Here is a 230,686-nt window from a genome sequence, read left to right as displayed (position 1 = left end):
AAAACAAAGTTATCAAGCAATAGACCAGTAGTAGAAAAATTAAATCACTCGGTTTTTTCTATTGCAAAATTCCCTACAAAGTTAATGACTACAACAAATCTTAATATAGAAACCAAAGCTTTCTGTGATAGTCATCAAGGGGCAGAGCAATGTTATAATAGTAAATTTGGCAGTAAACGTTATCAATCCTCTGCTACGTGGAAATATATACAAATGTATACTTCGGTTTTTCATGATAGTAATGGGAGTATAACTGCTCACCTTACCTATGGTAAAAATAAGACTAAACAAAAGGAGCATACTATACAACCGGGATGGTGGGCAAGAAAAACAACAAATAGTAGCTGGGCAAGAAGAAGAGGTTCATATCGCTTCGCTCCTTTTGGAGAACATTGGAAAGGGTATACCGATGTTCATAATTAATCATTTTTTGGTAAAAACATTAGATATTTTAAAAGGTTGCTATATAGCAACCTTTTTTTAGTAATAATAAAATATTTCATGCGCATATAATACCATTTACAGTCCCTCGATAAGTTTTATACCAAAGAATGACGCTCTATTATTTTTAATCTGAAATAATTTAAACCACTTCTCTATTTATATTTGTAACAAGTTTTATACAAAACTATACTTAAAGGCAAAAAAAACTGTTTATTAGTATATAAATTTCACACAAGTATGAGAGCACTATTGTTAGTATTGGCACTTCTGGTATTGGGAAACACCTATGGACAAAAAGAAAAAATTAAAGGCAACAAAATTGTTAGTACAGAACAACTAGACGTTGAAGACTTCCATACCATAGAAATTCATGAAGGTTTCGAAGTTACATTAGACGAGGGTAGTGATAATCAAGTAAAGATCGAAGCAGATAGCAATCTACAAGAAGTTATACAAGTAGAAGTTTTAGATAGTGTTTTAACAATCAAGTCTGATCGGGATATGCGACGTGCAAAAGCATTAAATCTTGATATTTCTTATGCTTCAGAATTAAAGAAAATTATACTATATGACAAGGTAAATGTTAGATCATTGTCTCCAATAAATACTACTAAACTTATCGTAAATGCAAATGATAATGCCGAAGTATTTCTTACCGCAGATGCCAATCAAGTAGATTGCATAACCAATGGAAAATCGATAGTAGAGTTACATGTTACAGCTCAGGAAGTTACTTATCAAATAAATGAAAGTTCAGAAATAAAAGGAATTATTACAACCGATAGTCTTAAAGTAGATTTATACCAAAAAGGATATGCCAAACTTGAAGGCGAAGTAAAATCAATGCTAGTTAGAGCAGATAGTGACACTGATTTTTATGGTGAAAAATTGAGTGTTGCCAAAACTACACTAATCGCAGAAGGTGCTAGTGATTGTTATATTTTGACCAATGAAGAAATTAGTATTGAAGCTAAAGATAAGACTGAAATTTACCTGCTTGGTGAACCAAAGGTAATTATGGACACCTTTGCCAATGAAGCTATTTTGTACAAGAAAAATATAGACTACGTTCCTAGTAGGTTTAAGATAAATTAAAAAAGAATGTCTCGCTAAGCGAGACATTCTTTTTTAATGCTATATGCTTTTTCGACTTAAGTCGAAACTTCATTATTTGTTTCTACTGTTGCCAGATATCGCTCTGCATCTAATGCTGCCATACATCCTGTTCCTGCAGCAGTAACAGCTTGTCTATATTCTTTATCCTGAACATCTCCTGAAGCAAATACTCCCGGAATATTAGTTTTTGTAGACTTTCCTTCGGTAATCAAATATCCTGTATCATCCATATCTAATTGTCCTTTAAAGATATCAGTATTTGGTTTATGACCAATAGCTATAAACAAACCGGTAATCTCAATTTCTTCTTTATCATTTGTCTGGTTATTTACCATTCGTAATCCTTCTACCACCTGATCTCCTAATACCTCATCAACTTCGGTATTATACATTACTTTAATATTTGATGTATTATTTACTCGATGTTGCATTGCTTTAGAAGCTCTCATATGATCTTTACGAACCAACATCGTTACATTAGAACATATATTAGCCAGATAGGTAGCTTCTTCTGCAGCGGTATCCCCTGCTCCTACAATCGCTACATCTTGCCCTTTGTAAAAGAATCCATCACAAACTGCGCAGGCAGAAACTCCACCACCACGTAATTTTTGTTCACTAGGTAGTCCCAGGTATTTTGCCGTAGCTCCTGTAGAAATAATAACCGTTTCTGCTTCAATCTGTGTTGAGTTATCTACAGTTACTTTATGAATTCCTCCTTCTGTAGTACTAAAATCAACAGCAGTTACCATCCCGATACGTACTTCTGTACCAAAACGCTCTGCTTGTTGTTGTAATTGTACCATCATCGTGGGACCATCTATTCCTTCTGGATATCCAGGGAAATTATCTACTTCTGTAGTAGTTGTTAATTGGCCACCTGGTTCCATACCGGTGTACATAATGGGTTTAAGATCTGCTCTTGCTGCATATATTGCCGCAGTATATCCTGCAGGACCCGAACCTATAATAAGACACTTTATTCTTTCTATTGTATCAGACATATTCTCATCATTTTATATGATGTAAAAGTAGCAATTTGATCATAAACCTTACAGTAAAGTTATTAAGAATTGTTATATCTATATAGACATCTTATATCTATACACTATATATTGAATTTACTACAGTTTTTAATTACAACTATTACTTTTACAATAGTATATCAACATAAAAAGCATCAATATTTTCATTGCAAATAACAAAGAGGCAGACTATTATTAAGTCTGCCTCTGGTTATCCATTTCAATCGCTCTAGAAAAAGTTTTATCTTCTAAAAACAAATTCAAATCAGGGTAGGATGATTACTTGTAAGGACAACAACAAGTATCTTTAATTTAACTTGAATTCGACATAAGAAAAAGCCTAATTTCAATACAATTTTTCTCCATGTCATCTCGAGCGAAGTCGAGAGGTCACTATAAAAAATCACTCAATTTGACGGCTTTTTAAAACTAAATCCTTACATCGAATTCAAGTTAATTTACATTTACAGTTGCACCACAGCTTTGGTTTGCTCCAACAATTAAGGTTCCATTACTTGCAGACGAATTTCCACTAAAACTATAATATTGATTTTTCTTACAATTAAAAGTACCTCTTCCATTTGCAGAAACTCTTGATCCATTTCTAGAGCCTTCTTCATAGATATAAATATCTTTTCCTGTATTATTATTAATAGTCACTCTACTCTCAAGATCACTTTGACTTGCCGATGCATTTCTTTCTTTAATACGCTTATACTCTGCAGAATTATACCAGTCATCTCTTTGCTTATTAATAGCTCCTATTATAAATTCTCTAATCTGATCTATATTTTCAATAAGTGCTGCGTTTTTAGGACTCTTTATCCATTTTGCATATACTTCTTGTTGTTTATTATATGCATTGTCTAAATATTCCTGAAGCACCTTATGTGGTTGCATTGCCTTCATTTTTTTAGGAGATTTCATCACTTCCTTCATCTTTTTTAAACCTCCCATTTTTTTTGCTTGAAATTCTAATACTGCTTCAAGTTTGTAATTATCCTTATCAACCCAATCTTCAATCATAAAGATTTTTCCATCAATAAAAACTATTCGATTTCCATCAGATAATCTATTAATTCTGGGAGAATACCCTATCTCTTTTTGCATTGCCGGGCTTCCTTCATAAACTTTTTGAACATAGGTTATCGGGAATGCTTCATTATCTGGTAAAAACATGGTTTCTTTATGATCATCAGGACGATCAGGATCTTCTCCAAATAACATATATATCTCTTTATGAACACCAGGTTGAATTGTATACTCTTTAAAATTGGTGATTTTATATAGTAATACATCCAAACCTCCTTCATAGGTACCACTGCTGCTTTGCTGTGTTAAATAAGCCGTGTAATTTCCTACTTGTATAGCTTCTAGTTGTTGGGTTTGATGTTTTATCTCTCCCTGTGCTTTTAGGGTATAGACAAAAAAGAACATACATAATCCTAAGAGTGTTATTTTTTTCATTTTAGTTTTCTTTATAGTAATTTATTGTATTCAAAATTATAAGGTAACATAGCAACACTATCCCAAATATTAGAATTTAGAATAGTGTCTGGTTTATCTTTTTTTAATGATTATTAGAAATGACAATTTTACGAATACGGCTACTTCCATTATCGGTTACATAAAAAATTCCTGAACCTGCAAAAGCAATACCATAAGCCGAATTGAATGTTGCTGATGGTCCATTACCATCTGCAGAACCTGTAGCTCCATTACCTGCAATAGTAGTAACTACTTTGGCAGGTGTGATTTTACGAACTCTACGATTACCAAAATCTGTTACGTACAAATTGTCATTGGCATCTACAGTAATATCTCTAGGGTAGCTAAATCTTGCAGAAGTACCTGTATTATCAAGAAAACCTGCTGTACCATTCCCTACAATAGTAGCTACTACTCCTGCTGGAGTAATTTTACGAACGCGATGATTAGAGTTATCACATACGTATATATCTCCGTTACTGTTTACTGTTAATCCAGATGGATGATTAAACCTTGCATTAAGTCCTGTACCATCTGCAAAACCTACAGGTCCTCCTGCAAGATTTGTTACTACTCCCGTTGGAGTAACTTTACGAATACGATGATTCCCATAGTCTGAAACATAGACATTCCCTGAAGCATCAACTGCTACCCCTCTAGGACCATTAAATCTTGCTGCAGTACCTGTACCATTTGCTGATCCAGATGCCCCAGAACCTGCAAGTGTAGTTACTACTCCTGCAGGAGTAATTTTACGAATACGATTGTTATTAGAATCTGCTATATAAAGATTATCATTTGCATCTATAGCAATATCATATGGATAATTAAATTTTGCTGCAGTACCTGTACCATCAGCATATCCTGGAGAACCTCCTGCAAAGGTTGTAACTACTCCAGCTGGGGTAACTTTACGAATACTATGATTAGTTCCATCTGCAATAAAGAGATTACCATGGCTATCTACTGTACATCCTGAAGGAAGCGCAAATCTTGCTGCAGTACCCGTACCATCAACATACCCAGAAGAGTTTCCTGCAAAAGTACTCACTGTTACGGTACTTGTTTCTACTACATCCGTAACATTAATAGTAATCTGTGCAGATGCCGTAAGTATTCCATCACTTGCGGTAATGGTTACAACATGACTAGTTGTAGTTTCAAAATCTAACGACTCTCCTTGGGATAGTTTTATCTTATCATCTTCAATAATAAATGCCGTTGTAGGGTTATCTGGATTAGTAAGTGTATAAGTCAAATTATCGCCATCTGGATCAGTTGCTACAATAGTACCTATTACATCTGTTGCATTTATATTTTCTGCCACACTAAATGTTTGATCTGCAATAACAGGGGGCATATTTTCATCTACATCGATAACCGTAATTGTTATTTTTGCAGCTGCTTTGGCTTTACCATCGGTTACTTCTACAGTGATTTCGTGTGTAGTTTTGGTTTCAAAATCTAATGTTTTTCCTGTTACTAGGCTTAATGCTCCTGCTTTAGTGATTTCGAATAGATTATCGCTGTTTGCAGTAATGCTATAGCTTAGCTCCTCTTTATCTGCATCGGTAGCTTCTACAGTACCTAATACATCTGTATCTGTTACCGACTCTGAGGCATTAAAAGATTGTGCCTTGATCTCTGGGGCATTATTAACCGGTGTAATAGCAGGGGCATCATCTTTACTACAGGATAGTAGTAATATTGCTGTACATAGCAACAGTAGTTTTATAGTTTTCATAATATCATCTTATTTAAGCTAAATAGGGTTTGTTGTAAAACTTTTAGTACAGTAAACCCTATTTGGGTTATTATTTATTGAACAAATATTTTACGGATATAATCATTATTATAATCGGTAACAAAAATGGTTCCCGAACCATCTATACACAGGTTGATAGATTCATTGAATTGGGCAACTGCAGCATTACCATTAACTAAGCCCATAGTACCAGAACCCGCATAGGTAGACACGACTCCTGCTGGAGTAATTTTACGAATACGATGATTATCTTTGTCTGCTACATATATATTACCATTGGTATCTCGGGTAACTCCATACGGAGAACTAAATTGAGCCACAGTACCAACACCATCTGCATATCCCTGCGTAGATCCTGCAAGAGTGAGTACAGATCCAGTATCGGTAATCTGGCGAATCACATGATTAGAAGCATCTGCTATATATAGGTTTGTGGATAGACCTATCACCACATCAATAGGTTCATTAAACTGAGCTGTTGTAGCACTACCATTAACCAAACCACTGGTACCAGTACCTGCATGAGTATATACTACACCAGCTGTATTAATATAGCGGATACTATGATTACCAGTATCTGCCACATATAGATCTCCGTTTGCACGTACATCTATCCCATACGGAGAATCAAACTGAGCCGCGGTACCTGTACCATTTACAAAACCGCTAATACCCGATCCTGCAATAGTAGATACTACTCCGGCAGGAGTAATTTTTCTAATTCGATGATTATTGGTATCTGCTACATAAATGTTTCCTGTGGCATCTATGGCCAAACCATTAGGGTTATCAAACTGAGCGGTTATACCGCTACCATCTGCAAACCCGGCAACTCCTGATCCTGCAATAGTCGTAGTTCCTCCAGAAGAAAGATATTTCAGAATACGGTGTTTTCTAGTGTCTGCTACATATATATTTCCCGAAGCATCTACCACTATTCCCGTTTGCAGTTTATTAAGAGCTAAAATGCTCCCTACATTTACATCAGAAACATTGGTCACGTTTATGGTTACTGTAACGGGGGTCGCGCTTAATGTTCCGTCACTTACATGAGCTTGGAATGAGTAACTTATTCTGGTTTCAAAATCTAAACTCCCTCCAGATTTTAGGCTTATTTCACCAGTATTCACATCAATTTCAAAATTATCACTGTGTACATTATTAGCCAACCTATAGTTAACCGTATCACCATCTTCGTCTGTCGCACTCAAAGTACCTATAACAACAGTTTCTGCTATATTTTCAGCAGCAGAAAATGTAGTAGAGCTATTCCCAAAAACAGGGGCTTCATTTACATTTGTAACCGTAATAGTAACCTGTGCAGATGTTGTAAATGTTCCATCATTTGCAATAACTGTTATCGTATGACTTGTAAGCGTTTCATAATCTAAAAATCCTGATTTTAGTTTGATTTCATTACCTACTATCTCAAACATGGCTAAACTCCCTATTGGGTTAGTAAGCGTGTAGGTAAGATCATCATTATTTGGATCGGTAGCAACTACGGTTCCCAGTATAGTATTTAATGCTGGATTTTCTGCTACACTAAACGTTTGGTTAGCAATAACAGGTGGCATGTTTTCATCTATATCAATAACAGTAATCGTTATTTTTGCAACCGCTTTGGCTTTACCATCGGTTACTTCTACCGTAATCTCATGAGTCGTTTTGGTTTCAAAATCCAATGTTTTTCCTGCTACCAGGCTTAGTGCTCCAGCTTTAGTAATTTCAAATAAGTCATCGCTATTTGCAGTAATACTATAGCTTAACTCCTCTTTGTCTACATCGGTAGCTTTTACGGTACCAAATACATCTGTATCTGTTGCTGACTCTGATACGTTAAAGGATTGCGCTTTAATTTCTGGTGCTGTATTGGCTGGCGGAGTTATTATCGTTGTTGCCTCATCATCTTTGCTACAACTATTAAGAAGTAATACTACTCCAATAGCAAAAAGCATGAAGATTTTGTTTCTATTTTTCATTTTGTTATAGTCTAAATTTTGGGTATATCATTGTCTTATTAAACATCAATCTACACCTCAAGTCCTGAAACTTGAGATGTGGATTGAATTCATATATTTTTTGGGTTTATTGAATGACAATCTTACGGAGGAAGTGATTGCGTTCATCAGCAACGTATACAGTTCCTGATCCATCAACAACTATTCCTGAAGGAAGATTAAATTGTGCTACTGTACCTATCCCATCGGCCCAACCTCTAATAGATCCTGCCAAAGTAGATACTACTCCAGCTGAAGTGATTTTACGAATACGATGATTTATCCTATCGGCCACATATAAATTACCTGATCCATCTATAGCTACTCCAGTAGGTTTAAAAAACCGGGCTGATGTACCCGTACCATCTGCATACCCATCATTAGATCCTGCTATTGTAGATACTACTCCGGATGGAGTAATTTTACGGATGCGACTATTACTTTCATCGGCTACATATATATTTCCTGAACTATCTACAGCCAACCCTGCAGGATTATCAAATCGAGCCGTAGTACCTGTCCCATCAGCAAAACCTTCATTTAATCCTGCAAAAGTTGAGACTACTCCTGTTGGAGTAATTTTACGAATACTATGATTAGACCAATCCGACACAAAAATGTTCCCTGATCCATCAACAACTATTCCCGTAGGGTGATTAAATCGAGCTGCAGTCCCTGTACCATTTGCATATCCCTGAGTAGACCCAGCCAAAGTAGTTACTACTCCTCCCGGAGTAATCTTGCGAATACGATAATTGTTTCGATCGGTTACGTATACATTACCCCCTCCGTCTACTGCTACTCCGTAAGGAAAATTAAAGCGAGCTGCAGTTCCTGTACCATCCGCATATCCCTGAGAACCTCCTGCAAGAATAGTTACCGTACCATTTGTATTGACCTTACGAATACGATGATTAGCATAATCCGCTACATATATATTTCCAGACCCATCTATAGCAATTCCAATTGGAGTATTATAAAATTGAGGAACACCTCCGTTAGGTAATGCTCCTACAGTAGTTACACTTACATCAGTTACATCGGTTACATTAATTTGCACTCCATGCTGCAAGGCAGTAAGGTTTCCATCGGTTGCTTGCACTGTTATGGTATGACTGGTTTGGTTTTCATAATCTAGAAACTTCCCTGTTGATAAACTAATTTCTCCAGCACTGTTGATCTCAAAAAGACTGCCTGGGTTATTATTAAGCGTATAAATTAGATTATCCCCTTCAGGATCTATAGCCGTTACCGTAGCAATAATAACCGTATCATCAATATCTTCTGGTTGACTAAAAGTATAATTCCGATCCGGGAATGTTGGCGCTTCATTTACATCTGTAACATTAATAGTAATCTGAGCAGATGCCGTAAGTGTACCATCATCTACAGTAACAGTAACATTATGTTTTGTAAAATCTTCATAATTTAAAACACCTGATTTTAGCTTGATCTCATTACCTGTAATTTCAAATATGGCTACTGTACCAATAGAGTTAGTAAGTGTATACGTTAGCGTATCACCATTGGGATCTGTAGCAACTACGGTTCCAAGTACAGTACTTGATGTTGGATTTTCTGCTACACTAAACGTTTGATCCACAATAACGGGTGGCATGTTTTCATCTACATCGATAACAGCAATCGTTATTTTTGCAGCTGCTTTAGCTTCACCATCGGTTACTTCTACAGTGATCTCATGAGAAGCTTTGGTTTCAAAATCTAATGTTTTTCCTGCTATCAGGCTTAGTGCTCCTGCTTTAGTGATTTCGAATAGATCATCACTGTTTGCAATAATGCTATAGCTTAACTCGTCTTTGTCTGCATCGGTAGCTTTTACGGTACCAAATACATCTGCATCTGCTGCCGATTCTGATACGTTAAAAGACTGCGCCGTAATTTCTGGTGCTTTATTAACCAGAGTGGTCGTTGCATCATCATCTTTACTACATGATAGTGCCAGTATTGCTACAAAAAGCAACAGTAGTTTTATTGTTTTCATACTCTGTTTTTAATTATTTGAAAAAGGTTCTATTTTACGAACACTGTGATTTGATTCATCTGTGACATAAAAAACTCCAGATCCATTCACTGTAATCCCAGCGGGTTGTCTGAATCGCGCTGTTGCTCCGGTACCATTTACAAATCCAAAATCATTTGACCCTGCAAGAATACTTACAACACCTGTAGATGTAATCTTGCGGATACAGTGATTACTCCTATCGGTTACATATAGATTTCCTGAATTATCAATAGTTATACCTTCTGGGGTATTAAACCTCGCTTGCGTACCTGTACCGTCTGCAAAACCTTGATTAGTTCCTGCAAACGTAGTAACTACACCTGCTGGAGTGATTTTACGAATACGGTGATTAAAGCCATCTGTTACATATACGTTATCATTATTATCTACTGCAACATCATGTGGAGCTTTAAACATCGCTGCAGTACCTGTGCCATCTGCAAAGCCACGAGAGCTTCCTGCAAGTGTAGTCACTACACCAGCGGGAGTAATTTTACGAATACGGTTGTTTCCATAGTCTGCTACATAAACATTGCCATTACTATCTACATCCAACCCATAAGGTTCATTAAACTGTGCAACGGTACTCGTACCATCTGCAGAACCTACAACACCAGAACCTGCTAGCGTAGTGACTACACCTGCTGGAGTTATTTTACGAATACGGTGATTAAAGTAATCTCCTACATATATGTTATCATTTGCATCTATTGCTATACCGTATGGAGCGCGAAACTTTGCTGCGGCACCAGTACCATCTGCATACCCATAAGTACTTCCTGCAAAAGTACTCACTACCCCTGCAGGGGTAATTTTGCGAATAACATTATTGTTTCGATCTACTATGTAGATATTACCATTACTATCAACATCTACCCCTATTGGAGTCGAAAACTGTGCTGATGTACCTGTACCGTTTGTAAAACCAAGTGTGCCATTACCAGCTAGAGTACGTACTCGAAATCCTTCACTCCCTGCTTCTAAAACATCTGTTACATTAATGAGTATTTGAGCAGAACTTTCTCCTCCATTTCCATCAGAAACTGTTATGGTAATTGAATGGTTAGTATTTGATTCGTAATCCAAAACCTTATTAGGGGCAAGACTTAGTATCCCATCTCCTGTAATTTCAAATAAGTTATTATCATTACTTTCAACTCTATAGGTTAATGTATCCCCTTCCGGATCTGTTGCGGTTACGACATCAATAACAGTATTTGTAATATCTTCGGCTACTGTAAATGTTTGATCATCAATCACTGGTGGTTGATTTTCGTTTACATCTGTCACGGTAATCGTTATTTTTGCAGCTGCTTTGGCTTTACCATCGGTTACTTCTACAGTAATCTCATAAGTTGTTTTGGTTTCAAAATCCAATGTTTTGCCTGCTGCCAAACTTAATGCTCCTGCTTTTGTGATCTCGAATAGGTTATCACTGTTTGCAGTAATGCTATAGCTTAATGCATCTTTGTCTGCATCGGTTGCTTTTACGGTACCAAATACATCTGTATCTGTTGCTGATTCTGATACGGTAAAGGATTGCGCCTTGATCTCTGGGGCTTTATTAACTGGTGGTGCAGCATCATCATCTTTACTACAAGATAGTGCTAGTATTACTATACCTAGCAAAAGTAATTTAATTGTTTTCATAGTACAGTTTCTCATTATTATGGGTTACTTTTTTTGATTTTTGTTTTCGATGTATACTTGAGAGTGTTAGAAAAGGAAGGGATTCCTTCTAATTGTTTTTTAAGAATGTTTTGTCTCCAAATAGTTACCAATTACTAAAACAGCGATATAGCTATGTTTTGGTTTAGAAAAATGCAATACATTCTGATATAAATATTTAAATAGGAGTAGTTGTTTTACCATATTTTAATTTTTTGAATTACTAATCATTGGCAAGAATACAGACAACTATGCAGAAGCAAACAAATGAGTTTGTGAAACGCTATTTGAGTTTGTGAATGGAAATAATCTATTGTAAAACGAGGTAATCTACTGATAACATGAGATGTAAAATATCACATCGAATACCCTAATTATTTATATTACTGAGAAGTCTATCAAAAATTATAAAGGCGAGTTTATAGTCTACTATCTGATTAATCTCTTCTGTAATATCTCTTTTACGATATGTAATAATTTGCAGTTATCATCTTTATGCAACTAGATTACTCTATAATCTCTCTTTACATAAAATAGCACTAATACTCTTTTTGATATGGCATTCTGATTTCTACTCTGGTACCCATAGCCAATTGATCATTATATAAATCAAATATCTGGTACCCCACATCTCTACCATACTGATCTTTTAGGATTTCTAATCGCTGTTCTATAGCATTTAGTGCAAAAGATTCATGGTGATTACCTTGTCGCTTCTGGATTTTCTTTGCTTCTTTTCTACCAATACCATTATCGATAATAGTACATAACAAGTGATCTGTAAAAGTAAAATCTATAGTAAGTTGTTTTTTACCTGCTTTATGTAGCAAGCCGTGTAGTAATGCATTTTCTATAAAGGGTTGTACTATTAAAGAGAGTACAGATAAGCCCTCTGTATTTATGCTTTGTATAGTGTATGTAAAATCATCTTCGAATCTCAATTTCTCTAGTTGAAGGTATACGTCTAAGAACTCTAGTTCTTTTTCTATTGCTATAAAATTTTTACTAGAATAGTTTAAGGTGTTTCTAACCAACTGCGCAAACAAAACGATATAATCATAAGAAGAATCTGTATTTTGCTGAAGGATTAAATCCTGAATAGAATTGAGAGAATTAAATATAAAATGAGGATTCATTTGAGATTTTAAAGCTTTTAATTCGCTTTCTTTATATTGCTTTTCTATCTCTAGTCGTTTTTGGGTTTCTTGAAATTCTAAGGTTATTAATTCCATTTTCTTTCTGGCACGTAATCTTCCAATTAAAAACAATGCACTCATTAATATTAAAATTGCAATAATAATGGCTCCAATAAAGTAATTTTTATTTTGTCTTGATGTAGCCTCCGCAAGTTTGGTTTTGGTTTCTGCAGCATCTTTTTGGGCTGCTATTTTATCTGTTTCGTAAGCTACCTTTAGTTTTTCGGTAAGTGCTTTACGTTCATTCGAATCTATAGAATCCTTTAACTTCTTGTATGCCGTATTAAATTCTGTAGCCTTTTCCTGATCCTGCAATATGCTATAAGCTATAAATAAATTTTGAAGGATATGCTTTTTAAAGTGTAAACTAGCTCCCGAATCTTCATAATTTTGTAATGCTTTTAAATATATAGGGACAGATTCTTCATGTTTTCCTTGCAAAGATTTGATTTGAGCCATCTGCATATAAGCACTGCCTATACGCACGGTCTGTTTTGTTTTTATATAATATACTAACGGTTCATTAATAAACTCCAATGCCTTCTCATATCTTTTTTGCATTTTATATAAGTTGCTTAAAGACATTTTCATTACCATTTCCCCGGGTTTAAACCCTACTTCACGACACATTAGAATACCTTTGGTATAATATTGTTCGGTTTGATCTAATTTTCTAAGTTTTAAATAGAGATTTCCAATATCAAAATATGTTCTGGCTCTTGCAGGAGAAGGAGGATCTTTCTCGGTTAATGTCAAATTTTCTAAAGCTAATTCTATACTTTTTTTATCATCTCCAGAATTGGCATATACAATTTGCAAACCACTATTTGCTATTAGTTTTTGCTGTTTTGTACCAAAAGCATCTGCTTCTTTTTTAGCAATAATAGCTTGTTTCATCGCATTATCCCATACTCCCTTAGCTCTATAATATCGAGCCATTTCATTTTGTATACTTACGCTGTGATATTTAGCATCTATAGTTTTAGATATTTTGAGTGCTTCCTGAAGATAAGGTAGTACTTTCTCCATGTCTCTATCTATATAATAATAAGCTATTTTGATCAAGGAATTAACCCTTATAGTATCTTGGTTTACATTATTATTTAGAGCGGTGATAAGGCTGTCAATCGATTTTTCTTGAGAAAAAACATTGAACGAAATTAGGATCGCCAGAAGGAAGCTATTTTTTTTGAGCATTGTTGAATAAATAATCTTCAACAAGAATACAGATGACTATATAGAAGAATACAAATGAGTTTGTGAAACTCAATTTGGATTTGTGAACAGGATTAATATTTCTTTTTGTAGGGCATTCTGATTTCTACTTTTGTACCTGTGGCAAATTTATTATCATATAAATCTTGTATATGATATCCTACCGCTGTACCATATTGCTCTTTTAAGATTTCTAATCTCTGTTGTATCGCTTCCAGGGCAAAAGATTCATGATGCCCTCCTTGTCGTTCCTGGATTTTCTTTGCTTCTTTTCTACCAATACCATTATCGGTTACTGTACATAATAGATCATCTGTAAATGTAAAATCTATAACGAGTTCTTTTTTACCCGCTTTATGTAGTAAGCCATGGATCAGCGCATTTTCTATAAAAGGTTGTACTATTAATGAAGGAACAGATAAACCTTCTGTATTAGTATGTTGGATAGTATATGTAAAATCATCTTCGAACCTTAATTTCTCTAGTTGAAGATATATTTCTAAGAATTCTAGCTCTTTATCAATAGTAATAAAGTTTTTATTAGAATAGTTTAACGTATTTCTAACCAGTTGTGAGAACAAAACCACATAATCGTACGATGAATCTGTATTTTGCTGAAGGATTAAATCCTGAATAGAATTAAGCGAATTAAATATGAAATGAGGGTTCATTTGAGACTTAAGTGACTTTAATTGTAAAAATGCCAACTCATTCTTTTTACTTAGTTCTAATTCTTTATAGGCCGCTTCAAGATCTTGTTTGTTTTTTTTTAATTCAATTTCCTTTTTCCTATTTAATGATTGCGAATAATTTAATATAACATAACTCGCAACAAAAATGGATAATATCAAAATAGGATTCATCGTTTTCTCTGGATACAGACCTGTAGTTATCACAAAAGGGACGTAATATAATCCCCAACAAAGTAACATGATTGATAATGTTATCCACTTATTATCAATTAACACAAGGGCTATCAAAGGACATAAGAAGTAAAAATTCTCCATCAAAATAGAGGACTCAACAAAGTTTGCAAAAACAAATATGACCAAAATGAGCACCAAAATAAATAAGACACGAGCCAATAAAAGTTTTTTATTTTTTTGTAGAGAAATTATGCTAACTATAGTTATAAGGGAAAAGAAACGCACCTTTAGCCCTTCTATTAAAGTCTCTGCAAAAAAATAATCAAAAGCCGTAAAAAAAATAAGAAACACAAACCATGTTAAACAAAAAGCATTTAATAATCGTATTCTTTTGTGCTCTACCTTATTATCTTGATAGATACCCGTATTTATAAGTTGTTTATATAGCCTCTCTATTTTAGTCAATTTATACATGATTATAAAACCTCATCAATATCTCTTTTGAAAAGGCATCCTGATTTCTACTTTGGTACCTGTACTTATTTGATTATCATATTCATCAAATACGGTATACCCAACCTCATTTCCATATTGTTCTTTTAGGATTTCTAATCGTTGTTTTATAGCTTCCAGGGCAAAAGATTCATGACGACCTCCTTGTCGCTCCTGGATTTTCTTTGCTTCTTTTCTACCAATACCATTATCGGTTACTGTACATAATAGATCATCTGTAAATGTAAAATCTATAACGAGTTCTTTTTTACCCGCTTTGTGTAATAAACCATGGATCAGTGCATTTTCTATAAAAGGTTGTACGATTAGTGAAGGAACAGATAAACCTTCTGTATTAGTATGTTGGATAGTATATGTAAAATCATCTTCGAACCTTAATTTCTCTAGTTGAAGATATATTTCTAAGAATTCTAATTCTTTATCAATAGCAATAAAGTTTTTATTAGAGTAGTTTAAGGTATTTCTAACCAGTTGTGAGAATAACACTACATAATCGTATGATGAATCGGTATTTTGTTGAAGGATTAAATCCTGAATAGAATTAAGCGAATTAAATATAAAATGAGGATTCATTTGAGATTTTAAAGACTTCAATTGTAACAAGGCTAATTCACTCTTCTTAGATTCTTCAAGTTTTTGATATGCTTGAGCCAATTTCTCTTCATTACGAATATTAAGTTTTTTAAAATAATTAACTATGGCATAAATACAATAAAATAAAATTATGACCACTACACCGTTCATTCTGTTTGGGTGATCTACTGGATATATATCGAGATAATAGTAAGGAATAAAAAAGCAAACTATACTTACCAATGTAAATATTATAGGTAAAGTTTTTTTTTGATAAATCGATAAGCTAATTCCCGGAATTAGAAGGAAGTAATACTCTGTATAAATCCCAGGGTTAACCATTACGGTAGATAAATTTATAAAAATGAATAAATATAAAATCCACAACATTTTTGCGAACCCAAAAAAACTTTTCTTATTACATACCAATACAGAAATTAAATAAAATTGGGATATATAACTTATGATATGCGAACTTAGAGGTTTTTGAATAAAAATTAAATCTCCTATATAAAAAAGTATACTGGTATGTAAAGCAATCAGTATATAAATATTTACCAGTCTTGTATGCTTATTTTGTATCGCACTAAATTCATCGTGGGTACCAATAGCTATTATTTTTTTGTACCAGGCTGTTATTCTTTTTATCATCCTTTATCCCTTTATAAAATCAAATATCCCTACTGATCAGTATTTTTTCTGAAAAGGCATTCTGATTTCAACTTTTGTCCCTGTAGCATATCCATTATCATATAAATCAAATATCTGGTAACCTACCCCTGTACCATATTGTTCTTTTAAGATTTCTAATCTCTGTTGTATAGCTTCTAATGCAAAGGATTCATGATGTCCTCCTTGTCGCGCCTGAATTTTCTTTGCCTCTTTTCTACCAATACCATTATCGGTAACCGTACATAACAGATCATCTGCAAAGGTAAAATCTATAGTGAGTTGTTTTTTACCAGCTTTGTGTAGTAAACCATGGATTAGCGCATTTTCTATAAAAGGTTGTACGATTAATGAAGGAACAGACAAACCTTCTGTATTAGTATGTTCGATAGTATATGTAAAATCATCTTCGAACCTTAATTTCTCTAACTGAAGATATATTTCTAAAAATTCTAATTCTTTATCAATAGCAATAAAATCTTTATTAGAATAGTTTAATGTATTTCTAACCAATTGTGCGAATAAAACGATATAATCATAAGAGGCATCTGTATTTTGCTGAAGAATTAAATCCTGAATAGAATTAAGTGAATTAAAGATAAAATGAGGGTTCATTTGAGATTTTAAAGACTTCAATTGTAAAAATGCCAACTCATTCTTTTTGCTTACTTCTAATTCTGAATACGCCTTTTCTAACAGTAGTTTTTGCGTTTCTATAATACTATTTTGTTTCTGTAATTTATTATTATTCTCTTTTAATGCTAGTTCATTCTTTATGTTTAGGTTTTTAAAGAGATTTACAATTAAAAACACTCCTATGAAAATAAATGCATAATTAAGGTAACCAAAATATTTTTCGGGGTAATTGTGATAAAAATAATTGGGGAGGTAAAACACTATAATAGAAAGTGTTAGTACCGTATAATTGATGTATTTTTTGTCAAAAAACAATAAAGATAGCATCGGTATTATTACATATTGATACTCTCCATAAAACCCTCGAAATGCATAGTTAGCATTAAAAAAAATTAATGCCATTATCGCCGTTATAAAAACTCCTCTTGAAAGAAGTAGTTTCCTCATTTTTTGCAAGTACAATATTCCGCAGTAAATTAATACCTGTGTAATCACAACTATAAATCTATAGAAAGTCAAATCCTGAGTTATAGTATCAACACACAAAAAGAATAGTGCATTAAACAATATAATTAGAACGCTCACATTAAGAACTTTAGAACGTTTTATCTCTAATGGGGTACTGTTTTCAGTTATCCCAAGATTAATTAATTGTAGTAATATATTCATAAAGTCTATCGTATGGTATTCTCAAAAGAGCTAAAACGGGTTCTTGATATTTTGGCAGTTATATTTTGTGCCAATATTATAGTTAAGCTAGATTTATTAATAACCTCAATATACTTTAAATTTATCATCCAGGTTCTGTGAGAGCGAAAAAAAGAGGTGTCTTCGGGTAGTAAATTTTCAAAGTATTTCAGGTTCTTACTTGTAGTTACCGGTTTGTTTTCGGTTGTATAAATCTTACTATACGATCCATCTGCTTCAATAGCAATTATAGTATTAATAGCGATAATACGTCTATTGCCTAATTCGGGAAGTATGATTTGTTTAAACTCTTTTTCTTTTATGGTGTTTAGTAAAATCTGATAATCTTCTATCTTTTTTTGTTTTTCTATTTTGCTTTGCAGTTTTTCTACGGCTTCTATTAATCGTTTTCTATCTATAGGTTTTACCAGGTAATCTATAGCAGATAACTCAAAAGCTTTTATAGCATATTCGTCGAAAGCGGTTACAAAAATGATATCAAAATTCATTTCTTCAAAGAAATTTGCGATCTCATATCCTGCATAGTTAGGCATCTGAACATCTAAAAAAACAACATCGGGTTGTAATTCTTTAATCTCTTCGACAGCATCTTCAAGACAGGAACATTGCGCAAGAACATCTATGTTTAAATCACACCGCTTTATCAAATTAGATAAAACGTTTCTAGCTCTTTGCTCATCATCTACCAATATTGCTTTAATTACATTCATGTAACAAAAATAGGCAGTTTAGAGTTAGTGATAATAAAACAGTTTGTGAATCGTAATTTGAGTTTATAAGTCTTATATAGTTTCAGTTAACATAGGTACATTCTAAAACATTCTGTCCTCGAACAATACCTTCTGTAAATACTTTTTGGTACCCACTACCATTATATTGTTGAGCAAACGTAGCATACTGAAAACTACATGTGCCATCCTTACGTTTCATAACAATAACACCCGATATTCGTCTGCCAAGTTGTACTCCTAAACTATTTCTATATATACTCCAATCATTACCTGTAAAGTATGCTTTGGTGATGGTTTCTTCCCAATTGTATTGATTTGCCCATAATTTTGCTGCTAGTGTCGCTTGTTTTTCTAATGCTGAGTTACTTAACCCTTTTGATGGTAGTCGTCTGTTTTTTATGTCTTTTGCTACTTTGGCTGCATAGGTCTTTTCGGCGTACTCTTTTGCCTTTAATGACCAATCTGCCAGTTTTGCATCTATTTTATCCTGACCTTCTTTACTTACCAGTAAATTTCGTATTACTTTTTGATCTTTATGGAAATAGTTAAAGGTTTCGTATGTACCCCATATTGATTTTCCTAAATCATTTCCCGAACTGTATTTTGCCCATATAATCGAAAGCGGACTTTCTACAAACATATATTCTCGCCTATTACCTCCAACATCATAAATATCAACTTCCAAAACCTTACTCAATTCTGCCATATAGTTATAACGCTCACCATGGCCATTAGGAAAATTAAGACGTATCTCTTTTCCTTTTGTAATGTCTATAGTAACAGAATTAAACGACTCTCCATTGTGTAGTTCTTTTGCTGCTGGATAATAAAGGTTACTTTCACTATCAACAGGTTGTGCACCAACTCCTCCTGTCATAATCTGTTTTGAAAAGTTTATCGCCCAATCTTCTACTTTCTTTTTAGTCATACTAGCAATCTTAGCTTTATCTGCACTAAAGAAATTAGCATATAGAAAAGTCTCCCAAATACCTTCTCCTATGGCCACTGCTGGTATTTTTGGAGCTACAGATATATAACTATTTTCATCATAAGGTATCACATATATACCCGAGGTGCCATAAATAGATTTCCCCGATGCTTTACTAGCTTCTGGATTATAAGTATAGACAGCTGGCATACATTGTTTACAAGATGCCATCGCTAATAATTTCACCCCATTGTTTTCACCAATTTGCAAAATCTGTTGTTTTTTTCCATCTCGTGAGGGTTCTAATAAATGAACCATTTGATCTTGCGCATAGAGCTGATTAAACAAAGTAAAAGTTAGTGCTATTATTATATATAAATAGTTTTTCATTTTCATAATATACAATTTAAATAGGCAATGGAATATGTTATTCCTTTATGACTTTTTTTCTTAGTGTTTTACTTTTTGTCTCTATTACAAGCCAATATACTCCTCTATTCACCTCAGAAATATCTAATTCAGGAGTATTTTGTTTTTGTAAAACTTGCTCCCCAACAAACGTATACAAAGTAAGTTCCTTTATTTTTTCTTTAGATCGAATATTAACAAAGCTATTTGCCGGGTTTGGATATACAATAATATCATTACTTACTTTTTTACCTGATTCTGGCGCCTCATCAGAAAGAGACCCTAAATCTATCAACCCTCCTGTGCTACTTTGCACACATATGTCGCTATAACTGGCAGATATATCTTTTTTCCAATACCAATGGTTTATTGGTGGTGTAAATCCCGAATCTATGTTTATACATGTTAGTTTTGGATTGTCATTTGCCCAACAAAAAAAGTTACTTCCGTAATTATTTCCATTTGCTATATCCAATGTTTTAAGATTTGGATTATTGCGGCAATCTACTAAACTTAAGACAGGATACTTACTTACATCTATATCGACCAACTCATTAAATGAACAATACAGTGCTTCTAAAACAATATTGTTACCTAAATTGATTTTGCTTATTCTATTATCATCTACCTGAACTACTCTTATATTTAAGTTATTGCTTAAATCCAATTCGGTTATTAAATTACTTCTCATGTATAGACCGGATATATTTACAAAAAATTCAATTCCTGTTAGATCAGATATATCCTGTCCGCCACCAATAAAAAGATTTCCATGATAATTTTGTGCTTCTGTAACATCAATCTCTCCATCGTTATTTGTATCTATTGAAGTAGAATAATGTGTTAAATCATATTTAAAGTTAGGGTCAGGAAAATTAATAATCTGGCTGTAACTGTTTACTGCTATAAAAAATAGACCTAGCGTAAGTAATTTTTCTTTCATTTTTGCTGTATCTTAAATGTATTATTTACTAAAAGTAACAGTTAAGATTTCATCCCAATAAAACGATTTGTGAAGAGTAATTTGAGTTTGTGAAGAGTTTAGATAATTACTCGCTTTTCAAACAACATAAAATTTTAATGTTTTAAAATCAGACAAGATATATTACATTTAACCACAAAATAAACGAGATGACAATTTTTAATATCTTAGATATTTTAGGAACCATTGCATTCGTAATATCAGGTTCATTAAGCGCAATGCACCGAAAATTAGATCTCTTTGGGATTTTTATCATTGCATTTGTCACTTCTATTGGTGGAGGTACTATTCGAGATATTCTTATAGGTAATACCCCAGTTTCCTGGATGCAAAATACGACCACCATGTATTTGATAGGCGGAGTTACTGTATTTTCTATCATTTTTAGAAATAAGCTCGATTATCTTAAAGGATCAATTTTTTTATTTGATACCATTGGTTTGGGAGTTTTTACGATAATAGGGGTCGAAACAGGAATTAATGCAGGGTTAGAACCTATTGTTTCTATTGCTCTTGGAGCTACAACAGGTTGTTTTGGAGGAGTAATTCGTGATATTTTATGTAATGAAATTCCTGTACTCTTCAGAAAAGAAATATATGCCACAGCTTCTATCGCGGGTGGGATATGTTTTATGGTTTTATATTCATTTGATTTGGATCAGAATATCACATATATCTCTACTGCCTTGTTAATCATTTTAATTCGATTACTAGTAGTAAAATATAAAATATCATTACCATTATTCACTACAGCAAACAAAGATCTCACTAATTGATTTTTTTTAGATAATTAGTATTTTATCAGGCATAATTTTGTTATTTTTCACATAGAATGAAATTTGAACCTAAGTCAGATACTTACAAGAAAAAAGTTAAAGAAAGCTTTGAGCGTCAACAGTTCATGAAGCTAATCAATGCACAATTGATAGACGTTCAACCGGGATATTGCGAGATCCATGTACCTTATCATTCGAGTTTAACACAACAACATGGTTTTTTTCATGCTGGAATAATTAGTACAATTGCAGATAATGCAGCTGGATATGCAGGATTTTCATTAATGGAAGAAAACTCCTCTGTTTTAACCGTAGAGTTTAAAATCAATTTAATGGCACCCGGAGACGGAGAACTGTTAATAGGAAAATCAAGCGTATTAAAAAATGGAAGAACATTAACCATCTGTAAATCTGAAGTGTTTATCATTAAAAATGGTGTAGAAAAACTGTGTGCTGCAGCGCAACTAACACTAATTGAGCTTAAAAATAGTAGTGATCAGAAAAGTAGTAATTCTGATAAGAAGTAGATTAAATTGTTATACCTCTTTTTTTAAATCCAAAAATGACAGAAGAACAACTCAAAAACATAGCCCAACAATTACGAAAACCCGAAGGAGATTGGGGAATAGAAATGGGAGAAAAGATGAATGTCGGTAATAAATTTATCAACCTTCACACTATTGATGCATTGGCCCCAAAAGCAAATGATGCTATATTAGAAATCGGTATGGGAAATGGTTTTTTTGTGAAAGACATTTTTACTCTTGAAAATACTGTACAATATAAGGGTTGCGATTATTCTCAAGAAATGGTGAATAAAGCCACTGCCTTGAATAAAAAGTTAATAAAAGAAGGAAAAGCTGGTTTTTTCTTAGCCAATGCCAATAAGATTCCTTTTGAAGATGGTGAGTTTAATACTGTTTTCACCATTAATACCATTTATTTTTGGGAAGACCCTCAACGTATTTTAGAAGAAATTAGAAGAATTTTAAAGCCCAATGGGAAATTGATTATTTCTTTAAGACCAAAATCAAGTATGGCAGCATACCCCTTTGTAAAATATGGGTTTGATATGTTTAACAAATCAGAAGTTATCCAATTATTATATAGTAATAACTTCGTAGTTACAGAACATATTGAAAAAGAGGAACCGGGACAAGAAATTGATGGAAAAACAATGAAAGTAGAGACCCTCATTGTTTGTGCTCAAAAAAATGAATAAATAGTATAATGAGTATCATTTAATCCATAGAATTATTTACCGCAATACATCTGGGAATAGTAGGATATAAATTTCGTTAGGCGAGTTTGATTATGTTTATCTTTTCTCTTCTTATTTTATATGGATTAATTATAGAAGGTGCATTTGCATTAAGAAAAGATTACTTTTTATGAAACGTATACATTATCGTAAAGATTTAGAATTATCCATAAACCAATTGCTTAAGTCTATGATTTTATCTGATAACTCAAAACCAAATTTGGTGAGAGAATATTCGACTTTGGGAGGAATCTCTGGATAAACTTTGCGTTCTACAATATCATATCCTTCTAATTTCTTCAAGGTAACGGCTAACATTCTTGAAGAAATTCCATCTATATTTTTTTTTAATTCATTAAACCTAAGAACTTCATAATACCCCAAATTAAAAACACATAACAAGCTCCACTTATCTAAAGTAGTTGCTAGCAGGTTTTTTGTCGGGCAAAACCCTTCTTTTAAGTATGGAGCAGTAGAAACAAAATATTTTTCAATTTTTTTCTTCAATCTAACCTGTTGTTTATCAGTATTAGTTATCATAATGTTACTTAATTACTAATTTGTAAGTTATTGTCTATCAGTGTATTTTAAATTATTTTTGGTTACTTAAAGTAACTTAAAATGTAAATATATGAAAAATTTGAACATAGATTTTAAATGGATTGGTGCTTCAACATGGATATTAAAAGTTGGAGATCTTAAAATTGCTTGCGACCCTATTCTTTGCGACATAAATACTATAATTGATTTGAAGTTTTTTAAAGCTAAAAGACGAACAAAGCCTCAATTTGTAAATTCGGATTTTGAGAATATTGATATTTGGTTATTAACTCATAATCACTCAGATCACATTGATGAATTGGGAATGTCTAAAATATCATCGAGCTCAAAAGTATATTCGCATAAAAACATAAAGCCTTGGTTTACCAATAGGTCTTTAGAAAATGTTTCGTTCATGAATTGGGCAGATAAAATACATACAAATAGTAAAGGTTATGATATTGAAATTGAAGCAATAACTTGTGTTCATGGGTCTAACTATATATCATCTATATTATGTGGGGGAGTTAATGGTTATTGGATAAAAATCAGGAAAGATGGTCAATCTCTAGAGATTTATGTAACAGGAGACACTATTAATCATTCTAAAATGAAAAAACATATTAAAGGACGTAATGCAGATATCTTGATCCCTAATATGGGTGGAGGCGGCTTAGATAAATTTGGTGGTCCTTTTTCATATACTGCTAATCTCCTAAAAGATACCGTAACAATTACCAAACCAACTATTATTTTACCTGTACACCATACATCATTCTCACTATTTAAGGAACCCATTGAAGAACTTTATAAATGGAACGATGATAGAATCATCGAATTTAACGAAGGGCAAACTATAAACCTGCAAAAGTATATATTCAAAAACTAGACAGATTTTACTACAAAAATATAAGATAGTATTACCTTTATAAAAGGATTATTTGAGTCAAAGTGTTCAGCATATACACATACTATGAATTTCAGAAAAGCAACCCAACAAGATGTTCCATTAATCGTACAAATGATTGCTAATGATGATCTAGGAAAAGCCAGGGAGAACTATCAAATTCCTCTCCCTAGAGAATATTTTGAAGCCTTTACAGCTATTAATGCAGATCCTAACCAAGAATTGATTGTAGTAGAAAATAATAATTTTGAAATTATTGGTACTTTACAATTATCTTTCATACAATATTTAACCTATCAGGGAGGAATTCGAGCTCAAATTGAAGCTGTACGAATTCGAGAAGATCAAAGAGGTAAAGGAATAGGACAAAAAATGCTTGAATGGGCTATAGCACGAGCAAAACAAAAAAGAGCACATGTATTACAACTCACTACAGATAAAAAACGATCCGAATCCTTACGGTTTTATGAGAAATTAGGATTTATAGCCTCTCATGAAGGTATGAAACTTCATTTTTAAGTTTAATATCTATAAGCTTATAATAAAGGCTGCCTTTTCAGACAGCCTTTTATAATAACAAACCTAATTTATACCTTAAATTAATATTTAAGGATTTGTAAAGTTTCTGTTTTTGTGTCTGTCATTATTTTCACAAAATAACTTCCAGACATTTTGATCTGTTCACCCAGAGTTATTTGTCCAGGGTTTTTTCTATATTTTTTATCGATCAACAATTTTCCTTGTAGGTCATAAACTTTTACTACTAAATCTCTCTTACCCAATGTTGATGTATTGATCACAAAATTCTCGGTAAATGGATTAGGAGAAATAGTAATGGTTTTATCTAGGCTATACTCATTGCGATTTTTAACTCCCATTACTTTGGTAGTAATCGTTTGATTTGGATTCGTCTGATATGCATAATCCAAAATAGTGTATGATAAGCCATCATTAGCTACAGATATATGAAACCACCCGTAATGTGTGTTACCACTAATCTTAAAAGTAAACCCTACAAAACCAGATTTTCCTTTCCAATCGGTATAATCTGAAGAACTTATGATGTAGCTATTAGATTCTGCTCTAAAATTACTGGCACTATCAATTCCTACCCCTTCTCCTATCAATGTCACATTTTTACTAGTGTCTACACAAACAAGATCTTTATCATAAGTAACCAATCTCACAGAATTGCTAGTATACCAGGCACCATAATCTTTATTATCTCCCGTTTCTATTCTGAAAAATTCCCAGGTATTTGATGAGGTAACGGTTATATCATTAATATCTACATAGACCACTCCTGTATCTGTATTACAAGGAGCACAAGAACCACCGCAATCTATTCCCGTTTCATCTCCATTCTGGATGCCATCATTACAAGTAGGTGTAGAACCTGTTCCTATAGAGATGGTATAATCTTCAACTTCGCCATAATCAAAGGAACCACATGGTGATGGGATTGTATTGTATCTCATTGATACTCTCATTCTGGTACTTCCATTTTTTGCACTATCAGGAATTGTGAAGCTTCCATTTACAGAAGTATCTTTTGATGCCACTTTGCTCCATACTTGTTCATTAGGGTCTTCAAAATCCCCATCTTGATTATAATCAACCCATACGCTATAAGCTTCAGAGTAAACTGTACTAGCCCATTTTGGAGTTATCGTAATCGTATGAGCAATTCCTTTAGACAAGGCTGTCGATACAGAGGTAAAATCATTATACCCTCCACTTCCTGCTGCAGAAATTTTATCAATAGCTCCTAATTGAACTCGACCAATATGTTCTGCAGATGGGTCATTACCATTAGCTGCACAGTAAGTCAAAGTAGCACAAGGAGTACATGAACCACCACAGTCTACACCAGTTTCATCTCCGTTTTGAATACCATCATTACAGGTAGGTGTCGTCTGGCAAGGAGTACAAGAACCCCCACAATCTACACCGGTTTCATCTCCATTTTGAATACCATCATTACACGTTGGCGCTGTGCTATTTCCAACATACACCGTATAATCTTCTACTTCACCCAAATACGTATCATTTCCGCAAGGGTTTATTTTATCTTTAGATCCATACCCCATTCGCACTCTCATTCGTAATGGAGTCCCTGTTAAGGCAGAAGAAGGCACCGTTACTGTACCATTATAGGGCCCAGGGCCGTAAAGAGAAAACACTTCTTCGTCTGTATCTATAAAATCTCCGTCCTGATTCCAATCGATCCAGGCTCCAATTGCATTATATGACCAGTTCTCATTTATAGTTTTTATAGTCAATGCAACTTGTTCCCCTTTTTGAACAACTGTAGATAAATTGGTATGATCCGAATAGGGATTATGAGCTGTACTGTTATTGATATCACCAAAAATCACCTGAGTAATGTGTAACTTACTATCTTCATTAGATGCGTCACAAAAGGTTATTGGTGCTTTTTCTATATTTAGCGTTACCGATTTAGAATCTGTTGCACCATCATTATCATATGCTGTGATCGTTAATTCATGTTGTCCCGGAGACAGAAAATTTAATTTATTGATATGAGTCCATTGATAAGGAGCTACATAATCTGTAGAAATTAATTCTCCATCTACTTTTAATTCTGCTTTTTCGACTTTTTCATCATCTTTTATAACAGTTTCTACAGCTATATTTTCTTTTTGAACAAAATTCTGTCCGTTAGAAGGTTTCAGTAATGTTATTGTAGGAGGAGTATTAACAGGAGCTGGATCATTTGTTACTATAATTGAATAATCTTCAATTTCTCCAATACTGTTTTGCGTTCCGCAAGGAGTTATATTATCTTCTGCTCCATAACTCATTCGTACCCTCATTCGGGTTGTGCCTAATTTTGCACCAGACGGAGGAGTGATTTGTTGATTATATGGTCCCGCAGCATATTTATGAAAGACTTCTTCTCCAGCATCTACAAAATCTCCATCTTGATTCCAATCAATCCACACTCCTAATGCATTATAACTCCAATGTTCGTTTTGTACTGTAATATCTAATGTAGTACTTTGATTGGTTCGTATTATTGCTGCCAACGAGGTATAATCTACATAAGATGTTGTATATCCCGAAGTATTCTCGAAATCACCTAATTGAATTTTAGTGATATGTACATCATCTCCTCCTTCTTTATTGGTGGCGCTACAATATGTATTCGTACCAGAAGAGTATACTTTAATATAATTCTGAATCGTCTTTGTATCACTGCTTCCTGCAGTTCCTTTTGCCGTTAAAGTAACATTATACTCTCCTGGAGAATTATATGTTATCTGTGGCGTTTGTTGATCGGTTACACTAGAAGGAGATCCAGAAGGAAAAGACCAGTCAAGACCTGTAATATGCCCCGTAGATTCGTTTACAAAATCTATTTTCCCTCCTGCAATAGTAGTCACATTTGTAGCCGAAAACTCTGCTACCGGATTATCACTAATATCGGCATCCTTAAGTGGCCCTGTGATTATAAAATCGGCAGAACGGCTACCTGATGAATTTAAATTTTTAAAATACCCTACAGTATATTTAAAATTATTTACAAGTTCATTTTCTCTTAGCTTCAATATAACATTGTCTAGCTGTTTAGCAATATCTTTAGGAGCTGCTCCTGCACCAGACCCCGTTATTTTACCTTCTATTTTAAAACGTCTATACGATTTTTCGGCATCCATCGCAACCGAAATATTACTGGTATTGGGTAGGTTTCCTATTTCATTTTGAATTGCAGAAGGGTTTCCTATACTAATTTGATTATCATCAGACCAGTTGGTCGTTGGTTGCCATCCTGTAACTTCTTCATTTTTTACCTTATTTAAGAAATTATTATACGAAGTTTCTCCATTATTTCTAAGTTCACTTACAAAATTATCAAATCCAGAAATGTCATTATTTCGAGTATAATCAAAAAAACGTTTTAAATAGTCAAAATTGTTAAGATACCAATTGTACCAGGCCGCGTTTCCGTAGGTGTAATGATAAAAATTTCCACTCGTATAGCTCGAGTTAAAAACAGTATTAAGCGAAGGCCAACCCGATCCTTTATTGATGATAGCTCTGGTATTTTGCGCTAACATTTGTACTCCATTGGTATCTGTAGATCCAGCAAAAAAATCGGCCATACCTTCTTCATACCAAACTAATCTACTATTCTTATATATATCTGATGATCCCCAATTACCTGGTACCAAATACCTTCCTTGCAAATAATGACAATATTCATGTCTAAATAACGATTCCAGAGATAAAGAGCTTTCTACTCCAACAGTTCGATCCCAAGTATAAAAAGTCGCAATCCCTTCGAGATACATTCCTCCATTATCAGTACGAATACCAAATAACAATGGTGCATAATCATCATATTGCTGTTTAGAACCAAAAACAATCATGTTAATGGTAGTATTAGTATCTCCTGCAACCGGTTCATCTGTTTGTAATAATCTAAAAAATTGACTTTGTACTTGTTTAGCAGCATGATACAAATTTTGTATTTTTTCATCACTAAGAGGAGTACGAATGATCATTTTATCATCATCATAAGATACTGTCTTTGGAAACAAATACTCTTCTACTTCTTGCCGTATAGATAATGGATGTTGACAAAGGTTATACGCACTACAATCTCCATATTGATTCAAAGCCATTTTTGCCTTTGCCCAACTAGGAGATAATTTGGGGAAATAATTGGTTATAGCAGCCAGGTGACTTTGTATGTTTCCTATAAGTTTATCTGATTTTGCTAGTATAGCCAATGCACCTGTCGCATTTTGCCACAAATATTGAAAATCTCCTCCTTTATTAATTAATGCACTATTCACTGCTGCCTTTCCTAACAAATCAATAGATTGTTTGTCACTATCCAGTCCGTTTACAAAATCATCAGTTACACTATTGTAAAAAGCATTATAAACCGTATTCATCCCTTTAGTATACGCTTTTTCTATATCTGGATCTGTAATAGATTTCCAGGTTTCGTTAACCGCAAAATCTCGTAACACTCTTTCAAAAAGATTAATAGAAGCTGTTTTATGACGTGATTTTAAATCTCCTGCCACTATAAGTATTTCCTGTAATACATCCATAGCATATACACTATGCTTAAGAAGTGACGAGTTACTTCCCAAACCGGCGATTGCCTCATGTATTGTACTATAAGTATCTGGTGTTAAATCAATTGACGTTTGATTAAAATCCAGATAAATAGCAATATGTAGGTAAATTGTTAATCCATATATTCCTGTACTATTGGTCCCATTATAGGAGGATGCCAGACCTCTTACTTCATTAGCTACAGCTTTTACCTTGGTATTAGAAAAAATACTAGCTGAATAGGAACTATAGTCAAATAAATCCCTGTAGCAATCATAATCATGAGTTTGTCTCATAGCACTAATTAGTGCAGAAGTAGACAAACTCCCCCATTCTGCATTGGTACTATATTGGCATGCTGCTTTTTTAGCGATTCCAAAAGTATTGTCTTTGGCTTTAACACTAGGAATATGGCCGTCATTTTCATGCGAAACTCTCGAGCAATGATCAGATGAATGATTTGACGACTTGGGTATCGGTTTGTGGTGTTGAGCAAATGATAATTGGATTATCATTATAAGGCTAAAAAGTAGCCATATTGTTTTTTTCTCATATAGAGAATACTGTAAAGATTTCATAAGATTTGTGTAAATAAAATATCCCTCGATCTATTATAGGTTTATCGATCAGGATAAATAAGTTAAGTTTTAAATAAATAAGTATTTCTCGAGAGTAAAGGATATTCTTTATACTCGAAAATAGGAAATAAGCCCTTTATAATATTGTCTATACATAATACAACACCATAAATCAATAGTCGTTTAACATCTATATAAACGAATATGCTATTTACCGTTTACTAGATGTTTCTTTGCCTTTTTGTTATATGCAAAAACCAAAGTGTGTGTGTTTTTAAAAATAAATCACGCCCAAACAATTATGCTGAGTCAGTATCTTCATAAACACCTTGAAGTGTAGGAATAATTTCGTTCTTATGTTCCGAAAACGAATGTAGTTGATTGTTTTTCATTGTTTTAAAGTTTGTGTTTCTTAGTTGATATAAAATTAGTTGATTTAAAAAATGATTATCAATAGTATATTATCCAAAGTTGATTTAATGTTAACCTTAATTTGATCGTTTACCTTTTTTAATAGCGTAAATAGTATTTCATAAATCAAACAAGCTTATAATCAGGAGAAGTTCGATCAAAGAAAAACATTTATTTTACGAGCTTAGAACAGCTTATTTGTTTTTTAGAATAAAAGAACCATCCAAATTTGTATTTTTGCACGAAATTTTATGCATACTGATGAGAATTCTATTCTCCATATTGTTATTTTTTTCTTTTGCCATACGCCCCGCTATGGAAATCAGTACTGTACTCTACTACCAACTTAATATTGATATTATTGTAGAAAAATATTGTGTAAATAAAGAACGTCCTCGTCTTAATTGTAATGGTAAATGTTATTTGATGAGTCAAATGAAGGCGAAAACACAATCATCAAAAGAAAATTCTGACATTACTATTATAACGGAAGCTTTTATTCCGTTATTTTTTCAGGAAAACACAATACAAATAAAAAACACAAGTCCGTTTGTTTCTGAACATACTCAGAACTGGAAATTAAAAAACTGTTATCTAAAAACGATTTCCAAAGATATTGATCACCCTCCCGAGTATATCTTTTCTTAATTACACACCATATTTTGAATTTAATTTTTGAATAGATCATCAGTTCTTATTCAAACATTACTATTACAAAAAATTCAACATTTTTTAATATTTAAAAGACGATACTTTCTGGTATCAGTACTAAGATTTTTAGTTGAATAAACACATAGTAAAATTCAAAAATCATCAACCTATATACCTCGACAAAGAAAAAGTTAGGCTCTTTGTTTGGTTCTGTATGAAAAGGTTTTTGAGTTCAGACTATTTGTTTTCGGCTTACTACGCCTAAAAACGTGGTGTTTTTAATGGTATCCTAATAATTAGGAAAGAATCGTCATTGCAACTCATTATATACAATGAAAAACATATTAGTTTATGCAGTTACCCTATGTTTAGGAGTATACGGCTATACACAACAATCATATAAAGGAAAAATAGTAGATCATACTAACAATCCATTATCAGGGGCAACTATTATTGAATCTAATAGTACCACTAATGGAGTAATGAGTGACTCGGAAGGAGTTTTTAAAATTACATTAGAAAACTCTACTGAAGTCACTATTAGTTTTCTGGGATATATCCCCAAAAAAGTAAATTTAACAAATGCTTTTAATACCATTAGATTAGCAGAAAATAATGTAGCCTTAGAAGAAGTTTTGGTAACCTCTGCCAGTAGAGAAATTCAAAAACGTTCTGAAGTACCGGGGTCTATTGCTTCAATACATACGCAGGCAATTGCCGAAACCAAAGCCTTCGGCATCGATCAATTGGTAAATCAGGTGCCTGGAGTATTTATGTCTACTTCACGATCAGCAAGTAATGAACAACATTTTATGGCTGTTCGTACTCCTATTTCTACAAAAGCGTTGTTCTTATATCTGGAAGACGGTATGCAAATTCGACCTACTTCGGTATTTAATCATAACGCATTATTAGAGATGAACAATACCTCTTTTGGTCGTGTTGAAGTATTAAAAGGTCCGGCTTCAAGTATTTATGGTAGCGAAGCTATCGGAGGTAGTTTTAATTTTATTACCAAAAACCCAACAGAAAAACTTAGTGGCGGTATTGGTTTTCAAATTAATGACTTAGGACTAACTCGGTATGAGTTTGAAGTTTCTGATCAAACCAGTGAAAACTTCGGTTTTTATCTGGGAAGCCATTATGTACAGCGTGAAGATGGTCCTATAGAACATAGCGATTATGAAAAACTGGCTGTTACCTTTAAAACGGTGTATGATATTACCGAAACTGCGAGATGGACAACTGTTTTTGATCTTGTAGATTATCGATCTGACATGTCTGGTTCTCTAAGTGAAACCGATTACAATGAAGGGAATTATGAAAGTGATCAAACGTTTACCGAAAGAGAAGCAATTACATTTAGAGCCAGAACTACACTAGACAAATTTTGGAACGATGCCAATAAAACTTCATTCAATTTTATGGTTAGAAATAATCGAATGGATCAAATTCCTTCCTATAGAATACGTCAATTTAGAAATCAGGGGCAATTAACAGGATTAGGCTCGGGAGAAGTAAACTCTAATCAGTTTAAAAGCTTTGTAGGATTAATTCAGCATAAGTTAGATTTCAACTTTGCCAATTCTTCATTAATCATTGGTACTACTGCAGATTACTCACCACAAGATTATATAGCAGAGACCATACAAGTCGTTGTGGATCCCGAAACAGGGAGAAACCTGGAGTATGCTGTTAATTCTAGAGATTTTATCCTTAATTATAAAGCTAACATCTTTAATTATGCAGGTTTTTTTCAATATGAGATATCACCTGTAGAAGCCTTAAAAGTCACTGCAGCACTACGTTATGATGGTTTTGAATACGATTATGACAATCAAGTTGAAACCGTAGGTGTAAATGATGCTGTCGATAATTTTAATAATCTAACTCCAAAGTTAGGTGTCAATTATAACTTTAATACAAAAACCGGGGTGTATGCAAACTATTCACAAGGATTTGCACCTCCTCAGGTTTCTACATTGTATCGCAATCGAAATGAACTACTAAGTATAAAACCAAGTCGTTATCATAATTACGAACTTGGAGGTTATTTTACTATTCCTTCAAAATTAAAATTAGATGCTGCTATTTATCTTCTCGAAGGGCAAAACACCTTAATTACCTTAAGAGATCAGGATGACAACTTTTTTAGCACCAATGCTGGTAAAACCCAATCATATGGTATTGAGTACGGTATAACCTGGATACCTATAGAAGGGTTATCGATAACTCATAATGGTAGTTATGCACAGCATCGTTATGTAGAGTTTTATGATAGAGGAATTGACTATTCTGATACCGACAGAGAAACGGCTCCCAATCTATTGGGAACTTCTTTAATTACTTATCGTAAGAAGTATGAAAGTGATTTTGGATATAGTATAACGGCAGAACACGAATTGGTAGGTAAATACAATACCAGTTTTGAAGATCAGATAGACAATCAAGATGGTACTTTTGATACTGCGACCTATGGTGGACATTCTGTTTTTAACCTTAGAGCTACCATTCATTATAAAAGTTTCGAAATATGGGGTCATGCGCTTAATGTTTTTGATGAGTTGTATGCCGCCAGAGCCTCATTTAATAGATTTAGAGGAGAAAATAGTTTTACGATTGGAAACCCGAGAGCTTTCCATCTTGGAGTGAAGTATACCTTCTAATAACCCGTCCTCGCAGGTTTTAAAAATCTGCGAGGACTAAATTTAGTTAAGAAATGAAAAAAAATAAAAAATTAAATCAATGGCTATGGAAATGGCACTTCATTGCTGGATTAATATCTCTTCCGTTTATCATTGTACTTTCTATAACCGGCGGGATATATCTATTCAAAGCAGATTATGAGGCCTCGAAACAAAAGCATATTAAAGAGGTCATTGTACAAGGAGCTCCTATTTCTCTACAAAAACAGTGGGAAATCGCAAACAAAAATGCTATCAAAAAGCCCAATACAATGGTTCTAACTTCTACTGCTAACCAAGCCACTGAGTTTATATCTGGTCGTTTTGGTGGTAAAAGCAGTTTGTATGTAAATCCATATTCGGGAAATGTTTCTGGAGAAATCATCACCAGAGATACAAACATGTTTAAAATTAGAAAACTGCACGGTGAATTGCTCACAGGTAAATTTGGAACCAAAATCGTTGAACTTATTGCTAGTTGGATGGTGGTTCTAATACTCACCGGGTTATATGTTTGGTGGCCCGATCGTGGTCGCAAAATAAAAGGTATTTTTATACCCAGAACAAACGAAGGAAAGAGAACATTTTATAGAGATATACATGCCATTACAGGATTTTGGATTTCTGGATTATTACTCCTTATTCTGGCCGGTGGTTTTCCCTGGACAGATGTTGTTGGTGAGAATTTTAAAAATCTTCAAAAAATAACCAATACAGGCTACCCAATTACATGGAAAGGACATCAATTACAATCAAAAGATAAAGGAGATGCGTTAACATTAGATCAGATGGCAGCCAAAGCAGAAGCACTTCACCTTCCGGGAAAAGTATTCGTTCATTTTCCAAAAGGCCCTAAAAGTGTTTTTAGCGTGTCTAATGCAAATCCATCGGATCTGAATACTCAAAAAAAGATTCATTTTGATCAATATTCTGGCAAGCAAATTCTATCTAATAATTGGGATGACGTAGGGATTTTAATGCGTGGTCGAATGTGGGTTATGGCATTTCATCAAGGAGAGTTCGGAGCCTGGAGCTGGTGGTTGATGTTACTAACTGCAATAGCATTAACTATAATGAGTATTTCTGCATTGGTTTCTTATATATTACGAAAGCGTAAAGGAAATTGGGGAGTCCCAAAAGTACCCGTAACCTTCAAAATCGGGTATGGAATCATCATACTGATAGGAATCTTAGCCATCGTATTTCCTTTATTCGGAATAAGTCTTCTTTTGATTATTAGTACAGAATATCTAAGAAATAAAATAAAAAAGTCTTAATCTAATGTATATGTTAACTTTCATTCTAATTACAGCAATTTCATTTTGCCTCCTTTTGATTATGATGCAAATGCATAAAATGAATAAAATCGGACAGCAATACAAAGCGGCTAAGCTTCATAAGAAAAAGGAAAAACAATATCTTTGAAACGTTTAGACTAGCAACAAAACAAAAACTTAAAAAATTACAATTATGAAATTATCATTTTTATACGCAACCTCACTACTACTATTAGTATTCACTTCCTGCAATCAACTTTCTAAAGAAGAACAAGAATTTGATGTTCTCATGCAAAAAGTAATTGATGTGCATGATGAAGTTATGCCAAAAATGGGTGAAATGAGTAGTCTTATAAAAGATCTAGAAACTAAAATTGATACCACTGCTCAAGGGAAATCATATGCAAAAGCACAACAAGAAGTAAAAGATGCCTACGATTTTATGATGACCTGGATGAGTGATTTTAGCGACAAATTTCCTCATGAAGAAGAAGGCATCAAAACAGATCCTGAAAAAGTGTCTTCGCAAATAAAACTACTTAAGGAAGAAGAAGTTAAAGTAAATTCATTAAAGGCCCAAATCAATTCTAGTATTAAAAATGCAAAGCAACTATTAGAAAAGTCATAACGACCAGTTGCCATGTTATTTATAAAAATGTTTTACTTTAGCAATTGCAACAAATCATATTAAAGATCGATGAAAAAAATTATTTTATTTGTTTGTGTATTGTTTATTTCGACTTTGTCTATTCATGCACAGAAAAAAAAGGACCTTCTTGAAGAAATAAATAAGCTAAGAAAGGAATTAAAAACTACCGAAGCTGAGTTAAATGATTCTCGTAAAAAAGAAAAAGCAACATTAACTCAGGTTGAAACAATGGAGATACAAGTAAAAGATCTAAAAGAGACCAATGCTTCTCTTTTGACCAATATGAGTAGTTTTACCCAATTATCTAATCAGAAAGCTAAAAACTTAGAAACTTCTCTTGAAAGTCTTCAGGAAAAAGATAAACAGATTAAGACGATAAACGATGCTATTGGTAAAACCGATTCTACCAAACTGGCAACGTTAACCGTTTTAAAAAACGCACTTGGCAGTGATGCTAATATTGCCGTACAAAATGGTGCTGTGTTAATTACTTTGGCCAATACATTACTGTTTGGTGAAGATGATAATAATTGTGTTATTGAAGATAAAGCAAAAGGTGTCTTGGAAAAAATAGCAAATGCTTTAAATGCGAAACCCGATTTAAAAATCATTGTAGAAGGAAATAGCAATGCAATTAATTTTAAAGACAAAAGTATTAGCGATAATTGGGATCTTAGTACAAAACAAGCTGCATCGGTAGTAAGGACTCTACAGAATGATTTTAAAGTGGACCCAAAAAGAATGGATGTTCTGGGAAAAAGCGAATATGGTTCGCAAAGTATAGAAACTGCTACCAGAATTATAATTGATCCAAAATTTGATGAGTTCTATGGACTTGTTAAAGAAAACATGAAAAACGGATCCAAAAAGTAAAAAACATTACTGTTTTATAAAGAGAGACCCGGTTCATGTATGTAACCGGGTTTTTTATGAAATAATCCAACATATAAATTACAAACAAAATATAAGGCTTCAAATTGCTATGTAGCCCTTTACCCCTATCACAATATCTTCGGAAAAATGAATTCATTTTGAAAAAAGAAAGTAAATTATTATATTTACGTAACTGATTACGTAATTAATTATGCAAATGAATTTTTTTGACAATATTGGTATAATAGCAATTGGCACCAGGCTTAGAATGTTAAGTGAAAAGATGACAGAAGATGCTACGAAAATTTATGAAATGTATGATGTGGATTTAAAACCAAAATGGTTTCCTGTGTTTTATGTTCTGTCTCAGAATGGCGAGAAATCTATTACTGCAATAGCCAATGAAATTGGTCACTCTCACCCTTCTGTAAGCAAAATTGTTCGGGAGATGGTTAAAGAACAAATTTTATGTGAAAAGAAAGATAAAAATGATGGGAGAAAAAATAACATCGAACTGGCTCCCAAAGGCCGGCAGATAGCAAATCATATTAAAGATCAATATACCGATGTACAAAAAGCTGTAGAAGTTACCTTAAATCAAAGTAGGCACAATATGTGGCATGCTATTGAAGAATTTGAATTTCTTTTGGATCAAAAATCAATGTTTCACCGTGTAAAAGAAGAAAAGAAACTTAGAGAAATAAAAAAAGTTGAAATCGTTCCTTATGAGGCTAAATATAGAATCCCATTCAAGAACCTCAATGAAGAATGGATCACTACCTTTTTTAAGATGGAAGAAACGGATCGTAAATCTCTGGATCAACCAAAAGAATACATTTTGGATAAAGGAGGTGAGATATTAGTTGCATTATACGATAAAGAACCTGTTGGTGTATGCGCTTTGATAAAAATGGATGATCCTCACTACGACTTTGAACTTGCCAAAATGGCTGTTTCTCCAAAGGCAAAAGGTAAAGGTATAGGTTGGTTATTAGGGAAAGCTATAATCAAAAAAGCGCAATCATTAAATGCTCAAAAAATATATTTAGAAAGTAATACTGTATTAAAACCTGCCATTAATCTGTATCATAAACTAGGGTTTAACAAAGTAGCAGGGCACTCAACTCCATATGAGCGATGTAATATCCAAATGGAATTGATATTAGATTAAAATATGGCTATAATCTCGGCGTTGGCAGGAGTTGAATCTAAAATCCTTTCATAATGGATTTGTTTACTTGTTTTACCTCAGCTCCTCCACGCCGAATCATAGCCTGATATTTCTTTAGAATACTTAATTCGGGTCTTAAAAATAATAATTTGAATCCGTATTCCTACTCAGAAATTAAAGATTTGAATACACCTGATACATAATACAGGCAAAAAAATAATAATCGAAGAACTATTATTTTCGAAAAAAAGTATCAGTTTTTCTGAGAAATCGATGTATTTCATAAATATCGACAGAAATAAAACCAACTACCTGATTACATATAGATTACTTAAAATCAATATTTTAACAATACTACAAAAGCTAATCAAGTTCATTTTATCTCACCTTTTTTTCGTAACTTAATAAGATACTCACTTTAAACCTCTCAATCATGAAAACCTTAGTACTGATTCTATTAGGGGTGTGCTTTTTTTCTACTGTTACACGGCAGAATAAAACTACCGATATTGAGCCTTATAACCTTGAAGGTGTTTGGGAACTTAAACATCAATTTCTTTATGAAGATAACCAAATAAGTGATACTATTTTAAATCAAAATGGATATCGCCAAGTAAAAATGTATAGCAAAGAAAAAGTGATGTGGACCCGGTTTGATCCAAAAGACAAAAACGAATGGTTTGGCTATGGTACCTATACAATTAAGGATGGTATGCTCGAAGAACGCTTAGAATATGCTTCGGGGCCAATGATGAAAATCATAGACACTATTCAAGTTTTTAGATTTGAACTAATGATGAATTCTAACTCTTATCAACAAATTAGTATCGATAAAAACGGGCAATATACACTTGCCGAAAACTACAGTAGAATTGAGTAAATCCTTTTTAAGAAAATTAAATCAAAAACAATGGAGTCCAGATATCTGGACTCCATTTTAAATAATACACTTAGAAAATTAAAATAAATTACTCTCTAATTATTTTACCTGTTGTTTTGTTTTTGGAAACTGAAATCGTATAAAAATACATTCCCGATTCTAGTTCACCGATATCAAAACTCTTAACACTTTCTCCTCTTTGAAGCCTGTCATTCTGAAAATTATAAACTTCAATTCCATTAGTATTAAATATCTGGAATCTGAAATAATCAGAACCTGATTTAGAAATAGAACCATCTAAGGCAACATTAATTATATTTCCAGAAATAGGATTAGGAAATACTTTCCCTACACTATTTTGTGCATTAGCAGCTCTGGCACCTAATCCATCCAAATATGCTCTATGGCTTGAAGAGAAGGTAGAATTATTTACCAAATCCCAATTAATAGACCAGGTCATTAAACCTCTAAAACTAGGATATGTAGAACTAGTTGTATACGTTCTTCCTGGATAAGAGGTTCCTTTAATCAAATAATCCAGTGCTTGTTGTACAACAGCTTCAGAAGTATATCCGCTTCCTGCTGCTTGAGTAGTAGCAGGTAATCCAATAGCAACCTGATCTGCTCTAAGTCCAGGAAATGTAAGTCCAGTTTGTGCAACTGGGAAACCAGTAATTAACATTTCTGCCATAGCCACATGAAAATCTGCAGTGGCTGGCTGGTATATTTTTCCATCTCCTCCAAACATAGAACCTGTATTATAGTGCTGTACATGAATATAATCCATTTCATTACGTAGTGCATGAATAACAGGTAAATATGCTCCAAAAATTCCAGAATAATTCCCATATGCACCTTGTACATACGCCGTTTCTGGAGCCATACTTAATATAAATCTATTTGCACCTATATTGGTTCTAATGGCTTTTGTAGCAGCAATAAGATTTTTGATCTTTGCTGTAGTTGGATTCCTGAAATCAGAATCTCCGCTACCTAGTGAAAGGGAGCTTCCTTCTAAATCTATATCCAATCCATTAAAGCCATATGTATTGATAATATTAGTCATAGAACTTACGAATAAATTCTTTTCAGTTTCATTATTCAATTCTACTCTTGCATTAGCACCTCCAATAGAAATTAGTACTTTTTGTCCTCTACTCTTTACAGTAGCAACATCATCTATAAAAGCCTGAGTATTTCCATTATAAATACTATATGGACTAAATAGCATATCGGCTGTACTTCCCGCTTTAGGTTCTGCAAATGCAACACAAATCACATCCCAATCTCTGGATACCTCGCTCAATCTTGGTGTAGTAGAACCATTATCAAAATTATGCCAGTACCCTACCAGTATTTTTCCTGGTAAATTATTATTTCCTCCTCCTGTACTGCTTCTAATTACAACTGGATCAGAAGTGGTTTGATTATTCTCATTATCGGTTGCTACTGCAGTTAAAGAATAACTACCAGATTGTGCGTTGGTAATTGTATAAGAATACGGATTAGTAGTATCTTCTCCTAGTTTTGTAGTTCCATTAAAGAATTCTACTTTAGTAACGGTTCCATCATCGGTTGCGGTTGCATTAACAACAACAGAACTATCAGCAGTATATGTTGCACCATTTGAAGGAGATGTGATATTTACTACAGGAGCACCTCCTGTTCCTCCTCCACAATCACCTGTCTTTGACCAAGCTGATTGCCAATGAGCTCCAGTACCTGGTGCATATGCCCATGCTGCCGCAGAAGAACACCACCCCGGAATATTACATTTAAACTTCTCTCCTTCATTTTGTACTTCCTGATCTTTACTATATGAAGTTCCTGCAACATATTGTGGTAACCCATCACAATTACCATTTCCTACTGTAGTCACCGAAATTGATATCGCAGAAGAAGTTGAAGTAGCTCCTCCATTATCAGTAGCCTTAGCTGTCAATGTATAATTTCCTACAGATGCGTTAGAAATTGTATATGCATAAGGACTACTAGTATCCTCTCCCAGTTTTGTGGTTCCGTTAAAGAATTCTACTTTAGTAATAGTCCCGTCACTATCAGAAGCGTTTGCCGTAACAGAGATTGAAGTTCCTTCGTTAAAAGAGTCATTATTATTTGGTGAAGTAATCGTAACTGTTGGAGGAGTATTATTAACTCCATTAACGGTAATATTTATTACTGAAGATATGGTCGATGCTCCTTGGTTATCGGTTGCTTTGGCTGTTATTGCATAATTTCCTGCAGAAACATTTTGCCAAACATATTCATAAGGACTAGAAGTATCTTCTCCTAATTTTGTACTACCGTTATAAAATTCAACTTTAGATACTGTACCATCTGTATCTGCTGCACTAGCAGACATTGTTACAGACGCTCCTTCTTGAAACGAGCTATTATCACTTGGAGAAGTAATACTTATAGTAGGACTCGTATTAGGAGTACCACCGGTACAATCTCCTGTTTTTGACCAGGCATCCTGCCAGTGGGCACCAGTACCAGGTGCATATGCCCAAGCCGCAGCAGAAGAGCACCATCCTGGAATATTACATGTAAATTTTTCTCCTTCATTTTGTACTTCCTGATCTTTGCTATAAGAAGTACCTGCTACATATTGTGGTATTCCTGTACAGTTTCCTCCTCCAGTATCAGCAAGCGTAGTTGCAGTTGCAGTATTACTAAAACCAGATTGATTATTTGCAGCATCCTTTGCTTTTATTCTAAAAGAATACGAGGTGTTTGCTGTTAATCCAGTTACTTGATGAGAAGTACCAGTTGCGGTAGCAACAATAGTATTTCCCTGGTATATATCATATCCAGTTACAGCTACATTATCGGTAGCAGCATTCCAGGCAAGATCTACTGTAGTTTGTGTAGCATTTGATGCCCCTAAACCAGTAGGAACAGAAGGTGCCTGTGTATCAGTACCCCCTCCATCAAAATTGATGTCACTAGTCGAATAAAATGCTTCTGGACTGTCTGATCTTTGCCAAACACTATAAATAACATGTTTACCTGTCCTAACAGGAAGTGTTACCGGAATATTAACAATTCTTTCTGCTCCACTTGGAGGTGTTCGTACTAAAAGTTCAAGGCTATCCCACGTTAATGGCTGATCCGGTGTCCAGCTTGCTTTGGTTATATAAACTTCATAATAAGCAGTTGCATGAGGAGCATGATTTGTCCAAGTAACTGTAAATGGCCCTGGAGAAACTTTTGTCGACACCCAATCAGATCTAACTTGATCCATGCCTCCGTATTTTTCGGGCCTGCCGCCGCTAGCCAGATTTCCATCCATCACATATTGCTGATGATTACCATTAGCATTCGCTTGATTAATTTCACTCCAATCATACAATGGCTGTGTGCCATGAGAGGCTACTGCTGCAACACAAGCCGCAGAATCTGGACTTTCAGGGTCTTCCTGAAAACAATTCCAAACACGACTTGGAGGGTATGTTACTGTGCCATGGGGAAAAACAGATAGAATTACTGTTAGAAATAAGGTCGTACAAATTAACTGTCTCCATGAACAATTAATTTTAATAAAATTTACTGAGTTTGTGTGTTTTTTAAACATGGTTTTACTGGTATTTAAGTGTTATATCGAAATATACAAGCACTCGAATTGACGAATTTTAAGATTCAAAAACATCAATACGCACAACAGGTTGATAAATAATTCAACCCATCAAAAAATCTGTAATCGTAATTTATATAATAAGATTCTTAATAGTAACCATAAAAGAGTAGAAGAAATACCCTTTTATGGTTTCAAAACTATTTTAAATTAATTTGATACTTTCATTTTACCATATTCTTTTTCTTTTCCTATAGTAATCGTATATAAGTACAAACCAGTTTTTAGAGAACTAATATCAAATGTTTTACCATTCTGCCCATTCATCACATTATTTTCAAAATCTAATAATTTAGTTCCGTTAAGGGAATGTACTTCAAATCTAAATTTAGAGTTAGACTTTCCAGAATTTATCATCACATTTATGATACCATTTTCAGTAGGATTCGGAAATACGCTAACCGTAGAATTTCTTACTGTACAGTCTCCTGTCTTTGACCAAGCTAATTGCCAATGAGCTCCTGTACCAGGTGCATAAGCCCATGCTGCTGCTGAAGAGCACCATCCTGGAACATTACATTTAAACTTTTCGCCTCCATTTTGCACTTCCTGATCTTTGCTATATGAAGTACCTGCAGCATATTGTGGTAATCCTTCACAATTACCATTTCCTACTGTAGTCACCGAAATTGATATCGCAGAAGAAGTTGAAGTAGCTCCTCCATTATCAGTAGCCTTAGCTGTCAATGTATAATTTCCTACAGATGCGTTAGAAATTGTATATGCATAAGGACTACTAGTATCTTCTCCCAGTTTTGTGGTTCCGTTAAAGAATTCTACTTTAGTAATAGTCCCGTCACTATCAGAAGCATTTGCCGTAATAGAGATTGAAGTTCCTTCGTTAAAAGAGTCATTATTATTTGGTGAAGTAATCGCAACTGTTGGAGGAGTATTATTAACTCCATTAACGGTAATATTTATTACAGAAGATGTGGTCGATGCACCCTGATTATCGGTTGCTTTGGCTGTTATTGCATAATTTCCTGCAGAAACATTTTGCCAAACATATTCATAAGGACTAGAAGTATCTTCTCCTAATTTTGTACTACCGTTATAAAATTCAACTTTAGATACTGTACCATCTGCATCTGCTGCATTAGCAGTTATTGTTACAGACGCTCCTTCTTGAAACGAGCTATTATCGCTTGGTGAAGTAATACTTACAGTAGGACTCGTATTAGGAGTACCGCCACTACAATCTCCTGTTTTTGACCACGCATCTTGCCAGTGAACTCCAGTACCTGGCGCATATGCCCAAGCTGCTGCAGAAGAACACCATCCCGGAACATTACATGTAAATTTTCCACCTTCGTTTTGCACTTCCTGATCTTTGCTATAAGAAGTACCTGCTACATATTGTGGTATATTGGTACATCCTCCTGTATCACTAGTAACTGTTATAGAAATAGTAGTGGAAGTTGTCGTTGCATTCTCATTATCTGTTGCTTTTGCAGTCAATGTATAATCACCTGCTGATGCATTAGAAATTGTATACCCATAAGGGCTGCTGGTATCTTCTCCTAATTTTATGGTTCCGTTATAGAATTCAACTTTAGAGATCGTTCCATCACTATCAGATGCATTAGCAGTTATAGCTATTGATACTCCCGCTGTAAACGAATCGTTATTATTAGGTGAAGTAATATTTACTGTTGGCGGTGTATTTGTACTATTACCAACAGATACAGAAACGGCAGAAGAAGTCGTGCTAGCATTACCATTATCTGTTGCTCTTGCCGTTATTGTATAACTCCCGGCAGGAACATTAGACCACGAATACTCATATGGTGATGTAGTGTCCTCTCCTAATTTTGTGGTTCCATTATAGAATTCAACTTTAGCAATAGTTCCATCACTATCAGATGCATTAGCTGTTATAGCTATTGTTGCGCCTTCAGCAAAAGTAGAATTATTAGCTGGTGCTGTTATATTAACTGTAGGAGAAACATTTCCTCCTGGCCCTCCATTTGCAAAAACTTCATTGATTTTATTCACCAAAGGAGATTTTACATTAGACCATCTTTTAAGTTTTCTACCAAAAGAAGTTGCTGTACCTCCAAATTCAAGATCACCATAAACTGTCCAAATAATAGTCCCGGCAAGCTCATTATCATTAATAAACTGAGCTTTAATAGCAATAGACTCTTCATCATCATAGCTTAAAAAATATTTACCATTTACCAAATAAGGAACCTTAGCTTCATTATCCCATTTTCTGGTCCAACCACTATTAGGAGATAAGGCTTTTTGTTTGATAAAAAAGTAATTAGGAGTACCATCATAAACTTCTTTCGGCCAATTTGTATAATCTGCAGCGGTTTGTATTGGTCCATCTGGTTGTACAGTTTCTGATCGTTTTACTGTTGTTGAATTAAGATCAGCAGTTCCTTCTGTTACCACACCCCTGCCGTAGAATGGGGCTCCAAAACATATTTTGTTTTTAGGAACTCCTGCTTCAACAAGTTTTTGTAAAGTAGATTGCCAGTTAAAGAAAGGTACTTCTGCTCCTGTATACGGATATACTGGTGCATTATGTCCTGCTTTATTAGACCAACCACCATTATAATCATAAGTCATCATGTTAAAGTAATCCATATTAGCAACTACTCCAGACCAATTAAATCCATCCAGTTTTCTTGGATCTGCAGCCATAGCCGATGTAATTAATTTTGTAGGTCCTATAGCATTACGAATTTCTTGTAGTAAAGATTCAAAATTCGCAAAATCTGCCTGACTACCTGTAAAATTCATTCCTGAAAATGGTCCTGGATATTCCCAGTCTAAATCAATTCCGTCGAAACCAATATTGATTAATCTTTTACAGTCTTCAATAAATTTTGCTCTTTTTACAGGATCGGCAGCCATTTCTGGGAAATGTTTACACATACTCCATCCTCCTATAGAGGCCATTACTTTTACTCCTTTTTGATGTGCAAGATCTAGTAACCCCAGAGCTCCATTTTCTTTTTTAAGAGGTAATGGTAATCCTCCGCTTAGTCCCCAGACAGGATGTGTCCATGTACTAGCTCCTACTTCTACTTGAAAGCCTTGAGCTTCTGCCCGTGCTTTTATATCAGCGTTTACATAGTTTACATATTCTAACTCCCCGAATAAGAGGTGTAAATCCCAACTACTATACAAATCTGTATAAAATAAATCAGCAGGTTCTTGTGTTACACCATCTTGATATATATTCTTATTTCTATGATCGCCACTATGTAAAGAACCATCACGAGCCACTCCAAAAAATGAATAATTTAGAATCGTGTATTTAGAATAATCAATATTTAAATGTGTAAGAGCTCCGGCTTCAGGTACTCCTGCAGTATTGGTTTTCCAGGCGTCCCAGTTGGTAATATACCCTATAATCTGTTTTTGATGATCAGAAGTGGTAGCACTTCCTCCCGTGTTCACTTGTGCAAAAGCAATGCTTGAAACGCACATAAAAATGAAAAGCAAAGATGTTTTCAGATACAAATCTCGAAAACACCAAGCCTTAAAAGTTTGGTTTAATTTTTTCATAATTTCTTACCTTAAGTTATAAATGGTTTGTGTTATTATTTACGAAAACGTTGTAGTTTTCAATGAAAAAATAGAAAGAACTCGGGGTTTAAAAAAACTAATTAGCTGAATGACTTAAAACTGTAGATTTTCAGAAGAAAAACAGGAATAAGATGCATATTACTTATATTCTATAATTTCTATAGGAAAAAGAGATTAGCTTAAAAAAACCTTTTAAAAAGAAAACAATAAAAAAGAATAAATCAGGTTACATACCCAGATAGGAAGTAAGATTTATTCATAAAAAAAAGAGTAAATAACAACTATTTATTTATAGAATAATCTCTAAAAGACTATACAATGAAAGTAAAATGTTTACTTGTAGATAACGACCCTCTAGCTATCAGTGCTTTAAAAAAACACTTGGCACATTTTGAGCATTTCGAGGTAGTTTTTGTTTGTAATAATGCTGTTGATGCTTTTAATTTTATTCATGAAAATTCGATTGATTTAGTTTTTGTCGATATTTATACGCCCATGGTTAATGGGTTAGAATTTATTAAAAACATACACAATCCTCCTCTTATTATTATAACTTCTTCTGATGAAGATTATGCTGTACAAGGATTTGAATTAGGAGCTATAGATTATTTAATAAAACCCATCTCTTTGAAGAGACTCGTAAAATCTTTACACAAAATATCCAGGACATTAAATACGGTAAACAAACTGCCATATACATCTTCATTAGAAGATCACATTTTTATTAAAGTAGATAAGAAAATGATAAAAATATATTTTGAAGATATTTTATATATAAAAAGCCTTAAGGATTATGTTATTATAAAAACGGATCACAAAGATTATGTAACACATTACAATTTATCTGCAATTACCAGGCTACTACCAGAGTATCTTTTTATAAGAATACACAGATCATATACTATCGCCATTAATAAAATTAAGGCAATTGATAAAAATTGTATCGAAATCGATGATAAATTACTTCCTATGGGAAGAAATTATATAAAAAAGGTTAAAGGTAAAATCATAAATGGGGTTACCGTTTAAATCAAAAAAAGATCCGGATATACCCGGATCTTTAGTATGTATAAATGACTAACATCTATTCACAACATAACAAACAAAATTTTAATCGGTATATTGTTTAGCACCGTATTTTCTAACTAAACCTTCATTTTTGTTGCCTATCAATTCTGCAATAAACCGAATTGTTGTTTTCATAACAATGAAGTTTTAGAGTTTATATTACTGTTAATGAATCTGCCAAATCAGGGTCTTAGAATACACTGAAAAAAAAATCGTTGAGCTTGTGTTAGCGAATCAATGCGTCATAGACCCATTATTTGGCAATTTTCTATTATTCAATTTTATTTTTTAATTACTTTTTTGGTGATTACTTCTCCGCCTATATTTATTTTGTAGATATAGATTCCACTTTTAAGAGTCGATAAATCTTGTGTAAAATCTCTACTTCCTGTATATTCTCTTAAAGATTTTGTGTGCATTAATTTACCATAGATATCATATACATCAATTTTTATCCATGATACTTCAGAAACTGTTATCTGATATTTTATAACATCATCTACCAACGTTTGAAATGCAACAGAAGACATATTTGGATTACTCTGAACACAGTCTGAAACAAACTCCCACACAGAACTACTGCCAGGAGTTTCACCTTCTGTCCACCATTTGGCTTTATAGATTTTTTGGCTATGGTATACTTGATCCCCGCTATTATAAGCAATAGATGTTATCCATTGTGGAGATCCACAAAAATCTCCGCCACCAGAACCACCATTACAACTAGAAACAAATTCCCAAACAGAGCTACTTCCCGGAGTCTCCCCTTTCGTCCACCATTTATTGGTATAGAGATTCCCGTTATAACTTACTTTTTGTCCTGCTGTAGCATATACCTTATCAGATTGCCATTCTGCTATTCCATCACAACTTCCTCCCACTACTTTTTCTTTCACAGTAAACGTAACAACCACCTCTGTAGATAGTCCTTCATTATCTGTACCCATAATTTTATAGGATACTTCACCAAAAGCGCTGGGAGTCCAGTCTGTAACATATTGAGTCCCATTTACAGTTGGAGTAATTTCAATATTATTTACAACAAATTTAACAGAGCTTACCTGGGTATCATCTGTTACTGTAGCTTTTAACTGAATTGATGACAATGCTGTTTGTTCTATAACATCTGCATTTTTTGGTTCGATTAGAGTTATCGATGGAGGTGTATTACCTCCCACTACTTTCTTCTTTACTGTAAAAACAATTGTCTTTTCTGAAATTGCATTTTTATTATCTGTAGCAGAAGCAATGAGCGTTACTTCACCAAATGCTGCAGGAGTAAAACTGGCTGTATAGCTACTTCCATTTGCTGTAGCACTAATGTTAGTCGTATTGTGCTTAAACACAAAAGATTGAATAGTCCCATCTGAATCTGTAGCGCTGGCTTTTAATGTTATTGGAGACAATTCTTCCAATTCGATAACTTGTCCATTTGTGGGAGCTTCCCACACTACTGTTGGTGAATTGTTTATAGGATCAGTGTTTCCTGCAGCCTCATTTACTGCTTTAAGAATACTTGAAGACGAATTATAATCGGTATCTTGTGTAAGTTCCCATATAATTAATCCCTGATGCCCATACTGTTTAGAATATTTAATTTTTTCTGCAGCTAATTTTGGTGTGTTATAGTATATTTTTTTTTCCATTTTCTCCTATGTATCCTCTTAATTTTTTAGGATCCTTAGGGTCATAACTTGTAGCTGCATTAGCAAAATCTTTTATGATATCCTTATAAGGAACAAATTTAGCTCCATTCCCTCCATCAGGCTTTTTTTCAGAAAAATCATAACCATATACTGGTAACCCGAAAGCTAATTTAGCTTTTGGTACATTAAATCCTCCTGCATGATTCCAGGCTGGTGGAGCAAATCCCATCCAATATTCTAATGCATCTTGGGCAGAATAAATTGGATTATCTGCTGTTTGTCCTTGATAAGTCCCTTGTTCTACTTTATAAAGAGAAGAATGAGGTCCTTCTGGAGATTTATCCCATGATCCTGTAAAATCATAAGACATAAGACCAATCCAATCCATATGGTCTGCCATACCATCATCATAGTTATTTCCATACCATGAAGTTCCAAAAACAGCAGCTGTAATTAACTTATTAGGTATTTTGGCTCTTAATTTCTGGCTTAATTTTGTTAACCCAATACCCGCGGGGTGAGGACCTTTATCAGCATCTCCCCATTTGCTTCCTCTTACTCTTCCTCCCTGGTCTGAAGTCCCACTAATGGCCGGGTCTGCCCACCAACATTCCATATCCAAATCAACACCATCTAAATCATTTTGAGTAACATAATTAGCAATCAATGTTGCAATTTCATCTAGTTTGCTATCATTGTTTTGATATTTGGTCATTAACCATAGAAATGCATAATCGGTAGCTCCTCCTAATGCAACAGATACTTTTACTCCTTTGGCTTTAGCTTTTTGAAGAACTCCCAAATCGTTAAGAACAGAATCTACTTTTCTAGATTGAAACTCATCAAAAGATATAGAAGCAAAATTTGAACTATTATAATCGTTATTATTTTGCTTAAACATCAAAAAAGAAATATTAAGATGTGTTACTACCTCTGGATTAAATTTATTTTTGATATCATAATCAGCAACCCAGGTAGGCAGATACCCTATAATTCGTTGTTTACCAGAATAATCCGGACCTAATCCTCCATCACCACATGGTCCTATTAGTTCCCAGGAGCCGGCTCCCGGAGCATCATTTGTATAGTATTTGCACTTATAATTAACATTATTATAAGAAACTTCTTGTCCTTGTTTATAAGGGACTTTACTTGCATCCCACTCTGCAGAGCAGGTAGGAAAATTGTATTGTGCGTGCATCAATAGCGCACAAAAAAACATAAATAAAAATGTATAAAAATTTTTCATGATTAGTGTGATTAATTAATTCGAGTTTTTATATGTATAATCGGGTAGTTAAATCAGGAATAGATAACTACCCGAAATGGTTCCTTACTAGTTAATTTTTAAGGATTTTCTCAAAATAAACATCGTCATTTATATATATTTTAAATACATAAAGACCATTTTTGAGATTTGACAGATCATGTGTAAATGATTTTAGTGTCTTTGTCTGGATTCCATTAAATGATTGTGTGCTTATCAATTTTCCAGAAAGATGATATAGGTTAATCTTAACCCATGATGTATTATCTGTTTTTATTCTAAAATTTACAATATCCTGGGTTACCGTAGGAAAAACAGAGTACTTATTTGAAGTTATTTCAGAATTATTTTTACCACAAGCTCCAATTTTTGTCCAGGCCATTTGCCAATGCGCTCCTGTACCGGGGGCATATGCCCATGCTGCAGTAGATGAACACCATCCCGGAATATCACAACTAAATTTTTCTCCTTCATTTACTACCTCATCATTTAATCCATAAGAAGTACCTGCAACATACTGTTGTATATCTGCACAATTCCCATTTCCTCCGCCACTAGTTACTGTAATTGCTATTGCTGAAGAGGTTGAAAATGCCCCTTTATTGTCTGTTGCTTTTGCCGTTAACGAGTAATTTCCTACTATAACGTTTTCGAGTGTATAACTAAAAGGGCTAGCGCTACTTTCTCCTATTTTACTATTATTATTAAAGAATTCTACTTTCGTGATGGTGCCGTCGCTATCAGATGCATTTACCGTGACAGGAATCGAAGTGCCTTCTTCAAAAGAGGCATTATCTCCCGGAGAAGTTATACTAACAACGGGAGGTTTATTATTTCCTCCTGTTGTTTTTTCTTTGACAGTAAAAGAAATTGCTTTTTCTGAGGTATTATTTTGATCATCTGTGGCAGATGCTGTAATAGTAATTTCTCCAAATGCAGTTGGCGTAAAACTAGCGGTATAGATATCTCCTGAAGCAGTAGGAGTAATATTAGCATTATTATACTTAAAGACAAAAGATTGAACAGTTCCATCGGTATCAGTAGCACTGGCTTTTAAAGTAATCGGTGCAAGTTCATTTTGTTCTATAACTTGTCCATTACCTGGCGATTCCCAAGTTATCACAGGACTACTCCCATTAGAAACACCGCATTCTTTTACAAATTCCCATACAGTATCGCTTCCCGGGACATTACTACTATCGGCATACCATTTATTTTTATAAACATTATTGTTATATTTCACATAGTTATTCTTGTCCTTATAAATCCTTGAAGCATTCCATTCGGGCACTTCCTGGCAGTCAAGATTTACTCCATCCCAAATAATAATCTTAATTTCTGATGTTGCCGTTATACCATTTTCGAATACCGCATTAGCGCTTAAAACATGGCTTGCATAGCTAGATGGTGTCCAACTAAATGTTACTCCATCAAAAGTTTGATTCCCTATAGCGGTAGTAACACTTACTAGTTTTGTATTTTTTTCGTCTATAGATAAACTTACAGAAATTGGAGAAAATGTAGATTGCTCAAACATTTGATTATTTCTGGGATTGGTAAATGTTACCTGAGGTTTTTGTGCACAGGGTTCTGCGGTTAAATCAGCAGAGTCTCCCCCATACTTAGACATATCTTTACATCCACAATCAGAAAGATCATGAACTCCATCCATATCTGTCCCTATTTGGTAAATACCCGTAAACCTTTCGTAGTATCCTATTCTATCTAACACCTGAGGTTTTTCTGTACCTTGTCCACATTCTACGCCTCCATTAATAATATTTACAGTCATCCCTAATCCCGGAATTCTATTTTTTGTTTTGTCTAACTCATTAGGAGTCCATTTGTTCACCATTACATCATGAGCTGATGGTTTGGGATATTGAGGCGTCATCCAAAACCAAATAGCAGTCTGAAAAGCCAAAGCAGCATCTTCGATTACTTTTTCCGGATGATCCAAAAGTATTTGCTTATCTCCAAAAATGAATTCACTGGCAGGGCCATAATTATAATTGTATGATAACTGTATGGGGCCTCTTCCTTTATATGATTTCCCCGGAGTTGGAGGATAATTTGTATCTGGAGAAGCATAAGAAGCATCTGTAGGTTCTTCACGAAAGTGTAAACCCCAAGAAAACTGTCCACCTGGAGCAGTTGACCACCCCCCGGTAGTCTCGTGAGAGATATTAGCAAAAAAAGCTGTAATTTCTCTTTTTCTGGTCTCGAGACTTCCTTCTCCTAAAAAAGATCCATAATCTACTTTTTTGGTAACAATTTCTTTATCAGCATTTCTTGGTGCATCAAAATCTACATCGGTTCGAATCACTTTTGATACACCTGTAGTCTTATCAGTACGTGTAACTCTATAAGCGTTCGTACCACATCTTCTATCAAAGGTTACTTCGATTTTGCTCATTCTATTAATGGCCTCGATAAAAGATTCGAAAGTATAAAAATCATCTTTTGGGTCTAGTACCCAAACACCACCTCCTGTGTCTTTGGCACCAAAACGATACGGAAACAAAGTGTTCCATAAATCTTTATTTATCAAATCATTAACTTGATATAGTGGATTTACAGGTAAAGGTTTATCCAGAGAGAAAGAATCAACTGTTTTTGATATCTCGGGATATGTATTATCATCGTTAGAAAAGGTTAGGTGAATAGTAAAAAGTAATACAGTAAAAATCATAATCCATGATTTCCTACCTAAAACCTTTTGGTTTTTTGGAGTGGTGAGTTTGTGTGTCATTGTTAAAACAATTTTGTGTTAAGTTGTTGGTTATCTTCAAGTTATTAAAAAACCTGATCTCAAAATACCACTTTTACGTCCTCTTAGAGAAATAAATTATACGAGTGACACTTTTTAGCACACAAAAACCATCATATTGGCAATAAGTGAAATTTTGGGTTAATCTAATTACACAATTTTATAATTGTTCATTTTTGAAGAAAAAAAAAGATCAATTAATTATAGATATTAGAGCCCGATAGGTTTACTTTTTTGAGATGGCAATCTGGATCTGTTGTAATAATGTCGTGGGTTCGAAAGGCTTATTTATTACTTTAGTAATACCGGCATCTACAAAATTTTCTTTGTTTTCTGATTCAGAAATAGCGGTTAAAGCAATAATTGGGGTTTTCTCATCTGATTTACGTATTCGTTTTGTTGTTTCAAATCCATCAATCCCCTCCATCATTATATCCATAAAAATAAGATCATATCCATTTTTCTCTGTCATTTTCAATGCTTCATAACCATCTGATGCAATTTCACATTGATAACCAAAATTAGTTATGATTTTTCGTGTAATCAATTGGTTAATTTTATTATCCTCGACAACCAAAATTTTTACATCTTTCTTTTTTTCATCATCGAATTCTGCTTGCCCTACTTTCTCTTCTAAGTATTCGAAAGGTATTTGAAAATTAAAAACTGTACCTTCCTTTTCGTTTGATACAACATCTAGTTTACTATTACATTGAAGAAGTAATTTGTTGGCTATGACCAGTTCGAGAGTCGTCAAATTATTTTCGTCTGATAAGGAAGTAAAAATCGCAGATTCGTTTTCTACAAAGGCTTTATTTAACTCTTCTTGTTTTTTCTTAGTGAAGCATAACGCATTACTCTTTATTGAAAACAAGATAGTGTTTGTATTTTCTCCTGAAAAAAGATGCTGTACAGAAAACTCTATAACACCTCCATTTATGTGCCTAGAAGTATTTGAAAGGATACTAATAATTATTCTTGATAAGTGATCAGGGTCGCCCAAAAGTTTTTTAGGTAATTTATCGTCTAATAGAAACTTAAAATCATTATTGTTTTCTCCTATTATAAAAAAATTAAGAGATTCTTTAATTGTATCAGCTAGTTGAGTAGGATCAAAAGGATGCTTTTTTAAAGAAATTTTATAAGCATCGTCTGATCTGTTCAATTCTATAATATCATTAATAAATCTTAATAGATATTTTCCTGAAAACTGTAATATATTTAACTGCTCTTTTCGTTGGTCTTCGTTCGACTCCTTATTTTCTAATAAATGTGCAATGCCATTTATTGCATGAAGAGGAGTTCTTAATTCATGAGTAATATTATTTATAAACAACGTTTTCTGTTTATATACTTCCTCTACCCTATTTTTTGCCTTTAATAATTCTTCGTTTTTCTGTTGTAAGAGTATGTTATTTTCTGTTTTTAGTCTAGAATTTTTATATTGAAGTAAAATCAAAAGAACCAGAATAACTATAATTACAATTCCTGATATCAAAAGATATTCATTAAGTTTTAATTGAGTTTGCTGATATCTATTCTCTGCCAGAATCCTTTCATTATCCTTTTGTTTTAGCTGAAGTTCTTTGTATCCTTTTATGTTTTGGGCATACTTTTCAAGAAAAATATTATTCTGTTTTGCCTGTTCTTGAATATAATCTTTATAATAATTATTAGCTAATTTATATTCCTTTTTTCGATCATATATATCTGCAATCCCTGCAAGGTATAGTGTATGATTTGCGTAATTACTTGTTTTTGCTGAGTCTATTTCTTTTTTGGCAATCTCTTCTCCTTTTCTAAAAAAAATAAGTGCTTCATCATATCTATTTGTTTTTGAACATGCCGTGCCAATTCGATAATATAGATATATCAACCTTGTATCTTTATGATATTTTTTTGCAAGTTCAATAGCTTTTTGAGAGGCCTCATAACAATTTTTCCAATCCGCATTTCGATAATAAATAGAAGTTAAGTTTACCAGCATATCAATACTTTGCTCCTCATACTTATATTTTTCTGCCCCATCTATCGCTTTTTTTAAGAAAAAAATCGCTTTACTATTATCTTTTGATATTATTTTATGATATAAGCCCCAGAGGTTATTTATGTACATTTCACCATATTGATCTTGTACTTGTTTTTGTAAAATAGTCGCTTTTTCGAGGTAAGTTTCGAACCCTTTTAAATCCTGAACAGATATATACAACCCACTATGCAATCTATAGACTCGAGCAATATGCTTTTTATTGTCACTCTCTAATGCTAATTTTTCGGTTTCATCAATTATACTAAGAGCCTTACTTATATAATCATGATCTATCCAATATTCTATAGAATCTAAATTTTGTTTTAAAACATTCTCCTCCTGTACAGAAGAGAAACCATAAGTCTCTTTAGCACTAGCAAATAAAATCAGTAATGAAATAAGAATTATTGAGGTGAATATATTTCTTTTCATAAAACGTCTTGTTTCATCTTTTAGCTTAGAGTATTAACTTTACTTACCAAAAATTTAAAATCGAATTACATATCATTAGATCTTATTCAAAAAATTATATTATCCTTGATAATTGTAATCACGAATAACAGATCTTAGGTATTTTTATCCAGCAGATATAAAACAAGAAGGGGTAATTATTTGTATTATAGCTTACATTAGGTTTACTTTTCTTAATTTTTTAACAAAAATAGAATTTATTTTTAAAAAAATTAACATAATCTATTTTTTTTGAAACAACGTATTTTAAAGCCGTAGCACTGCAAGAAATATTTTTAATGATCAATAATCTTAACTTCTCGCAGTATACTTTATAATATTCTGATAATGGTTTTTATTATTATCTAGACTTTAATAAATATTTTTTTCTTGTATAAAAAATATGCCAAAAGTGTATAAAAACCAACAACAACCAATGCATAAAAAAAAGAGGATAATGGCTTATCAATCGACGGGTACACAAAAAATGTTTCAAAAAGAAATTGATGCACCGAAGTTTGAGAATCGATTTTAATCAAATAAAAAGATTTAGCAAGTATCATAGAAGAAAAATAGATACTAATTGCATTTGCTCCTACATATTTCACAAGACTACCAAAATCATGTTTTTTATGATCCATAAAATAATGAAACAGTACTAAAAACATAGTAGCATAGCCCGATGTAACCAATACAAAACTACTGCTCCACAACACTTTATTGATCGGAAAAAAGATACTCCATAAATACCCTATGATCATAAAACCTCCTCCCATTACCGTCAATAAACCAAGTTTTCGTTTTGCTGTACTTACCAAAACCTCACCAACAAAAATCCCGGTAATTGTTGTCACTATAGCCGGTAATGTACTAAGTATACCTTCTGGATCATAATCTGGTTTCCAAATATATCCTTTAAGCAATACATAATCCAGATAATTAGCCCAGTTATTTGGTCCCCTTTCTAGTGTAGGAGAAGTCCCATCAGGCAATGGAATGTATGCCAACCATATCCAATACCCAACAAGAATAGTAACTGCAATAAAAACCAGCTGTTTTCGATTACAATTCAAATACAATATCGAGGCTACGCAAAATATAATTCCTATTCGCTGCAGTACTCCAGGTAGACGTATAGATTCTGTTTCTATAAAAGGGAAATAAGGCAAAAATACATTGATAAATAGTCCCAGTGCAATTAATTTTAGACTTCGTATTAAGATTTTTTTATATATAGCCCTATCTGCTTTTTTATGTTTGTATACAAACGATATAGATATCCCTACAATAAATAAAAAGAAAGGAAACACAAAATCTGCCAAGGTAAGGCCATTCCATTCTGCATGTAACAACGGTGTATACACATAAGACCAATCTCCTGGTGTATTTACCAGGATCATAAGCATAATAGTAAGTCCTCTTAAAAAATCAACAGATTGTATTCGTTTAGTTATCCTCACGACATTAGGTTCTTTCCTATTGATTTCCAAACTCTCGCCAATAAAAAACCAGAAACTAAGGCTAATACCCCTATAATTCCCGCCATGATGTACTCTCCGTAAAGCAAGTTCCCTACAGAAAACAAACAACTATATACCAATACACAACCTAATAGCATTGCTAGAATTCCAGAAGGCACAGACCATTTCTCATTAGATTCTACTATTTTTACCCCTTCGGCATTAGCTTCATCAACAATTTTTTTCCAGCCTGGCCCACCAGGTTGAATATTTTTATAAAAAGAGCGTAAAGTCTCTTTTGATTCTGGTTTAGTTAGATAAGTTGCCACAATCCAAACTATTGAAGTTATAATCACCATAGCTATAAATCTAAACCAGGAAGGAAATACACCTGATATTATTTCTCCGGCATCATTGGTATATCCAAATAATGAATCACCAAGAGGCGTAAAAGTCAAAATTAATGGGATAAGCATTGCAGAAAACATTACGGATATTTCACTCCATGCATTGATTCTCCACCAAAACCAACGCAAAATATATACTAATCCTGTTCCTGCTCCAAACATTAAAATAATGTCAAAAAGCTGCTTTGCATTAGTAAGATAAAGTGCAAATACAGCACTAGTCACCATAAGAACTATCGTAGTAATTCGTCCAACATTTACCAATTCTTTTTCGCTTGCATCCTTTTTAATTTGTTGCTTATAAAAATCATTAACGATATAAGATGATCCCCAATTAAGATGTGTAGATAACGTTGACATAAATGCAGCACCCAGAGAAGCTAAGACAAGTCCTAATAGTCCTGCCGGGAGTTTTGTTAACATTGCCGAATAAGCCAAATCATGTCCTAATTTACTAGATTCAACATTAGGAAAAGCCTCTTGAATACTAGCAATATCTGGATACATCACTAAAGATGCTAATGCTACCAAAATCCATGGCCAAGGTCGTAGAGCATAATGCATAATATTAAAAAAGAAAGTAGCACCTATTGCGTGGTTTTCATTTTTTGCAGCAAGCATACGTTGTGCAATATACCCACCACCTCCTGGCTCTGCACCAGGATACCATGAACTCCACCATTGTACTGCTAATGGTATAATTAAAATTCCAATTAATGCTTCTGTATTAGAAAAATCCGGAAAAAATGAAAGTTTATCAGATACATTTGGGTGAGAGATCAAATTGCTCAGCCCACCCACTTCAGGAAGATTAATCAAATAATAAGAGGCCCCTACTGCACCCACTATTGCAACAAAGAAAAGTACAAAATCTGTATAAATTACTCCTCTAAAACCTCCTAAAGAACTAAAAACAGCTGTTACCACACCACCTATTAAAACAGTCTGTATTGGCGAAAGTCCAAGCATAATCTGCCCTATTTTAATGGCAGCAAGGTTTACAGCAGCCATAGCAATTATATTAAATACTACCCCAAGATATATTGACCTAAACCCCCTTAAAAACTGAGCGGGTTTTCCACTATATCTCAATGTATAAAACTCTAAGTCTGTCGTAACATTTGATTTACGCCATAGCTTGGCATACACAAATACGGTTAGAAGGCCTGTTAATAAAAAAGCCCACCATACCCAGTTACCAGCAACACCGTCCTGCCTTACAATATCAGTAACTAAATTGGGGGTATCGGTAGAAAATGTAGTTGCTACCATCGAAAAACCTAGTAACCACCACGGCATATTACGTCCAGATAAAAAATACTCTGCTGTATTTTTTCCAGATCTTTTAGATACCACTACTCCAATAATTATTGTGGTTAAGAAAAATGAGGCTATGATTATGTAGTCCAATGTAGTTAAAACCATTATTTTTATTTTAATAAATTTGATTTGTTTTTTAATATTCGTTGTTTGGCATGAGCCGCGTAATTCCTCCCTATAGGAATTCTTTTTTCTCCCACCTCGACAAGGTTTCCTTCTATAGATTTAACTTTATCTATAGCTATGGTATACGATTTATGAATCCTTATAAAATTTTCTGAAGGAAGTTCTTCACTAATACTTGTTAAGGATTTATGAGACATAAACGTATCTTCGAGTGTACTTACTCGGATATAATCTTTAAGACTTTCTATAAATAGGATATCGGTTAACAAAATTTTCACCAATTTCTTATCTACTTTTAAGAAAATATGAGCCGGTTGAACCAAATCCATAGAAGGTTCATGTTTCTTTATTGTAATAAGTCTTGCAGTTAATTTATTTATAGATTTTAGAAATCGATTAAAAGAAATAGGTTTCACTAAATAATCCAGAACTTCTAATTCATAACTTTCTAATGCATATTCTTTATAAGCTGTAGTTATTATTGCCTGAGGGTATTCTTTCAAGCTTTTTAAAAACTCTAAGCCATTCATTCTTGGCAGGTTTATATCTAAAAACACAGCATCAACACCGCCCTGCTCTAATATAGTTAATGCTTCAATTGGATCCTGAAAAGTACCAATAACTTCAACATTTTTAAATTCTTTTAAAAATGATTCAATAACTTCAATCGCCAGGGGCTCATCATCAATTATGATACATTTAATAATCATTATATAGGGATTTTAAGCAAAATCGAATATTCATTATTTTTTTGTGCTATGTTTAATGTATATTTTTTTTGGTAAAGTATTTCTAATCTTCTTTTTACATTTTTTATTCCAATTCCATTAAGTCTTTTAGTTTTAGATTCATCTTCATAATTATTTTTGGATATAAATATCAGTTCATTTTCAAATCTTTCAAAAGAGATTAATAACTCCATTCTATCATTATTCTTAAGCCCATGCTTAAAAGCATTCTCAATAAATGGTAAAAACAGCATAGGAACTACTTTAACATCATCAATATTACCATTTATATCAACCCTAGAATCAACTCGATCACCATAACGCATTTTTTCGAGTTCTATATAATTGTCTATATGATCAATCTCCTGCAAAAGAGGGAGTTTTTTTTTACTGGTATCATAAATCACATATCTCATAAAGTTAGATAGTTTTAATACAAGATTAGGTGCTAAATCCGATTTTTTTATCGTTAATGCATATAAACTATTAAGTGTATTAAAAAAGAAATGAGGTTGTATCTGTGCTTTTAAATATTTTAACTCTGTTTTATATTGCAACTCACTTAGATCTCTATTCTTATTTTGCATAATCAAAAAATCGACCGTATACTTTATTGCTGAAGTTAGTCCTACAACATACAATTCTCCTATAGCTACTGCTACAATATGATTAAACCCAAATGGATCCAGTCGTCCTTCTACTTCGGGCCAGATGTCTTCGGTAACTAATAATAGGTTTAGACCTGACCTTAATATATAATGAACTCCAAGAGATATACATAAGAAAAGTACATAATACACATACTTTTTTTTGAATATGAACTTAGGTACCAAATAATATATATTAAAATAAACCAAGATGATGTGTAGAGGGAATTCTACAAGGTTCGATTTTAATGAATACCAATAATCATTAAAATAACTCCCCCATCGAATTACATTAAATAAAAAATAAATAATCCAAAAATACAAATGGTATTTTCGTTTAATAGTCCTTTGCACGTTATCCCTCCTTTTTTAAAAAAATCACTAAATAATACCCGTCAAAATTACTTTTTTAACATAAATTTTTGAAAAATGTAAGGCTATTTATAGAGAAAAGCAAAAAAAATGAGAATATCAAATTTCAAAAAAACCGTCATCTATCAATGCATGTCGATTGTTATTAAAACCATGTCGTTGGTCTAAAAAAAATTTTGTTAAATAATTAAAATACTACTTTGAGATCATTCAAAAAACACATATTAATATGAAACAAAAGATTTTAACCCTAACCACTCTATTATTTTTTTCTTTTCTGAGTTTTGGACAGGGAACCCAAATAACGGGGACAGTAACGGGGGCTTCAGATGGTGTACCACTACCTGGAGTTAATATTATTGTAAAGGGAACTACAAATGGAGTACAGACCGATTTTGACGGTAATTACACGATCACTGCAGCGACAGGAGATGTAATTCAATTTTCCTATTTAGGAATGTCAGATAAAGAAATTACTGTAGGTAGTGAAACAGTAATAAATGTTCAATTGCAAGAAGATGCTGAACAATTAGAAGATGTAGTAGTAACTGCACTGGGGATTCAAAAAACCAGAAAATCACTTACTTATGCAGCTCAGGATATTAAATCTGATGAGCTAACAAAAATCAAGGATGCCAACCCTATCAACAGTCTTTCGGGTAAAGTATCAGGTCTTGTTGTAAACAGAAGTGCATCTGGTGTTGGTGGATCGGTAAAAGTAACTTTACGAGGTAATACTTCTACCAGGAATAACCAACCATTATACGTTGTAGATGGTATTCCTTTATTAAATAATTCTGCTATTCAACCTAATAGTACATTTGGTGATATCGAAAATGCAGGAAACAGAGATGGTGGGGATGCTCTATCCTTGATCAATCCAGACGATATTGCAAGTATTAGTGTTCTAAAAGGAGCTTCGGCTTCGGCTTTATATGGTAGCCAGGGATCTAATGGTGTGATATTAATTACGACTAAGAAAGGTAAATCAGGAAGCTTTAGAACAAATGTATCTTCTAGTTTCACAGTAGATAACGCTGCTTATTTACTTGATTATAATGATCGTACAGAAAAAAACATAGATGACTTTTTAGAAACAGGAACAACTGCAATTAATTCATTGTCAGTATCGGGAGGAACAGAAACTGCTCAAACTTATTTCTCTTATGCAAATACACAAGCTTCAGGAGTACTTCCTACTCATAATGTAAAAAAGCATACACTTAATATTAGAGAAACAGCTAAATTATTTGATAACAAGTTAACTGTTGATGCAAACATCTTGCTTTCAACTCAAAAAATACATAATAAGCCCGTTTCTGGTCTATACTATAATCCATTAGTAGGAGCAACAGCATTTAATTCGGATACAGAAACTTTAAGTAACTATAGAGTCTTTGAAGAATTTAATGTAGATAGAAACTTAATGGCGCAACGTTGGTTTAGAGGAACTTCTGATATCGAACAAAACCCATATTGGATACTCAACAGAAATGCCAGTGATGATCAAAATCAAAAAGTTTTGGCATCTGTTTCTTTAAAATACAGGTTTAATGATTGGTTAACCGTTCAAACCAGAGGAAGTTATGATAAAAACTTTTATAAATTTGAAAGAAGAATTCATGCAACCACCGATGGAACGTTATCTGCATCAAATGGTCGTTATTTATTAAATGATGTAGAGGATACTCAGATCTATAGTGATATCATAGCTACAATTAATACTCCTCTTTCAGACAGTTTTAATTTAACTGCTAATATCGGTACCAGTATCAGAAAATCAGATTTAGGCGAAAGCACCTTATTAGATTCTGGTGTAGGAGGTAATTTAAAAATACCAAACATCTTTACGCTTTCTAATTTTGTAGTTGGTACAGTAGGAGTTAATCCAATACTAAAAGAAACTCAAGCAGAGCAAAAAGAAGTACAATCTCTATTCGCTAGTACAACATTAGGGTATAAAGATATGTTATATCTTGATCTAACTGCCAGAAATGACTGGTCTTCAACAGTTTCGGATTCTTTCTTTTATCCATCTTTTGGTATTACGGGAGTTGTTTCTGAAATGTTTGAATTACCTGAAGTAATTTCTTTTGCAAAAGTAAGAGCTTCTTATGCAGAGGTAGGTAATGATATCCAAAGTTTTGCCAATAATCCAATAAATACTATTGGTACTGGTCCTGGCGGGTTAAATCGTCCTACAGTAAGACCACTTACAGAGCTAAAACCAGAAACTCAAAGATCTTTTGAGATCGGTACAGAATGGCAATTCTTTAATAACCGTTTAGGGTTTGAAATTGGATATTACAAAACCAATACTATAGATCAATTTATGACAATCCAGTCTGCTAGTGGTCAAACAAATGCTAATGGTCAAACAGCAGATCAATTTGCTATCAACGCAGGGGATTTTGAAAACAAAGGTATTGAAGTTTCTATTACCGCAGACCCAATACAAACTGAGAATTTTTCCTGGAATACAACTGTAAATCTAGCTAGTAATAAAAATACTATTAAGGAATTAGATTCTAGATTAGATAGAGATTTTCTAGAACTAACTCCAATAAGTGTTAACGCTTATGCTTTATTAATTGCAGAAGGTGGATCTTTTGGTGACATTTACGGTAAACGACTTAACAGAAATGCAAATGGATTGCCGATTCGAAATGCAGATGGTAACTTTACTCAGGCGGCACCCGATGCAAACACCAGAGGAGGTTTTGATTTATTAGGAAATGCCAACCCTGATTTTTCTTTAGGATGGAATAATTCTTTTACTTATAAAAATGTAACATTATCCTTTTTAGTTGATGGAAAATTTGGTGGAGAAGTAATGAGTCTTACTGAAGCTATCGTTGATGGTTTCGGAACATTAGACAGAACAGGTAGTGTGCGAATTTTTGATGAAGCTACTGGTTCAGAAACTACAATACCAGCTACAGAATACCATCAGGCAATTGGAGGAAGAGATAAGTTTAGTGGTGAATATGTATATGATGCTACTAATATCCGATTAGCAGAGTTATCTATAGGGTATAACTTTAATCTTGGAGAGAATAGCTTTTTTAATTCGATCAATACTTCTTTAGTAGGTAGAAATTTATTTTTCTTTTATAAAGACGCTCCATATGACCCCAATATATCTTTAAGTACAGGAAACGGACTTCAGGGTGTTGATGTATTCGGATCGCCATCTACCAGAAGTATCGGTTTGAATGTTGGCTTATCATTTTAATTAAAAGGAATAGAATATCATGAAAAATATATTTAAAAAAATAATCATTACTGCTTTTATTTCGGTATTTGTACTCTCATGTACAGACGATTTCGAAGCATTAAATACAGATCCTAATGGATTAACGGATGCACAAAGTGAAGCCGATTTTATTAATGTAGGTGGACCATTTAATCCTATCTTTTTAAACCTGTATAGGTATGATCCTGCATGGCATACACAGTTACAACATAATCTAAATGCAGATACCTTTAGTGGGTATATGGCCCCGCCAAGACCATTTGCAGGAGGTGTAAACACAACGAATTATGGTTTTATTGATTTTTGGGATCGATGGGCCTGGGACATCCCATATTCTTCTACAGGAGTTATGCAAAATGCTTCGTTAGTTAAAGAACGTGGAGAAGAAAAATTTCCATTAATCTATGCTATTGCAAAAATACTAAGAGTTGAAGGTATGCATAGAGTAACAGATGTGTATGGTCCGATTGTATATTCAAAATTTGGAGTACCAGGAGCATCTTTTCCAGAATATGATACTCAACAAGAAGTATACAACCAATTTTTTATCGAACTTGATGAAGCAATCGCCACTTTATCTACAGATCCAACCAATGAACAATTCACTAACTTTGATCTTGTATATGGTGGAAATTATGCACAATGGATAAAATTTGCTAATACACTTCGATTACGTTTAGCGATTAGAATTTCTAAAGCAGATGCTGCCAAGGCAAAAACTGAAGGAGAGAAATCACTAGCACTTGGTGCAGGACTTTTAGAAACTAATGCTGATAATTTTATTATTAAAGGAGGAGCAAAACATCCATTAACTGTTTTTAATTCTGAGTGGAATGACGTTCGTATGAACGCTTCTATGGAGTCTATACTAGTTGGTTATAACGATGCCAGAGGTCCTGTTTTATTTGAAGAATCTACAGTAACACCAGGATCACTAAAAGGATTAAGAGGTGGGTTACCTTTATTAGATGGGTATACTGATGATATTGATCAAAAAGACGATTATGTTGGTTTTTCTAGATTAGGAAATTCTTATATCATTGATAAAACTCCAACTACAGATATTCAATTAATGACTGCTGCAGAAGCATATTTCTTAAAGGCAGAAGCTGCATTAAGAGGATGGGCTGGTGCTGGTGATGCGCAATCAAATTATGAAATGGGAATCACAACTTCTTTTGAGCAACACGGCGCTGCCGGAGCATCGACCTACATTGCTGATAATGCCTCTACACCTATTGATTATGTTGACCCTGTAGGATCTCATAGTACTCCTGCATTAAGTACGATTACTATAGCCTGGGATGGCGGAGCAGCAAATGAAGAAAAGTTAGAGCGAATTATTACTCAAAAATGGATCGCTATGTTCCCTGATGGACAAGAAGCATGGAGTGAGTTTAGAAGAACAGGATATCCAAAAATATTCCCTTCGGTAGCTAATAATAGTGGAGGTACGGTAGATACTGATATTCAGGTAAGAAGATTACCCTTCCCAGATAGTCAGCGAAGTACTAACCCTCAAGGAGTAGCGCAAGCAGTAACACTTCTTAGTGGTCCTGATAATGGAGGAACCCGACTATGGTGGGATATTGATGGTGGAAATTTTTAAAAAATTTGAGTTAGCCAAATAATACTGATAAAAGAGATGGATAGAGGATACTCTCTCGACTCCATCTCTTTTCATCAAAAGCCTTGAAATAAATAAAAACAATAAAAATATCAAACTCTTGAGGAAAAATGATCCAGGAAATTGAATATAAACAGGTAGGACAGTTTGAAAAAACGAAGTTTGAGAAGATTCATAATGAAATATTCCCCGATTCTTCGACAGCTTCAAAACTTGTTGCCCACGAAATTGCAACACTAATTAAACAAAAACAAGAAGAAGGAAAACCTTGTGTACTCGGTCTGGCTACAGGTTCTTCACCTATAAAAGTATATGAAGAATTGGTGAGCCTACATCGTTCTGGAGAGTTAAGCTTTTCAAATGTAGTTACTTTTAATCTGGATGAATATTATCCTATGGATACGGGTCACCAACAAAGTTATTATCATTTTATGCATCAACACTTATTTGATCATATAGATATTAACCCCGAAAACATCAACATTCCTGATGGTACCATTCCTGTTACAGAAATGGATCAGTACTGCATTGATTATGAAATGAAGATCAAAAAGTATGGTGGATTAGATTTTCAACTCTTAGGAATTGGTAGAACAGGACACATCGGCTTTAACGAGCCTGGATCACACCCTAATTCGGGAACACGAATCATCACATTAGATCACATCACCAGAACTGATGCTTCTTCTGATTTTAATGGTTTAGAAAATGTTCCTAAAAAAGCGGTTACTATGGGAATAAGTACCATAATGAAATCCAGAAGGGTGTTACTATTAGCCTGGGGACATAAAAAAGCTACTGTAGTAAAACAAACCATAGAAGGTGAAATTACATCCAACATCCCCGCATCTTTTTTACAAGAACATAAAAATACTACGATCATCCTTGATTCTGAAGCAGCTTCTGAACTTACACGAATCAAAACACCATGGCTTGTAGATCAATGTATCTGGAAAGAACAATTAAAGTTTAAAGCGGTAACCTGGTTGAGTCAAGAACTTAATAAACCTGTCTTAAAACTTACAGATAAAGATTATAATGATAATGGAATGTCTGGTCTTTTGGCAGTCGAAGGGTCGTCTTATGATTTAAACATTAAGATTTTTAATAAACTTCAGCATACCATTACAGGTTGGCCAGGAGGAAAACCAAATGCAGATGATACCAACAGACCCGAGAGAGCTCTGCCTGCAAAAAAGAGGGTCTTAATTTTTAGCCCTCACCCAGATGATGATGTTATATCAATGGGAGGGACATTCTTAAGATTAATCGATCAAGGACATGATGTACATGTTGCTTATCAGACTTCTGGTAATATAGCCGTTACAGATGATGAAGCCTTAAAATTTTCTGAAGTAGCCAATAGTGTTCATCCTGGTAAAGATCAAGATACTTTTAGGAAGGTTATTGCATTTCTTAAATCAAAAAATCAAGGTGATATTGATATCCCAGAAGTTCGTTTAATTAAAGGATTAATTCGAAGAATGGAATCTTTGGGAGCTACTCGTTATTTTGGATTAGATGATGATAAAGTTCATTTTCTCGATCTTCCTTTTTATGAAACCGGAAGAATTAGAAAAAATCCTCTGGGAGAAAAAGATGTAGCCCTTACGGCAGATATTATCGAAAATATAAAACCGCATCAAATATATGCAGCAGGTGATCTTGCCGATCCTCATGGAACTCATAAAGTTTGTCTAGATGCTATTTTTGAGGCTGTTGACAACCTAAAAAGTAAAAGCTTCATGAATGATTGTTGGGTATGGCTATATAGAGGTGCCTGGCAAGAATGGGACGTTTCTGAAATTGAAATGGCTGTACCTCTAAGTCCACACGAAGTATCCAAAAAAACTAATGCCATTTTATATCACCAATCTCAAAAAGACAGGGTGATGTTTCAAGGAGAGGATTCTAGAGAGTTTTGGTTAAGAGCTCGTGAAAGAAATAGAAATACAGCGATATTATATGATAAGCTTGGTCTCGCAGATTATGAGGCTATAGAAGCTTTTAAGAGATATATATTTTAAAAATTAATGCTTTGTTTGTTAGATAAATTTTTGCAAAAAAACAACCTTCCCTCATGTATTGAGGGAAAGTTGCTTTTAAAAAGAATCTCTTCGCTATACATCAACAATAAGACAGTACATAAATGATAAATAAACTAATGACTAATGATATTATTTGCAGATAGCGGTTCTACTAAATGTGATTGGGTTCTTGTTAAAAATGATGGGGAACTCGTTGATAAAACTAAAACCGATGGTATAAACCCTCTTTTACTTTCTGACGATGCTATCATAAATATTGTTCAAAAAGCAGATACTATACTACAGAAAAGAGATCTTATACATAAGATTTACTTTTATGGAGCAGGGTGCGGCGAGGCTGATGCTAAGAAAAAAATAGCTCTCGTACTACAATCTATGTTCAAAAATGCAACATCTATTGTTATAGAAGAAGATATTATTGGAGCTGTAAAAGCTACAACAGAAAAACCAAGTGTAGTATGCATTTTGGGAACAGGAGCAAATTGCTGCTATTATGATGGAGTAAACGTTATTCAAAAATCTCCCGCTTTAGGATACCTATTAGCAGATGAAGGAAGTGGTAACTATTTGGGAAAAAAATTGATCAAAGATTATTTTCTAGGCAAAATGCCATCAGATACGGCATCATTATTTAAGAATGATTATACTACCGAGCTTAATCAAATTCTTGATGAGTTATATTGTGCTGATCACCCAAATAAGTATTTAGCCTCTTATGCTAAGTTCATTTTTAGAAATCGGGGAAATGTTTATCTAGAAGAAATTTTACATCATGGTATTTCAAAATTTATAAGTACTTACCTTTTCCAGTATAAAGAAGAATTATCCAAATACCCTATACACTTTGTAGGTTCGGTAGCCTACTACTCGCAAGATATTATAAAAAAATTATTAGATGACCGTGGTTATCGGGTTAAGGGTTTTGTAAAAAAGCCAATAGACCATTTAGTTAATCGCATGATCACACAAAGAATTTCTCAAAAAACAAGTCAGTAATGAGTTTACGAATTATACCCATCTTTTTTTTAATTTTCATGGCCTGTAAAAGTCCTGATTCATCATCTCCTGTTAATCGATCTTTGAGTATTACCCCCATACCTTTCAAAGTAGAAACAAAACAAGGATACTTCGAGATCAACAAAAAAACCACTTTTCAATGTAATGACACATCTTCAGAGGTTATTGCCAGTTTTTTTATCGAAAAAATCAAGGCTTTTACAGGTCACTCTTTTTCAATACAAAGTGAGAGCAGCATCAAAAACAGTATTCAATTAATCAAAGAAAGTACTCTAGATTTTGGTGAAGAAGAATATCGTTTATCTATATCAAAAGATGAGGTAAAAATAAAAGCTAAAACTGATCAAGGATTGTATTATGGCATGCAGACTTTTATGCAACTTCTTCCGTTATATGATGCTAATCCCAAAAATCAAATGCACCTCCCTATTAAAATCCAGGCTCTAAATATAGAAGATAAACCTCGTTTCGGTTGGCGAGGGATGCATCTGGATGTTTCAAGGCATTTTTTCTCTATCGACTTTATCAAAAAACAACTTGATGTACTATCACTTTTCAAAATCAACAAATTTCATTGGCATCTCACTGATGATCAGGGGTGGCGAATTGAAATCAAAAAATATCCTAAGCTTACAGAGATTGGGTCTAAAAGAAAAAATGCCGATGGTTCGTTTCATCAAGGGTTTTATACCCAGGAAGAAATAAAAGAAGTTGTACAATATGCCAAAGAAAGGTTTATTGATGTAATTCCAGAATTTGACACACCGGGACATGCTATAGCCATTTTAGCTGGATACCCCGAACTTTCTTGTGGTAAAGAAAAATATGAAGTAAGAAATTTATGGGGTGTAGAATCCAGTATTCTTTGTGCAGGAAAAGAAGAAACTTACACTTTTATAGAAGATGTAATCCAGGAACTAGCGACCCTCTTTCCTTATGAATATTATCATATGGGAGGAGATGAAGTGCCTAAAGATCAATGGAAAAATTCTGCAGAGTGTCAGAACTTGAAAAAACGCGAAGGCCTGAAAGACGAAAAGGAAATCCAAAGCTACTTTATGGCTCGTGTAGAAAAAATCTTATCAAAATATCATAAAAAAATGATTGGATGGGATGAAATCCTGGAAGGCGGTATTACTCCTACAACCAATATTATGTCATGGCAGGGAGAAGAAGGAGGAATCAAGGCTGCCAATAAAGGGCATGATGTTATCATGACTCCTGCAAAATACTGTTATTTTAATTTTTATCAGGGTGATTTTAAAGCAGAACCTTTAGCCTTTGGAGGATATATCCCGCTAGAAAAAGTATATTACTACGATCCTATACCAAAAGAAATTGAAGAAGATAAAAAGAAACATATTTTAGGTGCACAGGGAAATGTTTGGACCGAATATACGTATGAAGAAGGAACAATAGAATACCTGCTATATCCCCGTATCATAGCATTAGCAGAAACCACATGGTCACAAAAAGAAAACAAAAAATTCGACAATTTCCTAAATAGATTGAATGATGTTTATGATCTACTAGAATATCATCATATTAATTACCATATTCCTCTTCCCGAAGGGCCTACTTCAAATAAAATTGTATTTATTGATAGTGTAAGCATTCCTTTTACCACCACACATCCGGTTAAGATGGTATACACTACAGATGGAACAGATCCAAATGCATCTAGTACAACATATACCGAGCCCTTAAATTTTAAGGAAAATACAGAACTACGAATTGCTTCTCTATTGAAAAATGGAAAAATGAGTAGTATTCGAAAATTGAACATCACAAAAGAAAACCCTATTGCCGCTTCTAATACAGCAAAACTATCTCAAGGGCTTATCATGAAAGAGATAAAAGGGAATTTTAAAAGTATTGATGATGTTAAGGATACTACAAAAACACATACTTCTGTAGTTCAAAAAATTAAAGATGCTAATACTACATACCATTGGGGTCATGAAGTAAAAGAAGATAACTTCAAAGCTGTTTTTCTTGATGGCTATGTTGATATCCCAGAAGATGGAGTGTATTATTTTTCCAGTACTCAGGATCAGGTTTGGATTGGAGATCAACTTGTTATTGATTATCATACTCCGTTAAAAAAACATCCAAAAGAGAGTTCGATCGCATTACAAAAGGGGAAGCATAAATTAAAAATAGTGTATCTAAACAATATAGCAAAAGGTTGGGCTACAGATTGGAATACTGTAGAACTCAAATACAGAAAAGCTTCTGAGGTTGATTATAAAGAAATAAACGAAAACATGATTTTTCATTAGCTGTATAATAACCTCTAAATATTCACAAACTCTTAATTTAATACACAATGAAATTACTTAAAAGATTATCAGTCGTCTTACTCATACAGGTATTCTTATTTTCCTGTACGAATGAAAGTTTTTTAGAAGAAGGAGCCGCAGAGGTTCAAAATTCTGAAACAAATCTAACAGACAAAACAGCGCTCACAGAACCAATAGTCTTAGGATATTTCCCTTCCTGGTCCGAAAGCTGGGCTGGTCCTGGGCAAGGATCAAAACTAAGAGATATCCCAGAACACATCACTCACGTTTTTTTGGCCTTTGCAAAACCTAATCTTCGGTATCAAAAAGGCTCTTTAGATATTACCAATACAGGTATTCAAACTCCGTACGGAGGGGATACTTTAAAAGAATCTGTTGCAGCTCTAAAATCAAAAGGAATCAAAGTTATTCTATCTGTAGGTGGAGAAACGTACTGGGGTACAGATGCAGCTTATGATATCAATTATCAACAGATCAAAGATCTTGTAGATGATATGGGATTCGAAGGTATCGATTGGGATTTTGAACCTAATGGTAGTTTTGCCACTATAGGTGATCCCATAAATGTACAACGCTTTATCGATTTCTTTACAAATTCGAGAGCTATTATGCCTAAAGGACAATATCTATTAGCTTGTGCTCCTGCCGGTGTTGGAGCCTTAGGTGGTGCAAATAATGATGACCCCTCCTCTCCTTTTGCCTATAGCAAAAGAAACACAGTAACAGGAGAATCTGATACTAATCTCTTTAATGCAACTTCTCCTAATCAAGCCATTAGTTTATTTGGTTTTGCTACTACCGGGCATATGATCCCTGTAATGGAGGCTGTTGGTGACAAAATTGATCTTATTGCATATCAAGGATATAATACAGGAGCTGCCAGTAATAGAAAAATTATGTATGATGCTTATAAACATTATTCAAGTCAGTATGGGTTTTCTATTGCAGCCGGTGTTCATTATCCTAACGAGCCTTGGGGACCATATTATGAATATACTTATCAAAACTTAGCAGAGCTATCTAACCATATTGCTGTAAATAACACCTCTAATGATGGAGTTATGATATGGCAGTTATTACTGGGTAATACGACTTCATCGGCATATGGATATCTTCATGTCGCGAGCCAGGTACTAAATGGCACATCACAATCTCAAGCTATAGCTAATGCAGAAAACTATCCCGAATCACCATACACTGGTGATGGAGGCGGAGGCGGAGGATCGGGCTGCGAATCTGCTCCATGGAATATTTCTGTTACTTATAACACTGGTCAGGAGGTTGTGCATAATAATAAATTATATCGCGCAAAATGGTGGACCCAAAAAGATAATCCATCATCAAATTCTGGAGACGGATTACCATGGGAATTCGTTCAGGATTGTAATGGTAACGGGGGAGGAAACAATCAATCTCCATCTGTATCTATTACATCTCCTACAAATAATCAATCTATAACCGAAGGGCAATCTATCAATATTACAGCAAATGCTTCTGATGCTGATGGAACAATTACAAAGGTTGAATTTTTTCAAGGAACTACTAAACTCGGAGAAGACACAACAAGCCCGTATAGCTATTCCTGGAATAATGCTCCTGTAGGAAATTATACTTTAAGTGCTATTGCCACAGATAATGCTAGTGCAACAACTACATCGGCTACAGTATCTATCACCATTACTTCTTCTGGTGGTGGTAACGGTGGTTCTTGTAGTGGTATTGCAAATTGGGAAGCATATCCAACAGTATATAATGTGGGAGACAAAGTAGTATATCAAGGTACATTATACGAAGCTCAATCAGGGCCAATATGGGTAACCCCAGGTAGTGGAGAACACTGGTGGAAAACCATAGGTACCTGTAATTAAAAATAGTTTTTGATTGTTTAAAGTCCTCCAACACATTGGATCAGTGAAGGAGGACTTTTTTATATATTCATGTTATCAAAATAACTCGTTCCGTAATCAACCAACGTTCTTGCCGAGAATAGCATTGAATCTGCCATTCCTATTTTTCCCATACTTGCTTTTCTATCCTTCAAATATGACGCTCCTATTTTAGGAAAATAAGTACCATTATCATTTCCCATATCCTCTACTTCAACCCATACTCTTTTAGTATTACGAAAAATTGGATATCTACTAGTTGTAGTTCTCCTGTTTTTTGATTTTGATTCTGCAAAATGAAGCATGGTACATCGATTAAACCCTACTCCCAATAGAAGTATTTCGAAATTAAGGTCATAAACCTTTTCGTAAGGAGTATTTTCTCCCTCCGAAATTTCTAAAGTATGAGATTTTGTAATTTCACTTGAGAGTTTCCCCCAGGCAGACACCGAGCTAATAGGGTGATCACTTCGCAAAGTTTTGGGCCAATTCCTAAATGTTTCTGGTATTGCTCCCATTGTTGTTGGCGTTGTATTGAGGTCGAACACAGGTAAATGTTCAACGATTTTTGGTATCCAGTTTTCTCGAATTTTAGCTTCGTCCCAATCATTAGGGTGTAAACAAAATGGGGTTGCAGCAGGCATAACAATAGTTCCTTCTTTACCAATAATATCAATTAGTGCACTCACAACCGTTTGTGCTCCTCCAATTACCCAACCAATCTTACTTAACGAAGAATGGAGCATTAGATTCATTCCTGCTTTAACTCCCATCGCCCTAAAATCTTTAATCAATTCACTTTTAGAAATTGGCTGAAGTTCTGTCATAAAATTTTTACTATTTAGTTATCTATTCCTTTGTAAACGTAGCAGTAGTAATTAATTGAAGTGCATCTAATCTAAATATAATTTTGCTTAGATCTTTCCATTTAGATTTTTAAGCCTTCCCAATTCATCAAATTCTGCAACTAGTATTTTTCCATTTTTTAATCCCTCTATCGTATTTTCTTGATTCTTTATTTCAAAATCCTTATCAATTAAATAGTTCAGAAACGCATTTTTATGATTCATCTCAATACTACTAATAAGTTGAGGAAAGTTGGTTATTACTTTTTCAAGTCGGTTATTATCTATTCTAGGTATGTCTTTACTCTTTATCGTAACAACCATTGTTCCTTGCCCATAATTTGCACAAAAATAAGCGTCAGCATTCAGCATACCACTTACAATAAGTCCCATTTTATGCTCAAATCCTTCATCTACAGAAAAATGTTTATTTACAAATTCTTCTATATTATTTTGCTCTCCAATACTTTTTAATTTTAAAGAACTTTCTAATAAACTAGCAGGTATACCGCTCTTTTCATTTGCCCATCCCCACATCCAGGAAAAATCATTAAAAGACAAAGAGCCAATCACTTCAAAAGGAAAGCTATATTCTCCAAAGGTGATAAGACCTTCATTTAGATTTATATTCCAGGAATGTTCACCTGTTAACTCATTAAAATTCTGCTGTTTTTCAAAAGACAAAGCCCCATGTTGCTCGAGTAAATCAGAGAAGTTATCATAACTTGATTTCGATAGTTTTATAAATCCATCAGTATTCATACTTGATTCAACGTTTGATTCTTGCTTATTTCCAAATATTTTTTTGAAGATGCTCATTTTTTATTTTTAGTATTCATTTCCCAAAAATACTATTTAATTAAAATCCATCACGTATATGGTTGAATTCGTCACATTTTTCAAATAATACTCCTGGTAGAGTTTACGACTTAATATTTTTGCAAATTCTAAATTGGGATATAATAGCAATTGCTATTATAACATTGTTAGCAAACATGAAAGAAAATCAAATGATAGAAAAATATACAATCAAAATTGAAACGAATTATATGAGAAAAATATTAGATTTTATTTTATTAGCAATATTAGTAAGTTTTGTTAGCTGTACAACAGAAGAAGATGAAATAAATACCCAACAAAGGATTTTAAAAGCAGATATAAATGGAACGACTGTAGATTTTGGGGATACCTCAAGCGAAAATGCCTTTGCTCAAGCTACTTTATCTAATGGTAAGAAATTATTTATTTATGGCCAAGGTGATACTGCCTATTTGAATTTAACTGTGGGAGAAATTTTTATTGAAGATCCCATTAAGGAGGGTAAATATAAAATTGGAACTGTACAAGATAATCTAGAAACTAGTATATTTTATTTCGATCCTAATGATACAAATACGGGTAGTGGTGCTGCTTCAAATTATACGGATGTATATGGCAGTAATGTTTTAAGTAGTGATCAAATAGGTGAAATCAATATAACAAAATTGGATACAGAAAATAAACTGGTTTCAGGAACTTTTACTGGCACACTATTTAGATGGATAGATATTACTACCGGGGATTCAAAAACTATTGAATTAGCAAACGGAGTTTTTACACTACCATTTAATGAGAAACAAGAAGAACTTAACCCAAATAGAAATTTGATTTCGGCGAGGATTAATGGTTATCGCTTTATGTCTGACGACCCAGGTTCTCCTGACTCTGGTCGATCAACATCTTCAGGCATAGATGAAATCACGATTAATGGATATGACAATAACTTTGGAAGGATAAAGATCTCTATGCTTTCTAGTGTAGAATCTGGAAATAGTTACTTCTATAAACCAGACGGAAGCTTTCAGTCTTTAGGAGTGCATTTTCAGAATAGAATTAATATTCCTGAGGATTTACTGTCCAATAATCCTAATCAATCTAATGATTCATATATTTCTATAATTAATCACGATCCAGTAGGAAATATTATTGAAGGAAATTTTTATATTGAAAATTCTGAAATTGAGGGCAGAACTATTATTGATGGATACTTCAAGGTAAATTATATTGATACAGTAGATTAAATATTAGAAAATCTTCAAGAATAATAATTAGAAATAATAACAAAACAATTAAAACTTTCTAGACTAGAAAAATAACGTGTGCTAACAATGGGTATAGGTCATAGCCGCACAAAGCCAGCGCTCAATCAAAACTACACCCCATACCCGGAACGTTTCACGACATACCTTAAAAATTAAAACATTAAAAGGATATCCGAAATAAAAATTGAAAAAGTTGTTAATCGACGAAAGAAAGATGGGTCAGGGTTTGAAAAGATTCACTTTGACATGCCCTATGATCCCAGAATTCAAGGTAATCAAATATTAAGAGTAATAGCCAAATTAATTGATATATTACCATATCTAGTAATAATGTATTTTGTTGAATTAAATCTTTGGATAAAAATATTTATAAGTACAATTTTATTAATAATCCAAAATACATTTTTAGAAACTATTTATGGAAAAACTATTGGCAAACAAATTTTTAAAATAAGAGTAATCGATGACAAAGCATCGAATCCGGATTTTATTCTATCTCTAAACCGAAATATTCTTAGTATTTTGAATTTAATTCCCATCTATATTTTTGGAGATTCAAATAATCCATACAAAAATGAAGGCTTTAGATTTTATATGAACCTAAACAACAACATTTGTAAAACACACATTATTAAGGAATCAAAATTAATTGAAATAAAAAAAATACAAAAAGAATAAACGTCGTACAACAACATATATGTGATCATAACTAACTATTAAACTATTGGTTCTTTTATATTTATGATAGCGCAGTGATTTTAAGCTGAAAAATGTATGAAATCTGCGCAGAAATGTCATCGACTTATAATTTCATATTATCCATAGTAGAAACATTAACGAAAATATCTCAAAAAATTAAAATATAAATGAGTTGGAAATGGAAAGAAGGTAGTATTTTAAATACCTACAACAAAGACACTCCCTGCAAAGATATATTCAAAGCTGTTTGTGATGAAATTGCCGAATATTATGTCCCAAAAGGTTGGAGATATGCTAAATCAAGACCGAAACTAACGTATAATGATAAGAGCATAAAAATAGAAATTGCTTTTTGGTCAAGTGGAAGTAATATACCAGGAGACCATGTAAATCTTGAAATAATACCATCATTTTATTCTCTTGAATTGAAAAAAGAAATGAAATCTAAACAAATTGATTCAAATGGATATTTTTTGGGATTTTCTGATATTCTTTTGGAGAGATTAGAAACCATACCAAAAGGAACTCAAAGAGTAATAAATATTTTAGGAGAAATCAATGAATTTCAAAAAGATTATGAGGAAACGGGGATATTAAGATATAATCATAATATTAATGTCTACGGAATTACTGAAATTGATTTTGTGAAAATATTAGATTTTATAGACAATAAAATATTAGTCTGGCAAGATTTAATTGAAAATGTTGATATGTTGATTTCAAAAGTTTCTAGACTTCCAAAGTCTGATGTTAATAATATGATCGATGGATATTTTATCGAATTCATAGCACATAAATTCCCTGACAAAGTAAATGATTTTAAATTATTAGTAAATTAAAAAATCTGTTACCGATTTTATCTATTACTATTATCTCTTGTAAAGAAGATTTTGAATATAGAACTCATTTAAGGTTTTTGTTTTACCTACAAATTTTACAGTTGTTTACCAGAATCATCTAAGACTTTTAGCACAGAAATAAGCTCTTTCCCTTTTTCTGTTAAAGAATACTCTACTTTTTTGGGATACACTTCATAATCTTTTTTTTGAATGATCCCATCCTCTACCAATTCACCCAATTGTTTTGTTAACGCTCTTTTAGAAGCTTCTGGATTGTATTTTTCTAAATCTTTAAGTCTACTATTTCCTCTATTGAGTTCACATAATAGTGCAAGTTTCCACTTTCCGGAAATAACATGTAATGTCCTCTCTATTGGGCAATCAATTTTTAAAAGGTGTTTTTCTAGTGTAGGTTCCCATGTATAATATTTCTTAAAATTACAAATAAACACAGTGTGTATCGTTAACGAAAATAACCGTCTTGATACTGCTTATACAATTATCTTCACTTTTTATTTTATTAGTTGTATTAATATCCCGATTATCCCAATTACCAGACATAATGGGGAAAATATTTTTGAATCTGCTTTCGAAAATTCGGTATTCTTTATTTTTTTGAAATAGCCGACGTATTTAAACTCTCCAATGGCCCGTAAGATAAAAATAGAAGGAATAAACCAATATCCATAGATTGTTATCCAATTTGGAAACTGAACACTTATAAATCCGGATTTTATAAGATAAACCAATCCAAATGCAACCAATATAAGTCCAACCACTAAGGTTGCGAATTTAGGAATGGCTAGCGTATTTTTCTCATTTCCTTTTGTAGGAATAACCTTTCTTAATCCCCATACGCCTCCAAAAAGCCAGTAGAAATGAAAGCCTCCAAGTACTACAAAAATTAAACATAAAATTATAGATAGTATTGTAGTAATCATAAGTTTGGGATTTGAAAGATGTGTTCAGATTGTTTTCTATTGAATGAAGAAGGTGTCATGCTCATCAATTGATTTCGAATTCCGATTAAAATTGGATTTGATAAATGTGCTATTTTTCCAAGCATCCAACTCGCTTTTACGACTTGATGTGCTTTAGGAAGTCTTAATTTTTGAAAGGTTGCAAAAGCTTGATCCACTTCATATTTATGTAAACACTCTGATAGAATATAAGCATCTTCTATTGCCTGGCATGCCCCTTGCCCCATATTTGGAGTCATTGCATGTGCTGCATCACCAATAAGACAAACCTTTTCCTTATACCAAAAATTAGTCGGTTTTAAATCTGATATTTCTGCTGTATTTATTTCTTCTTTTTTAGTTGAAGAAATTATACTTTTAATAACCGAATTGTACTTATCAAAGTACTTTTCAATATCATGTACAGAAAATTCGTTTTTGTCATTTTTAAACGATTTCAAGGCATACCAATACACTTTATGCTCTGCTATTTTAACAAATCCGAATCGATCTGTTTTTCCCCAAGCTTCATTGAGTTCGTTTTTGTATGTATTAGGAAGCTTAAAGTCTGTTACTCCTCTCCAGCAAATTTGCTTAGCATTTCTTATTATAGTATCTGGAAACAAATGTTGTCGCACAACTGATTTTAGTCCGTCTGCACCAATGAGTGTAGCAGATTCAATTTGCTTTCCATTTTCAAACGTTAGTGAATATCCATTATCGTTTGGTTTTATCTTTTTTAGACGATAATTTAAATTTACATCATTAGATTTTAATTCATTAATTAAAATTTGTTGTAATGTACCTCGATGAATTGCAATATTCTTTACTTTATGTTTTTTTTCGAAAAAGGATAAATCAATTTTAGAAATAGGATTTAGATTTGCCTTAGTGATGTTCATTGCAGAAATGTAATTTCCATTGTCTTCAATCATTTTTCGCAGCCCTAGTTTTTCATACACCTGCATTGCATTATTAGCTAAAATAATCCCCGCTCCAACAGGTTTTATATTTTCAGCTTGCTCAAAAACTCTCGTTCTAATCCCCTTTTGTTGAAGTGCAATTGCAGTAGTTAATCCTCCTATTCCTGCTCCGATAATATCTATAGTCATAAATAACAATTGTTAATATAGTACAAATGTACTAAAAATAATCAACCTAGTACATTTGTACTAAAAAATGATATCTTTGTATAGATGAATGCAACAAAACAAAAGATTTTAATAAAATCCCTGGACCTCTTTAATGATTCTGGTATTTCAAATGTATCCTTAAGAACTATTGCTGATAAGGCAGGGATTAGTGTTGGTAACCTGCAATATCATTTTAAAAAAAGAGAAGATATAATTGAAACGCTCTATTTTCAGTTAGTTGAAAAAATCGATAGTATTCTTTTTATAAAAACTGATGATTTATTGCAATCATTTTTAAATATCTCGATAGAAATTTTTACCATACTTTACGAGTATCATTTCTTTTTATTGGATTTTATAACTATCACAAGGAGAAATCAGAAGATAAAAAGGCATTATTCTGAGCTTTCAAAACGAAGAGAAATAGAATTTATAAACATTGTGGATGTTCTTATTAAAAATGGGGTATTTCGTGAAGAATTGTTAAAAAATGAATATCACAGTTTATTCAAAAGGATAGAAGTTATTAGTAATTTTTGGTTTTCTTCTATTTTGATTCAAGCCGATGTTTTGTCAAAGGAATCTATTGAGCAATATTCATTATTGATAAGCCAAAGTATTTATCCATATTTAACTGATGAAGCAAAAAAACAGTATAGCACTATTTTCCCGTCTCAGTTGGTCTAATTAGTGGTAACATCTCTTGCATATAGTGTGGCGGTGTTTATCGCACATAGATATTATGCACTCTGCTGTGTATGGTTTTCATTCGCTTGTATTAAGTAATTTTAAAACTTCTTCTGCAACAAATTTTCCACTTGTAGAAAATGATGCGGTTATCAATCTGTTTTCCGAATCAACAACTTCGTAATTCACTTTTTTTTCGTGATTGTATATTTTTAGATCAGCTCCTCTTTTTTGCAATTCTACTTCCATATCGTAAGGTAATAAAGCACCAAAATTGGATTGTTTCATAATGTTTTTCTCATTCCAGGAAGGAAAACTTGTCATGGTTTTATTACTTACCAAATATGCTCCAGATTTCAATTTTACATCAATGAGCGTTGCTGTTCCGTGACCCACTGTCCCGATTACTCCATTGGATTCATAGATTTTGGCTATAATTTTCTGAACATCTCCACTTTTATGAGTATCCCAAAACTGTCCATATCCTCCGGGAATAAAAACAGCCAAATATTCTTCTGGATTAATGTCTTTGGGCTTAAGACTGTTTTTGGTCTTATGGTAAAATACATCTGATTTTATGATTGATTTTACAATTTCTGTAGTATCTCCACTATGATACATTGGGATTTCACCTCCATTAGGTGACATAATATCAATCTGATACTGCTTTTTAGAAAATTCATTAAACGGAATTGCTAATTCAATTAAATAAGTTCCGTTTGGTTTGCCTCCCATCTTGTTAACGCTAGTGGTTATAAACAATATCTTGTTTTTTTCTACTCCCTTATTACAAGAAATAATTAAAAAGATTAGTAGAAATAATGTACAATATTTTTTCATTTCTTTTTTTGCTTATAGTGAGTTATACATGGCCTTGTACTATTCTTTACAGTGTTGTGCATAGTTTTATTCTGGTTTTGTGTACGTAACTAAATCAATACCTATTCCGTTAGGATCTACAATAGCAAAGTGTCTGTCTCCCCATGGTTCATTGCGCACGTCAATTTCAATGTTTACACCTTTCTTTTTAATTTCAGTATAGATTTTGTCTACATCATCAACTTCAATAGTAAGATACATACCATTACCAGCAAAGGGTTTTTGAAATATAGGTTTTTGTGTTGGATGATTAGGTAGTAAAAAACTAATTTCAGCTTGACGATTAGGAGTGTGCATTAACAGATAAAATTCATTTTCAAATGTAACTCCAAAATCGAGTACTTTTGTGTAAAACTCTTTAGTTTCGGTTAATTTTTCGGTGATAATTCCTGCATTTAGTTTCATAGTTTTTAAATTTTGATTTGTCTGAGAAAATACTTGCGTGGCAGCGAATAGAATAAATGTAATTTTAAAAATTTGTTTCATCTGTTCTTTTTTTATTGTTTTTTAATTGTCAGATGGAATTCGCCATTGATCATATCGGTTGGTATTAACCTAATTATTATGGCTCATTTCATCATTTTAAGCTTTTATTTACTCTTCAAAACTATAGCGTTAATACAGTTAAATATTGTAAAAAACGGACATATTACTGAGTTCTCTTAAAAGCTTTATTCGGAGTGACACCATAAAAGTTTTTAAAATCTTTTATGAAATGAGATTGATCATAATAACCAATATCATAAAAAAGTTTATTTTGTTTGAGGCTTTGATTAGATGGTTTTGCCTTTAATATATTTTGAAACTGAACAACTTTACTGAATGTTTTAGGAGAGTCGCCAATATAGAATTGAAAAAGCCTTCGTAATTGCCTATTACTAATTCCTACATCTACATCTTTTTCTATATTTAATACTCCGTAATTTTTTAGAATTGTATCTATAGCATTGTAAAGTCTGTTGTCATAATCAAAGACAGTATGATTTAGAATATTGGTAAAATAAATGTCAAATTTTAATTTAATCTCTTCAATATTCAGTTTAGGATGAAAATGACTGGCTATAAATTTTGATGTTTGCGGTACAAAATCTTCTAAATTTTGAAACTTGTTACTTAGTTCGCTTGCATTAACCTTAAAGATCTGAGGAAATATAGTGGGTAAAAATCTAACACCAATGTAGTTGAATTCTGGTTGTAATACGTATTCTGTGTATTTTTTACAAAAACCAGCAACAAAATTATCTTTAGGATTATTTATTTCAAATAGAATATCAATACAACCATCAGAAACTACTTTATAGCTAAAAGCGCCATTTAGTTTTTCGGTTGTTTTTAATTGCCAGTAGCAATAGATGTAAGGTTGTAATTTGGTTGTTGGTAAAAACTCAATATAATTTACATTTTCTTTAGTTTGTTGTATGGTGGGTTGAATGGGTTGAAACAGTCCTCGAATATGTCTTGTTAAATTCATATTACTTAATCATGGCTATAAAAATAGTATTGAAATTTTCCCAACTACATAATAATCTTAAAAATAAAGCGGCCTTATCACATTATGGGTCCAGAATAATAACTGATACTTTTTGTCTTTGATGAAGAAATCTAAATTTCTAAAAATTCCTTGATCTACGGCAATAATTAGCCTACTATAACCATACTCAAAATCTATTATACCGACATATGCATTAGAATTTTCTTCAATATTTTTGCCTTTGTTTACTAGAGTAAAATTAAACATAAAATTATAGATAGTACCAGGATTAATATACGTTTGGGATATGAGAGATTGGTATAGTATTCGTTCCAATCATAAGATTGATTTACTTCTATCAAAATTCTATAATCACTTAGGATAGATTTCATACTCTTTTTTGAACGATGTCGTTATAGTTCATTATTTTCCCATTCTTCTCTTAATATTCCATAACTAACTGAATCGAAATATTCTTCATTAACAATTCTTGCTTTCTTATATCTTGCTTCTTCCTTCATTCCTAGTTTTTTAGCAAGTTTAATCATACCTACATTTCCAGACCAGGTAGTAATACCGATCCTTACAATACTATCCTTAATTCTAAAAACCTCATTTATCCATAGCTTAAGAGCTGTATAACCAATTCCTATAATCCAAAACTTTTCATTGAAAATAACAATTCCTACTTCAAGCCAATTGGTTTCTTTTGATTTCCAATACCAGCTTACTTCTCCAATCATTTCGTTATTTTCGTTGGTAATTATTCTTAGGTTTTCAAGTATATTCTTATCGTTTTGAAGTTTAATTTTTAAGGTTTGCATCTCTTTTTCAATTTCTGTTTTGGTAGCTTTCTTAAAATATGGTCCATTTAATAAATGATAGCTATGTTTTGGATGTTTCCAAAATTCATAATTATCAAGATCCTCTATTTCCAGCCTTTTAAGTATTATCATTTCTCTTTGTTCTTTAGAGTTTGCGTACTACCTTAGTTTTTAAAAAAGAAATCTAAGACCAGGTAAACCTGGTCTTTTACATTATGAGTTAAGTGATTATTTCTGAATAAATATCCTAAAACAATATCTTCTATGATAATTCGATCAACATTATTTTCAATTATTATTATTTTCAATTCACTTGCGTTGTTTTTTTCGACCGAAGAAATGATGAATTGACCATTAGAGGTAAAGCACATCGGTATTCTCTTCCTAATTTCAATAATAATATCAAACTTGAGTATTTTTTCATTTTCTAACATAGGTTCCATTTTAATTAAACTGATTCACAATTTTAAGCAATGCTTCCATACTTAAATCAATATCTTCTTTAGTAGTAGACCATCCTACAGTACTTATACGCATAGCTTCTCTCCCATGCCAATTTGTACCGCCAAACCAGGTTGTACCTTCTTTTTGTATAGCTTTTATTACAGCTTTAGTTTTTTCATCCGAACCAAAAGAAACCATTACTTGATTAAGTTCTACTTTGTTAAAAATTTCAAACCCTTCTTCTCTTAATCTTTGTTCAAAATATTTAGCCAAATCGCAAGACTTACCTATCATATCTGATACTCCTTTTCGTCCCAAACTTTTTAAGGCAGCCCATACTTCTGTGCCTCTAGCTCTTCTTGAGGTTTCTAAAGTTCTGTTCATTGGGTCATCATTTCCTTGTACTAGATAATTGCCTTTTAATGTAAGTGCTTTTTTTATAACCATTTCATCTTTGTAAAATGCCATACCAGAATCATAAGGTACATTTAACCATTTATGCGCATCTGTTGCCCACGAATCTGCTTTTTCAAATCCTTTCATTAAATATTTTAGTCCTGGATTTGAAGCTGCCCATAATCCAAATGCTCCATCAATATGTACCCAAGCATTGTACTTCTTCGCTTGATCAATTATCGTATCAAAAGGATCAAATGCTCCAGAATCTACATTTCCTGCCTGTAAACAAATAATTGTGGGTTCGTCTCTAAATTCGGGAAGTTTATTTGCATCTATTGCACCATTGCCGTCTACCGGAATTTTTTCTATTTGAGCATTTCCAATACCTACTGCTCTTAAAGCTCTAAGCATTGTAGTATGCACTTCTTCTCCTACAAGAACTCTGATTTTAGGAGCCCCGAATAAACCATTGGTTTGAATATCCCATCCATATTGCTCTAAAACATGATTTCTAGCTCCCAGTAAGCAAACCATATCTGCAGTTGTGGTGCCTGTTACAAAAGAACAACGTGTTTCTTTGGGTAATTGTAAAACATTAACCAACCATTTTTCAGCTACTTGCTCTAATTTACAGGCTAATGGAGATAACACGGCCATATTAGGTAATTGATCCCAAGCCGCAGCCAACCATTGAGCAGCGACAGTAACTGGTAAATTAGCGCCGGTTACAAACCCAAAAAATCGTGGACTGATTGTTACCATTGCTGCTTTACTACCTATACCTTCTAGTTCTTGAATAACTTTTTTAGATTCTATTGGGGTTTCAGGGAAAGGAGTATCTAATAACGAAAGGTTTCTAAGAGCTTCTTCGGTTGGTTCTATGTCTCTTGTTTGCGCTTCGTTTAAAAAGTCTATTGCCTTTTGTGCGGCATAATTTAAGGTCTCGTCTCTTTCAGAGAGTATTTTATGTACATCCATTTTTCTTTTGTTTTATTGTCAACAAAATTAGAATGGTATAGAATGAAAAAATTGTATAATCTTGCTATTAACCTATAGCAGCCTGATATTGTTTAGGTGTTATCCCGAGAAATAACTTGAAATTTCTTATGAAATGGCTTTGATCAAAAAATCCAACCATATACCCTACCTCAGTAACAGAATTACTCTTTTTTAATAGTTCCTGAGCTTTATTTAACCTTAAGTTAATCAAATACTTATGAGGAGGTAAGCCCACTGTTTTTGAAAAAATTCTATTTAGATAATAAGAACTTACTCCTGAAACCTCTGCCAATTGTTCTAATGTTATTTTAGAATCAAAATAGGTATGTAAATAATCTTTAACACGGTTGGTAATTATCGAATTAGCAGATGCTTTAATTCCTTTTAGCTTATTTGAACCATGAGTTTTTATAAGGTATGCAAATGCTTCATAAAAACAGTTTTGGTTCTGAATAGTATCAAATTCATTTAAAAAAAGATAATTATGCAGATGTAATAATCTTTCTTCTAAATGTTTGTCTTTTACAGTAAGATTGTCAAAATTTGGAAGTGAAATTTCATCCTGCGCTATATCATTTGCAATTTGTTGAAGAATTTCTGGTTGAACATTAAATGTTCTATATCTGTACCCTTTGTCATCAATACTTTTATTGCTGTGTATTCTTCCCGGATTAATCATTGAAATACATCCCTTAGAAATTAATTTATCTTTAGGTGATTTAGGACAATATGCCTGTACTCCGTTTTCCATAACACCAATAATAAATTCAGGATGATAATGTAAAGAAGCTTTATTGGATTTGAAATTAGCATTCATTAATTCAACGCCTGAAATATCATGACTAACATGATATTTCAGGACATTATTTTTTATAATTTTTGCTTGTTTCATGTTTTATTGAACTACAACAGTCTTGTGTATAATTTGTTTACGTCAAAATCCGCTAGAATTTTCAGATTAAGAAACTAAGATAAAGAAAGTATAAGGAATTTCCTCATCGTAAATTCATACACAATTAATTATGTATTAGTAATGAGTTATCTTTTAATGGTTTCTTTATCCATTTCACTTCTTATATTTTTTTCTAAAAAATTGAACTAATGAAATGATAATAAGAACTAATAATATTGGTAAAATGATGACTAAATCCACTCGGATTATTGCTCCGCCATACTCTTGTGATTTTGCCCAGTTCCACACACAAATCTCCCAAATTATAAAGGCTAAAAGTGCAAAAAAGGTTATGATTTGTACTTTAGTTGCTTTTCTCATTTTTTATTTTTTCAAATTAACCCTGTGAGTTTCTCTATGAAATTGGCTACAACAACAGAATATAGGATATATGTTCTATTATTTTTTGGGGTAATTATACTTCACACTCTTTTTTGAATAATTCTATACTTACCGAGAATCCCTGGTAAAACTACTATTTTTTTTAATCACTCACCCTTGCAGAAAGTGTATTTCTCGCATATTTTTTGCCATGCACAATAACCGAATGTATAGCATTATACGCCGATATATTATTTAGTGGATCTTGATTCAATAACAATAAATTTGCTGTTTTACCTTTTTCGATAGTCCCATATTTGTCATTTATATGAAAAGCATTTGCGTTATTAAATGTAGCAGCCATAAATATCTTTTCTAATGAAATTCCTGCTTCGACCCAATGTTTCATCTCCAAAAAACCATTGTATCCAGGAGGATTTGCGTGATTGTTCATAGCAGGTGTATCGGATCCAAATAACAAATTACCATTCTTACCAGATAGATAATTAGTAGTAATATTAATTTTATCTAAAACTAACTGCATCATACCAGCTATTTCTCTATCTGGGGTCTCTGAGTCAAAATAATCTCCACCATAGGTTATAATTCTCTTTTTTTGCCATAATCCTTCATCGGTTTTTAACCATTTCAGTAGATTAGGAGGCAATACATTTTTTAAATTTGAATCTTTTATGAAATTAGAATTAAAGACATCTTTTTGCCCAGCAATTACTCTAAAAGTTGGCTGATACCCAATCTTTTTATCAGCAATAGTCGATAATAATTCTTTATGAGTTTCTGGAAGTTTACTCACATTTAAATACTCTTCTAATAATCCCCAATGCCACATTCCGTGAGCAATAATATCTACATTAGCTTCTGATCCGAATTTTTGCGCAGAAAATGAGTTTGCGTGTAGCAATACAGGAATGTTTTCACTTTTTGCCTGATGTACCAAATCTTTCATAATATCTAATGTAGGTAAGTCCCAAAGCATCTCTTCGGTACCACCAAATCCATCTTCATAAATAGTTTTCATACATATACCATCTTGCTTATTAACGATATCAAAAACTACTTTTTTTACAGAGTGATCATTGATATTTATTGTATCTGGTATGCTAACATTTTTGTTGTATTTATCATGTAAAAAGTTTGGATAGAATTTATATCGATCTTTTGGATTATCCTCGGCCATCATAAAATCATTCATCACTTTTACTTGTTCGCCACATGTATAAATGTCGGGTTTAATCTCCTTATCCTTGATTTGTTTTATAATTCTAGGATTATAGTTATTAGGATCAATTAACGTAGTGTAACCAAAATATAAATAACTATTTGGAAGCTGCTCATAATAGCTATTTGCCAATTCTGGCAGGGCTCTTACATGTTTGTAATTCATCCCTGCAATAGAGCTCAAATGTACATGTGAATCTATTAAACCAGGAGTTAAGTACTTTCCGGTTCCATCAATTTTTGTATAAACGCCTTTTACATTTGGTTTCTGCTTTCCGCAAAAAAGAATAGTCTCATTATCGATCAACACATTTCCTATATACTTTTTTAGTATACCGTTTTTGTTTGCAGATATTATAATAACATTATCTATATATAATCCGTTATCTACATCGAAGGTAGGGTTATCATTTTTACATCCTATACTAATTAGTAATATGCTAAAAATGATTGTTCTTGATAGGTCCATTTTTTTATCTTGTTTTAGACAAAACTATCATAGAGAAAACGGATTGTCGCCTTAAAAGAAGATTTAGGACTCAAAATATTTTTGTGGTCGTCTCAAAAGAAGATTTAAGATTAGTAGGTATTAGAGTTTTTATACTGTGATGGAGATAATCCGGTAGCTTTTTTGAATGCCAGATTAAAAGTTGATTTAGAATTAAACCCACAATCAAAAGCAATACTTAACATTTTATAATGCTTATACGCTTTGTCATTTAATCTTTTCTTTACTTCTTCAACTCTCCAATCATTAATATAATCATTAAAATTCTTATTGCTATGTTCATTGATAACAAAAGATAGGACTTTTGGGTTTACATCTAGTGAATTCGCAAGAGTGATTAGAGAAACATCACCATCTAAAAAAGGTTTTTCCTCATTCATAAAAAGAGTTAACTTATCTAATAAATGTTTGCTTGCTTGCTCTTCTAGAATAAAAGTTTTCCTTGATGGAGTTTCCTTATTGACAAATAAAAATTGTGTATGGATAACAATTCGTAAACTCAAATAATAAAGAATCACTGCTAATAGCACCATTATTGGATAATAATATATGAGTTCCATGTTATAATCAAAATAAATCCATTCACCCAAAACGTAAGCTATCCAAATAATAAAAAAACCAAAAAACATGAACGTTAGTTGATTTAATAATTGGTATAGTATTTTAGAATAGTAAGACTTATTTTGCTTGTGTAAGTTATAGGTTAGATATAAATATATTGCGAAATAAACGATACTAAAACTTTCGTTTATTTTTATAACATTTTGCAGATATCTCTGATAATTGACTGCGTCTTTAACCGTAAAGTAAGATAATATATACCCCAAATTTATAATGAGAAAAGGCAGAAAATACTTGCCTTTGAATCTTATAATCTTTGTAGTGTTTAAGCATTCTTTAGTATATAAATAGAATGCAGGAGAAATTAATAAAATGAAATTGAGATTAACCAGAAACGAAGCTTGATTGTCATAAATACCTAATATTAAAACTCTTCCTAATATAGCAGCAAAACCAATTAATATTAGAGCCAAATAAAATTTTTCTTGTTTCGATCTGAAACCTTTTATTAAAAGTAATACTCCAATGATAAGACCTTGCAGAGCGCCAAAAGAAATAATAAAATTAATTACTTTGTACAAACTTTTAATTCGTTAAGTTATTTTTTAATTCAAATGTTTACAACGTTTATTATATGTATCGCAGCAGCATAAAATGTTACTAAGTCACAGGGTTTTTTGGTTTATCTCACAAGCTAAATCAAAGTTCGATTGATTTGTTATCAATCCAATCACTAACAGAGTTATTAAATTAAAAATCAACGTTTTAGAGCAATTTTATAATTGTTTACCAAATTTATCAAGGACTTCTAATACAGAAATAAGTTCTTTTCCTCTTTCTGTTAAAGAGTATTCTACTTTTTTGGGATATACTTCATAATCTTTTTTTTGAATGATCCCATCCTCTACCAATTCACCCAACTGTTTGGTTAAAGCTCTTTTAGAAGCTTCGGGATTGTATTTTTCTAAATCTTTAAGCCTACAACTTCCTCTATTAAGTTCGCATAATAGTGCGAGTTTCCATTTTCCGGAAATAACATGTAATGTTCTCTCCATCGGGCAATCAATTTTTAACGGTGTTTTTCTAGTGTAGGTTCCCATGTATAATATTTCTTAAAATTACAAATAAACATAGTGTGTATCATTAACGAAAGTATAAAAAACAGCTCTTTTATCAGACTAAAATGATATCCAGGGGTACTAGAAGTATGGGTATCCACTTATATAAGTACCCTATCCTATGTTTTTACTAGGCAGCACTTGTGTTTGTAGTTCTCCTCCCCTTGTTTCATTATATATACTTCAGCACTCAGATTACTACAGAAGATTAAAAATAGGCAATCCTAAGAAATTAAGAACTCTTCTCTTACGAAGTATTATGAGTAGCTATTCACTATTTTATTACATTGTGCAATATGCCTTTGATTATGATAAATAAGTACTCTAAACGTATCTCCCAGTTTTAATTTTATCCATTTAGAAATACTGATCGATGTTTTAATCTTACCTAGATCTTTACTTCCTGCAATGTCTAATAATGCTAATGTCTTGTGTTGTTGTGCTATAAATCGGTCAATACATTTTTTATCCAGATCATTGTTAATCGGATTTTTATCTTTGAATGTTTTCATGGTATTCAATTTTTCTCTCGGAAGCATCATTTTTGCAAAGTAATTCCCCAAAAGACCTGATTTAAAAACAGGCGCATTTTTTCTTTTCGATGTTATCATTCTATTTTCAATCTCAGGAAGATAATAGTCCCCATATAAATTTAAGTGTTCCAGACATTCTAAAATACTCCAACTCTCTGGTGTATTTCTCCAATTGAGTTTTTCTATAGGCAACTGATTATATTTTTCTGCTTCATTTATATTTTTTCGTGTTCTTTCTACCAAATCCAGTAGTAATTCTTTTGATGCTATCTTCATTTGTTTTTTTATACAAAACTCTATGATTTGAAGTTTTAAAACATTGATCGAAATTAAGATTTTTTGATTCTCGAAAGTGTTTCGGGAGTCATTCGCAGGTAGGATGCAATATATTTATTGGGTATTTCCTGAAATAGCTGAGGGCTACGTTTTAAAACCCTATTATACCTTTCTACAGGAGAAGTGGTTAAAATATCTCTTTCTCTTTCTATTTGTTGCAAAACAAAATTTTCGAAAATCAGATACCACGTTTTAGTGTGCTCTGCAGAAGACCATATAAAGTTCATAAGATTTGCTTTTTTAATCATCTTTAAAGTCGTTTTCTTCAGGGCTTGAATATAAAAATCGGATGGTTTTTCGTTTATAAATGAATCGAGAGCTGCAATAAAATTATTTTTATATCCAAATCGAATAGTATGTTCTTCAAACTCGTCTATCACAAAAATTCTTAAACTACCGTCTACAACCAGGTACGCATTTGTATCGATACTTCCTTTTACTTTTAAATATTCATTTCTATCCAGTTTCAGTTCTTTATCCCATAAATTTTGACTGTTTATCTCTTCTAATAGGGTTGAAATTGGGTTCATATTTTTGCGTGCTGGTGTTCGTTTTTATACAACAAGATCACTTTTTAGTACAGGGATTTGTTGATTGTATACTAAAGTAACAAAAAGAAGTAAACTTATGGTTTGACATCGAGAATTTCTGAAAGGGGAATCAGATGTTGTAGCTATCTATGTAGTGCTATTCGGGTTTGTTTGTTTTCGTTTGTAAATATTTCTCCCCCAAGTTCTTCTATTTCATATAAGATACTTCATCAAAACATCTATGTACTTTATTATAGACATATCCCACTTACTCCTTACTTCGTTTCCCATTTGATACTAAAGTCGTTCTGGATCCAACGGCAAGGCTCTCTATTTTTTCTTCTTCATTTATGGTAAAGTCAATCCACCAATCGGGATCAGATTTAAAAATAAATCTGTGTTCGCTAATCGGTACAATTACAAACTTTCTTCCCTGGTCTCGCTGCGAATTAAGCTGTCCGTTTTCTAATGTGATATTACGAATGGTTCCATCTTCGTGAGTATAGGCTCCCGTAAATTTCTTTAACACACTTTCATCAAAGGGTTTAACCTGTTCTAGATTAGATGAAATCCCTAAAACATCTGAAGCTAACTGTACAGCAAGCCCTGCCGGATGACTTCTATTTAGGTTTGATAACACGATAATCTGTAAGTCCTCTTCAAGAATCCATAATGAGTAACATTCGGTACCATGTACATTTCCTCCATGCTCTACTGTGGTATACTTACCCAAAGTTGTGGCCCACCAACCTAACCCATATTTAGTTTTTCTACCATCTTTCAGGCTTTGAGAAGTGAATGCGATCTGTTTTTGTTTCTCGCTAATTAATGTATTGTTTTTTAAAGCGTCGTACCAAATAGTCATATCATCGATAGTAGAAATGATGCCACCATCTGCAAGTGTTCCTGGTTTTACAGCTTTTGCATGAACAATTTTATGAAGTTCTTCCTCGGCTACTTCGTATCCTTTAGATAATTGCGGAACGATTTCATAAAAATCATAGAAACTTGATTTTTTCATGTTTAACGCATCAAAAATATGCTCTTGAACATATGCTCTAAACTCCTGTTTGGAAACATTTTCAACAATCTTGCCTAATAAAACATACCCAGAGTTCGAATATTTCCAGTCGGTTCCCGGTTTAAAATCAAGTGAAACAGTATTGATTACATTTACAATAGTGTCCATAGTTATCCGATCTGTACCATGATGATCATAAGAAGGTTTCACTTCTGTGTATTCAGGAATTCCTGCAGTATGCCCTAATAATTGTCGAATTGTAATGCTATGATCATGTGATTGCTTATATTCGGGAATATACTCTTTAATATCACTATCAAGAGATAGTTTTCCTTGTTCTTCTAATATCAAAATACAAACAGCAGTAAATTGTTTTGTAATAGAGGCGATACGGAATTTCATATCGGTTTGGGTCGCTACCCGGTGTTCTATATTTATGTTTCCGAATGCTTTTTTGAGCAATGTTTTTCCGCCTTTACGAATTAAAACCACTGCTCCTGCTCCATCGGCCGGATAATGAAGATTAATTTTCTCCTCTAATAACTGGTTTAATGTAGTTTTTTCTTGTGTTTTGGGAGCATCGGATTTTCTATCGGTTACACATGCTGTAAAAAATAAAATTGATACTACTACAATACTAAGGAGCACAAAACTTTTTGATCGAAACAAGTTCATATAGATATATTTTGTACTTAAGACCTTCGTTTTTTTAAAAGGTTACATTGAATTCATTCTAAAATTTTTCGATTTGTTATTTTTTTTTGTTTTTAGCTCAATTTTTATTTTTTGGTAGAAAATTGTATTTCAACAGAGTTTGAGCCTGCCCCGAGTCTATCGAAGACAAGTAATTTTCTAATCAAAGGCCTTGTCATTCTGAGCTTCGTCGAAGAGTCGATACAATTTTTCTACACGTCATCTCGAGCGTGGTCGAGAGATTACTATAAAAAACCACTCAATTTGACGGCTTTTAAGTAAGTATATAAAAAATTTGCATTGCTAAAAACAGGAAAACCCATTTCTATTTGAAGCTAAATCGCTCCGATCTCATATACAGTGTGGTGAATAGTTTTTTTAATTTTTCGTCTAAGTCAGGGAACATATACTTATTCTTTTTTACATCATACTTAAATTGATATTCTGGCAAATCAAATCCAAAATGCTCAGATGCCCAAAATGCTATTCCGTAAAACATGCCTTCAACTTGATAGTCGCAATGATTTAGCTCTATCTTATTTAGAGTTATTGTGGTTGGCGTATTAATTTTCTTTTCAATTATGGTACTTACCCAGGTAAGACCTTCTTTTAAAAGTTCAATTTCAACATCTGTTAAATGTGTAGTATTAGCTTTGTATTCAAAATACAAATTATCAGATATTTTATCTCCCTGACTGCTATTTTTAACACCAGCCGAAATTTGCACCCAAATACCCCAACTTGTTTTTCGAATTCTATAAAGAGATGTAGATGATTTCTGCATATTATTACGTGCTTATGTCTACTATTTATAGGTATATGTCCTAACATAATAAAATGTTACTTGATCTGTTAAATTAATCTACATTTATTTTAAAAGTATATCTCATTTTTCAGTTTAACACAGATTCTAACCTCATCGTACTGCTTTTTAATCAAAAGTGAGGATATCAGGGGCTAGAAATTCTGTTTTTGCTTTTTCAGAATTAAAAATATCAAAACTATAATGGTTATCGATAAGTTGTTTAAAATTGGTTTTTAACTGCGGAAACTCAACTATAAAATCTTTAAAATTATCAGATTTTGATTGATTCATGAAGTGATTCACCGCTTTGGTTGCAACAATAGTTAGCGTTTTGTTGTATTTGTCTTTTGCTCCTACAAATTCTACAAAATACTGTAGTTGTGTGTGTATCTTTTTTTCGGCTTGTTCAATACCGTGATCATTAATCATAATCCACGCCAATCGTAAATGTGCTTCGTGACTAAAAATTTCGGGATTAAGTGTACACTGTGTAAATTGATTTTTAAACACTTTGTCTGTGAGTTCAAAATGCTTTTCCATATTGTTTCTCTTTTATACTATTTCTTGATACAAAGGAACGAATACGTTATTTTTTTCTCATTTACATTTGTCGATAAATTGTTTTCGTGCTCTACTTAACTGTGTTGGTGTAATGCCTAAATAGTTTGCAATGTAATAATGTGGAATTCGATTGATCAAACTGGGATATTCTTTTAAAAAGAGTGTATACTTTTCTACAGAGTTCAAATTTAACAAAGACACTAATCTTGATTGTAACTGTTTATTAAGTTTTTGAAACTCGTTTGTCACTATTTCGGTAATATTTTTGTCTTTATTAACCCAAGACATCACTTCTGAGTAATTTGCTACAGAAATTTCGCATTTCTCTAAAGCTTCAACAGACATGACTACATTTGTATTGGGAATATAACTACCAATAATCATATCTCCTTCTTGATAAAAATGAGTAGTGATTTCATTGCCGTCGTTATCATACACAAATCCTCTCATTACGCCTTTAATCAACATACCAATTTCTATACAAGGTTTGCCATATTGAAGAAAAAAATCACCTTTTTCTAATGATATCGTCTTGTGTATCGACTCGTTGATTGTTTTCTTTTGAGACATTTTGAGTTTCAATTACGCACCGCGTTACTTGCTTTTTCTTAATTCATCGATAATTTTAGTACTTACCCAGTAAATATCTTGATTACTTGTATAGAAGAAATATTTACCATCTTTTGATACAAAAGGACAAAGTTCATGGTTTTTTGTATTTATTTTTTCTCCCATATTGATAGATTTTGTCCACGTTCCATCGGTATTCTTAAAACTAATATAAAGATCACCTCTACCTAGTCCTTCTGGTCGTCTTGCACAAAAAATAATGTACGTTTCTTTTGGGTCAACAAAAACATCGGCTTCGTAATTTGAGGTATTAATCGAATCTCCCAGTGTAATCGCTTTCTGAAATTCTCCGTTAATACTTTTAGAGGCATATATATCAAAGTCGCTTTGCATTTTCTCTGCAGTTATTTTGTTGGATGAAAAATACATCGTTCCGGTTGCTGTAAACGAAATATAATATTCATTTCTATTAGAGTTGATATTGGGTCCGGCATTTATAGGTTCTGACCACTCGTTACCTTTTTTTTCTACATACCATATATCGTGATCTTGTTTGGCTCCCATACCATCTAATGTTCTTTCTGAGATAAAATATAATCTGTTTTCATCTGGAGAAAGAAATGGATCATTAAACCCGTACTTATCATGGGATAAAATAGTTCTAGGTTTGCTCCATTTGTTTTCTATAAGTTCTGAATATCTTATTTCGGTTCTTCCATTTATATCTACCCCATAGAAAAATTGTGTTGCTTTGGTATTGAAAACTGAACCAAATTCTGATTCAGTATTTTTAGAGATAAGACCTGGTGCGAATATCTCCGGAGTTAAAGATGGAGGTTTTTGTTCAAGATACTTAAGGCGATCATCTATTTTCTGACTACTACATATTAGCGGAGTTAATAAACACCAGAAAAAACAATTAATTAGTAAACGCATATGTTTTTAAGTTTTATCTATTGAAGGTAATGTTCTGTATAAGAAACATAAGGCAGATAATAAGCAATATGTTTCAAGTCGGTGCTAACCCAAATATAAATATTTTCCTCTTATCATTTTTATAAACGTCAAATTTCATATTTGCAAACTTCTTATTAGTTATAATCAATAAAGGGATTTGCAAAGAGTAATCAATTTAATGAGTAATAAACATCTCTTCAACTTAAAAACTACCTTTTAGTGTAGTACAATTATAAACTGTTAACTTTTAATTTGTACTTCATCTGATATAGAGCACATATGAAATAAAGTGCCCAACAAATGCATTAAAAATCTTGTTAGATGGGCTAATATTTATAAACAACTTTAATTTTAATACTTAATGAAAACACTAACCCATTGGAGGTATTTTTTTCAATTTTTGAAAAAACCTAATTATTTAAAACAAACTAAAGGAATAAAAAACAAGTCTATTTTGGCATTTAATTCACTATTGTTAGAAATAGTGTTAATTCTTCCTTTACTCATAATATATGGTTTATATACTTATTATACCGGAAATATTAATGAAAGCCTTACAGAAAATATCGAAACATTATATAACCCATTTGTTTTGTATGCTATGGTAGCGATTTTTGAAGAACTTTCTTTTAGAGGTTTTTTGACAAAATTTAACCCCATATTGTTTTCTACATCGGTTGCAGGAATACTATCCCTTTATTACAAAAAAATAGTGTTTAGTAACATGTTCTTTGAACCTGATGGACTAAAAGAGACAGCTATACTATTTTTAGTATTGTTTTTTTTGGTTTATTTAATTGGCACAAAATATAAAAAGGAATTGACTGTATTTTGGAATAAAAATTTTGGGTATATCGTATATATTAGCGCTTTTATCTTTGCTTTTGCTCACTTTTTTAACTCTAAAGGATTAGAGTTAGGATATCTAAAAACTATTATTTTTCAACTCATAGGAGCTTTTATTATGAGTTTCGTTAGAGTCAGAGCAGGAATACTTTATGCTATTATAATTCATTTTGTTTGGGATATTTTTTTATAAAAAGCAGCAAGTACATAATAGTAAGTTTTTCAGATCATATAGGTGTATTAAAAAAGCGCAAACTTATATGATTTGCGCTTAATCAGTTATTTTTCATTATAAAGTTCCATTGCCATATCAAATATGCTATGTATTTTTTCTATTGGAATATCTTTATTTGGATCAATCATTAATAACTTTGTAAACGTCCTTTTCTCCTGAATTAAATCTGGATGGTTAATTTTTACACCTTTTCCAATTGCTATGTAAGGAAATTGTGTTTTCTTATCCACCCATAGATAACAAAAAATTTGATTTTTATACATAAAACAAGGTAAACGGTAATACCATCTCGATTCAAACTCAGAATTATAATCAGTTATTATAGTTTTTAAAACCAAAAGGCAACTTTTAATTGGTTCTTCTTTATCAAAGTAAAAATTATCTATTGCCTTCATACAAATTATTTAATAGCTTATACCACCTATATCAGATTCTATAAATGTATTAAAAAAGCGCAAACTTTTATGATTTGCGCTTCATCAACTATTTTATATGTGATTGGTAATCGTCTTATTCGTAATTACTTAATTCTATCAAATTTTGATCCGGGTTCCTTACTCTTTGGTTCTTTGATAGTACATCACTATACTTGCTTTAGCTATAGTATTGTTCCAAAGGTAATACCCTACAACTGCAGGGTTTGTGTTTTCATTAAGCCCAAGTTTATCGGTTTTTAAAGCATGAACGGTAATGATATATTGATGTATCCCGTGCTCTTCGGGAGGACAAGGTCCTCCATATCCACTTACTCCAAAATCTGTGATACTTTGAATTGCTTCTTTTGGAGTTAAATTTAATTTCATATTACCCGTATTTGATACTAATTCTTTAATATTTGCAGGGATATCAAATACCACCCAATGCCACCATCCGCTGCCAGTTGGCGCATCTGGATCATACATAGTTATTGCAAAACTTTTCGTGTCTTTTGGCGCATTCTTCCATGAAAGTTGAGGAGATTCATTGTTTCCGGTACAACCAAATCCGTTAAATTCTTCATTAATAGTAGCTTCTCCACCTATAGAATTGCTCGTTAATGTAAACGTATTTTGTGCAAATGAAGAGGTTGATATGGTTAGTAGTATGCCTAAAATAAAAATTGATTTTTTCATAATGGTTTAATATTTAGTTATACATACAAAATTATGAGTTAAAGAGGAGAATATTATGTTTATTTTAGGTCAAAAAGTAGTGCTAAAAGTTCAATCTAGTTGATACTGTTTTGGGGTAACACCAAATTTTGTTTTAAATGCATATATAAAATTTGAAAGGTTTTCATAACCAATTTCCTGATAGATTTCTGATGGTCGCTTAGCATTATTCTTTAACATAAAAGCCGAGTGTTCTAACCTCTTATCTAAAAACCATTTACTGGGTGATTGATGAAAGTGTTTTTCAAATTCTCGTTTAAATGTGGATACACTCATATTTGATAAAAAGGCCAACTCTTTTAATGTCATTTTTCTTAGTTTATTATTTTCGACCACACTAAGGAAATTTTGAAAGGAGTTGCTTTGATGAGTCATCATTGAATTTATAAAACCTGTCCCATTAGTTTCTACTAAATAGATCATGATCTCCTCAAATTTTGTCCGAATCATCTTTTTTTGAATACTCGGCGACAGTCTCGAAATATCAACTAAACTATTTACGTAGTTTTTTATAAATTGATCATATTGAAATGAGTATGCTGATTGTGGCACACTACTATTAGACGTTTTGATATCGAATTTCTGAATGAATTGTAGTATTTCTTCATTCGAGAAAAACAACAATACACTTTTATAATTTTTATGTATTGATGAGAGTTTTTCTGTCATTAAACAATGTCCTGATTTCATTAATAGAAAACTAGAATTCTCAATTAAGAAAGATGAATTATTTGTAAAAACCTCCTTTTGGCCATCAATCAAAAAACTAAAGACATTTTTTGTGAGTTTGATTTGTTGCTTAGCAAGCTCTTTCGTTGATTGATAATAGTATAAACTGGTAAACATATGTTTATCAAGGGTTAACTCAATAGGAAGTGTCACTGTTTTCATAGAGTTTCTAATTTAAGAAAATCCATTTTTCTGGACGGTACTTTTTCTAACTTTTATAAGAAACGTTCTAATACAACAGGTCATTATTATACCAGAATATGTATATGATTTCTCCTGTTTATAAGATTATCATTTAATTATTACGCCGTATATTTATTTTTTAATTCCAAATAGAATTTCCTGTTCGTAGTTTCCATATGGTATTATTGTCTACGAATTTTAGAGAAGAACTGTTTATGATTTCAAAAATAATATCATTTTGAAATTCTATTATCTGCGATGATGAATATATTACTATTTTATTATTTCCGACTTTATAATTTGCAGAATATTTTATGTCGGTAAACAGGATTTCGACATTTTCATTATCGATAAAACTTAATTCCTGATGGCAGTTTATAAAAAAATCGGGATCAGTTTGAGCATCTATGCATTCTTGTTCAGTTTCAAAAAAAAGATAGTCAAATGTTTTTCCTACAAATTCGGTATTTTGGGAATCATCATCGTTTGAACAGCTTAAAAGCGCTATTCCTAAAATTGACAGTAAAAAATATTTTCCCATTTTCGTTTTTAATATAGATCCCCTTTTTAAGAAAAGGTTGCGTTTATATCTAATGTATGTTATGATCTTTTGTATTACAGGTCTTTATTTTATTTCGACTTTTTTCAAACAATTAATTTTAATTTAGTGTTTTATAATTGCTCAAGAGCTTCAAGAAATTATCGATAAATAACACTCCTATTACTCCTAAAGAGAATAAGCAAATTATACTTGTAACCTCATAAGAAATATTAATTGAATCGTTTTTAAAAAGAAACCATAAAACAAGTGCAACACATAACACCAAACCTCCTATAAAACAAACAATTGACCATTTTATAAAGCTTCTCACTTTGGATTTATAGTTTTTTTCTAGAATGATTTTTGACATTACAATTTCTTCAAAATCAGGATTATCCAAATTAAATCTTCCTTCTTCCAGAAATTCTTTTATCCTGTTAAAATCTTCATCAATTTTGTCTTTCATAAACTTTTATTTAACAGTTTTCGTATGTTTTTTCTTGCACGATGTAATATTACTTTAACATTTGATATTGACCAACCTGTAATGTTTGAAATTTCTTTTATTTTCTTTTCTTCTAAATAAAATAAATTCAAAACTAAAGCTTCGTTCGGGTTTAAACGATGTATAGACTTTTGTGTTAATTCCCATTGTTGGTTTTCTTTAGTTTCCTCTATAGCTAATTCGGCTATCTGATCATCTATTTTGCCAAAATCAATTTTATTTTTTCTTAAATACATAAAAGCCTCATTTACTACAATTCTATAAAACCACGATGAAAATTGGGCGTTTTTTTTAAAATAACGCAAGTTCTTAAATGCTTTAATAAAAGACTCTTGAACTACATCTTCTGCATTATGGGTATTTTTTACAATTGAGATGGCAAGGTTATAAGCAATATCCTTATATTCTCTTACGAAATACCGGAAAGCCTGTTTATCCCCACTAAGGATTTTATCAATATAAAAATCATCCACTTTATTGTCTGTTGGTATTTCTTGTTTTTATAAAATGATTAATCATACATGATATACCTAAACAGACACCAATAATGAAGGTTATATAAAACCCTTTTGCTTTATCAGGTTCATTCTCTTGGAAAAAAAAGTAAAGTCCAAGGAGTAAAAAAGATACACTCATACCAAGAATCACAACAGAAACCTTTAACCAAGGAAATATAAACTTAAACCTATTTTTTCGCTGCAAACGAAAAATATCTTCTAGTTTTTCTCCACGGTCAATTAACTCCATTCGTTCTTTATTCCTCGCTTGTAAGTAAAAATACCAAGCAAAAAATAATGCTATAATAGCTGTTACCGAGATAATACATGCTATAATTAATGAGATCATGATTTTAAGATATTATTTGTTAGTTATTATTTTTTTTGCTTTCATTACTCCTTTTTTTGTTTGCATCTCAATACCTACTACACCATCATTATCATCGATAAGAAATTCAAGTTTTGAATTATCTCTTGCAATTAAAAACTTGTGAATATCATATGGTATGATTTCAATTTTATCGCCTTGAGCCAAACCAAACAATTTGTGTCCTTCTCGTATTATGGTAAGTACAAATTTAGGCGCAAATTGATAATCACCCATATATGTATCCATTTGTTTATGTGTTAAGGAAATGGCTTTCTGATCTGGATTTACTTTTTTCTTTACAGGTTGATGATTGTAGCTAAAAACTTTAGTAATGACCCAATTTGCGTTCTGTTTTTTCCAAAGGTGTATAAATTTTGCCTGTGTGATTGATGTTTTGTTACCTTCGTTTGTTTCAAAAAATTGATGTAATCCTGTTTCCAAAACGCCAAACCCAGGAATCTCGTGGACTTCTAAAGTATTTTTTACTAGTTTCCGTGTTATAGTATAATGTGTGTTCTTTTTTGCTTTCGCTATTTTTTTTAAGCTTTCTATGATTCTTTCTTTTGAATTGATCAATCCATTTTTATCATGAAAAAATTCTATATCTTCACTTATCAAAGCCTTATACTTATCGATTTCTACGTTATTATAAGCCGAAAAAAGCAAAGAGTCCATTTTTAGAATTTCATCAAATAGACTAGTATTTATAGTTTTTAAGTGATCTGTATTCGTTTGGGCTAAACTTAAAAAACAGGTTAATTGCATTATACAAATGATTGTTCTACTAAGTGTTTTTAATCTTTTTAAATTCATCATTACGTTTTTATATTCTTTTTATTAAGATGAATGAAAAAAAGAAAAGGTTACAAAAACTGTAATTTTATTTTAATAGTAGAAACCATCAAACCTTCTTATTGATATAAAAGCAAAAAGCTACCAGATAGGTAGCTTTTTGTATTATGATAAGAATCGAAATCTTACTCTCATATCGATAAAACATCTATATGACTATAGTAAGTATATTGATTACCGTTTTTTAAATATTAGATTGAGCAAGAACAGAATGATTATCGCTCCGATAGCCCCAGTAAGTATTGCACCGATCCAACCGGTACCCAGGCTAATTCCCAATCTTCCCAAAAGCCAGTATCCTACGTAACTACCGACGATTCCAACTATAATATTTCCGATGAGACCTAAGCCACCACCTTTATAAATGGTACCTCCTAGCCAACCTGCTACTGCTCCAATAATAATGGTTACAATTATTTCCATATTGTTAGTTTTAAATTATTAATAAAGTGTTAATATATTAAAAAAATACGAACTTATTAAGATGTGGTTAACATTTCAACACTATCATATGGTCGACTTCTTCGTATTGACACACTTTGTTTTAAATGCTATTTCACTATCAATCACATCAAAGATTATCAATGACTTAGAGGCGTAAAAATGATTCGCAACACTGCAAAATTATAGTTATGTAGATGTCTTAACAGTATAGCTCTTTAGTGTTCTATCGGTTATAAATCCTATTTTAGAATAAATTCTCTCACCAGATGTAGATGCTACCAAAAGAACGATATCACTTAGATTTTGGTAAGCCTCAAACAATAGCTTGTTGGTCATAATCTTACCTAATCCCATTCCTCTATATTCTGGTAGTGTTCCTATCATATGTATCCCAGAACATCCATTTTTATCGTGATATATAATTCCGCAACTTACATATTCATCTTTATGTTTACCTAAAAAAAGATGCATGTTTTTTTGGTGTTTAACTAATGAAACTATGGTCTCGGGGAGTATTTGATACCCAAATGAGTTTGACGAAACTCTTGCGAATACTATTGCCTTGTTATCATCATCAACAGGTTCTATCGTAGCAAAATCATCTAAAGGTGCTGTATGTTTAGAAGTTTCCAAAAACATTGCTTTTACCACTGATTGCTGTTCAAAATTGCACTGTAGTAATTGTTTTTCTACATTTTCATTTTCAGCTACTCCTAATGATTTTGGTAAAGCTCCATTCTTCATTTGTTTATGAAGTTGCTCCAGATTTACGATCTCTGGATCTATCTCAAAAATTTTATTGGGCCAGGAGTTTTTTTCGGGTTTAGTATAGACATACCCCTCTCCTTTATTAAAAAAGCCTCCCTGTGTTCCTATATATCCCCAGAATTCGAAAAGGTGGTTTATTATGATCTTGTTCATAAAACTTAGTTTTGAGAAGTTTTTACAAAAGCTGCCGAATCTTCATAAAATCTATATTCTTTAATTTTTCCATCTTCAATTATGCTTACCTGAGCCCAGTCACTCATGAATAATTTACCAGTTGCTTTTACTTCGTGTGAAAATTTTCCATTTGCAAAAACAACATTTCCTTCAGCAATTACCCTTTCTACACTAAACTCTTTGGTTGTAAAGGAATTAATTATGTTGGCAATAAATTGCTTTGCTTCTTCTTTGGTTCTATATGTACCATGAAGCTGGTTTTTTTTACGTTCTTCGTCACGTACACTTACGATCAGGCAATTTTCGTGAAACAAATCTAATACTTTATCCATATTGCCATTTTGAAAGGCGTTAAAATAATCATGTACTACTGTGCTACTGTTTTCTGAATTTTTCATTTTTTTCGTTTTTATATAGTGAATATTTATTGCATTAATGTAGTAATCGCTTTATCTAGTTTTGTGTTCTCTGATGGATCTTGGATAGACGAATTGTCTATATCAAACTTGTTATTAAAATCTCCCAGAGAATACATGCCACATATGTTTCCACCCCATCTTGGAAAGAGTTTTTCTAAAACCTGAAGATGAGATGCTCCTCCTGTTACTCCAGGAGAAGTGCTCATTAAGACTACAGGTTTGTCTCCAAAAAATCGTTGATCGATTCTCGAAAGCCAATCTATTATGTTTTTAAAAAAGGACGAAGGAAGTCCGTTGTGCTCTGGCGAAGCAATCATAAATCCATCTGCTTCTGTAAACAGTTGAAAAAGTTCTTTTATAGGTTTCGGAATGCCCTTCTCCTCAATAACCGGACTATATATAGGAGCTGTATATTCTGATAATTGTATGAGATGTACATTATTATGCTCATCGATTTTATTGATTGCAGCAAGCAATAATTGTTGATTGATCGACTTAGGATTGTTACTTCCTGAAAAGGCAAGGATTTTTTTCATTTGTACCACTTTTAAAATTATTATGGTACAAACTAACTGCTATTTGATATTAAAAATCTTAAGGTATCTTAAGAAACACTTATGTTGTCGTTTTTTTTCTTAGTGCGCTTAAAAACTCGGGAGTCATTCCTAAATATGAAGCAATCATATATTGTGGTACGCGTTGTTCGATATCTCTATATTTTGAACGAAACTCAAAATATCGTTCTTCTGCCGTTTTACTTAAAGTATTGAGTGTACGATCTTGTATAGCAACGTAGGCATTTTCAAACTTAAACCTAAAAAAACGTTCTATTGCCGGTACCTGATCATATAATTGATTTAATGTATCCCGATGAATCTGAAGTATTACACTGTGTTCTAATGCCTGGATAAATTGTTTGGCCGGAGTTCTAGTAAGGTAACTATACAGATCATTAACCCACCAGCCTTCTATTCCGAATTGAATGATATGTTCTCGTGCTTCCTCATCCATATAGTAACTTCTTAGGCATCCTTCTGCGATATATCTCATATGCGAAGAAACCTCTCCCGTATGCAACAGAATTTCTTTCTTTTTTAAAGTTTCTATATGAAAACATTCACCAACGCAACGTGCATCGTGATCTGTGAGGACAATACGCTCTCTAAAATGTTGTATTAATGTATCAATTGGATCCATGTTTGCTCTATAGGTTTACAACACCGATTTTTTCATGTCAAAAGCGAGCCCAATATAAGTATTGTTATTAAATTCGAATTCGTCTATTATTTTCCAACCTAATTTCTTAGTATGTGCTTTTTCAGAAATAACATTTACTTTATTTATGAATGTTATACTAATCGGATATTTTTTCACAAATTCGACTCTCATTTCTTCAAAAATCAAATTTAGCAATCCTTTGCCCCGATACTCCTTATCGATACAAACCGGCCCGTATTGAAAGCTGTTTTCTGTTGAAATTTGACGTCTATCAAATGATAATTTCGGAAAACGAGAGATCATCACATTAAAAATCTCCCACTGCTCAAAATATTTCCAATTTCCTGCAAAAGCATACGCTACAACTACATTATCATCATTTTCTGCAATAAAAATTCCGTTTTGTTTTATGATTTCTTCAATTTGATTAGTGGTAAATGGGGTGGTTACAAAACCTGTTTCTCGTTCTTTTTCGTTTAAATTGCTAAACAAGTTCTTTTCCTGAAGGGAAAGAATTCCTTTGATATCGGTTACTACCCCTATACGTGTTCTCATCATTTCTATACTATTTTACTAAAGAATACTACATCATTATTTAGGTATGCTTACCTTGGTACCTATATTTTTTATCCAAATAACTAAGGTAGGTAATCTTTTATGTTTACAATATAAAATGAATCTAGATTTGAATGCTAAATCGCTCCATCAAATTTTGCAGATATGGTAAGTGTTTGGTATGATATCAGAGTTTAAAAATCTATCGGTAATAATTTTAATCCTGTATTTTTACATTGCATAAGAACATATTTTTTGTCACCGATCCTTATACGTTCTGCAGCTTTTATTTCTAGCCCGTGTAGTGCCGGTAATGTTGCAGAAAAACGTAGAGTCTTTTCCTGGTTTCTATGTAAGAAATATCCTTTATTGGCATCATAGCGTATCGTTTCTACTTCGGCTTCATATAAAGAGCCTACTCCAAAAATGTCATTTACTCCGTCCTTATTGAAATCTTCGACGACAAAATCTGTAGTTGGCCCAAATTGAGCTTGTACTGGTAATGATGTTATGTTAAAATTTCCTTTTCCATCATTAATCAAGATAACGGTATTAAAATCCTTAGCCATGTAATGAGTTGCTTCTTTCAAGTCCTGATCTCCATAAATATCAGACAGTGACGCGTTTGCAAACTCCCCGTAGGTTTTAAACTTATTCTTTAACATGGGTAATTGCTCAGAGGAGCATTGTTTCCCCCTTACAGGCAATAGTAATCCTGTTTTGGATTCTTTACTCAATATAATATCCAGGCTTTGGTTTTGATCAAAATCTTTGGTGTAAATGTGTAGTGGTTTGTCTTTTGTAGGGTGAAACTTAGTATTCTGGCCCATGTTTCCTATTAAATAATCTATATCCCCATCACTATCAATATCTGTAGGGTGTATCGTAAAATACCATCCAGAAGTATGTTGTAATGCGTCTATATCTTTTTTAATCAATACTCCATTATTGTTATTAAAAATGGTAATTGGCATCCACTCTCCGATTACCAAAAGGTCTTCGTCTCCATCCTTATCATAATCAGAAAAAACAGCACCATTTACCATGTTTAGCTGTTCCTGTCCTTTGATCATTTTATGAGTTACCTTCACAAAATTTCCTTGATCATTTCTTAATATATATGAAGGTGATGACATTGGGTATTTACCCGGGATTACTCCACCACCAATAAAAAGGTCTAGATCCCCATCCTGATCAACATCAGATGTCGCTATGGCAGAAGATATCGATTTGATCTTAGGAAAGGTAGTATCTCTGGTAAAATTACCTTTTCCATCATTTGTATATACTCTATCGATAAGCCAGTCACTATTTTCCTGATCCTCATAACTTCCGCTTGCTACATACAAATCCTGATCTCCATCATTATCTATATCAAAAAATAATGCCTGATTGTCTTCAAATTCTTTATCATTCTGAAAAACGGAAATACTAGACGCTCTAAAAGCTCCATCTTCTTTCTGAATATAGATTGCTGCAGGTGCTCCTTTGGCATTCCCCACAAAGAAATCCTCTTTTCCATCGTTATTTACATCACCAACAGTAAGAGCTCTCCCTTTTTCGCTTTGTTTATGCGGTAATAATAATTGAAGTTTGTAATCATCAAAATTACGTTCGGTATTTTTATACTGAATCCCAAATTGAGAAGCATCAATCACAGTTGAGATATTTGTATGTTGCTTTTTAGTTTTCTCTGTAGTTGACTGTGCATCTTTTTGATTGATCTCGAGCAATTGATTCCCTTTTATATCCTGAAGTGTAGTATATGCTCCTTGAGGCCATTGTACCTGTATGCTATCTACTATGGTTATATCTCCTAATCCAAAATGTATTCGTTGACTTACAGAAGATTGAAATCCTCTCACAGGATAGTGTATTTTTGATTGTTGTTGGTCTTTGGTATAGATATTAACTTTTGCACCAATACCATTGGGGTTTTTATCACTACCAGAAAGTGCAACCGATATATAATTATTATCCTGATTATTTTTATAGATACTGGCAGTTTCCATCTGATTGTTAAGGATGAGATCGAGATCTCCATCATTATCAAGATCGGCATAGGCAACTCCGTTAGAATTTACTTTTTCCTGTAATCCCCATTCTTTGGTAACGGGTAAAAATGTTAAATCCTTATTATTAAGAAACATTTTGTTACTTAATTTACTAGAAGGCATCATACCAATTGCTTCATCTAATGTTACTTTTTTTCGATTACGAATATTAGTCTTCATTCGATTTCTAAAATCCTGGTTAGAAAGATCATGAAGGATACCATTAGTCACAAAAAGGTCATTAAATCCATCATTGTCAAAATCTGCCAATACTGGAGCCCAGCTCCAATCTGTATTAGAAATCCCAGACAGCTGCCCTATTTCACTAAATACGCCATTCCCCAGATTGAGCTGTAATGCATTAGACATATATTGATGATGATACCCCGCATTAACCAACTCATTGAAATTTTCTGTACTCATCGATGCCATATTTTCTTTACCCCTTTTATGATCATCAGACAACATATCTAAAACCACCAGATCAGGTTTTAGATCATTATTAATATCAGCAAAATCAGATCCCATACTATTTGCGGTGATATGATCAAACGTACTAAGAATGGTATTGGTAAATGTGCCATCATGATTATTGATATAAAGAAAATCAGATTCTAAAAAATCATTAGCTACATAAACATCGGGCCAGTCGTCTTCATTAAAATCGCCAATAGATGTACTAAGTCCCCAGGCTTTATTTAACAATCCTGATTTTTGAGTAATATCGGTAAACTTTCCTCCGTTATTTTCAAAAAGCTGGTCGCTACTTTCGGGAAGATAATTAAATTGGATTCTTGGATCTATTGTTACATTATTATTAAAATCTGGTCTGTGATTTAAGAGGTATATATCCAAATCTCCATCTTTATCAAAATCCAAATAATAAGCCTGAGTCGAAAAAGCACTGGATGCCAAACCATATTGATCAGCTTGCTCTATAAAAGTTCCATTTTTCTGGTTGATATACAGTTTATTCTTTCTTTTACCCTCATCTTTAAGCGCTCCTGATTTACATACATAAATATCTAACCAACCATCGGCATTAATATCTATCATAGAAACGCCGGTAGACCAACCTTCCTGATCTGTAACTCCTGCATTTTTTGTGATATCATCAAAAACAAAATCACCTTTATTAAGGTAAAGTTTATTAGTGCCTTGATTAGAACTAAAATATATATCTTCTAATCCATCATTATTGATATCTCCTACAGCTACTCCTCCACCATTATAGATATATGAATAATTAAGAAAATTAAAATATAATGTTTCTTCGATCTTATTCTTAAAATTTATAGTACTATGAGTTTCTGAAACTTTTTCAAATAGTGTTGTATTCTGTTTTTTTTCTACTACAGTATTACTTTCTTTCTGATCTTTTGAACAACCCGAAAAAATCAAAACCAGTACTATGAGGTAAACTATATTCTGCATCATATTCTAAAAATTAGATCTTCCTTTTTTGAGGAAATTTGAAAATAAGGAACATTTTTTTTTATTGTAAACTTATCCTCTAAACAGCATGTTTTTATAGACAAACGACTTGAATTAATTTATTCAAATGATAGCCTTACATTATACATTTCTTAGTATAAATAAACCTCTGAGCATCGTATTTAGGGATATTATACAAATTATTGTACTTTGCTTTAAATATACCTTTTTGTAACGAAATGTTAAATACTTCTCGAATTCTAAAATTTATTTTTTTTATTATACTACTGGTTATTTTTAGTTGTAAGGATACTTCATCAAAAAGTGATCATGCATATACCAATAGCTTGATTAATGAAACAAGCCCTTATTTATTACAACATGCACATAATCCTGTAGATTGGAGACCCTGGAGTGATAGCACTCTTGAAGAGGCTGTAAAAACCAATAAATTATTGATTGTAAGTATCGGGTATTCTTCTTGCCATTGGTGTCATGTCATGGAAAAAGAAACCTTTGCAGATGAAAATATCGCTCGGATAATGAATGAGCGTTTTATAAATATTAAAGTAGATAGAGAAGAACGTCCGGATCTGGATCATGTTTATATGACTGCTGTACAATTAATGCAAGGTAGTGGTGGATGGCCTCTTAATGTTATTCTTCTTCCGAATGGAAAACCTGTATATGGAGGCACTTATCATACCAATGAACAATGGAAAGAAGTGCTGAATAAAATCATCGATTTATATCAAACCGATCCTGAAAAACTGACAGATTATGCCGATAAAATTTCGTCGGGAATACATGCTACCAATGTAATCGAACCCAAAAATGATGATACCCATTTAACTAAAGATGCTCTTGATCTAAGTGTGAACAATTGGCAAAAAAATTGGGACCTCAAATGGGGAGGAGATCTCGGGAATCAAAAATTTATCAAACCTCATAGTTTGGATTTTCTTATGGATTATACCGAACTAACACATAACGACACTGTTAAAAGACATGTTGAAAATACTTTAGACAATATCGCATCGGGAGGCATTTATGATCATGTTGGTGGAGGCTTTTTTAGATACAGTACCGATCCATATTGGAAAGTTCCTCATTTTGAAAAAATGCTTTATACCAATGCACAACTAATTAGTCTCTATTCTAAAGCATATAAAGTTTATAAAAAAGCACAATATAAAACTATAGTAGAAGAGACCATTACTTTTTTAGAACGTGAAATGAAAGGTCAAAATGGGGGATATCACTCGGCGATAGATGCAGATAGTGAAGGAAAAGAAGGTGGTTATTATCAATGGAAAGAAGAAGAGTTACAACATATTTTAAAAGAAGAGTATTCTCTTTTTTCTACATATTATGATTTAGGAACTTCTGAAGATTCGGAAAAAGAAGCTTCTTTTAGTATACAACAATCTTCTAATGATAGTATGTTTAGTGCTCAAAATGATATCTTACCAGAGAAGTTAGTACTCCTAAAAGCTAAATGGCAAGAATTACTCTTTAAAGAAAGACAGAAAAGAGTATCCCCTGCTATTGATGATAAAGTAATTACTTCATGGAATGCCTTACTGATTAATGGATTTATTGATGCATACAAAACTTTTGGGAATAAAGAATACCTTACCAAAGCTATCGCACTTTACGATGTTATTGATACCAATAATACCAACAATAATTTTCTGGTTCATACTTATAAAAAAGGTGATAAGCAGCAAGAAGGTTTTATAGAAGATTATGCCTTACTTATTGATGCCACTATCAATTTATATAGTGTAACCCTGGAAACAAAATACCTGGATCGCGCAAATACGTTACATACAATTGCAACTACACATTATACAGATTCGGTGACTAAGATGTATAAGTATACCAAAGAAAGTAAATTGATCTCTACATTAATTAAAGTTGATGATGGAGTAATACCATCACCAAATGCGGTTATGGCACATAATTTAAAAAAACTTGGTATTCTAAACTATGATAACCAGCTTACAGAAAAGTCGAAGCAGATGTTATCTTCTATGGCAGATTATCTAACCGATAACGCAAAAGATTTTTCTAAATGGAGTGCTTTGCAGCTTCACACTGTTTATCCTTTTTATGAGATTGTAATTGTAGGGGAAAAAGCAGATTCTATAGCAAATACTTTTAATTCGTATTATATCCCAAACGCTATTGTTGTGGGGAGTACCCAAGAAAGCACACTACCAGTATTTAAAAATAAGTATATAGAAGATGCAACTTTTATATATGTCTGCCAACAAGGAGCATGCAAACTTCCTGTTCAGAGTATAGAGCAGGCTCTTAAACAATTATAACATAAAAGCATCTTCTATATTTTTTAAACTTTATCTACAATCTCAAACAACTGCTTTATACGCTCTTTTTCAGAAACTGGTACTTCATTCAATAATCGTAAATAGAAATCAACAAACCTCTTGGGCTCCCATCTATTTTCATTTACCCATTGCACCAAAGTCGAATTGAACTTTTGGATTCTGATAGTTTCCATCAATGTGAGTATCGCTGTCGCCCCTTTATTAACTTCAAGATATTCCGTACCGTCAGCGTAGAGCAATGAGGGTTCGGAATTAGGTTCATTGTTCCTGTCTTTACCATATTTGTCCTTTTTCTTTTTTACAAGAAGTTGTAATGCTTCTTCTCCCAAAGACTCTTTCACAAATTGTAATCCAATGGATTCGGGCAATGCCTTGATTAGCATATCAGCTCCTTGCACATTAGCAACAGACAAGTTTCTTTGTACCCATAAACTTGCCAATCCACTTCCTATAGTTTGAAGAATATAGGCTTTCTCCTGTAAACCTTTTGTATCTGCAACCCATCCTTCTTTTTCTGAAAGAACAATTGTATTAGCAAAATTGTAGCTAGGATCTTGCCAGCGATGTATTTCGACTAATTGGAGTTTATCTGCTACAGCATTTATTCCAAACTTTTTTTGCATATAGGCAATTGCTTTTTTGATAGCATCTTGGTACAATTCTATATTGAACGTATGTGAAGGTTTATATAGAATAGTATACTTTATATTATTAGCTACACCTTTTTTGATTGAATAGTCTGAAGAACCCAAATGCCAGTTGAATATCTGAGGTGTATTGATGTTGTAATAAGCAATGGTACGATCACCATTTGTCTCTCTTTTTTGCAATTCACCTGCTGTAAATGGAATTTGTCCTTTTTCTGTACTGATCGTAATGCTTCCTTTAACCAGATTCGCATCTGTTGAAAAAGCATTCTGCTGAAGACCCAAAGAGTCATTTATCAATGGCATTCTTGAACTCAGTTTATTAAGATTTTGTTCTTCGCGCTTACGGTTCTCCAATAGTTCTTTATCACTATCATAACCGATAACTGGTAAATAATCTTGAACACTCCCAAAACTTCCTTTATAGGTAAGATCAGCTTGAAAATCACTTTGTGTAAAGCCTTCATATTTCTTAACTCCTTTCAGTTTAAATTGTAAAAGGCTGTCGGTACGCATAGCTTGTGGAATAAGATACGCAGTGATATTTTGATCTTCATCCTTCTTTATAGGTTTTAACTCTTGCCCTTTGATAATTAGACTTTTTACCATGGCAAAATCCTTACAGTTTAAGAAAATCGTATCTACATTTGTTTTGTTGGTAAGGACTATATCGGCCAAATAAGAAGCCCTTCTTTCTGAAGGGAAAAAGTCAATTTTCAAATCAACCGTCTCATATATTGGCTGAGGGCGTGTTTCTAAATACTTATATTTTTTTTCATACTCGGCATCTAAGCGTTCCTCCTCGGCTTCTGGGGTAAAGTTCCCTATGTCGTAAACATTTTTGTTTATAAATGACATTAAAGCCAAGAATAGACCAAAACATGCAATCATGGTTACCTTAGAAAAATGACTCAGTTGCATATTTTTAAAGGAAATCCTGTTGATCCATTTTTTATCCGAACCACGTTTCCACAACCAAATCCCTGCCATAATCATAGTTGTTGCTAATGCCAACCAAAGAAAGAAAAACCAATTGGCAGCTGGCTGAAATATACCATAACCACTCATCTCAGAATAATCTTCCACCCCTGGCGTAAAACCAAAACCAACTCGTAAATCTACCAAGATGCCTAATTCATACGAAATAATCAAGAAGAAAAATAATCCGGCACATAATATATGAGTAAGAATGCGTTGACTACTTAAAGCTCCAACAAAGAACACAAGGGATGACCATAATACAAAATTAAGGAATGCCCATCTGTATAGCAGAATATCTTCGATAAATCGCCCTAAATCAATATAAGATGCGCCACCCAATAATATCTGAGTGAATATTGAGATCAGGATAAAGCTTACACTTAACACAAAAGAAAGGCCAATTACAGCAGCAAAACGCGAAAGTTGAGTTACCCATACTGGAACAGGTAAAGAATCTGTAATCTGCCAAATGTTAACTGTTTTATCTTTAAAAAATAATTCCCCAGCCCAAATCATGATTAACATATTGACAAACACTCCCCATTGCATACGGAAATAAGTCATATTACTACTTATTGGGAGTTCATTACCTATATAATAAGTGGCATTCCAGGTTACATTCTGTAAAAAGACCATTAATAGAATAATTCCTAAGATGATTTTGAATGAGGTAGGACGAACAATATTCAAGAACTCTAGTTTTGATAAAGACCATAGCTTTTTAAGAAAGTTTGGAATACGAAATTGCTTTGTAACTTTTGGTAACTGTACCGATCGCGTCGTAAAAAAGGTTTTATTTTCCTCCCTTATTTTTTTCGATTTATTAGTCCCTGCTTTTATGAAATACTTAAATGAGAATTTAAAATATGAAACTATTAAAAGTAAAAGAGCTATGCCTATCCAAAGAATTCTATTCTGTAAAATATATCCGGTAAGCTGGAAATAATCTATATTTTTTTGTGTCGTACTCAACATGTCTGTATAATGTTGAGCAGCTACGTACCCCCCTGAATCCGCCAATATATAAGCAAGTAAGTTATCCCCTCCTCCTGTTTCAAAAGAGGTTTGCGCAATCAAAAATATGATAACCACCACAAAGACGGCCAGATAACTTGTAGCTATTCGTCTTGTAAATACAATGGAAAAAAAGACAAGTGACACATAGAAAAACAAGTTGGGTATAGTAAACATGAGCCAACCATGAAACAACTGCCCCCATGGTGTAGAACCAAAACGGTTTGCTTCGCCGATACCGGAAAATGGCACCAACAAATGGCCTACGATCATCCCTGTACTAATCACAATTAGATATAGATATGCTGCAATAAACCTACCCAGAAAAAAATGCTTATCCTTAATTGGCAATGCATAAGTCCATTGAGCAGATTTATATTGTATCTCCTTATATAGTACTCCACCAGTAGCAACAGCTATGATGATAATCATCAACATACCCATACCTGCATAGTTACGATAGAAAATACTGGGAGAATTCATCAGTACTCCATCATTCGAAAAATAGTCAAAGGTACCTTTGGTATACCAAATACCCTGGAAAACAAGCATCAAAAAGAAAATTAGTGTAACCCAACTAAACAAACGTTGTTTGAGCTCGTTTTTTATGATTGAAAGTATTGTTTTCATCTTAATTTTCGCTTAAAATTTTAAAATAGGCATCTTCCAAAGAAGGAGCTTTAGCATCAAATTCACCTGAAGGAATATCATCTGCCATTACTGTAATCATCAATCTTCCTGCAAAGAAACGTTGTGATATGACTTTGTATTTTTCTTGATATTCAGCGAGTTCCTCCTTGTGGATTGGAACCTCATACAACTTATCACGCATAGCTTCTTCAATTTCATTGGGTTTGCCCGTGAGCATAACCTTTCCACCACCAATAATGGCCATATCCTCACAGAGCGTACTAACATCTTCTACAATATGTGTAGAAAGAATCACTACTGCATTTTCACCTAACTCTGAAAGAAGATTGTAAAAGCGATTCCGCTCCATGGGATCCAAACCAGCAGTAGGTTCGTCTACAATAATAAGTTGCGGATTACCCAACAAGGCTTGAGCAATACCAAATCGTTGCTTCATACCACCTGAGTAACCGTCAAGCTTTTTCTTCCTTACATCATAAAGGTTTACCTTGTGAAGTAGTGCTTCTACCGTGTCTTTTCGTTCACCTTTATGCACTATGCCTTTCATATCGGCAATATGAATTAATAGTTCTTCAGCAGTAACATTAGGGTATACTCCAAATTCCTGAGGCAAATAACCTAATATTTTTCTGAGCTCTTCGGGCTTTTTAAGAACATTTATGCCGTTAAATTCAATTTCACCAGTATCCGGATCCTGTAAAGTGGCTATAGTACGCATTAAGGTAGACTTACCGGCTCCATTTTGACCCAATAAACCAAACATACCCTTTTCAATAGTAAGAGATACATTTTTTAATGCTTGTACTCCATTCGAGTATGTTTTTGAGAGGTTTTGAATTTCCAATTTCATTTTTAGTGTTTTTTTGTTATTGAAACATTCTTCATAGTAATTCTTTATAATTTAGCAGTCAGAGTTGCTCCATAAGTTTGGGGAAGACCAAAGGAAGCAGCATTGAACCCTCCAACACCATAACCGTAGCTATAGTATGCCTCATCTGTAATGTTTTTACTCCAAAAGAAAAGATCTAAGTTTTTAGAAGTAATTCCTATCCTTCCATTCAATAAACCATAGGCATCTTGCAAAATATCATTGTCCACCGAAAAGAAGAACTCAGATTGGTAATTGTAGTCAACACTGGTTTCTAAATTGAATTTCTTGTTTAGTGGGAATTTATAATTAATATTGAGATTCCCGTTGAATTCTGCAGCTAGAGGTAAATCATTGCCAGAATAATCCAATGTTGTTCCTGTATTAAAATCGATGGGGTTGTACTTTGTTATTTCAGTATTCAAATAACCCAAATTCAAGGTAAAATCCAATCCACGTGCAGCAACCCACTTACTTTCCAATTCCAATCCATAACTTCTGGATTCCCCAATATTATCAGTCCCGATGACGAAATTTGCTAAATCCAGTACTGTAAAAACTTGCTGATCTTTGTAATTAATAAAGAAACCAGTAAGGTTCAGTTTTAACCGATTCTTTATAAGGTTGGTCTTTATTCCCAGTTCATAATTCAATGAGGTTTCAGGCTCAAAAGGAGCATCTTCAGGATTGAAAACAAAAGTATTAATACCCCCAGGTCTAAATCCTTTAGCAAAATTGGCGAATAAAAACACATTGTCGTTCACATCATATCCTAGAGCCGCTTTAGGAGAAATTGCATTAAAATTTGCTTTATCAGAAAAACTGTTTCCCACAATCGCTGGAGTAGAATAGGTACGTGTCACGCTGGCCTTAACGTCTTCATAGTCGGCCCGCAAACCTCCCGTAAGTGATAATCTATCCGTTATATCATAAGTTACCTGTCCAAAAACTGCTATCCCTTTTCTGTTGGTCTCTGGATCTTCAATTTGTCTAAATGGAGCTAAAGGTGCATAATCAGGAACAGCAAAACCTATATCGGTCCCAAAAAAAACGTACATCATCACGTTCTTCTGTATTTTGGTAAAAAAAGACTCCACCGACCCAATGAAAGTTGGTATCTGACGATGAGTTTAATCGGATTTCTTGCGAAAAGTTATGAAAATAACTTAATCGACCGGCAGATTGAATGTCAAAAGGAGTATAATCAAATTCATCTAAAGATTCTTGCTTTGTATGCTGAAAAGAAGTAATAGCATTAATGGCGAAAGTATCAAAATCATATTTGAGATTAAACGCTAAATTCTGAGTGAGTACTTCTTGGAATACGTCTGCATCAAAATTTACTCGATAAAGGCTATTTTGTAAAATATCTTGCAAAGAATTATCCGGGGTTGCTATAGCAAAAGAATAAGCATCAGATTCTCGTCTTTGAAGATTATAACGAAGAGCCAAAGATAACTTATCGTTGGCAAAATATTTGAATCTGAAATTAGCATCAACCGCCTTTCTGTTTTGCATATCTTTGTTATTGAACTCATTCGTAATAAATCCATCACGTTCAGTAATCCTGGCGCTGGTTCTAAAAAACAATTTGTTCTTAACAACAGGTGTATTTAATGCAAAAGCAAGTTCTTTTGAATTTAGGTTTCCAAACCCAACGGTTGCGAAACCAGACAATTCATTTTTGGGCCTTTTAGTGGTAATTTTGAGAACACCTGCCAAGGCATTTCGACCATAAAGTGTTCCTTGTGGTCCTCGTAATACTTCAATTTGATCAATATCACTTAAGGCCAAAGGATAACCCAACGTAGAAAAGTAAGGTACATCATCCACATAAACACCCATTGTGGGGTTTACGTCTATCGTAGATATTCCTCTGCTGGCTACAACGGTAAAGATACCCGGTCCTCCATCATCATAGGTGTTAAAATTGGGAGCAATACTGTTCAGCTGGTTAAACTCCTTTACTTGCAGTTGCCCTATTTCTTTTGTACCTATTGCCGATATTGAGGCCTCGGTTTTTTGAATGTTCTGTAGCCTCCGGTTGGCTGCCGAAACCACTACCTCGTCGAGTTTACTGGATGATTCGACCAATACAAAGTCAAGAGAAAGTTCTTCATCTTTACCTGGATTTATTTGCTTTGTTATTGTCAAATAGCCAAGATAGCTTACTTCGACAAAATAAGTTTTTGAAACAATATTAACGATGTTGTAGTTACCTTGAGTATTTGTCAATGCTCCCTTTGAAGTTCCCAGGAGATATACCTGAGCACCTTCAACGGGATTTCCAATTTCATCGCTTACGGTACCTTTTATTGAGAATTGTGCTTGAGAAATAATCGTAAATAGCAACAAAATGTGAAGGGATAGGGGTTTTTTTTGCATTTTTATTTATTTAGAATAACTTTAAATAATATATTTGAATGGGTAAATGTAAAAGGGGCGTATAGAACAAGCCTACGCGTAACGGAAAATTAACTACGTAAAACGGAATAACGATGGGGATGAAACTGTACCTAAAAGATTTAGAGGAAATTATCTATGAATCGGGGAGTATACAACATCATTATGATAGTGCAGGAACTGGCGAATTTAAATTTACATTCAATTACAAAAAATTTGATGGTTGGTATAAAGAAATAGTTCTTGACAATTTTAGAATCGGCTATGGAAAGGGTAGATTCGCCGAAAAGACCACTATTTCTTTTGAGTTTGAAGAGGAAACGGTTGAAATGCATTTTACTATAATGGGAAATTCATCTACCTCAATGGATACTTTTCATGGTGATTTTTCAATTGGGTCTAATTCGCATAATATCTTTTATGGAAATGATTTTCGAGGTAATGTAGAATGGAACTCTAAAGAAATGTTCTTCTTCGAGATCAACCTCAAACCAGCATTCTTTGAGCAGTATTTACCAACTTTTGGGCAATTTGAAGCTTTTAAAAAATTAATACAGGATAAGAAATCAGGGATTATTAGTCCTCATAATCATCCCATAACCTCCGAAATGTTTGCTGTAATATATAATATTATTAATTGCCCTCTTAAAAATGAATTTCGAAAATTGTTTCTGGAGTCTAAAGTGATGGAATTGCTACTTTTACAGTTGAATCAAATGCAACAATGTGACTTTTGTTTTGCAAACGCAGAATCTTCAAGAAACATAATTGACAAAATGCATTTGGCACGGGATATTGTAGTCGAAAAATTAAATAATCCTCTAAGTCTTTCGGATTTGGCCAGAATGGTAAGTACGAATGAATGTACCCTTAAAAAAGAATTTAAAAACGTTTTCGGAACGACAGTTTTCGGATATATTCGTGATACTAAAATGGAGAAAGCCAAAAGCCTATTGCTAAATCCCAATTTATCAATCAACGAAATTTCAGATATTATTGGCTATAAAAACCCCCAGCACTTTACAACTGCATTTAAAAAACAATATGGTATAGCACCGAGTTTACTCAGGAAGTAACAACTCTTGGTATCTACAAATAAAACACATAAAAATAAAAAACACTGTTAATCAAACCATTAACAGTGTTTCAATTTTACCCATTTCTAGGTTGTCGGGATGACAGGATTTGAACCTGCGACCACACGGCCCCCAGCCGTGTACGCTAACCGGACTGCGCCACATCCCGAAAAATAAGAGTGCAAATATAACTTTTTATTCTAATTTTTGGGAATCGATTATAAACTAAAATACAAAACTTTTTATGACGATTTCACTTTATTCCCAAACATATTTAATCTTATACTTAAACTCTTTTTAAAGGGATATTTGTGACAAAAAAACAAAAAAGGCTATCAAGTTATTTTGATAGCCTTTGTGAAATTATCTTATTTCAATGAGATCCAGACAAACAAGTTTTGCTGTACATGCTTTCATATCAATATGCCAGTTACATCCTGGTGGCGGTGGTGCTAATGGAAACATGCAATCATCAATATCACTAATTGGAATTCTTGCTACTCCTCCTTTTATTTCCTTTTGTTGAGTCTTGCTCAAAGGCTTTCCTAATTTTTGTAAATCTTTCATAGTCGAAAATTTTAGATCCAAGTATACACAATACTAGTTATGTATATCATCGGTAGTTCCTGTTAACGTTCCTAATTTCTTAATCGCTTCCATTTGTCTTGCTATCTCAGCCAAAGCCGCAGCTAAACCATCTATTCCTCCGTTAGTTTCTCTTAATTCCTTACCTGTTAAATTTCTCATTTTTTGATCGAATTTTAATTAAACATTATTTTTTTGAGTTGCTTCCTATTGAAAACTTTGGTAAAACTAATGTGTGATAATCTCAAATTATGAGACGCCAAAAAATAATTCCTAAAAAGTTAGAATTCACGAACTTATTTTAAGTTCATTATACCAGGAAACACCTATATTTTAGGGTAAGAAACCTGTATAGAAGTACAAGAAGTAATTTAGATGGAATACTTTTCCAAAAATTGTCGGGTGATACATACGTATTAATCTCTTTCGAGAATTTTGATCATTTTAAATGATTTCAACAAATGAAATAATCCTGGTAAAATAACTGTCCCACCAATAATAAGAGATATCCCTAAGACGTTAATAACACTATCAGGAGCTATGTTTTCTATTAAACTAACGCTTCCTGTTTGGGTAATTATTATATCTGGGTAATGAGAAATTAAAACTGCCGATAAAATTAAAAACACCTGCAATCCTGCAAAAAACCTACTCCACACTGTATTCCCTTTTTTAATAGTTTTCCATAACGGAAATAACAGAAATGCAGATAGCACAACAGAAATTATTGTAATAGGATTTTTCATAAATTCCTGTACAAATACATTCTCAACAATGTACCCATACCCAAAGGTTAACAGTCCTACAACAAAAACAATAATTGTAGCAATAGCCGATTTTCTAATATAGATATTTTCATTTCCTTCTTTGGACTCCCCTATTAGCAATACTGAAGATAAAAATGCACAAAGTGCTGCAAAAAATAACCCAACCAGTATGCTAAATACATTAAACCAAGGTTTTACAAATGCTTCATAAAATGTTAAAGAACTAATATCATCTACTATACGTATTTCGCCACTAATCAATGCCCCGAATACCATTCCTAAAAATATCGGAGTAATCAAACTAGAGATTTTAAACATATTATCATATAACTTTTGAGAATTATCAATAATAGCATCATAATGTCTAAATACAAAAGCTACTCCTCTTAGTGTAACTCCTAATAATATTATGGTAAGTGGGATATGCAAACTCACTACCAAGATATTATAATACACTGGAAATGCTATCCATAGAATCACAATCAAAATAATAATCCAAATATGGTTAGCTTCCCAAACGGGGCCCATAACACGATAAATGGTTTTCTTGGTAATCTTCTGATTTTCTTCTGATGAAAAAAGCTCTACTATCCCAGCTCCATAATCTGCTCCACCCAAAACTACATAGAGATACAGGGAAAAAATCAAAAAGAATAATACAACATACAGCATATTTAGTGATTTGAATTATTTAAAACTTTTATTTGTCTAAGCATCAACCAGGTTACAGCAATCGATAAGGTAAGATATACAACAATATAGGTATAGAAACTAAACACAATACCGGGCATAGGGGTTACCGCATCTTTAGTTTTCATGATGTTATGAATTATCCAAGGTTGTCTTCCTACTTCTGTAACGATCCACCCTGCTTCTAATGCAATAAATCCCATCGGAGCCAATATCACAAATAATAACCAATACTTATGACTGGCAAACCATTTTTTCCTTTTTAATGATATGAAATATAGAATTCCTGCAAAAAGTAAAAGGGTACCAATTCCTATCATGACCTGAAATGCATAATGCACCATAGGTACATTAGGTCGTTCGTCCTCGGGAAAATCATTTAATCCTTTAACTTCGGCATCAAAATCTGAAAAAGCGAGAAATGATAACATTCCTGGGATTGCTATTTTATAGTTCACTTCTTGTTTTTCTGCATCTACTATTCCACCGATATATAAAGGAGCTCCTTTTTCGGTATTATAGTGTGCTTCCATCGCTGCAAGCTTTACAGGTTGGCGTTCTGCAATATCTTTAGCAGAAATGTCACCACTAATCGGTTGTAATATTGCTGCTATTGCTCCAAATGTTATTGCTATCTTAAATGCTTTTTTATGTAATTCTACTTTTCTTTTTCGATATACCTGATATGCATGAACTCCTGCAACGGCAAAACCAGTTGCTGTAAAAGCTGCTAATGTCATATGTAAAGCTTGTGTAAACCAGGCTGGGTTTAACATCGCCTGAATCGGGTCTATATTTAGGAATTTCCCATCTATATATTCAAATCCTGTTGGAGCATTCATCCACCCATTAGCAGCAACTACCAAAATTCCTGATGCTACTCCCGATAAACCAATAATAACTCCGGTTACCCAATGAAATCTCTCTGGTAGTTTACCCCATCCATATAAATAAAAACCCAAGGCTATGGCTTCTACAAAAAAAGCTGCTCCTTCTAATGAAAAAGGCATCCCGATAATGGGGCCAGCATGTTTCATAAACTCGGGCCAAAGTAATCCCAGTTCAAAAGATAATGCTGTGCCCGAAACAGCACCTGTAACAAAAAATATTGCCACCCCTTTTTGCCACGATTTGGTTAAGGTTAAATATACCTGATCACGCGTTTTTAACCACTTATAGTGAGATACCACCATAAAAAAAGGCATGACCATACCAATACAAGCAAAAACAATATGAAATATTAGAGTAAATGCCATTTGGAGTCTTGCCGCATCAAGATTTTCCATAAGATCTGTTTTTTTTAAATCTTTAGTTTTACAAAGATACTTTTCGGCATAATAATAGTCTGTAACACGAGTTACAAATATGAAAAAAAGATGATTTCCCCGTAAGCTTCTTTTGGCCTATAAAGATACGATCTAGCTCTGGTTTAATCATTAAATAAAGTCTTTATTTTTTTATAAAAAAATAAAAAATAACACCTATAAAAGCATCCCAATACCAACATATTTATACCCTGTTTTTCCTAAGAAATTTGATACGTAATCACCGTTTCTAATTCGATTACATCATAAATGTTCTTCTCGGGAAAAATTGACAAGGGTTAAGGGAAAAACTACATTTTTAGAAAGCAAGTATCATTGCATCTTTACACCATCAAATACAAAACAATAGTTAACTCTTAAAAAATAAAAAAAAACATGGAAAATACAATTGAAAAAAACCTTAAACACGTTCACGAATTATTGTCAAAAGGAGCTTTTATTGAAGCTATGGACACTTATTTACATGATGATGTAGAATTAAAAGAAGCTAATGATACCCCAAAAAAAGGAAAAGCATTTAATCTTAAGTTTGAGCAGGATTTTATAGATAATCAACTTTCTGAGTTTATTAGATATGATGTTAACAATTATGCCATTAATGGAAATCATTCTTTTTATGATGCTGTAATGGAATTAAAATTAAAGGATGGTAGTACCATGCTTTCGGAACAGACTGTTGTTACAGAGTGGAAAGATGGAAAAATTTACAGAGAACGATATTATCACGCATAATAGTGTATCCCCCACACCTATGCTAAGTCCTTTTTATATCTAGATATAAAAAGGACTTTTATTAGTATTTAAAACAAGGATAAAAAAAATCTTTACTTTATACTATAATTCGGTTTTATTTTAAATGATTTGTCTATATTTGCACCCTCAAAAGGGAAATATACACCTCGGGGTGTAGCGTAGCCCGGTTATCGCGCCGCGTTTGGGACGCGGAGGTCGCAGGTTCGAATCCTGCCACCCCGACTTTTTAATAAATCAATTAGTAACAAAAACTTGATAATCGTATGACTATCAAGTTTTTGTAGTTTTAGGACTATCATTTAATTTGAATTGATTTGTTTAAAAATGTTACCTATTCGGTTACCAAGCATCAAATTATATTAAAAAGGTAACCGAGACAACTGATTTGACTTTTGTTTTTAATGTTTAATTATTAAAACAAAAAAGTATGAAAAACACGCACACCTTCAGTATTCTGTTTTGACTAAAACTAGCAAATACCAAAAATGGAACAGCACCGCTCTATGCTCGTATTACAAGTTAATGGAAAACGAGCTGAACTTTCTTTAAAAAGAAAAGTAGTAATTTCTCATTGGGACATTCATAAGAATAAACTTAAAGGATTGAGCGGTGAAACTCGATTAATTAATACTTATCTGGAACAGGTCTACCGTAAACTGTTTGACTGCTATCAAAAATCACAACATGAAAATAAATTAATTTCTATCTCGTAATTATTAAAGCTCACTTTTTAGGAACTAATGAAAATCGTTTTTAAAGTGATGGATTCAGAGGCCGGATATTATTAATAATAACCATATTATTTCTTATAAAATCTAGGAGAATCCATTACTTTAAAAATGAATCAAATCCGCCAAGTGGATATGGTAGTTTTAACATTCTCAATTCGACACAAAAAGCAACAAATTTTATGGAATGTTACAATTTTGTAGTTTATTATCTATTTAATTTTTTTCGCTTGCTTAGAATTTTCGATTTTACTAATGTATTCAGAAGGAGTAATTTTTTTAATCTCTTTAAATGCCTTGTAAAAGGTAGATTTGGAATTGAATCCAACTTCAAGCGCAATAGAAATTAAGGTCAATTCTTTATAGTCCTCGTTATCAACTCTTTGTAAAAAGTCTTTAACTCTATATTCATTGATTAATTGGTAAAATGTTTTTCCGTAAACGTTGTTCAAAAGCCATGATAAATTATTTGATGTTGTGCCTATTTGGTTAGCCAAAATTGGCAGGCTTAATCTTGGTTGTACATATCCTTTTTTATCTTCCAAAAAAGAGTTCATTAGTTTTTGAAGTTTATTTATTTCATCCTTACCCAATTTGTTTTTCTTAACAGATTTATTTTGACCATTTTCGGGTAAACGAATCTTAAATATTTTTGGTTGCTTTAGACTATAATATCCAATAACATATGCTTGGGCTCCAAATAGTAACCAGATAAGGTCTGTAAAAAAATTACCGTGAAATTTAGAAATATATCTATCAATTACGCTAATTGACCATGCAAACATGCAAGCAGACATAATAAAAAGAATTCTATTAATATATTTTGAAATTGTCTGATTAAATGACAACTCTAGTTTTTCACTTATTTGAAAATAACGCGATAATCGATAAGATTTGTAACAATAAATTGAAATAGAAATGATTGCAAATAATTCAAATAAAAAATAAGAAGCAATTAAAAATCTTTTATACTCTCTCAAATAGTCATATGTAATAATTATTAACACAGAATAAAACAGAAATATAATTGCAGGTAAATAGTGCAAAACAGTAAGATTGTAAGACCCGTTTTCAGAAAAAAGAAGCCTTCTTAAATAAGTATAAATTAATGGTCCAATGATAAAGTAAATTGCAGTTGTAATACCTCTGTAATGCATTAAGACATCCAAATCTTTTATTTTAAAAACTAAAACGCCTTCCAACAAAATACAACCATATATAATTAATAAATATTGTAAGATTTTGTTTGCACCTTTATTTCTTTGAGGAATCGACTTGAATGACAAAATTAAGTAAAGACAATGACCAATAATAATTATTAATAGCAAATCGAAACCAGTTATTTCCATTTATTAAAGAGATTACAGTCTTGGGTTATGTTTGTGTTAGGTCAATTTCTAATTATAAAGATAGATTTAAAATGTGCCCTATTTTAATAATGAGCAATATTATTTAATAATAATTCAAGAATTCTAAATGGATGAATATTCAAAAGCTCTTTACTTAAAAAGTTTAGAAAATAATTAGTCCGAAAGTATATTTTAGGACTGTTGACAATGAAAAATTGTGTTTTTTTGTATTCTCAATATCAATTTAAAACCAATTTTATATTAAAGAAAATCTATTATTTGATTTTCGTTTAATGCTTAATTTCTTGTAGTGCTCAAAAAATCGAGATTAGTAATTGAAATTATCATTGTACCCAAGCAGATTCTATTCATCAATCAAATATAATTTAACTTGAAAAAATCAATCATTTTCCTACTCGTTATTTCTTTGTTTTCTTGCAAAGAATCAAAAGAAAACAATGACCAAAGAAGCACTATACAAGACCCTTCAGTCGCACAACGGGAAGCCGTGGTTAATAACTTGACACCCTTTTATTATTTAAAAGGAAAAGCCAAGATTCAAAACGTTGAAGACCTGATGTCGAAATATAAGGTGCCAGGACTTCGCATTGTTTTTGTAGATGAAGGCAAAATTTCTTGGTCAAAGAATTACGGATATGCAAACCTTAAAGATTCAATCAAAATTGATGATAAAACAGTATTCACAGGAGCTTCATTAGGGAAACCTATCACAGCTATGGCGGCATTGAGTCTAGTAGAACAAGGCGTTTTAGACCTAGACGAAGATGTTAATAGTAAACTTAAAGGATGGAAAGTACCGACCAATAAATTTACCAAAAAAGGAAAAGTTACAGTTCGTAGACTTATTGGACATACTTCAGGATTTAACAGATATTATGGACCCAATTATATGCCTTATGAAACCATACCAACCATTGAGCAAACTTTAAGAGGGGAACAACCATCCAAACATCCTGCTGCAAAATTAGTTGCTGTACCTGGTTCAAAATACATTTATTCTAATCCTGGATATTTAATTTTAGAAAAATTATTAGAAGATGTAACTGATAAAAAGTTTGAAAATATCATAGACGATTTGGTTTTTGTACCGTCTGAAATGAAAAGCAGCTCATTTGAACAACCGATCTCTAAACGACTTATGGCTAGAAAAGCTACAGGGTATTCAGAAAATTTACAACCGCAACCTTATAATATTATTACGTTTAAAGCTGCTGGAGGTATATGGACAACTCCAGACGATTTAGCGAGATTTACATATACATTGCTTAACGATCATGCCAAAGGGACTCATAAACTCATCTCTCAAGACATGACCAATAAGGTATTCAATAAAGGGGGTAACCTTGAGAAACTTGGATTTACACTATTGAATTGGAATAATGATGTAGATGATATTGCTTTTAGGCATACAGGGCAAAATTATGGCTTTACCTCAGTCATTTTTGGATCTGTGAATAAAGAACAAGCGGTGATTATCATGGCAAATGGTGTAAATACTCAAGATTTATTCAACCACATACAAAGAGCTGTAGCTAAAGAATATGATTGGGATTATTTTCAACCAACAGAGTATGAGTCTTTTGATATTGGTGACAAGAACCTTAATGGATATGCAGGTCAATACGATTGGAGAAATCATTTCGTTGTGATTACCAACGAACACAATGTATTGTTTATTCAAATTGATAATGAAAGACACCAGCTTATTCCTGTGGATGAAAATACTTTTTTAGCACCTGACATATCACTTCTTATTATATTTCCTAAAAAACCAGGAGGGAATTTAATTTTCTTAGATAGGAATGGTGATTACTCTCGAGTAAGCAAATCACACCAATAACATGCATTATTTTAATCAAAATTCTAACATCATGGAAGTTTTAAAAACAAAAGTATTTTTCTACATCGCTAGTTTTCTTTTTTGCTTTGTAGCAAGTGCACAACTAAAATCGGATTCTTTAAAAATAGAGGAGTTTATTTACGACAATAAAGAACAATTAAAAATCTATCGTATTCTTCCTTCAGATTTTAATTCTGATAAGGAATATCCTGCCATTGTAATATTTCATGGGGGTGGATGGTCTATGGGAGAAGCTGCTTGGGGGTTTAGTAGTGCTAAACATTACGCAAGCAAAGGTATTGTAGCCTTTTCTGTACAATACAGGCTGCAAAATTTAGATAAAAATATTACCCCGTATGAATCAGTACTAGATGCACAACGTGCTATAAGATGGGTTCGAAAAAACGCAACTGAATTTTCTATTCATAAAAATAAAATAGCGGCTTATGGTTGGTCTGCAGGTGCTCATCTTGCTGCATGTTCAGCTGTTTTTGATAACTTAAATGCTTCTAATGAAGAAATATCTAGTGCGCCCAATTTATTACTTTTAAAATCCCCAGCACTTTCTTTGCTTCAATATCAAAATTTTCAAAAAAGATTACTTGATAAAATCAATGTAGAGAATATTTCTCCAGCAGAATTTGTATCTAAAAAGACTCCGCCAACAATAATCGTAATTGGAAGAGACGATACTGTAACTCCACTGAAAGGTTCTGAACTGTTTAAGAAAAATATGGATAAACATTCTAATGAATGTGAATTGATTATATATGATGGAGTAGGACACTTATTTACACCTTCATCAGAACCTGACGATGGATGGCCAAACCCTGATGAAAAAATCAGACTTGATGCTCAAAAGAAAATGGATATCTTTTTAAAAAAACACAAATACATCCAATAACGATAAAATATTAGGTCTTTAAAAAAACTAAATCAAATGAACACTAAAATAGTATACATACTAGTGTTGAGCATTACATTATTCTCGTCCACAACCAATCAAAAGACAGAGTCAGAAACTTTTATTCGATCTTTTAATGGCAATCACATTTCTAAGTCTAAAATGGATACTTTTATAAAAAAGCAAATGGACTCGTTAAATATACCAGGACTGTCTATAGCTTTTGTTAATGATGATAAGATAGTATATCACAATGCGTTGGGAGTTAAAAACATGGAGACCAAAGAAACAGTAGATAGTTCTACAATGTTTGACGCTGCCTCTATGTCTAAAACAGTATTTAGTTTTTTTGTTATGAAAATGGTAGATGATAATATTCTTGATTTGGATACACCATTATATACCTACATGGAGTATCCTGATATTGCTTATGATGAGCGCTATAAATTAATAACAGCTAGAATGGTATTATCACATACTAGTGGGTTTCCTAATTGGAGATATTTAGATAATCAAGGAAATTATAATCCAAAAGGTAAGCTTGCGATACAATTTGAACCAGGAACTAAATTTCAATATTCAGGAGAAGGATATGAATATTTGGCCAAGGTAATTGCTTATCTAAAAGGAGTTGAAAAAAATGAACTACAAGATTTAATCAAAGTAGCCGTTTTTCAACCTCTAGCAATGAAAAACTCTAGTTTTGTTTGGAATGACTACATAGAAAAGCATCGTGTTAATGGTCATTTTAAAGGTAAACTAAATAAAGGTTACAGTAGCAATGCAAAAGACCCCAATTTTAAGGCATCAGCTAGCTTGCAAACAGAATCTAAAGAATTTTCAAATTTTGTAATAGCCCTTATGAACGCCAAAATTGTATCAGAAAAAAATCGTAACGAGCTATTAAAAATACAATCAAGGAAATTAGCAACTAAAAGATCAAAAGAACAGAAATATGGATTAGGAATTGCCATAGAAGAATCTGATTATGGCACTAACTATTCTCATGGAGGTGATAACTTAAGCAATACAGCACTTTATATGTTTAATCTAGAAAAAAAAGTAGGTTATGTGTTTTTTACCAATTCAGAAAATAGAAATAAGTTTCAAATGAATTTACTTAAATTTCTTTTAACTAATTAGTTAAACCAAAATAAACATTCATGAAAAAAACTTTTTATGTTTTTATTCTAGTATTAATTCTCTCAAAAACGACCTATGCACAACATGAGAGTATCACTAAAAATTGGAAAACCATAAGTATTAATGACAACGGTTTAGGAAAAATTGATTATCATGTTTATAAAAATAATATCACTAAAAAAAAGCCTTTAATCGTTTATCTGCAAGGGTCTACAAATTTCCCTTTGTATTATTTAAAACCAAATGGGAGATATTCCAGTGGTATTACTTTAAATGTTAATTCTATGAGTAATGAATATCATATTGTTCTTATTAGTAAACCAAATACACCTTTTGTTGACAATCTCGAAATAGCTCCGTCAGGCAGAATACAATATCCTTTGCGTAAAGGATATAGCGAGAAGTACAGTCTGAATTGGAGAGCAAATTCTGCAGACAAGGTCATCAATGACGTATTAGATAAACTAAATGTCGATAGTTCGATAGTTATTGTTTGGGGCCATTCAGAAGGTTCTCAGGTAGCCCCAGCGGTAGCATTAAAAAATAAAAATGTTACTCATGTGATTTCCATGGCGGGTAATTCGCTTAACCATCTGTATGACTTTATATTAATGGAAAGGTTCCTCGCTTTAAGTGGACAAAAATCAAATGAAGAAGCACAGTCAAATATCGATTCTCTATATACCGAGTTTGAAAAAATATACAGAACTCCAAAATCTACAACCAAAGAGTGGTTTGGAGAATCTTATCTCAAGTGGAGTAGTTTCACGTTAAACTCCCCAATTGAAAACATGTTGAAACTTGACCTCCCAATTCTTTATGTAGCAGGAGGAACTGACCTTCATAGTATCTTGAATATGGATTACGCAAAACTTGAGTTCTTAAGAAAAGGAAAAGACAATTTAACATATAAAGTATATCCAAACTACGACCATTATTTTATGGAGACCAAGACTGATAAATCAGGTAAAAAAGAATGGATTGACCATTTGGATGAAGTCAATGACTTTGCTTTAGAATGGGTAACTAAAAATTGATAAATAATCTACACACAATGAAGTGCTAAACCAAAATGTACAAAATGAAGTTAATCAACTTATTACTTGTTGTTTTTTCAATAACCAACTTAAGTTGTAAGTTGCAAACTCAAATGTCTCGAATTGAAATAGTTCAACCAACCGTAGAACAAGAAGTGATATCAATTTGGAGAACAATTAATGATTTTTCTTTTCTTGAAAAGCAAGGGTATACAATTAATCTTCCAAAAAAACCTCTAATTGATTCTTTAATAATAAAATCTAAAAATGGGACTTTTGGAAATGAAGACTTCTCAACAATTTATAATCTAGTAGAGACTGAAATTTTTAATCATGAGGATTACGAGAAGGCAATTCAAAAAGTAAAAAACCAGCATGATCTTATCAATAAACTTGTCTATGAAATAGATTCAACCAAAAATCAATGGGATTGGGACTTCAATACATTTGATAAATACAAAATTACATTCACTCTCTATGGAACAGGGGGGAGTTATGACCCAGAAAATGGAACAATAACTTTATTGACTAACAAAGAAGGAAGCTTTATGAATTATAAGAATCCTGCCAACACAATAATTCACGAAATTACACATATGGGAATGGAGTACTCAATTGTACAGAAATATAAACTTTCTCATGGCAATAAAGAACGTATAGTTGATAAATTCGTTTATCTAATGTTTAATGACAAACTTCCAGAATATAGAGTTCAAGACATGGGAAATACAAAAATTGATGACTATTTAAATAAACAAGAACATTTGAATACATTAAGTTCTATAATCTCAAAATTTGTTGACTAAAATCTTTTTATTTAATTTAAATCCCTATATCATTTATCATTGTATATGAGAATACTCAAGGTTTGTGTTTTTAAAAAATTACACTTTTTATATAAAGGACAACTTGCATAGATTTAAAAAAATGAAAACAAAAGTTCTTATTATACAAGTTACCTATTCGGTTTCCAAGTGAATCTAACAATATATAACTATTTGATTTTTTAAAACATAGTATAGTTAGATAACATTCTTCCACCCCGACTAAAGAAACCCAATCACAATTGTGATTAGATTTCTTTAGTCGCTTTGAAAATTTTAACTTTTTTAATTTTCTATTCTACTGAAAGGGTTTTCCTGCTTTTCAGGAATTGCAAGCTCTGGAGTTGCTAGCTTTTTTACCCAATCCATTTTCTAAATTCGCTTGTTGCAGATGCGCTTGTAATTAAATGCTGTTTGTAGTTTTTGATTGAAATTGCTAATCTGTCTCCAAAGTAAGGCTCAATTTTTTCGATGAAATTGATATTTACGATTTCACCACGATTAATTTGAAAAAACTCTTTTGGGTTTAACTCTTTTATTAAATCAGATAACTTATAGCGAAATTCATTTTCTTTTCCATTTTCATCAATCGCGATGCATTTTCCTGAATTAGATAAAATTGCTCCCGTATTTTTTGTGCTTAAAATTTTTATTTCTGTTTTGGTTTTTATGATGATGCGTTCTTTGTAACTGTTGTTTAATTCGTGAATGGTTTCTGATATTTTCTTCCAATCAATCTCTTTCTTTTGTAGGCTTTCAAACTTTTCCATTGCTTTACAAAACTTGGTATAGCTAATGGGTTTTAGTAAATAAGCTATTCCGCTTACATCGAAAGCATCTTGGTAAAAAGTGTTGTAAGCGGTTGTAAAAATAATTGGGGATTTTATAATGTTGGTTTTCAATAGAGAAAACACATTTCCGTCTAACAATTCAATATCAGAAAACACTAAATCTACTTGTTCATTGGTTTGATACCATTTTTCAACTTCTTCTTTGCTTTGTAATGAAACTACAATTTCGATGTTGTCATTGTATCGAAGTATATGGTCTGAAATGATTTCAATATTTATGGCTTCGTCTTCTATGATTAGTACTTTCATATTTCAAAAATTAGCGGGATTTCAGCAATAAATTCAGTATCAGTTTCCGTAAAAATAACGGCTTTGTTAAAATTGATTTGATATTGACGTTTTAAATAATCATTTCCCGTTCCTGTTCCGAGTGTAAAATCTACTTTATTTAGTTTGTTTTTTATCACAATTGTATCCTCTTTCCGCGAAAGCGAAATTAACAGCGGATTTTTTTCACTCCCTTTATTGTGTTTTATTGCATTTTCTATGCATAGTTGTAATGAACACGGAATTATAAATCCGTTTGTGTTTTCGATACTATTTTCAATTTGATAAGCATTTCCGAAGCGTTTTTCCATTAAATTCATATAATTTTTCAAGAATGAAAGTTCATCTTTCAACTCGACCAATTGTTTTTTTCCATGTTTTAAATAGTAGCGATATACATCAGAAAAATCATCGATAAAACTTTCTATTTGCTCCGGTTTTTTTCTTGCTAATCCTGATAAAACACTCAAATTATTGAATAAAAAATGAGGTTCTAAATTCTTTTGTAGCATTTGCGATTGTAACGTTGCTTTTTCTTTTTCGGTTTGCTCTAATTCTAATGTGGTTTTTTGAGATTGTCTGAAATATAAAAATGCTGAAGTAAGTGCAAAAATATCAACAAGTATAAAAGCAACTGACATCGTGTTTATAAATCTAATCATAAAATCATATTCATTATTGTTCATTACAATACCCAAAAGAACATAATCAATAATAACACCTGCAATAACAAATAATAAAAAAGACAAAATATAAACCTTTACAAATTTTAGAATTGTATTTGTCGTATCTACTCTATTAATGACTTTCCAAGAAACTAGTACTGATATTACCGAAACTGCAGAGAATAGAAAAACAGAAACGTGGTCGAAATAGTCATAAAAATTAATATCACTTTTAGTTCGCACGCTATGTAAAAGATAAATTTTACCAGCATTCCCTAGTAACAATAGTACAATGACTATTAAAACTTGTTTTAGATTTATTTTTTGATTGAAAACCTTCACTGCTTTGTAATTTTAGATGTACAAAATACATTTTTACGCTAAAAAAAAGCTGTTTAAAATGTCAAATTCTTTAAACAGCTTTTTTTTCGATTAATTAGTTTTTGCTCTGTTTTGCTCTTCTTCGTTTCCAGAATTACGTTGCTTAACTTTTATTTTTTTGTTACCAAAGCTATAGTTTAGACCAATCTTCACACTTCGGGTATCGAAATAATTATAGTATGTTTGGTCTATTCCGTTAGTTTTGGTGTTTACACTCGTTGCCTTACGCTTTAAAATATCGTTTACGGCTACTGTACAATTTAGTTTTTTGTCTAGTAACGAAAATTTTAATCCCAGGTCTAGACTCACCATTTCAGATATTGAAAAATACATCAATTTTTGTGGCGAGGCATAAATAAGCGTGGTTTCTGCTTGTATTGTTTTTGCTTCGTTTAAATGGAATGTATTTCTGTTATACAATTGAAAATTCCATCCACTTACTAATTCTGCGTCTAAATTAAACCCGTCTTTGTATTGTGTATCCATTTTTGATATGGTTGCTTGGGTTGTCGTATTCCACCATTTTGTTGGATTGTATATGAACGTTTCAGTTAACCCGTAATTATAAGCTGTATAAAAATTGTCAAATGTTACTACTATTCGTTGTTGCGCTCCATCTTCTGCTTTAATAATGTTGAAATATCCATTATCTACATAACTTACAAACGCTTTACTGATGAGTTTTCCTTTGTAAATGTGCTTTAATTCTAAATTCTCAGAAATTTGTGGTTTTAAAAACGGGTTTCCTTCTTGATACGAAATAGGGTTAATGTAAAATCGAAACGGATTTAAACGTTCAAAACTAGGACGTTGAATTCTTCTGCTATAACTTAAATTAAACATATTTTTTCTACTAGGATTATACCCTAAAAATACAGATGGAAATAGTTTGTTATACGAATTGATATCGGTTTGATTGTTTGTTTCTGAAACTCCTTTTGTTCGAGTGTTTTCAAAACGAAGTCCGATTTTTGTTTGCCATTTTTCACCTAATGGTTTAGACATATCTGCATATATTGCATTAATATTTTCAGAATACATAAACTCATTACTTTGGGTTGGATCAAAAATTGGTGTACCTGTAGTGGTATTGTAAAATGCTACATCGCTATCTGTTTTTGTAATTGTGGTTTTAACTCCGTAAGAAAAATTAGCCCATTTGCTTGGGTGTTCCATATCTATTCTTCCGCTATAATTTTTAATGTTTTGATTGGTGCTATTTTTTGCTTCAAAATAGCTTTGGTTTGTAATAAATTGTTCACTGCTAAAACCTCTATTAGAAGAATTATTGAAATTAAAGTAATCAACATCAATAGATAATTTTCTACCAAGCGTATCTAATTTTTGAATGTAATGAGCATTAATTGAGTGATTTTTGTTTGTTGTCTGGGCGTTACCTTCATTAATAGTGTATGTTCCATTGCCATCATTTGTCAGTGTTCTTCCACCATCGTTTATACCTTTATCTTCAGACAAACCTGTGTATAAAATTCCGACAGTAGCGTTATTTGTTAAATTGTAATCTAAACCCAGCCTACCTGAAATCATACTTTCTTTATTTTTCATATCAAGATTTGATACGGTTGAAGCCGATGGGTAAATAATATCGAATTGATTAAATTGTGCTGTATGTCCTTTAGTTCCATTTAACGAAGCAATTAGACTTACTTTGTTTTTATTGTAGTTAAATGTGTTTCCAAAATTAAATAACGGATATGTTGCTTGCGTGTAAGAAGTTCTTATTTGATTATTCCAGCTATTTTCTTTTGATTTTTTTAGAACAATATTAATAAGTCCACTATTGCCTTCTGCATCATATTTCGATGGAGGTGTTGTAATAACTTCAATATCTTTAATATCATCGGATGCAATGCTGTTTAAATAAGCCGTTAGTTCATTACCTGATAATTGTACAATTCTATCATTAACCATTACTTTTACAGTTCCTTTGCCAACAATTTTTATTTTGTCGGTATCAATATTTACGCTTGGTGTGGCTTTTAATGCGTCGAGTGCGTTTCCACCAGTGCCAGCAACTGTATTTTCTACGTTAAAAACTAATCTATCTACTTTTTGTTGAATAAGCTTTTTACGTGCTGTAATTACAACTTCTTGTAGTTGTTGTCCTTCTTCTTCTAAAACGATTGTTCCGATATTAGATTGAGTAGGGTTTATTTTTTTGGTGGTAAATCCAACAAAACTAATTTCTATATATATATTTTCTTTCTTTGGCTCGATAGAAAACTCTCCATTTTCATCAGAAATCACCCCATTAATTAGTGCATTATCAGTTGCGCTTTTTGCAACCACATTGGCAAATAGAATAGGTTGGTTTTGTTTATCGATTATTTTTCCTGTAAAAGTCTGTCCAAAACTAATTGAACAAATAAAAGCGATTAAAAATGTAGTTATGATTTTCATAGGGTATAATATTTCAAGATTAATAACACCCCAAAAGTATTTTGAGAATGCAGTTTTTGAAATAGCTATACAATGAATTGAGGAAAAAATGAAATGAATTAGGGGAAATAAAAAAGGTAAGTAGTCAATTACCAGTGATTGATTTTGTTAAGTAACAAACCCAAAGTCAAGATTAATAAGATTAACCTTCCCTCCTTGGCTACAATTAATATTAAATAAAACCAATTCTTTGTAAGTCTAAAATACAAATGAAGATATTGTCGTCTTTTACAAATTCCCTGTCATTAAATGATAATAGGATCTATAGTTTTAAAAAAGTATCACCCCAGAGTAAAAGGTTTAGAACCTATCACTACTTAATAGGTTTGATACAACCACCAAAAACTGGAAAGATCTTGACTATCTAACATGTATGGTAGTATGAATTAAAAATTCAAAAATAAAGAAAAATGCAAAGTTTAAATCACTTCATTAACGCTATTGAAAAAACACCAAAAGTATACTGTTCCCCCCCTAAAACAAAAAGTAAAATTTAACCGTGATACTAACTAAAAATAGTAATTTTATCTACCCAATTATCACACCATTTTTAATACAAAAAAAATCATTATGGACTTAACATCATTGGTAGGTAAATTTGAAATGTCTTACATGCCTGTCCTTTTTACCATAATTATTATAGACTTCCTTTTTTTACTTTTTAAAGGTCTAGCAAAAAGAAAAAAAGAAAGTGCAATGAATGTAGCAAACTACTTATTGGGAGTGATTCCTTATTTTGCTATTTTTTTTGTACTACAGTTCAAAGTCATCTTCTGGGTATATGAAAACCTTCAGATTTGGGAATTACCTAATACCTGGTACGTATTCATCTTAGCATTTGTCGTTTACGATTTATCTTGGTGGTTTATACATTATCTGGGACATAATGTGAGGTTTTTTTGGTGCATTCACGGAGTTCACCATACTCCTGAAGATATGAATATGAGTGTATCGATTAGAGGATCTTTTTTTGATTTCATTTCCTCTCCGCACATTATTATCTGGTTGCCTGTTTTCGGTTTTCATCCTTTGTTAATTTATTTCGTTGACATGATTGCGAGGATATATGGAGTATTTACACATGCCAATGACAAATACTTCAAACATACTCCACTAATGGATAAAATATTTATTACTCCACATTTACATAGAGTGCATCATTCTAGAAATCATTTATATCTAGACACTAATTATTCAAACATGTTTTCTTTTTGGGATAGATTATTTAGAACCTATCAAGAAGAAATCCCACAGGAAAAGCCTGTATATGGTGTTATGGACAGAGATATTGACAGTCAAAATCTAGTATCAACGCAATTAAAAATGTGGATTGATTTATATAATGATATGAAATCTGCTCCTAACTGGATAGATAAGATCAAATATCTATACAAGCCACCAGGATGGAACCATCTTGATACTGGAGAAATGGCAGTAGATTTGAGAAAAGAGGCCATAAAAGAACACAAACTTTAATATTCTTGTATTTCTAAAAATTCACTTTCTATAATTGATGTAATTCTTATTGTAGTTGATGAAAATATAGATTATTATGATGAAAGGATGTATAGTAGAAATAATTGATTTGTAGCATATATATCCAAAAGATATTTAGTACATCACTGGGCAATGGATATTTTGAACGAACTTAAAAACAAAAATAGTAAACAATTTATATTAACTACTGCTCACAAAGAAGGTATGAATTGATAACGATTTTGGAAAGTAGTAAGTCTATTCAAAGGTTTATTTACCTTCATCTACTACAATATTAACTTTAAGTAACGGAGTTACCATTGAAACAGAAACTAAATTATTAGAGTATTCTAAAATTGTCACAATTCCAATTTACAATTAAATTACTGAACATAAGATATGTGAATATAGTAATACCAAAGTAAAAAAGGGTTACTACTATTCAGTTTTTTAATCTACCATTCTTTGCGTTATTAATAGTCTATATAACCTTCTATTGTGGGAGTATAAAATTTTTCATAATCAGGAGGAGTTAATGCTGCATCAGATTCCAGTTTTTTAACCAAAGTAGGATTTGAAATAAACGGTCTTCCAATATATACCAAGTCATACCCCTTATCCAATAAAGTTTCTCCTTTTTTTGCAGTATCAACATTACCACCAACGATGACTACACCTTTGAAGTTTTCCTTGATTGTTTTGCTAATATCTGTTGCGAACTTAGGGGCATGATTAAGTACACTATGATCTGCAATATGTATATATGCTATTTTCAATTTAGCAAGTTCTTGAGCCAAATATTGATACATTGCAATAACTTCATCATGCTCTCCAAGCATTCCATTGGAGACTGTATATGGAGAAAGACGTACACCTACTCTGTTTTCGCCAATTTTTTCAATGGTCTTCACTGTAGTCTCCAATAAGAAACGAGCTCTATTTTTATAATTCCCTCCGTATATATCATTACGTAAATTTGAAATAGGGTTTAAGAATTGATTGATTAGATATCCATTGGCGCCATGCAATTCTACACCATCAATATTCGCTTTGTTAACTAACAAATTAGCTGAATTAGCATAAGCGTTTTGAGTTTCCTGTATATCTTGCAAAGTCATTTCTTTAGGAATATCAAAAGGCTGAAGGCCTTTCGTATCCGTATAAATTTCTCCTTCAAGCTGTACTTGGGAAGGCGCAATTATTTGTTCGTTTGTAGGTAGGTTTTCCTTGTGAGAGACGCGACCACAATGCATCAGTTGTACAAATATAAGTCCATTTTTGTCATGAACTTTTTTTGCTGTTTTTTCCCATCCCGCTATTTGTGATTTAGAAAAAGCTCCCGGAATTCGAGGATACCCTAATCCATTAGGAGAAGGAGATGTTCCCTCTGTAATAATCAATCCGGCACTCGCTCGTTGTTCATAATAGGTTGCCATATCATCTGTAGGAATGTTGTTATAAGCCCTACTTCGAGTCATAGGCGCCATTACAATTTTATTTTTCAATCTAAAATTGCCTAAATTAAATGGTTCAAATAATTTCATAAATATTCGTTTATCAATTACAACTCTTTAATCATCCAAGTATCACAAGAATAATGATCGGTATTGCTCAGAGGTTTTTTAAGATGTTTAAATCCATGGTTTTCATAAATATGGATTGCAGCTTGAAGTCTGGATATAGTTTCTAAGTAGCACTTTTTATACCCAAGCTCTTTGGCTGTTTCCAGGCACTTAGTTATTAGGAGCTTTCCATATCCTTTTCCTCGAATTGTTTTGTCAAAATACATTTTTTGAAGCTCACAAATCTCCTCACCCAGATTTTTAATCCCAGCTCCTCCAACTACTTCTTCATGTTCCTCTATAATAAAATATACATCATCTTCATTTTGATATGCTTGAAACATTTCGGTCGTTTCCTTATCCTGATATGCTGTTCCTGTTTGAGGTAACTCATATTCAATAAATGTTGATTTGATGATTTCTTCAATTTTTGTATTATCTTTTTTATTTATTTTTCTAATGATCATATTATCATTGTTTTTCTACTATTTAAAATTCTATTATGAAATCTAAGCCTCCCTTTAACCTACAAATGAGTTTACTTTCTCTATAATAAGTGAAGCTTCTTCTGCACTATGGAAGGAGTTGCTATAAAACTCATTTTATAAAGGCCTTGGTTGATTTAGTTTCTTTTTTTAGATAATAAATCTTTTAAGCCTTCATTAGCATTCGTTGCCATGCATTCATGCCCTTTTTCGTTTGGATGTAATCCATCTTCTAAAAAAAAGTCAGGCTTCATATTGATGTTAAAATCTATACTACTTTGGCCATCTTCCTCTGCAAATTGTTTTAATTTTTTTTGATATGTATTAATGCAATTACTTAAGCTTTCATTATCGCTAAACATACTTTGATTTGTATGGTCATTATGAGTATAGAAAGAGGTTGGTATGCCTATTACAGCAGTTATGTCATGATGTTTTGCAAGACGAGTCATGGCAAGGATATGGCTAATAATGATATTTTGAGGTATCTTAAAAAAGATATCATTGGTACCTCCCATGATGATAACATAACTCGGTTTATGGCTTATTACCATTTCATTAAACCTAGCCAGCATTCCAGAGGTAGTATCTCCAGAAATTCCGCTATTAATAACTTCTATATTTAATTCATTATCTAATAAATTACTCCACCTTTTATCCAATGAAACACCATATCCAGCGGTTAAACTATCGCCTAGGCACACTATTTTTTTCTTATTCATTTTTTAGTTTATTATAGTATGATCATATTTTTTCAAAATTTCAAAATTCCATTACAGAATCCAACCCTCTTTTTAGCCCTGTAAAAGTGTTTACTTTCTCTATGGCAAGCAAAGCTCCTTGTACATAAGGATCGGCCCCTGAACCGGCTTCATGTTTAAGGGTCAATTTCTCGTCCTTCAATCCAAAAATTGATTCTATCGAAATCACATAACCAGGAAGTCTGACTGAATGAATCTGTACATCATTTAATCGGGCTCCTCTACTTTCTTTGATTCCGATCAATTCTTCTGTAGGAACAAAAACATTGGATTTTTGTACTTTAGAAAGGCTTTTTGCTAATGCTCTGGCAGTTCCACTGGGAGAATCGATTTTATCTTCATGGGCATAGTCTATGATTTCATAATTTGGTATGAATTTAGCAGCCATTTCAGAAAACTTTTGTAAGAGTACTGCTGTTATAGAAAAATTGCCCACTGCCAGAACGCCAACCTTATTTTTAAGTGCTTCGTTTTCGATATCTTGATAATCTTCTTCTGTTAGCCCTGAAGTCCCAACAACTACATTCACCCCTTTGCTAATCGCGGTCAAAATATTCTTTTTTGCTATGGTCGGCTTTGTATATTCTACCAAAACGTCACAATCGATCTTCAGGGCAGTTTCAACATTCTCAAAAACAGGAATATTTCCTTCAGTCAAACCTAAAAGGGCTACCAAGTTCTTTCCTTTGTTTTTTCTAGAAATGGCACTAACCAAATGCATATTGAACTGTTTATCTATACCTTTACTCAAAGCCGAGCCTGCCCACCCTGTAGCGCCAGCAATACAAATTTTTAATTCTTTCATAAATAATAATCATTTAAATGTCAACATTTTTTTTACTCTCCCTCATAATATAAAAACTACTGAGTACTATCAAAATTCCTCCAATAACCATATTGGCATTTAAGGTATCCTTGAAAAAAAAATACCCCAAGATGGTCCCACTAAGTACTTCTATATACATTATGGAAGAAGTAACAGATGCTTTTAAATGCCTTAAGCCATAAAAAAACAAGCTTACAGCTATCGTCCCAACCAAGATACCCAATAAAGTACCCCAACCCATATCATATCCCGTTAGATTTGGGAAATCAATAATGAAAAACGGAAGGAAAATAAGAGCGCTCATAATGTTTTGGTAAAAAATGATTTCATGCTTAGTATAATTATTCATTTCTGATTTAAAAATCATTACATTGACAGCGTAACCTATTGCACTACAAAGAGCAGCCAGTACACCAATATAGTCTCCCTTGTTTTTATGGTCGATTGTTCTATTCGAGGAGAGTATAATGAGTCCTACAAAAGCCATCATAAGAAATAACAACTGTTTTTTACTCATTCGTTCTTTAAAGAAGAAAACACTTAGAATATTGACAAAAATTGGCCATGAATAAAACAGGATCATTACATTACTGATAGTCGTGTGCTGAAATGCCAGTATAAACAAATACATCCTACAGGCATTAATAAAAGATGCTATAATCATTTTTCTGGAATTGCATTTAATAAATAGTGATCTTGATCTCACTATCCATACCCCGAAAATAAATGCAGGAATTACTGTTCTTAACCAAACAATAGCTCCTGCCGTCATACTCATATACTTTATGATAATACCACTGAAACCACCTATAAATGCACAAATGATAACAGCATATATTGCAAACCTATTCATTCTGAATATTCTACAAAGAATGATTTCTGTATGTTTCAAGGGCACTGCGTTCTACCCAACATTCTGTGAAATGATTATCTTTAATATTCCAAATGGCAATACCAGTGAATGAGATGGGTTTCTTATCTGATTCAAGCCCAAAAACTCCATTGTTTTTACCTGTGCATATCCACCTTGAAACTACTTTTGTGCCCTCTTTGTTAGAAAAAGCATCTACACTTACGGTTTTTGCATCCAAAAGTACATTATGAAACCCTTGAACCCAAGTTTTAAAGGAGTTTCTGCCTTTTATCACTTTTCCTCCCGAAGTGATCTTATAGTCCTCGGTCATTAACTCATCAATAATATTCAACCGATGGGGCGCTTGCCAAACGTTTTCAAAAAAGTAGTTTACCAATGCTATAGAGTCCTTTTCTATCCTATTGTTATTGTTCATGTTTTTTGGTTTTATTTACAGGACAAAATTAACATGTTTAAGGGCCATAAATCAGTACTTAAAAAGGAATGAATTGTAAAAAACAAGGTTTTTATAATTCAAACTTAATAAAGAAGTACCTTTGTGTTTAAATTAATCAATGTGCTTATTATTATGAAAAAATATCCTTTTGAAATTTCGGCACTGGAGATCAATGATTTGGACGTTTGTCTTGGTACGAAATGTTTGTACGAGTTTGTTTTTATCTCTAAAGGAAAAGGTGTTTTGTATCTTGATCAACAAGAATGCACTTATCAGGAAAAGGATTTTTATATATTAAGTCCGTATTATCCACATACATTTTTACCCGAAGAAACTACTGTTTTTACTATAATTCGATTTACCGAAGTTTTTTTCAACCATCAAAATATCAATAGCGAAGATTGGTTTAAAAGATTAGAAATTATTTTCTGTAACCATAGTAAATCTCCCAATGTTTTAATGTTCTCAACGGTAGATAAAGAACAAATCGCCGCTTTGATCAATGTTCTTTTAAATGAAAATGATAAAAAAAATATCAATACAGAAAATATAATCGTAAATATAATCCAGGTTATTTTGAGTATTGTGGAACGTAACATCCTTATAAGTATTAGTACTTCTTTTTTGGCTCAAAAAATTCCCAATAAGATTTTAGAGATTATTAATTACATTCATGCTCAGATTTATGAGCCTAAAGCGTTGACCATTGATAACATATCGAGAAAGTTTAATGTATCACCAAATTACCTTAATGAATATTTTAAAAAACATTCTGGATCTAGTATTAAAAACTATATTCTAAAGTATAAGGTAAAATTGATCAAATATAAATTAGAATACTCAGATGCAAGTATTTCAGAATTAGCTTATATGTTCAATTTTTCAGACGAAAGTCACTTAAATAAAGTTTTTAATAAATTTGAGTATAAAAATCCTTCATTTTTCAAAAAAAACCAATAATAGTATTCAAATATTTGGTAATTTATTTGAGTTTATAAAAATGAAAAATAAAACGCGGGTACAACACCAAACAAACTTAACAAAGACCGAATAGAGTCTTCATAAATATTCTCATTCGTTTTACTACTCTGACATACTTTAATATTCATCAACGTGTCATATACAATTTTATTTTCACAAATTAAAACAACTATTTTACCTTCAAAATAGGCCTCTTTACCATCATTACATGATTTGCTAAAAAATATCTTGACTATGTACGTCTAATATAAAACCAACTAACATAGTTACTAGTAGTATTCTTTTATTCATTCATCAATTTTTGCTCAATCTTACTTTCTTCTAGGAATTTTTATGAATCTTCGTTAGGAAGATTTAGCATATACTCGATTACCTTTTTCTTGTCTTGTTGTTCTTTATAATAAGCTTTACAAATCAATAACCAATTCAATACCCTAAATCAGCAGGCTACTCTTTTGTAACTCTACCTTTATTAACCAACCATTTACCTCTCTTTGAACTGTCTAACATTTCCTGCTTGAAAATATTCCATATTTCTGATTCTCTTCCTTGCGCAAATTCTTTGAGATGTTTTTTTACTTTTTTCCTATAAAAATTTCAGCAAAAAAGTCGGCCATGCCCTCGCCAATAGAAAAACACAATAACTTTGTATCTTTAAAGTTTATATCTTGCTAAAAATGAAACAACTTATGAACCACTATTCGTGATGAATTATAAGTGTATTCGAAGCTGTCTTTTTCTCCAAAAGAAAGTTCATCTAAAGAACATTTTTGGGATTAATGTTGTATGTTTCTTAACTCGAATCAATGCATACTTCATAAAAACTCATTTTCTTTACTTCTCTTAAACACATACACTATAATACTATTAAAAAAAGACACAAACTATAGGTGTCTATAAATGTCTGTAGTTAATTAATAATGTCTTAATTTTTAAAGAAATGTTAAAAAAAATTAAAAGCCTAAATGGCGTAGAAACACTTAACAGAGTACAACAAAAAACAATTCAGGGAGGATATATTCCTACTGTAAGTGAATTCTGTACTAATCCTGATTTGTGGCTTTCGAGATACCCTTTTTTAGCAAATAACCCGGCGTATCAATGCTAAATTTTATGTCACAGAACTAAAATGAACCTCTATTAATTTAGAGGTTCTCTAGTCTTCTAATTGAAAAAGAGTCTATTAACAGTTTTACTAATATTAATATTAGTAAAACTGTTCTAGTATTGTTTATTCTATAAAAATTCTATTTCGATATAATTACACCTTCTTTTTGAGAACATATTTTTTTACGATAAGACACTTCTATTTTGATTTGATAAGGCCCATAAGGTGGGGTAAAAAACTCATTTTTTATTTCATATTTTGTTATTATAAATGAAGAATCAGAAAACGGCCTTTCATTTATAGCCATTTGTTTCCATGAATCTAATTCATCATTTAGAGTATACCAATATTGATCACAATTAATTAAATTCACATAAATATTTTTTGTTCTTATTCTATTTCCTGCCCAAACACAATTTTGAAGTAAAGGTTCTGTTCGGCAATTATTGAGCATATCAATCATTAAATCTCGATTTTCAAAGTCCGTTCCCTGACCAGATGTAAAATTACAACCATCACTAACAAGACTTCCTTTATTAGGTATTTTATCAAGACAATCATCATTATTACTTTTCTTATTCTCAGTTATACTTATTTCATCTATGTTATTTTTACTTTTTTCTACTCTAAGCTCTTCTTTCTCACAAGATGTTATTAAAAATATCCCAGTAAAAAGAATAAAAATTAAATAGTTCACTTTATTTAGTCCTCTAGTAATGTCCATTTTAATCTATTTTTGTTTATCTACTCTTTTGAAAAGGATTTTCGACTTACTCCTTTTTTTCACCTGAAAGCAAAACCGTTTACTGGCACCATTGTAAATTAAGTTTTGATTTCTATTCTCAAATATTAAATACGTATACCACAAAAAAAAGGTATCTATAATAGAAAAACATTGATCAAGGTTAAAAAACAAACTAAAATCTTAAACATCATAAAGAGATTTGATTAATCGAAATTTTACTAGTAGCTGAAGGATTGTTATTTTGAAGATAAAGCAAAGACAATAAATCTATTATACTTTGTTTAACAGTTTACAGATGAAGTTTATTATAAATCACATCTTAGAAAAGTTTGAGAAAAAGAAGGTTTACTTTGTAAATAATATAAACGCGAAAAGAATTACTGGTTATAAAACAAATAGATATAACAATGCTCAAGTCGTAATTTTTAGATGATATCATAATGAAAGAGTAGGTATAGCCGGTTACGCTTCGAAAAAAATAATTAAATTGTAATTTTCTAATTACTTATCTATTTATATTAAATGATCTTTTTCCTATAATTCTTCTTTTCATACGAGATAAACTTTCGGGTTTTACCCCTACATATTGAGCAACATAATACTGTGGTAACCTGTTAATTAACTCAGGAGTTTCATTTAACAAAGTAGTGTATCTTTCTTCTGGAGAAGTTGTCAATATTGATTCTGTAATATTTTCCATAATAATGAACAAATCTTCATAAAACTTTTTTCGGTAGTTATTCCAGCTAGGGATTTTGTATGTTAGATCATCTAAATCTTTTTTAAAACATATAAAGAACTCACTGCCTTCTATTGCCTGAATCGTAAGTTTCGAAGGCTTTTGGGATAAATAACTTTTAAAATCACTAACACAGTCCCCTTCTTTAAAAAACTGAATGATCCTTTCATTTCCCTCAATCGTATAATAACTCCTTAAAAGTCCTTTTATTAAAAAAGCTTCAAAATTGCATACATTCCCTTGAGAGAGGAGAACTTCATTAGGTTTTAGTGATATAAAAGAATGTTTACTTTTTATCATATCTGCTTGCTCCTTTGTAAAAGAACTATTGCTTAGCATTTGATCTAGAACTTTTGGGTCCATAACATTTGATATTTTTAATTCTTTATTATAAATCGAGAAAAATAACTTTTTGCGTAATTAAAAAAGTATTGATTTTTCAGTGTTTTCTTTATCAGATTAAGTTTAATCTAGAAAAGTACTCTAATACTTCAATAGCCATATAAAACCCAATTGTTTTTTGCTTAGGTTAGTAATCTTTATTGAGTTAGTCTTACAAATTTGGTTGTGTCTTGTAATTCTGGAAAATACCGACAATCACTAAATTTTAAATTACTTATTCTCGATTATTCTAAAATATTCTTTCCACAAAAGACCTGACCTTTTTAAGTCATGGAATTTAGATATCGTGAAAAACAATTTTTGCTATTAACCAAGGATAGATTTGTCGTAGTATTCTAAAAGTTTTGAGCTTTATCCTTTATATTTTGATCAAAAAAAGTATCGCAAAAAAGAGCTCTTAAAACATCATTCTTAAATTCTGACCTGAAAAACTTTTATCCGTAACAAATGAGACTATACGAAATAGAGCTGCTCCAAACCAGCCAGCTCCCAAACAGTAAAAAACATCTAATGATTGACTCCATATAGCATAACCACTCAAACCAAACATCCAACCACCATAAACGGCTCTAATTTCTGAAACTCCTCTTCTTCCTTTAGGAATTATACCTGCAATTGCAGCCATTCGCTTAGGTCTCACAATAGCTAACACTCCAAAAAAAGCAGTAAACAAAGCTCCAATTATATGTAATGAATTTTCCATATTATTTGTATTTAAGACACACAAAGAAAGTAATGTCATCTCAATAAACCATTGACTTGGGTTAAGAAACATAATCTGAAAAATTTACATCATTTATCTTTTGTTTTTCCTATATATCATTAACATAAGTTTATGGGAATGTTTTCTTCATTAAGGATATGCAAATTAAAGGCATTTCTTAAAAAAAATGAGCAACAAATTTAAAAGCTGCATTTTTCATAAGAAGTCTTTTTGAACATTTATTCATTCTTCTCAAGAGCAACATTCATAAATGCTAAATAATTAAACCCTATCCCATTAGTTTGATGACATTAAACTTATTTATTAGAACAGACCTTGTACCTGTCTACCTAAGTGTTATCAATTTATATCTTACTTAGATACTCTTTTTACTACATACTCTAAATGTAGCTTAAAAAAACTATAAGAATTATTCCTAATTCTTTATATATAAAAATTTAAAAACTAATTGCATGTAGTCTTATGCATACTTTATAATAACAATTAGGTGAGTCCGGTTTAAAATCCACTTGAAGTTAAGGAAATTATTTTTTAAAAATCCTTTTTCGAATACGACTTAAACTCTCTGGTTGTACACCTATATATTGGGCAATAAAATATTGAGGAATTCTATTCACTAATTTTGGTTTATTTTCTAAAAAAAAAGAATATCTTTCTTCTGGAGTACTTGTCAACAACGATTCTGTATCTCTATCTTTTTGAATGAACAAATTTTTATAAAATATTTCTCCAATTTTATCCCAGTTCAAAATTTGATCTGATAATATATTGACACCGTCTTTTGACAATACATATAATTCACAATCCTCAATGGCTTGAATTGTAATTTTTGAAGGCTTTCTTGATACGAAACTTTTAAAATCCCCTACCCATTGACCTTCCTCAAAAAACTGAATTATGCGTTCATTTCCATTAATAGTATAAAAACTTCTTAATATACCTTTTTGTATATAAGCTTCAAAATTGCAAACGCTTCCTTGGGAATGTATAATCTCGCTTGCTTTTATTAATTTTGGATGCAGTTTACTTCTTAATAAATGAATATCCTTTTCTGTTAAACAGATAGCTTTAGAAATCTGTTTAAAAATGTTTTCGAATGCTATATCTTGTTGACTAGATAATGGAGAATTCATTATTATTAATTTATTTCTTTTGGAAAGATATCAAATATAAAATTAGTTATTTCATAAAATTGTTTTAATACTTTTGTAACATAAAGTATCTATATTTCAAGTTGTATTCTTAGTAGAATTATACTATTATTAGAGTCATAAATTTAATTGTTATAATTGTAGTGTGTCGTTCTTAATCTATAGATATATCTAATTACTCATACTCACTCAATAATAAACAGGTTTTTATGTTTTTATGAATCTTTTTTTATTATCAATAAGTAGTTTTAATAGGATTAAGGATCCAATAGGAATTAGCTCAATACATCTTCTTTACTAACAGAAGGCTTTCTATAATTTTTTTGCTTCTTCTAATGATTCACATTCCATAATAAATGCACGTTTGTTTAAATATATTTAATTAACTCGTTATTTTACTTATGCGTTAGTTTCCACTCTTCAGAATCCATACAGAATGAGGTATTTTTAAAATTAGGGAAGCCTTGTTCTTTCTCATATTTTTTCATATCCCAGGTTTTTGTAAATACTACTTTGATCATAAATCGCATCGCTTTTAACTTGTTCTTAAAAGTTTGTTTAGCTTCTGGCATAGTCGAAAGGTATTTTTGTGCTATCGTTAGAAAATCGTCTGCTTCTTTACCCGTAATATTCTTGACAATGCTATTAGGAGCATTAAAACCAAAAGTTCCTTTATGTGCTTCTTCGACATAATGTGCTACTACTTGCGAAGCATCTCGCTGTGGATAACCGTAGGCTCGTAGTACTTTATACATCATAGTATTAGACATCTTTATAGCTTTTACCTTTCTACCTACTATCGTACCGATAATATTTGCCATTTGTTTAGCATTCAATACTGCTTTTCCTGTCACTCGATAAGTTTTATTTATATGCGCCGAGGGGTCTTTGAGAATGTGTGCAGCGACCAAACCTATATCTTCATTAGAGGGTGGTGCATTTTCTCCAAAGTCTGGTAACATACCAAATTGAGTAAGCGGAGCTGGTGTCATAAAATACACAAAAGCAAACAAACCAGGGTTTAATACTGTTAATTTTGTTTGTTTTAATCTGCCAAATATTTGATCTACTAACCAATGTTCTTTGGTATAGATTGAAGGATGTCTATTCGATGAAGTCCATTGTGTTAAAAGAACTACATGTTCGATTGCTAATTCTTCTAAAACCGTTGCAAATGTGGCTCCTTGAAATAATACATTAGGATAGGTAGGCACAAAATATGCCCGTTGAATTCCTGTCAAAGCTCTTCTAACATCTTTTATATCTTCTATATCTCCTACAAAGATTTCTGCTCCCATTTTTTTAAGTTCTTGAGCTTTCTTACTATTTGGATTTCTTACAAATGCTCTAACCTCGACACCTAAGTTCAATACTTCTATTGCTGTTGTAAATCCCGTGTGGCCGTTTGCGGCCGTTACCAATATTTTCATTTGTTTTAAATTGTATATACAAGTTAATTATTAAAAAAAAGGATTACTTAAACCCTTTTTCAAAAGCAGAGAATGCTTTTACAGATTTTTCTCCTAACATTTCATGTACTTCATCCATAGCATTCTCCCAATTGGGTAATACTTCTTTCACCTTTTTTACTCCTAATTTTGTTAAAGCGATTGATGGGCGGTTTACTGCTCCTGTTTTTATAACATATTTTTGATTCATTAGCCTGACTAAAATTCGAGTTAATGATGAAGTCTCAAAATTTAATATACCAGCAATTACATGTTGCTCTGATTCTCCCATCTTATACAATGCCAACATTATACTTAACTGACTTTGTGTAACTCCCTTATCCTTTAAATGCTTACGGTAAATGTTATCTATTCTTCGAGAAAGACCATTTATTCTTGCTCCTAAGCATTGTTCTATTTCGTACTTCATATCTACAAATATATAAATTTGAATTGTATATACAAGTTGTAAAATAATTATGCCTTGATATTTTAAATTTGAATACATGAATTCTCTAATTTCTGTAGATAAATGTATTAAGTTTATTGTTTGTAATTTTCATAATCACTTATGTCCTTATTTTGCCATAAAAGATTAATAATATTCCATTCATTATTTGTTTTTACAAGATGAAGATATTCGACCCAATTATCCGAAATCAATTTAACGTTTGCAATTTGGTTATAAATATCCAGGATGATTGCTTTATTGTTTGGTTTTGGAGGAAATCTGGTACCTGATTTATTCCAGGACTTGGCAAATTCGATCATTTGCTTATAAGTAGTCTCGTGTATGATTTCGTTTTTGTTTTCTGAATTGAATCCAAAACTTCTTTTAGCTAAATCAGGGTGAAATACCTTTTTCATCAGTTTTGGTTTTAGTTCTTGCAATGCTATTAAATAACCTAATGATATATTTTTGATTTCTAATGAATCTTTTTGAGTTACAGGGGCGGCTAAATTAATATTATCTCTAGAAGGAAATTTAATCTTAGCTATTGATTTATTGGTATTATCATATACGTTTAGAGTGATTAAGTTTCCTTTTTCGTCGTATTCTTTTTTTCCGACCGCAAAATCAGAACTATTGTTGATCAATTCTCCTTTGGCATTATGGTATGAGAACTCTATATGGTTTCCGTTTTTATCGTATGTATCTCTATATGATGCAATACCAGAAGAATTTTCTTTAACCATAAGGTTACCATCCAAATTAAAAGTTTCATTTGGAAAATTGTTGTTATCATATAAAATACCTGTAACTCCGAAATCAAAATAAGGAGCAATATTAACCAATGAATCATTTAAATTATATCGTTTTTCAATAACCAATTTTTTATTTTTTTCCCAATAATATCTAGTTACTTTACAATTTGATTCCATAGGTTCGTTTTTCAGATCGAAAAAATGAAGTGCATATTTAAATCCATTTTTATCATAATGAAATACTTCTTTATATACATCTCTGTCGTTTACTGTGCGATTACCGATTTTATCAAAATAAATACAAGTCTGCATCTTGTTTTCATACTCAAAAATAGTTTTATAGGCTCCTATAGTATTTAAAAAATGATCTTCATGAAAACTATAATCATGGTTTATAATTTCTATAAGTTGTTTAGTATCATTATACTTAAAAATGTAATGAGCAGTTTTTTTTGCTTCGGCAGAACTTATTTCATGTATACCCATATATGGGATATGTGGCGAAACATGATTGTACCTTAATTGCCTATAATACTTTTCGGTTACCGTATTTTGAGCAACAACAGTTAAGGTGACAAATAAGCATAATAATGTATTTATTGATCTCATAATTTCTATGTTTTACAAATCTTTTATCTTACTATAAGATAAGCATTTACCTTTTATGCAATTTTAATTTATGATTAAATTTCTAGACAAAAATTGAAGCTTCTATTGATGATGTATATCATTGTTGTGCTTTATTAAAAAACTCCTTAATTGAGCAATAGACCAAATCGGGAGCTTCTATTTGAGGGTAGTGACCAATGTTCGCTAATTCAACTACTTTGGCATTACGTATTCTTTCTATATATTTTTTAACTACAGGTAATCCAGAAACAGGATCGGCAATGCCATTAATTAATTTTTGTGGAATAATTGTTTTTTCGAGCATATCGACCCAATGCTTTCCATACTGTTTACGCTCAGAAATATAATGTAAAAGTTTACCCATAATTTGTTTTCCATTATTGTAATTAATTAATATCCAGAGTTCTTTTATTTCTTCTTTAGTAGGTTTTGTGTTTTTACCAAAAAGAATTGAAAAATTCTTTTCAAACTTTTTCTCATTAAATAATCTAAGTACTAGCACACTAAGAGGTGATACTAATATTTTCTGAATTGAAGTTGGTTTATGAAGTTCTGGAAAAAGAGCACTATTTAACCAAATAATTTTCTCTACAGTAAAACCGAGTATACCCATATTTGCATGAACCAATACCTCTTGACCTACAATAGCTCCATAATTATGAGCAATCATCTTTATGTTCTTTATTTCTAATTCTGTTAACAAGCAATTTATCATTTCGGTTTGGTCAGCAATTTTATAATCATAGTTTCGAGGTTTATCAGAAAACCCAAATCCTAAAAAATCGGGACTTATAAGTCTATACTTATAGCTAAGTTGTTCCCAAATTTTGTGGTAATCATAAGAAGATGTCGGGTAGCCATGTAGCAATAGAACTACATCTTTTTCACTCTCTTTGGTATCCTTATAGAAGATTTTATTCCCTTTGTAAGTAAAATAATTTCCCTCACTTTTCCATTTTGATAAGTTCCCAGGTAAAACCATATCCTATAATTTCTAAATTCTTCTAAACTCTTTTTTTGATACTTATCGATATTCTATTTCTATTCTCTAAATGCTTAAAATAACTGAGTACTTTTCACATGATGTACCTTCTATTTGCAGCAACAAATACCATTGGGGGAAGCAAAAAATATTTATCAGATTGATATAATGCTTTTTACGAATATACAAATTCAACTTGTATATACAATTCAAATAAATCTAATTATAAATTCTTTAACTTTATTATGAACAAGTATTAGCATACCATAAAAAAATTATCAGTTCTATAATCCAATTAAATTTTTAAATCAAATATAAGGTTATAAAGAGCTTATCTTAAGAAGTTATTTATGGTTTTGTAAAGTAACTATACTCATTTTTAGAACTAGATCTCTATTGTGCTATTTCTAACCTTCCAAATAATTTAGAATTCTTTAACATTTTATATACATATTATTTGGTAGGTTTGTCTGTTATGAAAATTGGGGATTTAAAAAATTACATTACCTATATTTTTATTGTCATTTTCCTTTCTCTGAAAGTGGCAGGCTTGCATGTACTTACTCATAATGATGATGGTATAGAACATTGTGAAGTTTGTGATCTCGTTTCAATAACCAATTTTACTCCGGCTGCTGTTAATGACACCAGCCAAAACTATGTAAGTAGCACTTTTGAGTTCTATACTCAAAAAAATGTAATAAGTCACTACAACTTCATTTATAGTAGTGATGTAAGTATTACAAATCTATTTTCGAGACCTCCTCCTTTTTTAGCATAGTTATTATACTCTATTTTCATTTTTAACGATTAAACTCTTTCTTTTAAGCGATTACTCATCAGGTTTTATGCTTGCGAAATTTTCTTAAATCAATGAAATGGCGTTACCTATAAATGCCAATTCTCATAGCCTTAAAAGATAATTCGGTTTATGTTTTCATAAGCTTTGACTTTCTTCTGTTACTCATGTTTTTAGGATCTAAAACTTAACGACTTTCAATTTTAAGTACTCTAATTTAGACTGTAATCACATATAACCCCAAGGTTATAAACATTTAGATATAAGGAATGGGTATTCTCTTATTTAAAACCTCAGTTTAATTACTACCACTTAAGATTATACCTCTATTAATTAATGTGATCTCTTTTTAGAGATACAATAATACTTTAAACACAATGCTTAGAGCAAAAAACTTGTCAAAAACCTATAACGGAAAAAAAGCAGTAAACAATGTTTCTTTTCAAGTAGAACAAGGTTCTATATTCTGCCTCCTTGGTCAAAATGGGGCAGGAAAAACCACAACTATTAATCTATTTCTTGGTTTTATAAAACCCGATAGTGGGCAAATTTTAATCGATAATGAAGAGATTGAATCCAATACTACTTCTATAAAGAAAAAAACAGCCTATATCCCAGAGACAGTTCAGCTATATGGGAACTTATCAGGAATAGAAAATTTAGATTTTTTCAGTCGTTTGGCTGGGTATAAATATCCTCAAGAAAAACTACAGGAATTTTTGACTAAAGCTGGGTTACAGGAAGAAGCACATCTACAACATCTGTCTACTTATTCTAAAGGAATGCGTCAAAAAGTGGGTATTGCGGTTGCTGTTGCAAAAAATGCTGATGTAATTTTTATGGATGAACCAACATCTGGTCTTGATCCTAAAGCATCGGCTGAATTTACTACAACTTGCAAAGAACTCGCTAAAGAAGGTAAAACCATATTCATGGCTACACATGATATATTCAACGCGGTACATGTAGGTACTACTATCGGAATCATGAAAGAAGGTTCCCTTGTTCAACAGATTAAAACAAGTGGTATTGATGCCAACCAACTAAAAGAACTCTATTTAGAAACCATTTAAAAATTACCCCATGAAAAAAGAAGTTTTAATTATTTTATTTGCCATTATTTGTCAGCAAAGTTTTTCTCAAATCAATATTAAGGGCAAAATTATTGACGAAAAACAAAATATCATTCCCGGTGCTACTATTTCTTTTGATATTGAAGAAAAAAAAGAAGGAACTATTTCTAATGAAAACGGAGAATTCAACTTTATTTTACAAGAAACAGGAACTTATGAAGTTAAGATAAGTTATGTTGGTTTTTATGCGATCACCAAGGCCTATGATTTTCTAGAAAACAAAGAGTATGATCTTGGCACAATAACGCTAAAAGAAGATGTACTACAACTTCAAACCGTAGAGGTAGTCGGGCGTACAAAACGAGATTACAATAGTGACTATTCTTTTTCTGCGACCAAAATGGCCATTGCAAACAAAGAGCTACCACAGGCTATAGCCTCGGTAACCAAGGAGTTAATTGCCGACAGACAGGCCTTTCACTTAGCAGATGCCGTAAAAGTTGTTAGTGGTGTTAGTCCATCTAGTTTTTATAATCAGTACAATATAAGAGGTATAAGCCAAAACGAAGAAGGGCAGATCATTAATGGTATGCGTACTCGGCAATATTATTTCTTACAGCCACTTACTTCTAACATAGAAAGAGTAGAAGTTATAAAAGGGCCTGCCAGTGCAACTTTTGCCAGTGTTGATCCCGGTGGAAGTATTAATATGGTTACTAAAAAACCTTTATCGGTAGATAGAAAAGAAGTGAGCTTGAGTGTGGGTAGTTTTAGTACTATGAGAGGGACCTTAGATTTTACCGGGCCACTTAATGAGTCAAAAACATTACTATATCGTATCAACGGAGCATACCAAACGGCACAATCTTACCGTGATTTAGTAAGTAATAAATCAATATTATTATCACCATCCTTCAGTTATATTCCCAATGAAAAGACCGCCATCAATGCAGAGTTTATTTTCAATAACATGAACGGTAATCTAGACCGTGGCCAACCTATTTTTGGTGCTGTAGCTGGTCAAACCAATCTTAACAGCACACCGATAAGTCTTAATTTAGGAGCTTCCAGCGATTTCTTCAAATCTAAGGAAGTAATTATTATGGGGAACCTTTCTCATAAATTCAGTCCTAATATTACTTTTAATACCTCTTATATGAAACAAACCTGGACCGAAGATTTACAGGAGCATCGTACTACAAATACATTTGCTGTAGATATTACAAACGAGCCTATTCCCAGTTTGGTCGCTATGCGATTTGTACAACGAAAGCAGTTTTGGAGCATTGATAATGTGAACAGTTATTTCAATTTTGATTTCAAAACAGGATCAATAGATCACAAATTATTGGTTGGGTATGATTTGCACTACTGGAAAAAACTTAAAGGAGGTGGTCAAAACTCAGCACGAGGGTATTTATTAAATGATGGTAGTGTCACCAGGTCTTTTGAACCAGCAAATGCATCAGATTATCAAACCATTACTATTGGGGGGAATACATTGCCCAAACCCAATGTCAATCATTTTGACTTAGCAAACCCATCATACACGATACAAAATATTCAAGATTATACCATCAATTCGCGTATCGCAGTTCCTTCTGCATTAACCATGAGTAATGCTGTATACATCCAGGAGCAGTTGAAATGGAACAAATTCTCTCTATTATTGAGTTTAAGAAATGAGTGGTTCGAAGATATAACTCATTATAAAGCAGCTAATGAATCTTCTTTCACAAACCAAAGACTTCTTCCCAGAATAGGTATTACTTATGCCATAAATGATAATATTAACGTGTATGGTACTTATCTAGAAGGTTTCCAACCGCAATCCAATACTGTAACCTTACTCCCAAGTACAGGTCAGTTTTTTTGGGCTGATGAATCGGCTTCACGGTTCAAACCTTTGACTTCTGATTTAAAAGAAATAGGGATGAAAGCTGATTTGTTTAATAAAAAGATAACAATGAACATGGCTATCTACGAAATTAATCAGAAAAACATTCTAATGAGCGCCAATGACCCTACGCAGCCTGATTTATTGGTGCAACGTGGAGCCGACCGTAGTAGAGGATTTGAATGGGATATGGCAGGATACTTACTACCCAATTGGCAAATAAATGCTTCTTACAGTTATATCGATGCAATTATCGTAACCGATGCCGATGTCACTTTGGAGGGTGCCAGAAAAGAAAACGTACCAAAACATAGCGCAAATCTATGGACTCGTTATAACTTCGACAATGGGTCTATATTAAGAGATTTGGGTATTGGGTTTGGCGTACAACATCAAGGAAGTAAAGTACCTTGGTTTACACGTGATTTTGAAGTACCTGCCTTTACCATTTTTGATGCAGCACTGTATTATACTCCTACAAAAAGTAATCTACAGGTAGCTGTAAATGTGGGTAATTTATTCGATGAAACATATTGGTTGGGTGCACAAACATATACACGTTTGTTTCCTGGAGCTCCTAGAAATATAACGCTTACAACAACTTATAAATTTTAAATCTATGAGAAGGTCAGTAATCATATTATTCGCCAAACAATTATGGCAAACCACCTTTAGATCCAAAGTACTGCATATTACTATGGTTTTGGTGATTGTTTTAATTGCATTTGCTGCTTATAGTGGGTGGGATAATTACAATACTCAAAACCGTATTCGTAATTTTTATCAGGAAGAAGCCAGGCATAGCTGGGAGAGTAACCCAGATAAGCACCCACATCGTATGGCGCACTACGGATCCTTTGCTTTTCGCCTAAAACACAAACTAAGTCTGTTTGATTTTGGAATGGAAAATTATACGGGGAATGCCGTTTTTTTAGAAGCTCATAAACAAAATACAATAAATTTCTCTGAAGCAAGCCTTTCTACAGGCTTGCTTCGCTTTGGAGAAGTAAGTTTGGCTATGTTGTTAAAAATCATTTTTCCATTGCTTATTTTTTATTTAGGATTTGGAGCTTTAGCTGGTGAACGGGAAAATAACACCTTAAAAATAATGATTAATCAAGGGGCAACCTGGTCAGAAATATTTTTTGGTAAATCTCTTGGATTAATGAGTCTAGCCATGTTTTTCTTTATTCCTGTAATTATAATTACTCTGTTATTCATGTTTTTGGCAGAAGGCAATCCGATAACATCTTCTGAATTACTAAGATATTTTATATTGATATTGAGTTATGTACTGTTTTTTGGTATTATTAGTAGTATTACTATTCTAATTTCTGCAATGAGTAAAACTGCTAAAGATTCTTTGATAAAACTCTTAGGAATCTGGCTCTTCTTTATCATCATACTTCCTAAAACACTTCAAGCTTTTGGACATTACCTTTACCCTACTCCTTCGAAAATAGAATTCGAATCTATTGTAGAAAATGACTTGATAAAAGAAGGGGATAGTCACAATCCAGATGATATTCATTATAAAGCTATTAAAGATTCTGTACTCCTGGCAAATAATGTTGAATCTGTAGACCAATTACCTTTTAACTATGGAGGTTTTATTATGAGTCAAAGTGAAAAAATCAGTGCTTCAATTTACAATCAGCATTTAAATAATTTATTGTCTACATATAAAAGTCAAAATGCTATCGAAAGGTTCTCTGCTATACTCAACCCATACACAGCAATAAAACATATTTCTATGGCTTTTTCGGGAACTGATTTCGCTTCCTATATTAATTTTCAGCATCAGGCAGAACGCTATCGTTTTCAACTTGCACAAGAAATGAATTCGTTACAAATGAAATTCATTCCAAACAAAAAAACAGATACTCCTAGTATTATAGACAAGAGTCATTGGGAAGCTTTTCCTGATTTCAAATATGATCATTTACCTGTATTCTCTATTCTGAAAAACGAAGCACTATCCATTTTCTCTTTAATTCTTTGGAGTATTCTTTCAGTTATAATCATAAAAAAAATATCTAAAAAAACAAAAGTCTTATAACTATGTATTCCTTATTATTTAAATCTTTTATTAGAACCAAAATAGCGGCTATTTCTCTTGTACTTCTTCTGGGAGTAGGTATAATAAGTGTTTTTATTGGAAAACAGTTTAATATAAAGCAAGAAAAAGCAATTATTGAAGCCAAATCGTTTCAAGAAGAGAGTATTAAAAGAAATGTAAAATATCATAATGATGACTTGGGTCTGTTACTTTATTATTTACGTTTTTCTCTAGTTAAGGAATCAAATAGTTTAACAGGGATTTCTATTGGTCAACGAGATGTAAATCCCTCGATATTAGCAGTAACTATACGCGGTCTTGAAGGGCAAAAATATGATACCGATTTTGAGAATCCATCCCTTTTACTCTCAGGTAATTTAGATCTTGGATTTGTAATCATTTACTTGTTTCCGTTGGTGCTTATTACGCTAACATTCAATTTATATTCTGAGGAAAAAGAAGGAAAAACTTGGCGGTTAATAGCCACTCAAACCTCCTCTCCTCTCAGCTTTTTATTTAAAAAACTATCTATAAGAGTATTTTTTTTATATGTAGTATTAGCTATACTTTTTTTATTGGCTATTATTATTTTACAACTACCAATTAATGAAGCTCTTATGGCTTTTATAACTGTGAGTGTTTTGTATTTGGCATTTTGGACTTCTCTATGTTTTATTATTATTTCTTTTCGAAAAAATTCGAGTTTTAATGCATTGACATTACTTTCTTTATGGATCGTACTAACCATATTACTTCCTGCTTCGGTAAACAATTTTGTCGTTAATACATATCCTGTACCAGAAACATTAAAAACTATGGTAGAACAACGAGATGGATATCATAAAAAATGGGATATGGCAAAAAAGGTTACTATGGATAAATTTTTTGCTCACTATCCACAGTATAAAAAATATCCTGTTCCTGAAGACAAATTTAGCTGGCTCTGGTATTATGGAATGCAACAAATGGGTGATGATGAATCTATAGAATCTAGTAAAGTAATGAAGAAAAAAATAAAACTAAGAGAAAAAGTAAGTGAGGCAATATCTTTAGCAATACCTACTATGCATGCTCAATTAACCTTTAATCAAATTGCGCAATCCGACTTAAATAATCACCTACTCTTTTTAGATCATCTAGATAAGTATCATGAAGAATTAAGGCTGTACTTCTATCCCAAAATATTCGAAAATTATCCGGTTAAAAATGAAAATTGGAAGGAATTTAAACCAAAATATGCATCTATTGTACATACCATTAATTGGGCCAATTCTATACTTCCATTAGTATTAATCACAATAATTATTTCATTAATCAGCTTTTTTAATTTGAGAAAGATCTAATATATGTAGAGGAGTCGTACATACAAAAACTCTATACTATTAATCGATTTCCCTTCGGGAAAAGAGGTTCAATCACATTTGTGATTGAACCTCTTTATTTATTTATATTTTCTAAAAACTTAGATAAATAGCCAATACCTTATACTTACCTTAGTGTATATAAATATCTAATAACCATATTAATTAGTATAAAAAAATTGATCATCTGTGATTTTTTATAATTCTAAACGAATAATAGAGTAAACAACAATTAATATGATTTTGAATGAAGAAACGTTTATTAAAATCTTAAGAAGCAATAAAGGCATTCTTTATAAGGTTGCAAATTCATATTGTAAGAATGTCAATGACAGAGAAGATCTTATTCAGGAAATAATTATACAATTATGGAAAGCATGGCCAAAATATGATGATACCTATAAAGTATCAACCTGGATGTATCGAATAGCCCTAAATGTGGCTATCTCATTTTATCGTAAATCCAATTACCAAAGAAGTAAATGTGATACGTTTAATGAGAATTTGGTTTCTACAGTACATAAGCAAAGCTCTGATAGTACAGAAAACATAGAACAACTCTATCATTTTATTGCTGAGTTAAGCGAGTTAAACAAAGCACTAATTCTTCTTTATTTAGAAAAATATAGCTATGAAGAAATGGGTACAACTCTGGGTATATCTACTACTAATGTTGCTACCAAAATATCAAGGATAAAAAAACAATTAAAAGAAAAATTTAATAACAACTAAAATGAATTTAGATAACATACAAGAAGAATGGGGTAATCATTATAACCGGTCAATTGAAGGTGAAAATTTAGTGATTCAATTATTTAAAGAATCTAAGTATAAAAAAATTGATTCTAATGTAAAACGAATGAAAACACAAAGTGTGTTATATATGATTTTCAATTTGTTAGTCATCATTTATGCCTGGATTGTTTTGGTAATACACTTCAAAAGTATTGGTATTTCTGTTTCGGCGGCACTATTAATACTACTGTCTAAGGTTGTATTTTATAAAAATGTATCTCAATTGAATTTGATGTCGAAAATTAAGTATACCGAACCTATTGTAAAACTTCAAAAAATTATTGAACATCTTAAATTAAAAAGGCTGAAACACAATCAGTTCATTTTTATTCTCTCTAATATCTATTTCTGGTTACTTATGATTGTCTTTTTTTCTATGGATCCATTAGTCTTGATCCCAGAAATTTGGAAAAAAGCGGCTATTGTTATTATTATACATGTTGGGTTTTCTATACTATGGTTTCCATTATCTTTTTGGATCTTAAGTAAATATGGGGCTCTAGCGCAAAACTCTCCTTTTTGGATACAATTGGGTAAAAACTCTTTACTTACAGACGAATCTGCAAATTCTTCTTTGAATAGAACACTCTCTTTTTTACTCGAAATAGAAAACTTTGAGACTAATAATTAATTCTAAAACGATTTCTTGCCTTTTATCAAGAAAAATTAACTCAAAACAAAATAAGTTTGAAATTGGTCACTAATCAAGGAATAATATTAAATAAACAGAGATCTTATAGAAAATTTAAATTGAAAACAATTATAATCATAAATGATTTTATAACATGAACAGTTTAGTAGCATTTATTCAACACATTATTCCCATTACCAAAGCAGAAGCCATAGCTATAGCTCAATCTTTTGAATATAAAGAATTAAACAAAGGAGAATTCATCGTTCGAGAAGGTAAAATTAGTGATGACTACTACTTTTTTGAAAAAGGGCTATTACGAACATATTTATATGACATCGAAGGTAACGAGGTTACTACTGATTTTTATACTTCAAATTCTGTTGTTTTTGAGGTTACTTCTTTTTTTCAAAGAGTGCCTTCGCAAGTAAATATACAAGCAGTTACCGATTGTCGGGGATATCGATTTTCATATCAACAACTAAACTCTCTTTTTCATAACAAACCAGCATTTAGAGATTTTGGAAGAGCTATCTTGGTTAAAGAATTTATTGCTTCAAAAAAAAGAACTATCTCGATGATAAATCAAACAGCAGAACAACGATACATTGCTCTTTTACAATCAAATTCAGAAATTATTATGAATGCTCCCTTAAAACATATTGCATCCTATTTAGGCATAACAGATAGTACTTTAAGTCGTATTAGAAAAGATGTTGCTAAAAAATAAATATTGAATCTTCAAGCTTCTAACTTTTAAAAAAGTAGTACTACTTTATGTATTTTATCTTTTTTAAGAATTCTTCTTTATATGTTTTTCCGATAGGAATTTTTTCATCTGCTATATACACCAAGTTTCCCGATACTTTTTCTATTTTCTCAAAATTTACAATATAAGAACGATGAGTTCTTACAAAATTATCGTCATGTAGTTTTTTTTCCCAATTATGTAAACTGTCTAACAATAAAATAGACTTTTCTTTAGTAACCACTTTTACATAATCTACTTCGGCTTTTAAATATAAAATATCATCAATAGTAATTTTATAAATGGTCTTGTCTGCATATAGAAAAAGTTGTTTATTGATTTCGTCATTTGTAATCTGTATTTGATTTCGAACTCGGGTAATCGCTTTAAAAAAACGTTCATAAGAAAATGGTTTTACCAGGTAGTCCAATACATTTTCTTCAAAAGCATCTACTGCATAATCTGGATAAGCAGTAGTTACAATTACTTTTGGAGGGTGGATAAGTGTTTTTAAGAATGACAATCCATTTAACTCAGGTAGCTGAATATCTAAAAACATAAAATCTACCTTCTTTAGTTCTTCAAACCTAATATCCAATCCACTTTCATATACTCCTAAACAGTTCACAAACGGAGTTCTATCAATGTAGTTTTGTAACACTTCTTGCGCACCGTGTTCGTCTTCTATAATCAAACAATTTATCATAATGAGATGGTGAGTATTACTTTAAATACATTATTTTCTTTCTTAATCTGTAATTGATATCGCTCTGGATATAATAACTGTAATCTCCTTTGAGTGTTTTTTATCCCAATACCGCTTTCTTGCCAATTTGCATCAATCTCTGGCTTCTTATTTTCATTATATGGATTTTCGCAATAAAAAGAGAATTGATCTCTTTTTAATACTGCCCTAATTCGTATCCGATGGTTTTTACCTTTTAAGATACTGGTATACTTAAATGCATTTTCTACAAAAGGAATTAAGAGTAATGGAGCTATTTCTGTTTTCGGATTATCAATATCTTCAAAAAAATCAGCTTGTATTTTGGTAGATAATCGTTCCTCTTGTAAACTAATGTAATCTTTCACATGAGTAATCTCATGAGATAAAGTTACTTTTTCTTTTTGGCCTTCATGCAATACATATCTAAAACTGCTAGATAACTTTAAAATCAGATCTGGAGTTTTTTCATCTTTTTTTAAAGCATTTGCATAAATATTATTTAGTGTATTAAATAGGAAGTGTGGATTTATTTGTGCTTTTAATGCACTGAGTTCTGCTTGTTGTTTTTCTTGTTTTGTAGTATCTAATTCAAGCTGTTTAGCATATAATTTTTTAATAGAATGCAAAGCAAAAAAAGCCAAACTAAAGGAGAAATACGTCACCCAGCTAGAAACTACATATTTCCAGCGATGATCTTGATGATCTTTATGATCTTCTGTAAGGTGAAAAAAATTATCTGCATAATAATGGATTAAAGCGTTGCTACTAAAAACAAGCAGTACTAAAACAATATACTTCTTCTTATTTTTTAAAGGAAAGAACCACAGGTACATGACATATGTAGGTACCATATTAAATACCAATGTAACTAGCTCATGCATAAAACTCATAGGGTACCCTCCTTCTCTTCCCAGATACTTTATATATGGAAAAAAAAGTACCATTCCCCAAAAAAGCAGATGCAATACAGGTTCTGCTTTTTTTAGTTTTGAATACATAGCGTTATTACTCACACGTTCTTTTATTAAACCTTACTAAGGTATTACTTTTCTTTATGATAAATCATCAAGTCTTTTATAGATGCCTTTGCAAGAATGGTTTCTTCTTGAGTAGAAGCACCACTTATTCTGAAAAGTATATGTCCTCCCAGAAGTGGATTATAATCTGTACGTTCGAAAATAATACTATCATTAAGAGAAAACCACACTCTATTCTCTTTTTTACCAATTTCTACACTCACCCATTGGTTGTGATTCATTATGTTTTCTTGTTTCCGAAGATGAAAATCGCGCTCTAAGGAAGAAACATTTTTGTAAAAGAATGGAGTATAACCGTGAGACTTATTATTAAATGTTACATTATAATGATTCATTTCTCTTCGCCATTCCCAAATATCGTCGGCAATAGCATTCTTTTCGGGTAAGGTTAGCTGTATAGTTTCTTTGGCATCAGAAGCAGAAAATAACACAATTAATACCGATGCCTTTGACAACGCCTTTATTTTATATTGTATTACCATATCTCCCTGGTAACTTTTAGGACTTACCAAAAAGAAACCATCAGAGCTATCAATTTCTTCAAAAACAAATTCATGATCCTTAATCGAGGTTTTACCTTTTCCTATTGTTTTCCATTCTGAAAGTTCTTGAGAAGAGATTTTTTCTTCAACAAAATCATTTGGTTTACAAGCTGTTATTGTTAAAATAAAAATCAATATCACTGTTGACAAAAAAGAATTTATCTGCATTACGTATAGTTTTATTTGTTTTACTTTTTTTAATTGCTAGAATGATTATGTCTATATTCTCGCTCTTTTCTATTTCTTGCTCTATCCTCGCTTTTAAAGAGTGTATATTTTAGACTAAATAAAAATCCTAGTGTTTGTGACTGAAACTTCCAAACGGTACGTTGGTTAAACTCGGGAGTACGTATATTTCGTTTCATCAAATTATTATCTAATACATCTATTACTCTTAAGTTGGCCGTTAATTTATTATTCATAAATTTTGCCCTTACCGCCCAATCAACTCTATGTCTTGGTTCTATATAATTAAAAGCATTTTGCCTTTTAGGTGTATGCCGATATGTTATATCTGTACTTACTTTTTTAGTAATTTTAAACGTATTCTTTAATTGTAGATTAGACGAGTATAATTCATCCCAGGTAACCAGATTGTTCTGATCTGTTATTGTGTAGTAATAATTCCCTGTAAGCACTGTATTCCAATACTTTGCAAATCTATATTTTAGAGTTGTTTCGATACCTAAGGAATGGTTTATCCCAATATTTTGAAATGAGATCACTTGTACATTATTATCTTCTATAGTATTTACCCAAAGAATAACATCTTTTCTGTAACGATAAAATGTTGCAACAGACCAATTTAATTTTCTTTTATTATTTTGGTAATTAAGTTCAATGTTATCACTCGATTCTGGTTTTAACCCTGGATTACCATCAAATCTAAAAAAAGGGTTTCCTAGCTGAAATGGGTTAATATGATGTAAATTAGGTCTGGAAATTCGTTTACTATACCCTAAGCCCAGTGTATTATCTTCACTAAAGGTATAGGCGACATGAATTGATGGAAAAAGATTAGAAAAATGTAGATCCGTTGTAGACAAATTTAATGTGTTTTGAGATTTTGACGAGAAATATTCATACCGCAATCCAACTTGCCAATCCAAATTTTTAATCCTAAATTTTGTAAGTCCGTAGATCCCTAATAGCTCTTCTTCATAATCAAATATATCTAATGTAGACACTGTATTATTTGATCTAAAAAACTGTTGGTTTTTTGTATCACTCTTATTCCAGGATGCTCCTGTTTCTATTGTAATCTTTTCTGAAACAGGTAATGCATAGTCTAATGATATGGCATGGATTGTATTATCTTCTTCTATTATTTGATCAAACAAAAAAACATCATCTTCAAAATCAGAAGCTGGATACTCATTTTTATTATCATTAAGATTATAGTCAATCTCTAAAAAATGTCCTTCTTTATTAAATCTTCTACGATAATTAGCATTAAAAACAGAAGTAAAATGTGAATGTGCGGAGTTACGGGTATAAATAAAATCGTCACGATCAGTCACATCAAAATATTGAGAATTATTGTAGAAACTGTGATAATCATCGGTATAATCAAACCCCAGAGAAAATTCATTATGCTCATCTATAAAAAAATCTAATCCGATTATTCCCCTTTTTATTTTTCCATTAAAATCGTGGGGAGTAAAAATACTTTGAGTATCACCATTTATAAAAGATCTATTAATGGTTTGTTTGCTATCCATTTCTCTTCCAGATTGCGAGGCATTAAATCTTAAATTCATAAATGAGAGGTTATAATTTCCATCAATACCATAACTATATCGCTTTGTTCCCAATGCACTATTAAGATTAAGATTAAATCCTCTATTCATGTTTCTTTTCAAGATCACATTAATAACACCTGATAATCCATCTGCCTGATATTTTGCTGATGGAGAAGTAATAATTTCTACAGTTTTTATAGAAGATGATGGGATTTGCTCTAATAACTCTACTGCGTTTAAGGAAGAAGGTTTCCCATTGATTAACAATTTCACATTATCACTACCTCTTAATGAAATATTACCAGTTCCTAAATCAGTCTGTATATCTGTTATTTGATCAAAAGCTTCGAGGGCTGTAGTGCCAGATTGTTGAATATCTGCTCCTATATCGATAATTTTTCTATCGATTTTAAGCTGTGTGGTAGTTCGATCAGCCTCGATAACAATTTCGTCCAGAGTACTTGCCATCGATTGCAGTCTAATTGAAATATTGGTTGGATCACCAATTTCAGAAAATTGCACCAAGGCAGTCTGGTAACCAATAAAACTAACTTCAAAATATGTAAATATTTTGTCTGTCTCTAGTAGAAATTGACCCTTATCATTAGTCGAAATACCATCAACTAATTCTCCTTTATTGTTATAAACTGCTACTGTAGCATAAGGAATAATCTCTTGAGTTGTTTGGTCTTTTACCGTTCCTTTCAACATTTTTATTTCCTGACCACTCATAATTGAGAATCCTATAAAAAAAAATAGTATAAAATTTACTGTTCGTATCATTCTTTCGATTTTGATATTTCAAAAGTGATACGTCTATCTTTTTTAGAAAATTTTAATCTGTGAAAGTTCTCAGTTCATCTGTTAACTGCTTAAAACTAGTTTCAAAAAACAAGAAATCTTTATAAATCATACTATTACTTTTATTTTTTGCTTAAATTAAGGTTTCAAAAATATTTTTTTTTGAACTCTTTTAAACCTTCACTCATACCCTAAAGATTTGTGTTTTGGATATTTTAATACCATAATACATCACTTTAAAACAAATCATAACAGGAATACAGCAATCACTTTGAAATAAAGAAACAAAATTAAAAGTGACTTTTTTAGACATACTGTGTCTAAACTATTTAGAGGGATTATATGTAATAAAAATACAGGTTGAAGAAGACAGAACTGGATGAAAATTTAGAGGATAAAGAGCTTGTTTACAAAATAGCCAAAAGTAAGGATACTAAGCTATATGCAATTCTTTATGATAGATATGCAAAAACTATATATAATAAATGCTTGAGTTTTGTAAAATCTAATGAGGAGGCACAAGATTTAACACATGATATTTTTGTTCTTTTATTCGCCAAGCTAAAAACATTTAAAGGAAATTCTAAATTTTCTACCTGGTTGTACTCATTCACCTATAATTTCTGTGTGAATTATGTACAAAGGGTTCAAAAAAAGAAAAAAGAGAAAATCGTATCTATCGATGATATTATCGTTGAGTACCCATCTGAAGAGATAGACGACGAGGATATGATGAAACTAAAATCCAAAAAACTAGCAATGGCGCTAAAAAAAATTGACCCCGATGATAAAATCATTTTAATGATGAAATATCAGGATGATCTATCTATAAAAGAAATCGAAAAAACCCTAAATATTGGCAGTAGTGCCGTAAAAATGAGACTAAGCCGAGCTAAATCTAGATTATTGAGCTCGTATAAAACTTTATAACATCTTTTAAACCTAATACCCCAGGAAAAATGAAAAATCCATTTAAAAAAATTATTCAAAATGAAGAATTGCCTGCTTCTCTTAAGAAGAAGGTACTTGATGATGTTGAAATAGTAAAGCTATCACTAGATCTGGCCGATTTATTTGCTATAAAATATCCAAATTCTCTTGAAGAACTTTTTAAAATAGTAAGTCGTTCTAACAAAAATTAAGGTTTAACCTCTAAAAATCGTATGGAAAAATTTCTAAATTTTAAATTGATTGAAAATATATTTAATGAACTGTATGAAATTATACCCAATATAATTGGTGCAATTTTGTTCATTTTAGTCGGATGGATGATTGTAAAACTCATTCTTTTTATATTAAAAAAATCCTTGAAGCTAACCAAAATTGATACTTTGGTATCTAAAATTAGTGATAACGGGTCTCTTTTTAATTCTGCTACCAAAATTGAACCTACCAAAATAATTCTAGCTTTTGTTAAGTGGTTTCTAATTCTCGTATTGGTCATTGTCGGAGCTGATATGTTTGGTTTAAATATGGTTTCGAATGGTGCAGGAAGGTTAATCGATTATTTACCCAAAATATTCAGTTCGATTGTAATTTTAGGATTAGGATTATATCTGGCATCTCTAGTAAGAAAATCTGTTTATGCCTTGCTAAAATCTCTGGATCTTAATGGATCCAAACTAATAAGTTCTATACTCTTTTTTAGTATCGTAGCCATTGTGGCTATTACCGCTTTAAATCAGGCAGGTATCAATACTAGTATTATAACAAATAATCTTTCTCTTATTCTGGGGGCTTTTTTAGCCACTTTTGTACTTGCCTTAGGTTTAGGTTCCAGAGATATTGTATATAGATTATTACTTGGTTTTTACTCTAAAAAGAATTTTGAAGTAGGGCAAAAAATTAAAATCGAAGATGATGAAGGAGTTATTATTTCTATCGACAATATTTGCATAACAGTAGAAAGGAATGACAATAATAGAGTCGTCTATCCTATTAAACTTATAGCAAATAAAAAAGTTGAAATTATTAGTTAAACACTTCATCAAACATATCAGTTTTCAGGAACAGATACATTGTTATGTAGTATAAACAATAAACGTTTACAAGAGTAGTACACAAAAAATTTCAACATCAAAATATTTATCATATCCCTTTTATAAAAAGTATTCATAAAAATTATACCCAAAATCATAAAAAAGAGACTTAAAAGTGACTTTTTATATTCTTATGTGTCAAAACTATATAACAGATAAAATAGAAGTTTCATACTTCTTATAAAAAGAGAGAGATGATTGTATTGATTACTATTCAGATCTTAATACTAATAGTTCTAATTATACTAATAGTTCGTAATTGGTTTGAATACACAAAGGATAAGAGACAACTACATAAGATTAATAAAGAAAAAGGAAAAATTTAGGGGGTCCAAAAATTACATCATGTATGTTTTTTTGGATGATTACGTTTTTTATAGCAGGTCGGTTGATAAGGGGACCATAAAAATCAACTGGCCTCTATAAAGAATGGACATTTTTTACCTCGCAGTACAGTTGTGTATTTTCTTCGATGTAAGGATTACCACATTTTGATCGTTAAAATATCCTAATATTTATTAACACAATCGTGTTTTTTAAAACCAATTGCCTCTAGTTTCCGATATTTGGAAAAAAACAAATCTTGAAAAGAATATTTTTATTTTTAGTACTCGCTTGTCATTTTTCTGTATACTCACAATTTGATATTAAAGGAATTGTCATAAATAATTCGAATAAACTTCCGATAGCAGATGTAAGCGTTCTTGATATAGGTAGCAACATTAAAGTTTTTACCGATGCTGATGGTAAATTCTCTATAAAGTCTTTAGAAAAAATAATCTTTTCTAAAGATGGTTATACCGAAATTACTATAGACATTAACAAACATAATCGTACTAAGGACGGGTACATTATAATAGCATTAACTCCTATTACAAATTTGGTAGAGGTGGTAATAGAAGATTATTTTCGTCCACAAAAACATAGGTATGCAACAGAAGCTATCTCTTCTATCACGACTAGTGATATTAATCGTGGAAACCCAATAGAGCTACATCCTATTCTTAATAGAGTTGCTGGTGTTTTTATGCAAAATGGTACTTTAAATACCAATAGAATTACAATTAGAGGAATCGGAGCCAGAAACTTATTTGGTACAGCTAATATAAGAGCCTATTTTGGAGATATTCCATTAACCGATGGCAATGGAGAATCTTCTATAGAGGATTTAGAGCTTGGTGCTTTATCCAGTATAGAAATACATAAAGGTCCTTCTTCAAGCAGTTATGGTGTAGGGTTAGGAGGAACTATCTTATTTCGACCTCAATTTGCAAATACAAATACTTCTGAGAGTGAATTCACTACATCATTCGGGAGTTATGGACTAAGAAGAGTTTTGGCAAAAGCTGCTATATCCAAAGAAAAATCTAATGTTACAGTACTCTATAGTAACAATCATACCGATGGCTATCGTGATAACAATGAATACGATCGAAATACAGTAACACTGGCCTCTGGTTTTGATATTGGAAAGAAAAACAATTTTTCGGTTATAGGGAGCTATGTTAATCTTAATGCAGGGATCCCCAGTTCATTAAATCAGGAAAATTTTGAAAACAATCCTAGACAAGCTGCATTTACCTGGGGACGTGCGCAAGGAAATGAAGATGTAGATTATGGAATATTAGGAGTAACCTGGAAACATAATTACAATCCAAAAATATCACATAACACCAGTATTTTTGGTTCTTTTAGAAATAATGACGAATCTAGACCTTTTAATATACTGAAAGAAAATGCTACCAGTTTTGGTATGAGAAATCGAGTTTTAGGAACTCATCTAATTGCTAATCAAGAATTAAACTGGACCTTGGGCGGAGAGTTATTCTTGGATTATTATACCGGTAAGACCTTTGAAAACTTATACCAGGATTTCCCTTCTGGTACAGGTAGTGTACAAGGTAATCAACTTTCTGATCTCGATGAAAAACGATACTATTACAACATTTTTGCCGAAACAAAATATAAGATTAGTGAGAAATTTAAAGTAAACTTAGGTGTAAATCTCAATCAGACTTTTTTTGATATCGATGATCAATTCTTATCTGATGGAGAAGATAGCTCTGGTAAATTTGATTATGATCCCATACTCTCTCCCAAAATAGGAATAAACTATACTCTAAACCCTCAATTTACCTTCTACGGAAACATTGCTCATGGTTTCTCTACTCCAACTACTTCAGAAACGCTATTACCCGATGGTCTCTTTAATCCCGATATAAAACCCGAAATAGGATGGAATTATGAAATCGGTACCCGATATAGTTTATTACATGATAAACTATATGGTTCTGTATCACTATATCAATTTAGAGTTAAAGATCTCTTGGTTTCAAGAAGAACCGTCGACGATAATTTCTTTGCTATTAATGCTGGAAAAACTACGCATAATGGCGCCGAAATAGAATTAAATTTCGATATTATAAAAGTAAACTCTGGAGTATTAAAATTCTTTTTCAATGCATCAATATATGATCATACATTTGATAATTTTACAGATTTAGATAATGATTTTTCGGATAACGATCTTACTGGGGTACCTTCTCAAGTCACCAATTCTGGGATCGAATTTATAGCTCAAAAAGGGTTTTATGGTAACCTCAGCTTTCAGACTGTAGGTAAAATACCTGCAAATGATGCGAATGCATCATTTAGTAAAAACTATGAATTGTTACATGGTAAAATAGGATATAAAAATAGTATTGGATCTCACTTTACGTACGATTTATTCTTTGGGGCAAACAATATTCTAGACACAAAGTATGCATCTCAATTACAAATCAATGCCAGAGGATTTGGAGGCAATGCACCAAGATATTTCTATCCTGGTTTACCATTTAATGCATATGGAGGGATTAACATAAGATATAGTTTAGCATCATCTCGTCAAATAAATTAAGATGGTAAACTGGTACGATTAATTAAAAAGCTACGCTTTAATATAAAGCGTAGCTTTTTGTTTATTATTCAATTAAAATAAAAAAGGTTGTTCATCTTTTAATCATATTTATTTTTTTTCCTTTATGATCATCCAAAATATAACTACCTCTTTTTAAAGATGCTACATCTACTTCATATTTTCCTGATTGAGTAAACGTTTTGTTTAACACTATAGAACCCGTAGCTACGCTATATATCGTTATTTCTGTATTGTCTGTAACAACAATATTCAAAACATCTTTTACAGGAACAGGAAACACTACAGTTGTCTCCTTTTTTTCGAAACCTTTGATTGTTTCTTTCGATAACTCGATATTTTTAATCACCATATTATTATCCTCATTAGATTCAGAGATTACGTTTTCAGGATCTACAACAACAATAACATTATAATTTAATAACTCTCTAAGGTTTTCTTCCAAAGATGGACCATCTGGCCCATCTGGGGCTTGCCCCACCCAACGATTAGAAAAATTAACTTCAAAAACATCTTCATTCCCTAAAACAGGTACATTAGTATTTAAATAGATTAATCGATCATCTCTATCCAAATTAGTATCTTCAGAAAGATAACAACTAACCACACCTAGCTCTTCAGTAGTATTTCTACCTTGGTTTTTTACTTCAAAACTCACATCATATAATACTCCTTTTACATGTGGGGCATAATAACCAATACGTGCCAAAGCTTCCACATCTGTACTAACTAAATCGCAAGAGCTTCCGATTTTTATTCTTTTGAAATCCACATTATTGTACTCATTAGATTCTTTTTCCATAAAATTACTATCAGTCTCAAATACAAGATAACGCTCGCCTATTACCCCTCCATCAACTTCACTATCACTAGGTATTGTTACTATTGCTTCGTCTATAATGCGTTCTCCAATACGAACGGATCGAGAATCGAAATCTAATATTTTTATAGATTCATTTGTGATTTTAGGCACTTTAGAAAGATAAATCGTAAGCTCTGTTGGAGGAGATACTGCTTTTCCTTGATTTTTTGTAGCCCATCCAACTTTTAATTGACTACCTTCTATAGCAAATAATGGTAAATCTGTAGATTCTACTATCAAATCAGATTTCAGATTAGCTACTACCTTTACAACTTCTGCCTTTACATTATCTGTTTCGTTTACTTCTTCAATTTCATTATCTGCATCAACATGAAAAAAAACAGTATGATTTCCGATATTAACATCAGAAGGGATTCGTACCCAAGTATAATTTATTTCCCCTTCTATTCCCCCTACTAATTCTGGTACCAAAGAACTTCCTAAAAACAGATCATCTTTGGTAAATTGTTTATCTTCAGAAAGAAAGAATTTAATCTTATTTTCTGATACAGCCATATTATTCCTACTTTTAACAGACCAATTCAATAGTGTATATTCTCCAGGTTTGATTATAGGATCTACATTAGAAGTCGAAATGGTAATATCGACCTCCTGAGCGAAAAAAAACGTTGTAGAAAAAAGAAGTCCTACTACTAAAATAAATTGTTTTTTCATGATTTTGGTTATTTTTTTAGTGTAAAATAAATTGGTTTATTGTCTTTTCAACATAACAAATAACCTCACTTTAAACTCTAAAATCATTACTAGAATATTAACTAAGTTTTATATAAATAATCAAAAACAATATATTAAACAAAACATAACTGTATGATTTACAAATAATTACATTAAAAAACATAGTTCATTAAAAAAATATTCAATTTATTCTCTGTATTCATTTACATAATAATCATAAAAACATCACTTTATAATGAAGTGATGTTTTTAAAAATAATAATTATACTAACCTCTGTACATTTATGTACTTCTAAATAAGAAGACCTAAATTGATTTAGTGGCTTTATTTAGTACACGTTCTATATGGTTAATCATCCCTGAGTTTCTCAATTTCTTATTTTTAACAAAACCTTAGACTGTTATCATTACATTTTGGCAATTAATTTTGTTTATATTCATTCCTTTATACTTTTTGAAAGTAACTCTATATTTATGAAAAATTCTATTCTCCTTTTAATTTTTCCTTTTATCGCAATTTTATCCTGCGCCCAAGAAAAGAAAAATGATATTACTCTAGAAAATGATCCTAAAAACTATACAACAAAAATTGTTGTTCCTGATTTGCAAATCCCTTGGGGAATGGCCTGGTTGCCAGATGGTAGTATGCTTATTACAGAAAAAAGCGGGGAATTGATCCATTTTAAGAATGGTAACAAAACCTCTATTGGTAATGTTCCAGAAGTATATAACCGCAACCAGGGCGGATTGTTGGATATAGAACTACATCCTAAGTATAAAGAAAACGGATGGCTATACATTACTTATTCTTCTAAAGAAGGTACAGAAAAAGGCGGTAATACAGCCTTGATTAGAGCCAAACTAAACAACAATAAACTAACCAATATAGAGAAACTCTATAAAGGAATGCCCAATACTACAAAAGGGCATCATTTTGGATCGCGAATAGAATTTGATAATGAAGGATATCTCTATTTTTCTATTGGAGATCGAGGTAATAGAGATGTAAATCCTCAAGATATCACAAGAGACGGAGGAAAAATATACCGCCTCAATGATGATGGCTCTATTCCTAAAGACAATCCATTTGTCGCCAAAAATGGGGCAAAAAAAGCTGTCTTTTCATATGGTCATCGTAATCCACAAGGAATGGCAATACATCCCGATGGTACAATCTGGGTTCATGAACATGGCCCAAAAGGTGGTGATGAAATTAATCCAATCATAAAAGGTACAAACTATGGGTGGCCTGTAATCACTTATGGTATTAATTATAGTGGTACATCTATTACAGATATCACAAAAAAAGAAGGAATGAAGCAGCCTTTATACTATTGGGTACCTTCTATCGCTCCTAGCGGAATGGATTTTATTACAAGTGATATCTATCCCCAATGGAAAAACAACCTATTAGTAGGTTCTTTAATATTTCAATATCTTGAACTGGTAGAGTTAACCGATACTAAAGTTACAGGACGAAAAAAATTACTGGATGGTATAGGACGTGTTCGTAATGTAAGACAAGGGCCTGATGGTTTTATCTATGTAGCTGTAGAAAATAAAGGTATTGTAAAAATAATTCCTAATTAAATTAGAAACCTGTAAACGCATGAGAAAATATTTAAAACGTTTCTTCATTATAGAGATTATCATATTAATCATAAGCATTTCACTTGTTGCACAACAAGAAAAATCAGACACCGACTATGTTCTCTATACTGTATCAAAAAATCAGGATGCAAAATTATTAGAAAGTATAGCTCGCGGAAACGAGATTTATACTGATTTTTGTATGCAATGTCATCTTCCTGACGGAAAAGGGTCTCCTAATGTATTTCCACCTTTGGCAGGGTCAGATTGGTTGATCAATAAACGAAAAGAAAGCATCTATTCTATCAAATATGGGTTAAATGGTCCTATCAAAGTTAATGGAAAGACTTATAATAGTGCAATGACCTCGTTAGGTCTTGAAGACGAAGAAATTGCTGATGTAATGAATTACATTATGAATAGTTGGGGAAATACCCAGAAAAAAATGGTGACTGTAGAAGAAGTTACTGGGGTTAAAAAATAATCCCAATTGATTTTCTTTGCCTTCTCTGTATTTCTTGCTCCCAGATTACAATTTTTAATATAACCAGTAGTGGTAGCTTTTGAGATAAAAAATAGTTATCTAAAAAAGTAAATTTATTATAAAACTTTACACTTTTAACACCAACTATTAATGATAAAGTTTAAACAATACGTTAGTTTTTAATTTACTTTTTCAGATAACTCTTTTATTTTCACTAAAAAAATAACAACAATTATCTAAATAATTATTATTAAAATTTAACGGTAATATGCATTGATGCAAGCAATATCGCCACTGCTTAAATAGTTTCTCCCGCTTTCTATTGCATTGTTAAAAGGTCTACCTGTCCTGATGCTTACCATATCAGATACTCCATTTCTAGTTTTAGAAGGATATAACATAATCGAATTCCAGTCAAAACTTCCAACATTTCTTCCTGTTTTTGTAAAGTTACTACGGCTACCGCTAGGAATTGCATTCCAATTTATACGAATATGTCGATCTCGATCTGGTCTTTGATGCTCATGACGTAAACCAATGGTATGTCCTAATTCATGAATAGCTACACCAAGATTGTTTCTAGATAAAGAGAAGCTTTGTCTTCCTCCTCGCATACCAACAGTAGCAAAGTTTCCATTGCCAGAAAACACATTAACATAATTACCCCTGCCACGACCTTGAACGAATCTAATTCGCGTTCTATTCGAAATATGTCTCATTGCTCTTAAAACAGTATTTCTTTTTGCCGAAGAAAGACTTGAAGCAAACTGATAATATATCGTACGATTAGACCATCTTCTTTGATTTGCCCAATTTGCTTTTACTCCCTCTTGATCACTTAAAATCTTAGATAGGTCTGTTTTAGAAACTACTATATCTCCATTATAAAGATATTCTCCATTTCCTAGATCTCCTACTGCAACTTCTTCTCCGTTAACTTTTAAAATAGTTGTAGGAACATTATTATTAAACAAGACTTCTTTAGTATCGGTATCTACCGCTTCTACAGAAACTTCATTGTCTTCTTGTTTTTCGCAAGAAAAACAAAGGGTAGCCAAAAAGGCCATTGATAAAATTAATTTAATTGATTTCATTTTTTTATTAAGTTTGTGAGTTAAAAAAAATAATTATTGTTATTTTCTTAATATTTGTGTTAAATCGCAGTAAAACTATGTGAACAAAAAAGCAAGTGAAAGGTAAATGTTGATATAAAAATGGTAAATATCAAAGGGGAAGATGATGTGAACACTTATTTTTGAAGTAATTAGGAGTAAATCCTGTGAGCTTTTTGAAATATTTCACAAAATTAGTAGGCTCTTTAAAACCGATTTCAAAAGCTAGTTCTGTACTTTTAATATTAGAATTTATTAATTTTCTTTTTGCTTCTAGAATCACAAACCTGTCTATAAATTGTTTTGCCGTGCTACCTACAATTTCTTTACATACAATATTTAAACGTATGTATGTTATATTTAAATTTTTGGCATAAAAACTGGCATTCCTGCTAATTGCATATTCTTTTTCTAAAGCTGTTTTAAATTTTAGGAATAATACTAAACTTTCAGAATCTTTTATACATAAAGTCTGATCATTTTTAATTTGTTCAACTTTTGAAAGAATAATGGTGTGCAAAGAAGTTATAATATTATGTTTACTGAAATTATCTGTCTCTTTACAATATTCATCATGTAAAAATTTTATATAATTACCAATATTAGAATTTTTATCGACTTGAAATACAGGTGTAAACAGATTAGGAGCAAATAAGCGTGTAATTGCATCCTTTGGTAGATTATTAAGTTGTTTCTCAAAAAAATCTTTTGTAAAAAGTAAGACAAAGCCTTTAATGTTTTTTTCAAATTTAAAAGCATTCACCTGTCCTTTAGTCAAATACACTATAGTATCTTTTTTTACTTTATGCCTTACAAAATCCACTAAATGCTCTGTTTCTCCCTGTGTATAAAAAGCTAATAAATAAAAATCCAGTTGATGTGGCCTTTCAGGAAAAGAAGGGTTTACGCCTCCATACTTTTGTACTAAGTCTTCTATTAATAAGACTTCAATTCCATGCGTTTTAGAATGACTAGGTTCATATTTTACATATGGAATCTCTTTATTCATAATCATTAGAAGGTTTAAAATAACATTCTAGGTTAAGAGTAAATCATTAGTATTTATAGTTAATACTTAGATCAAACCTGATTAAAAATAAAATTTCCCATTTAGGATATAACCTCTAAATGTATAAAACTACATATCTATTGTATATAACATAACAATCTAGTCATATACTACGTTAGTATTACTTTATTATATTGTAACTTTAAAAAGGCTTATAAATTAAACATGACCTATGAAATTCTTAACATTTATTTCTGTATTTCTAATCATGTATCATGGTAGTGCTCAAAAAAAAAGAGCCGCTAATCCCAACACATATAGATTTAGTTATAAATCAGAGCTATATAAAGGTACCAGATATGAGATAACTACAAAATTAAGAGCGTTAAAGAATAATTCATGGTTTATAAATATCCCCGAAGAAAAACAAGTAGAACTTACAAGTTTGTTCAAAAAAGTAAAAAATCAACCCATACCAAGATTATATAGAAAGGATGCAATTGTATTTCTTAATACACTGTATGCCTATGAAGATTTCTTAACAATATATGATAATGCACTCTATGAGGTGATCCAACACCTGAAACATGATATGCGTCGTCTTGATTTTAAATTCGAAAGGCAATTTACACAAGCCAAAATACAACTAAATCGTACACAGAAAGAAGCAAAAAATAATATAGAACGAATAGATCTCTTAAAGAAAGATGTTCGTGATAGTCAAATAAAACTAGTAAGCCACAGGTGGATGAAGAAAAAAATGGAAAAGTATATCGGTATGGATGCTGTTAAAAAACCGGATGAATTGATCAAAGAGTTTAAAAAGGTCGAAGCTATGAATGTTTTTACGATGATTGAAGAAAATAAGATTGAAAAAATCAATTCGTATCTTGTGGATCAAATCATTGATTTTTTTTATAAAAAATCACTACCTGAGATAAATCTGGATGCCCTAAAGTTAGATTATATCGATAAAATATAAACTGGGTATTACTAATAATTTATAAGTATCTTACTTTCCTTAATAACAATTCATGATCGAATCTAACAAAGACAAAAATGCCTGGGCCTGGGTGCCTTCACTATATTTTACAGAAGGGTTGCCATATGTGATTATCATCACATTTTCTGTAATCATGTATAAAAAACTAGGAATTAGCAATGCCGATATTGGCTTGTATACCAGTTGGCTTTATCTCCCCTGGGTTATAAAACCACTATGGAGCCCCTTTGTAGATATTAAAAGTACTAAGCGTAATTGGTTTTTAGGCATGCAACTCCTTATTGCTATAGCATTTTTGGGAGTAGGTTTAACGATCCCTACCAATAATTTCTTTATCCTTAGTCTTTCGTGTTTTTGGATCGCTGCATTTGCATCTGCCACAAACGATATTGCCTCTGATGGTTTTTACCTTATTAGCCTTTCACAAAAAAAACAATCCTTTTTCTTGGGAGTACGTAGTACGTTTTATCGCTTGGCTATGGTAACCGGTCAAGGGTTAATTGTAGTACTTGCTGGTTTTTTAGAGGAACATTATGGTAATAATCAAAAAGCATGGTCCTATACCATGATTATCACTGCCGTTTTCATGATTGTATTAACAGTAATCAATCTTTTTGCAACTCCAAAAGTAGAAAATGAAACCAGAGTTTCTAAAGAAAAACCAATACGTTTCTTCGATGTTTTTAAGACCTTCTTTCAAAAAAAACAAATCGGTATTGTTCTCGCTTTTATCCTTCTTTACAGATTAGGAGAATCGCAATTGGTAAAAATGGCTTCTCCCTTTTTATTAGATCAGAAAGAAGCTGGTGGACTGGCATTATCCACTACCGAAGTAGGTACTATTTATGGTACATTCGGAATCATAGCCTTAACCATAGGAGGAATTCTGGGAGGTATTGCTATTTCGGTATATGGATTAAAAAAATGGATGCTTCCAATGATTTTAGCTTTAAATCTACCTAATATATTATATATTTTGCTAAGCTTCTGGGAATCATCTTCTGTAGTATCTGTTACATTAGTTGTGATAATAGAACAATTCGGATACGGATTTGGCTTTGCTGCTTATCTTATGTTTTTGATTTATGTAGCAGAGGGAGTTTCTAAAACTTCTCATTATGCAATCGCAACAGGATTTATGGCACTAGGTATGATGTTACCTGGCATGATTAGTGGTTTCATCCAGGAGGTTCTTGGGTATACCGGATTCTTTATATGGGTAGCCATTGCTGCAATCCCTGGTATTATCCTTACCCGATACATCCAATATCCCGCTACCTACGGAAAGAAAGACAAAAATTAAATTAATACGAGTAATGAATCTATCCAGCCTTTCGAAAACCGAAAAAATTGGTCAGTTTTTCTTTCCTGCTGCATTTATTAATGATACGGATCAGGAAATAAAAGAAGTTGAAAAATTAATACTAGACTACAAAGTAGGAGGCCTTACCTTTTTTCATAGTAGAGCTAGTGCTGCTACCAATTTTGAAGGTAAGAAAAAAGTTATTCGAAATGAAAACAGTGCTAAGCGACTTGCAGAACTTATAACACATTATCAAAACATAGCTCCTACTCCACTACTCATTAGTATTGATGCAGAATGGGGTTTAGCTATGCGGGTAGAGAATACTCCTCAATATCCTTATGCCATAACATTAGGAGCAATCCCCGATGATCAATCAAATTTGATTACTGAAGTAGGGAAATATATAGGAAATGATCTTAAAAGCATAGGAATTCATCTTAATTTGGCTCCAGTGGCCGATATTAATGTCAATCCTAATAATCCTGTAATTGGTTATCGCTCTTTTGGTGAAAAAAAAGAACAGATTACTCTTAAATCTTTAGCATTATACAAAGGGCTTAAAGCTTCGGGGGTTTTAGGCTGTTTTAAACATTTTCCGGGACATGGGGATACCGCTGTAGATTCGCATCTTGGACTTCCGGTAATCTCCAAATCCCGACAAGAATTATTTGACGAAGAACTGTATCCATTTATAAAAGCAATAGCATCAGGAATTGATAGTATTTTGATCGGGCATCTGGCCGTACCTTCTTTAACCAACGGAAAAGACACATCGGCTACTTTGTCAAAAGATATTATTAAAGGAGTATTAAGAAATGAATTAGGTTTTGAAGGTGCTGTTATTTCTGATGCCCTTAATATGCATAGTGTATCTAAATTATATCCCGAAAAAGGAATGCTAGAGTGGAAAGCATTTGATGCTGGTAATGATATTCTATGCTTTGCAGAACACGTAGCAGAAGGTATTCGTACCATAGAAAAAAATGCAACTGACCAGCAAATTGAGGAAAGTTTTACAAGAGTTCAAAAACTGAAAAAAGATGCATTTAAAAAAAATATCTCGGATCCTACTTTTGATTCTAAAAAAACTACTTCTCTAAATAATAGCATCGCCAAAGCATCCCTTACCCACTATAAATCGGATAAAGAAAGTTTTGAAAAATTTAATATCGAAGATTTTGAAGCCGTAGTTATAGGAAATAGTGAAGATTGTACTTTTTTTGAAGAAATTAATCGATCTAAACAGTTTACCAAAATGAGGTATACTCTACCTTTCTCTACTACTATTTCTAGCAATAATATCCTTATAGCATTATTTCCTCCTTCGATAAAACCAATGCGTGAGTTTGGTATAGATCCAGAAACACAGCAAACTATAGAAAAACTAAGTAAGACAAAAAATGTAACTTTATATTTGTTCGGTAACCCATATGTTTTGAGAGTATTATCAACTAAGAATATAAGCAACATAGTACTTGTATATCAAGACTTTAAAACTTTTCAGGAGATTGCAGCCAAACACTTTCTTGGGCAACATAAAGCCATTGGTCTATCTCCTGTACAACTTTCAATATAAAAAGATATGAATTCGATTAAAAATGAATACACCGTGATCGGTTTAATGTCTGGAACCTCACTAGATGGATTGGATATTGCCTGTTGTACATTTAAAAAGAAAAATGATACCTGGACATTCTCTATTACTAATACTGATAGCATTGATTATGATGTAACGTTTAAAGAACAATTAAAAAACACAGTCCATCTCGAACCTACAGCTTTATTGGCTTTTCATAACGAATATGGAAGCTGGCTAGGCAATCAGGTTAAAAAATTCATAACTAAAAATAATATTAATGTAGATTTTGTTGCCAGTCATGGTCACACTGTTTTTCATCAACCCGAGATTGGGTTAACATATCAAATAGGATCTGGCCAACATCTGGCCAATGCATGTGGGCAAAAAGTAATCTGTGATTTTAGAACCAACGACGTTGCTCTGGGTGGTCAGGGAGCTCCTTTGGTTCCTATAGGCGATCAATTGTTATTTGGTCAATATGCTTTTTGTCTTAATCTTGGTGGAATTAGTAATGTCTCTTTTAATACTGACAAAAAAAGAATTGCTTATGATATTTCGCCCGCCAATATGTTACTTAATTTTATCTGTTCGACTATAGATAAAGTATATGATAAAGGTGGGGCAATCGCTAAAACAGGTACCTTAAATCCTACCTTACTAGATACTTTAAATAATCTATCGTATTATAAGCTTCCGTTTCCAAAATCTTTGGGATATGAATGGTTTACAGAAGAAATGATTCCTATTATAGTTCATAATCAAGATTCCGCAGAAAATCTTTTACATACAGCTGTTCATCATATTACAACTCAAATAGCAGATGCAATTAAAAAAACTAAGCATAAAAACAGTTCTATACTGGTAACTGGTGGTGGTACAAAAAATGATTTTCTTATCGAACTATTGCAACAAAAATTAGATGGTTTTGCAACTGTCATAATTCCTTCAGAAGAGATTATTGATTTTAAAGAAGCGCTGATCTTTGCTTTTATGGGAGTACTTAGAGAGAGAAATGAAGTGAATTGCCTGCAATCTGTTACCGGAGCAAGGAAAAATTCTTCTGCAGGGGTAACCTACAGGCCATCCTAATTTTCATTATTTTTGAAATAAAAAAGGAAGTATTAGTAATTTTTAATGAGTAAAAGAAAAATTTCAAGAACACTACCCAGTCAATTAAATTTAGTATACGCTAATATAATTCTGGTGTTCATAATATGCTCGTTATTCCCTCAGCACATCAAAGCTCAAGAATTTTCGATTGAGCAAATAGAAGCTAAACATAAAAACCTTTATGGTCTTGATAGATTAAAAGCCTTAAACCAGCTAACCTTATATTATTATGAACAAGGATCAAATAAAGCGTTAAAATATGCCAGAAGAGCACGTATTTTAAGTGATAATATTTTTATCAAATCCAATACTATTAATCCTAATGAACGCCATCATCAGGCACAAGCCTATCTTCAAATAGGTAAATTATACTATGATCGTAAAAAATATATTGAATCCCAAAAAAATCTAATTGACGCAAAATCAATATCAGAAAAGATTAATCATCAAATCTATTTTGATGAAGCCGAAATTTATTTAAAGAAAATTCAAATTCTAATTGAAGCTGGAAAGGTTAAAGAATCTTTTTTTTCAAAAACTTTTAAAACTCTAAAGATAGGCCAAACTATTAATGAAACTGTAGCCGAAATTAAAATTGAAGCGGAAATTGAACTCGGAAAACAGAAAGAAAATAATAGAAATTTTTTAGGTGCCATTTCCAATTATAAAAATGCCATTAACTTATTAAAAAATGAAGGAGAAACGAATAAGATTAATGAATTACAATTAAAAATTGCTGTTTTACTTGATAGCTTAGATCAACATGTAAAAGCACAACAATTCCTGAAAGAAGCAATTTCTGAGATCGAAACAAAGCCAAGGAATGATGTAAATTCGGAAATAGATAACTCATCACACCAAGTATTGGATACTAAAACAATATCTGTAAAAAATGCACAAGAATCATTACGAATCAAGAAAAAGAAGATTAAGGATATTTTAATTGGGTATACTAAAGAAGAAAATTTTGAACAATCTCTGGTATATTATAAATTATATCAGGAGCTCTCTCAAAAAATGGAAGAAGATAGTTTAAAAACCATATTCGAAAGTGAGCAAAAAGCAAAAGAAATTTTTCTTCTTAAACAACAAAAAATAGTTGCCGACCTTAATGTAAAAGTTATACAGAAAGAAAAAGAAAGACAGGTTCAACTACGAAACACTTCTATCATAGTTACCCTACTAATCTTGATTAGTACACTAGTGACATTATATTTTTATATTTCGAAAAAACGAGAACATAAAAAACTGACAATCGTTCATAACGATCTCAATAAAACCAAAAGCAAATTGATAGATGCTGAGCAAAAGATTATTAAACTGCTAAAACAACAACTATCTATTGATATTGCTACAGAGTTATTAACAAATGACCCTAATAATCCCGGAGAAAATCGTTTTGTTTGTATTATGTTTCTTGATATTAGAGATTTTACATCTCTTGCTGAAAGACTTAATCCAGAAGAGCTAATTAAATATCAAAACGACGTATTTGGGTTTATGATTGATATCATTCAAAAATACAACGGTACTATCAATCAACTTTTAGGCGATGGTTTTATGGCTACATTTGGAGCTCCCGTATCACACGAAAATGACTGTCAGAATGCATTTTTAGCTGCCAAAGAAATCCTTATAGAGATAAGAAAGCAAAATGATTCAAAACACATACTAGAGACAAAAGTTGGTATTGGGCTTCATGCAGGTTATGTAGTTACTGGTAATGTAGGAAATGAAACTAGAAAACAATATTCTGTAACCGGAAATCCAGTTATCATTGCCAGTCGTGTAGAACAGTTAAATAAAGAATACAAAACTCAGTTAATCATTACTGAAGAAGTCTATAAGAATTTAAACCCTATACCAAAACACACTCAACCTTCTATCGAAGTAAAAGTAAAAGGAAGATCTCAACCCATAAAAATTATGCTTATCCAATAAATATAAGAAGTCTTTTTTATCTATTTAACATATAAGTTACTATACGAATATTAAAAACTCACAAACACATCCTCTTCAAAACTCAAAAACAATCTTTAAATTTGTCAAAAAAATCAGAAATGCTAATTATCGGTATCGCCGGAGGAACAGGGTGTGGTAAAACTACTGTTGTGAATCAAATTGTAAATGAATTACCAGAGAATGAAGTATGTGTCATATCACAAGACTCATATTATAAGGATACAAGTCATCTCACTTACGAAGAACGAGTTAAAATAAATTTTGATCATCCACAATCTATAGATTTTGAGCTATTAGGTCAACATTTGGCTGCACTTAGAAAAGGAGAAACAATAGCACAACCCGTATATTCTTTTGTAGAACATAATCGTACTAGTGAAACCGTTAGTACAGCACCAAGCAAAGTAATCATTGTTGAAGGAATTTTGATACTTACCAATCCTAAAATACGGGAGATGTTCGATATCAAAATATATGTACAAACCGATAGTGATGAACGCTTAATACGAAGATTAAAAAGAGATATTGCAGAACGCGGACGTGACATGGATGAGGTTTTGGATCGATACCAAAACACTTTAAAACCTATGCATCAACAATTCATTGATCCAACCAAAGAATTTGCCGACCTTATTATACCCAACAACAACTATAATAATGTAGCTATTGATATTGTACGTACCATTATCAAAGAACGCTTGAATTAACTTTTGTACCTTTACAACAAATATTATTCTCTATTAGATTGAAGCTAAAACAATATTTTCAAAAACTAAAAAATAAACCGGCGTTGATCCCGATATTTGCCATATTTTTAAATAAATATGTACTCATTATTCTGTTATTTATAGTTTGGATGCTGTTTTTTGACACTAATTCCTGGTTGATTCACAGAGAGCTAGATGAAGAGATTCAGGAACTTGAAGATAATAAAGAATACTATATGAAGGAGATTGTAAAAGATCAGAAAGATATTAAGGTATTAAAAGACAGTAGCGAGCTTGAAAAATTCGCGAGAGAAGAATATTTTATGAAGCGAGATAATGAAGAAATATACATTATTGAGTATGAAGATAGTGTACCTAAAAACAAAAAAGATGACTAAATCCCTATTCGATAGTTTTGAAACAGTTTCTGCAAAACAATGGAAACAAAAAATTCAATTTGATCTCAAAGGTGCAGATTATAATGAAGCATTGATTTATAAATCTTTAGAAGGTATTGACATAAAGCCTTTTTATAACCAGGAAGATACTATAGAAAACAGTTCTGTAGCGCATCCTTCTACTTGGGAAAATTGTTTGAAAATAGTAGTTAATTCAGCAATTATTGGTAATCAAAAAGCACTTGAAGCTATTAAAAAAGGTGCCGAAAGTATTCATTTTGTAATCTCACAAGAAGATATTGATCCAAAAAGCCTTTTACAACATATTACTGCTGCTACTTCTGTTTTTATAGAAACTAAATTTCTTTCTCCTTCTTATATTCAGCAACTAAATGATATTGCCAAAGAAGTTAGTCTAAATATTCATATTTTAACCGATATTATTAATAACCTGGCGAGTACCGGAAACTGGTATAAAACGCTACAAGAAGATCATACTGCATTAGAACAAATCATTAAAAATGATCGTCTTAAAAATAAGATTAGTATTGATATAGGGTTATATCAAAATGCCGGCGCTACAATGGTACAACAATTAGCGTATGGGTTAGCTCATGCTAATGAATATTTAAATCATTTTGAAAACACATCAAGTACAAGTTTAGAAAAAGCACCTGTAGTTTTTAAAGTTGCGGTAGGCGGTAATTACTTTTTTGAAATTGCTAAACTAAGAGCACTTAGAATATTATGGAGCACATTGGCACCAGCGTATAACGCTATAACTGAGTGTCATATTTTGGCATATCCATCATACAGAAATAAGACCATCCTGGATTATAACGTAAATATGCTACGTACTACTACAGAATGTATGAGTGCAATATTAGGCGGTGCTGATACCATTCAAAATCTACCTTATGATGATATTTATCATCTTGAAAATGATTTTGGAACAAGAATTTCTTTAAATCAACTTTTGGTGCTAAAAAACGAAAGCTACTTTGATCTGGTTACTAATCCTGCTTCGGGATCTTATTATATTGAGAGTTTAACACAACAAATGGCAGATAAGGCTTTATCACTATTTAAAAATATAGAAGAAAACGGTGGTTTCTTGAAGCAATTAAAATCTGGAATTATTCAGAAAAAAATAAAAGAAAGCGCAGAAAAAGAGCAAGAGCTATTCGATAATCAAAAAATTATACTAACAGGAACCAATAAATATCAAAACCCCGAAGAACATATTCCTGAATTTCAAAAATCAGTATTTCCAGAAAAAAGAGTTCGAAAAACACTTTTATCCCCTATAATAACAAAAAGATTGTCTCTAGAAATAGAAAGAAAAACCATAAACCCATAGCATAAGTCGTTAATTTTTCGTACTTTACAAGTAAGAAATACTTATTATAACTAAATATTAATCTCATGCCCCTAAAGATTAAATATATGGTTGTATTATTTTTTTTAGTTCTATTTATATGTACTACAGGTAATACTCAAACCACTGAACAAAATTTTGACTGCCTCAATATTGACAATCAAGGACTGCTAAAACAATCTTTTGATTCTTTCGAAAAAGATTTATTTCATCACTATAAATTTAACAACGACACCATAAGAACGTATCAAACGTTTCTTAATGAAGTATACAATCTATCTATAAATCTAAGAGAACTCCCTTCTAAGAACTCTATACAATTAGCACGCATATATAAGAAAAAAGCTACCGATAGAAACTCTCTTTGGGTTTTATTAAGTCAGTATGATGAAGAAATGGTCGCTTCAAAAAATACTTCTACCCCAAATACGAGTCAAGAAGAAGAAGTTTTGACATTTAATTATCGTGGTGGGTTTATTCAATGTCTTAAAAACAATAGTAATAGTGAAGGATTTAAGGATATTGTAAATACTTTAGAGCTCGATGGTAACGTAAGCCCTTCTCTAATTGCACAAAGATTACACGACTTACCAAGAGAAGAGTTTAACACCCTCGAAGTAAAAAGTTTCATCGCTTTTGATATCTATTATTCTATTTTATTGGTAATAGAAAAAGCATTTGGTTAATCACCTAAAGGAAATATAACACCACTACATATAAGTGTTGTTAGAGTGTTATACTCTATTTTACAGCTTCATTGATTTCATAAAAAACAATAACAATAATTTCGGATTTAAGAAAAAAATACAATAAAACGTTAATATTTGCCAACTTATTGTTAACTTCCCAACTGAATTATAAAATTTAGCCTATACATTAACATTACTAAATCTAAATCAATGCCCCTTAAGATTAGATCTAGAATTATAGTCATAACTTTATTGGTATGCATAAAGGTGACTTATTCTCAGTCTGGTTATGACTGCCTTAGTGTAGATGAAACCGGTATAATAAAAAAAGCATATGACTCTTTTGAGAATGACCTATTTACACATTATAAATTTGGTACAGACTCTATAAAAACTTACAGAACTTTCTTAGCCGAAGTTGCTAGTTTATCTCTTGACTTAAGAAAACTTCCCTCTGATAACTCTATTAAACTCGCTCGAGAATTCAAAAAAATTGCCAATAACAAAAACTCTCTTTGGATCAAATTAAGCGAATACGAAAATCAAGAAGCTATAAAAAAATCTACTCCTACCACAACTAAAAAAAACGGAGAAGAAATCTTAATTTTCAATTATAGAGGTGGGTTTATTCAATGTCTTAAAAACACAAGTGATAGTGATGATTTTAAAGATATTATCTCTACCCTCGAGGAGGATGGTAATGTAAGCACATCATTAATCTCGCAAAGAATCTATTATATTCCTGATAAAGAGTTTTGTGCAATAGAAATAAAAAACTTTATAGCCTTTGATGTATACTACTCTATCTTAATGGTAATCGAAAAGGCATTTAAGTAATTTTTGCACTATTCTCAAAAAACTTAAACTTGAAACCGTTTTTTTTTAATAAAAATCGTTTTTAAAACCTTAATTTTATAGCCTTGTTAATTTATCATTTTTAAAAATGAGGCTTTGAGTAATGAATAGAAAAGACGTACAGCATATCCAATTACCAAAAGAAGCTATCCCTAAAAGACAGCAGCAAATTTCTACATTTACTACTTCAGAGGGAGTTGATATAAAATCTTTTTACGAAAAAGAAGATATTAAAGATCTAGATCATCTTAATTTTTCTGCCGGGATTCCTCCCTATTTAAGGGGCCCATACTCAACAATGTATGTTCGTAGGCCTTGGACAATACGACAATATGCAGGGTTTTCTACGGCAGAAGAAAGTAATGCTTTTTATCGCAGAAACCTTGCCGCAGGGCAAAAAGGACTATCTGTAGCTTTTGATTTGGCTACACACCGTGGATATGACAGTGATCATGAACGTGTTTTTGGTGATGTAGGTATGGCAGGAGTAGCAATCGATACAGTAGAAGACATGAAAGTTCTATTTGATCAGATTCCACTCGATAAAATGTCTGTTTCTATGACTATGAATGGAGCTGTTTTGCCTATTATGGCATTTTATATTGTAGCTGCAGAAGAACAAGGTGTTGATAAAAATTTACTCTCCGGGACCATCCAAAATGATATCTTAAAAGAGTTCATGGTACGTAATACTTATGTATACCCTCCTACTCCATCTATGCGAATTATTGGTGATATTTTTAAATACTGTTCTAAGAATATGCCAAAATTTAATCCTATAAGTATCTCTGGATACCACATGCAGGAAGCAGGTGCTACCTGTGATATAGAATTGGCTTACACATTAGCAGATGGATTAGAGTATATTAGAAAAGGAATCGAAGCTGGTATGGATGTCGATTCATTTGCACCGCGTCTTTCTTTCTTTTGGGCAATTGGCATGAATCATTTTATGGAAATTGCTAAAATGCGTGCTGCACGTATGCTATGGGCTAAATTGATTAAACAATTTAACCCAAAAAATCCAAAATCTTTAATGCTCCGTACGCATTGTCAAACCAGTGGATGGAGCCTTACTGCTCAAGATCCATTTAATAATGTGGCTCGTACATGCATAGAAGCAAGTGCTGCTGCCTTTGGTGGAACACAAAGTTTACACACCAATGCGCTCGATGAAGCCATTGCATTACCTACAGACTTTTCTGCAAGAATTGCTAGAAATACACAAATATACCTACAAGAAGAAACTCAAATTACGCGCACGGTGGATCCATGGGCAGGAAGTTATTATGTAGAATCTCTAACCAATGATATTGCTGAAAAAGCCTGGAAACTTATTGAAGAAGTAGAAGAACTGGGAGGAATGACCAAGGCTATTGAAGCAGGAATTCCTAAAATGAGAATAGAAGAAGCTGCCGCACGTAAACAAGCAAGAATCGATAGCGAACAAGATGTAATCATAGGAGTTAATAAATTTAAATTAGAAGAAGAAGAGGCTATTAGTACTTTAAAAGTAGATAATCAAGCTGTGAGAACCCAGCAAATAGAAGGGCTTAACAAAGTAAAAACTTCGAGAGATGAGCAGGCTGTACAAGATGCGTTGAAAAATTTAACCATAGCAGCAACTAATGAGCATCAAAATTTGTTAGCTTTAGCTATAGAAGCAGCAAGACTGAGAGCTACTTTAGGAGAAATCAGTGATGCCTTAGAAAAAGAATTCGGAAGATACAAAGCAGAAATCAAATCATTTACAGGAGTGTATGCAAAAGAAATAAAAGATGATGCTTCTTTTAATAAAGCGAGAGAATTAGCAAATCAATATGCCAAATTAGAAGGTAGAAGACCAAGGATTATGATTGCCAAAATGGGGCAAGATGGGCATGATCGTGGCGCAAAAGTGGTTGCAACCAGTTATGCTGATGTAGGTTTTGATGTAGATATAGGCCCACTATTTCAAACCCCGATTGAAGCCGCAAAACAAGCTGTAGAAAATGATGTACATATTGTAGGTGTATCTTCACTGGCAGGAGGGCACAAAACTTTGGTTCCGCAAATTGTAGAAGAGCTTAAAAAATATGGAAGAGAAGATATAATGGTTATTGTTGGTGGTGTAATTCCTCCTGATGACTATGATGTTCTCTTCGAAGCTGGAGCAGTTGCTATCTTTGGACCCGGAACAAAAATAAGTGATGCAGCAATCACTATTTTAGAGATTTTGATATCTACTTTTTAGAAAAAATGAACTACCTCAGAGCCATCGAGGTATCAGAAACAAGACCACTTTGCTGCAAAAACCAAGATTCTTTTATCTCGGCTCTTTAATCTTTATACAATATCTATTGATTAAAAATATTATTAATATGTAATCAAATTACTCATCAATTTTAATCACAAAAATAGTAGTCATAAATTCGGTTTAAAATTAAAAAGTTGTATTTTATAGTTGAGTTGGGTAAGTTTAAATACTCTAATTTCTTTGGTTTGATTTTTTCGACCCCAATTTCTGTATACTGCAGCTTTTAAATATGTAGGAGTATATTTTTTATTCCCTAAATAAGTAATATTAATAAGCCAGTCACCTCCACTCGTATCATAAACAAAAAATTCTTCAGATGAATATCCTTTTGACTTTTGATCTGCAATACGGCTACTATTTTTTTCTAAAGAATTTTCATAAGTAGAAGTGTATAATCTTGGGTCTACAAATTCTAAATTGAATTCGGCTTCAGAAGTATTCCATTCAAGAACAATACGAAGATCACTTTCATTTATATCTTCATTATCTTTTGGGATAAACGCTTCTTTTATTTCGGAAATCTCTTTTTTCTTCGAATATAAAGAGTGCATTTCACTGTAAACAATTTGTTCTATACCTTTATTTTCAAGTTTATGGCCTCTTTGCAAATATCTCATATACATATCCCAACCTTCATCATATTGTTTATTCTTTACATATGCATTGGCAAGGTCTCTAAAAGATTGTGCGTAGGATGGTCTAAGGTAAATGATCTTATAGTATGTATCTATTGCTCTTTTTTTCTCTCCCATAGCATCATAGGTATATGCCAAAGCTTTAAGAATCTCTGGATTTTTGTCAAAGACCTTCTCCATGTCGTCCAAAACTTTTAAAGAAAGTTTCTTTTTTCCTTTTTTAATTCTGAAAAAATCAGAAACATCAAGATAAAAATCTGGTGAATTTTTATGTTTTGATAATAAAGTTTTGTAGAGATCATACAACTCATTGTCTGGCACAACATCTAGCTTTTTCATATATTCTGTATCGAAGAATCTAGGTTTATAAGCCATTGCATCATATGCATATAAAGATTTTCTCACCTCCTTTAATTCTTTTTTCCATCTTTTTTTTCTCCTTGTACTTTTTGTCCTTACAACAATCACACCTCCAGAGCCCCTCATTCCATACTTAACAGTAGCAGCTGGTGATCTTATTACAGCTATGTAATCCACATCGGCAACATCAACGTAGATAAGATCTTCTGTAACAAAACCATCGATATCCCATATTGCATAATTTTGGCTATTTATAGTTCTAGGTCTTAACCTAATTCTCTTATTCATTTCTATCCCATCCCATCCTTCACCATAAAAAATCACTCTACCACGCATTGCCTCAATAAGATCTGTAGCGCCAAACCAGAGGTCTTCGCCTTTTATAATATTAATATTATACGGTGTATTTCTTACGTCAATATCTCCATTAACAGTTGAAATTTTTGATACTTTAGAAAGCTTTTCTTTTTCAGAGGGCTTTTCTTTTTTATTCCCTTTAACCAAAACCTCACTAAGTGAATTAACCTCTTTAACCATCTTAACATTTAGAAACTTAGTAACATCTTCTACTACTATTTCTATTTGTGTCATTCCCATAAATGAAAACTGAATAATCTCTCTTTTGGAAGCTTCAATGAAATAATACCCTTTTTCATCTGTAACAGATTTTCGACTCCCATCTTTCACAGAAACATGAACATTTTGCAAAGGAATTTTATTATGTGTTACATAACCAGAAATCTTTCTTAAAGATGAAGATTGACCAAAAATAAAATTTCCGGCAACTAAAAAAAGTAAAACTGTTAATCTAATACTAGTATTTTTTGACTGCATTTGTTGAAAGTTTTAACAAATTAGTATTCATTGTGTGTCAAAAAAACTTCAAAAACAATACCACATCAATATTTATAACAAGCAATTAACAATAGTTTAAGATCATAAATAATAGTATTTTAGCTAAACATTAAAAAGAAAACAAAAATAAACTATGCATGCATAGTTTATGGTTATAACTTGTTATCTTAGCAGAATACTGATACATATTATGAATTATAAAGATAAAATGCTTCGTGACGGAGCACTAAAAGGAAAAAATATTGTTGTTACTGGTGGAGGTAGCGGATTAGGAAAGTCTATGACTAGATACTTTCTAGAACTTGGAGCCAATGTCGCCATTACTTCACGTAATTTAGAAAAATTACAAAATACCGCCAAAGAATTAGAATCAGAAACAGGGGGTACCTGTTTGCCTCTGCAATGTGATGTAAGAGAATATGATCAAGTAGAAGCAATGAGAGACCAGGTTCTTGAAGCTTTTGGTTCGGTAGATGTGTTACTTAATAATGCTGCTGGTAATTTTATTTCTCCCACAGAACGTTTATCACATCGTGCTTTTGATATCATTATTGATATTGTATTAAAAGGGACTAAAAACTGTACGCTTGCTTTCGGAAAACACTGGATTAAAAACAAGTACAAAAATACTGTTGTTTTAAATATCGTTACTACATATGCCTGGACAGGTTCGGCATATGTCGTGCCTAGTGCTACGGCAAAAGCAGGAGTTTTAGCAATGACTCGATCACTAGCTGTAGAATGGGCAAAATACGGAATGCGTTTTAATGCGATCGCTCCAGGTCCTTTTCCTACAAAAGGAGCATGGGATCGCCTTTTACCGGGAGATTTAAAAGATAAAATTGATATGGCTAAACAGGTACCTTTGGCTCGTGTAGGAGACCACCAGGAGCTTGCTAATCTTGCAGCGTATCTGGTATCAGATTTTTCTGCATACGTTAATGGTGAAGTCGTTACACTAGATGGTGGTGAATGGCTAAAAGGAGCAGGACAATTTAATCTTCTTGAACAAATCCCTGAAGAAATGTGGGATCAACTGGAAGCAATGATCAGAGCAAAAAAAAATAAATAAGTATTTATTAACAATAATAGAAGTACGTTAGACCATCCTTAAAGGGGGATGGTCTTTTTTATTTCCTACTGTTAACATTTTTCATTTTTATAATATATAATAAATTGTATTTTTATCGCTATAAATCCAAATCTCCCCTTATGGGTAAAATAATAGCAATTGCAAATCAAAAAGGTGGTGTAGGTAAAACAACCACTTCTGTAAACTTAGCGGCTTCTCTAGGTGTTTTAGAGAAAAAAGTACTCCTGATCGATGCAGATCCACAGGCCAATGCGACTTCTGGACTAGGACTAGATGTTGAAAGTGTTGAAAAAGGGACGTATCAAATTCTGGAGCATACTATAAATCCTGAAGATGCTATTTTAGAAACCAATTCTCCAAATGTGCATATTATCCCAGCACATATCGACTTGGTTGCAATAGAAATAGAGCTTGTTGATAAAGATCAACGTGAGTATATGATGAAAAAAGCAATTGAAGGGTTAAAGTCAAAATATGACTATATCCTAATTGATTGTGCACCTTCTCTCGGCTTGTTAACTCTAAATGCGTTAACCGCTGCTGATTCGGTAATGATTCCTATTCAATGTGAGTATTTTGCATTAGAAGGGCTTGGAAAACTTTTAAATACAGTAAAAAGCGTACAAAAAATCCATAATAAAAATTTGGATATCGAAGGATTATTACTAACGATGTATGATTCTAGATTAAGATTATCTAATCAGGTGGTAGAAGAAGTTCAAAAACACTTTAATGAAATGGTGTTTAAAACTATCATTCAGAGAAATATCCGTTTAAGTGAGGCGCCAAGTTATGGTGAAAGCATAATTAATTATGATGCTTCTAGTAAAGGTGCCAGTAATTACTTAAGTTTGGCACACGAAATTATTAAGAAAAATAGTTAAGGATTCATGGCGAAGGCAACCAAAAAGCAGGCATTAGGAAGAGGATTATCGGCACTATTAAAAGATCCCGAAAATGACATAAAATCGGTAGAAGATAAAAATGCCGATAAAGTAGTTGGTAATATCATAGAATTAGATCTGGATAGTATAGATGTAAATCCATTTCAACCTCGTACTAGTTTTAATGATGAAACATTACGAGAACTTGCGACTTCTATAAAAGAAGTTGGCGTTATACAACCTATCACGGTTCGTAAATTAGATTTTGACAATTATCAGTTAGTAAGTGGGGAACGCCGTTTTCGAGCTTCAAAATTAGCTGGATTAAAGAAAATACCCGCATATATTCGTATCGCCAATGACCAGGAGTCGTTAACAATGGCATTGGTAGAGAATATTCAACGACAGGATTTAGATCCTATAGAAATTGCCTTATCGTATCAGCGTCTTATCGATGAGATTAGTTTAACACAAGAGCAATTAAGTGACAGAGTAGGGAAAAAAAGATCTACCATTGCTAATTATCTAAGATTACTAAAACTAGATCCTATCGTACAAACCGGTATGCGTGATGGTTTTATATCTATGGGGCATGGTCGCGCTTTGATAAATATAGAAGATCAACAACAGCAACTGGATATATATGAAACTATTATAGGAAAATCTTTATCTGTTCGCGATACCGAAAAAATAGTTAGATCTCTTAATGACAATACAGAAGATACTCCAAATACCAAGGCTTCTTCTACGAATAATCAGTTACCAAAACACATCGCTAAAGGGGTTAAAGAATTCTCGGATTATTTTGGCGCAAAAATTGATATAAAAGTTTCTGGTAAAGGAAGTGGAAAACTTATTATACCATTTTCTTCTGAAGAAGATTTTAAACGCTTAAAGAAACTTATAAATAGTGAAGATTAAATTCTTTTATATTATTTTTTTTGTATTACTTTCTATTCAAAATGTTCTTTCTCAAGAAAATGAAGAATTAAAAGTTATTACAGAAGAAGTTCCTGTAAAAAAGAAAAAAAAGGAAAGGAAAGTACGCCCTTATGAGCCTCTGGCTCCAGCTAGGGCGGCATTTTATTCTGCAGTTCTACCAGGATTGGGGCAGGCATACACCAAAAAATATTGGAAAATCCCTATCGTATATGCAGCCTTAGGGACAGGTATTTATTTTTATATAGATAATAATAATAAGTATAACCGTTTTCGAGATATATACAAACGTAGATTAGCAGGTTTTACAGATGATGAGTTTCCGAATATTACAAATGATCAATTAATATCATTACAAGAACGCTTTCGTCGAGATAAAGAGCTATCACTATTAATAACGGTAGGAGTTTATCTTCTAAATATTGTAGATGCAAATGTTACGGCTCACTTATTACAATATAATGTAACCGAAGATCTCTCGTTCAAACCAAAAATAAATTTTAACGAGTTTGATACCAGACCAAATTATGGTGTATCACTCAACTATAGTTTTTAAGAAGTACTAATCCTTAAGAGCTTAGTGAATTAATATCAACCAAAACATGAAAATCGCACTACTAGGATATGGAAAAATGGGTAAAACCATAGAAAAGATTGCAATAGAAAGAGGCCATACCATAGTACTTAAAGTAGATAAAGATGATACCACATATGATCTTTCTGAAGCCGATGTTGCTATAGATTTTAGTATTCCTGGTGCAGCAGTAAATAATATTACCAATTGTTTTAATGCAAATGTTCCTGTAGTCTCCGGAACAACAGGGTGGTTAGATCATTATGATAATATTCTTAAGTTATGTAACGAAAAAAAGGGAAGTTTTATTTATGCTTCGAATTATAGTTTGGGCGTAAATTTATTTTTTGAGCTTAATAAAAAACTTGCCAAGATGATGAATCCTTTAGAAGGATATACTATAGCTATGGAAGAGATTCATCATACCGAAAAACTGGACGCTCCAAGTGGTACTGCGATAACACTCGCTGAAGGAGTTATTCAAAATACTGATAAAAAAGCATGGCAACTGGATCAAGGTGATGAAAACACCATCCCAATTGTTGCAAAAAGAATTGATAAGGTTCCTGGTACCCATACTATAACATACTCTTCTCTTGTTGATGATATAGAAATTAAACATACAGCACATAATCGTAATGGTTTTGCGTTGGGGGCAGTTGTAGCAGCCGAATGGTTAAAAGACAAAACCGGAGTTTATAGTATGAAAGATGTGTTAGGCTTATAAAAAGTGTAACGCTTTACTAAGAAAAGGTACTTATATTAAAAATATATTTAAAGATGATACTTACAGAGTGGTTTATTTTTTTTCTGATACTACAGGTTATTCATTTTCTGGGGACCTGGAAATTATACGTTAAAGCGGGTAGAAAAGCATGGGAAGCTCTTATCCCCGTATATAATGCTGTAATTTTAATGAAAATTATAAATCGCCAGTGGTGGTGGGTAATACTATTATTTATCCCTGTAATTAATGTTATTATGTTACCTGTTATTTGGGTAGAAACCATACGAAGTTTTGGTAAAAACTCTACGACAGATACTATCCTGGTTATCGTTACTCTTGGATTTTATATCTTTTATGTAAACTACATGCTCGATGTAACCTATATTGAAGATCGGGATCTAAAACCAAGAACTGCTACAGGAGAATGGGTTAGTTCGATTCTATTTGCCATTGTTGCTGCAACTATAGTACATACTTATTTTATGCAACCCTATACCATTCCTACCGGTTCTTTAGAAAGAACATTGCTGGTAGGGGATTTCTTATTTGTTAGTAAGTTTCATTATGGAGCTCGTACACCTATGACAGCAGTATCTTTTCCTATGGTTCATGATACAATCCCTTTGGTGCGAACCAAATCATATACTAACAAGCCTCAATATCCATATTTTAGACTACCTGGTTTTCAAAAAATCAAACGTAATGATATTGTAGTGTTTAGCTGGCCAATAGATACAGTAAATGCTTTTCAGCAATATAGCGATGGAAAATATCATTATAAACCTATAGATAAAAAATCTAATTATGTAAAACGTTGTGTAGGTATTCCCGGAGATTCCTTGTCTGTAGTGGATGGTTTTGTTCATATTAACGGAAAACAAACTAAACTACCAGAACGAGCACAATTACAGTTTTCATATTCCGGAACTACAAAAGGTAGTAGTTTCAACCTTCAAAATTTATACAACCGCTATAAAATAAAGCAGAACGAGTTTGGGTATAACAATTCACAATTTAGTGCTGCCGGTATGACCGAAGAAGCTGCTTCTCGATTTAAAAATCATCAAAACGTAGCAAGTATACAGCGAAATGTGTCTACTATAAAAGATCCTAAAATCTTTCCTAATAACGGTAAAGTAAACTGGAACTCTGATAATTTTGGCGCAATTTATATTCCTGAAGCTGGTAAAACTGTGAAAATGGATCTCAAAAGTTTTTCTCTTTACAGAAGAATTATAGAAGTCTATGAAGGTTCTGAAATGGGAATTGACAATAAACTATCTGTAAATGGTACGCAAGTACTCCTTAACGGTAAACCTATAGATAGCTATACTTTTAAACAAGATTATTACTGGATGATGGGTGATAATCGTCATAACAGTGAAGATAGCCGTGTATGGGGCTATGTTCCTGCCAATCATGTTGTAGGAAAACCTGTTTTTGTATGGTTTAGCTGGGATTCTAATGCTAAAGGGCTTTTTAACAAAATACGATGGGAACGCTTGTTTACTACTGTTGGAGGAAGTGGAAAACCCGTATCCTATTTTAAATATTTCCTGATCGTTTTAGCTGGCTGGATTATCTATAACCAATATCGTAAGAGGAAAAAAGGAGCTTAACACTCAGTAGTATAAAATTGAAAACATCTCTACTCCATCCTACGTATTTTGGATCTATACTACAATATATAGCTGTAGCCCAATCTGATACTGTTGTTTTTGAAAATGAAGATAATTATCAAAAACAAACCTATCGTAATCGTACTTATGTCTATGGAGCAAATGGTAAGCTTTTATTATCTATTCCTATTAAACATAGTCAAAAGCAAGAAAGGAAATTATATAGAGATGTTCGCATAGAGAACGATTTTCAGTGGCAAACACTGCATTGGAAATCTCTTGAAAGCGCTTACAGAACTTCACCGTTTTTCGAGTATTATGAAGATGAATTTGTTCATTTATTTGAAAAGCCCAGAGAATTTCTTCTGGATTTTAATTATGAATGTATGCAAGTCGTACTAGACTGTCTTCAATTAGACACTTCTTTTTCTAAAACTACTACATACGACAAAGATCCCAAAGAAACTACTGATTTGCGAAGTCTGGTGAATGCAAAAAAAGAAAAATCGGACGCTCTTCAGCCATACATCCAGGTTTTTGAAGATAAACATGGTTTTATTCCTAACCTTTCTATTTTGGATTTGATATTTAACGAAGGGACCAATGCCCTAACCTATCTGGAGCATCAATCTATTTTTAATCGATAATACGCGATACCCTAGAGCCGGATAGATTCGTAAGACGTAAGAGATTCTATACCTGATAAGGACAATTACGTTTTTGCATGGCATAAAATGAATAATCCTCGCATATGTAATGCAAGGATTATAATCAGAAGTAACTTTTAGTAATTTCATATAAAACCTCACAGGCCTCTAAGACGACATGTAAGGTTTATCAATATTATTTAGTTGTTTCTACGAACTTTTTATATTCTTTGCTAGTTCCTTCTCCCTTAGCAATCTTTTGAATTTCATTAAAATGAGACATTAGATGATTCATAAAATCTTCTTCTTGTTCTGATAATCCCTTATATAATTCTGGATGTTGAGTCTTGTACCCACTAATATCATAATAATAATTTCCTTGTCCTATGAGATACCAATATCTTGATAAAAGATTATATACTTTATCCCATCCTAAAAACCCTTTAGAGTTAGCATAATACCCTGTATAGAATCCTAATTTCGCAGCAGCTTGTCTTTCTGTTTTTGATCCGTGAGAACCGCCTGCAGGGCTACCTATATTATAAAAATTCGTAAATGCATTAGAAGCTTGCGACCAGGTAATTGCCTGCCCTACATCACTTGCTAGCCAATATCCTGCAAAAAAATCTGCTCCTATTTCTTTATTCTTACCGCTTGCCCAGTACCAATTATTACTGAATTGCAAAATATGACCAAACTCATGTGCAATTATTGATTTTGCAGTATAAGCATCGTAGTTATTAAGCATACTGTTCCACCAGGTTTCTCCTATAAATACTCGCATTGGATTAGAATACGCATACATATTGTTAGTGTTTGCTCCCTGCCAATTATAAACCGTTGGATTTACACCAAAAAACCATTTTAGATTTGTTACCGACCATTCGATAAATTCTTGCCCTTGTGGCATTTTATAACTTTGATATGGCCCATAATACCCTGTATTAAATGGTGTTACAGCAGCGGCTCCGATAAGATTTTTATCATCAAGCTCAAAAGCAATTAAATTTTGATCTTCATTAGTAGCAATTTGATCTTCTTTCTCTTCGCAAGAAATAAAAGTTACGCCCATGATGGCGCAAAAGATTATTGTTTTTAAAATAGTTTTCATCATAAGCTGAGTTTTTGATTTAATCGAAATAAATGTCTTAGCAAATAGTCAATTAAATCATCGTGTTAAAAAAATATGATTATTCAATAAATTCGGTTACAACACATTATTTACATTATTAATATGTTAAATAATTGTAAACAACACAGCCAAACATATAAAATATTATATTTCACAATTATGCTTCTATTTCAAATTTTATCATATTCCGAAGAAGATTCTGACAAACGTTATTTTTGTGTTAATTTCCGAATAAAACACACGTTTTTTCAAATTTCACTTGAGACTACTACGCATTTTATATCAAATTTTACTGATGATTAACACATTAAACAATACATCAATGATAGTATTTTGCAGTAATAACTTCTCGATAGAATCTGTATTAAGCAAAGTTGAAATGCTCGAGATGATAGGAGGCAAAATGTACCACATAAACGCTTTTTTTAAATACATCTAAAAAGTTATTTAATATGTGATTCTAAAAAAAGACTACTCATGAAGCCATTGTATTTACTATTATATTTTAGAATATAATTACAGTTTTTTTCTACAAGACAAATTATATTTGGTTATTTTAATATCTAGAATTTCTTAATCTATATTTGCCGACCAAAAAACATCAAACTACAATATGAATATAAAATTATGGCTTCAGGAAAAAATCGCTGAAGAAACTGAATTACCTATCAACGAGATATCTTGTGACCTAGAATTTATTAACTTCAATATGGATTCTCTATCTATTTTAACCTTGGCTTTTGATTTAGAATCAAAACTGAATATAGGAGAAATTGACCCAACCCTTTTTTCTGAATACAATACAATTAACAAGCTTGTTACATGGGTCGAGAATCAAAAATAATTTGGAATCCATACACTAAGGGATATTTTGATAATCCATACCCCCACCTAAAGCAATGTAGAGAAGAAAACCCGATTCATAAAGGAGTGCATAACGAATTTATATTTTTCAAGTATAAAGATGTTAGCAAAATTCTTCGTTCAAATGATTTTAGTGTATCTGAGCTTAGTTCATATCTACAAACGAAAGAGCCTTACATATTTAAAAACACAAGTACATGTCCATATTTGTCAAAAGGAACTCAAAAGTGGCCTATGTATTTAAATGGTGATGAACATAAAAACTTAAGAGCTGTAATGGGTAAATCATTAAAAGAATTTGAGTTAAATCAAGTTATAAAAGAGTCTCTTGCCATCTTAAATGATCATTACAAAAATTCAATTACTATTGATTTGGTAGAGTATTGTGCATATTTTATTTTTTTAATTACCGAAAAACTTTTTGGCATTAAAGATTTTGAAAGTTTTGAGAGCATTAAAAAATACTCAAATATGCTTGCTAGAAGTCAGGATTTATTTATTCCGAAACAAATATATAAAGAAATTAATTCGTGGTTTTTATGGGGTAAAGACATTTTTCATGACTCAAAATACAAAGAGAATATTAGGTTTTTTGCTAATAAATTAGATATAGAATATACAGATGAAGATATCTATTCAATTATGGCTATTTCTGTAATGGCTGCTTTTGAAACCTCAAAAGACAACCTTACTATGGCTTTATTTGAAATACTAAGGGATCAAAAATTAATAAATTATGTATTACATAATGACACTAGAGAGTTAAACCTTTTGATTGAAGAATTATTCAGGTTTTCCTCTCCGCTACAATATACTGTAAGAGTAAACAATGAAGTTATAGAATACAATGATATCGTTATCCCTGCTAAATCAAAATTATACCTGTGCTTAGCTAGTGCAAATCGTGATCCAGAAAATTTCACAGACCCAGATAAGATAACCCCCAATAGAACTCCAAATGAACATTTGGCTTTTGGTGGTGGAAATCACTTTTGTTTGGGAGCGCAGATATCACGACAAGAAATGAGGTATTGTCTAAAACCTATGATTAGTTTTTTGAAAGATTTTACAATAGACGATACTCAATCAACAAAGTGGGCAAGACAAATTTTTATGCGAACTGCAAGTTCTTTATCAATAAAATTGAAATAAGATAAACTATAATATTCTTGTACATATGCAAAACGTAAGCATCAAAATATATCCTAATATTTTTAGAAAACACACTAAATGGTAGAGTTTAATTTACTACTAATCATTTTATATATTGCCTGTTCTATAGTTCTTCTAGCTTTATTCAAAAAAGAAAATAAATGGAAAGCTCTTTTGATAACAAGTTTAGGCTTTTACTACATATTAGTTGGTTATAAAATGTTGTTTTTAATATTGCTTGCCTATATTATATTTAGATTAGGTTTTGTAATACACCGTAATCTTTCAAAAATTAGATTAGGAGTGTTTTGTATATTAATCCCCTTAATTATATACAAAATAACTGGCACAGGTTTTCATTTTGAAAATTATACTTCTAAAGATTTTCAAATTTTAGAAGTACTTAGATGGTCATCCTTATTTCAAATAATTGGTCTTTCTTATTTCACTTTTAATGGAATAAGTTATTTGATAGACATCAAAAGAAAATACATTAAACCAGAAAAAAGCTTTTTTTTAGTCCTGTTATACTTAATCTATTTCCCAACCATATTTTCTGGGCCATTACATAGGGCTAAATATCTAATCCCGCAATTTAAAAACATTTCTATTTCGGATACTTCTATTTCAAAAGGAATGCGATTAATACTCTGGGGTTTGTTTAAAAATATGGTTATTGCCCAAAGAATATTTATTTTAATAAATGTATTATCGAACTCAGAAATTAGTGGTCCCTACTATTTAATTTTGGGATTGCTTTTCTTTTTCTATCTCTATTGTAATTTTAGTTCATTTATTGATTTTTTTCAAGGTATCTCTCAAATTTTTGGTATTCAACTTAAAGATAATTTTCGTAATCGTGTATATTTTTCTTCTTCAAGACAGCAATTCTGGAGAGGGTGGCACATCACGCTAAATGAATGGTTTAGAGATTATTTTTTCTTTATACTAGCAAAATATGATAAAAAAAGAAAATACACATATCTATTACTACTAATCACTTTCATACTAATTGCCTTATGGCATGAATTTACTCTTACCTTATTAATATGGGGGATTTGCAATGGATTATGGATTATACTTGAAAAAAAAGTAAACTTGCAAAAATTACCATATCCCAAAGTAAGAAAAGTCACTGGATATATTTACCACCTATTATTTTCATGTATTCTCGCATTAATATTTATTTCTCCAGATTTGATGTATCTAATTAAGACAATTTTTATAAATTCTGCATCCATTCCAAAAGAAATCATTTACCGGCAAACAAACAATATAGCAATAATAATCTTTGCTTTCATCATCATGGATTATCATTATAGTAAAGCAGAAAACAAGAGGTTTGATGAGTATTTACAAAGTAAACCTTTATTTAATCGTTGGTTTATTTATATCAAACTTACCCTGATAATTTTAGTTTTTAGCTTAAATGCAGGAGTAGACAATTATTATACCCTTTTTTGATATACATCGTATGAAAACTAAAAAAACCATTATAAAACTAATTACTTTAGGAACAATAGTATTGTCTACAATACTATTGTTAAAAAAAGACACCTTTTATAGTGATACTAACTATTTTGCCAGTATTGCAAATGAAATATCCAATATCAAGGGAATTTCATATCATTTTATTGGTTCTAGTAGAGTACAACAAAGCATTAATCCAAAAATACTTAAAGAACATTTTGGTAATAGAAATATAAACAATTTAGGAATTAATGGTTCAACTTTTTTAAGCAATTGTATCCTAGCTGATTTCTTGATGAAAGAAAAAACTTCAAAAGTATTATTTATTGAATTATCACCATTAAAGCAAGAATTACCTAGTGGTTTTATTAAATTTTCTAAGGAAGCAAATATTAATATCCTAAAAACCATTGATAAATTGGCTAAAAATGAAAGTTTCCGAAAAAGATTATTACTTAAACTTAATATATTAAATTACCTCTTTTTTAAAAAAATTTCAGTGAAAGAAGATGTAAAAAGAATGCTTAGTCAAAATGATGATGATAAAGAGAATATAAAAGAAATGGGGTTTATTTCTTTAAATAAAAGTAACTTTAATTCAACATCTCCTTTTATCTCCTATGAAGAAATTAATTCTCCTTCAACAAAAAACAAGAATTTAACCTCTTACCAAAATTATATTAATTATTTATTAGAACTAAGTAGTGAGAATAATTCCAAAATAATTTTCTTTTTACCCATTACATATAGAAACGAAAAGGAAAAAAACATTGTAATTCCGTTATACCATTCACTACCAGACAGTTTGAAAATAAAATATTCTAAGTCTTTTTTAGATAGTATGGTTAACTCCAAATATTTATCAGATGAGAACCATTTAAATAGTTTAGGAGCAAAAAAATATACTAACTTACTTTCTCATCTTATAGAAAGTTCTTTTTTTCTAAAAAAGCAATAACCTATTTATAAGTAATACCTCATTAAAAGTACTTTTATGAATTTATGGATTTACTTCTCTTTAAATAGTTAAATTGACTAATATGATTCGACCTATAATACATTACGGCTTTCATCTCATACTCCCTTTACTAATCGCATTACTCTTCTTTCCCAAACAATGGAAGAGGGTTTATTTTCTGTTTATCGCAGCTATGCTAATCGATATCGATCATATTTTAGCCGATCAAATTTTTGACCCTAATCGGTGCAGTATTGGATTCCATCCTTTACATAGTTATTATGCTATTACGGCATATGGAATTATGTTATTTTTTCCTAAAACGAGAATTATCGGATTAGCTCTGCTATGGCATATTCTTACAGATCTGCTTGATTGCCGGATGATGTAAAAAATAGCTTATACATTCCATTTTAGAAAATATTGATTACATTTAGTATAGAACTGGTGCTAATAAACTGCTTTTAATCTATTTTTTTCTATGAACAAATTTCTATTTTTTATCGTAATTGTTAGCTTATTTTCTTGTGGAAAACAAACAAAAGATTCCAATAACAATACAGAGCAACAAGCAACAAAAGAGGATTCTACCATCAAAGTAGAGCTTAAAAGATCTGATTCTATTTCATATGATCCCCAAATTGCCCGTAAGCTTTCTAATAAGGAAATCGTATCTACTTTTACCAAAAGAATAAAAAGGCAGTTAGGCATTGAATACCCTGTTCACCAGGCATATTCATATAAAGATGATTCTGGAGAAAACTATCTATTATTATCAGAACGTTTCAAAGAAACAGATGAAAAAAATGACTCCTTGTATAACCAGATAAAAGTACTCAACCTCTCTTATAAAAGTAATAAGTTTAAAAAAAGGTCTGCTCTAAAAGATGACATAGACAAAGACTGGGAATCATCGATTGGGTTTTGGAATACATACTCAGAAATATCTGATATAGACAAGGATGGCCTGGCAGATCTTATATTGACTTATGGTACTATGGGTCAAGATGGGTATACAGATGGCAGAGTAAAGATTATTATCTATCATAATAAAAGAAGAGTAACCATTAGACATCAGAATAGTGATTATGATGGAAGGTTAACCAAAATCAGTCAAAAATTCTATGGATTGCCTCAGCAAATACAACAAGCCGTAAAAGAAAAAATGAGGTTAATGATGAAAAACAAACATGCAGTTTTCTATAAAGATTGGGAAGCAGAAATGGAGAATTACTCGACCAGTATTGATGGGTTGTAGTATTAGGTACTTACGATTTCTATGTTAAAACTTTATTTTTGAAAGTATTGGATAATGATCTGAAAGTTCTTGGTCAAAACTTTGAAACCCTTGCACCTCGAATTCTTCGGGGACTAAAATAAAATCAATTCTGGCCGGAAACAATTCGAACTTAAAGGTTTTACCAAATCCTTTTCCTGCTTTCTTAAAAGTATCCTGAAGATTTTCTGATCTAATTTTATCGTACACATATGAATATGCAGTATTATTAAAATCGCCCATCACAATATTTCTATATGGAGAAGATTTCATATGCTCGATGAGCTGCTCTGTCTGAGTTTGTTGCCTTTTAAAAGATACTCCGATACGTTTTAATAATTTTTGAGAATCTGCTTTAGCCAGATCGTCTGTTTTAGAACTAATTCTATGGGATTGTAAATGAATATTATATATTCTAATCGTATCCTTAGGAAATGCCACATCTGCAAAAATCACATTATTGGCCGTATTCTCAAAATTTAAAGATCCTTTATTAATAAATGGGTATTTTGAAAAGATCACCAATGCCAACTCCCGACTATTATGATTAAAATACTCATACTTATTTGAATATTGACTAAAATCGATATCTGGATTGTTATAATACTCCTGAGCGCAAAACACATCTGGATTTTGGTCTTTCACCAGTTTTGAAATATCCTGAGGGATTGTTTCTGAAGTTATCCAGAAAAAGCGATTAAAGCTATGCACATTATAACTCATTAATGAAATACCATCCTTGATCTCATCAACCGATTTTCCTCTTAATTTATATAATGAAGACACATGAGAAATACCAAGAATTAGTGCAACAAGAGAAAGTATTCCTTTTTTATTAAGTTGTATTGCCCAAAACAACAGAAACAGTACATTAATCACAATTAGAATAGGTACAGCCAAACTTAGAACCGATAATAGCGGAAACATTTTTGGAGAAACATAAGGCAATAAATAAGATAGTAATAAGGCAAAGGCTGCCATAGCGTTCATCAAAAAGACGATCTTGCTAATTACTTTCCTCATAATTACTCCTTCCCTGCTTTAAACAAAAAATCTTTCTCTTCTTTGGTTAAGCTATCATATCCACTTTTACTAATTTTATCCAAAATAGCATCGATTTGTTTCTGATTAGGGGTTTTGGTTGCAGAAGCTACTGTTTTTTTAGGAGTCCTTTTATGAGTTTTTGATTTATGAACTGTCTTTAACGGGCTTTTCTTTTTAGGTGTGAACATAGCACCCAATCCATCCATCAGTTTTTCGAACCAGGCACCAATATCATTTCCTTTTTTAAGCTGAATTGCATACATATACCCGAATAAAGCACCACCTAAATGAGCGATCAATCCACCTGCGTTACCAGAGGTAGGGATTTGAATTAGATCAGAAAGTACTACAAACACTCCTATCTGCCATAATTTGATGTTAAACATGAAGATTCGTACTTCAGAATTTGGTGTATATGCTGCAATAAAAATCATAATGGCACGAACTGCTGCCGAGGCACCGATTAAATATGCTAATGTGTTATTTAAAACCGGAAACAGATTATATGCCAACACAAATAGTAATCCTCCGCAGATAGCACCTAATACGTAAATCGTGAGAAATCTTTTTTCGGTAAATAAGTTTAAAACATATTGCCCAAACCAGTATAGCACCAGCATATTCCAGAAAATATGCCAAAAATCAAAATGTAGAAAACTATACGTGAGCATACTCCAGGGCTGTATTATTAGCGCTCCCGGATCAACAGGTAAAACAAACCACTCCATCAAAGCACCTGGGCTGGTTTTAAAAATCCAGGATCCTAGTGTAGCGAATAAAAATAAGGCTACATTAATCACAATAAGCTTAATGATTACATTAGCTGTTTTAAACTGATATGATAGATTATTAGTTGTCATCGATTAATACCACCGTTTATCATTGAACGAATTCTTTTTCCAATACCACATGGTAACAAACCCAATTACGGCACCACCTATATGTGCCCAATGCGCTACATTAGAAGGGCCTAAAATTGCTTGCCCTGTTATTCCTCCATAAAGATCTAATAAAAAATAGCCTCCTATCAAATATTTTGCTTTAATAGGAATGGGAATAAAAATTATATATAATGGCAAATTAGGATATAGTACTGCAAATGCTGCTAATATTCCAAAAATAGCACCCGAAGCTCCTACCATAGGCGTTACATAAGCTCCAATCATCCTCTCGGTAACTTCTTGTGGTATATTAGGGTACACTTTATATTGACCAGACGCAACAGTATCTTGTATAAATTTACCAACTTCTGCAGGAGTAAAACCTGCATCTAAATATGCCTGATATCCCGGGGTAAACTGAAAATATGAAAATAAAATTTGAAAACCTACCGCACCAAGACCTGAAAAAAAGTAAATAAAAAGAAATTTTTTCTGGCCAATAGAATTTTCAAGATGGCTTCCGAACATGTACAAAGCGAACATATTAAAAAAGATATGTCCTGCATCTGCATGCATAAACATATGGGAAACAATTTGCCATATCTGGAAATTATCATTTTTAGGAAACCAGAGTGCAAACCATTCAAAAGCATTATTTCCCAGAGATAAAGACCCTACAAAAAAAATGACATTAATTATTAATAACCCTTTTACTGTATCTGTAATTCTCCCCATTTATATATTAAAATTTCTTATCGATTTCATCTACTGTTAACGTGATGAAAGTCGGCTTATTATTTGGTGTTATTGTAGGCTCGGTGCATGCAAATAGGCTATTTACCATATATTGTTGCTGTTCTGAAGCCAATTCTACTCCTGCTCGTACTGCAATACTTTTTGAAATGGATCTTGCAAGCAGATCGGTTTGAGAAAAACCACTATCTGGCACCTCTTCTTCGAGATCACTGATAAGTTGCTCTAAAAGTTGAGCAACCTCTTTTTCTGAAGTAACCGATGGTATTCCTGTAATTTCAACTTCTCCGGGGGATAACTCTCCAAAAACAAACCCTGTATTTTCGAGCTGTTCTTTTACCGTCGTAAGAAGGTCAATCTCTTTTTTGGTAAAAGAAAGTGTAAGCGGAAATAAAAGTTGTTGACTTACTGCACTTGCCATAGTAATATTGCGTAGTAATTCTTCATACAATATTCTTTGGTGCGCGCGATGTTGATTTACAATCACCATCCCGCTTTTAATAGTAGTAACAATATATTTTTTTCTAAGTTGATAGGTTGTATGATGCCCAACTTTTTTTTCATCAGACTCAAACAACGACCCTGTAACTTCTGCACTTTCAAATTCCACAGAAGAAAAATCATTTTCTATGGGCTTGGTAGTTGTCATTTCAGATTCTAAACCCACATACAGGTTTTCCCAGTCTCCGGCAGATTCTTTTTTAAACGATGTATGGCTTTTGCCTGAAAATGAACCACCACCAGAACCAGATACTTTTTCTTCTTTAAACGGATTAAAATTACGATCTACCTCTATTGTAGGTGTCTGAGCAGTTTTACTTTTATACTCATATGGTGTATCCATCGAAGCATCTCTGTTAAAATCTAACACGGGTGCTACATTAAATTGTCCCAGGCTATGTTTTATCGAAGCTCTTAGCATGGCATACAACGCATGCTCATCCTCGAATTTAATTTCGGTCTTAGTAGGGTGGATATTAATATCTATCGATTTGGGATCTACCGTAAGGTATACAAAATAGCTAGGGTGTGCTTTATCTTTTAGCAACCCTTCGAATGCGGCATTAACAGCATGGTTTAAATAACCACTCTTAATATATCTATTATTAACAAAGAAAAACTGCTCACCTCGGGTACGTTTGGCATATTCTGGTTTTCCTATAAACCCATTAATAGTCACCAAGTCTGTTTCTTCTTTAACAGGGACAAGTTTTTCATTGGTTTTTCCTCCAAAAATATTTACAATTCGCTGGCGACAATTTGAAATAGGTAAATTAAAAATTTCACTGCCATTATGATACATATCAAATTTAATAGCATGATGCGCCATCGTTACCCGGTGGAATTCATCAATAATATGACGTAGTTCTACTGCATTTGATTTTAAAAAATTTCGCCGTGCGGGAATATTATAAAATAAATTTTTGACACTTATAGAGGTTCCTTTGGGTGTTACGCATACTTCTTGAGAAATTACTTCGCTACCTTCGATATTAATCTCTGTACCCACCTCATCTTCTTCTTGTTTCGTTTTTAATTCTACATGGGCAATCGCAGCAATAGAAGCCAGAGCTTCTCCTCTAAAACCTTTGGTATTTAATTCAAAAAGATCTTCTGCGGTTTTTATTTTTGAAGTAGCATGACGCTCAAAACTCAGTCTGGCATCGGTAACGCTCATTCCTGATCCATTATCAATAACCTGAATAAGAGTTTTACCAGCTTCTTTTATGATTAATTTTATATGTGTAGCCTGAGCATCAATGGCGTTCTCTAACAGCTCTTTCACTACTGAAGCCGGTCGTTGGACCACCTCCCCAGCAGCAATTTGATTAGCTACGTGATCTGGTAATAGTTGAATGATATCAGACATCTATCGTCGTGCAGTAAATATGGATAAATCAAAATCAATTATATACAAAAAGATGAAGATCAGGATCATTGCAATATAAATAACCTTTCTATTAATTTCACGATTACCTCGATTACGGCTCGATTTACGGGCTTCTGCCCAGTGTGAACCAAAATCTATATCATTTGTAGCATCCCTGTATTTGGTAATTTTGTTCTCAAAATCATAGATATTACCCCCACTTTTACCTTCATAGTACCTTGGTGTGTAATTGAATCTACGGTTTTTTCTTCTTTTTGGGATACTTAACTTCACAATCTGCTCTATCTTTTTGATTATCCAAATATACTTAAAAAGCATTGTAATGTAAAGCTTTTAGCATTACAATAACATCAAAATATAAATAACAAAGATTATGCCGCTTAGATTTTAGCCAGAGAATTCTTATTTATAAAAGGTTGCATCTTTACGTAGTTGTGCCATCTTGATAGCTGCAATTGCTGCTTCTGTTCCTTTATTACCGTGCTTACCTCCAGAGCGATCAATAGACTGTTGTAGTGTATTATCTGTAAGCACACAAAAGATTACAGGGATATCACTAGCGATATTTAAATCCTTGATTCCTTGCGTAACACCACCACAAACAAAGTCAAAATGTTTGGTTTCTCCTTGTATAACAGACCCTATAGCAATAACTGCATCGAGCATATCAAAGGATTCCTGCATTTTCTTACATCCGTATATCAATTCGAAACTCCCAGGTACATTCCACCGTACAATATTTTCCTTTACTGCCCCACAATCTATAAATGCATCAAATGCACCTTGAAACAGCCCTTCGGTAATTTCTTCATTCCATTCTGAAACAACAATCCCAAACCGAAAATTTTTCGCATTTGGGATAGTTGTTTTATCGTATTGTGATAAATTTTTATTTTCTGTAGCCATATTGATTTTGTGTCTCGGGTTTCAGGTTTCAGTAAAAAAAACTAAAAACCGCAACCACAAAACTATTACTTCATTGCCTGTGCTTTACCTAGGTGAACGTCTGCCTGATTAGCTTCTACACTCTTAGGAAACTCTTCTTTAATTCTTTTTAAGTATGGAATTGCAACTTCTGGTTTATTAAGAGATATTGCGGTAATTGCTGCTTTTAATAAAAACTTTGGAGTGGTAAAGTCATTAGTCTTTGCTTTAACAGCTTTTTCATAATACCCTAATGCTTCTTCTGTTTGATCAAGCTGAGAAAATGCATCTCCTATACCACCAAGAGCCAAAGGACCTAATATATCGTCATCGCTCTTAAAACTATCAAGGTAATTAATAGCTTCCTGATATTTATTCATATTTAGGTAAGAAAATCCAGCGTAGTAGTTAGATAGATTAGCTGCATCTGTACTACCATAGTTTTCTATAATTCCTAAAAAACCATATTTTCCTTCTCCTCCATTAAGAGCTAAAGTATATAATGAATCGCTAAGTTTAGAGTTACCATTAACAGCATTATCAAAATACTGTTGTGCTGTAAACATTTCATTAGCTGCTTCTTCTTCTTTTGGTTCCTGGATAAATTTCTGAAACCCAAGATATCCTAATATCACAACGGCTATCACTCCAACAGCACCTAATATGTATTTTTGATTAGCTGCAACCCATTCTTCAGTTTTAGAAGCTCCTTCGTCTAAGGTATTAAATACCTCAGCAGTTGTTGAATTATCTTCTATTTGCTCAACCTCTTCAGCTTTGTTTTTTGGTTTGTGTCCACGTTTCTTGTAAGTTGCCATAAGTTTGCTTTAATGAACGGCAAAAATAAAATATTTATTCACAATTAAAAGCACAACTATTTATTATTTTTCAATAATTTGCATCGATTAACTAAGAATTCTATTAAAGTCGATATTCCTTGATGATCAATATTTTATGATTTTAAAATCTCTTTCTTTACTTAATTATAAAAATTTTGAGGCCATCAATTTTGAATTTGATGATAAGATAAACTGCCTTGTCGGAAATAATGGAGTCGGAAAAACAAATATTCTGGATGCTATTTATCATTTGTCATTTGGTAAAAGTTATTTTAATCCAATTACCAGTCAAAACATTAAACATAATACCGATTTTTTTGTCATCGATGGTCTTTACACAAAAGAAGATCGTGATGAAAAAGTTATTGTAAGTGCAAAAAGAGGGCAAAAAAAAGTAATCAAACGCAACGCAAAAATTTACGATACTTTTAGCGAGCATATTGGTTTTTTACCTTTGGTAATTATTTCTCCGGCAGATAGAGATTTGATTACAGAAGGGAGTGACACTCGCCGTAAATTTATAGATGGTGTGATTTCTCAGAGTGATCAATCTTATCTAAAAACATTATTAAAATATTCTAAAATTGTATCACAACGTAATTCTCTACTAAAGTACTTTATCGCTAACAACACTTTTGATCCTACCACCTTAGAGGTGTACAACCAGCAAATGCATGAATACGGTAGCATTATCTATGAAAAAAGAGCAGCATTTTTAGAGATTTTTATTCCTATTTTCGAAAATAGGTACCAAGCCATTAGCTCTGGTAAGGAAAGTGTTACTCTTTCTTATCAAAGTAAGCTATCTGAAACTAATTTGCTAACTCTTTTAGAGCAAAACCTTTCTAAAGACAGAATGCTACAATACACTAGTGTGGGAGTTCACAAAGATGATTTGTCTTTTGAAATTGAAGGATATCCTATTAAAAAATTTGGAAGCCAGGGACAACAAAAATCATTTCTTATTGCTTTAAAATTGGCTCAATTCGATTTTATAAAAAAACAAAGTAAAGTGAATCCTATACTTTTACTCGATGATATTTTTGACAAACTCGACGAAAAACGCGTAGAACATATTATAAAATTGGTTGATGATCAAAATTTTGGGCAATTATTTATTAGTGATACCCATGCAGATCGAACAGAAAGTGTGGTGAAAAAAATATCACAATCATACAAAATCATCAAGCTAAAAAACAACGAATCAGAAAACTAAAACAAGTACTAATATCTTCTGGTTAATAAAAAAGATAAAAACACTCAGATAAAATATGCGGCGAGTTTTACTTTATACACTACTTCTATACATTACTTCTTGTACAACCACAGATCCAAAAGAGTATATTCAATATCTAAATGGGTATTGGGAAATTAAAAAGGTAGTATTATCTGATGGAAACGAAAAAGAATATATGTTCAATCAGGATATTGACTTTTTTGAAGTTAAAGACTCGATAGGAATACGTAAAAAAGTACGTCCTAGACTAGATGGGGGTTTTATAGTTACCGATAATCAGGAGTTTTTTTCTATAACTATTGAAAATGATAGTGTAAGACTACAGTATAAAAATTCGTTAGCAACATGGAAAGAAACCATTATTTCTGCAAAAGAAAACGAGATAATTTTCAAGAATGAAACAGGAAATGTTTACTTTTATCAACGATATCAAAAGCTACAATTATAATGGCAAAACGTCATCAAGAACATCAGAGTATGGAAGAAGTTTTAAAAAGCTTTGTTTCTGACAATAATTTACAAAAAGGGTTGGACAAGGTTGCTGTACGTGATGTTTGGGAAAAAATAATGGGCCCTGCAATAACAAAGTATACTCGAAATATTAAACTTGAAAGAGAAACTGTGTATGTAGAACTTACATCATCTGTATTAAGAGAAGAACTTAGTTATGGCAGACAAAAAATAATAGACAACCTCAATGATGAATTAGGTAAAGTATTAGTCAAAAAACTAGTTCTGAGGTAGTTCTTTTTTTTCGTGTACAACCTTAGTTTTACCGTGTGACACTGGTTTTCCATTGACATCAAGATTAACCACCGTTATATTTTCTACCTTAATAATTGTTTTGCGTGTTAATTTATTCCTCACTTCACATTTAAGAATTAAAGAAGTATTTCCAAATTTCACGACATCCATTCCTATTTCAATAATATCACCTTGTACCGCAGAGCTTACAAAATTGATTTCAGACATAAATTTGGTCACTACCCTTCTATTTTGTAATTGTATAATTGCATACAATGCCGCTTCTTCATCTATCCATTCTAATAATCTACCTCCAAATAACGTCTCATTAGAATTTAAATCGCCTGGTTTTACAATTTTTCTGGTGTGATATTTCATGACTTCATTTTGTTTATCGCAAAATTATCAAAAATATCGTGTTCTATACTCGATAAAAGAAAAGGATTTTAAAGTTAAGACATATACTATTTAACGCTCTGTCATTAACACTATAAAAGGTAGTTAGGGAACAACTACTTCATCACAAAACTTTTGCCCATTGGGGCAATTTGGAGTTATCACTTTTGCACATACATTATTTGTACCTTGATCCAAATCTAGTTCTACTATCCCGGCACTTAACAATGAGTTTTCGATAAAAACTTCATTTACATACCAACCTATAGTAACATCATTACTCACTCCCGTAACAGAGGGGTTAAATTTATATGTATTTGTACCTGTAACCCGTTCATTAGTAAATGTAACAACGGGACAAATAGGCTCTACTACAATTTCTTTACAAGCAATTGTTCCTTTAAGACAGTTAGTCGTAATTACTTTTATACACGTTTCATATGTTCCTGGGGTGAATTGTCTTGTAAATGGGTTTCCATCAATAACCTGATCGGTAATCACTTCTCCATTGATTTTGAAAAACAATTGATATCCTTCCATAATCTCAATATCTGGAATAAACCTATACTCATTCTCTTGTAAAGGTTGGATTTCAAATCGTATTGCAGGACATCCAATGCAATTATTTATAATTTCATAAAATTCATAATATGTTGATATCCGTGTCGGTTTAAGGTCAGGAGTAACTAATATCGATATTGGAAACTTAAAATCTGGTTGATAATTAGCACCTTGATCTACAAGAAAACGACTAAAGCTTTCCTCTGTATCAATATCTACTTCTTTATTGTCTTTATCGTTTAGAACAATAGGATATTCAAACTTAAAACATTGCCTATATAAATGATTAAAAACGTCTCTAAACGTTTTTATCTCACATTCTCTAAGCACATTAATCAAAGTATCTTCATTCTCTACAAGAATTGTACTATTGGCTCCTTTAAACATGATCTGAACAGGAAATTGCAGCCCGGTTATATTAAAATTTGCGCTTTGTCCAGAAATTACTCCAAGTAACCCTTGATAGTCATCAACTCGTATGGTCGAATCTGTATTATATCCAAATATTAATGGGTATTTAAAAGTAAAACACAGATCTTCTTCGTTTACTATCGAATTTCTTGTTTTTATATCATTAAGGATAGATACTATTGTTGTTGTAGATGTAATCTTAGCATCTATACTATCAGGAAAAAAAGAGTCATCATTTACACAAGAGTATGTAAACATTACCAATGCGAGTATAAAACCTTTGCAATATGTACTTAATTTATTCAATATTAAACTGTTCTAGATATATTTATAACGTTTACAAACTCATTTACCCTACCCCATTTCTCTATTTAATATGGATGAATGTATATAAAATAAAATTAGAATCAAAAGACTATCTAAATACATCTAACATATTTAAAAATAATAAAACAACTCGATAAATTTTAATTTACCTGTATTATTATAAAAAAACATTGGGTCTTAAATCACAATATTCGATATTCATCGTTCTATAAAGTTATAGAGTTTAAAACGATCTAAAATTTCTTCACAAATAGATAAAAATCTTATTTAGTCGTTTCAAATAATTACCCTTACAAATTTGAGGTTAATCTTTTGTTAAAAAATTACTATCACTATTCTCCTCTAAATATTCTTAATAACCTTGCTTACTAACAAAAATTAACATGCAATAATGAAATTATTAACTAAAAACATGCTAATACTTTTAACAGTATTAGTGACGCAATTTTCTGTTGCGCAAGAGACCCCTATTACAGGTAAGGTCACAGACGATGGTGGCACACCTTTACCTGGTGTAAACATTATCGTAAAGGGCAGCAACAGTGGAACTCAAACAGACTTTGATGGGATGTATTCGTTACAAGCTTCAGAAGGGAGTACTCTTGTATTCAGTTATCTTGGTTTTGCCGATCAAGAAGTTGTTGTCGGTACCCAAAAAACTATTAATGTACAATTAGAAGTCACCGCTTCTCAATTAGAAGAAATAGTAGTTACTGCACTTGGTATTTCTAGAGATAAAAAATCTCTGGGATATTCTACACAAGAGGTTGACGGAGAAGATTTAAACAGAGTGAAGACTGCAAATTTTGTAAACTCTCTTTCTGGTAAAGCTTCTGGTCTTCAAATTAAAAGAAATAATAACTTAGGAGGATCTACCAATGTTGTTATTAGAGGTAACGCTTCTTTAACAGGAAGTAATCAGGCTTTATTTGTCATTGATGGGGTTCCTATCAATAATACAAATAGTAATTCTGTAGGTCAGGCAAATGCTCGAGGTGGGTATTATGATTATGGAAATGCAGCATCAGATATTAATCCTGAAGATATAGAATCTATAAATGTTTTAAAAGGAGCAGCTGCATCTGCCCTTTATGGGTCAAGAGCCGCAAATGGAGTAATTATGATTACTACTAAAAAAGGAGGGAAATCTAAGGGATTAGGTATCACTGTAAGTTCTGGAATGACATTTGGATCTATTGATAAAAGTACATTTGCAAAATATCAAACGCAATATGGTGCAGGTTATAGTTCAGGTTTTTATCAACGAGACATTCTTGGTGATGGTACAGCAGATGATAGAACAGTTAGATATAGCCATGATGCTTCTTATGGATCTCCGTTTGATTCTAGCTTATTAGTATACCAATGGGATGCTTTAGATCCCGATTCTCCTAATTATAGAATAGCTACTCCTTGGGTAAATGCAAAGAATGGCCCTATTACCTTTTTCGAAACTCCAATAACCATTATAAATTCTCTATCATTTGATAAAGGAACTGATCAAGGTTCTTATAGGTTAAATTATACTAAGTTTGATCAAACTGGGATAATGCCTAACAGCTCTATAAAGAAGCATAATTTTTCTATGAGCGGAAGCTTTAAACTTAGTGATAAATTAACAGCCACAGGTTATGCAAATTATATCAAAACAGATGGTTTAGGTCGTAACTCTACAGGGTATAACGATAATATCACCAGTATGTTTAAACAATGGTGGCAAACCAATGTTGATCTAAAACAACAAGAAAACATCTATTTTGCTACAAGAAGAAATGTAACTTGGAACCCCGCCTCTGCTAATGCAGGTTCTGCTCCTATTTATTGGGATAACCCATATTGGAAACGATATGAAAATTACCAAACCGATACGAGAAATCGTTTCTTAGGTAACGTTTCTTTAAATTACAAAGTAACAGATTGGTTTGATATTACCGGTAGAGTTGCTACAGATACATATTCTGAATTGCAAGAGGAAAGAAGAGCAAATGGTAGTGTTCCTACTCGTTTTGGAGTTAGTAGAGGTAACGTAGATTCTGGTTACGGAAGAAGAGATATTCAAAACACAGAGACCAACTATGATTTAATGTTTAATTTCAACAAAAATTTAAGCGACGAATTTAACATTAAAGGAACTCTAGGAACTAATATCAGAAGAAATCATTTTCAATCTATTTATGCATCTACCAGTGGTGGATTGAGTGTACCTAGGTTATATTCTTTACAAAACAGTAAAGGCCCTCTTCCTTTACCAGTTGAAAGAGATGAAAAAATTGGAGTAGACGGCGTGTATGCTAGTGTATCTTTAGGATATAAAAACATGTTATTTTTGGATGGTACAATAAGAAGAGATCATTCTTCAACACTACCTAAAGATAATAGTACATTCTATTATCCATCCATTGCAGGTAGTTTTGTTTTTTCTAATCTTTTAAATACAGATATTATTTCATTCGGTAAGATCAGAGCAAATTATGCAGAAGTGGGTAACAGTGCTCCTTTTGACTTTTTATATGATAGCTATATTGTAAATACACCTATTGGAAGTGCAAGCACTTCAGTTGGTAATGTAAAAAAGAATCCAAATTTAAAACCTGAAAGAACAACAAGTACAGAGCTTGGTTTAGAGATGAAACTTTTACAAAGTAGACTTGGGTTTGACATCGCATATTATATAAACAACTCTATAGATCAAATTTTTGGAGTACCTGTAAGTAGAGGAACAGGATACACTTCTAAAATATTAAATGCAGGAGAAATTGAAAACAAAGGTATTGAGTTATCTGTATACGGAACTCCTGTACAAACACAAAACTTTAGCTGGGATGTGAATGTAAACTGGTCTAAAAATGAAAATAAAGTAATTTCCTTAGAAGACGGTATCGAAAACTTACAACTAGGTGATTTTCAGGGAGGCATAACAATAAATGCTACTATAGGACAACCTTATGGAGTTATTTACGGTACTGATTATACTTATTTAAATGGTCAGAGAATTGTTGACGCTGATGGATACTATGAAAAAACTACTGCATCTAACAATGTAATTGGTGATACAAACCCAGAATGGTTAATGGGTATTTCTAATAAGTTTAACTATAAAAATATTGCTTTTAGCTTTTTAATTGACATTCAGAAAGGTGGAGATATATTCTCTTTGGATCAATACTATGGTTTAGGTACTGGTTTATATGCTGAAACTGCTTTTATAAATGATCTTGGAAACCCTGTAAGAAACACCTTAGCAGATGGTGGAGGCTTTATTAATCCAGGTGTTACCGCTGATGGTTCTCCAAATACCACAAGACTTCCAGGAGATGAATATACTCTTTTTGGATCGGATGGAGGTTTTCCTGACTCGGCTTTCGTTTACGACGCTAGTTATATAAAATTACGAGAAGTTTCTCTAACATATACTTTTCCTAAAAAAATAATTGACCGCACCTTTTTAAGTGATGTATCTTTTAGTGTAATTGGTTCTAATCTTTGGATTATTGATAAAAATATTCCTCATGAAGATCCTGAAGGAGGTTTAAGCTCTGGTAATTTACAAGGATATTCTACTGGACCTTTACCAACAACTAGAGACATAGGTTTCAACTTAAAATTACAATTTTAAAAAATAGCAAAGATGAAAAAATTATTAATTCTAATTACAGCAGTAATTATAGCATCTTGTTCAGATAATCTCGAGAGTCTGAATGAGAATATTAAAGATCCATCTTCTGTTCCGGGTGAAACTTTATTTACAGGTGCACAGAAGAACTTGGTTGACCAAATGGTCGATCTAAACGTGAACAATAATAACACGAAGCTTTGGGCGCAATATTTACAGGAAACAACATATTTACAAGAAAGCCAATATGATCAAGTAACAAGAACCATTCCTGCTACACATTGGAGTGTTCTTTATAAAGATGTTTTAAAAGATTTTGACGAAGCTGCAAAGATTATTGCAGAAACGCAATATTCACTACCTGCTGATATTGAAACTAAAGCCAATAAACTTCAGGTAATAGAAATATTAACCGTTTATACCTATAGTATCTTAGTAGAAACTTTTGGAAATGTTCCCTACACAGAAGCTTTAGATATTGATGATTTATTACCAGTATATGATGATGGTGAGACGATTTATAAAGATCTTATAGGAAGACTTTCTATTGCTATCGATGCCTTAGATACGAGCAAAGGAAGTTTTGGAGCAGCCGATAATATTTATAGTGGTGATACATCGCTATGGAAAAAATTTGCTGCTTCCTTAAAACTAAGAATGGGTATTTTACTATCTGATGTAGATAATGCATTTGCTAGAACTACAGTAGAAGATGCTGTGACAAGTGGCGTATTTACCAGTAGAGCCGATAATGCTAATTTCACATATTTAGCAGCAGCTCCTAACACAAATCCTATTCATAATAATTTAGTTTTGAGTGGAAGAAATGATTTTGTTGCTGCAGTTACAATTATAGATATGATGAATACATTAAATGATCCCAGAAGACCCTTATACTTTTTAGAAGTACCTGGAACTGGCAACTATATTGGAGGAGGTATTGGTATGACCTCGGATTATGATTCGCATTCTCACGTATCCGCTCAGGTAGAAGCAGCTACAACTCCCGGTATAATTTTAGATTATGCAGAAGTTGAGTTTTTATTGGCCGAAGCTGCTGCGAGAACTTTTGCAGTGGGCGGAACAGCAAAAAGTCACTATGATATTGCTGTAGTAGAATCAATAGAAAGTTGGGGAGGAACAAATGCAGATGCCTTAACCTATCTTGCTCAACCAGAAGTTGATTACGATACTGCTTTGGCTGCAAGTACTGCTACAACCCCTTGGAAAGAAGTAATCGGTAATCAAAAATGGATAGCCTTATTTAATAGAGGTATAGAAGCCTGGACTTCAATCAGACTTTTAGATTTCCCAATATTAGCCACTCCTGACAAACCTAAGTCTGGCTTCCCAAACAGATATACATATCCTGTTATTGAGCAGACTTTAAATCCTACTAATTGGACCACTGGTTCTACTGCAATAGGTGGTGATCTTGCAGAAACAAAACTTTTCTGGGATTTGAACTAGTCAATATTTCAGATAATTATTAACATAATGTATAGGGGTGAGATATAAAATCTCATCCCTATTTTTTTACATCAATATTACAATTGCTAAATTATCTACAACGATATTCCCTCATTTTACATTCTGTGGCTTTCTATTCTTCGATCAAATTAGGTCTTATTAGAACATTAAATATAAATCTAAAGGAGTTTTCTCTGGATAAAAGAAGATGTATCAAAAACAAGTGACTTCGCTCAAAATGGGATGATTTAGAAGACAATATAAAAACTACTCTACTTAATGTGTCGTTCTTTCTAATTCTTATGTTAAGCATTGTGATCAATTAGTTATTTTCAGGAACTAAAAATCATACTACATCTTAATCCTATAAATAAAGATTCCCCAAAAGCATGGCCTCGCTCCCGGGGAATCAACCTAATTAATCTAACCTAACTAACTTATCATATTTTGTATTCTATTCTTTTTATTAGAAACGAATAGAAAATCAAGCAATTATTCAAATTCTATAACCTTACAGAATGATGTTCCGCCAGGGCATTCTGGAGTTTCTATCATTAAGCACACTTCATATCTCCCTGGTCCATCAAATTCGTGATAAAATGGGTTGTTATGAGGGAATTCTGGTGATTTACCTACATATTTTCCGTCAACAAACCACTCTAGAGTAACGTCATCGATTCCTTCGAATGCACGAGGATAAAAATAATATGCAGCTTTATCGCCATCTCGCTCTGGTTCAAAGAACAGATCCGGACAATCCCCTACTCTTATCTCTTTACAATATTTTACTCCCTCTGGGCAATCTGGTGTAATCACTTTTAAGCACACTTCATGAACTCCAGAATTAAATTGATATACAAGAGTTCTATTTCCTGCCTGTGGATCATTTTTTGGTGATTCAACAACCTTTCCATCAACATACCATAGTATTTGGCTTACCTCATCTACACCTTCTATCTTGGCTCCAAAAGTATACGTCCCTACCGTTCCTGGTTCTGTTTCTTTTGTAAAAGAAACTTCTGGGCAAACCAAATTTGATTCTTCTACTTCTATAACTTTACAATAAGAAACTCCTTCTGGGCAATTTGGCGTTTCTGTTTTTATACACACTTCATATCTTCCCGGTTCTTTAAAATCCCAAATCAAATAATTATCTTCATCAGGTGCAGAATCTTCTACCAATCTATCATTAATATACCATCCATAAGACACTTCATTAATTCCTCTAAAATTTGCATAAAACTTATAAGTAGATCGTCCTTGATAATGCTTACTTCTAAAAAACAAATCGGGACAAGGATTATTTTCGTCTACCTCTACCTCTATATCAGTGCAGGCTTCTATTGTTCTTTGTTCGGTTATAATTCTAACACAAATGGTATGTTTACCAGGCTCAAACAGGTAATCTAAGATCTGATTAATAATATTTTCTTCATCTTCTCCTTCAATATCATTTCCATCTACAGACCAAATCGTCTGTGCACCATTGTCAATCCCGCTTGTCTTAGCTTCAAAACTATAAACCGCACTTCCTTCTTTGTTATCAATAACAATCTCGACCTCTGGATCACTATTAAAATCTTCAGTTTCACAAGAGGTAAATCCTAATACAAGTGTAAGTATTAACGTATACCAAATACCAAGTTTTTTCATCGTAAATAATTTTAGGGGTTACTAAATTTTCTTCAGAAGCTTTTTAAACCTCTCTTAAAGTGAAACGGCTTAAAAAAAAATTACCCTACCCCCATACTTTCATTTTTTATTCTTTGATAGCTTGAAAAAAAAATCTAGATTTGAAAATATATTTTTATTCCCCTAAATGTCTGACAACAATAATTCTACATGTAACGAGCAAGTCTTTGACAAGTTCTTCAAGAGTAATTCTAAACTTTTGAGGAATTATATTTATTACAAATTTGGAGATCTCGAACAGGCAGAAGATATTGTTCAGGATGCATTTATTAAACTCTGGAATAATTGTTCTAAAGTATCTATAGATAAGGCCAAAAGTTATGTTTATACTATCGCGACCAATCTTGGTATTAGCATTACACGACATCAAAAAGTAAAGTTTAAATACAGAGATTATATTACACAACGTAAAACAGATGTCAACCACGAGTCCCCAGAATTTATCGCTCTTGAGAAAGAGTATATGGAAAAATTAAAAAATGCAATTGCCGATTTACCAGAACGCCAAAGAGAAGTGTTTTTGCTAAGTCGAATAGATAAAAAAACATATAAAGAAATTGCAGAGCTATCGAATGTTTCTGTAAAAGCTATAGAAAAATTGATGCATAAAGCATTATTAACACTAAGAGGAAAAATAGGAAATATTTAAAGGAAATCTAGTTAACCTAAAAAACTTTTTAATACAAAGAGGTAGGGTAATTTAAAAATAAAACGTTCACATATTATATGCCGAAGTTATGTTAGACGATAAAAAAGATGATATATTCTTATCCAGGTGGATTAGCGGAGAGCTTTCTGAAGAGGAACTTCGTGAGTTTAAATCCCACCCTGAGTATGAGTATTATGTAAAAATAATGGCTGGCGCTGATGCTTTGAATCTAAAAGATTATGATGTAGAAAAAGAACTTTCTGCTTTAAAATCAAAATCGAGTTATACAGCAAAAGAAAAATCTAATTCGGTTATAAAATTATGGCCTTATATTGCGGTTGCCGCTTCGATTGCAATTATTCTGGGGATCTTTTTATTTAATCCCAATGAGTCTTTCAGTACGAATTTTGGAGAACAATTATCTGTAACATTACCAGATGGATCAGAAATGATTCTAAATGCTAGATCTTTAGCAAGTTTTGACAAAGAAAACTGGAAAGAAAACAGAATGGTAACCTTAGAAGGAGAAGCCTTTTTTAAAGTAAAAAAAGGAAGTAAATTCACTGTTACTACTGAAAACGGAGAAGTTTCTGTATTAGGAACCCAATTTAATGTGCAATCCCAAAATTCTTTTTTTGAAGTTACTTGTTATGAAGGTAAAGTTAGTGTTACTAATAAGGGAAATAAAAAAATCCTAACAGTAGGAAAAGGATATAGAAATCTTGAAAACACCGAGCCAGAAAGCTGGGTTTTTGATATCAGAGAGCCTTCTTGGCTTAGTAATACAAGCTCGTTTAGAAGTACACCTATCAAATACGTATTTAAGGAGCTTGAAGAGCAATATGATTTAAAAATTAAAACAACAGAGATAAATCTCGAAACTATATATACAGGAACTTTCCCTAATAATAATAAGGAAGTTGCTCTTAGAACAGTTTTTAGTACCTTAGGCATGAAGTATAGCGTATCGAAAGATAGCAAGACTGTGGTATTAGAAAAATAGTAGAATGATAAGACTTCTATGTGTATGTATTTTCTTATGTAGCATATCTGTTTCTTCCCAGGAAGAAGCAAAAGTTGTTACTATCAATAATAAACCACTCCCCGAAGTAATCCCTATAATTGAAGCATTTTATAGTCTTAAGTTTTCTTACATCGATACTTTTATAAAGGATAAAAATATTTCTATAACTCTAAATCCTCAACTCTCTCTAGAAGATTTAATAAAAAAACTACAACAACAAACGAAACTACAGTTTAAAATCACTGGTGAAAACTTCGTTACCATTAGTGTTTTAAATAAAAGAGATATTATTTCTGTTTGTGGATATATTTTAGATAAAGAGCAAAAGCCTCTTAAGGATATAGGAGTTTTTTTTAAAGCTAATCGCACTAATGTAACTACCGATAACACGGGTTATTTTAAAAGTAATCAGGTACCATACAACTCGGTTATTTTAATTAGCGCTCCGGGATTTCGCCAAAGGGTTTTGAATTCTAAATCGTTTTTAACCGACGAGTGTATTAAAATATATCTTACCAATGCGCATGAAGAAATTTTGGACGAAGTTTTTATTCAGGAGTATTTAGCCAAAGGAATTACCCAAAACAAAGAAATAATTCATATTGATTTAAATAATGTAGAAATTCTTCCTGGGCGTACAGAGCCAGATATATTACAAACTATACAACTCACTCCTGGTGTTAACAATCCTTTTGAGACTGCTTCTGGGTTATTTGTAAGAGGAAGTTCTCCTAATCAAAACCTGGTACTATGGAATGGTATAAAAACCTACCATCAGGGACATTTATTTGGTATGCTATCTGCATTTAACCCATATGTAGCTAAAGAGGTGAATTTTTCTAAAAGTGGAGTTAGTGCCAAGTATGGGGATAGAATTGCAGGAGTTGTAGATATTAAATCCGAAAACCAAATTGCAGAACGTTTTTCTGGTGGAGCCGGATTTAATATGATCAATGCAGATATAGTAGCGCATATTCCTATCATACGAGACAAAATATCACTTCAGGTATCAGGAAGAAGATCATATACCGATGTTTTAGAAACATTTACCTATAAACAACTCTCTGATCGCGTTTTTCAGAATACTAAAATTGCCGAAACCGTTACCCTTAATAATGAAAATAACGATTTTTTCTATATAGATTATAATGCGAATTTAATTCTACAGCCTTCAGATAATGACAAAATTGAAATTAACACGATTTATAGTAAAAATGACTTAGATTTTAGAAGAAGTGATGCTATCGAGTCCTTTAATGATGACCTTACTACAGAAAATGAAGGGTATAATTTTAAATGGAGTCACACATACAGTAAAACTTTTAATACCAAAGTAAGTGGGTATTATACCAAATACCTTTTAAATTATCAGTTCATCACCAGAAATCTAGGAGCAATAACCGAAATCGAAAGTAAAAAAAATACTGTTGGGGATTATGGGGCAGAACTTGGGTTAAATTATGAACTATCAAAATATCAAAACATTTCTGGAGGTTATCAATTATCCAACAATACGATTAGATATGCCTTTGTTACTGCAACCCCAAGTTATGAGTTAATTCTGGATGAAGATGATCGTTTTTTAAATACACATGCAGCATATGCAGAATACACATTCGATAATCCAAAAAACTTTTATGTTTCTGCTGGATTACGTTTCAATTTTTATGCAGAGCTCGACAAAACGTATATCGAACCTCGGGTGTTTGCTCAAAAATATATTACCGAAAACTGGGAAATCAATACTAGTCTAGAATACAGAAGTCAATCAACCAGTCAGATACAAGAATCTGTCGTGAGTGACTTATCTCTTGAAAATCAAGTTTGGACATTGGCAAACAATGAGCAATTTCCCGTGATTAGCAGTTATCAGTTTACATTGGGAAGCAGTTTTAGAAAAAACAAATGGTACCTGGATATCGATGGGTATTATAAACAAATCGAAGATATCACTACATTAACCGCAGGTTTTATTAACCCCATAGACAATGTTCACCATGTAGGAGAAAGTAGAATTTTTGGGATCGATCTTTTTCTAAAAAAAAGGTTTAAAAACTACAAAACCTGGGTTAGTTATTCTTATATCAATACCCGTAATACATTTGAAGACATTAATAACAATGAATCTTTTCCTGGTAATTGGAATATTGAACATACCGTAAAATGGTCTCAATTTTATAAAATTAATAATTTTCAGTTCTCTCTGGGGTGGATTTGGCATACAGGTAAAGCCTATACTAATGTATCTGGAGTAGATGAAAGTGGTGAAATCGTAATCTTAGAATTTGATGAGATTAATAGTAATAATCTTCCAGAATATCACAGGTTAGATTTCTCTGCTATTTATAATTTTAAAATAGGATATAATCCCAATATAAAATACAGAATTGGACTTTCTGTTTTAAATTTATACAATAAAAAGAATTTACTAAATCGAGAGTTTAGAACAACAAATTCTCTTAATAACCAGTTGATCAATTCTGATATATTATCACTAGGGATTACTCCTAATATTAGCTTTAGAATTTTTTGGTAATAGCCGCTTTATTTTTTTAAGTTGAGTTTTCCTTTTTTATCTATTTTCTTGTACCTTCATTGCCTACAAATCATATAACTAAAATGAAAAAACTCTTTTTTATTAATTGCATGTTTCTATTTTTATCTATAGGATATGCTCAAGAAACACATCCCGATTATAGTATAACAGATGAAATATCTCTTAAATGCAATCCTGTTATTAGTCAAGGAAAAACAGGTACCTGCTGGAGCTTTTCTACCACTTCTTATATTGAGTCAGAAATTGCTCGTCTAGGACACGGAGTTCACGATTTATCAGAAGTATTTCAAGTCAGAAATACATACACAGATAAAGCCAGAAATTATATATTAAGACAAGGTAAAGCCCAATTTAGTGAAGGAGCACTTGCTCATGATGTTATAAAATCTATTCGTAAACACGGAATTATCCCTAATCAAATGTATACAGGTTTTGCAGGAAGTATTGCAGACCGTCACGATCACAGTGAATTAATTAAATTATTAACCAATATGGTTGATAACGCAGTGAAACACAAAATTCTTTCAAAAAACTGGTGGAAAAGTTATGAAGCTATGTTAGATATCTATCTTGGAGAAAGACCTGATACTTTTACATATAATAACAAAACCTATACTCCTATTGAGTTTGCCAAAGAACTTGGGATTGATGCAAATAACTACATCACACTAACCTCTTTTACCCATCATCCCATGAATAGTGATTTTATTCTGGAAATCCCAGATAATTTCTCTAATGGTATATATCATAATATCTCCCTTGATGAGTTACAACAAGTTGTTGATCACGCTTTAAAAGAAGGGTACACTGTAGCTTGGGACGGAGATGTAAGTGAAATAGGGTTTTCTCAAAAAAGTGGCTTGGCAATTCTAACTCATAAGAAAGAACGTAAAGATGCATTTAAAGAATATATTGAAGAAGAAAAAGTAACTCCCGAATCTCGACAAAAAGAATTCGAAAATTACAATACTACAGATGATCACTTAATGCATTTAGTAGGCAAAGGCGTTGATAAAAAAGGAAAAACGTATTATAAGATCAAAAATTCATGGGGAATTAAAGGAGCTCAACATGGGTATCTTTATATGTCTGAAGCATATTTTAGAATGAAAACCGTAGGGATTTTACTTCATAAAGATGGTATTCCTAAAAAAATAAAAGAAAAAGTATAATCTATAAAACACAAAAAAGCTGTCTGTATATACAGACAGCTTTTTTGTAATAAGAAATATATCTTTTTAGAATTGCTCTCTTCCTGCAAAATGAAAAGCTCCTTCAATAGCAGCATTTTCATCACTATCACTACCGTGTACAGCATTTTCACTAATAGAAGTAGCATACTTTTTACGAATAGTACCTTCTGCAGCCTCTTCTGGATTTGTTGCACCTATTAAAGTTCTGAAATCTTCTACAGCATTTTCCTTTTCTAAAATAGCCGCTACAATTGGACCACTTGTCATATACTCTACTAATTCTCCATAAAAAGGACGCTCTTTATGAACCGCATAAAATGCTGAAGCATCATCTGTAGTCAGCTGAGTTAATTTCATCGCTACAATTCTAAATCCTGAAGCAGTAATTTGCTCAATAATTCCTCCAATGTATCCTTTTCTTACCGCATCCGGTTTAAGCATTGTAAAAGTTCTGTTTGTTGCCATTGTATGTTTTTGTTATCTAATACCTCTTATAATCAGAAGTATTTCAAATTATTACTTAGGTATATAAAACCCGATTTTTAAAATTTTTGTGCAAAAATATATATAAAAGCATCAAAAACAAGAATTATTATATGAAATGAGCATTATTAAGAATCAATTATTTACATCCGAATAGATTTATTCTTCTTTTTATAGTTAAAGAAAAGCGCGTTCAATAACTAGGTCTCCAAATCTATTTTTTAGGGTATTGTCGTTTATACTCTTGCAATACAATATTATTTTTACCTCGAATCTGCATCGTTACGGTATAAGAATCAAGATCAAATTTTAGCATTCCAAAACTTGGAGTCGAGATTACCCGACCGATTCTGTACTTATTAGATTCTCCTTTATATTCGGCATATGAATGTGTTAAACCACTAGATGTAAAATCAATTAATGGATACTTAAGTCCCTTTACACGGGTCATCGAAAACTCAGAAATATGTCGATCTCCACTAAGTATTATAGCATTTCTTACTCCATTACGTATTAGCATATCATTTAATCGTTTTACCTCATGAGGAAAATTACCCCAAGTTTCAAAACCATGTTCTGATGACAAAAATTGAATACTACTCACAATAAGAACAAAATCAGAATAATTTGATGCCAGCTCTTTTTCAAACCATTTCCATTGCGCTTCTCCTAATACAGTACCTTCATTATTTTCATATGGTTCATAACGTCTTCCTTCTTCTGTACTTTTTCTTAAAGCAGATCTAAAATATCGGGTATCTAAAACAATCACTTTAACACTTCCCTTTTCAATTTCAAAAACCCTAGATGTATATATCCCATTCTGATCTCTTAGAGGGTCTTCTTTTGAAACTTCTAAAAAATCCAGAAATAACTGTTGACTCTCTTCTTTTTTATTCCACTCTACTCCAGCGTCATTTTTACCATAATCATGATCGTCCCAAGTAGCCATTACAGGAACTACTTTCTTTAATTTTTGATAATCGGGATTACTATTTTGTATCGTATAATCACTTTCTATTTTGGACATATCATTAGAATCTGCATAGATATTATCTCCTCCCCAAATAAATAGATCAGGGGTATTCTTTAAAATTTCATTCCAAAATGGCTGAGGACTGTTCTGCTTATTACAGCTTCCGAAAGCTATAACAAAATCTGATGATGATGATGTCTTATCTTGTGCAAATGATAATTGAAGTACACAAAAAAACATAATTAGAAAACTAGCGATATATCTCATGGCTATCAAATTTAGTGACTCAACAAAATTAATTGTTCTAATATTACTAAAATATTATTTATTGTATCTTCGCTGACCTATGAATACTATTGAAATAAACAAGATAAGAGGACTTCTTTCTTCTTCAAAAAACATTGTAATTGTAACCCATAAAAACCCAGATGGTGATGCCATAGGTTCTAGTTTGGCATTATATCACTATCTTATTTCTTTAGGGCATAAGGCTACGGTTATTACGCCAAATGATTACCCTCTTTTTTTAAAGTGGATGCCTGGTGAAAATACGATTCTTAAGTATGATAGTGATACCAAAACTGCTTTATCAAAAATCGAAAACGCAGATCTTATTTTCACTTTAGATTTTAATCACTTTTCTAGAAGTGGTGACATGGAAAACGTTTTGGCAAAAGCCAAAACTAGTTTTGTTATGATTGATCATCATCAACAACCTGCCGATTACGCAGAATTTACTTATAGTGACCCTGGTATGAGTTCTACCTGCCAGATGATATATCATTTTATAGAAAAATTAAATGATCTGGATAAAATCACCTCAGAAGCTGCTACCTGTATTTATGTTGGAATAATGACAGATACTGGATCTTTTAGATATAGATCTACAACAAGTACTACTCATAAAGTAATAGCAGATTTAATCGATCGAGGGGCAGATAATACACGAATACACGAAAATATCTATGATACCAATACACTGTCCAAAATTCAATTAAAAGGTGTTGCTCTAAATAATCTAAGAGTACTCCCAGAATATAAAACAGCATACATTACTTTATCTCAAAAAGAGTTAGATCAACATAATTTCAAAAAAGGAGACACCGAAGGTTTTGTTAATTTCGGACTTTCTATAAAAGGAATTAAATTTGCTGCTATCTTTATAGAGAATAAAGGAGAAGAAATTATTAAGATCTCTCTACGTTCTAAAGGTGATTTCTCGGTAAACGAATTCTCAAGAAATCATTTTGAAGGAGGAGGACATAATAATGCCGCTGGCGGAAGAAGTAATCTCTCATTATCTAATACTGTTGAAAAATTTATTAGTATCTTACCAACTTATAAAAAAGTCCTAAATCAATGAGATTAGCCCTTCACACGCTTTGTCTTCTTTTTTTATTTTCTTCTTGTAAAACACCTGAAGCCCGAAGACCAGTAAGTATTAAATCTGGTTCTTTTATAAATGAATCTATTAATCGAAATAAGGAACTTGCAGCAAGAGAAGAAGCTAGAATTCAAAAAATTATTAATGAAGATTCTACTCATGCTTATATAACCTCAGAAACAGGATTCTGGTATTTCTATACTAAAAAAGATACGGTGTCTACTATCACTCCAAAATTTGGAGACATTGTAACCTTCGATTATAATGTAAAAGATTTAAGGGGTACAGTAATTTATTCACAGCAAGAATTAAATACAATTACATATCGCATTGATAAAGAAGAACTTTTTTTAGGTCTTAGAGAAGGATTAAAGCTTATGAAGCAAGGTGAAATGGTCACATTTCTATTTCCTTCTTATCAAGCATATGGATATTATGGGGATGATAATAAGATTGGCACAAATATTCCGTTAATAGCAGAAGTAACACTTAACACAATTACAAAAGAATCAACAACAGAAAATTAATTACCAACAAAAATGAAAAAATTAAATTTATTATTCTTAGCTATTATTGCATTAGCGTTTAACAGTTGTAATGAAAAATATCCAGATTTACAAGAAGGTGTTTATGCCGAAATCGTTACAAACAAAGGTACTGCGGTAGCAAAATTACATTATGATCTTACTCCAATGACGGTTGCTAACTTTATTTCTCTGGCAGAAGGCACCAATACTATGGTCGATAGTACTTATAAAGGCAAAAAATATTATAATGGAATTATATTTCACCGAGTAATCAAAGATTTCATGATTCAGACCGGAGATCCTTTAGGAACCGGTACAGGAGATCCAGGATATAAATTTCCTGATGAGA

199 protein-coding genes and 2 tRNA genes (2 of these 201 running past the window's edge) are annotated in these 230,686 nt (G+C 32.2%); 89 read left to right on the top strand and 112 right to left on the bottom strand.

Translation table 11 applies throughout. The features are described 5' to 3' along the window. Positions 1-423, top strand: the 3' portion of a protein-coding gene (locus NNH57_RS02075; RefSeq protein ID WP_132066068.1) for a hypothetical protein. It extends 348 nt beyond the left edge of the window; 423 of the gene's 771 nt are visible here — the last part of the coding sequence; its start codon lies beyond the left edge, outside the window; its stop codon occupies positions 421-423. 258 nt (positions 424-681) lie between these two features. Beyond that, the gene (locus NNH57_RS02070; protein ID WP_108808583.1) at positions 682-1,539 is read left to right on the top strand and encodes a GIN domain-containing protein; all 858 of its coding nucleotides are present in this window, start codon (positions 682-684) and stop codon (positions 1,537-1,539) included. 56 nt (positions 1,540-1,595) lie between these two features. On the opposite strand, the gene trxB is transcribed toward NNH57_RS02070, so the two are convergent. From trxB to NNH57_RS02005, 13 genes are all read right to left on the bottom strand, one after another. After that, on the bottom strand, positions 1,596-2,564 hold the full coding sequence (gene trxB, locus NNH57_RS02065; protein WP_074407853.1) for a thioredoxin-disulfide reductase: 969 nt from the start codon (positions 2,562-2,564) through the stop codon (positions 1,596-1,598). A gap of 474 nt (positions 2,565-3,038) precedes the next feature. After that, positions 3,039-4,052 (bottom strand): hypothetical protein, encoded by a 1,014-nt coding sequence (locus tag NNH57_RS02060; RefSeq protein ID WP_108808582.1) that lies wholly within the window; start codon positions 4,050-4,052, stop codon positions 3,039-3,041. A gap of 103 nt (positions 4,053-4,155) precedes the next feature. Further along, positions 4,156-5,817 (bottom strand): cadherin domain-containing protein, encoded by a 1,662-nt coding sequence (locus tag NNH57_RS02055; RefSeq protein ID WP_082994860.1) that lies wholly within the window; start codon positions 5,815-5,817, stop codon positions 4,156-4,158. A 74-nt stretch (positions 5,818-5,891) separates the two neighbouring features. After that, positions 5,892-7,820, bottom strand: coding sequence for a cadherin domain-containing protein (locus tag NNH57_RS02050; protein WP_074407855.1), 1,929 nt, complete (start codon positions 7,818-7,820; stop codon positions 5,892-5,894). A 106-nt stretch (positions 7,821-7,926) separates the two neighbouring features. After that, on the bottom strand, positions 7,927-9,840 hold the full coding sequence (locus tag NNH57_RS02045) for an NHL domain-containing protein (RefSeq protein WP_082994861.1): 1,914 nt from the start codon (positions 9,838-9,840) through the stop codon (positions 7,927-7,929). 9 nt (positions 9,841-9,849) lie between these two features. After that, complete coding sequence (locus NNH57_RS02040) at positions 9,850-11,511, bottom strand: cadherin domain-containing protein (protein WP_159099281.1); 1,662 nt, start codon at positions 11,509-11,511, stop codon at positions 9,850-9,852. 557 nt (positions 11,512-12,068) lie between these two features. Beyond that, on the bottom strand, positions 12,069-13,754 hold the full coding sequence (locus tag NNH57_RS02035; protein ID WP_159099280.1) for a tetratricopeptide repeat-containing sensor histidine kinase: 1,686 nt from the start codon (positions 13,752-13,754) through the stop codon (positions 12,069-12,071). Between the two features lie 260 nt (positions 13,755-14,014). After that, positions 14,015-14,872 carry a sensor histidine kinase gene (locus NNH57_RS02030; protein WP_159099279.1) on the bottom strand — a complete coding sequence of 286 codons (858 nt, stop codon included), beginning with the start codon at positions 14,870-14,872 and terminating at the stop codon, positions 14,015-14,017. 423 nt (positions 14,873-15,295) lie between these two features. After that, positions 15,296-16,543 (bottom strand): sensor histidine kinase, encoded by a 1,248-nt coding sequence (locus NNH57_RS02025; protein WP_074407858.1) that lies wholly within the window; start codon positions 16,541-16,543, stop codon positions 15,296-15,298. Between the two features lie 36 nt (positions 16,544-16,579). Next, positions 16,580-17,866, bottom strand: a complete 1,287-nt coding sequence (locus tag NNH57_RS02020) for a sensor histidine kinase (protein WP_074407859.1) — start codon at positions 17,864-17,866, stop codon at positions 16,580-16,582. Positions 17,867-17,871: 5 nt separating this feature from the next. Then, a complete protein-coding gene (locus NNH57_RS02015; RefSeq protein ID WP_082994863.1) occupies positions 17,872-18,615 on the bottom strand; it encodes a LytR/AlgR family response regulator transcription factor in 744 nt (247 codons plus the stop codon). An 82-nt stretch (positions 18,616-18,697) separates the two neighbouring features. Continuing rightward, positions 18,698-19,954, bottom strand: a complete 1,257-nt coding sequence (locus NNH57_RS02010; RefSeq protein WP_132066070.1) for a hypothetical protein — start codon at positions 19,952-19,954, stop codon at positions 18,698-18,700. Positions 19,955-19,991: 37 nt separating this feature from the next. Next, complete coding sequence (locus tag NNH57_RS02005) at positions 19,992-20,915, bottom strand: T9SS type A sorting domain-containing protein (protein ID WP_108808580.1); 924 nt, start codon at positions 20,913-20,915, stop codon at positions 19,992-19,994. 188 nt (positions 20,916-21,103) lie between these two features. Between NNH57_RS02005 and NNH57_RS02000 the strand changes: the two genes are divergently transcribed. Genes NNH57_RS02000 through NNH57_RS01990 form a run of 3 tightly spaced genes read left to right on the top strand, consistent with a single transcriptional unit; the run spans position 21,104 to position 22,952 of the window. After that, entirely contained in the window at positions 21,104-21,730 is a 627-nt protein-coding gene (locus tag NNH57_RS02000) for a trimeric intracellular cation channel family protein (RefSeq protein WP_074407862.1), read from the top strand. A 56-nt stretch (positions 21,731-21,786) separates the two neighbouring features. After that, positions 21,787-22,257 (top strand): PaaI family thioesterase, encoded by a 471-nt coding sequence (locus NNH57_RS01995; protein ID WP_074407863.1) that lies wholly within the window; start codon positions 21,787-21,789, stop codon positions 22,255-22,257. Positions 22,258-22,292: 35 nt separating this feature from the next. Further along, complete coding sequence (locus NNH57_RS01990) at positions 22,293-22,952, top strand: class I SAM-dependent methyltransferase (RefSeq protein ID WP_108808579.1); 660 nt, start codon at positions 22,293-22,295, stop codon at positions 22,950-22,952. A 183-nt stretch (positions 22,953-23,135) separates the two neighbouring features. Here the strand turns inward: NNH57_RS01990 and NNH57_RS01985 are convergent, their stop codons facing one another. Beyond that, positions 23,136-23,531, bottom strand: coding sequence for a winged helix-turn-helix transcriptional regulator (locus tag NNH57_RS01985; RefSeq protein WP_082994864.1), 396 nt, complete (start codon positions 23,529-23,531; stop codon positions 23,136-23,138). A 91-nt stretch (positions 23,532-23,622) separates the two neighbouring features. Between NNH57_RS01985 and NNH57_RS01980 the strand changes: the two genes are divergently transcribed. Beyond that, positions 23,623-24,420 (top strand): MBL fold metallo-hydrolase, encoded by a 798-nt coding sequence (locus NNH57_RS01980; protein ID WP_074407865.1) that lies wholly within the window; start codon positions 23,623-23,625, stop codon positions 24,418-24,420. Positions 24,421-24,504: 84 nt separating this feature from the next. Then, positions 24,505-24,957 carry a GNAT family N-acetyltransferase gene (locus tag NNH57_RS01975; protein WP_108808578.1) on the top strand — a complete coding sequence of 151 codons (453 nt, stop codon included), beginning with the start codon at positions 24,505-24,507 and terminating at the stop codon, positions 24,955-24,957. A gap of 80 nt (positions 24,958-25,037) precedes the next feature. On the opposite strand, the gene NNH57_RS01970 is transcribed toward NNH57_RS01975, so the two are convergent. Beyond that, the gene (locus NNH57_RS01970) at positions 25,038-30,110 is read right to left on the bottom strand and encodes a GEVED domain-containing protein (protein ID WP_108808577.1); all 5,073 of its coding nucleotides are present in this window, start codon (positions 30,108-30,110) and stop codon (positions 25,038-25,040) included. 726 nt (positions 30,111-30,836) lie between these two features. Here NNH57_RS01970 and NNH57_RS01965 point away from each other — a divergent pair. The 7 genes from NNH57_RS01965 to NNH57_RS01935 all read left to right on the top strand — a co-directional run bounded on the left by NNH57_RS01965 (position 30,837) and on the right by NNH57_RS01935 (position 38,706). Then, positions 30,837-31,169 (top strand): hypothetical protein, encoded by a 333-nt coding sequence (locus NNH57_RS01965; protein ID WP_074407868.1) that lies wholly within the window; start codon positions 30,837-30,839, stop codon positions 31,167-31,169. A gap of 335 nt (positions 31,170-31,504) precedes the next feature. Continuing rightward, positions 31,505-33,838, top strand: a complete 2,334-nt coding sequence (locus NNH57_RS01960; RefSeq protein WP_108808576.1) for a TonB-dependent receptor — start codon at positions 31,505-31,507, stop codon at positions 33,836-33,838. Between the two features lie 53 nt (positions 33,839-33,891). Further along, positions 33,892-35,133 carry a PepSY-associated TM helix domain-containing protein gene (locus tag NNH57_RS01955; protein WP_074407870.1) on the top strand — a complete coding sequence of 414 codons (1,242 nt, stop codon included), beginning with the start codon at positions 33,892-33,894 and terminating at the stop codon, positions 35,131-35,133. A gap of 193 nt (positions 35,134-35,326) precedes the next feature. Next, on the top strand, positions 35,327-35,761 hold the full coding sequence (locus NNH57_RS01950; protein WP_074407871.1) for a hypothetical protein: 435 nt from the start codon (positions 35,327-35,329) through the stop codon (positions 35,759-35,761). A gap of 69 nt (positions 35,762-35,830) precedes the next feature. Next, positions 35,831-36,655, top strand: a complete 825-nt coding sequence (locus NNH57_RS01945) for an OmpA family protein (protein ID WP_024770303.1) — start codon at positions 35,831-35,833, stop codon at positions 36,653-36,655. A 217-nt stretch (positions 36,656-36,872) separates the two neighbouring features. Beyond that, positions 36,873-37,826 (top strand): bifunctional helix-turn-helix transcriptional regulator/GNAT family N-acetyltransferase, encoded by a 954-nt coding sequence (locus tag NNH57_RS01940; RefSeq protein ID WP_074408560.1) that lies wholly within the window; start codon positions 36,873-36,875, stop codon positions 37,824-37,826. 433 nt (positions 37,827-38,259) lie between these two features. Beyond that, positions 38,260-38,706, top strand: coding sequence for a hypothetical protein (locus tag NNH57_RS01935; RefSeq protein ID WP_074407872.1), 447 nt, complete (start codon positions 38,260-38,262; stop codon positions 38,704-38,706). An 88-nt stretch (positions 38,707-38,794) separates the two neighbouring features. On the opposite strand, the gene NNH57_RS01930 is transcribed toward NNH57_RS01935, so the two are convergent. Together NNH57_RS01930 and NNH57_RS01925 are read right to left on the bottom strand one after the other, a co-directional pair. Next, positions 38,795-42,283, bottom strand: a complete 3,489-nt coding sequence (locus NNH57_RS01930) for an Ig-like domain-containing protein (protein ID WP_108808575.1) — start codon at positions 42,281-42,283, stop codon at positions 38,795-38,797. 210 nt (positions 42,284-42,493) lie between these two features. Then, complete coding sequence (locus NNH57_RS01925) at positions 42,494-45,865, bottom strand: Ig-like domain-containing protein (protein ID WP_108808574.1); 3,372 nt, start codon at positions 45,863-45,865, stop codon at positions 42,494-42,496. A gap of 339 nt (positions 45,866-46,204) precedes the next feature. Between NNH57_RS01925 and NNH57_RS01920 the strand changes: the two genes are divergently transcribed. Further along, the gene (locus NNH57_RS01920) at positions 46,205-46,915 is read left to right on the top strand and encodes a LytR/AlgR family response regulator transcription factor (RefSeq protein WP_074407875.1); all 711 of its coding nucleotides are present in this window, start codon (positions 46,205-46,207) and stop codon (positions 46,913-46,915) included. A gap of 320 nt (positions 46,916-47,235) precedes the next feature. Here NNH57_RS01920 and NNH57_RS01915 read toward each other — a convergent pair whose 3' ends face one another. From NNH57_RS01915 to NNH57_RS01880, 8 genes are all read right to left on the bottom strand, one after another. Next, positions 47,236-48,600, bottom strand: coding sequence for an Ig-like domain-containing protein (locus NNH57_RS01915; protein ID WP_254504087.1), 1,365 nt, complete (start codon positions 48,598-48,600; stop codon positions 47,236-47,238). Further along, positions 48,578-49,849: a glycosyl hydrolase family 18 protein gene (locus NNH57_RS01910; RefSeq protein WP_254504085.1), complete on the bottom strand. Its 1,272-nt coding sequence runs from the start codon at positions 49,847-49,849 to the stop codon at positions 48,578-48,580. Before NNH57_RS01910 ends, NNH57_RS01915 begins: the two co-directional genes overlap by 23 nt. A 91-nt stretch (positions 49,850-49,940) precedes the next feature. Beyond that, complete coding sequence (locus tag NNH57_RS01905) at positions 49,941-52,619, bottom strand: glycoside hydrolase family 19 protein (protein WP_108808572.1); 2,679 nt, start codon at positions 52,617-52,619, stop codon at positions 49,941-49,943. Positions 52,620-52,863: 244 nt separating this feature from the next. Further along, a complete protein-coding gene (locus NNH57_RS01900; RefSeq protein WP_074407878.1) occupies positions 52,864-55,098 on the bottom strand; it encodes a response regulator in 2,235 nt (744 codons plus the stop codon). Between the two features lie 383 nt (positions 55,099-55,481). Continuing rightward, on the bottom strand, positions 55,482-56,576 hold the full coding sequence (locus NNH57_RS01895; RefSeq protein ID WP_328515247.1) for an acyltransferase family protein: 1,095 nt from the start codon (positions 56,574-56,576) through the stop codon (positions 55,482-55,484). Further along, positions 56,573-58,408, bottom strand: coding sequence for a sodium:solute symporter family protein (locus NNH57_RS01890; protein ID WP_108808571.1), 1,836 nt, complete (start codon positions 58,406-58,408; stop codon positions 56,573-56,575). The genes NNH57_RS01895 and NNH57_RS01890 overlap by 4 nt, the downstream gene beginning before the upstream one ends. Before the next feature lie 5 nt (positions 58,409-58,413). Further along, positions 58,414-59,139, bottom strand: coding sequence for a LytR/AlgR family response regulator transcription factor (locus NNH57_RS01885; RefSeq protein WP_074407880.1), 726 nt, complete (start codon positions 59,137-59,139; stop codon positions 58,414-58,416). Further along, complete coding sequence (locus NNH57_RS01880) at positions 59,139-59,957, bottom strand: sensor histidine kinase (protein ID WP_234423405.1); 819 nt, start codon at positions 59,955-59,957, stop codon at positions 59,139-59,141. The genes NNH57_RS01885 and NNH57_RS01880 overlap by 1 nt, the downstream gene beginning before the upstream one ends. A gap of 448 nt (positions 59,958-60,405) precedes the next feature. Here NNH57_RS01880 and NNH57_RS01875 point away from each other — a divergent pair, with 448 nt between their 5' ends. From NNH57_RS01875 to NNH57_RS01850, 6 genes are all read left to right on the top strand, one after another. After that, complete coding sequence (locus tag NNH57_RS01875; RefSeq protein ID WP_074407882.1) at positions 60,406-63,411, top strand: carboxypeptidase-like regulatory domain-containing protein; 3,006 nt, start codon at positions 60,406-60,408, stop codon at positions 63,409-63,411. Positions 63,412-63,430: 19 nt separating this feature from the next. Continuing rightward, complete coding sequence (locus NNH57_RS01870; protein WP_074407883.1) at positions 63,431-65,041, top strand: RagB/SusD family nutrient uptake outer membrane protein; 1,611 nt, start codon at positions 63,431-63,433, stop codon at positions 65,039-65,041. Between the two features lie 128 nt (positions 65,042-65,169). Then, positions 65,170-67,086, top strand: coding sequence for a glucosamine-6-phosphate deaminase (gene nagB / locus NNH57_RS01865; protein WP_074407884.1), 1,917 nt, complete (start codon positions 65,170-65,172; stop codon positions 67,084-67,086). A 144-nt stretch (positions 67,087-67,230) separates the two neighbouring features. Beyond that, positions 67,231-68,103 (top strand): N-acetylglucosamine kinase, encoded by an 873-nt coding sequence (locus NNH57_RS01860; protein ID WP_108808570.1) that lies wholly within the window; start codon positions 67,231-67,233, stop codon positions 68,101-68,103. Continuing rightward, complete coding sequence (locus tag NNH57_RS01855) at positions 68,103-70,406, top strand: family 20 glycosylhydrolase (RefSeq protein WP_082994866.1); 2,304 nt, start codon at positions 68,103-68,105, stop codon at positions 70,404-70,406. Before NNH57_RS01860 ends, NNH57_RS01855 begins: the two co-directional genes overlap by 1 nt. Positions 70,407-70,453: 47 nt before the next feature. Continuing rightward, positions 70,454-72,295, top strand: coding sequence for an Ig-like domain-containing protein (locus tag NNH57_RS01850; RefSeq protein WP_074407887.1), 1,842 nt, complete (start codon positions 70,454-70,456; stop codon positions 72,293-72,295). Between the two features lie 59 nt (positions 72,296-72,354). On the opposite strand, the gene NNH57_RS01845 is transcribed toward NNH57_RS01850, so the two are convergent. Both NNH57_RS01845 and NNH57_RS01840 read right to left on the bottom strand, forming a co-directional pair. After that, positions 72,355-73,140: an AAC(3) family N-acetyltransferase gene (locus NNH57_RS01845; RefSeq protein ID WP_074407888.1), complete on the bottom strand. Its 786-nt coding sequence runs from the start codon at positions 73,138-73,140 to the stop codon at positions 72,355-72,357. Positions 73,141-73,227: 87 nt separating this feature from the next. Further along, positions 73,228-73,977, bottom strand: coding sequence for a DUF6882 domain-containing protein (locus NNH57_RS01840; RefSeq protein ID WP_108808569.1), 750 nt, complete (start codon positions 73,975-73,977; stop codon positions 73,228-73,230). A gap of 230 nt (positions 73,978-74,207) precedes the next feature. Here NNH57_RS01840 and NNH57_RS01835 point away from each other — a divergent pair, with 230 nt between their 5' ends. The 3 genes from NNH57_RS01835 (at position 74,208) to NNH57_RS01830 (ending at position 76,777) form a co-directional block, all read left to right on the top strand. Further along, positions 74,208-75,218, top strand: a complete 1,011-nt coding sequence (locus tag NNH57_RS01835) for a hypothetical protein (RefSeq protein WP_132065833.1) — start codon at positions 74,208-74,210, stop codon at positions 75,216-75,218. Between the two features lie 267 nt (positions 75,219-75,485). Beyond that, a complete protein-coding gene (locus NNH57_RS26535; protein ID WP_074407890.1) occupies positions 75,486-75,917 on the top strand; it encodes an RDD family protein in 432 nt (143 codons plus the stop codon). A gap of 188 nt (positions 75,918-76,105) precedes the next feature. Continuing rightward, a complete protein-coding gene (locus NNH57_RS01830) occupies positions 76,106-76,777 on the top strand; it encodes a hypothetical protein (protein WP_108808567.1) in 672 nt (223 codons plus the stop codon). Positions 76,778-76,872: 95 nt separating this feature from the next. Here NNH57_RS01830 and NNH57_RS01825 read toward each other — a convergent pair whose 3' ends face one another. From NNH57_RS01825 to NNH57_RS01815, 3 genes are read right to left on the bottom strand one after another with little or no spacing between them, the layout of a single operon-like run. Beyond that, entirely contained in the window at positions 76,873-77,229 is a 357-nt protein-coding gene (locus tag NNH57_RS01825) for a winged helix-turn-helix transcriptional regulator (protein ID WP_159099277.1), read from the bottom strand. Between the two features lie 60 nt (positions 77,230-77,289). Then, entirely contained in the window at positions 77,290-77,718 is a 429-nt protein-coding gene (locus NNH57_RS01820; protein WP_108808565.1) for a DUF3995 domain-containing protein, read from the bottom strand. Continuing rightward, on the bottom strand, positions 77,715-78,848 hold the full coding sequence (locus NNH57_RS01815; protein ID WP_108808564.1) for an FAD-dependent monooxygenase: 1,134 nt from the start codon (positions 78,846-78,848) through the stop codon (positions 77,715-77,717). Before NNH57_RS01815 ends, NNH57_RS01820 begins: the two co-directional genes overlap by 4 nt. Positions 78,849-78,932: 84 nt before the next feature. On the opposite strand from NNH57_RS01815, the gene NNH57_RS01810 reads away from it, so the two are divergent. After that, on the top strand, positions 78,933-79,556 hold the full coding sequence (locus tag NNH57_RS01810) for a TetR/AcrR family transcriptional regulator (protein WP_074407894.1): 624 nt from the start codon (positions 78,933-78,935) through the stop codon (positions 79,554-79,556). A 78-nt stretch (positions 79,557-79,634) separates the two neighbouring features. On the opposite strand, the gene NNH57_RS01805 is transcribed toward NNH57_RS01810, so the two are convergent. The 19 genes from NNH57_RS01805 to NNH57_RS01715 all read right to left on the bottom strand — a co-directional run bounded on the left by NNH57_RS01805 (position 79,635) and on the right by NNH57_RS01715 (position 95,256). Next, a complete protein-coding gene (locus NNH57_RS01805) occupies positions 79,635-80,396 on the bottom strand; it encodes a type 1 glutamine amidotransferase domain-containing protein (RefSeq protein ID WP_108808563.1) in 762 nt (253 codons plus the stop codon). Between the two features lie 66 nt (positions 80,397-80,462). Continuing rightward, positions 80,463-80,840, bottom strand: a complete 378-nt coding sequence (locus NNH57_RS01800) for a VOC family protein (protein WP_074408563.1) — start codon at positions 80,838-80,840, stop codon at positions 80,463-80,465. A 244-nt stretch (positions 80,841-81,084) separates the two neighbouring features. Next, positions 81,085-81,906, bottom strand: coding sequence for an AraC family transcriptional regulator (locus NNH57_RS01795; protein WP_108808562.1), 822 nt, complete (start codon positions 81,904-81,906; stop codon positions 81,085-81,087). Between the two features lie 57 nt (positions 81,907-81,963). Beyond that, positions 81,964-82,242: a hypothetical protein gene (locus tag NNH57_RS01790; RefSeq protein ID WP_132065835.1), complete on the bottom strand. Its 279-nt coding sequence runs from the start codon at positions 82,240-82,242 to the stop codon at positions 81,964-81,966. A gap of 77 nt (positions 82,243-82,319) precedes the next feature. Further along, positions 82,320-82,862 carry a GNAT family N-acetyltransferase gene (locus tag NNH57_RS01785; protein ID WP_074407898.1) on the bottom strand — a complete coding sequence of 181 codons (543 nt, stop codon included), beginning with the start codon at positions 82,860-82,862 and terminating at the stop codon, positions 82,320-82,322. Positions 82,863-82,894: 32 nt separating this feature from the next. Then, entirely contained in the window at positions 82,895-83,164 is a 270-nt protein-coding gene (locus tag NNH57_RS01780; RefSeq protein WP_132065837.1) for a hypothetical protein, read from the bottom strand. 10 nt (positions 83,165-83,174) lie between these two features. After that, positions 83,175-84,551, bottom strand: coding sequence for a pyridoxal phosphate-dependent decarboxylase family protein (locus NNH57_RS01775; RefSeq protein WP_108808559.1), 1,377 nt, complete (start codon positions 84,549-84,551; stop codon positions 83,175-83,177). A gap of 67 nt (positions 84,552-84,618) precedes the next feature. Next, the gene (locus NNH57_RS01770; RefSeq protein ID WP_074407901.1) at positions 84,619-85,464 is read right to left on the bottom strand and encodes an AraC family transcriptional regulator; all 846 of its coding nucleotides are present in this window, start codon (positions 85,462-85,464) and stop codon (positions 84,619-84,621) included. A gap of 174 nt (positions 85,465-85,638) precedes the next feature. Then, the gene (locus NNH57_RS01765; protein ID WP_108808558.1) at positions 85,639-85,845 is read right to left on the bottom strand and encodes a hypothetical protein; all 207 of its coding nucleotides are present in this window, start codon (positions 85,843-85,845) and stop codon (positions 85,639-85,641) included. A 163-nt stretch (positions 85,846-86,008) separates the two neighbouring features. Further along, on the bottom strand, positions 86,009-87,553 hold the full coding sequence (locus NNH57_RS01760) for an amidohydrolase family protein (protein ID WP_108808557.1): 1,545 nt from the start codon (positions 87,551-87,553) through the stop codon (positions 86,009-86,011). Between the two features lie 110 nt (positions 87,554-87,663). Then, positions 87,664-88,152: a helix-turn-helix domain-containing protein gene (locus NNH57_RS01755; RefSeq protein ID WP_159099276.1), complete on the bottom strand. Its 489-nt coding sequence runs from the start codon at positions 88,150-88,152 to the stop codon at positions 87,664-87,666. Between the two features lie 777 nt (positions 88,153-88,929). Next, complete coding sequence (locus NNH57_RS01750; RefSeq protein WP_074407905.1) at positions 88,930-89,253, bottom strand: winged helix-turn-helix transcriptional regulator; 324 nt, start codon at positions 89,251-89,253, stop codon at positions 88,930-88,932. A 275-nt stretch (positions 89,254-89,528) separates the two neighbouring features. Beyond that, positions 89,529-90,080 carry a DinB family protein gene (locus tag NNH57_RS01745; protein WP_074407906.1) on the bottom strand — a complete coding sequence of 184 codons (552 nt, stop codon included), beginning with the start codon at positions 90,078-90,080 and terminating at the stop codon, positions 89,529-89,531. Between the two features lie 53 nt (positions 90,081-90,133). Then, positions 90,134-90,670, bottom strand: a complete 537-nt coding sequence (locus NNH57_RS01740) for a Crp/Fnr family transcriptional regulator (protein ID WP_074407907.1) — start codon at positions 90,668-90,670, stop codon at positions 90,134-90,136. A 268-nt stretch (positions 90,671-90,938) separates the two neighbouring features. After that, positions 90,939-92,366: a serine hydrolase gene (locus NNH57_RS01735; RefSeq protein WP_074407908.1), complete on the bottom strand. Its 1,428-nt coding sequence runs from the start codon at positions 92,364-92,366 to the stop codon at positions 90,939-90,941. Positions 92,367-92,709: 343 nt separating this feature from the next. Beyond that, the gene (locus NNH57_RS01730) at positions 92,710-93,168 is read right to left on the bottom strand and encodes a hypothetical protein (protein ID WP_074407909.1); all 459 of its coding nucleotides are present in this window, start codon (positions 93,166-93,168) and stop codon (positions 92,710-92,712) included. A 147-nt stretch (positions 93,169-93,315) separates the two neighbouring features. Next, the gene (locus NNH57_RS01725; RefSeq protein WP_108808555.1) at positions 93,316-93,729 is read right to left on the bottom strand and encodes a hypothetical protein; all 414 of its coding nucleotides are present in this window, start codon (positions 93,727-93,729) and stop codon (positions 93,316-93,318) included. A gap of 57 nt (positions 93,730-93,786) precedes the next feature. After that, positions 93,787-94,320 carry a Crp/Fnr family transcriptional regulator gene (locus NNH57_RS01720; protein ID WP_074407911.1) on the bottom strand — a complete coding sequence of 178 codons (534 nt, stop codon included), beginning with the start codon at positions 94,318-94,320 and terminating at the stop codon, positions 93,787-93,789. Positions 94,321-94,344: 24 nt separating this feature from the next. Further along, a complete protein-coding gene (locus NNH57_RS01715; RefSeq protein ID WP_074407912.1) occupies positions 94,345-95,256 on the bottom strand; it encodes a TolB family protein in 912 nt (303 codons plus the stop codon). Positions 95,257-95,638: 382 nt separating this feature from the next. Here NNH57_RS01715 and NNH57_RS01710 point away from each other — a divergent pair, with 382 nt between their 5' ends. Then, positions 95,639-96,316 (top strand): CPBP family glutamic-type intramembrane protease, encoded by a 678-nt coding sequence (locus NNH57_RS01710; protein ID WP_108808554.1) that lies wholly within the window; start codon positions 95,639-95,641, stop codon positions 96,314-96,316. 86 nt (positions 96,317-96,402) lie between these two features. On the opposite strand, the gene NNH57_RS01705 is transcribed toward NNH57_RS01710, so the two are convergent. The 15 genes from NNH57_RS01705 to NNH57_RS01635 all read right to left on the bottom strand — a co-directional run bounded on the left by NNH57_RS01705 (position 96,403) and on the right by NNH57_RS01635 (position 108,255). Next, positions 96,403-96,753 (bottom strand): DUF1801 domain-containing protein, encoded by a 351-nt coding sequence (locus NNH57_RS01705; protein ID WP_108808553.1) that lies wholly within the window; start codon positions 96,751-96,753, stop codon positions 96,403-96,405. Between the two features lie 159 nt (positions 96,754-96,912). Beyond that, complete coding sequence (locus NNH57_RS01700; protein ID WP_074407914.1) at positions 96,913-97,470, bottom strand: YbhB/YbcL family Raf kinase inhibitor-like protein; 558 nt, start codon at positions 97,468-97,470, stop codon at positions 96,913-96,915. Positions 97,471-97,560: 90 nt separating this feature from the next. Continuing rightward, positions 97,561-98,400, bottom strand: coding sequence for a helix-turn-helix domain-containing protein (locus NNH57_RS01695; protein ID WP_108808552.1), 840 nt, complete (start codon positions 98,398-98,400; stop codon positions 97,561-97,563). A gap of 160 nt (positions 98,401-98,560) precedes the next feature. Further along, entirely contained in the window at positions 98,561-98,962 is a 402-nt protein-coding gene (locus tag NNH57_RS01690; protein ID WP_074407916.1) for a hypothetical protein, read from the bottom strand. A gap of 118 nt (positions 98,963-99,080) precedes the next feature. Beyond that, positions 99,081-99,428, bottom strand: coding sequence for a hypothetical protein (locus NNH57_RS01685; RefSeq protein ID WP_074407917.1), 348 nt, complete (start codon positions 99,426-99,428; stop codon positions 99,081-99,083). Then, positions 99,425-99,940, bottom strand: a complete 516-nt coding sequence (locus NNH57_RS01680; protein WP_074407918.1) for an RNA polymerase sigma factor — start codon at positions 99,938-99,940, stop codon at positions 99,425-99,427. Before NNH57_RS01680 ends, NNH57_RS01685 begins: the two co-directional genes overlap by 4 nt. A 1-nt stretch (position 99,941) precedes the next feature. Continuing rightward, the gene (locus NNH57_RS01675; RefSeq protein ID WP_074407919.1) at positions 99,942-100,313 is read right to left on the bottom strand and encodes a hypothetical protein; all 372 of its coding nucleotides are present in this window, start codon (positions 100,311-100,313) and stop codon (positions 99,942-99,944) included. Positions 100,314-100,325: 12 nt separating this feature from the next. Further along, complete coding sequence (locus NNH57_RS01670) at positions 100,326-101,147, bottom strand: nuclear transport factor 2 family protein (RefSeq protein ID WP_234423404.1); 822 nt, start codon at positions 101,145-101,147, stop codon at positions 100,326-100,328. A 213-nt stretch (positions 101,148-101,360) separates the two neighbouring features. Then, on the bottom strand, positions 101,361-101,609 hold the full coding sequence (locus NNH57_RS01665; RefSeq protein WP_074407921.1) for a GlsB/YeaQ/YmgE family stress response membrane protein: 249 nt from the start codon (positions 101,607-101,609) through the stop codon (positions 101,361-101,363). Positions 101,610-101,816: 207 nt separating this feature from the next. Then, positions 101,817-102,551 (bottom strand): GNAT family N-acetyltransferase, encoded by a 735-nt coding sequence (locus tag NNH57_RS01660; RefSeq protein WP_108808550.1) that lies wholly within the window; start codon positions 102,549-102,551, stop codon positions 101,817-101,819. A gap of 5 nt (positions 102,552-102,556) precedes the next feature. Then, entirely contained in the window at positions 102,557-102,970 is a 414-nt protein-coding gene (locus NNH57_RS01655; RefSeq protein ID WP_108808549.1) for a nuclear transport factor 2 family protein, read from the bottom strand. 26 nt (positions 102,971-102,996) lie between these two features. Continuing rightward, entirely contained in the window at positions 102,997-103,527 is a 531-nt protein-coding gene (locus NNH57_RS01650) for an NADPH-dependent FMN reductase (protein ID WP_108808548.1), read from the bottom strand. Between the two features lie 79 nt (positions 103,528-103,606). Continuing rightward, a complete protein-coding gene (locus NNH57_RS01645) occupies positions 103,607-104,188 on the bottom strand; it encodes a Crp/Fnr family transcriptional regulator (protein WP_108808547.1) in 582 nt (193 codons plus the stop codon). 15 nt (positions 104,189-104,203) lie between these two features. Continuing rightward, on the bottom strand, positions 104,204-104,767 hold the full coding sequence (locus NNH57_RS01640) for a GNAT family N-acetyltransferase (protein ID WP_108808546.1): 564 nt from the start codon (positions 104,765-104,767) through the stop codon (positions 104,204-104,206). A gap of 191 nt (positions 104,768-104,958) precedes the next feature. Beyond that, entirely contained in the window at positions 104,959-108,255 is a 3,297-nt protein-coding gene (locus NNH57_RS01635; protein WP_108808545.1) for a VCBS repeat-containing protein, read from the bottom strand. Positions 108,256-108,491: 236 nt separating this feature from the next. On the opposite strand from NNH57_RS01635, the gene NNH57_RS01630 reads away from it, so the two are divergent. After that, positions 108,492-110,585, top strand: a complete 2,094-nt coding sequence (locus tag NNH57_RS01630; RefSeq protein ID WP_108808544.1) for a thioredoxin domain-containing protein — start codon at positions 108,492-108,494, stop codon at positions 110,583-110,585. A gap of 23 nt (positions 110,586-110,608) precedes the next feature. Here NNH57_RS01630 and NNH57_RS01625 read toward each other — a convergent pair whose 3' ends face one another. The 4 genes from NNH57_RS01625 to NNH57_RS01610 are packed head-to-tail and all read right to left on the bottom strand — an operon-like array spanning position 110,609 to position 117,152. Beyond that, positions 110,609-113,878, bottom strand: a complete 3,270-nt coding sequence (locus NNH57_RS01625) for an ABC transporter permease (protein WP_108808543.1) — start codon at positions 113,876-113,878, stop codon at positions 110,609-110,611. A 1-nt stretch (position 113,879) separates the two neighbouring features. Continuing rightward, positions 113,880-114,749 (bottom strand): ABC transporter ATP-binding protein, encoded by an 870-nt coding sequence (locus NNH57_RS01620; RefSeq protein WP_074407929.1) that lies wholly within the window; start codon positions 114,747-114,749, stop codon positions 113,880-113,882. A gap of 44 nt (positions 114,750-114,793) precedes the next feature. Continuing rightward, complete coding sequence (locus tag NNH57_RS01615) at positions 114,794-115,828, bottom strand: TonB-dependent receptor (RefSeq protein ID WP_254504084.1); 1,035 nt, start codon at positions 115,826-115,828, stop codon at positions 114,794-114,796. Continuing rightward, positions 115,782-117,152: a TonB-dependent receptor gene (locus NNH57_RS01610; RefSeq protein ID WP_254504081.1), complete on the bottom strand. Its 1,371-nt coding sequence runs from the start codon at positions 117,150-117,152 to the stop codon at positions 115,782-115,784. Before NNH57_RS01610 ends, NNH57_RS01615 begins: the two co-directional genes overlap by 47 nt. 113 nt (positions 117,153-117,265) lie before the next feature. On the opposite strand from NNH57_RS01610, the gene NNH57_RS01605 reads away from it, so the two are divergent. Next, the gene (locus NNH57_RS01605) at positions 117,266-118,246 is read left to right on the top strand and encodes a helix-turn-helix transcriptional regulator (RefSeq protein ID WP_074407931.1); all 981 of its coding nucleotides are present in this window, start codon (positions 117,266-117,268) and stop codon (positions 118,244-118,246) included. 94 nt (positions 118,247-118,340) lie between these two features. Here the strand turns inward: NNH57_RS01605 and NNH57_RS01600 are convergent. The 5 genes from NNH57_RS01600 to NNH57_RS01580 all read right to left on the bottom strand — a co-directional run bounded on the left by NNH57_RS01600 (position 118,341) and on the right by NNH57_RS01580 (position 121,574). Then, a tRNA-Pro gene (locus NNH57_RS01600) sits at positions 118,341-118,415 on the bottom strand. Positions 118,416-118,609: 194 nt separating this feature from the next. Then, complete coding sequence (locus tag NNH57_RS01595; RefSeq protein ID WP_108808541.1) at positions 118,610-118,813, bottom strand: hypothetical protein; 204 nt, start codon at positions 118,811-118,813, stop codon at positions 118,610-118,612. 33 nt (positions 118,814-118,846) lie between these two features. Further along, positions 118,847-118,993, bottom strand: coding sequence for a hypothetical protein (locus NNH57_RS01590; protein ID WP_159025531.1), 147 nt, complete (start codon positions 118,991-118,993; stop codon positions 118,847-118,849). 254 nt (positions 118,994-119,247) lie between these two features. Continuing rightward, on the bottom strand, positions 119,248-120,270 hold the full coding sequence (locus NNH57_RS01585; protein ID WP_074407939.1) for a cytochrome d ubiquinol oxidase subunit II: 1,023 nt from the start codon (positions 120,268-120,270) through the stop codon (positions 119,248-119,250). A gap of 2 nt (positions 120,271-120,272) precedes the next feature. Beyond that, positions 120,273-121,574, bottom strand: a complete 1,302-nt coding sequence (locus NNH57_RS01580) for a cytochrome ubiquinol oxidase subunit I (protein WP_108808540.1) — start codon at positions 121,572-121,574, stop codon at positions 120,273-120,275. A 414-nt stretch (positions 121,575-121,988) separates the two neighbouring features. Between NNH57_RS01580 and NNH57_RS01575 the strand changes: the two genes are divergently transcribed. From NNH57_RS01575 to NNH57_RS01565, 3 genes are all read left to right on the top strand, one after another. Next, the gene (locus tag NNH57_RS01575) at positions 121,989-122,345 is read left to right on the top strand and encodes a hypothetical protein (protein WP_074407941.1); all 357 of its coding nucleotides are present in this window, start codon (positions 121,989-121,991) and stop codon (positions 122,343-122,345) included. Positions 122,346-122,513: 168 nt separating this feature from the next. After that, positions 122,514-122,588: transfer RNA gene (locus NNH57_RS01570), tRNA-Pro, on the top strand. A gap of 263 nt (positions 122,589-122,851) precedes the next feature. After that, entirely contained in the window at positions 122,852-123,079 is a 228-nt protein-coding gene (locus NNH57_RS01565) for an Arm DNA-binding domain-containing protein (protein ID WP_074407942.1), read from the top strand. Positions 123,080-123,306: 227 nt separating this feature from the next. On the opposite strand, the gene NNH57_RS01560 is transcribed toward NNH57_RS01565, so the two are convergent. Continuing rightward, positions 123,307-124,443, bottom strand: a complete 1,137-nt coding sequence (locus tag NNH57_RS01560; protein ID WP_074407943.1) for a helix-turn-helix domain-containing protein — start codon at positions 124,441-124,443, stop codon at positions 123,307-123,309. Between the two features lie 391 nt (positions 124,444-124,834). Here NNH57_RS01560 and NNH57_RS01555 point away from each other — a divergent pair, with 391 nt between their 5' ends. The 5 genes from NNH57_RS01555 to NNH57_RS01535 are packed head-to-tail and all read left to right on the top strand — an operon-like array spanning position 124,835 to position 130,194. Next, positions 124,835-126,304 carry a serine hydrolase domain-containing protein gene (locus tag NNH57_RS01555; RefSeq protein ID WP_074407944.1) on the top strand — a complete coding sequence of 490 codons (1,470 nt, stop codon included), beginning with the start codon at positions 124,835-124,837 and terminating at the stop codon, positions 126,302-126,304. A 31-nt stretch (positions 126,305-126,335) separates the two neighbouring features. Beyond that, on the top strand, positions 126,336-127,208 hold the full coding sequence (locus NNH57_RS01550; RefSeq protein ID WP_159099275.1) for an alpha/beta hydrolase: 873 nt from the start codon (positions 126,336-126,338) through the stop codon (positions 127,206-127,208). A 36-nt stretch (positions 127,209-127,244) separates the two neighbouring features. Further along, positions 127,245-128,351 (top strand): serine hydrolase domain-containing protein, encoded by a 1,107-nt coding sequence (locus NNH57_RS01545; protein WP_108808538.1) that lies wholly within the window; start codon positions 127,245-127,247, stop codon positions 128,349-128,351. Positions 128,352-128,371: 20 nt separating this feature from the next. After that, positions 128,372-129,388, top strand: coding sequence for an alpha/beta hydrolase family protein (locus NNH57_RS01540; protein WP_074407947.1), 1,017 nt, complete (start codon positions 128,372-128,374; stop codon positions 129,386-129,388). A gap of 44 nt (positions 129,389-129,432) precedes the next feature. Beyond that, positions 129,433-130,194 (top strand): hypothetical protein, encoded by a 762-nt coding sequence (locus tag NNH57_RS01535; RefSeq protein WP_132065841.1) that lies wholly within the window; start codon positions 129,433-129,435, stop codon positions 130,192-130,194. Between the two features lie 374 nt (positions 130,195-130,568). Here the strand turns inward: NNH57_RS01535 and NNH57_RS01530 are convergent, their stop codons facing one another. From NNH57_RS01530 to NNH57_RS01520, 3 genes are all read right to left on the bottom strand, one after another. After that, positions 130,569-131,312 carry a LytR/AlgR family response regulator transcription factor gene (locus tag NNH57_RS01530; RefSeq protein ID WP_108808537.1) on the bottom strand — a complete coding sequence of 248 codons (744 nt, stop codon included), beginning with the start codon at positions 131,310-131,312 and terminating at the stop codon, positions 130,569-130,571. After that, positions 131,309-132,337: a sensor histidine kinase gene (locus NNH57_RS01525; RefSeq protein ID WP_108808536.1), complete on the bottom strand. Its 1,029-nt coding sequence runs from the start codon at positions 132,335-132,337 to the stop codon at positions 131,309-131,311. Before NNH57_RS01525 ends, NNH57_RS01530 begins: the two co-directional genes overlap by 4 nt. A 90-nt stretch (positions 132,338-132,427) precedes the next feature. After that, positions 132,428-134,797 carry an outer membrane beta-barrel family protein gene (locus NNH57_RS01520; protein ID WP_074407951.1) on the bottom strand — a complete coding sequence of 790 codons (2,370 nt, stop codon included), beginning with the start codon at positions 134,795-134,797 and terminating at the stop codon, positions 132,428-132,430. Positions 134,798-135,406: 609 nt separating this feature from the next. On the opposite strand from NNH57_RS01520, the gene NNH57_RS01515 reads away from it, so the two are divergent. Continuing rightward, positions 135,407-136,312, top strand: coding sequence for a sterol desaturase family protein (locus tag NNH57_RS01515; protein WP_108808535.1), 906 nt, complete (start codon positions 135,407-135,409; stop codon positions 136,310-136,312). A gap of 473 nt (positions 136,313-136,785) precedes the next feature. Here the strand turns inward: NNH57_RS01515 and NNH57_RS01510 are convergent, their stop codons facing one another. The 6 genes from NNH57_RS01510 to NNH57_RS01485 form a co-directional block, all read right to left on the bottom strand. Next, the gene (locus NNH57_RS01510) at positions 136,786-137,856 is read right to left on the bottom strand and encodes an alkene reductase (RefSeq protein ID WP_074407952.1); all 1,071 of its coding nucleotides are present in this window, start codon (positions 137,854-137,856) and stop codon (positions 136,786-136,788) included. A 17-nt stretch (positions 137,857-137,873) separates the two neighbouring features. After that, complete coding sequence (locus tag NNH57_RS01505) at positions 137,874-138,341, bottom strand: GNAT family N-acetyltransferase (RefSeq protein WP_074407953.1); 468 nt, start codon at positions 138,339-138,341, stop codon at positions 137,874-137,876. Positions 138,342-138,496: 155 nt separating this feature from the next. Then, a complete protein-coding gene (locus NNH57_RS01500; protein WP_108808534.1) occupies positions 138,497-139,081 on the bottom strand; it encodes a GDSL-type esterase/lipase family protein in 585 nt (194 codons plus the stop codon). Positions 139,082-139,121: 40 nt separating this feature from the next. Continuing rightward, positions 139,122-139,925 carry a 4-hydroxy-tetrahydrodipicolinate reductase gene (dapB, locus tag NNH57_RS01495; protein WP_074407955.1) on the bottom strand — a complete coding sequence of 268 codons (804 nt, stop codon included), beginning with the start codon at positions 139,923-139,925 and terminating at the stop codon, positions 139,122-139,124. Positions 139,926-139,938: 13 nt separating this feature from the next. Continuing rightward, the gene (locus NNH57_RS01490; protein WP_108808533.1) at positions 139,939-140,799 is read right to left on the bottom strand and encodes a DMT family transporter; all 861 of its coding nucleotides are present in this window, start codon (positions 140,797-140,799) and stop codon (positions 139,939-139,941) included. Between the two features lie 10 nt (positions 140,800-140,809). Then, positions 140,810-141,235 carry an ester cyclase gene (locus NNH57_RS01485; RefSeq protein WP_074407957.1) on the bottom strand — a complete coding sequence of 142 codons (426 nt, stop codon included), beginning with the start codon at positions 141,233-141,235 and terminating at the stop codon, positions 140,810-140,812. Positions 141,236-141,388: 153 nt separating this feature from the next. On the opposite strand from NNH57_RS01485, the gene NNH57_RS01480 reads away from it, so the two are divergent. Then, on the top strand, positions 141,389-142,216 hold the full coding sequence (locus tag NNH57_RS01480; RefSeq protein ID WP_108808532.1) for a helix-turn-helix domain-containing protein: 828 nt from the start codon (positions 141,389-141,391) through the stop codon (positions 142,214-142,216). Positions 142,217-143,177: 961 nt separating this feature from the next. Continuing rightward, a complete protein-coding gene (locus NNH57_RS01475) occupies positions 143,178-143,345 on the top strand; it encodes a hypothetical protein (RefSeq protein WP_159099274.1) in 168 nt (55 codons plus the stop codon). A 139-nt stretch (positions 143,346-143,484) separates the two neighbouring features. Here NNH57_RS01475 and NNH57_RS01470 read toward each other — a convergent pair whose 3' ends face one another. The 8 genes from NNH57_RS01470 to NNH57_RS01435 form a co-directional block, all read right to left on the bottom strand. Beyond that, a complete protein-coding gene (locus NNH57_RS01470) occupies positions 143,485-144,069 on the bottom strand; it encodes a hypothetical protein (RefSeq protein ID WP_108808531.1) in 585 nt (194 codons plus the stop codon). Between the two features lie 526 nt (positions 144,070-144,595). Further along, positions 144,596-145,192 carry a Crp/Fnr family transcriptional regulator gene (locus NNH57_RS01465; RefSeq protein ID WP_074407960.1) on the bottom strand — a complete coding sequence of 199 codons (597 nt, stop codon included), beginning with the start codon at positions 145,190-145,192 and terminating at the stop codon, positions 144,596-144,598. Between the two features lie 436 nt (positions 145,193-145,628). Beyond that, positions 145,629-145,934, bottom strand: coding sequence for a DUF4345 family protein (locus NNH57_RS01460; protein ID WP_074407961.1), 306 nt, complete (start codon positions 145,932-145,934; stop codon positions 145,629-145,631). A gap of 545 nt (positions 145,935-146,479) precedes the next feature. Further along, positions 146,480-147,088, bottom strand: coding sequence for a Crp/Fnr family transcriptional regulator (locus NNH57_RS01455; protein ID WP_074407962.1), 609 nt, complete (start codon positions 147,086-147,088; stop codon positions 146,480-146,482). Between the two features lie 413 nt (positions 147,089-147,501). After that, positions 147,502-148,536, bottom strand: a complete 1,035-nt coding sequence (locus NNH57_RS01450) for an NmrA family NAD(P)-binding protein (RefSeq protein WP_108808530.1) — start codon at positions 148,534-148,536, stop codon at positions 147,502-147,504. Positions 148,537-148,579: 43 nt separating this feature from the next. After that, positions 148,580-148,984: a MarR family winged helix-turn-helix transcriptional regulator gene (locus tag NNH57_RS01445; protein WP_132065845.1), complete on the bottom strand. Its 405-nt coding sequence runs from the start codon at positions 148,982-148,984 to the stop codon at positions 148,580-148,582. Between the two features lie 113 nt (positions 148,985-149,097). Beyond that, entirely contained in the window at positions 149,098-150,369 is a 1,272-nt protein-coding gene (locus NNH57_RS01440; RefSeq protein ID WP_108808529.1) for a nuclear transport factor 2 family protein, read from the bottom strand. 118 nt (positions 150,370-150,487) lie between these two features. Beyond that, a complete protein-coding gene (locus NNH57_RS01435) occupies positions 150,488-151,372 on the bottom strand; it encodes an alpha/beta fold hydrolase (RefSeq protein ID WP_074407966.1) in 885 nt (294 codons plus the stop codon). Between the two features lie 475 nt (positions 151,373-151,847). Here NNH57_RS01435 and NNH57_RS01430 point away from each other — a divergent pair, with 475 nt between their 5' ends. The 8 genes from NNH57_RS01430 to NNH57_RS01395 all read left to right on the top strand — a co-directional run bounded on the left by NNH57_RS01430 (position 151,848) and on the right by NNH57_RS01395 (position 160,717). Continuing rightward, positions 151,848-152,153, top strand: coding sequence for a hypothetical protein (locus tag NNH57_RS01430; protein ID WP_074407967.1), 306 nt, complete (start codon positions 151,848-151,850; stop codon positions 152,151-152,153). Between the two features lie 395 nt (positions 152,154-152,548). Beyond that, positions 152,549-153,244 (top strand): ABC transporter ATP-binding protein, encoded by a 696-nt coding sequence (locus tag NNH57_RS01425; protein WP_108808528.1) that lies wholly within the window; start codon positions 152,549-152,551, stop codon positions 153,242-153,244. A gap of 10 nt (positions 153,245-153,254) precedes the next feature. Then, positions 153,255-155,756, top strand: a complete 2,502-nt coding sequence (locus NNH57_RS01420; protein ID WP_108808527.1) for a TonB-dependent receptor — start codon at positions 153,255-153,257, stop codon at positions 155,754-155,756. Positions 155,757-155,760: 4 nt separating this feature from the next. Further along, the gene (locus tag NNH57_RS01415) at positions 155,761-157,200 is read left to right on the top strand and encodes an ABC transporter permease (RefSeq protein WP_074407970.1); all 1,440 of its coding nucleotides are present in this window, start codon (positions 155,761-155,763) and stop codon (positions 157,198-157,200) included. A gap of 2 nt (positions 157,201-157,202) precedes the next feature. After that, positions 157,203-158,543: a DUF3526 domain-containing protein gene (locus NNH57_RS01410; RefSeq protein WP_074407971.1), complete on the top strand. Its 1,341-nt coding sequence runs from the start codon at positions 157,203-157,205 to the stop codon at positions 158,541-158,543. A 255-nt stretch (positions 158,544-158,798) separates the two neighbouring features. After that, the gene (locus tag NNH57_RS01405; protein ID WP_074407972.1) at positions 158,799-159,293 is read left to right on the top strand and encodes an RNA polymerase sigma factor; all 495 of its coding nucleotides are present in this window, start codon (positions 158,799-158,801) and stop codon (positions 159,291-159,293) included. A 1-nt stretch (position 159,294) separates the two neighbouring features. Continuing rightward, positions 159,295-159,987, top strand: a complete 693-nt coding sequence (locus NNH57_RS01400; RefSeq protein WP_074407973.1) for a hypothetical protein — start codon at positions 159,295-159,297, stop codon at positions 159,985-159,987. A 154-nt stretch (positions 159,988-160,141) separates the two neighbouring features. Beyond that, positions 160,142-160,717: a Crp/Fnr family transcriptional regulator gene (locus tag NNH57_RS01395; protein WP_074407974.1), complete on the top strand. Its 576-nt coding sequence runs from the start codon at positions 160,142-160,144 to the stop codon at positions 160,715-160,717. A 40-nt stretch (positions 160,718-160,757) separates the two neighbouring features. Here NNH57_RS01395 and NNH57_RS01390 read toward each other — a convergent pair whose 3' ends face one another. Genes NNH57_RS01390 through NNH57_RS01375 form a run of 4 tightly spaced genes read right to left on the bottom strand, consistent with a single transcriptional unit; the run spans position 160,758 to position 165,566 of the window. Next, positions 160,758-161,441 carry a LytR/AlgR family response regulator transcription factor gene (locus tag NNH57_RS01390; RefSeq protein WP_082994880.1) on the bottom strand — a complete coding sequence of 228 codons (684 nt, stop codon included), beginning with the start codon at positions 161,439-161,441 and terminating at the stop codon, positions 160,758-160,760. Continuing rightward, positions 161,438-162,475, bottom strand: a complete 1,038-nt coding sequence (locus NNH57_RS01385) for a sensor histidine kinase (protein ID WP_132065849.1) — start codon at positions 162,473-162,475, stop codon at positions 161,438-161,440. Before NNH57_RS01385 ends, NNH57_RS01390 begins: the two co-directional genes overlap by 4 nt. A 29-nt stretch (positions 162,476-162,504) precedes the next feature. After that, positions 162,505-163,209, bottom strand: coding sequence for a hypothetical protein (locus NNH57_RS01380; RefSeq protein ID WP_074407976.1), 705 nt, complete (start codon positions 163,207-163,209; stop codon positions 162,505-162,507). 29 nt (positions 163,210-163,238) lie between these two features. After that, the gene (locus NNH57_RS01375) at positions 163,239-165,566 is read right to left on the bottom strand and encodes a TonB-dependent receptor (protein ID WP_108808525.1); all 2,328 of its coding nucleotides are present in this window, start codon (positions 165,564-165,566) and stop codon (positions 163,239-163,241) included. A 378-nt stretch (positions 165,567-165,944) separates the two neighbouring features. Here NNH57_RS01375 and NNH57_RS01370 point away from each other — a divergent pair, with 378 nt between their 5' ends. The 4 genes from NNH57_RS01370 (at position 165,945) to NNH57_RS01355 (ending at position 170,522) form a co-directional block, all read left to right on the top strand. Beyond that, entirely contained in the window at positions 165,945-166,514 is a 570-nt protein-coding gene (locus NNH57_RS01370) for an RNA polymerase sigma factor (RefSeq protein ID WP_074407978.1), read from the top strand. Positions 166,515-166,543: 29 nt separating this feature from the next. Beyond that, positions 166,544-166,726, top strand: a complete 183-nt coding sequence (locus tag NNH57_RS01365; protein ID WP_034243360.1) for a hypothetical protein — start codon at positions 166,544-166,546, stop codon at positions 166,724-166,726. 21 nt (positions 166,727-166,747) lie between these two features. Then, entirely contained in the window at positions 166,748-167,563 is an 816-nt protein-coding gene (locus NNH57_RS01360) for a mechanosensitive ion channel family protein (protein WP_074407979.1), read from the top strand. A gap of 643 nt (positions 167,564-168,206) precedes the next feature. Continuing rightward, a complete protein-coding gene (locus NNH57_RS01355) occupies positions 168,207-170,522 on the top strand; it encodes a TonB-dependent receptor domain-containing protein (RefSeq protein ID WP_234423403.1) in 2,316 nt (771 codons plus the stop codon). 91 nt (positions 170,523-170,613) lie between these two features. Here the strand turns inward: NNH57_RS01355 and NNH57_RS01350 are convergent, their stop codons facing one another. Beyond that, a complete protein-coding gene (locus NNH57_RS01350; RefSeq protein WP_108808524.1) occupies positions 170,614-172,077 on the bottom strand; it encodes a CARDB domain-containing protein in 1,464 nt (487 codons plus the stop codon). A 495-nt stretch (positions 172,078-172,572) separates the two neighbouring features. On the opposite strand from NNH57_RS01350, the gene NNH57_RS01345 reads away from it, so the two are divergent. Together NNH57_RS01345 and NNH57_RS01340 are read left to right on the top strand one after the other, a co-directional pair. Further along, positions 172,573-173,688, top strand: coding sequence for a PQQ-dependent sugar dehydrogenase (locus NNH57_RS01345; RefSeq protein ID WP_074407982.1), 1,116 nt, complete (start codon positions 172,573-172,575; stop codon positions 173,686-173,688). 19 nt (positions 173,689-173,707) lie between these two features. Further along, positions 173,708-174,172, top strand: coding sequence for a c-type cytochrome (locus NNH57_RS01340; RefSeq protein ID WP_074407983.1), 465 nt, complete (start codon positions 173,708-173,710; stop codon positions 174,170-174,172). Between the two features lie 257 nt (positions 174,173-174,429). Here NNH57_RS01340 and NNH57_RS01335 read toward each other — a convergent pair whose 3' ends face one another. Both NNH57_RS01335 and NNH57_RS01330 read right to left on the bottom strand, forming a co-directional pair. After that, on the bottom strand, positions 174,430-175,266 hold the full coding sequence (locus tag NNH57_RS01335; protein ID WP_074407984.1) for a M12 family metallopeptidase: 837 nt from the start codon (positions 175,264-175,266) through the stop codon (positions 174,430-174,432). Positions 175,267-175,396: 130 nt separating this feature from the next. Beyond that, entirely contained in the window at positions 175,397-176,293 is an 897-nt protein-coding gene (locus NNH57_RS01330) for a helix-turn-helix domain-containing protein (RefSeq protein WP_159099273.1), read from the bottom strand. Between the two features lie 232 nt (positions 176,294-176,525). Here NNH57_RS01330 and NNH57_RS01325 point away from each other — a divergent pair, with 232 nt between their 5' ends. From NNH57_RS01325 to scpA, 11 genes are all read left to right on the top strand, one after another. Next, positions 176,526-177,275 carry a hypothetical protein gene (locus NNH57_RS01325; protein WP_108808523.1) on the top strand — a complete coding sequence of 250 codons (750 nt, stop codon included), beginning with the start codon at positions 176,526-176,528 and terminating at the stop codon, positions 177,273-177,275. Positions 177,276-177,327: 52 nt separating this feature from the next. Then, entirely contained in the window at positions 177,328-178,599 is a 1,272-nt protein-coding gene (locus tag NNH57_RS01320; protein ID WP_074407987.1) for an MFS transporter, read from the top strand. Positions 178,600-178,612: 13 nt separating this feature from the next. Then, positions 178,613-180,178, top strand: a complete 1,566-nt coding sequence (locus tag NNH57_RS01315; RefSeq protein ID WP_074407988.1) for a glycoside hydrolase family 3 protein — start codon at positions 178,613-178,615, stop codon at positions 180,176-180,178. Between the two features lie 6 nt (positions 180,179-180,184). Then, positions 180,185-181,270 (top strand): anhydro-N-acetylmuramic acid kinase, encoded by a 1,086-nt coding sequence (locus NNH57_RS01310; RefSeq protein ID WP_074407989.1) that lies wholly within the window; start codon positions 180,185-180,187, stop codon positions 181,268-181,270. Between the two features lie 45 nt (positions 181,271-181,315). Further along, positions 181,316-183,232, top strand: coding sequence for an adenylate/guanylate cyclase domain-containing protein (locus NNH57_RS01305; RefSeq protein WP_108808522.1), 1,917 nt, complete (start codon positions 181,316-181,318; stop codon positions 183,230-183,232). Positions 183,233-183,351: 119 nt separating this feature from the next. Continuing rightward, a complete protein-coding gene (gene udk / locus NNH57_RS01300; RefSeq protein WP_025666309.1) occupies positions 183,352-183,960 on the top strand; it encodes a uridine kinase in 609 nt (202 codons plus the stop codon). A gap of 38 nt (positions 183,961-183,998) precedes the next feature. After that, complete coding sequence (locus NNH57_RS01295) at positions 183,999-184,358, top strand: FtsB family cell division protein (RefSeq protein WP_024768655.1); 360 nt, start codon at positions 183,999-184,001, stop codon at positions 184,356-184,358. Next, positions 184,351-185,718, top strand: coding sequence for a methylmalonyl-CoA mutase subunit beta (locus NNH57_RS01290; protein ID WP_108808521.1), 1,368 nt, complete (start codon positions 184,351-184,353; stop codon positions 185,716-185,718). Before NNH57_RS01295 ends, NNH57_RS01290 begins: the two co-directional genes overlap by 8 nt. Positions 185,719-185,804: 86 nt before the next feature. Further along, complete coding sequence (locus NNH57_RS01285) at positions 185,805-186,422, top strand: hypothetical protein (RefSeq protein ID WP_074407991.1); 618 nt, start codon at positions 185,805-185,807, stop codon at positions 186,420-186,422. A gap of 213 nt (positions 186,423-186,635) precedes the next feature. Further along, complete coding sequence (locus NNH57_RS01280; RefSeq protein ID WP_132065810.1) at positions 186,636-187,262, top strand: hypothetical protein; 627 nt, start codon at positions 186,636-186,638, stop codon at positions 187,260-187,262. Between the two features lie 121 nt (positions 187,263-187,383). Beyond that, positions 187,384-189,513, top strand: a complete 2,130-nt coding sequence (gene scpA / locus NNH57_RS01275) for a methylmalonyl-CoA mutase (RefSeq protein WP_108808518.1) — start codon at positions 187,384-187,386, stop codon at positions 189,511-189,513. A 170-nt stretch (positions 189,514-189,683) separates the two neighbouring features. Here scpA and NNH57_RS01270 read toward each other — a convergent pair whose 3' ends face one another. Further along, on the bottom strand, positions 189,684-191,405 hold the full coding sequence (locus NNH57_RS01270; protein WP_074407994.1) for a carboxypeptidase-like regulatory domain-containing protein: 1,722 nt from the start codon (positions 191,403-191,405) through the stop codon (positions 189,684-189,686). 211 nt (positions 191,406-191,616) lie between these two features. On the opposite strand from NNH57_RS01270, the gene NNH57_RS01265 reads away from it, so the two are divergent. From NNH57_RS01265 to NNH57_RS01235, 7 genes are all read left to right on the top strand, one after another. Continuing rightward, the gene (locus tag NNH57_RS01265) at positions 191,617-192,498 is read left to right on the top strand and encodes an SDR family oxidoreductase (RefSeq protein ID WP_074407995.1); all 882 of its coding nucleotides are present in this window, start codon (positions 191,617-191,619) and stop codon (positions 192,496-192,498) included. A gap of 140 nt (positions 192,499-192,638) precedes the next feature. Next, entirely contained in the window at positions 192,639-193,403 is a 765-nt protein-coding gene (locus NNH57_RS01260; protein WP_074407996.1) for a ParA family protein, read from the top strand. A gap of 6 nt (positions 193,404-193,409) precedes the next feature. Further along, positions 193,410-194,324: a ParB/RepB/Spo0J family partition protein gene (locus tag NNH57_RS01255; RefSeq protein ID WP_025666300.1), complete on the top strand. Its 915-nt coding sequence runs from the start codon at positions 193,410-193,412 to the stop codon at positions 194,322-194,324. Continuing rightward, on the top strand, positions 194,314-194,898 hold the full coding sequence (locus NNH57_RS01250) for a DUF5683 domain-containing protein (protein ID WP_074407997.1): 585 nt from the start codon (positions 194,314-194,316) through the stop codon (positions 194,896-194,898). The genes NNH57_RS01255 and NNH57_RS01250 overlap by 11 nt, the downstream gene beginning before the upstream one ends. Before the next feature lie 46 nt (positions 194,899-194,944). Next, positions 194,945-195,643 carry a 4-hydroxy-tetrahydrodipicolinate reductase gene (gene dapB / locus NNH57_RS01245; protein ID WP_074407998.1) on the top strand — a complete coding sequence of 233 codons (699 nt, stop codon included), beginning with the start codon at positions 194,945-194,947 and terminating at the stop codon, positions 195,641-195,643. Between the two features lie 53 nt (positions 195,644-195,696). After that, positions 195,697-197,262 carry a signal peptidase I gene (gene lepB / locus NNH57_RS01240; protein ID WP_074407999.1) on the top strand — a complete coding sequence of 522 codons (1,566 nt, stop codon included), beginning with the start codon at positions 195,697-195,699 and terminating at the stop codon, positions 197,260-197,262. A gap of 17 nt (positions 197,263-197,279) precedes the next feature. Beyond that, positions 197,280-197,909 carry a WbqC family protein gene (locus NNH57_RS01235; RefSeq protein WP_074408000.1) on the top strand — a complete coding sequence of 210 codons (630 nt, stop codon included), beginning with the start codon at positions 197,280-197,282 and terminating at the stop codon, positions 197,907-197,909. Positions 197,910-198,105: 196 nt separating this feature from the next. Here the strand turns inward: NNH57_RS01235 and NNH57_RS01230 are convergent, their stop codons facing one another. Further along, positions 198,106-199,023, bottom strand: a complete 918-nt coding sequence (locus NNH57_RS01230) for a hypothetical protein (protein WP_132065808.1) — start codon at positions 199,021-199,023, stop codon at positions 198,106-198,108. 631 nt (positions 199,024-199,654) lie between these two features. On the opposite strand from NNH57_RS01230, the gene NNH57_RS01225 reads away from it, so the two are divergent. From NNH57_RS01225 to NNH57_RS01200, 6 genes are all read left to right on the top strand, one after another. Next, positions 199,655-199,885 carry an acyl carrier protein gene (locus NNH57_RS01225; RefSeq protein ID WP_074408002.1) on the top strand — a complete coding sequence of 77 codons (231 nt, stop codon included), beginning with the start codon at positions 199,655-199,657 and terminating at the stop codon, positions 199,883-199,885. Continuing rightward, a complete protein-coding gene (locus NNH57_RS01220) occupies positions 199,864-201,057 on the top strand; it encodes a cytochrome P450 (RefSeq protein WP_074408003.1) in 1,194 nt (397 codons plus the stop codon). Before NNH57_RS01225 ends, NNH57_RS01220 begins: the two co-directional genes overlap by 22 nt. 78 nt (positions 201,058-201,135) lie before the next feature. After that, entirely contained in the window at positions 201,136-202,521 is a 1,386-nt protein-coding gene (locus tag NNH57_RS01215; protein ID WP_108808516.1) for an MBOAT family O-acyltransferase, read from the top strand. Between the two features lie 76 nt (positions 202,522-202,597). Then, complete coding sequence (locus tag NNH57_RS01210) at positions 202,598-203,485, top strand: hypothetical protein (RefSeq protein ID WP_254504079.1); 888 nt, start codon at positions 202,598-202,600, stop codon at positions 203,483-203,485. A gap of 82 nt (positions 203,486-203,567) precedes the next feature. Then, positions 203,568-203,876: a DUF6122 family protein gene (locus tag NNH57_RS01205; protein ID WP_108808514.1), complete on the top strand. Its 309-nt coding sequence runs from the start codon at positions 203,568-203,570 to the stop codon at positions 203,874-203,876. A 90-nt stretch (positions 203,877-203,966) separates the two neighbouring features. Then, positions 203,967-204,743: a M949_RS01915 family surface polysaccharide biosynthesis protein gene (locus NNH57_RS01200; RefSeq protein WP_074408007.1), complete on the top strand. Its 777-nt coding sequence runs from the start codon at positions 203,967-203,969 to the stop codon at positions 204,741-204,743. A gap of 24 nt (positions 204,744-204,767) precedes the next feature. Here NNH57_RS01200 and NNH57_RS01195 read toward each other — a convergent pair whose 3' ends face one another. The 7 genes from NNH57_RS01195 to NNH57_RS01165 all read right to left on the bottom strand — a co-directional run bounded on the left by NNH57_RS01195 (position 204,768) and on the right by NNH57_RS01165 (position 211,072). Then, on the bottom strand, positions 204,768-205,784 hold the full coding sequence (locus NNH57_RS01195; RefSeq protein ID WP_108808513.1) for an endonuclease/exonuclease/phosphatase family protein: 1,017 nt from the start codon (positions 205,782-205,784) through the stop codon (positions 204,768-204,770). A 2-nt stretch (positions 205,785-205,786) separates the two neighbouring features. After that, positions 205,787-206,665 (bottom strand): rhomboid family protein, encoded by an 879-nt coding sequence (locus tag NNH57_RS01190; RefSeq protein ID WP_108808512.1) that lies wholly within the window; start codon positions 206,663-206,665, stop codon positions 205,787-205,789. A 3-nt stretch (positions 206,666-206,668) separates the two neighbouring features. Further along, the gene (locus NNH57_RS01185) at positions 206,669-207,421 is read right to left on the bottom strand and encodes a rhomboid family intramembrane serine protease (RefSeq protein WP_074408010.1); all 753 of its coding nucleotides are present in this window, start codon (positions 207,419-207,421) and stop codon (positions 206,669-206,671) included. Positions 207,422-207,428: 7 nt separating this feature from the next. After that, positions 207,429-209,309, bottom strand: coding sequence for a DNA mismatch repair endonuclease MutL (mutL, locus tag NNH57_RS01180; RefSeq protein WP_074408011.1), 1,881 nt, complete (start codon positions 209,307-209,309; stop codon positions 207,429-207,431). Then, a complete protein-coding gene (locus NNH57_RS01175; protein WP_231389074.1) occupies positions 209,310-209,648 on the bottom strand; it encodes a hypothetical protein in 339 nt (112 codons plus the stop codon). 84 nt (positions 209,649-209,732) lie between these two features. Then, positions 209,733-210,236, bottom strand: a complete 504-nt coding sequence (ribH, locus tag NNH57_RS01170; protein WP_074408012.1) for a 6,7-dimethyl-8-ribityllumazine synthase — start codon at positions 210,234-210,236, stop codon at positions 209,733-209,735. Between the two features lie 65 nt (positions 210,237-210,301). Further along, positions 210,302-211,072, bottom strand: a complete 771-nt coding sequence (locus tag NNH57_RS01165) for a tetratricopeptide repeat protein (RefSeq protein WP_074408013.1) — start codon at positions 211,070-211,072, stop codon at positions 210,302-210,304. A gap of 136 nt (positions 211,073-211,208) precedes the next feature. On the opposite strand from NNH57_RS01165, the gene recF reads away from it, so the two are divergent. Genes recF through NNH57_RS01150 form a run of 3 tightly spaced genes read left to right on the top strand, consistent with a single transcriptional unit; the run spans position 211,209 to position 213,074 of the window. Continuing rightward, complete coding sequence (recF, locus tag NNH57_RS01160; RefSeq protein ID WP_074408014.1) at positions 211,209-212,309, top strand: DNA replication/repair protein RecF; 1,101 nt, start codon at positions 211,209-211,211, stop codon at positions 212,307-212,309. Between the two features lie 55 nt (positions 212,310-212,364). Next, complete coding sequence (locus NNH57_RS01155) at positions 212,365-212,778, top strand: hypothetical protein (protein WP_074408015.1); 414 nt, start codon at positions 212,365-212,367, stop codon at positions 212,776-212,778. After that, positions 212,778-213,074, top strand: a complete 297-nt coding sequence (locus NNH57_RS01150; RefSeq protein WP_074408016.1) for a DciA family protein — start codon at positions 212,778-212,780, stop codon at positions 213,072-213,074. The genes NNH57_RS01155 and NNH57_RS01150 overlap by 1 nt, the downstream gene beginning before the upstream one ends. On the opposite strand, the gene NNH57_RS01145 is transcribed toward NNH57_RS01150, so the two are convergent. Next, positions 213,060-213,452 (bottom strand): acyl-CoA thioesterase, encoded by a 393-nt coding sequence (locus NNH57_RS01145; protein ID WP_074408017.1) that lies wholly within the window; start codon positions 213,450-213,452, stop codon positions 213,060-213,062. The two genes, NNH57_RS01150 and NNH57_RS01145, sit on opposite strands and share 15 nt — an antisense overlap. 123 nt (positions 213,453-213,575) lie before the next feature. After that, positions 213,576-214,748, bottom strand: coding sequence for a hypothetical protein (locus NNH57_RS01140; protein ID WP_132065806.1), 1,173 nt, complete (start codon positions 214,746-214,748; stop codon positions 213,576-213,578). Positions 214,749-215,160: 412 nt separating this feature from the next. Between NNH57_RS01140 and NNH57_RS01135 the strand changes: the two genes are divergently transcribed. Then, positions 215,161-218,385: a SusC/RagA family TonB-linked outer membrane protein gene (locus NNH57_RS01135; RefSeq protein WP_074408019.1), complete on the top strand. Its 3,225-nt coding sequence runs from the start codon at positions 215,161-215,163 to the stop codon at positions 218,383-218,385. A 12-nt stretch (positions 218,386-218,397) separates the two neighbouring features. Then, a complete protein-coding gene (locus tag NNH57_RS01130; protein WP_074408020.1) occupies positions 218,398-219,852 on the top strand; it encodes a SusD/RagB family nutrient-binding outer membrane lipoprotein in 1,455 nt (484 codons plus the stop codon). 492 nt (positions 219,853-220,344) lie between these two features. Here NNH57_RS01130 and NNH57_RS01125 read toward each other — a convergent pair whose 3' ends face one another. Continuing rightward, entirely contained in the window at positions 220,345-221,505 is a 1,161-nt protein-coding gene (locus NNH57_RS01125; RefSeq protein WP_108808510.1) for a hypothetical protein, read from the bottom strand. Between the two features lie 238 nt (positions 221,506-221,743). Between NNH57_RS01125 and NNH57_RS01120 the strand changes: the two genes are divergently transcribed. From NNH57_RS01120 to NNH57_RS01105, 4 genes are all read left to right on the top strand, one after another. Beyond that, positions 221,744-222,193: an RNA polymerase sigma factor gene (locus NNH57_RS01120; protein ID WP_373419386.1), complete on the top strand. Its 450-nt coding sequence runs from the start codon at positions 221,744-221,746 to the stop codon at positions 222,191-222,193. Positions 222,194-222,281: 88 nt separating this feature from the next. Then, on the top strand, positions 222,282-223,196 hold the full coding sequence (locus tag NNH57_RS01115; RefSeq protein WP_074408023.1) for a FecR family protein: 915 nt from the start codon (positions 222,282-222,284) through the stop codon (positions 223,194-223,196). Positions 223,197-223,200: 4 nt separating this feature from the next. Continuing rightward, positions 223,201-225,753 (top strand): TonB-dependent receptor domain-containing protein, encoded by a 2,553-nt coding sequence (locus tag NNH57_RS01110; protein WP_108808509.1) that lies wholly within the window; start codon positions 223,201-223,203, stop codon positions 225,751-225,753. An 83-nt stretch (positions 225,754-225,836) separates the two neighbouring features. Beyond that, positions 225,837-226,946, top strand: coding sequence for a C1 family peptidase (locus tag NNH57_RS01105; RefSeq protein WP_074408025.1), 1,110 nt, complete (start codon positions 225,837-225,839; stop codon positions 226,944-226,946). 66 nt (positions 226,947-227,012) lie between these two features. Here NNH57_RS01105 and NNH57_RS01100 read toward each other — a convergent pair whose 3' ends face one another. Both NNH57_RS01100 and NNH57_RS01095 read right to left on the bottom strand, forming a co-directional pair. After that, positions 227,013-227,432 carry a nucleoside-diphosphate kinase gene (locus NNH57_RS01100; protein ID WP_074408026.1) on the bottom strand — a complete coding sequence of 140 codons (420 nt, stop codon included), beginning with the start codon at positions 227,430-227,432 and terminating at the stop codon, positions 227,013-227,015. Between the two features lie 232 nt (positions 227,433-227,664). Next, entirely contained in the window at positions 227,665-228,693 is a 1,029-nt protein-coding gene (locus tag NNH57_RS01095) for an alkaline phosphatase D family protein (protein WP_108808508.1), read from the bottom strand. A gap of 79 nt (positions 228,694-228,772) precedes the next feature. On the opposite strand from NNH57_RS01095, the gene NNH57_RS01090 reads away from it, so the two are divergent. The 3 genes in view from NNH57_RS01090 to NNH57_RS01080 are tightly spaced (at most 12 nt apart) and all read left to right on the top strand, a layout consistent with a single transcriptional unit that may run on beyond the window. Then, the gene (locus NNH57_RS01090; RefSeq protein ID WP_074408028.1) at positions 228,773-229,789 is read left to right on the top strand and encodes a DHH family phosphoesterase; all 1,017 of its coding nucleotides are present in this window, start codon (positions 228,773-228,775) and stop codon (positions 229,787-229,789) included. Next, entirely contained in the window at positions 229,786-230,337 is a 552-nt protein-coding gene (gene gldI, locus NNH57_RS01085) for a gliding motility-associated peptidyl-prolyl isomerase GldI (protein WP_074408029.1), read from the top strand. The genes NNH57_RS01090 and gldI overlap by 4 nt, the downstream gene beginning before the upstream one ends. Before the next feature lie 12 nt (positions 230,338-230,349). After that, on the top strand, positions 230,350-230,686 hold the 5' portion of the coding sequence (locus NNH57_RS01080; protein WP_108808507.1) for a peptidylprolyl isomerase. Its footprint extends 806 nt past the window's final position; the window shows 337 of its 1,143 coding nt (coding positions 1-337); it begins with the start codon at positions 230,350-230,352; the stop codon falls past the right edge of the window.

Source organism: Aquimarina spinulae (assembly GCF_943373825.1).
GTDB lineage: Bacteria > Bacteroidota > Bacteroidia > Flavobacteriales > Flavobacteriaceae > Aquimarina > Aquimarina spinulae.
Note: the sequence above shows the minus strand (reverse complement) of the source record. Positions and strands in the feature narration are given on the sequence as shown.

Excerpts from the sequence above, each read along its gene's own strand:
- scpA (WP_108808518.1), top strand. The coding sequence starts at position 187,384 with ATGAATAGAAAAGACGTACAGCATATCCAATTACCAAAAGAAGCTATC.
- NNH57_RS01955 (WP_074407870.1), top strand. The coding sequence starts at position 33,892 with ATGAAAAAAAATAAAAAATTAAATCAATGGCTATGGAAATGGCACTTC.
- NNH57_RS01660 (WP_108808550.1), bottom strand. The coding sequence starts at position 102,551 with ATGAACAAGATCATAATAAACCACCTTTTCGAATTCTGGGGATATATA.
- NNH57_RS01440 (WP_108808529.1), bottom strand. The coding sequence starts at position 150,369 with ATGAGATCAATAAATACATTATTATGCTTATTTGTCACCTTAACTGTT.
- NNH57_RS01590 (WP_159025531.1), bottom strand. The coding sequence starts at position 118,993 with ATGAGAAATTTAACAGGTAAGGAATTAAGAGAAACTAACGGAGGAATA.
- NNH57_RS01875 (WP_074407882.1), top strand. The coding sequence starts at position 60,406 with ATGAAACAAAAGATTTTAACCCTAACCACTCTATTATTTTTTTCTTTT.
- NNH57_RS01785 (WP_074407898.1), bottom strand. The coding sequence starts at position 82,862 with ATGATAATACTTAAAAGGCTGGAAATAGAGGATCTTGATAATTATGAA.
- NNH57_RS01225 (WP_074408002.1), top strand. The coding sequence starts at position 199,655 with ATGAATATAAAATTATGGCTTCAGGAAAAAATCGCTGAAGAAACTGAA.
- NNH57_RS01585 (WP_074407939.1), bottom strand. The coding sequence starts at position 120,270 with ATGCTGTATGTTGTATTATTCTTTTTGATTTTTTCCCTGTATCTCTAT.
- NNH57_RS01325 (WP_108808523.1), top strand. The coding sequence starts at position 176,526 with ATGAAATTCTTAACATTTATTTCTGTATTTCTAATCATGTATCATGGT.
- lepB (WP_074407999.1), top strand. The coding sequence starts at position 195,697 with ATGATACTTACAGAGTGGTTTATTTTTTTTCTGATACTACAGGTTATT.
- NNH57_RS01445 (WP_132065845.1), bottom strand. The coding sequence starts at position 148,984 with ATGAAGTACGAAATAGAACAATGCTTAGGAGCAAGAATAAATGGTCTT.
- NNH57_RS01380 (WP_074407976.1), bottom strand. The coding sequence starts at position 163,209 with ATGCAGATAAATTCTTTTTTGTCAACAGTGATATTGATTTTTATTTTA.
- NNH57_RS02015 (WP_082994863.1), bottom strand. The coding sequence starts at position 18,615 with ATGAATGTAATTAAAGCAATATTGGTAGATGATGAGCAAAGAGCTAGA.
- NNH57_RS01635 (WP_108808545.1), bottom strand. The coding sequence starts at position 108,255 with ATGATGCAGAATATAGTTTACCTCATAGTACTGGTTTTGATTTTTTCG.
- NNH57_RS01850 (WP_074407887.1), top strand. The coding sequence starts at position 70,454 with ATGAAATTACTTAAAAGATTATCAGTCGTCTTACTCATACAGGTATTC.
- NNH57_RS01465 (WP_074407960.1), bottom strand. The coding sequence starts at position 145,192 with ATGGACCCAAAAGTTCTAGATCAAATGCTAAGCAATAGTTCTTTTACA.
- NNH57_RS01745 (WP_074407906.1), bottom strand. The coding sequence starts at position 90,080 with ATGAAGATAGCATCAAAAGAATTACTACTGGATTTGGTAGAAAGAACA.
- NNH57_RS01860 (WP_108808570.1), top strand. The coding sequence starts at position 67,231 with ATGATATTATTTGCAGATAGCGGTTCTACTAAATGTGATTGGGTTCTT.
- NNH57_RS01675 (WP_074407919.1), bottom strand. The coding sequence starts at position 100,313 with ATGATCTCATTAATTATAGCATGTATTATCTCGGTAACAGCTATTATA.
- NNH57_RS01575 (WP_074407941.1), top strand. The coding sequence starts at position 121,989 with ATGGAAAATACAATTGAAAAAAACCTTAAACACGTTCACGAATTATTG.
- NNH57_RS01150 (WP_074408016.1), top strand. The coding sequence starts at position 212,778 with ATGGCAAAACGTCATCAAGAACATCAGAGTATGGAAGAAGTTTTAAAA.
- NNH57_RS01265 (WP_074407995.1), top strand. The coding sequence starts at position 191,617 with ATGAATTATAAAGATAAAATGCTTCGTGACGGAGCACTAAAAGGAAAA.
- NNH57_RS01395 (WP_074407974.1), top strand. The coding sequence starts at position 160,142 with ATGAACAGTTTAGTAGCATTTATTCAACACATTATTCCCATTACCAAA.
- NNH57_RS01345 (WP_074407982.1), top strand. The coding sequence starts at position 172,573 with ATGAAAAATTCTATTCTCCTTTTAATTTTTCCTTTTATCGCAATTTTA.
- NNH57_RS01630 (WP_108808544.1), top strand. The coding sequence starts at position 108,492 with ATGTTAAATACTTCTCGAATTCTAAAATTTATTTTTTTTATTATACTA.
- NNH57_RS01315 (WP_074407988.1), top strand. The coding sequence starts at position 178,613 with ATGAATCTATCCAGCCTTTCGAAAACCGAAAAAATTGGTCAGTTTTTC.
- NNH57_RS01710 (WP_108808554.1), top strand. The coding sequence starts at position 95,639 with ATGAAAACACTAACCCATTGGAGGTATTTTTTTCAATTTTTGAAAAAA.
- NNH57_RS01540 (WP_074407947.1), top strand. The coding sequence starts at position 128,372 with ATGAAAAAAACTTTTTATGTTTTTATTCTAGTATTAATTCTCTCAAAA.
- NNH57_RS01705 (WP_108808553.1), bottom strand. The coding sequence starts at position 96,753 with ATGAAGGCAATAGATAATTTTTACTTTGATAAAGAAGAACCAATTAAA.
- NNH57_RS01550 (WP_159099275.1), top strand. The coding sequence starts at position 126,336 with ATGGAAGTTTTAAAAACAAAAGTATTTTTCTACATCGCTAGTTTTCTT.
- udk (WP_025666309.1), top strand. The coding sequence starts at position 183,352 with ATGCTAATTATCGGTATCGCCGGAGGAACAGGGTGTGGTAAAACTACT.
- NNH57_RS01580 (WP_108808540.1), bottom strand. The coding sequence starts at position 121,574 with ATGGAAAATCTTGATGCGGCAAGACTCCAAATGGCATTTACTCTAATA.
- NNH57_RS01460 (WP_074407961.1), bottom strand. The coding sequence starts at position 145,934 with ATGGAAAATTCATTACATATAATTGGAGCTTTGTTTACTGCTTTTTTT.
- NNH57_RS01475 (WP_159099274.1), top strand. The coding sequence starts at position 143,178 with ATGTTAAAAAAAATTAAAAGCCTAAATGGCGTAGAAACACTTAACAGA.
- NNH57_RS01430 (WP_074407967.1), top strand. The coding sequence starts at position 151,848 with ATGAAAATTGGGGATTTAAAAAATTACATTACCTATATTTTTATTGTC.
- NNH57_RS01845 (WP_074407888.1), bottom strand. The coding sequence starts at position 73,140 with ATGACAGAACTTCAGCCAATTTCTAAAAGTGAATTGATTAAAGATTTT.
- NNH57_RS01645 (WP_108808547.1), bottom strand. The coding sequence starts at position 104,188 with ATGGATCCAATTGATACATTAATACAACATTTTAGAGAGCGTATTGTC.
- NNH57_RS01565 (WP_074407942.1), top strand. The coding sequence starts at position 122,852 with ATGGAACAGCACCGCTCTATGCTCGTATTACAAGTTAATGGAAAACGA.
- NNH57_RS01990 (WP_108808579.1), top strand. The coding sequence starts at position 22,293 with ATGACAGAAGAACAACTCAAAAACATAGCCCAACAATTACGAAAACCC.
- NNH57_RS01230 (WP_132065808.1), bottom strand. The coding sequence starts at position 199,023 with ATGATGAAAACTATTTTAAAAACAATAATCTTTTGCGCCATCATGGGC.
- NNH57_RS01410 (WP_074407971.1), top strand. The coding sequence starts at position 157,203 with ATGTATTCCTTATTATTTAAATCTTTTATTAGAACCAAAATAGCGGCT.
- NNH57_RS02040 (WP_159099281.1), bottom strand. The coding sequence starts at position 11,511 with ATGAAAACAATTAAATTACTTTTGCTAGGTATAGTAATACTAGCACTA.
- NNH57_RS01110 (WP_108808509.1), top strand. The coding sequence starts at position 223,201 with ATGATAAGACTTCTATGTGTATGTATTTTCTTATGTAGCATATCTGTT.
- NNH57_RS01725 (WP_108808555.1), bottom strand. The coding sequence starts at position 93,729 with ATGGAAAAGCATTTTGAACTCACAGACAAAGTGTTTAAAAATCAATTT.
- NNH57_RS01775 (WP_108808559.1), bottom strand. The coding sequence starts at position 84,551 with ATGGATGTACATAAAATACTCTCTGAAAGAGACGAGACCTTAAATTAT.
- NNH57_RS01175 (WP_231389074.1), bottom strand. The coding sequence starts at position 209,648 with ATGCTTTTTAAGTATATTTGGATAATCAAAAAGATAGAGCAGATTGTG.
- NNH57_RS01890 (WP_108808571.1), bottom strand. The coding sequence starts at position 58,408 with ATGGTTTTAACTACATTGGACTACATAATCATAGCCTCATTTTTCTTA.
- NNH57_RS01360 (WP_074407979.1), top strand. The coding sequence starts at position 166,748 with ATGGAAAAATTTCTAAATTTTAAATTGATTGAAAATATATTTAATGAA.
- NNH57_RS01350 (WP_108808524.1), bottom strand. The coding sequence starts at position 172,077 with ATGAAAAAACAATTTATTTTAGTAGTAGGACTTCTTTTTTCTACAACG.
- NNH57_RS01985 (WP_082994864.1), bottom strand. The coding sequence starts at position 23,531 with ATGATAACTAATACTGATAAACAACAGGTTAGATTGAAGAAAAAAATT.
- NNH57_RS01310 (WP_074407989.1), top strand. The coding sequence starts at position 180,185 with ATGAATTCGATTAAAAATGAATACACCGTGATCGGTTTAATGTCTGGA.
- NNH57_RS01305 (WP_108808522.1), top strand. The coding sequence starts at position 181,316 with ATGAGTAAAAGAAAAATTTCAAGAACACTACCCAGTCAATTAAATTTA.
- NNH57_RS01320 (WP_074407987.1), top strand. The coding sequence starts at position 177,328 with ATGATCGAATCTAACAAAGACAAAAATGCCTGGGCCTGGGTGCCTTCA.
- NNH57_RS01665 (WP_074407921.1), bottom strand. The coding sequence starts at position 101,609 with ATGGAAATAATTGTAACCATTATTATTGGAGCAGTAGCAGGTTGGCTA.
- NNH57_RS01165 (WP_074408013.1), bottom strand. The coding sequence starts at position 211,072 with ATGGCAACTTACAAGAAACGTGGACACAAACCAAAAAACAAAGCTGAA.
- NNH57_RS01215 (WP_108808516.1), top strand. The coding sequence starts at position 201,136 with ATGGTAGAGTTTAATTTACTACTAATCATTTTATATATTGCCTGTTCT.
- NNH57_RS01425 (WP_108808528.1), top strand. The coding sequence starts at position 152,549 with ATGCTTAGAGCAAAAAACTTGTCAAAAACCTATAACGGAAAAAAAGCA.
- NNH57_RS02035 (WP_159099280.1), bottom strand. The coding sequence starts at position 13,754 with ATGGAGAAAGTACTACCTTATCTTCAGGAAGCACTCAAAATATCTAAA.
- NNH57_RS01915 (WP_254504087.1), bottom strand. The coding sequence starts at position 48,600 with ATGGAAAAAAAAATATACTATAACACACCAAAATTAGCTGCAGAAAAA.
- NNH57_RS01640 (WP_108808546.1), bottom strand. The coding sequence starts at position 104,767 with ATGATGAGAACACGTATAGGGGTAGTAACCGATATCAAAGGAATTCTT.
- NNH57_RS01960 (WP_108808576.1), top strand. The coding sequence starts at position 31,505 with ATGAAAAACATATTAGTTTATGCAGTTACCCTATGTTTAGGAGTATAC.
- NNH57_RS01970 (WP_108808577.1), bottom strand. The coding sequence starts at position 30,110 with ATGAAATCTTTACAGTATTCTCTATATGAGAAAAAAACAATATGGCTA.
- NNH57_RS02020 (WP_074407859.1), bottom strand. The coding sequence starts at position 17,866 with ATGAATATATTACTACAATTAATTAATCTTGGGATAACTGAAAACAGT.
- dapB (WP_074407955.1), bottom strand. The coding sequence starts at position 139,925 with ATGAAAGAATTAAAAATTTGTATTGCTGGCGCTACAGGGTGGGCAGGC.
- NNH57_RS01870 (WP_074407883.1), top strand. The coding sequence starts at position 63,431 with ATGAAAAATATATTTAAAAAAATAATCATTACTGCTTTTATTTCGGTA.
- NNH57_RS01415 (WP_074407970.1), top strand. The coding sequence starts at position 155,761 with ATGAGAAGGTCAGTAATCATATTATTCGCCAAACAATTATGGCAAACC.
- NNH57_RS02025 (WP_074407858.1), bottom strand. The coding sequence starts at position 16,543 with ATGATAAAAAGAATAACAGCCTGGTACAAAAAAATAATAGCTATTGGT.
- dapB (WP_074407998.1), top strand. The coding sequence starts at position 194,945 with ATGAAAATCGCACTACTAGGATATGGAAAAATGGGTAAAACCATAGAA.
- NNH57_RS01435 (WP_074407966.1), bottom strand. The coding sequence starts at position 151,372 with ATGGTTTTACCTGGGAACTTATCAAAATGGAAAAGTGAGGGAAATTAT.
- NNH57_RS01685 (WP_074407917.1), bottom strand. The coding sequence starts at position 99,428 with ATGAAAGACAAAATTGATGAAGATTTTAACAGGATAAAAGAATTTCTG.
- NNH57_RS01595 (WP_108808541.1), bottom strand. The coding sequence starts at position 118,813 with ATGAAAGATTTACAAAAATTAGGAAAGCCTTTGAGCAAGACTCAACAA.
- NNH57_RS01090 (WP_074408028.1), top strand. The coding sequence starts at position 228,773 with ATGAATACTATTGAAATAAACAAGATAAGAGGACTTCTTTCTTCTTCA.
- NNH57_RS01255 (WP_025666300.1), top strand. The coding sequence starts at position 193,410 with ATGGCGAAGGCAACCAAAAAGCAGGCATTAGGAAGAGGATTATCGGCA.
- NNH57_RS01940 (WP_074408560.1), top strand. The coding sequence starts at position 36,873 with ATGAATTTTTTTGACAATATTGGTATAATAGCAATTGGCACCAGGCTT.
- NNH57_RS01810 (WP_074407894.1), top strand. The coding sequence starts at position 78,933 with ATGAATGCAACAAAACAAAAGATTTTAATAAAATCCCTGGACCTCTTT.
- NNH57_RS01980 (WP_074407865.1), top strand. The coding sequence starts at position 23,623 with ATGAAAAATTTGAACATAGATTTTAAATGGATTGGTGCTTCAACATGG.
- NNH57_RS02055 (WP_082994860.1), bottom strand. The coding sequence starts at position 5,817 with ATGAAAACTATAAAACTACTGTTGCTATGTACAGCAATATTACTACTA.
- NNH57_RS01545 (WP_108808538.1), top strand. The coding sequence starts at position 127,245 with ATGAACACTAAAATAGTATACATACTAGTGTTGAGCATTACATTATTC.
- NNH57_RS01720 (WP_074407911.1), bottom strand. The coding sequence starts at position 94,320 with ATGTCTCAAAAGAAAACAATCAACGAGTCGATACACAAGACGATATCA.
- NNH57_RS02010 (WP_132066070.1), bottom strand. The coding sequence starts at position 19,954 with ATGAAAAACTATTTATATATAATAATAGCACTAACTTTTACTTTGTTT.
- NNH57_RS01840 (WP_108808569.1), bottom strand. The coding sequence starts at position 73,977 with ATGAGCATCTTCAAAAAAATATTTGGAAATAAGCAAGAATCAAACGTT.
- NNH57_RS01750 (WP_074407905.1), bottom strand. The coding sequence starts at position 89,253 with ATGGGAACCTACACTAGAAAAACACCGTTAAAAATTGATTGCCCGATG.
- NNH57_RS02045 (WP_082994861.1), bottom strand. The coding sequence starts at position 9,840 with ATGAAAACAATAAAACTACTGTTGCTTTTTGTAGCAATACTGGCACTA.
- NNH57_RS01145 (WP_074408017.1), bottom strand. The coding sequence starts at position 213,452 with ATGAAATATCACACCAGAAAAATTGTAAAACCAGGCGATTTAAATTCT.
- NNH57_RS01095 (WP_108808508.1), bottom strand. The coding sequence starts at position 228,693 with ATGAGATATATCGCTAGTTTTCTAATTATGTTTTTTTGTGTACTTCAA.
- NNH57_RS01530 (WP_108808537.1), bottom strand. The coding sequence starts at position 131,312 with ATGAAAGTACTAATCATAGAAGACGAAGCCATAAATATTGAAATCATT.
- NNH57_RS01470 (WP_108808531.1), bottom strand. The coding sequence starts at position 144,069 with ATGGACATTACTAGAGGACTAAATAAAGTGAACTATTTAATTTTTATT.
- ribH (WP_074408012.1), bottom strand. The coding sequence starts at position 210,236 with ATGGCTACAGAAAATAAAAATTTATCACAATACGATAAAACAACTATC.
- NNH57_RS01285 (WP_074407991.1), top strand. The coding sequence starts at position 185,805 with ATGGTTGTATTATTTTTTTTAGTTCTATTTATATGTACTACAGGTAAT.
- trxB (WP_074407853.1), bottom strand. The coding sequence starts at position 2,564 with ATGTCTGATACAATAGAAAGAATAAAGTGTCTTATTATAGGTTCGGGT.
- NNH57_RS02030 (WP_159099279.1), bottom strand. The coding sequence starts at position 14,872 with ATGTTACTTTGTTGGGGATTATATTACGTCCCTTTTGTGATAACTACA.
- NNH57_RS01760 (WP_108808557.1), bottom strand. The coding sequence starts at position 87,553 with ATGGACCTATCAAGAACAATCATTTTTAGCATATTACTAATTAGTATA.
- NNH57_RS01485 (WP_074407957.1), bottom strand. The coding sequence starts at position 141,235 with ATGAACAATAACAATAGGATAGAAAAGGACTCTATAGCATTGGTAAAC.
- NNH57_RS01400 (WP_074407973.1), top strand. The coding sequence starts at position 159,295 with ATGAATTTAGATAACATACAAGAAGAATGGGGTAATCATTATAACCGG.
- NNH57_RS01330 (WP_159099273.1), bottom strand. The coding sequence starts at position 176,293 with ATGAATAAAGAGATTCCATATGTAAAATATGAACCTAGTCATTCTAAA.
- NNH57_RS01270 (WP_074407994.1), bottom strand. The coding sequence starts at position 191,405 with ATGCAGTCAAAAAATACTAGTATTAGATTAACAGTTTTACTTTTTTTA.
- NNH57_RS02070 (WP_108808583.1), top strand. The coding sequence starts at position 682 with ATGAGAGCACTATTGTTAGTATTGGCACTTCTGGTATTGGGAAACACC.
- NNH57_RS01730 (WP_074407909.1), bottom strand. The coding sequence starts at position 93,168 with ATGCAGAAATCATCTACATCTCTTTATAGAATTCGAAAAACAAGTTGG.
- NNH57_RS01135 (WP_074408019.1), top strand. The coding sequence starts at position 215,161 with ATGAAATTATTAACTAAAAACATGCTAATACTTTTAACAGTATTAGTG.
- NNH57_RS01900 (WP_074407878.1), bottom strand. The coding sequence starts at position 55,098 with ATGAAAAGAAATATATTCACCTCAATAATTCTTATTTCATTACTGATT.
- NNH57_RS01405 (WP_074407972.1), top strand. The coding sequence starts at position 158,799 with ATGATTTTGAATGAAGAAACGTTTATTAAAATCTTAAGAAGCAATAAA.
- NNH57_RS01260 (WP_074407996.1), top strand. The coding sequence starts at position 192,639 with ATGGGTAAAATAATAGCAATTGCAAATCAAAAAGGTGGTGTAGGTAAA.
- NNH57_RS01155 (WP_074408015.1), top strand. The coding sequence starts at position 212,365 with ATGCGGCGAGTTTTACTTTATACACTACTTCTATACATTACTTCTTGT.
- NNH57_RS01650 (WP_108808548.1), bottom strand. The coding sequence starts at position 103,527 with ATGAAAAAAATCCTTGCCTTTTCAGGAAGTAACAATCCTAAGTCGATC.
- NNH57_RS01855 (WP_082994866.1), top strand. The coding sequence starts at position 68,103 with ATGAGTTTACGAATTATACCCATCTTTTTTTTAATTTTCATGGCCTGT.
- NNH57_RS01190 (WP_108808512.1), bottom strand. The coding sequence starts at position 206,665 with ATGACAACTAATAATCTATCATATCAGTTTAAAACAGCTAATGTAATC.
- NNH57_RS01910 (WP_254504085.1), bottom strand. The coding sequence starts at position 49,849 with ATGAAAAATTTTTATACATTTTTATTTATGTTTTTTTGTGCGCTATTG.
- NNH57_RS01995 (WP_074407863.1), top strand. The coding sequence starts at position 21,787 with ATGAAATTTGAACCTAAGTCAGATACTTACAAGAAAAAAGTTAAAGAA.
- NNH57_RS01925 (WP_108808574.1), bottom strand. The coding sequence starts at position 45,865 with ATGAAAAAATTAAACCAAACTTTTAAGGCTTGGTGTTTTCGAGATTTG.
- NNH57_RS01605 (WP_074407931.1), top strand. The coding sequence starts at position 117,266 with ATGGGGATGAAACTGTACCTAAAAGATTTAGAGGAAATTATCTATGAA.
- NNH57_RS01795 (WP_108808562.1), bottom strand. The coding sequence starts at position 81,906 with ATGAATTTAACAAGACATATTCGAGGACTGTTTCAACCCATTCAACCC.
- NNH57_RS01420 (WP_108808527.1), top strand. The coding sequence starts at position 153,255 with ATGAAAAAAGAAGTTTTAATTATTTTATTTGCCATTATTTGTCAGCAA.
- NNH57_RS01340 (WP_074407983.1), top strand. The coding sequence starts at position 173,708 with ATGAGAAAATATTTAAAACGTTTCTTCATTATAGAGATTATCATATTA.
- NNH57_RS01515 (WP_108808535.1), top strand. The coding sequence starts at position 135,407 with ATGGACTTAACATCATTGGTAGGTAAATTTGAAATGTCTTACATGCCT.
- NNH57_RS02060 (WP_108808582.1), bottom strand. The coding sequence starts at position 4,052 with ATGAAAAAAATAACACTCTTAGGATTATGTATGTTCTTTTTTGTCTAT.
- NNH57_RS01195 (WP_108808513.1), bottom strand. The coding sequence starts at position 205,784 with ATGAGGAAAGTAATTAGCAAGATCGTCTTTTTGATGAACGCTATGGCA.
- NNH57_RS01620 (WP_074407929.1), bottom strand. The coding sequence starts at position 114,749 with ATGAAATTGGAAATTCAAAACCTCTCAAAAACATACTCGAATGGAGTA.
- NNH57_RS01375 (WP_108808525.1), bottom strand. The coding sequence starts at position 165,566 with ATGATACGAACAGTAAATTTTATACTATTTTTTTTTATAGGATTCTCA.
- NNH57_RS01290 (WP_108808521.1), top strand. The coding sequence starts at position 184,351 with ATGACTAAATCCCTATTCGATAGTTTTGAAACAGTTTCTGCAAAACAA.
- NNH57_RS01450 (WP_108808530.1), bottom strand. The coding sequence starts at position 148,536 with ATGAAAATATTGGTAACGGCCGCAAACGGCCACACGGGATTTACAACA.
- NNH57_RS01830 (WP_108808567.1), top strand. The coding sequence starts at position 76,106 with ATGAGTTGGAAATGGAAAGAAGGTAGTATTTTAAATACCTACAACAAA.
- NNH57_RS01920 (WP_074407875.1), top strand. The coding sequence starts at position 46,205 with ATGAAAGTAAAATGTTTACTTGTAGATAACGACCCTCTAGCTATCAGT.
- NNH57_RS01185 (WP_074408010.1), bottom strand. The coding sequence starts at position 207,421 with ATGGGGAGAATTACAGATACAGTAAAAGGGTTATTAATAATTAATGTC.
- NNH57_RS01935 (WP_074407872.1), top strand. The coding sequence starts at position 38,260 with ATGAAAACCTTAGTACTGATTCTATTAGGGGTGTGCTTTTTTTCTACT.
- NNH57_RS01700 (WP_074407914.1), bottom strand. The coding sequence starts at position 97,470 with ATGAAAAAATCAATTTTTATTTTAGGCATACTACTAACCATATCAACC.
- NNH57_RS01205 (WP_108808514.1), top strand. The coding sequence starts at position 203,568 with ATGATTCGACCTATAATACATTACGGCTTTCATCTCATACTCCCTTTA.
- NNH57_RS01365 (WP_034243360.1), top strand. The coding sequence starts at position 166,544 with ATGAAAAATCCATTTAAAAAAATTATTCAAAATGAAGAATTGCCTGCT.
- NNH57_RS01930 (WP_108808575.1), bottom strand. The coding sequence starts at position 42,283 with ATGTTTAAAAAACACACAAACTCAGTAAATTTTATTAAAATTAATTGT.
- NNH57_RS01280 (WP_132065810.1), top strand. The coding sequence starts at position 186,636 with ATGCCCCTTAAGATTAGATCTAGAATTATAGTCATAACTTTATTGGTA.
- NNH57_RS01950 (WP_074407871.1), top strand. The coding sequence starts at position 35,327 with ATGAAATTATCATTTTTATACGCAACCTCACTACTACTATTAGTATTC.
- NNH57_RS01780 (WP_132065837.1), bottom strand. The coding sequence starts at position 83,164 with ATGTTAGAAAATGAAAAAATACTCAAGTTTGATATTATTATTGAAATT.
- recF (WP_074408014.1), top strand. The coding sequence starts at position 211,209 with ATGATTTTAAAATCTCTTTCTTTACTTAATTATAAAAATTTTGAGGCC.
- NNH57_RS01835 (WP_132065833.1), top strand. The coding sequence starts at position 74,208 with ATGAGAAAAATATTAGATTTTATTTTATTAGCAATATTAGTAAGTTTT.
- NNH57_RS01535 (WP_132065841.1), top strand. The coding sequence starts at position 129,433 with ATGAAGTTAATCAACTTATTACTTGTTGTTTTTTCAATAACCAACTTA.
- NNH57_RS01755 (WP_159099276.1), bottom strand. The coding sequence starts at position 88,152 with ATGGAACTCATATATTATTATCCAATAATGGTGCTATTAGCAGTGATT.
- NNH57_RS01815 (WP_108808564.1), bottom strand. The coding sequence starts at position 78,848 with ATGACTATAGATATTATCGGAGCAGGAATAGGAGGATTAACTACTGCA.
- NNH57_RS01690 (WP_074407916.1), bottom strand. The coding sequence starts at position 98,962 with ATGGGAAAATATTTTTTACTGTCAATTTTAGGAATAGCGCTTTTAAGC.
- NNH57_RS01805 (WP_108808563.1), bottom strand. The coding sequence starts at position 80,396 with ATGAAAAAATATTGTACATTATTTCTACTAATCTTTTTAATTATTTCT.
- NNH57_RS02000 (WP_074407862.1), top strand. The coding sequence starts at position 21,104 with ATGACAATTTTTAATATCTTAGATATTTTAGGAACCATTGCATTCGTA.
- NNH57_RS01885 (WP_074407880.1), bottom strand. The coding sequence starts at position 59,139 with ATGATTATTAAATGTATCATAATTGATGATGAGCCCCTGGCGATTGAA.
- NNH57_RS01945 (WP_024770303.1), top strand. The coding sequence starts at position 35,831 with ATGAAAAAAATTATTTTATTTGTTTGTGTATTGTTTATTTCGACTTTG.
- NNH57_RS02005 (WP_108808580.1), bottom strand. The coding sequence starts at position 20,915 with ATGAAAGAAAAATTACTTACGCTAGGTCTATTTTTTATAGCAGTAAAC.
- NNH57_RS01965 (WP_074407868.1), top strand. The coding sequence starts at position 30,837 with ATGGAAATCAGTACTGTACTCTACTACCAACTTAATATTGATATTATT.
- NNH57_RS01800 (WP_074408563.1), bottom strand. The coding sequence starts at position 80,840 with ATGAAACTAAATGCAGGAATTATCACCGAAAAATTAACCGAAACTAAA.
- NNH57_RS01105 (WP_074408025.1), top strand. The coding sequence starts at position 225,837 with ATGAAAAAACTCTTTTTTATTAATTGCATGTTTCTATTTTTATCTATA.
- NNH57_RS01770 (WP_074407901.1), bottom strand. The coding sequence starts at position 85,464 with ATGAAACAAGCAAAAATTATAAAAAATAATGTCCTGAAATATCATGTT.
- NNH57_RS02050 (WP_074407855.1), bottom strand. The coding sequence starts at position 7,820 with ATGAAAAATAGAAACAAAATCTTCATGCTTTTTGCTATTGGAGTAGTA.
- NNH57_RS01490 (WP_108808533.1), bottom strand. The coding sequence starts at position 140,799 with ATGAATAGGTTTGCAATATATGCTGTTATCATTTGTGCATTTATAGGT.
- NNH57_RS01125 (WP_108808510.1), bottom strand. The coding sequence starts at position 221,505 with ATGAAAAAACTTGGTATTTGGTATACGTTAATACTTACACTTGTATTA.
- NNH57_RS01500 (WP_108808534.1), bottom strand. The coding sequence starts at position 139,081 with ATGAATAAGAAAAAAATAGTGTGCCTAGGCGATAGTTTAACCGCTGGA.
- NNH57_RS01670 (WP_234423404.1), bottom strand. The coding sequence starts at position 101,147 with ATGAATTTAAAAAGATTAAAAACACTTAGTAGAACAATCATTTGTATA.
- NNH57_RS01615 (WP_254504084.1), bottom strand. The coding sequence starts at position 115,828 with ATGATGTACGTTTTTTTTGGGACCGATATAGGTTTTGCTGTTCCTGAT.
- NNH57_RS01220 (WP_074408003.1), top strand. The coding sequence starts at position 199,864 with ATGGGTCGAGAATCAAAAATAATTTGGAATCCATACACTAAGGGATAT.
- gldI (WP_074408029.1), top strand. The coding sequence starts at position 229,786 with ATGAGATTAGCCCTTCACACGCTTTGTCTTCTTTTTTTATTTTCTTCT.
- NNH57_RS01455 (WP_074407962.1), bottom strand. The coding sequence starts at position 147,088 with ATGAATTCTCCATTATCTAGTCAACAAGATATAGCATTCGAAAACATT.
- NNH57_RS01130 (WP_074408020.1), top strand. The coding sequence starts at position 218,398 with ATGAAAAAATTATTAATTCTAATTACAGCAGTAATTATAGCATCTTGT.
- NNH57_RS01560 (WP_074407943.1), bottom strand. The coding sequence starts at position 124,443 with ATGGAAATAACTGGTTTCGATTTGCTATTAATAATTATTATTGGTCAT.
- NNH57_RS26535 (WP_074407890.1), top strand. The coding sequence starts at position 75,486 with ATGCCCTATGATCCCAGAATTCAAGGTAATCAAATATTAAGAGTAATA.
- NNH57_RS01335 (WP_074407984.1), bottom strand. The coding sequence starts at position 175,266 with ATGAAATCAATTAAATTAATTTTATCAATGGCCTTTTTGGCTACCCTT.
- NNH57_RS01715 (WP_074407912.1), bottom strand. The coding sequence starts at position 95,256 with ATGCGTTTACTAATTAATTGTTTTTTCTGGTGTTTATTAACTCCGCTA.
- NNH57_RS01480 (WP_108808532.1), top strand. The coding sequence starts at position 141,389 with ATGAAAAAATATCCTTTTGAAATTTCGGCACTGGAGATCAATGATTTG.
- NNH57_RS01905 (WP_108808572.1), bottom strand. The coding sequence starts at position 52,619 with ATGACACACAAACTCACCACTCCAAAAAACCAAAAGGTTTTAGGTAGG.
- NNH57_RS01115 (WP_074408023.1), top strand. The coding sequence starts at position 222,282 with ATGTTAGACGATAAAAAAGATGATATATTCTTATCCAGGTGGATTAGC.
- NNH57_RS01735 (WP_074407908.1), bottom strand. The coding sequence starts at position 92,366 with ATGAACTTGTTTCGATCAAAAAGTTTTGTGCTCCTTAGTATTGTAGTA.
- NNH57_RS01820 (WP_108808565.1), bottom strand. The coding sequence starts at position 77,718 with ATGATTACTACAATACTATCTATAATTTTATGTTTAATTTTTGTAGTA.
- NNH57_RS01610 (WP_254504081.1), bottom strand. The coding sequence starts at position 117,152 with ATGCAAAAAAAACCCCTATCCCTTCACATTTTGTTGCTATTTACGATT.
- NNH57_RS01200 (WP_074408007.1), top strand. The coding sequence starts at position 203,967 with ATGAACAAATTTCTATTTTTTATCGTAATTGTTAGCTTATTTTCTTGT.
- nagB (WP_074407884.1), top strand. The coding sequence starts at position 65,170 with ATGATCCAGGAAATTGAATATAAACAGGTAGGACAGTTTGAAAAAACG.
- NNH57_RS01740 (WP_074407907.1), bottom strand. The coding sequence starts at position 90,670 with ATGAACCCAATTTCAACCCTATTAGAAGAGATAAACAGTCAAAATTTA.
- NNH57_RS01510 (WP_074407952.1), bottom strand. The coding sequence starts at position 137,856 with ATGAAATTATTTGAACCATTTAATTTAGGCAATTTTAGATTGAAAAAT.
- NNH57_RS01390 (WP_082994880.1), bottom strand. The coding sequence starts at position 161,441 with ATGATAAATTGTTTGATTATAGAAGACGAACACGGTGCGCAAGAAGTG.
- NNH57_RS01655 (WP_108808549.1), bottom strand. The coding sequence starts at position 102,970 with ATGAAAAATTCAGAAAACAGTAGCACAGTAGTACATGATTATTTTAAC.
- NNH57_RS01765 (WP_108808558.1), bottom strand. The coding sequence starts at position 85,845 with ATGAGAAAAGCAACTAAAGTACAAATCATAACCTTTTTTGCACTTTTA.
- NNH57_RS01695 (WP_108808552.1), bottom strand. The coding sequence starts at position 98,400 with ATGAAAACAGTGACACTTCCTATTGAGTTAACCCTTGATAAACATATG.
- NNH57_RS01975 (WP_108808578.1), top strand. The coding sequence starts at position 24,505 with ATGAATTTCAGAAAAGCAACCCAACAAGATGTTCCATTAATCGTACAA.
- NNH57_RS01100 (WP_074408026.1), bottom strand. The coding sequence starts at position 227,432 with ATGGCAACAAACAGAACTTTTACAATGCTTAAACCGGATGCGGTAAGA.
- NNH57_RS01625 (WP_108808543.1), bottom strand. The coding sequence starts at position 113,878 with ATGAAAACAATACTTTCAATCATAAAAAACGAGCTCAAACAACGTTTG.
- mutL (WP_074408011.1), bottom strand. The coding sequence starts at position 209,309 with ATGTCTGATATCATTCAACTATTACCAGATCACGTAGCTAATCAAATT.
- NNH57_RS01505 (WP_074407953.1), bottom strand. The coding sequence starts at position 138,341 with ATGATCATTAGAAAAATAAATAAAAAAGATAATACAAAAATTGAAGAA.
- NNH57_RS01520 (WP_074407951.1), bottom strand. The coding sequence starts at position 134,797 with ATGAAAATCATAACTACATTTTTAATCGCTTTTATTTGTTCAATTAGT.